The 230,686-nt window shown below is 59.9% G+C and carries 192 protein-coding genes, 2 tRNA genes and 5 pseudogenes (2 of these 199 running past the window's edge); 103 read left to right on the top strand and 96 right to left on the bottom strand.

What is annotated here, in order from left to right; translation table 11 throughout:
* From cysC to msbA, 3 genes are all read right to left on the bottom strand, one after another.
* Window positions 1-562, bottom strand: the 5' portion of a protein-coding gene (gene cysC, locus ACA057_RS02350) for an adenylyl-sulfate kinase (RefSeq protein ID WP_497345653.1). Its footprint begins 44 nt before the window's first position; only the first 562 of its 606 coding nucleotides appear in the window; its start codon is at window positions 560-562; the stop codon falls past the left edge of the window.
* Entirely contained in the window at window positions 555-1,259 is a 705-nt protein-coding gene (locus ACA057_RS02345; protein WP_497345651.1) for a sulfotransferase family 2 domain-containing protein, read from the bottom strand. The genes cysC and ACA057_RS02345 overlap by 8 nt, the downstream gene beginning before the upstream one ends.
* 189 nt (window positions 1,260-1,448) lie before the next feature.
* Window positions 1,449-3,251 (bottom strand): lipid A export permease/ATP-binding protein MsbA, encoded by a 1,803-nt coding sequence (msbA, locus tag ACA057_RS02340; RefSeq protein ID WP_497345649.1) that lies wholly within the window; start codon window positions 3,249-3,251, stop codon window positions 1,449-1,451.
* A 115-nt stretch (window positions 3,252-3,366) separates the two neighbouring features.
* On the opposite strand from msbA, the gene ACA057_RS02335 reads away from it, so the two are divergent.
* Complete coding sequence (locus tag ACA057_RS02335; protein WP_497345647.1) at window positions 3,367-4,008, top strand: BUD32 family EKC/KEOPS complex subunit; 642 nt, start codon at window positions 3,367-3,369, stop codon at window positions 4,006-4,008.
* Window positions 4,009-4,050: 42 nt separating this feature from the next.
* Here the strand turns inward: ACA057_RS02335 and ACA057_RS02330 are convergent, their stop codons facing one another.
* From ACA057_RS02330 to glnE, 16 genes are all read right to left on the bottom strand, one after another.
* Entirely contained in the window at window positions 4,051-5,202 is a 1,152-nt protein-coding gene (locus tag ACA057_RS02330) for an O-antigen ligase family protein (protein WP_497345645.1), read from the bottom strand.
* Between the two features lie 4 nt (window positions 5,203-5,206).
* On the bottom strand, window positions 5,207-5,974 hold the full coding sequence (locus ACA057_RS02325) for a glycosyltransferase family 2 protein (RefSeq protein ID WP_497345643.1): 768 nt from the start codon (window positions 5,972-5,974) through the stop codon (window positions 5,207-5,209).
* 39 nt (window positions 5,975-6,013) lie between these two features.
* The gene (locus tag ACA057_RS02320; protein WP_497345641.1) at window positions 6,014-6,970 is read right to left on the bottom strand and encodes a glycosyltransferase family protein; all 957 of its coding nucleotides are present in this window, start codon (window positions 6,968-6,970) and stop codon (window positions 6,014-6,016) included.
* A complete protein-coding gene (locus ACA057_RS02315; protein ID WP_497345639.1) occupies window positions 6,967-8,397 on the bottom strand; it encodes a PIG-L deacetylase family protein in 1,431 nt (476 codons plus the stop codon). Before ACA057_RS02315 ends, ACA057_RS02320 begins: the two co-directional genes overlap by 4 nt.
* An 8-nt stretch (window positions 8,398-8,405) precedes the next feature.
* The gene (locus tag ACA057_RS02310; RefSeq protein ID WP_497345637.1) at window positions 8,406-9,302 is read right to left on the bottom strand and encodes an antimicrobial resistance protein Mig-14; all 897 of its coding nucleotides are present in this window, start codon (window positions 9,300-9,302) and stop codon (window positions 8,406-8,408) included.
* Entirely contained in the window at window positions 9,302-10,432 is a 1,131-nt protein-coding gene (locus ACA057_RS02305) for a glycosyltransferase (RefSeq protein ID WP_497345635.1), read from the bottom strand. Before ACA057_RS02305 ends, ACA057_RS02310 begins: the two co-directional genes overlap by 1 nt.
* Window positions 10,416-12,173 carry a carbamoyltransferase family protein gene (locus tag ACA057_RS02300; RefSeq protein WP_401362411.1) on the bottom strand — a complete coding sequence of 586 codons (1,758 nt, stop codon included), beginning with the start codon at window positions 12,171-12,173 and terminating at the stop codon, window positions 10,416-10,418. Before ACA057_RS02300 ends, ACA057_RS02305 begins: the two co-directional genes overlap by 17 nt.
* A gap of 175 nt (window positions 12,174-12,348) precedes the next feature.
* Window positions 12,349-12,684 (bottom strand): YceK/YidQ family lipoprotein, encoded by a 336-nt coding sequence (locus tag ACA057_RS02295; RefSeq protein ID WP_497345633.1) that lies wholly within the window; start codon window positions 12,682-12,684, stop codon window positions 12,349-12,351.
* Window positions 12,685-12,914: 230 nt separating this feature from the next.
* Complete coding sequence (locus ACA057_RS02290; RefSeq protein ID WP_497345631.1) at window positions 12,915-14,366, bottom strand: lipopolysaccharide kinase InaA family protein; 1,452 nt, start codon at window positions 14,364-14,366, stop codon at window positions 12,915-12,917.
* On the bottom strand, window positions 14,366-15,118 hold the full coding sequence (locus tag ACA057_RS02285) for a lipopolysaccharide kinase InaA family protein (protein WP_497345629.1): 753 nt from the start codon (window positions 15,116-15,118) through the stop codon (window positions 14,366-14,368). The genes ACA057_RS02290 and ACA057_RS02285 overlap by 1 nt, the downstream gene beginning before the upstream one ends.
* A complete protein-coding gene (locus tag ACA057_RS02280) occupies window positions 15,115-15,849 on the bottom strand; it encodes a lipopolysaccharide kinase InaA family protein (RefSeq protein ID WP_497345627.1) in 735 nt (244 codons plus the stop codon). The genes ACA057_RS02285 and ACA057_RS02280 overlap by 4 nt, the downstream gene beginning before the upstream one ends.
* A complete protein-coding gene (gene rfaP / locus ACA057_RS02275; RefSeq protein ID WP_497345625.1) occupies window positions 15,849-16,655 on the bottom strand; it encodes a lipopolysaccharide core heptose(I) kinase RfaP in 807 nt (268 codons plus the stop codon). Before rfaP ends, ACA057_RS02280 begins: the two co-directional genes overlap by 1 nt.
* Window positions 16,655-17,776 carry a glycosyltransferase family 4 protein gene (locus tag ACA057_RS02270; protein ID WP_497345623.1) on the bottom strand — a complete coding sequence of 374 codons (1,122 nt, stop codon included), beginning with the start codon at window positions 17,774-17,776 and terminating at the stop codon, window positions 16,655-16,657. Before ACA057_RS02270 ends, rfaP begins: the two co-directional genes overlap by 1 nt.
* Window positions 17,776-18,837, bottom strand: coding sequence for a lipopolysaccharide heptosyltransferase I (gene waaC / locus ACA057_RS02265; protein ID WP_497345621.1), 1,062 nt, complete (start codon window positions 18,835-18,837; stop codon window positions 17,776-17,778). Before waaC ends, ACA057_RS02270 begins: the two co-directional genes overlap by 1 nt.
* 1 nt (window position 18,838) lies before the next feature.
* Window positions 18,839-19,873, bottom strand: coding sequence for a lipopolysaccharide heptosyltransferase II (gene waaF / locus ACA057_RS02260; RefSeq protein ID WP_497345619.1), 1,035 nt, complete (start codon window positions 19,871-19,873; stop codon window positions 18,839-18,841).
* 192 nt (window positions 19,874-20,065) lie between these two features.
* Window positions 20,066-23,005 (bottom strand): bifunctional [glutamate--ammonia ligase]-adenylyl-L-tyrosine phosphorylase/[glutamate--ammonia-ligase] adenylyltransferase, encoded by a 2,940-nt coding sequence (gene glnE / locus ACA057_RS02255; RefSeq protein WP_497345617.1) that lies wholly within the window; start codon window positions 23,003-23,005, stop codon window positions 20,066-20,068.
* A gap of 383 nt (window positions 23,006-23,388) precedes the next feature.
* On the opposite strand from glnE, the gene aceE reads away from it, so the two are divergent.
* From aceE to msrA, 5 genes are all read left to right on the top strand, one after another.
* Window positions 23,389-26,034 carry a pyruvate dehydrogenase (acetyl-transferring), homodimeric type gene (gene aceE / locus ACA057_RS02250; protein WP_497345615.1) on the top strand — a complete coding sequence of 882 codons (2,646 nt, stop codon included), beginning with the start codon at window positions 23,389-23,391 and terminating at the stop codon, window positions 26,032-26,034.
* 11 nt (window positions 26,035-26,045) lie between these two features.
* A complete protein-coding gene (gene aceF / locus ACA057_RS02245; protein WP_497345613.1) occupies window positions 26,046-27,989 on the top strand; it encodes a dihydrolipoyllysine-residue acetyltransferase in 1,944 nt (647 codons plus the stop codon).
* A gap of 266 nt (window positions 27,990-28,255) precedes the next feature.
* A complete protein-coding gene (locus ACA057_RS02240) occupies window positions 28,256-29,650 on the top strand; it encodes an alkaline phosphatase D family protein (RefSeq protein WP_497345611.1) in 1,395 nt (464 codons plus the stop codon).
* A 317-nt stretch (window positions 29,651-29,967) separates the two neighbouring features.
* On the top strand, window positions 29,968-32,661 hold the full coding sequence (locus tag ACA057_RS02235) for a sensor domain-containing phosphodiesterase (protein ID WP_059405876.1): 2,694 nt from the start codon (window positions 29,968-29,970) through the stop codon (window positions 32,659-32,661).
* Window positions 32,662-32,815: 154 nt separating this feature from the next.
* The gene (gene msrA, locus ACA057_RS02230) at window positions 32,816-33,463 is read left to right on the top strand and encodes a peptide-methionine (S)-S-oxide reductase MsrA (protein ID WP_497349788.1); all 648 of its coding nucleotides are present in this window, start codon (window positions 32,816-32,818) and stop codon (window positions 33,461-33,463) included.
* 121 nt (window positions 33,464-33,584) lie between these two features.
* Here the strand turns inward: msrA and ACA057_RS02225 are convergent, their stop codons facing one another.
* The 9 genes from ACA057_RS02225 to putP form a co-directional block, all read right to left on the bottom strand.
* The gene (locus ACA057_RS02225; RefSeq protein ID WP_497345608.1) at window positions 33,585-34,424 is read right to left on the bottom strand and encodes a 23S rRNA (adenine(2030)-N(6))-methyltransferase RlmJ; all 840 of its coding nucleotides are present in this window, start codon (window positions 34,422-34,424) and stop codon (window positions 33,585-33,587) included.
* 187 nt (window positions 34,425-34,611) lie between these two features.
* Window positions 34,612-34,935, bottom strand: a complete 324-nt coding sequence (locus ACA057_RS02220) for a hypothetical protein (RefSeq protein ID WP_497345606.1) — start codon at window positions 34,933-34,935, stop codon at window positions 34,612-34,614.
* Window positions 34,936-35,380: 445 nt separating this feature from the next.
* Window positions 35,381-36,217, bottom strand: a complete 837-nt coding sequence (locus tag ACA057_RS02215) for an IS3 family transposase (RefSeq protein WP_497342245.1) — start codon at window positions 36,215-36,217, stop codon at window positions 35,381-35,383.
* Window positions 36,214-36,516 carry a transposase gene (locus ACA057_RS02210; protein WP_497342247.1) on the bottom strand — a complete coding sequence of 101 codons (303 nt, stop codon included), beginning with the start codon at window positions 36,514-36,516 and terminating at the stop codon, window positions 36,214-36,216. The genes ACA057_RS02215 and ACA057_RS02210 overlap by 4 nt, the downstream gene beginning before the upstream one ends.
* A gap of 133 nt (window positions 36,517-36,649) precedes the next feature.
* Entirely contained in the window at window positions 36,650-37,069 is a 420-nt protein-coding gene (locus ACA057_RS02205; RefSeq protein ID WP_497345604.1) for a hypothetical protein, read from the bottom strand.
* On the bottom strand, window positions 37,066-41,871 hold the full coding sequence (locus ACA057_RS02200) for an RHS repeat-associated core domain-containing protein (RefSeq protein WP_497345602.1): 4,806 nt from the start codon (window positions 41,869-41,871) through the stop codon (window positions 37,066-37,068). Before ACA057_RS02200 ends, ACA057_RS02205 begins: the two co-directional genes overlap by 4 nt.
* Window positions 41,871-42,608: a DUF4123 domain-containing protein gene (locus ACA057_RS02195; protein WP_497349786.1), complete on the bottom strand. Its 738-nt coding sequence runs from the start codon at window positions 42,606-42,608 to the stop codon at window positions 41,871-41,873. Before ACA057_RS02195 ends, ACA057_RS02200 begins: the two co-directional genes overlap by 1 nt.
* Window positions 42,598-44,550, bottom strand: a complete 1,953-nt coding sequence (locus ACA057_RS02190; protein WP_497345600.1) for a type VI secretion system Vgr family protein — start codon at window positions 44,548-44,550, stop codon at window positions 42,598-42,600. Before ACA057_RS02190 ends, ACA057_RS02195 begins: the two co-directional genes overlap by 11 nt.
* Before the next feature lie 359 nt (window positions 44,551-44,909).
* Window positions 44,910-46,394, bottom strand: a complete 1,485-nt coding sequence (gene putP / locus ACA057_RS02185; protein ID WP_497345598.1) for a sodium/proline symporter PutP — start codon at window positions 46,392-46,394, stop codon at window positions 44,910-44,912.
* A gap of 462 nt (window positions 46,395-46,856) precedes the next feature.
* Between putP and putA the strand changes: the two genes are divergently transcribed.
* On the top strand, window positions 46,857-50,810 hold the full coding sequence (gene putA, locus ACA057_RS02180; protein ID WP_497345596.1) for a trifunctional transcriptional regulator/proline dehydrogenase/L-glutamate gamma-semialdehyde dehydrogenase: 3,954 nt from the start codon (window positions 46,857-46,859) through the stop codon (window positions 50,808-50,810).
* A 261-nt stretch (window positions 50,811-51,071) separates the two neighbouring features.
* Complete coding sequence (locus ACA057_RS02175; RefSeq protein ID WP_497345594.1) at window positions 51,072-52,874, top strand: acyl-CoA dehydrogenase; 1,803 nt, start codon at window positions 51,072-51,074, stop codon at window positions 52,872-52,874.
* Between the two features lie 146 nt (window positions 52,875-53,020).
* On the opposite strand, the gene ACA057_RS02170 is transcribed toward ACA057_RS02175, so the two are convergent.
* The 4 genes and pseudogenes from ACA057_RS02170 to ACA057_RS02155 form a co-directional block, all read right to left on the bottom strand.
* Entirely contained in the window at window positions 53,021-53,752 is a 732-nt protein-coding gene (locus ACA057_RS02170; protein ID WP_497349784.1) for a methyl-accepting chemotaxis protein, read from the bottom strand.
* A 132-nt stretch (window positions 53,753-53,884) separates the two neighbouring features.
* A pseudogene (locus ACA057_RS02165) lies at window positions 53,885-54,913 on the bottom strand (HAMP domain-containing protein); the annotation flags it as partial.
* Window positions 54,914-55,058: 145 nt separating this feature from the next.
* Window positions 55,059-55,361, bottom strand: coding sequence for a cell division protein ZapA (locus ACA057_RS02160; protein ID WP_497345592.1), 303 nt, complete (start codon window positions 55,359-55,361; stop codon window positions 55,059-55,061).
* Window positions 55,358-55,588: a hypothetical protein gene (locus ACA057_RS02155; RefSeq protein WP_056852308.1), complete on the bottom strand. Its 231-nt coding sequence runs from the start codon at window positions 55,586-55,588 to the stop codon at window positions 55,358-55,360. Before ACA057_RS02155 ends, ACA057_RS02160 begins: the two co-directional genes overlap by 4 nt.
* A 404-nt stretch (window positions 55,589-55,992) precedes the next feature.
* Between ACA057_RS02155 and ACA057_RS02150 the strand changes: the two are divergent.
* From ACA057_RS02150 to trxC, 6 genes and pseudogenes are all read left to right on the top strand, one after another.
* Window positions 55,993-56,715 (top strand): annotated as a pseudogene (locus ACA057_RS02150) (MCP four helix bundle domain-containing protein); the annotation flags it as partial.
* 30 nt (window positions 56,716-56,745) lie between these two features.
* Window positions 56,746-57,618, top strand: coding sequence for a methyl-accepting chemotaxis protein (locus tag ACA057_RS02145; protein WP_401359639.1), 873 nt, complete (start codon window positions 56,746-56,748; stop codon window positions 57,616-57,618).
* 277 nt (window positions 57,619-57,895) lie between these two features.
* Window positions 57,896-59,638 carry a potassium/proton antiporter gene (locus ACA057_RS02140; RefSeq protein ID WP_497345590.1) on the top strand — a complete coding sequence of 581 codons (1,743 nt, stop codon included), beginning with the start codon at window positions 57,896-57,898 and terminating at the stop codon, window positions 59,636-59,638.
* Between the two features lie 34 nt (window positions 59,639-59,672).
* Window positions 59,673-63,023: a mechanosensitive channel MscK gene (gene mscK, locus ACA057_RS02135; RefSeq protein WP_497345588.1), complete on the top strand. Its 3,351-nt coding sequence runs from the start codon at window positions 59,673-59,675 to the stop codon at window positions 63,021-63,023.
* A gap of 48 nt (window positions 63,024-63,071) precedes the next feature.
* On the top strand, window positions 63,072-64,535 hold the full coding sequence (gene selO, locus ACA057_RS02130) for a protein adenylyltransferase SelO (RefSeq protein ID WP_497345586.1): 1,464 nt from the start codon (window positions 63,072-63,074) through the stop codon (window positions 64,533-64,535).
* Between the two features lie 128 nt (window positions 64,536-64,663).
* Entirely contained in the window at window positions 64,664-65,098 is a 435-nt protein-coding gene (trxC, locus tag ACA057_RS02125; protein WP_429531271.1) for a thioredoxin TrxC, read from the top strand.
* Window positions 65,099-65,146: 48 nt separating this feature from the next.
* Here trxC and ACA057_RS02120 read toward each other — a convergent pair whose 3' ends face one another.
* Complete coding sequence (locus ACA057_RS02120) at window positions 65,147-65,917, bottom strand: ParA family protein (RefSeq protein WP_401359577.1); 771 nt, start codon at window positions 65,915-65,917, stop codon at window positions 65,147-65,149.
* Between the two features lie 356 nt (window positions 65,918-66,273).
* Between ACA057_RS02120 and ACA057_RS02115 the strand changes: the two genes are divergently transcribed.
* The 20 genes from ACA057_RS02115 (at window position 66,274) to ACA057_RS02020 (ending at window position 84,514) form a co-directional block, all read left to right on the top strand.
* Window positions 66,274-66,999, top strand: coding sequence for a beta-ketoacyl synthase chain length factor (locus ACA057_RS02115; RefSeq protein WP_497345583.1), 726 nt, complete (start codon window positions 66,274-66,276; stop codon window positions 66,997-66,999).
* Complete coding sequence (locus tag ACA057_RS02110) at window positions 66,975-67,784, top strand: lysophospholipid acyltransferase family protein (RefSeq protein ID WP_497345581.1); 810 nt, start codon at window positions 66,975-66,977, stop codon at window positions 67,782-67,784. Before ACA057_RS02115 ends, ACA057_RS02110 begins: the two co-directional genes overlap by 25 nt.
* Entirely contained in the window at window positions 67,765-68,040 is a 276-nt protein-coding gene (locus ACA057_RS02105) for a phosphopantetheine-binding protein (RefSeq protein WP_497345579.1), read from the top strand. The genes ACA057_RS02110 and ACA057_RS02105 overlap by 20 nt, the downstream gene beginning before the upstream one ends.
* A 9-nt stretch (window positions 68,041-68,049) precedes the next feature.
* Window positions 68,050-68,304 carry an acyl carrier protein gene (locus ACA057_RS02100; protein WP_497345577.1) on the top strand — a complete coding sequence of 85 codons (255 nt, stop codon included), beginning with the start codon at window positions 68,050-68,052 and terminating at the stop codon, window positions 68,302-68,304.
* Window positions 68,301-68,846 carry a COG4648 family protein gene (locus tag ACA057_RS02095; protein ID WP_497345575.1) on the top strand — a complete coding sequence of 182 codons (546 nt, stop codon included), beginning with the start codon at window positions 68,301-68,303 and terminating at the stop codon, window positions 68,844-68,846. The genes ACA057_RS02100 and ACA057_RS02095 overlap by 4 nt, the downstream gene beginning before the upstream one ends.
* Window positions 68,843-70,525, top strand: a complete 1,683-nt coding sequence (locus ACA057_RS02090) for an ApeI family dehydratase (RefSeq protein WP_497345573.1) — start codon at window positions 68,843-68,845, stop codon at window positions 70,523-70,525. The genes ACA057_RS02095 and ACA057_RS02090 overlap by 4 nt, the downstream gene beginning before the upstream one ends.
* 131 nt (window positions 70,526-70,656) lie before the next feature.
* Window positions 70,657-71,391, top strand: coding sequence for a glycosyltransferase family 2 protein (locus ACA057_RS02085; protein WP_497345571.1), 735 nt, complete (start codon window positions 70,657-70,659; stop codon window positions 71,389-71,391).
* The gene (locus tag ACA057_RS02080) at window positions 71,388-72,335 is read left to right on the top strand and encodes a lysophospholipid acyltransferase family protein (protein WP_497345569.1); all 948 of its coding nucleotides are present in this window, start codon (window positions 71,388-71,390) and stop codon (window positions 72,333-72,335) included. Before ACA057_RS02085 ends, ACA057_RS02080 begins: the two co-directional genes overlap by 4 nt.
* A complete protein-coding gene (locus ACA057_RS02075) occupies window positions 72,316-73,860 on the top strand; it encodes an HAL/PAL/TAL family ammonia-lyase (RefSeq protein WP_497345567.1) in 1,545 nt (514 codons plus the stop codon). Before ACA057_RS02080 ends, ACA057_RS02075 begins: the two co-directional genes overlap by 20 nt.
* Entirely contained in the window at window positions 73,853-74,278 is a 426-nt protein-coding gene (locus ACA057_RS02070; protein ID WP_497345565.1) for an acyl-CoA thioesterase, read from the top strand. Before ACA057_RS02075 ends, ACA057_RS02070 begins: the two co-directional genes overlap by 8 nt.
* Window positions 74,275-74,877 carry an outer membrane lipoprotein carrier protein LolA gene (locus ACA057_RS02065; protein WP_497345563.1) on the top strand — a complete coding sequence of 201 codons (603 nt, stop codon included), beginning with the start codon at window positions 74,275-74,277 and terminating at the stop codon, window positions 74,875-74,877. The genes ACA057_RS02070 and ACA057_RS02065 overlap by 4 nt, the downstream gene beginning before the upstream one ends.
* Window positions 74,861-77,200, top strand: coding sequence for an MMPL family transporter (locus ACA057_RS02060; protein WP_497345561.1), 2,340 nt, complete (start codon window positions 74,861-74,863; stop codon window positions 77,198-77,200). Before ACA057_RS02065 ends, ACA057_RS02060 begins: the two co-directional genes overlap by 17 nt.
* A complete protein-coding gene (locus ACA057_RS02055) occupies window positions 77,197-78,357 on the top strand; it encodes a cation:proton antiporter (RefSeq protein ID WP_497345559.1) in 1,161 nt (386 codons plus the stop codon). Before ACA057_RS02060 ends, ACA057_RS02055 begins: the two co-directional genes overlap by 4 nt.
* On the top strand, window positions 78,344-79,591 hold the full coding sequence (locus ACA057_RS02050) for an NAD(P)/FAD-dependent oxidoreductase (RefSeq protein WP_497345557.1): 1,248 nt from the start codon (window positions 78,344-78,346) through the stop codon (window positions 79,589-79,591). The genes ACA057_RS02055 and ACA057_RS02050 overlap by 14 nt, the downstream gene beginning before the upstream one ends.
* On the top strand, window positions 79,588-80,313 hold the full coding sequence (locus tag ACA057_RS02045) for a class I SAM-dependent methyltransferase (RefSeq protein WP_497345555.1): 726 nt from the start codon (window positions 79,588-79,590) through the stop codon (window positions 80,311-80,313). Before ACA057_RS02050 ends, ACA057_RS02045 begins: the two co-directional genes overlap by 4 nt.
* Window positions 80,314-80,426: 113 nt before the next feature.
* Window positions 80,427-80,912 (top strand): hypothetical protein, encoded by a 486-nt coding sequence (locus ACA057_RS02040; RefSeq protein ID WP_497345553.1) that lies wholly within the window; start codon window positions 80,427-80,429, stop codon window positions 80,910-80,912.
* Window positions 80,909-82,105 carry a beta-ketoacyl-[acyl-carrier-protein] synthase family protein gene (locus ACA057_RS02035; protein WP_497345551.1) on the top strand — a complete coding sequence of 399 codons (1,197 nt, stop codon included), beginning with the start codon at window positions 80,909-80,911 and terminating at the stop codon, window positions 82,103-82,105. Before ACA057_RS02040 ends, ACA057_RS02035 begins: the two co-directional genes overlap by 4 nt.
* The gene (locus ACA057_RS02030; RefSeq protein ID WP_497345549.1) at window positions 82,102-82,563 is read left to right on the top strand and encodes a hotdog family protein; all 462 of its coding nucleotides are present in this window, start codon (window positions 82,102-82,104) and stop codon (window positions 82,561-82,563) included. Before ACA057_RS02035 ends, ACA057_RS02030 begins: the two co-directional genes overlap by 4 nt.
* Complete coding sequence (gene fabG / locus ACA057_RS02025) at window positions 82,560-83,288, top strand: 3-oxoacyl-ACP reductase FabG (protein WP_497345547.1); 729 nt, start codon at window positions 82,560-82,562, stop codon at window positions 83,286-83,288. Before ACA057_RS02030 ends, fabG begins: the two co-directional genes overlap by 4 nt.
* Window positions 83,288-84,514, top strand: a complete 1,227-nt coding sequence (locus tag ACA057_RS02020) for a beta-ketoacyl-ACP synthase (protein WP_497345545.1) — start codon at window positions 83,288-83,290, stop codon at window positions 84,512-84,514. The genes fabG and ACA057_RS02020 overlap by 1 nt, the downstream gene beginning before the upstream one ends.
* Window positions 84,515-85,159: 645 nt before the next feature.
* On the opposite strand, the gene ACA057_RS02015 is transcribed toward ACA057_RS02020, so the two are convergent.
* Complete coding sequence (locus tag ACA057_RS02015) at window positions 85,160-86,062, bottom strand: LysR family transcriptional regulator (protein ID WP_497345543.1); 903 nt, start codon at window positions 86,060-86,062, stop codon at window positions 85,160-85,162.
* A gap of 118 nt (window positions 86,063-86,180) precedes the next feature.
* On the opposite strand from ACA057_RS02015, the gene ACA057_RS02010 reads away from it, so the two are divergent.
* Window positions 86,181-87,455, top strand: coding sequence for an MFS transporter (locus ACA057_RS02010; protein WP_497345541.1), 1,275 nt, complete (start codon window positions 86,181-86,183; stop codon window positions 87,453-87,455).
* Window positions 87,456-87,599: 144 nt separating this feature from the next.
* Here ACA057_RS02010 and hemE read toward each other — a convergent pair whose 3' ends face one another.
* The 11 genes from hemE to ACA057_RS01955 all read right to left on the bottom strand — a co-directional run bounded on the left by hemE (window position 87,600) and on the right by ACA057_RS01955 (window position 103,426).
* Window positions 87,600-88,667 (bottom strand): uroporphyrinogen decarboxylase, encoded by a 1,068-nt coding sequence (hemE, locus tag ACA057_RS02005; RefSeq protein ID WP_497345539.1) that lies wholly within the window; start codon window positions 88,665-88,667, stop codon window positions 87,600-87,602.
* A 252-nt stretch (window positions 88,668-88,919) separates the two neighbouring features.
* Complete coding sequence (locus ACA057_RS02000; RefSeq protein ID WP_401359524.1) at window positions 88,920-90,338, bottom strand: FAD-dependent oxidoreductase; 1,419 nt, start codon at window positions 90,336-90,338, stop codon at window positions 88,920-88,922.
* A 33-nt stretch (window positions 90,339-90,371) separates the two neighbouring features.
* On the bottom strand, window positions 90,372-94,820 hold the full coding sequence (gene gltB, locus ACA057_RS01995) for a glutamate synthase large subunit (protein WP_497345537.1): 4,449 nt from the start codon (window positions 94,818-94,820) through the stop codon (window positions 90,372-90,374).
* Between the two features lie 349 nt (window positions 94,821-95,169).
* Window positions 95,170-96,765 carry an SPOR domain-containing protein gene (locus tag ACA057_RS01990; RefSeq protein WP_497345535.1) on the bottom strand — a complete coding sequence of 532 codons (1,596 nt, stop codon included), beginning with the start codon at window positions 96,763-96,765 and terminating at the stop codon, window positions 95,170-95,172.
* 10 nt (window positions 96,766-96,775) lie between these two features.
* A complete protein-coding gene (gene aroB, locus ACA057_RS01985) occupies window positions 96,776-97,876 on the bottom strand; it encodes a 3-dehydroquinate synthase (protein WP_497345533.1) in 1,101 nt (366 codons plus the stop codon).
* A 151-nt stretch (window positions 97,877-98,027) separates the two neighbouring features.
* Window positions 98,028-98,546 (bottom strand): shikimate kinase AroK, encoded by a 519-nt coding sequence (aroK, locus tag ACA057_RS01980; RefSeq protein WP_063854487.1) that lies wholly within the window; start codon window positions 98,544-98,546, stop codon window positions 98,028-98,030.
* Window positions 98,547-98,550: 4 nt separating this feature from the next.
* Window positions 98,551-100,638 (bottom strand): type IV pilus secretin PilQ, encoded by a 2,088-nt coding sequence (locus tag ACA057_RS01975; RefSeq protein WP_497345530.1) that lies wholly within the window; start codon window positions 100,636-100,638, stop codon window positions 98,551-98,553.
* A gap of 13 nt (window positions 100,639-100,651) precedes the next feature.
* Complete coding sequence (locus ACA057_RS01970; RefSeq protein ID WP_497345528.1) at window positions 100,652-101,179, bottom strand: pilus assembly protein PilP; 528 nt, start codon at window positions 101,177-101,179, stop codon at window positions 100,652-100,654.
* The gene (pilO, locus tag ACA057_RS01965; RefSeq protein WP_497345526.1) at window positions 101,176-101,799 is read right to left on the bottom strand and encodes a type 4a pilus biogenesis protein PilO; all 624 of its coding nucleotides are present in this window, start codon (window positions 101,797-101,799) and stop codon (window positions 101,176-101,178) included. Before pilO ends, ACA057_RS01970 begins: the two co-directional genes overlap by 4 nt.
* Complete coding sequence (locus ACA057_RS01960; protein WP_497345524.1) at window positions 101,796-102,362, bottom strand: PilN domain-containing protein; 567 nt, start codon at window positions 102,360-102,362, stop codon at window positions 101,796-101,798. Before ACA057_RS01960 ends, pilO begins: the two co-directional genes overlap by 4 nt.
* Window positions 102,362-103,426, bottom strand: a complete 1,065-nt coding sequence (locus ACA057_RS01955) for a pilus assembly protein PilM (RefSeq protein ID WP_497345522.1) — start codon at window positions 103,424-103,426, stop codon at window positions 102,362-102,364. The genes ACA057_RS01960 and ACA057_RS01955 overlap by 1 nt, the downstream gene beginning before the upstream one ends.
* Before the next feature lie 218 nt (window positions 103,427-103,644).
* Between ACA057_RS01955 and ACA057_RS01950 the strand changes: the two genes are divergently transcribed.
* Entirely contained in the window at window positions 103,645-106,083 is a 2,439-nt protein-coding gene (locus ACA057_RS01950; RefSeq protein ID WP_497349781.1) for a penicillin-binding protein 1A, read from the top strand.
* Between the two features lie 268 nt (window positions 106,084-106,351).
* Here ACA057_RS01950 and ACA057_RS01945 read toward each other — a convergent pair whose 3' ends face one another.
* The 3 genes from ACA057_RS01945 to rpmE form a co-directional block, all read right to left on the bottom strand.
* Window positions 106,352-107,620 carry a malic enzyme-like NAD(P)-binding protein gene (locus tag ACA057_RS01945; RefSeq protein ID WP_010464435.1) on the bottom strand — a complete coding sequence of 423 codons (1,269 nt, stop codon included), beginning with the start codon at window positions 107,618-107,620 and terminating at the stop codon, window positions 106,352-106,354.
* Between the two features lie 182 nt (window positions 107,621-107,802).
* Window positions 107,803-108,603, bottom strand: coding sequence for a thermonuclease family protein (locus tag ACA057_RS01940; RefSeq protein ID WP_497345520.1), 801 nt, complete (start codon window positions 108,601-108,603; stop codon window positions 107,803-107,805).
* A gap of 14 nt (window positions 108,604-108,617) precedes the next feature.
* Entirely contained in the window at window positions 108,618-108,851 is a 234-nt protein-coding gene (rpmE, locus tag ACA057_RS01935) for a 50S ribosomal protein L31 (protein WP_059408183.1), read from the bottom strand.
* Between the two features lie 280 nt (window positions 108,852-109,131).
* Between rpmE and ACA057_RS01930 the strand changes: the two genes are divergently transcribed.
* The 10 genes from ACA057_RS01930 (at window position 109,132) to ACA057_RS01885 (ending at window position 122,110) form a co-directional block, all read left to right on the top strand.
* Entirely contained in the window at window positions 109,132-111,351 is a 2,220-nt protein-coding gene (locus ACA057_RS01930) for a primosomal protein N' (RefSeq protein WP_497345518.1), read from the top strand.
* Window positions 111,352-111,587: 236 nt separating this feature from the next.
* Window positions 111,588-113,324 (top strand): arginine--tRNA ligase, encoded by a 1,737-nt coding sequence (gene argS / locus ACA057_RS01925; protein WP_497345516.1) that lies wholly within the window; start codon window positions 111,588-111,590, stop codon window positions 113,322-113,324.
* 1 nt (window position 113,325) lies between these two features.
* A complete protein-coding gene (locus ACA057_RS01920; RefSeq protein WP_401359490.1) occupies window positions 113,326-114,030 on the top strand; it encodes an SPOR domain-containing protein in 705 nt (234 codons plus the stop codon).
* A 255-nt stretch (window positions 114,031-114,285) separates the two neighbouring features.
* Complete coding sequence (gene hslV, locus ACA057_RS01915; protein WP_007899242.1) at window positions 114,286-114,816, top strand: ATP-dependent protease subunit HslV; 531 nt, start codon at window positions 114,286-114,288, stop codon at window positions 114,814-114,816.
* 55 nt (window positions 114,817-114,871) lie between these two features.
* Entirely contained in the window at window positions 114,872-116,209 is a 1,338-nt protein-coding gene (hslU, locus tag ACA057_RS01910; protein ID WP_497345514.1) for an ATP-dependent protease ATPase subunit HslU, read from the top strand.
* Window positions 116,210-116,289: 80 nt separating this feature from the next.
* Complete coding sequence (locus ACA057_RS01905) at window positions 116,290-116,661, top strand: gamma-butyrobetaine hydroxylase family protein (RefSeq protein WP_008041869.1); 372 nt, start codon at window positions 116,290-116,292, stop codon at window positions 116,659-116,661.
* Window positions 116,662-116,918: 257 nt separating this feature from the next.
* Window positions 116,919-118,598, top strand: coding sequence for a class II poly(R)-hydroxyalkanoic acid synthase (gene phaC, locus ACA057_RS01900; RefSeq protein WP_497345511.1), 1,680 nt, complete (start codon window positions 116,919-116,921; stop codon window positions 118,596-118,598).
* A gap of 148 nt (window positions 118,599-118,746) precedes the next feature.
* A complete protein-coding gene (phaZ, locus tag ACA057_RS01895) occupies window positions 118,747-119,601 on the top strand; it encodes a poly(3-hydroxyalkanoate) depolymerase (protein WP_059406464.1) in 855 nt (284 codons plus the stop codon).
* Between the two features lie 124 nt (window positions 119,602-119,725).
* Window positions 119,726-121,408: a class II poly(R)-hydroxyalkanoic acid synthase gene (phaC, locus tag ACA057_RS01890; RefSeq protein WP_401359480.1), complete on the top strand. Its 1,683-nt coding sequence runs from the start codon at window positions 119,726-119,728 to the stop codon at window positions 121,406-121,408.
* Between the two features lie 81 nt (window positions 121,409-121,489).
* Window positions 121,490-122,110 (top strand): TetR/AcrR family transcriptional regulator, encoded by a 621-nt coding sequence (locus ACA057_RS01885; protein ID WP_497345508.1) that lies wholly within the window; start codon window positions 121,490-121,492, stop codon window positions 122,108-122,110.
* A gap of 115 nt (window positions 122,111-122,225) precedes the next feature.
* Here ACA057_RS01885 and ACA057_RS01880 read toward each other — a convergent pair whose 3' ends face one another.
* The 3 genes from ACA057_RS01880 to ACA057_RS01870 all read right to left on the bottom strand — a co-directional run bounded on the left by ACA057_RS01880 (window position 122,226) and on the right by ACA057_RS01870 (window position 124,029).
* Window positions 122,226-123,077: a phasin family protein gene (locus ACA057_RS01880; protein ID WP_497345506.1), complete on the bottom strand. Its 852-nt coding sequence runs from the start codon at window positions 123,075-123,077 to the stop codon at window positions 122,226-122,228.
* A 10-nt stretch (window positions 123,078-123,087) separates the two neighbouring features.
* Window positions 123,088-123,510, bottom strand: a complete 423-nt coding sequence (locus tag ACA057_RS01875; RefSeq protein ID WP_401359472.1) for a phasin family protein — start codon at window positions 123,508-123,510, stop codon at window positions 123,088-123,090.
* A 243-nt stretch (window positions 123,511-123,753) separates the two neighbouring features.
* On the bottom strand, window positions 123,754-124,029 hold the full coding sequence (locus ACA057_RS01870; protein ID WP_059406459.1) for a polyhydroxyalkanoic acid system family protein: 276 nt from the start codon (window positions 124,027-124,029) through the stop codon (window positions 123,754-123,756).
* A 155-nt stretch (window positions 124,030-124,184) separates the two neighbouring features.
* Between ACA057_RS01870 and ubiE the strand changes: the two genes are divergently transcribed.
* The 11 genes and pseudogenes from ubiE to ACA057_RS01815 all read left to right on the top strand — a co-directional run bounded on the left by ubiE (window position 124,185) and on the right by ACA057_RS01815 (window position 132,349).
* Entirely contained in the window at window positions 124,185-124,955 is a 771-nt protein-coding gene (gene ubiE, locus ACA057_RS01865) for a bifunctional demethylmenaquinone methyltransferase/2-methoxy-6-polyprenyl-1,4-benzoquinol methylase UbiE (RefSeq protein WP_007948968.1), read from the top strand.
* A complete protein-coding gene (locus ACA057_RS01860; protein ID WP_497345504.1) occupies window positions 124,955-125,578 on the top strand; it encodes a ubiquinone biosynthesis accessory factor UbiJ in 624 nt (207 codons plus the stop codon). The genes ubiE and ACA057_RS01860 overlap by 1 nt, the downstream gene beginning before the upstream one ends.
* Window positions 125,575-127,179, top strand: a complete 1,605-nt coding sequence (gene ubiB / locus ACA057_RS01855; protein ID WP_497345502.1) for a ubiquinone biosynthesis regulatory protein kinase UbiB — start codon at window positions 125,575-125,577, stop codon at window positions 127,177-127,179. The genes ACA057_RS01860 and ubiB overlap by 4 nt, the downstream gene beginning before the upstream one ends.
* Window positions 127,180-127,258: 79 nt before the next feature.
* Entirely contained in the window at window positions 127,259-127,660 is a 402-nt protein-coding gene (hisI, locus tag ACA057_RS01850) for a phosphoribosyl-AMP cyclohydrolase (protein WP_497345500.1), read from the top strand.
* Window positions 127,653-127,985, top strand: coding sequence for a phosphoribosyl-ATP diphosphatase (locus ACA057_RS01845; protein ID WP_007899279.1), 333 nt, complete (start codon window positions 127,653-127,655; stop codon window positions 127,983-127,985). The genes hisI and ACA057_RS01845 overlap by 8 nt, the downstream gene beginning before the upstream one ends.
* A 25-nt stretch (window positions 127,986-128,010) precedes the next feature.
* On the top strand, window positions 128,011-128,289 hold the full coding sequence (locus ACA057_RS01840; RefSeq protein ID WP_010464483.1) for a twin-arginine translocase TatA/TatE family subunit: 279 nt from the start codon (window positions 128,011-128,013) through the stop codon (window positions 128,287-128,289).
* Window positions 128,290-128,299: 10 nt separating this feature from the next.
* Window positions 128,300-128,761: a Sec-independent protein translocase protein TatB gene (gene tatB / locus ACA057_RS01835; RefSeq protein ID WP_497345498.1), complete on the top strand. Its 462-nt coding sequence runs from the start codon at window positions 128,300-128,302 to the stop codon at window positions 128,759-128,761.
* On the top strand, window positions 128,758-129,552 hold the full coding sequence (gene tatC / locus ACA057_RS01830) for a twin-arginine translocase subunit TatC (RefSeq protein WP_095127518.1): 795 nt from the start codon (window positions 128,758-128,760) through the stop codon (window positions 129,550-129,552). The genes tatB and tatC overlap by 4 nt, the downstream gene beginning before the upstream one ends.
* Window positions 129,549-130,256 carry a 16S rRNA (uracil(1498)-N(3))-methyltransferase gene (locus tag ACA057_RS01825; protein ID WP_497345495.1) on the top strand — a complete coding sequence of 236 codons (708 nt, stop codon included), beginning with the start codon at window positions 129,549-129,551 and terminating at the stop codon, window positions 130,254-130,256. Before tatC ends, ACA057_RS01825 begins: the two co-directional genes overlap by 4 nt.
* Before the next feature lie 176 nt (window positions 130,257-130,432).
* A pseudogene (locus ACA057_RS01820) lies at window positions 130,433-131,491 on the top strand (methyl-accepting chemotaxis protein); the annotation flags it as partial.
* Window positions 131,477-132,349, top strand: coding sequence for a methyl-accepting chemotaxis protein (locus tag ACA057_RS01815; RefSeq protein WP_401359632.1), 873 nt, complete (start codon window positions 131,477-131,479; stop codon window positions 132,347-132,349). The pseudogene ACA057_RS01820 and the gene ACA057_RS01815, both read left to right, overlap by 15 nt.
* Window positions 132,350-132,508: 159 nt before the next feature.
* Here ACA057_RS01815 and ACA057_RS01810 read toward each other — a convergent pair whose 3' ends face one another.
* The 20 genes from ACA057_RS01810 to hutC all read right to left on the bottom strand — a co-directional run bounded on the left by ACA057_RS01810 (window position 132,509) and on the right by hutC (window position 157,081).
* On the bottom strand, window positions 132,509-133,243 hold the full coding sequence (locus ACA057_RS01810) for an amino acid ABC transporter ATP-binding protein (protein ID WP_059406451.1): 735 nt from the start codon (window positions 133,241-133,243) through the stop codon (window positions 132,509-132,511).
* A complete protein-coding gene (locus tag ACA057_RS01805) occupies window positions 133,236-134,195 on the bottom strand; it encodes an amino acid ABC transporter permease (RefSeq protein WP_497345493.1) in 960 nt (319 codons plus the stop codon). Before ACA057_RS01805 ends, ACA057_RS01810 begins: the two co-directional genes overlap by 8 nt.
* A gap of 147 nt (window positions 134,196-134,342) precedes the next feature.
* Window positions 134,343-135,140 carry a transporter substrate-binding domain-containing protein gene (locus ACA057_RS01800; protein WP_497345492.1) on the bottom strand — a complete coding sequence of 266 codons (798 nt, stop codon included), beginning with the start codon at window positions 135,138-135,140 and terminating at the stop codon, window positions 134,343-134,345.
* 233 nt (window positions 135,141-135,373) lie between these two features.
* A complete protein-coding gene (gene mdoH, locus ACA057_RS01795; protein ID WP_497345490.1) occupies window positions 135,374-137,944 on the bottom strand; it encodes a glucans biosynthesis glucosyltransferase MdoH in 2,571 nt (856 codons plus the stop codon).
* Window positions 137,937-139,760, bottom strand: a complete 1,824-nt coding sequence (locus tag ACA057_RS01790; protein ID WP_497345488.1) for a glucan biosynthesis protein G — start codon at window positions 139,758-139,760, stop codon at window positions 137,937-137,939. The genes mdoH and ACA057_RS01790 overlap by 8 nt, the downstream gene beginning before the upstream one ends.
* Before the next feature lie 321 nt (window positions 139,761-140,081).
* On the bottom strand, window positions 140,082-140,519 hold the full coding sequence (dtd, locus tag ACA057_RS01785) for a D-aminoacyl-tRNA deacylase (protein WP_497345486.1): 438 nt from the start codon (window positions 140,517-140,519) through the stop codon (window positions 140,082-140,084).
* Complete coding sequence (gene pip / locus ACA057_RS01780) at window positions 140,516-141,487, bottom strand: prolyl aminopeptidase (RefSeq protein WP_401359437.1); 972 nt, start codon at window positions 141,485-141,487, stop codon at window positions 140,516-140,518. The genes dtd and pip overlap by 4 nt, the downstream gene beginning before the upstream one ends.
* Window positions 141,488-141,605: 118 nt before the next feature.
* A complete protein-coding gene (locus ACA057_RS01775; protein WP_497345484.1) occupies window positions 141,606-142,523 on the bottom strand; it encodes an alpha/beta hydrolase in 918 nt (305 codons plus the stop codon).
* A gap of 148 nt (window positions 142,524-142,671) precedes the next feature.
* The gene (locus tag ACA057_RS01770; protein ID WP_497345482.1) at window positions 142,672-143,619 is read right to left on the bottom strand and encodes a choline ABC transporter substrate-binding protein; all 948 of its coding nucleotides are present in this window, start codon (window positions 143,617-143,619) and stop codon (window positions 142,672-142,674) included.
* A gap of 237 nt (window positions 143,620-143,856) precedes the next feature.
* Entirely contained in the window at window positions 143,857-144,660 is an 804-nt protein-coding gene (hutG, locus tag ACA057_RS01765; protein WP_497345479.1) for an N-formylglutamate deformylase, read from the bottom strand.
* A 10-nt stretch (window positions 144,661-144,670) separates the two neighbouring features.
* The gene (hutI, locus tag ACA057_RS01760) at window positions 144,671-145,876 is read right to left on the bottom strand and encodes an imidazolonepropionase (RefSeq protein WP_497345477.1); all 1,206 of its coding nucleotides are present in this window, start codon (window positions 145,874-145,876) and stop codon (window positions 144,671-144,673) included.
* Window positions 145,877-145,977: 101 nt separating this feature from the next.
* Window positions 145,978-147,510, bottom strand: coding sequence for a histidine ammonia-lyase (gene hutH / locus ACA057_RS01755; RefSeq protein ID WP_497345475.1), 1,533 nt, complete (start codon window positions 147,508-147,510; stop codon window positions 145,978-145,980).
* Between the two features lie 119 nt (window positions 147,511-147,629).
* Window positions 147,630-149,153 carry a histidine ammonia-lyase gene (gene hutH, locus ACA057_RS01750; protein WP_497345473.1) on the bottom strand — a complete coding sequence of 508 codons (1,524 nt, stop codon included), beginning with the start codon at window positions 149,151-149,153 and terminating at the stop codon, window positions 147,630-147,632.
* Between the two features lie 136 nt (window positions 149,154-149,289).
* Window positions 149,290-150,120, bottom strand: a complete 831-nt coding sequence (locus ACA057_RS01745) for a quaternary amine ABC transporter ATP-binding protein (protein WP_059406439.1) — start codon at window positions 150,118-150,120, stop codon at window positions 149,290-149,292.
* A complete protein-coding gene (locus ACA057_RS01740) occupies window positions 150,117-150,968 on the bottom strand; it encodes an ABC transporter permease (protein WP_497345471.1) in 852 nt (283 codons plus the stop codon). Before ACA057_RS01740 ends, ACA057_RS01745 begins: the two co-directional genes overlap by 4 nt.
* Window positions 150,969-151,038: 70 nt before the next feature.
* On the bottom strand, window positions 151,039-152,007 hold the full coding sequence (locus ACA057_RS01735; protein ID WP_497345469.1) for an ABC transporter substrate-binding protein: 969 nt from the start codon (window positions 152,005-152,007) through the stop codon (window positions 151,039-151,041).
* A 69-nt stretch (window positions 152,008-152,076) separates the two neighbouring features.
* Window positions 152,077-153,549, bottom strand: coding sequence for a purine-cytosine permease family protein (locus tag ACA057_RS01730; protein WP_497345467.1), 1,473 nt, complete (start codon window positions 153,547-153,549; stop codon window positions 152,077-152,079).
* Between the two features lie 126 nt (window positions 153,550-153,675).
* The gene (gene hutU / locus ACA057_RS01725; RefSeq protein ID WP_497345465.1) at window positions 153,676-155,364 is read right to left on the bottom strand and encodes a urocanate hydratase; all 1,689 of its coding nucleotides are present in this window, start codon (window positions 155,362-155,364) and stop codon (window positions 153,676-153,678) included.
* A 468-nt stretch (window positions 155,365-155,832) separates the two neighbouring features.
* Window positions 155,833-156,402 (bottom strand): HutD/Ves family protein, encoded by a 570-nt coding sequence (locus tag ACA057_RS01720; protein WP_497345463.1) that lies wholly within the window; start codon window positions 156,400-156,402, stop codon window positions 155,833-155,835.
* A 10-nt stretch (window positions 156,403-156,412) separates the two neighbouring features.
* A complete protein-coding gene (hutC, locus tag ACA057_RS01715) occupies window positions 156,413-157,081 on the bottom strand; it encodes a histidine utilization transcriptional repressor HutC (protein ID WP_231987162.1) in 669 nt (222 codons plus the stop codon).
* A gap of 200 nt (window positions 157,082-157,281) precedes the next feature.
* Between hutC and ACA057_RS01710 the strand changes: the two genes are divergently transcribed.
* Window positions 157,282-158,646, top strand: a complete 1,365-nt coding sequence (locus ACA057_RS01710; protein WP_497345461.1) for a formimidoylglutamate deiminase — start codon at window positions 157,282-157,284, stop codon at window positions 158,644-158,646.
* A gap of 120 nt (window positions 158,647-158,766) precedes the next feature.
* Here the strand turns inward: ACA057_RS01710 and ACA057_RS01705 are convergent, their stop codons facing one another.
* On the bottom strand, window positions 158,767-159,336 hold the full coding sequence (locus ACA057_RS01705) for a lipocalin family protein (protein WP_401359404.1): 570 nt from the start codon (window positions 159,334-159,336) through the stop codon (window positions 158,767-158,769).
* 31 nt (window positions 159,337-159,367) lie between these two features.
* Window positions 159,368-159,622 (bottom strand): hypothetical protein, encoded by a 255-nt coding sequence (locus tag ACA057_RS01700; RefSeq protein ID WP_128872236.1) that lies wholly within the window; start codon window positions 159,620-159,622, stop codon window positions 159,368-159,370.
* Between the two features lie 261 nt (window positions 159,623-159,883).
* Here ACA057_RS01700 and ACA057_RS01695 point away from each other — a divergent pair.
* A pseudogene (locus ACA057_RS01695) lies at window positions 159,884-160,918 on the top strand (HAMP domain-containing protein); the annotation flags it as partial.
* Window positions 160,919-161,011: 93 nt separating this feature from the next.
* On the top strand, window positions 161,012-161,776 hold the full coding sequence (locus tag ACA057_RS01690) for a methyl-accepting chemotaxis protein (RefSeq protein WP_437180826.1): 765 nt from the start codon (window positions 161,012-161,014) through the stop codon (window positions 161,774-161,776).
* A gap of 117 nt (window positions 161,777-161,893) precedes the next feature.
* Here the strand turns inward: ACA057_RS01690 and ACA057_RS01685 are convergent, their stop codons facing one another.
* The 5 genes from ACA057_RS01685 to ACA057_RS01665 form a co-directional block, all read right to left on the bottom strand.
* A complete protein-coding gene (locus tag ACA057_RS01685; RefSeq protein ID WP_497345458.1) occupies window positions 161,894-162,496 on the bottom strand; it encodes a DUF924 family protein in 603 nt (200 codons plus the stop codon).
* A 2-nt stretch (window positions 162,497-162,498) separates the two neighbouring features.
* Window positions 162,499-163,509 carry a class 1 fructose-bisphosphatase gene (locus tag ACA057_RS01680; protein ID WP_401359398.1) on the bottom strand — a complete coding sequence of 337 codons (1,011 nt, stop codon included), beginning with the start codon at window positions 163,507-163,509 and terminating at the stop codon, window positions 162,499-162,501.
* 302 nt (window positions 163,510-163,811) lie between these two features.
* Window positions 163,812-165,188: a DUF3999 domain-containing protein gene (locus ACA057_RS01675; RefSeq protein ID WP_497345456.1), complete on the bottom strand. Its 1,377-nt coding sequence runs from the start codon at window positions 165,186-165,188 to the stop codon at window positions 163,812-163,814.
* Window positions 165,185-168,757 carry a DUF2339 domain-containing protein gene (locus ACA057_RS01670; RefSeq protein WP_497345454.1) on the bottom strand — a complete coding sequence of 1,191 codons (3,573 nt, stop codon included), beginning with the start codon at window positions 168,755-168,757 and terminating at the stop codon, window positions 165,185-165,187. The genes ACA057_RS01675 and ACA057_RS01670 overlap by 4 nt, the downstream gene beginning before the upstream one ends.
* Window positions 168,758-168,961: 204 nt before the next feature.
* Window positions 168,962-171,412 (bottom strand): glycogen/starch/alpha-glucan phosphorylase, encoded by a 2,451-nt coding sequence (locus ACA057_RS01665; protein ID WP_497345452.1) that lies wholly within the window; start codon window positions 171,410-171,412, stop codon window positions 168,962-168,964.
* Window positions 171,413-171,669: 257 nt separating this feature from the next.
* On the opposite strand from ACA057_RS01665, the gene ACA057_RS01660 reads away from it, so the two are divergent.
* The gene (locus ACA057_RS01660; protein ID WP_102136469.1) at window positions 171,670-172,110 is read left to right on the top strand and encodes a YkgJ family cysteine cluster protein; all 441 of its coding nucleotides are present in this window, start codon (window positions 171,670-171,672) and stop codon (window positions 172,108-172,110) included.
* A gap of 212 nt (window positions 172,111-172,322) precedes the next feature.
* On the opposite strand, the gene typA is transcribed toward ACA057_RS01660, so the two are convergent.
* Window positions 172,323-174,143: a translational GTPase TypA gene (gene typA / locus ACA057_RS01655; protein WP_497345450.1), complete on the bottom strand. Its 1,821-nt coding sequence runs from the start codon at window positions 174,141-174,143 to the stop codon at window positions 172,323-172,325.
* A gap of 139 nt (window positions 174,144-174,282) precedes the next feature.
* Window positions 174,283-175,737, bottom strand: a complete 1,455-nt coding sequence (thiI, locus tag ACA057_RS01650) for a tRNA uracil 4-sulfurtransferase ThiI (protein ID WP_497345448.1) — start codon at window positions 175,735-175,737, stop codon at window positions 174,283-174,285.
* A 330-nt stretch (window positions 175,738-176,067) separates the two neighbouring features.
* On the opposite strand from thiI, the gene glnA reads away from it, so the two are divergent.
* The 5 genes from glnA (at window position 176,068) to ntrC (ending at window position 181,649) form a co-directional block, all read left to right on the top strand.
* Window positions 176,068-177,474: a glutamate--ammonia ligase gene (gene glnA / locus ACA057_RS01645; protein ID WP_010464555.1), complete on the top strand. Its 1,407-nt coding sequence runs from the start codon at window positions 176,068-176,070 to the stop codon at window positions 177,472-177,474.
* A gap of 292 nt (window positions 177,475-177,766) precedes the next feature.
* On the top strand, window positions 177,767-178,276 hold the full coding sequence (locus tag ACA057_RS01640; protein ID WP_497345446.1) for a DUF4124 domain-containing protein: 510 nt from the start codon (window positions 177,767-177,769) through the stop codon (window positions 178,274-178,276).
* On the top strand, window positions 178,276-178,899 hold the full coding sequence (locus ACA057_RS01635) for a DUF4124 domain-containing protein (protein WP_497349778.1): 624 nt from the start codon (window positions 178,276-178,278) through the stop codon (window positions 178,897-178,899). The genes ACA057_RS01640 and ACA057_RS01635 overlap by 1 nt, the downstream gene beginning before the upstream one ends.
* 231 nt (window positions 178,900-179,130) lie before the next feature.
* On the top strand, window positions 179,131-180,216 hold the full coding sequence (glnL, locus tag ACA057_RS01630) for a nitrogen regulation protein NR(II) (protein WP_497345444.1): 1,086 nt from the start codon (window positions 179,131-179,133) through the stop codon (window positions 180,214-180,216).
* Window positions 180,213-181,649 carry a nitrogen regulation protein NR(I) gene (gene ntrC / locus ACA057_RS01625; protein WP_497345442.1) on the top strand — a complete coding sequence of 479 codons (1,437 nt, stop codon included), beginning with the start codon at window positions 180,213-180,215 and terminating at the stop codon, window positions 181,647-181,649. The genes glnL and ntrC overlap by 4 nt, the downstream gene beginning before the upstream one ends.
* A gap of 544 nt (window positions 181,650-182,193) precedes the next feature.
* On the opposite strand, the gene ACA057_RS01620 is transcribed toward ntrC, so the two are convergent.
* Complete coding sequence (locus ACA057_RS01620; RefSeq protein ID WP_401356619.1) at window positions 182,194-182,634, bottom strand: hypothetical protein; 441 nt, start codon at window positions 182,632-182,634, stop codon at window positions 182,194-182,196.
* On the opposite strand from ACA057_RS01620, the gene trmL reads away from it, so the two are divergent.
* On the top strand, window positions 182,633-183,088 hold the full coding sequence (gene trmL / locus ACA057_RS01615; protein ID WP_497345440.1) for a tRNA (uridine(34)/cytosine(34)/5-carboxymethylaminomethyluridine(34)-2'-O)-methyltransferase TrmL: 456 nt from the start codon (window positions 182,633-182,635) through the stop codon (window positions 183,086-183,088). The genes ACA057_RS01620 and trmL overlap by 2 nt on opposite strands.
* A 108-nt stretch (window positions 183,089-183,196) precedes the next feature.
* Here trmL and secB read toward each other — a convergent pair whose 3' ends face one another.
* From secB to ACA057_RS01600, 3 genes are read right to left on the bottom strand one after another with little or no spacing between them, the layout of a single operon-like run.
* Window positions 183,197-183,688: a protein-export chaperone SecB gene (gene secB, locus ACA057_RS01610; RefSeq protein ID WP_059406415.1), complete on the bottom strand. Its 492-nt coding sequence runs from the start codon at window positions 183,686-183,688 to the stop codon at window positions 183,197-183,199.
* A gap of 38 nt (window positions 183,689-183,726) precedes the next feature.
* On the bottom strand, window positions 183,727-183,981 hold the full coding sequence (gene grxC, locus ACA057_RS01605) for a glutaredoxin 3 (RefSeq protein WP_008149430.1): 255 nt from the start codon (window positions 183,979-183,981) through the stop codon (window positions 183,727-183,729).
* Between the two features lies 1 nt (window position 183,982).
* The gene (locus ACA057_RS01600; protein WP_497345438.1) at window positions 183,983-184,396 is read right to left on the bottom strand and encodes a rhodanese-like domain-containing protein; all 414 of its coding nucleotides are present in this window, start codon (window positions 184,394-184,396) and stop codon (window positions 183,983-183,985) included.
* 153 nt (window positions 184,397-184,549) lie between these two features.
* On the opposite strand from ACA057_RS01600, the gene gpmI reads away from it, so the two are divergent.
* The 4 genes from gpmI (at window position 184,550) to ACA057_RS01580 (ending at window position 189,759) form a co-directional block, all read left to right on the top strand.
* Complete coding sequence (gpmI, locus tag ACA057_RS01595) at window positions 184,550-186,079, top strand: 2,3-bisphosphoglycerate-independent phosphoglycerate mutase (RefSeq protein ID WP_401356632.1); 1,530 nt, start codon at window positions 184,550-184,552, stop codon at window positions 186,077-186,079.
* 252 nt (window positions 186,080-186,331) lie between these two features.
* Complete coding sequence (locus ACA057_RS01590) at window positions 186,332-187,630, top strand: murein hydrolase activator EnvC family protein (RefSeq protein WP_497345436.1); 1,299 nt, start codon at window positions 186,332-186,334, stop codon at window positions 187,628-187,630.
* A 34-nt stretch (window positions 187,631-187,664) separates the two neighbouring features.
* Window positions 187,665-188,981 (top strand): S41 family peptidase, encoded by a 1,317-nt coding sequence (locus ACA057_RS01585; protein ID WP_401356636.1) that lies wholly within the window; start codon window positions 187,665-187,667, stop codon window positions 188,979-188,981.
* A 1-nt stretch (window position 188,982) separates the two neighbouring features.
* On the top strand, window positions 188,983-189,759 hold the full coding sequence (locus ACA057_RS01580; RefSeq protein WP_497345433.1) for a divergent polysaccharide deacetylase family protein: 777 nt from the start codon (window positions 188,983-188,985) through the stop codon (window positions 189,757-189,759).
* Between the two features lie 130 nt (window positions 189,760-189,889).
* On the opposite strand, the gene ACA057_RS01575 is transcribed toward ACA057_RS01580, so the two are convergent.
* From ACA057_RS01575 to ACA057_RS01545, 7 genes are all read right to left on the bottom strand, one after another.
* Window positions 189,890-190,645 carry a substrate-binding periplasmic protein gene (locus tag ACA057_RS01575; protein ID WP_401356639.1) on the bottom strand — a complete coding sequence of 252 codons (756 nt, stop codon included), beginning with the start codon at window positions 190,643-190,645 and terminating at the stop codon, window positions 189,890-189,892.
* Between the two features lie 77 nt (window positions 190,646-190,722).
* Window positions 190,723-191,493, bottom strand: a complete 771-nt coding sequence (gene hisF / locus ACA057_RS01570; protein WP_497345431.1) for an imidazole glycerol phosphate synthase subunit HisF — start codon at window positions 191,491-191,493, stop codon at window positions 190,723-190,725.
* A 9-nt stretch (window positions 191,494-191,502) separates the two neighbouring features.
* Window positions 191,503-192,240, bottom strand: a complete 738-nt coding sequence (gene hisA, locus ACA057_RS01565) for a 1-(5-phosphoribosyl)-5-[(5-phosphoribosylamino)methylideneamino]imidazole-4-carboxamide isomerase (protein ID WP_010464588.1) — start codon at window positions 192,238-192,240, stop codon at window positions 191,503-191,505.
* 42 nt (window positions 192,241-192,282) lie between these two features.
* Window positions 192,283-192,540 carry a DUF2164 domain-containing protein gene (locus ACA057_RS01560; protein ID WP_046045558.1) on the bottom strand — a complete coding sequence of 86 codons (258 nt, stop codon included), beginning with the start codon at window positions 192,538-192,540 and terminating at the stop codon, window positions 192,283-192,285.
* Window positions 192,541-193,179, bottom strand: a complete 639-nt coding sequence (gene hisH, locus ACA057_RS01555; protein WP_059406407.1) for an imidazole glycerol phosphate synthase subunit HisH — start codon at window positions 193,177-193,179, stop codon at window positions 192,541-192,543.
* Entirely contained in the window at window positions 193,179-193,772 is a 594-nt protein-coding gene (hisB, locus tag ACA057_RS01550; RefSeq protein ID WP_003186751.1) for an imidazoleglycerol-phosphate dehydratase HisB, read from the bottom strand. The genes hisH and hisB overlap by 1 nt, the downstream gene beginning before the upstream one ends.
* Before the next feature lie 271 nt (window positions 193,773-194,043).
* Window positions 194,044-195,708 carry an OFA family MFS transporter gene (locus ACA057_RS01545; protein ID WP_497345428.1) on the bottom strand — a complete coding sequence of 555 codons (1,665 nt, stop codon included), beginning with the start codon at window positions 195,706-195,708 and terminating at the stop codon, window positions 194,044-194,046.
* A 440-nt stretch (window positions 195,709-196,148) separates the two neighbouring features.
* Between ACA057_RS01545 and ACA057_RS01540 the strand changes: the two genes are divergently transcribed.
* From ACA057_RS01540 to ACA057_RS01460, 17 genes are all read left to right on the top strand, one after another.
* Window positions 196,149-198,374, top strand: coding sequence for an AsmA family protein (locus tag ACA057_RS01540; protein ID WP_497345426.1), 2,226 nt, complete (start codon window positions 196,149-196,151; stop codon window positions 198,372-198,374).
* Window positions 198,371-199,438, top strand: coding sequence for an A/G-specific adenine glycosylase (mutY, locus tag ACA057_RS01535; RefSeq protein WP_497345424.1), 1,068 nt, complete (start codon window positions 198,371-198,373; stop codon window positions 199,436-199,438). Before ACA057_RS01540 ends, mutY begins: the two co-directional genes overlap by 4 nt.
* On the top strand, window positions 199,435-199,707 hold the full coding sequence (locus ACA057_RS01530) for an oxidative damage protection protein (protein ID WP_008149405.1): 273 nt from the start codon (window positions 199,435-199,437) through the stop codon (window positions 199,705-199,707). Before mutY ends, ACA057_RS01530 begins: the two co-directional genes overlap by 4 nt.
* 103 nt (window positions 199,708-199,810) lie before the next feature.
* Window positions 199,811-199,886 (top strand) — tRNA-Phe (locus ACA057_RS01525).
* Window positions 199,887-200,094: 208 nt separating this feature from the next.
* Entirely contained in the window at window positions 200,095-201,300 is a 1,206-nt protein-coding gene (locus tag ACA057_RS01520; protein ID WP_130207406.1) for a tyrosine-type recombinase/integrase, read from the top strand.
* A 79-nt stretch (window positions 201,301-201,379) separates the two neighbouring features.
* Window positions 201,380-201,967, top strand: coding sequence for a hypothetical protein (locus ACA057_RS01515; protein WP_497345422.1), 588 nt, complete (start codon window positions 201,380-201,382; stop codon window positions 201,965-201,967).
* Between the two features lie 98 nt (window positions 201,968-202,065).
* Entirely contained in the window at window positions 202,066-202,323 is a 258-nt protein-coding gene (locus ACA057_RS01510) for a helix-turn-helix transcriptional regulator (protein ID WP_497345420.1), read from the top strand.
* Window positions 202,323-202,796 (top strand): Rha family transcriptional regulator, encoded by a 474-nt coding sequence (locus ACA057_RS01505; RefSeq protein WP_130207412.1) that lies wholly within the window; start codon window positions 202,323-202,325, stop codon window positions 202,794-202,796. The genes ACA057_RS01510 and ACA057_RS01505 overlap by 1 nt, the downstream gene beginning before the upstream one ends.
* 79 nt (window positions 202,797-202,875) lie before the next feature.
* Entirely contained in the window at window positions 202,876-203,166 is a 291-nt protein-coding gene (locus ACA057_RS01500) for a hypothetical protein (RefSeq protein ID WP_497345418.1), read from the top strand.
* The gene (locus ACA057_RS01495; protein ID WP_497345416.1) at window positions 203,159-204,037 is read left to right on the top strand and encodes a toprim domain-containing protein; all 879 of its coding nucleotides are present in this window, start codon (window positions 203,159-203,161) and stop codon (window positions 204,035-204,037) included. The genes ACA057_RS01500 and ACA057_RS01495 overlap by 8 nt, the downstream gene beginning before the upstream one ends.
* 34 nt (window positions 204,038-204,071) lie before the next feature.
* A complete protein-coding gene (locus ACA057_RS01490) occupies window positions 204,072-205,823 on the top strand; it encodes a DUF927 domain-containing protein (protein WP_497349776.1) in 1,752 nt (583 codons plus the stop codon).
* 328 nt (window positions 205,824-206,151) lie between these two features.
* Complete coding sequence (locus ACA057_RS01485) at window positions 206,152-206,499, top strand: hypothetical protein (RefSeq protein ID WP_497345414.1); 348 nt, start codon at window positions 206,152-206,154, stop codon at window positions 206,497-206,499.
* A gap of 75 nt (window positions 206,500-206,574) precedes the next feature.
* The gene (locus ACA057_RS01480) at window positions 206,575-207,588 is read left to right on the top strand and encodes a P-loop NTPase family protein (RefSeq protein WP_497345412.1); all 1,014 of its coding nucleotides are present in this window, start codon (window positions 206,575-206,577) and stop codon (window positions 207,586-207,588) included.
* A 95-nt stretch (window positions 207,589-207,683) separates the two neighbouring features.
* On the top strand, window positions 207,684-207,905 hold the full coding sequence (gene relB / locus ACA057_RS01475) for a type II toxin-antitoxin system RelB family antitoxin (RefSeq protein WP_497345410.1): 222 nt from the start codon (window positions 207,684-207,686) through the stop codon (window positions 207,903-207,905).
* Between the two features lie 507 nt (window positions 207,906-208,412).
* Window positions 208,413-210,512, top strand: a complete 2,100-nt coding sequence (locus tag ACA057_RS01470) for an HsdM family class I SAM-dependent methyltransferase (RefSeq protein ID WP_497345408.1) — start codon at window positions 208,413-208,415, stop codon at window positions 210,510-210,512.
* Entirely contained in the window at window positions 210,509-211,621 is a 1,113-nt protein-coding gene (locus ACA057_RS01465; RefSeq protein ID WP_497345406.1) for a restriction endonuclease subunit S, read from the top strand. The genes ACA057_RS01470 and ACA057_RS01465 overlap by 4 nt, the downstream gene beginning before the upstream one ends.
* A gap of 1,403 nt (window positions 211,622-213,024) precedes the next feature.
* Window positions 213,025-213,252 (top strand): hypothetical protein, encoded by a 228-nt coding sequence (locus ACA057_RS01460; RefSeq protein ID WP_497345404.1) that lies wholly within the window; start codon window positions 213,025-213,027, stop codon window positions 213,250-213,252.
* A gap of 276 nt (window positions 213,253-213,528) precedes the next feature.
* On the opposite strand, the gene ACA057_RS01455 is transcribed toward ACA057_RS01460, so the two are convergent.
* On the bottom strand, window positions 213,529-214,008 hold the full coding sequence (locus ACA057_RS01455) for a DUF3761 domain-containing protein (RefSeq protein ID WP_497349774.1): 480 nt from the start codon (window positions 214,006-214,008) through the stop codon (window positions 213,529-213,531).
* 1,074 nt (window positions 214,009-215,082) lie between these two features.
* Here ACA057_RS01455 and ACA057_RS01450 point away from each other — a divergent pair.
* The 4 genes from ACA057_RS01450 (at window position 215,083) to ACA057_RS01435 (ending at window position 218,613) form a co-directional block, all read left to right on the top strand.
* A complete protein-coding gene (locus ACA057_RS01450) occupies window positions 215,083-216,150 on the top strand; it encodes a hypothetical protein (RefSeq protein WP_497345402.1) in 1,068 nt (355 codons plus the stop codon).
* Window positions 216,147-216,551 carry a hypothetical protein gene (locus ACA057_RS01445; RefSeq protein WP_497345400.1) on the top strand — a complete coding sequence of 135 codons (405 nt, stop codon included), beginning with the start codon at window positions 216,147-216,149 and terminating at the stop codon, window positions 216,549-216,551. The genes ACA057_RS01450 and ACA057_RS01445 overlap by 4 nt, the downstream gene beginning before the upstream one ends.
* Window positions 216,548-217,171, top strand: coding sequence for a hypothetical protein (locus ACA057_RS01440; protein ID WP_497345398.1), 624 nt, complete (start codon window positions 216,548-216,550; stop codon window positions 217,169-217,171). The genes ACA057_RS01445 and ACA057_RS01440 overlap by 4 nt, the downstream gene beginning before the upstream one ends.
* A 650-nt stretch (window positions 217,172-217,821) precedes the next feature.
* Complete coding sequence (locus tag ACA057_RS01435; protein WP_497345396.1) at window positions 217,822-218,613, top strand: TSUP family transporter; 792 nt, start codon at window positions 217,822-217,824, stop codon at window positions 218,611-218,613.
* A 5-nt stretch (window positions 218,614-218,618) separates the two neighbouring features.
* On the opposite strand, the gene ACA057_RS01430 is transcribed toward ACA057_RS01435, so the two are convergent.
* Window positions 218,619-219,068 (bottom strand): carboxypeptidase regulatory-like domain-containing protein, encoded by a 450-nt coding sequence (locus ACA057_RS01430; RefSeq protein WP_497345394.1) that lies wholly within the window; start codon window positions 219,066-219,068, stop codon window positions 218,619-218,621.
* 260 nt (window positions 219,069-219,328) lie between these two features.
* On the opposite strand from ACA057_RS01430, the gene ACA057_RS01425 reads away from it, so the two are divergent.
* The 4 genes from ACA057_RS01425 (at window position 219,329) to ACA057_RS01410 (ending at window position 222,345) form a co-directional block, all read left to right on the top strand.
* Entirely contained in the window at window positions 219,329-220,387 is a 1,059-nt protein-coding gene (locus ACA057_RS01425) for a PDDEXK nuclease domain-containing protein (protein WP_497349772.1), read from the top strand.
* Window positions 220,388-220,456: 69 nt separating this feature from the next.
* Window positions 220,457-221,431: an alpha/beta hydrolase family protein gene (locus tag ACA057_RS01420; RefSeq protein ID WP_497345392.1), complete on the top strand. Its 975-nt coding sequence runs from the start codon at window positions 220,457-220,459 to the stop codon at window positions 221,429-221,431.
* Window positions 221,432-221,469: 38 nt separating this feature from the next.
* Complete coding sequence (locus tag ACA057_RS01415; protein WP_497345390.1) at window positions 221,470-221,886, top strand: hypothetical protein; 417 nt, start codon at window positions 221,470-221,472, stop codon at window positions 221,884-221,886.
* Window positions 221,887-221,892: 6 nt separating this feature from the next.
* The gene (locus tag ACA057_RS01410; RefSeq protein WP_497345388.1) at window positions 221,893-222,345 is read left to right on the top strand and encodes a hypothetical protein; all 453 of its coding nucleotides are present in this window, start codon (window positions 221,893-221,895) and stop codon (window positions 222,343-222,345) included.
* Between the two features lie 107 nt (window positions 222,346-222,452).
* On the opposite strand, the gene gabP is transcribed toward ACA057_RS01410, so the two are convergent.
* On the bottom strand, window positions 222,453-223,844 hold the full coding sequence (gene gabP / locus ACA057_RS01405) for a GABA permease (RefSeq protein ID WP_497345386.1): 1,392 nt from the start codon (window positions 223,842-223,844) through the stop codon (window positions 222,453-222,455).
* A 562-nt stretch (window positions 223,845-224,406) separates the two neighbouring features.
* On the opposite strand from gabP, the gene ACA057_RS01400 reads away from it, so the two are divergent.
* The 7 genes from ACA057_RS01400 (at window position 224,407) to ACA057_RS01370 (ending at window position 229,649) form a co-directional block, all read left to right on the top strand.
* Window positions 224,407-225,180, top strand: a complete 774-nt coding sequence (locus tag ACA057_RS01400; protein ID WP_150735486.1) for an ABC transporter ATP-binding protein — start codon at window positions 224,407-224,409, stop codon at window positions 225,178-225,180.
* Between the two features lie 13 nt (window positions 225,181-225,193).
* Window positions 225,194-225,940: an ABC transporter substrate-binding protein gene (locus ACA057_RS01395; protein ID WP_497345384.1), complete on the top strand. Its 747-nt coding sequence runs from the start codon at window positions 225,194-225,196 to the stop codon at window positions 225,938-225,940.
* Between the two features lie 78 nt (window positions 225,941-226,018).
* Window positions 226,019-226,714, top strand: a complete 696-nt coding sequence (locus tag ACA057_RS01390; RefSeq protein ID WP_497345382.1) for an ABC transporter permease — start codon at window positions 226,019-226,021, stop codon at window positions 226,712-226,714.
* Window positions 226,711-227,400 (top strand): ABC transporter permease, encoded by a 690-nt coding sequence (locus ACA057_RS01385; RefSeq protein WP_401356725.1) that lies wholly within the window; start codon window positions 226,711-226,713, stop codon window positions 227,398-227,400. The genes ACA057_RS01390 and ACA057_RS01385 overlap by 4 nt, the downstream gene beginning before the upstream one ends.
* Window positions 227,381-228,610 (top strand): methyltransferase, encoded by a 1,230-nt coding sequence (locus tag ACA057_RS01380; RefSeq protein ID WP_497345379.1) that lies wholly within the window; start codon window positions 227,381-227,383, stop codon window positions 228,608-228,610. Before ACA057_RS01385 ends, ACA057_RS01380 begins: the two co-directional genes overlap by 20 nt.
* Window positions 228,611-228,943: 333 nt before the next feature.
* On the top strand, window positions 228,944-229,471 hold the full coding sequence (locus ACA057_RS01375) for a serine acetyltransferase (protein WP_497345377.1): 528 nt from the start codon (window positions 228,944-228,946) through the stop codon (window positions 229,469-229,471).
* A gap of 102 nt (window positions 229,472-229,573) precedes the next feature.
* Window positions 229,574-229,649, top strand: a tRNA-Thr gene (locus ACA057_RS01370).
* Window positions 229,650-229,826: 177 nt separating this feature from the next.
* Here ACA057_RS01370 and ACA057_RS01365 read toward each other — a convergent pair.
* A pseudogene (locus ACA057_RS01365) lies at window positions 229,827-230,003 on the bottom strand (integrase core domain-containing protein); the annotation flags it as partial.
* Between the two features lie 55 nt (window positions 230,004-230,058).
* On the bottom strand, window positions 230,059-230,686 hold the 3' portion of the coding sequence (locus ACA057_RS01360; protein ID WP_497345375.1) for a potassium channel family protein. The gene runs 68 nt beyond the window's last position; the window shows 628 of its 696 coding nt (coding positions 69-696); its start codon lies off the right edge, out of view; the stop codon is at window positions 230,059-230,061.

The raw sequence follows: 230,686 nt of genomic DNA, 5'->3' as shown, positions 1-230,686 counted from the left end.
GCATTTCCAACGCCTGCGTGTCAATTTCACACTCTGCACGCAACGGCGCCTCATACGGACTGTCGATACCGGTGAAATCCTTGATGCGTCCTTCCCGGGCCGCCTGGTACAAGCCCTTGGGGTCGCGTTGCGCACACACCGCGAACGGCGTGCTCACAAACACCTCGATGAAATCACCCTCGGCGAACAACCGACGCGCCGCTTCACGTTCTGCGCGGAACGGAGAGATCGCCGCAACAATCACAATCAGGCCCGCATCGACCATCAGGCGCGCCACCTCGGCCATGCGCCGGATGTTCTCCTTGCGACTCTCATCGCCCATTCCCAGATCCCGGCAAAGGCCCGCACGCAGGTTGTCGCCATCGAGCACGAACGTGTGCAGCCCCAGCTGATTGAGTTGCACCTCAAGGGCATTGGCCAGTGTCGACTTGCCCGCCCCGGATAACCCGGTCAGCCAGAGGCAACGCGGGCGCTGCGACTTGAGCGCGGCCCGCTCGCTGCTCGATAGCGATAACTGATAGGGCCTGATCCGAGAGATGGACATCGCCACTGCTTCATTCATAACCCAGCATCTCGTAATCGCGCTGATACACCCGCCGCACCAGCCGCCGGGTACGCGTCGAACAGAAATCACGCACAGGCATCGAACTCCTGTGCTGCGTGCTGTTGATACGCGGCAACAGCACGGCGTGCCCCAACTGCTCGCACACCAAGCGGAAATCCCGCTCCAGGTGTTCCTGATAACCAATGAAGTCGAGTGCCAGGTGACCGAAAGAGTCCGTGAGAAAATCCGTTTGCGCGGCGAAATGCAGTTGCCGGTGGATCGTTTCAGGGTGCAGCCAGCGACTCACGAAATCGTCGAAGTCGCGGTAGTGGCTGACCAGTTTTTGCGCAGCTTGATCACGCTGGCTCAAGTCATTGCCCCGCAGAAAGGCGTAGGCCGAGTACGCCCTTTCCAGAGGATCGCGGACAAAGGCGAACTTGAAACTGTCGGCAAACTGCTTGGGAAATTGCTGCTCGTACCAATACAACGGCACGTGCCCCGGGCTCCAGCCATCGAACAGCGCGGCACACACGCTGCTGCCGGCGCATTTGGGAACGTGGATGAACAGGCAGGAACGTTGCGCGAAGGGCGGCGGGAAATGCAGATTGGCCGACATCGACTTGTTCACCACCTGACGGTCCACGACCGACAGCCGCCCCAGCAAGAATTGCCGTTGCGACTTGGGCAATAGCTTCCAGAGATAACGTTGCAACATTGCAGTACCCGCGCGAAGGGGATGGCTCCCTCGATTGAAGTCAAAGATTCGTTCAGGAACCTTAACAAGCGCGGTGCGGAGTTTTATTCAGGTTTGGTCAAGACGGGTAACGATATGGATACAAATCACCCAGCGCATTGCACGCCGGGAGTGCGGAGGGCGAGCCAGGCTCGCCCTCTCTGATCAGAGTCAGGCGATACCGGCGGTGACCGGTTCGTCCAGGCCCATCGCGTGCAGTCGCGAGTAGTAGCCGTTTTGCGCCAACAGCTCAGCGTGGGTGCCGCGCTCGACGATTTCGCCATGGTCCATGACGAGAATCAGGTCAGCCTTCTCGATCGTCGACAGGCGGTGAGCAATCACCAGGGTGGTGCGCCCTTTCATGACTTGGTCCAGCGCCGCCTGGATATGCCGCTCGGATTCGGTATCGAGCGCCGAAGTGGCCTCGTCGAGAATCAGCAACGGTGCGTTCTTCAACAAGGCCCGGGCAATCGCCAGGCGCTGACGCTGGCCACCGGAAAGCAGCACGCCGTTTTCGCCGACCTGAGTATCCAGGCCTTCTGGCATTTCGGCGATGAAGTCCATCGCGTAGGCATCCTTGGCGGCTTTTTCGATGTCGGCACGGGGGGCGCCGGCAAGATCACCGTAGGCGATGTTGTTGGCAATGGTGTCGTTGAACAGCGTCACATGCTGTGTCACCTGCGCCACATGGCGGCGCAGATTGCGCAGGCGATAGTCTTCGATTTCCACGTCATCGAGCATGATTTCGCCGATGTCGTGGTGATAGAAACGTGGAATCAGGCTGGCCAGCGTCGACTTGCCGCTGCCGGAACGACCGACCAGGGCGATCATCTGCCCCGGCGCCGCCGTAAAGCTGATGTTCTTCAGCACTTCACGCTCGGTGCCCGGGTACGTGAAGCTCAGGTTACGCACCTCAAGGTGGCCGCTGACGCGATCGCGCTCGACGGTGCCGTTATCGACTTCGGGCTCGACGTCCAATTGCTCGAAAATGCTCTCGGCACCGGCGACGCCTTTCTGGATGGTCGAACTGACTTCCGACAGCTGTCGAATCGGCTTGGGCAAAAGACCTGCCGCGGTGATGTACGCCACCAGGTCACCAGCGGTGGCGTCGCCACGCAGGAACAGCACCAGGAACATCAGCACCGCCATGGCGGTGTAGATCACCAGTTGCAGCATCGGCGTGTAGACCGCGCCGGTCTTGGTCATGCGCAATTGCTTGTCGGTGTTGCCCTGGCTGGCGGCGGCAAAGCGCTGCTCTTCGTAGCGCTCGCCACCGAAGCTGCGGACCACGCGATAGCCCTGGATGGTTTCCGAGGCCACGTGAGTCACGTCGCCCATTGCCACCTGGATTTTCTTGCTCTGCTTGCGGAATTTCTTGCTGGTGCTGCTGACCATGATTGCAATAAGCGGCAGGATCGCCAGCATCACCAAGGTGAGTTTCCAGTTCATCCACAACAGGTAGGCAAACAGGAACACCACCGTCAGGCCTTCACGAATCACCACTTTGATGGCATCCGTGGCGGCACCGGTGACCATGGTCACGTTGAAGGTAATGCGCGAAATCAGGTGCCCGGAGTTGTGGGTGTCGAAATAACGGTTGGGCAATACCAGCAACTTGTTGAACAGCTCGACGCGCAGGTCATGCACCAGCCCCAACGACACCTTCGCCAGGTAGTAGTTACCCAGGAAAGAACCCAGGCCTTGCCATGCGGCGATCAGGATGATCAGCAACGGCACGGCCATCAGCAACTGCAAGTCTTTGAGATAAGGAACAGTGGGGAAGAGCACCGCTTCGGGATTGCTCAAACCGTCGACGAAATACTTGAGGATCCCGGCCAGCATGGGCTGCGTCGAGGCAAAAATCACAAAGCCGACAATACTGAGGGCAAACATGCCCCAGTACGGACGCACATACGTCAGCAGGCGCAGGTAAATCTTCAAGCTCGACGGCGCAGGCGATTCAGGGCTGGTCATGAGAACCCGTTGTATGAGAAAAGAGCCCGCGAGTGTAACACAGGCCATTTTAGTCGCTGAGCTGCGGTAACATGGCCGGCTATCCATGCCTCATGGCGTCCACCCCGGAGTATTGATGCAAGCGCTTGATCACACCCGATATCTCGCCCTGCGCGAGGGAGCACAAGTCCTTGAAGCGGATGGTTCGGGGGACAAGGTTCTGCGGTTGACGGACGGTTCGATACTCAAACTGTTTCGCCGCAAGCGCCTGCTGACGTCGGCCGCCTGGTACCCGTACGCCAAACGCTTTGCCGACAACTGCGATGCGTTGCGTGAACGGCACATTCCCTGCCCGTCGATTCGCCAGGTCTACCGCATCCCGAGCATCGCGCGCGATGCCGTGCATTACGACCCGCTTCCGGGCCAGACCCTGCGTCAGTTGCTGGATGTGCAGGGCGATGCCGATCCGCTGCGCGGCCAGCTGGGGGTCTTCATGGCCACGTTGCATGAGCGGGGGATCTATTTCCGTTCGGCGCACCTGGGCAACATCGTGCTCACGCCCGAGCATCAGTTGGGCCTGATCGACATTGCCGATATGCGGGTGTATCGCCGTCCGTTGCGCAAAACCCTGCGCCTGCGCAACTTCAAGCATATGGTGCGCTATCCGCAGGATCGGCAATGGTTGCTCGACCGTAGCGGCGAAGTCTTCATGCGCAATTATGGCCAGACCCAGAGCATCTGCTCCCCGGAAGAACTGAGCATCGCCCTGCAAAAATGACCGGACCGCCTTCGCCTCCGGGGAGGACGCGAAGGCCAGGCATTACGCCAGCGTCGTACGCTGCGCCTTCAGCACTCGCCCAAGAATCATCGCCGCCGGCAACAACACCAGCGGCCACAGCTCGTCAGGGTTGCCGATCAGCAAGCTGCCATCGAAGTTCAGCATCACCAGTGCACACGCCAGGTACATGCCCCAGATATCCTGCAAACGCCAGGCCTGCCAAAGCGTGGCCACCATCAGCCCGATAAACAGCGCCAACGCCACCGCGCCGCTGTACAGCCCCAACGCCACGTAAATATTGTGCGGATGCTGGATCGGCATCCAGCCGTCGAGCAGCTGCGCGGTATGGAAATTGATGCCGCAGCCCAGTAGCCAGCCGCAGTTACGCCATTCACCGACCATGATCTCGAAGATTTCGATGCGGTAAGAATCGCCTCGCGTCCAGAGCGACTGGTACCAGGCTTCGTTGTGCACGAGCAGGAACAGCACGCCCAGGACCACCAGACTGATCGCCACGGCACCGCCCACCAGCCGTGGCCTATGGTAGATCCCGTAAAGCAACCAGAGACCCAACAGGAACACGACGCCTACCAATGCCGTGCGGGTCTGTAGCACGAAGACCACCGCAAACACCGACAGGACGATGGCCAGGCCACCTTCGATCAACCGTCGCTCCCTGAACCAGATTGGCAACGCCATTGCCATCGCGCAGAGCAGCCAGATGCTCGCATAAATCACGTTCTGCAAGCGCCCCGGAAGGAGGTCCACCCGGCTGCCGACGGCGTATTGGCCGGTTATCCAGCTGTAGAGTGCGCAGCCGAAGATATACAGCGCCAACACCCAGAACTGCGCCCGGACAAACGCCGGGCTGCGGAAAAACCGCGGATCGGTGAAAGCCCCGATCACCATGACGAACATCAGTACGTAGAACACGTGTTTGAAGAACTGCAAATGACCGGCAATCGATGCCGGCACCAGAAACCACGCAATGAACGCCAGCCAGCCCCACGCCAAGGGTTGCTTGAGCAGCCCCGCGCCTCGTTCCTTGATCAGGAAAAACAAGCCCGGCAATACCATCAGGCCGTAGAACAGGTTGTTGGTCCACTTCGACGACCAACCCACCACAAAGCTCAACAGAAACAGACAGAGCACCGTTCCGAAATACGACGCGACGGTGACCTTCCCGGGCTTCATGACACTAGATTCCATGGAGTACCCAACCTAATGCCAAACCGAGAATAAGAGCCGCTACCAGTTTTATCCGATCGAGACGTTTACGCCGCAACTTGTTTTCGCGTTCCTTGGGCACCTCCACGTGCTCACCGAAACCGGTGTGCAGCACCGCATCGTTTTCCAGAATCAACGCGTAGCGGTTTTCATCGGCATACACGCGCGACAGCTCTTTCTCTCCGGAAAACGCGGAATACGGTGCATGCAACAGGTAGTCCGCACGGCGGCGCAGCCCAGGGTTAAAGGAAAACCCCTGCCACTCAGCCTTGTGCGAGCCCAGCATGTAGAACGGAATGCCATGGCTGACTTTGCGTTCGTTCAGGAACACATAAGGGCTGTGGACCATCAGGTCGTGATTGAAGCTGCGCAGCCACACCTGGAGTGCCTGCGGGTCTTCTTCCAGCAGGCACTGGGACTCTTCGATAAAGCCTTCGCGGTAAAAATCCCAGTCGTCTTCGCAGTGGAAAATCCACGACGTCTGCACCTCGGCATAGGCGGCATCGATGGAGCGCAACTGACCCAAACGCGGTTTATTGATGAAAAACCGGGTATGCGCCCGCCAGTGTTCAGGAATGCAGGCCTCGACGGCACTGTCGCCGGAGTCCTCGGTAATGAACACATGACGGATGGGAGCCGTATTGAACCGGTCAAACGTCTCCAGGGTTCGCGTCAACAGATCGAAGCGACCGCAACTGGTGATGACAACGGAAATGTCGCTAGTCTCGCTGAACAGCATTTATGTACACCGCACCCTAAGTGATTTGAAAGCCTGGCCTCACAGCCCAAGCGACAAGCGTAGTTTTTCTTTCCAGCCCAGCGGTACATGCTCGCGCAGCGGCGCACGCAACGCGTCGACAATCGCATGCCCTACGGCCCGGAAGGTGTAACGCTGCTCCACCAGAGCCTGCCCGGCCAATGAAATGGCCTCGGTCAGCTGCTGGGATCCGCGCAACACGGCCAGTTTTTCGCTGAGTTCCTCGCGCGTTCGATAGAGCACGATGTTGTGCATATCGACGAAGCCTAGCGCGCGATTTTCTTCTACCCCTTGATCGTAAGCAAACAACACACAACCACAGGCCATGGCCTCGAAATTCTTGATCATGTATTCGCCCATGCCGACGTCGGCACTCACGAAATAGCGGATCCGGCTCAACGTCTCGCAGTATTCTTCACCCGACTTGGTGCGGGTGATCAGCAGATTCTCGACTTCGGCCACGGATTCGAGCATCGCCTTGCGCCCGGCATACGCCACGCTGTTGAGACTGCCGACAAAACCCAATTCGATATCCCGCTCGCGCTGGCGGTTTTGCAACAGCGCCTGATCGTAGCCCTTGGGCACGAAATGCGCGTCAAAACCTTCATCACTCAAGCGCTGACTGACCGTGTAACCCGAGCTGATCACCCGCGCCCACGGCAGCTTGCGGTAATGGGCGCTGAACTTGCCCGTGTATTTGCACGGGATGTAATTCTGGTACGCATCGTGTTCGAGAATAACCAGATTGGGCAGGGTCTGTATGAACCTCACCTGTCTGATTTCCTTTTTGAAGCGCAGGAAGAAAACGATCCGGTCGTAGCGGGTCACATCGACATGCTTGCGAAAGTACCCACGCAAGTTGTCCTGCTCCTCACTGGTCAATTCGCGCTTGTCGCAGTCGCACTGCTCGGCGATACCGTCATAGAGTCGGTCGAGAATCGCTCGCTGCTCTTTCTGCACCAGAAACAGAACTTTCAATTGGTCTCTCTCTTTCCAGACAGCTCTTGAACCCAGAACAGCTCGTGGCGGCGCACCGTTTTACGGAAGAACTCGTTTTCGCCGTACGCCGGCCAGCGTCGGGACGCCAGGCAACGTTGAATCATCCGGCGCAGCAGGCGCTTGAGGGGAAGTCGGGGCTGAAGGTCGTGCATCATGCCCAACGACATAGCCTTGTGCCACTGCTTTTCCGGCGACAATCCAAGTGCCCAGGGTCGCAACGGCTCATGTGCACCGAGCTGTGGCGGCAGGGCAACGCCCGTGCCGGCATCGCCCATTGGCCAGCGATCGTTGTCGTGCAGATGGTTGGCGTAATGCAATAAGGTGTCGGGCTGCCAAGTGGTAAAACCCAGGGCCTGCATCACCACCTGCTGAGAGCATAGATGGTCTGGGTGCGGGTCGAAGCGCGGATGTGGCAAAACAATGATCTGGGGCTGAATGCGCTCGATCAGCTCGACCAGGTCGGCGAGCAGATTATTCCACGACGGCACGCCATCAACGTCACTGCCCAAGGCAAACGGGTTGAAGCGCCGGAAATATCGCGTATCGGCCAGCTCTGCCTCTCGGGATGCCACCGCCTCGGCGGGCGCGCTCTGCATGGCGGGCAGTTGCAGGCAGAAGTAGCCCAACTGAACACAGCGCTCCTGAGGCACGCCGCCCCACAAGGGCACGCTGACGCTGTCCCAGGCGCGGAGTGAACCTTTCAACCGTGACGCTTCGACACCCTTGAGCCCCATCTGCTGATAGTGCTCGGCCTCGATTTCACCGGCGGTCAGGGTCACGATCCAGCTTTGCTCGGTGCTGCTGTACAAGCCGAATGCGGCCAGTTCGGCATCGTCGGCATGCGGCGCGATCACCATCACCCGCTGACGGCTGTAATCCGGATGCTCGAACGCCCACAGCACCGGCTCGCCGAGCAATCGGCAGAAATGCCCACGCAGGCGCAATTCACCTTTGGACAGTACCTGCGCCTGTCCACTGAGGTTGAGATAACGCAGGCCGTCGGTACCCCGCTCAAAGGCTTGGCGGTCGGGGTTTTCGCCGCCCGACAACTCGACAACAGGGTCGAAAAAGCGTCCCAGCCACGTGCTTTTAATGCGCAACGCCAGGATCAGTGTGGCGTCATCAACCAGCATTACGCCGTCGTCCAGGCGCAAACGCTCGCCGTCCAGGTGCACCTTGGGCTGCTGGGTGTACGGCGGAAAGCTGTACTGATAATCGTCTTTCGGGGAATAAAACAAATGGTCGGCGAACCAGGCCTCGTGGGCGATCCAGCCCAGCACCGCCAACACCAGCGGCAACCACCAGGCCACCAAGACACCGGTGGCAATCAACAGCGCCAGCGCGATCAGCAGGCCAATGCGTTTGTTGCGCCGGTGGCGCTTGAGCAGTTGCTGTTTGCGGCTCATGGGCTGACTCATACGGTGAAGACCGGCACGGGGTTGCACCAGCGATCCTTGTATTCCCGGTCGGCGCGACCGAAGGAGAAGCGCAACGGTTTGTCCAACGCCCGGGCATGCTCCCAGGCGCTTTGGGTATTGAGAAAGCTCAGCACGCTGCCAGGGCTGAAATCGCGGGTTTCGGGATCGACGCCGCCATTGATGTACTCGACGCTGATCCATTCCGGCGTTTCGACGCGGTACACCAGTTGGGTCGCGATCGGCGCGTCGTTGAGGAAAATCACCGAGCCGATCAGCAACTCGCGCAGCAACTCGATGACCTCGGCCATACGCTCGGCACCCGTCGCCGGAAAACCCCAGCGGCGCTGGAACAGATCGCAATAGATGGCCGCCAGCTCACGGCTGGAAAACTCGGCAACTGGCCGCACGACGCCGCCCGCCTCTTCCAGCAAACGCAACTCGCGGCGCTGGTTGTAGCGAAATTTCTTCGACAGTTCTTCGGGTGTACGGGCCATGGCCAGTTGTTCGGCCTGCAACTTGATGCCGGTAAACCGACCTTCGTTCAGCGCCGACAGATAGCGTGCGTGATGACGCAACGGTGCTTGTGCATCCGCAGCGGCCGGCAGGATGAGCTCGGCATTACCCAGATCAAACAGGCCTTTTTTACCGCGGCGCTTGAGCACATCCTTGGACAACGCAAGGTCACGGCCCCAGGTCGGGATCGCGGCTTTGACGTCACCGTTTTGCTCCCAGGCCAGGTAGCGCACAGGGATGTCGGCCAATTGCGCCAGCCGCTCGACCACCATCGGATGAGTCGCGACACTGCCGCCATATCGCTGCCAGGCCTCGGCATAGGTCGAGGCGTCGGTTACCGCCCAGCCACGTTCGCGCCAGCCTTGAAATCGGTTGAGCATCAGCCCCTCGGCGCCAGTTCGGTAACGTGTGGCAAACGCCAGAAAGCTTCGCGCACCGCACGATCGGAGAAGCGCTCACGCAAGCGGTCGAGCATCAGCTCGGCGCACTGGTGACGTTGCTGCTCGTCCATCGCGGCCAGGTGTTGCAGCCCTTGAGCCAAATGTTCGACATCGCCCAGCGGGAACAGAATGCCCACGCCTTCGACCACTTCCCGGGCCCCGCCACACGCGGTGACGAGCAATGGCACACCGGCGGCCATGGCCTCCAGCAGCACCATGCCGAACGGTTCGTGGTCGGAGCTCAGGGCAAACACATCGAACGCCCGGAAGTAACGTCGAGCGTCGGGAACCTGGCCGAGAAACAGCACGCGATCACCGATACCCAGCTCACGCGCCTGGGCCTTGAGTTCCTGCTCCAGCCGCCCCGAACCCAGAATCACCAATTGGCTGTTGGCCGGCAACCCAGGTAACGCCGCGGCAAAACCGAGCAGCAAGGTGGACTGGTCCTTATCCGGATGCAGCCGGCCGACGTTGCCGACAACCCAGGCATCCATCGACAAGCCGAGGGTTTCCCGGGCTTCGCGTACCGACACCTGACTGTCTTGCAAGCCTTGCACGTCGATACGGTTATACAGCGTCTGGATTCGTGCGGCCGGCCACTTCGGCAGGCAACGACGCATGTCGTCGCGCACCGCGTCGGACACCCCGAGCAGGCTCAGGCGCTTGCGGAAGATATTAGCGAAGAGTTTGCGCGTGCCGCGCTGGTAATCGCCAAAGGCGTGATGCACACCAATCACCGGCAGGGACGTGCCGAGCAAGGCGATGTAGATCGGCTTGAAACGGTGAGCAATGCAGAAACTGAAATTGCGTGAAGCGGCGATCTTGCGCAGATCGCCGATGGCGCCCAGCTTCAGGCCACGAATGGCCTTGGAGCTGTATTCCATGAACAGCACTTCATCGGACGCGCAGTTGGCGGCAACACCGGCATCGGCGGCCCCGGTCAGAAACACCGTGGTCACGCGATAACCGGTCCCCGCAAACAGGCTGGCGTACTGCCGGGCGCAGTCCAGAAACGGCCCGTCATAGCCGTGGCAGAACTGCAACACATGGCGTTCAGCCGAGCGTGTCATATGCGTCCGCGCCCTCTTTGACCACCAGGATGTCTTCCATGATCAGGTACTGTAGATCGGAACCGAAGAACATGTTCAGGGCATCCGTCGGCGAGCAGATCATCGGTTCGCCACGACGGTTGAGCGAGGTGTTCAGCGACACGCCGTTGCCGGTCAGCACTTCCAGCGCCTTCATCATGTCGTAGTAGCGCGGGTTGTATTCGCGCTTGAGCACCTGGGCCCGGGACGTGCCATCTTCGTGGACGACTTCCGGCACGCGGGTTTTCCATTCTTCCGCCACTTCAAAAGTGAACGTCATGAACGGCGCCGGGTGATCGATCTTGATCATCTGCGGCGCGACGGTGTCGAGCATCGACGGGCAGAAAGGCCTCCAGCGCTCGCGGAACTTGATCTGGTGGTTGATCCGGTCAGCCACGCCCGTGGCGCTCGGGCAACCAATGATCGAACGACCGCCCAGTGCGCGTGGACCAAACTCCATGCGTCCCTGGAACCAGGCTACCGGGTTGCCATCGACCATGATCCTGGCGATGTTTTCCGGCATGTTTTCAAGCTTGCGCCATACCGGCTTGCTCGGGTGACGAGCACACGCTGCCAGCACATCTTCGTTGGTGTACGACGGGCCGAGGTAGACGTGTTCCATCTTCTCTACCGGCACGCCACGGGCGTGCGACACATAAGCCGCCGCGCCGACCGCAGTGCCGGCATCGCCGGACGCCGGCTGGACGAACAGTTCCTTGACGTCATCGCGCGCGATGATTTTCTGGTTGAGCTTGACGTTTAACGCACAGCCGCCGGCGTAAGCCAGCTTGCCGGTTTCCTTGAGCACGTCGCCCAGGTAGAAGTCGATCATCTGCAGCGCGATCTTTTCGAACAGCGCTTGCATGCTCGCGGCGTAATGGATGTACGGCTCGTCGGCGATGTCGCCTTCGCGCTTCGGACCCAGCCACTCGATCAGCTTCGGCGAGAAGTAGAAACCCTTGCCCTTCTCTTTATAACGACGCAGGCCGATGACGTTGGCGTAGTCGGTGTTGATCACCAGCTCGCCGTTCTCGAACGAGGCCAGGCGCGAGAAATCGTATTTGCTGGCATCGCCGTACGGCGCCATGCCCATGACCTTGAACTCACCGTCGAGCATCTCGAAACCGAGGAACTCGGTGATTGCGCCGTACAGGCCGCCGAGGGAGTCTGGATCGAAGAATTCCTTGATCTTGTGGATCTTGCCGTTTTCGCCGTAACCGAAGAAGGTCGTGGCGTACTCACCCTTGCCATCGATCCCGAGGATCGCGGTTTTCTCTTTGAAACCGGAGCAGTGGTAAGCACTGGAGGCGTGGGCCAGGTGGTGCTCGACGGGTTCGATCTTGATTTTTTTCGGATCGAAGCCCAGTTGCTCGAGGCACCAGACAATCTTGTTGCGATAGCGCTTGTAGCGACGGTTGCCCATCAGGATCGCGTCGAGGGCGCGGTCCGGGGCGTACCAGTAACGCTTGGCGTAGTGCCAGCGAGCCTTGCCGAACAGACTGATCGGGGCAAATGGAATGGCCACGACATCAACGTCGGACGGCTTGATGCCTGCCTGTTCAAGGCAGAATTTCGCCGACTCGTAAGGCATGCGGTTCTTTGCGTGTTTATCGCGCACAAAGCGCTCTTCTTCAGCCGCCGCGACCAGCTTGCCGTCGATGTACAGGGCTGCGGAAGGATCATGGCTAAGGGCGCCGGACAGGCCAAGAATCGTCAATGCCACAGGGGTCTAGCCTCTTTAGTCTGCATGCAGGCGCAGGGCGCCTCAAAAATTAATGTGCCCTCGCAAGTGGCGAGAGACAGCTAAAGGGCGGGATTATAGCGTAAACATGACGGGAATGACCCTACGGTTATCAGCGCCCTGAAGATGCGCTTCGAGCGCAGGCGTTCGCCTCGGTTCAACCGCGCGTCGACCTCCAGTAAATGCCGATATTGCCATCGACCCCCTGCCGATAAAGGGTGTACGGCAAAACAGCCGTGTCCAGGACGCCAGACAAGGCCAGGTCCAGTAGAACGAACGGCACGAGCATGCCGGTGGGGTCCGGCGGCGCATTCAACACGCAGAAGTCGTAGGCCAGGCCGCTGTAGACGCGGGGGATGGACTGGCAATAGGTTTTTTGTTTTCGCAGCCCCTGGGCCGCTGAGGCGTCATCCTGCAACACCGTAGAGACGGTTCCGCAGCCTGCCAGAACCAGTGATAAAGCGCCCAACGACATTGCCATTTTTATAGTCAAGACCAGCCCTCCGAGAACGTCTCGGCAAGCTAGCATCGTGGCTATTCAGGGCACAGTTCATGGCTTCTCAAGATCATGTAGGACGGTTCATAAGAACGTGTCCCTTAATCTTCATTGGCTGTTCTGGCCTCATCGCGAGCAGGCTCGCTCCCACATTTGATCTTCAGTGGACACAGTGTTTGTGTTCGACCGAGACTCATTGTGGGAGCGAGCCTGCTCGCGATTGGGATTCAGGCAGCGCTAGAGATGTCTTTGGGAAGTCGCTGATCGATGACTTGATAGAGAGCGCTGCCTTCAGGCCAGTTACGCATGAACCGCGCCCGATCCCGCGCATACGCCGGGGCGAAGCTGCTGAGTGAACCGTGCTGACACATCGAATCGAGGTCGATCAGCGCCCAGCGATCCTGCTGCCAGAACAGGTTGTGGCCCTTGAAATCGCCATGACTGATCCGTTCGCGAATCAGCTCGGCAAACAAATGATCCAGCGCCAGCAATTCAGCCTCGGGCGCGGCGCCGCTCTCAACGTACGGCGCAAAGTGTTCGATGATGTCCGGGCCCGACAGGTGCTCGGTGATCAGATAGGCCCGACTGCGCAACCACAGGAAACGCTTCTCCAGCAACGCCAGGGGTTTGGGCGTGGCGATACCGAGGAACGCCAGGCGATTGCCTTCGCGCCAGGAATGCCAGGCACGGCTCGGACGCCAGAAGCGTTTGAGCCAGTGAGCAAACCCTTTGATGTTGTAGCGCTTGATCACCAGCGTACGGCCGTCCACCTCGACCTTGCCGACGCTCGCCGCGCCGCCGGTCTTGTACAGATGGCCCTGATCGAGCAAGGCATCGGCCTGTTCCAGCACTGGCAGCATCGCCGCCTCTTCCTCGCGCCGAATCGCGCGCAAACCGAACGCGCCGCGCTGGACGCTGAACAACGTGCATTCGCGACCGATCTTGATCAGGTAGTCCTTGAGGCGCCAGCTGCGCACCTTGTCGATCTGCTTCTGCAACGCTTCCATCGGCAAGGCATGTTCGCCGTTGCTCAGCAGGTAATACACCAGCAATTCTTCGGTAAACGGTTCCAGCGACTTGGGCAACTGGGCAAAAAACACCCCGAGGTTTTCCAGGACTTTCTGCCGCGACAACGGCTGGCCTGGGGTTTCGGAGCAGACGCCGCCGCCATCGATCAAATACAACCGACCGCGCTGGCGCAAGAGGTTGTCCAGGTGCAAGTCTTCCTGCCAGAGCCCCTTGCGATGCATTTGGCCAATAGCGCCCAGCGCCTCGGCCAGCATAGCCCCTTGCATATCCGCCAGCACCGGCAAATGCTCGACCCGTTTCCAGGTTTCGCCAAGGCTTTCGGCGCCCTCGATGAATTCGAACAGCAGCCAGCCGCCCTCGCCGTCCTTCAGGCCGTCGGCCAACAGTTGCGGCGTGGTCAGGCCCTGGGCGGCGAGCAAATGCACACCGTTGCGTTCCCGCTGGAAATGCCGCGCCGCTTTACTGCCGACCAACAACTTGGCCAGCACCGGCCGGCCACGCCAGACGCCGGCACCGACGTAACGCTGGCCGGGCAATACTCGCAACAAACTGAGCAACTGCAATTCGGCAGGCCCGGCGGCATCGGCCAGGGGAATATTCAGTGGCAGGCCCGGGCTGCGGCCCGCGTTTTTAAGTTCCGACAAACGCATCAGCGCGTCTCCTTGTGACTGCGCCGCGCGGTCAGTCGCACCAGCCAGTGATCGATCAGCGAACTGTCCGGCGATTGATCCAGGTAGGTAGCCAACAACTCGCGCAGCTGCGCTTGGCTCCACTCGGGTGAGCGACGCAGTAGCGGCTCCAGATCCTTGACCCGGTCACGCTGACCGAACAGCAATGGCCGGGTCTTTTCCAGGTCGATCAGCTGGGCCAGGTAACCGTCGCCGGTGGCCTGGAGAAAAATGTGTTTGGGGTAAAAGCAGCCGTGAACCTGACGCGCGCCGTGCAGGCGTCGAGCCAGTTGGCCACAGGCTTTGAGAATCGCCGAATGCTGCGCCGCGCTCAGTTCAGTCCAGCGCTGCAACAACGAATCGAGGTCATCCCAGCCATCCAGGGCACGGGTCAGCAGAATCGCCCGGACTTCGCCGTCGACCTTGCGCTCACCGAAGAAGGCCGCCTTCAACGCTGGAATGCCGAGCTTTTCATAGCGGCTGATGTTGCGGAATTCGCGGGCAAAACTGGGTTCGCCAAACGGCGCATGCAGGGTGCGCATCTGGTAATTGCTCTGGCGCTTGAGGTAGTAGCCATGACCTTCCAGCACCAGCCGGAACACACTGCTCCAGCCACCGCGCGCCGTGTTGGGCTCATCCACAGCGTCGAGCTGTTTGGCCCAGAGTGCGTCGAAAGTGCCGAGGCCGTGACGCTCAAGGAGCGCACGGTCTTCGGCCGCCAGAAAATCAGTCATTCACGTCCCTCGAAGAATCTCACCACGTGCCGAATGCGTTTTTTGTCAGCCGCATTGAGCCGGGGCCGTTGGCAGTATTGCAGGTAGAAGCGCAACCGCTGGGTGGCCGACAGGTGATACTTGGCGACCTTGTCGAGGCACGCCAGGTCCTTGGTGATGCGGTACTTGAGCCAGAAGCCACGCCAGAAATCGCCGTTGGGGCAGTCGATCAGGAACAACCGGGCCTGATCGTCGATCAGCAGGTTGCGCCACTTCAAATCGTTGTGGGTAAAGCGGTGGTCATGCATGGTTCGGGTGTAGCCGGCCAGTTGCCGACTGATGTTGTCGACCCAGGCGCGGTCAGCCAGTTTCGGATCATGCCGTTCTGCCAGGACCGCCAAGTCTTCGGTATGCGGCAGTTCACGGGTGATCATCGCCCCACGATCGTAAGCCGCGCCACGCCGCTCCAGGCCCCAGGCCACCACTTCGGCAGTGGGAATGCCCCACTTGGCAAAACGCTTGAGGTTCTGCCATTCCATTTTCACCCGCGGCTTGCCGAGGTAGCGGCGCAGGCCTTTGCCGGCACCGACGTAGCGTTTGACGTAATAATTGACGCCATTGCGCTCGACACGAATGACCTCGGACAACGGGTCACGGGTCAGACGTTCGCCCTGAAGCGCAAACACCGCTTCAAGACTGCCGAAATCTTCTGCCAGCTCGCTGTAAGCAGGCTCAAGTCTCCAACCCGGCATTAGAGCGCGTCCCCGTATCGCTGTTTACGGTCATACAGCTTGTTGGCCTTGCCTTCGAGCCAGGCGAGCAACCCGGCTTCTTCGCCGAGGATCTGGCGCAGGGGCTTTTGAAAATAGCCCTTGAGGAAACGCAGCTTGTCGCGACGGGTCAGGCCAATGTCCAGCGCCGAAAAATACAGCGCCGCCAGGTCCTTGTTGCGCCAGCGCTGGGTGATCGCCGGGCGGGTCTGGGCGCGGTGCAGGTCGATCACCGAGAGCTTGAAGTCATCGGCCGTCACCGGCTTGTCGGTGTGCAGCAGGAAGTGGCAGATGTAGCAGTCGCGATGGTTGACCCCGGCGCGGTGCATCATGCCCGTCATGCGTGCGACTTCGGCGATCAGGGCGCGCTTGAGCTTTGGCTCGGGCGGTTGCTTGACCCAGTCGATGCTGAAGTCTTCGAGGCTGACGGTAGGTGCCAGTTCTTCGGTGACGATGAACGAGTGCTGATCCGCCGGGTTGCTGCCCTTTTCACCGTAAGCCACGGCGGTCATGGTGGGCACGCCGACTTCTTGCAGGCGCTGAATGGCCTTCCACTCCTGGCCGGCACCGAGTACCGGCAGCTTGGCGGTGAGCAGGTTCTTGAAGATCTCGCCCCAGCCTATGCCACGGTGGATCTTCACGAAGAATCCATTGCCGTTCACTTCAGTGCGCAACGTACGGCGCGCTTCCAGTTCACGGTACACCTCGCCCTGCAAGCCCTCGACTTCGGCGAACGGGTCGCGTCCGGCCCACAGGCTCTTGAACGGTTCAGCCAGCATCAACTTCATTAAGCGTGCTCCGCCAGAATCACATCGGCCGCGTGCTGCGGCATGCTATAGAGGTCGGCCGTCTCGGCATAAGCCAGACCGTTGCGGCTCCAGGCCGCCCGTGCTTGAGCGTCGTTCAACATGCCGGTCAGGTATTGCGTCAGTTGTGCCTGATCGAACGGTTCGTCCAGCACCAGGCCGGCATCGGCCTCGGCAATGTAATGGGCGTAACCACACACCGCGCTCACCAGCACCGGCAAGCCGGCCACCAGGGCTTCGAGCAACACGGTCCCGGTGTTTTCGTTGTACGCCGGGTGGATCAACAGATCGGCGCCGAGCAGGAAACGCGGGATATCGCTGCGGCCCTTGAGGAACGTCACGTTGTCGCCGAGCCCCAGTGTGGCGCTCTGCATCTGGAATAATTTGGGGTCGTCCTGGCCAATTACAAACAGCCGGGTGCGTTTCTTCAGATCGGCGGGCAATGCGGCCAGTGCCTTGAGGCTGCGATCCACGCCCTTGGTCTTGAACCCGGAGCCGATTTGCACCAGCAACAGTTCATCGTCCTTCAGGTTGAATTCGCGGCGGAATTCGGCGCGAATCTCGGCGGCATTCGGCGGCGCGCGACGGTCCTGGGAGATGCCCGGCGGCAGCAGATGAAAGCGTTCCAGCGGGGTGTCGTAATGCTTGATGAACAGCGGCTGCTGGACTTCGGAAATCATCAGCACTTCGGTCTTGGCGTCCTTGGCGAACACCGCGCGCTCGTACTCGGCGAAATGCCGGTAGCGGCCCCAGCGCCGGTACAGCGAATTGCGCAGGTTCTGCGCCTTGTCTTCGAAGCAGCCATCCGCGGCGTAGTAGACGTCCAGGCCCGGCATCTTGTTGAAACCGATCAAACGGTCCACCGGACGCTTGGCCAGATCCGCCTCCATCCACTCGCTGAGTTTCTCGTTGCGTCGATGGTTGAAAAACGCTTTGACCGGTGCCACCAACACTTCGAAACCCGGGGGAATATCGCCTTCCCAGATCAGCGTGTAGACGCGAATCTGGTGGCCGCGTGCCTGGCATTCCAGGGCGATGCGCATGAAGTCACGCTGCAAGCCCCCGAATGGAAAGTACTTGTACAAGACGAATGCCAATTGCATCAGCGCAGCTCCTCAGCCAGTAACAACGTGCTCAGTCGGGTCGCGACACGCTCGGGATTCAGACGCGTGAAGCACAGGGGCCACTCGCGTTTAAGGTCAAACCGACGGGCATCTTCGGCCGTCGGTTGATACGTACATTTCTTTTGCATACACGGCGCGCAGGGGAAATCGCTGGCGATGTGAATCTGCGATTTGCCATAGGCGCCGGTCAGGCCCGGGTTGGTCGGGCCAAACAGCGACAGCGTCGGCACGTCCAGCGCTGCGGCCAGATGACCGAGGCCAGTGTCCACCGCCACGCAGGCTTGCGCACCGGCCAGCACTTTGCCGACGCCGGCCAGGTTCAGCTTGGGCAGCACTTCGACGTGTTTCATGTCTTTGCCGATGCGCTCGGCCCGGGCTTTCTCGACCGCGTTGCCCCACGGCAGTTTGACCCCGACGCCCAGATAGCCGACGCGTTCGGCCAACTCGCGCCAATAGGCTTCAGGCCAGTGCTTGGTGTCCCACGTGGTGCCGTGCAGGAACAGCACGTAAGGATTCTTGCGCGGCAATTCCACCAGGCGATCGACGCTCAGGCCGTAATCGCCCAGGCCTTTGGGCAAGTCGTAGCCCAGCGCGATGGCGAACAATTGGCGCACGCGTTCGACGGCGTGCTGACCACGGGCAACCGCCAGACGTCGATCATAGAAGCGCGCGGCGATCGGCTCCCGCGCAGAGCTTTTATCGAGGCCGGCCACCGGGGCTTTGACATAACGGGTCAGCCAGGCGCTTTTCAGCAGGCCCTGGGCGTCGATCACCAAATCGTATTTCGTGGCGCGAACGCTTTGCTTGAAGCGCTTCCACTCGCCACTCTTGATGGTTTGCCAGATGTTCTTGCGCCAGCGACGGATCGCCACCGGAATCACCTTGCCCACGGCCGGGTGCCAGGTCGGGATTTCGGCGAAGCCTTCTTCCACCACCCAGTCGAACGTGATGCCGGGGATTGCCCGCGCCGCGTCGGTCAACGCCGGCAATGCGTGAATCACATCGCCCAGCGAAGAAGTCTTGATCAGCAGAACCCGCAAACTATTTGACCTCGACCACAGTGCCCTGCAACCGCTGCAAGGCTTCGTTCACCGCTTGCGGCATGAGTTGGCGCAGGCAGTTGTAATGACCGAAGCGGCACGTGCGGTCGAAGCACGGGCTGCATTCGATGCCCAGGCGCACGATCTCGACGTGCTCGGCCAACGGTGGCGTGAAGCCCGGCGACGTCGAGCCGTACACCGCCACCAATGGGCGATTCAGCGCAGCGGCGACGTGCATCAGGCCCGAGTCGTTGGACACCACCGAGTCGGCGCAGGACATCAGGTCGATGGCTTCGGCCAGGGACGTGCCGCCGCTGAGGTTCACCGATTCTTCGCGCAAACCGGGAATCAACCGCGAGCGGATGTCTTCGCCGACGGCGTGATCGTTTTTCGAACCGAACAGCCAGACTTGCCAGCCTTCGCGGATCTTCGCTTCGGCGACCTTGGCGTAATGCTCGGACGGCCAACGCTTGGATTCGCCGAACTCGGCACCGGGGCACAGCGCCAACACCGGGCGATCGAGGGTCAGGTCGAACTTGGCCAGTGCCGCCTCGCGGGTCACCGGATCGATCTGCAGGCTCGGCCGTGGATACGGTGTCGGCAACTCGACGCCTGGCTCGTAAGCCAGGGCCATGAAGCGTTCGATCATCAGCGGATAACGTTCTTTATCCAGCGTGCGCACGTCGTTGAGCAGGCCGTAGCGGAATTCGCCGCGCCAGCCGGTGCGCTTCGGGATGCCGGCGAAGAACGGCACCAGCGCCGACTTCAGGGAGTTGGGCAACAGGATCGCCTGGTCGTACTGACCGGCCAGGGATTTGCCGATGCGCCGACGGGTCGCCAGCTCGAGAACGCCGTGGCCGAGCGGAAAGCTCAAGGCCTGGCGCACTTCGGGCATGCGCTCAAGAATCGGCCGGCTCCACTCGGGGGCCAGCACGTCGATTTCGCATTGCGGGTGGCGTTGTTTCAGGCACTGAAACAGTGTCTGCGCCATCACCATGTCACCGACCCAACTGGGCCCAACGATCAGAATTTTCATGTGGTTTCCAAAAACGAACCGGGGAGGCATACGCCTCCCCGCCTCGAGAATTCTACAAAACACTGCAGATCTACTGTGGGAGCGAGCCTGCTCGCGATAGCTGCGTGACAGTCACCATAAAGGTTGAATGTGACGGCCTCATCGCAAGCAGGCTCGCTCCCACACTGGGTATTGGGTGTTTCAATTTCCAGTTCAGCTTAGCCCCAGTTCGCGCCAGATCCGCAATACCTGCCGTCGTTCGTCCGCGAACTGGTCGCCCGGTATCACCCCGGCGTCCTTCTGCAACGCTTGCCGATGCGCGGCGGAGCGGTAGGCTTTATAGGCCTCGCGCAACAGACTGGCGTCTTCGGCGGGCATCAGCCCTTCCTGTTCCAGCCCTTCCAGAATGCGGATATTGTCCGTCCAGCGCAGCAATGACGGGTGCGTTTGCGACCACGCCAGGGCCGCGTATTGCACCATAAATTCAATATCGACGATACCTCCGGCGTCCTGCTTGAGATCGAACGGCGCCGTGGCCTCGAAGGCATTTGCCGCGGTGCCGGCCGCGGTGCTCTTGCTACCAAGGTTATCGCGCATCTTGGCGCGCATCTCGCTGACCTCCTGGCGCAAGGTCGGCAGGTCGCGCGGCTTGCCCAAAATCGCCGCGCGCACTTTCTCGAACGCCTGGCCGACATCCTGACTGCCCACCAGCACCCGCGCCCGCACCAAAGCCTGATGTTCCCAGGTCCACGCTTCGTGTTCCTGATACCGGGCAAACGCGCCCACCGAACTCACCAGCAAGCCCGACGCACCGGACGGCCGCAGGCGCATGTCGACTTCATACAGCTGACCGGAGTTGGTCTGGGTAGTAATCAAATGAATGATCCGCTGCCCGAGCCGGGTGAAAAATTGCGCGCCATCGATCGGTTTCGCCCCGTCGGTTTCAGCCTGCGGGTCGCCGTCGTGGATGAACACCAGGTCCAGGTCCGAACCATGCCCGAGTTCCAGCCCGCCGACTTTCCCATAACCGACAATGATGAAACCCGGATCGCACAAAGTGCCGTCGGTGCGCAGCGGCGTGCCGTATTTGGCCACGGTCTGGCGCCAGGCCAGGGCCAGGACTTGCTCGAGGATCGCTTCAGCCAGCCAGGTCAGGTAATCGCTGACTTTCATCAATGGCAGGCTGCCGGCGATTTCCGAGGCGGCGACCCGCAAGCGGTGCGCCAGTTTGAAATGGCGCAGGGCTTCCATTTGCTGCTCAAGGTCGTCCTCGGGAATCCGCGTCAAACGCTCGCGCAATTCGGCGGCCAGTTCTGGCGCCAACGGCGGCTTGAACAACCGACCTTCGTTAAGCAATTCATCGAGCAGCAGCGGGAAACGAGTGATCTGCTCAGCGATCCACGGACTGGCGGCGCACAAAGTCAGCAAGCGTCGCAGCGCGCCGGGGTTCTCGGTCAGCAACACCAGATACGCAGAACGACGGGCCACCGCTTCAACCAGTGGCAGCACGCGCTCAAGCACCAGATCAGGATTGGCGTGTTCCACAGCTTGCGCCAGCAAGCGCGGAATAAAGGCATCGAGGCGTTCGCGGCCCAGTCGCTGCATCGCCCGCAGCTGTGGACTGCCGCGCAAACTCGCCAAGGCTTTCAGCGCTTTGCTGGCATCGGCGAAACCGCCCTCCTCCAACTGACGACATGCCGCCTCTTCATCCTGCGCCTCTTCCCACAGTGGCAGCCATTCGCCGCCAACCACCACTTCGCTTTCGGTGCCCTCTTCTTCATCGGGATCGGCAATCACCTGGCCAAAGTGCCACGCCACGCGAACGCGCCAATACATCAGCCGCTCATGGAACGCCGCCCAATCGTCGAAACCCAACATAAAGGCAATGCGCGCCTGATCCTGCGCGCCGTCCGGCAGCATCTGCGTCTGGCGGTCGGCGATCGCCTGGATGGCGTGTTCGGTGTAACGCAGGAATTCGTAACCTTCGCGCAGCTCGCTGACCACCGCCGGCGGCAGGTAACCCTGACCTTCGAGCGTGCTCAGTACTTTTAATAGAGGACGTTGCTGCAAACTCAGGTCGCGACCGCCGTGAATCAGCTGGAAGGCCTGGGCGATAAATTCCACCTCCCGAATGCCACCGGAGCCAAGTTTGATGTTATCGGCCATGCCCTTGCGCCGGACTTCCTGCTGGATCAGCTGCTTCATCGTGCGCAGCGCTTCGATGGCCGAGAAATCCAGGTAACGCCGGTAAACGAAGGGGCGCAGCATCTCTTGCAATTGCGCGCCGGCCACTTGGTCGCCGGCCACCACGCGCGACTTGATCATCGCGTAGCGTTCCCAGTCCCGGCCCTGATCCTGGTAGTACTGCTCCAGCGCATTGAAGCTCAGCACCAATGCGCCCGCCGAGCCGTACGGCCGCAGGCGCATGTCGACGCGGAACACAAAACCATCGACGGTCATCGGGTCCAGTGCCTTGATCAGGCGCTGGCCGAGGCGAATGAAAAATTCCTGGTTATCCAGCGAGCGTTTCACCCCAACGGTTTCGCCACCTTCGGGGTAAGCGAAAATCAGGTCGATGTCCGAGGAAAGATTCAGCTCGACCGCGCCGAGCTTGCCCATGCCAAGAATGACCATTTGCTGCGGCTCGCCGCTGCGCCGACCGGTGGGCACGCCGAACTGCTGGCAATGCCGCGCGTACAACCACTGATAGGCCTGATCGATGCTCGCATCGGCCATGTCCGAGAGGTCGCGGCAGGTCTGCACCAGGTCTGCCTGGCGGTTCAGGTCGCGCCAGATGATCCGCACCTGGTGGCGTGCGCGCTGGCGACGCAGGGCCCGACCGAGTTCGTCGTCGGTTTCAGCCGCGCTTACCACGGCGGCAATCTGTGCGCACAGTTCGCCGGGGGCAAAACTGCGGTCCAGTTCGCCGGACTGCACCAGCTCCAGCAACATGACGGGGTCACGCACACTCTGTTCAATCACGAAGTCGCTGGCGGCGGTGACGCGGGCGAATTGCGCCCAGCGTTCAGGCGTCCAGCTGGACAGGCCATGGTCATTCTCAAGCGCTGCGACCGCTGCGCGGAACGACTGCTCGGCACGGGTGACAAACGGCAGGAGAATGCCGGGCAGTTGGGCAAGCGAAGGGAGGCTCATGGTCTATCCTTGATCGGCGTGTAGAGGGCTGCATGTAGTGATTCTGCGAAAAGCACTACGTGATCGACTGTCGAACAAAGGTTAGAAATAGCTGAATTTTCTTTATTTTTGGCAGACAGCATCAAGCTTTCACCTTTTCTGGTTGGCAAAAGACCAACCTTAACGATTATTCTCACAACGCAGCTGGAGGCCACAAGCCGCTCATCTGTAGTTTTACTACTCGTATATACATCCGAAAGGCTGAAATGCCCGAAGATTTGTAGTAAAACTACACGCCGCCGGAACAACCTCTCGGCAATCCAAGAATTTATATCGTCTGCCCACAAGGCCAGTCGCAAACTCAGGCAACCGATTCTGGAAGCCTTTCCGCCCTGGAGCAAGCCATGCAAGACCTCGATCCCGTCGAAACCCAGGAATGGCTGGACGCCCTGGAATCGGTTCTCGACAAAGAAGGCGAAGACCGTGCTCACTATCTGATGACCCGTATGGGCGAACTCGCAACCCGCAGCGGTTCGCAATTGCCTTACGCCATCACCACGCCATACCGCAACACCATTCCCGTTACCCACGAAGCACGCATGCCTGGCGACCTGTTCATGGAACGCCGCATTCGCTCGTTGGTACGCTGGAACGCGATGGCCATGGTGATGCGTACGAACCTGAAAGATTCTGACCTGGGCGGTCACATCTCCAGCTTCGCCTCCAGTGCAACCCTGTACGACATCGGCTTCAACTACTTCTTCCAGGCCCCGACCGACGAACACGGCGGCGACCTGATCTACTTCCAGGGCCACACCTCGCCAGGCGTTTACGCCCGTGCGTTCATGGAAGGCCGCATCACCGAAGACCAGATGAACAACTTCCGCCAGGAAGTCGACGGCCAGGGCTTGTCGTCCTATCCGCACCCTTGGCTGATGCCTGATTTCTGGCAGTTCCCGACCGTCTCCATGGGTCTGGGCCCGATCCAGGCGATCTACCAGGCACGCTTCATGAAGTACCTGGAAGCCCGTGGCTTCATCCCGGAAGGCAAGCAAAAAGTCTGGTGCTTCCTGGGCGACGGCGAGTGCGACGAACCCGAATCCCTGGGCGCGATCTCGCTGGCTGGCCGCGAGAAGCTCGACAACCTGATCTTCGTCATCAACTGCAACCTGCAGCGCCTCGATGGCCCGGTTCGCGGCAACGGCAAAATCATCCAGGAACTCGAAGGCGTGTTCCGCGGTGCTCAGTGGAACGTGACCAAAGTCATCTGGGGCCGTTTCTGGGACCCGCTGCTGGCCAAGGACGTCGACGGTATCCTGCAACGTCGCATGGACGAAGTCATCGACGGCGAGTACCAGAACTACAAAGCCAAAGACGGCGCGTTCGTGCGTGAACACTTCTTCAACTCGCCAGAACTCAAGGCGATGGTTGCTGATCTGTCCGACGACGAGATCTGGAAACTCAACCGTGGAGGCCACGACCCGTACAAGGTCTACGCGGCGTACCACGAAGCGGTCAACCACAAAGAACAACCAACCGTCATCCTGGCCAAGACCATCAAGGGTTATGGCACCGGTGCCGGCGAAGCGAAGAACACCGCGCACAACACCAAGAAGGTTGATGTTGAAAGCCTGAAGCTGTTCCGCGACCGTTTCGACATTCCAGTACGTGACGAAGAGCTGGAAAACCTGCCGTTCTTCAAGCCAGAGCCAAACAGCGCAGAAGCCCGCTACCTGAGCGAGCGTCGCACTGCGCTGGGCGGTTTCGTGCCACAGCGTCGCGCGCAGAGCTTCAGCGTGCCGACCCCGTCGCTCGACACCCTCAAGGCCATCCTGGACGGCTCGGGCGACCGTGAAATTTCCACCACCATGGCGTTCGTGCGGATCCTCGCGCAACTGGTCAAGGACAAGGAAATCGGCCCGCGCATCGTTCCGATCATCCCGGACGAAGCCCGTACCTTCGGTATGGAAGGCATGTTCCGTCAGTTGGGCATCTACTCCTCCGTCGGCCAGCTCTACGAGCCAGTCGATAAAGACCAGGTGATGTTCTACAAGGAAGACAAGAAGGGCCAGATCCTCGAAGAAGGCATCAACGAAGCGGGCGCCATGAGCTCCTTCATCGCGGCCGGTACTTCGTACTCCAGCCACAACCAGCCAATGCTGCCGTTCTACATCTTCTACTCGATGTTCGGCTTCCAGCGTATCGGCGACCTCGCCTGGGCCGCTGGCGACAGCCGCACCCGTGGCTTCCTGATCGGCGGCACCGCCGGCCGGACCACGCTGAACGGCGAAGGCCTGCAACACGAAGACGGCCACAGCCACATCCTGGCTGCCACCATCCCGAACTGCCGCACCTTTGATCCAACCTACGGCTACGAGCTGGCGGTGATCATCCAGGACGGCATGAAGAAGATGACCGAACAGCAACAGGACGTTTTCTACTACATCACCGTGATGAACGAGTCCTACCAGCAGCCAGCCATGCCGGCCGGTGTCGAGGAAGGCATCATCAAGGGCATGTACCTGCTCGAGGAAGACACCCGCGAAGCTGCGCACCACGTTCAGCTGATGGGCTCCGGCACCATCCTGCGTGAAGTCCGTGAAGCGGCGAAGATCCTGCGTGAAGAGTTCAACGTCGGCGCTGACGTGTGGAGCGTTACCAGCTTCAACGAACTGCGTCGCGACGGCCTGGCCGTTGAGCGCAGCAACCGTCTGCACCCGGGCCAGAAGCCTAAACTGAGCTACGTCGAAGAGTGCCTGAACGGCCGTAAAGGTCCGGTCATTGCCTCTACCGACTACATGAAGCTGTTCGCTGAGCAAATTCGTCAGTGGGTCCCGTCCAAGGAATTCAAAGTCCTGGGCACCGACGGTTTCGGCCGCAGTGACAGCCGCAAGAAGCTGCGTCACTTCTTCGAAGTCGACCGTCATTTCGTGGTGTTGGCAGCCCTGGAAGCCTTGGCTGACCGTGGTGATATCGAACCTAAAGTGGTGTCTGAAGCCATCGCCAAGTTCGGGATCAACCCGGAAAAACGCAACCCACTGGACTGCTGAGGAGACACTCTGTGAGCGAACTCATTCGCGTACCTGACATCGGCAGCGGTGAAGGTGAAGTAATCGAACTATTTGTGAAGGTCGGCGACCGTGTCGAAGCCGACCAGAGCATCCTGACGCTTGAATCGGACAAGGCGAGCATGGAGATTCCTGCTCCCAAGGCCGGCATCGTCAAAAGCCTGAAAGTGAAGCTGGGCGATCGCCTGAAAGAAGGCGACGAACTGCTCGAGCTGGAAATCGAAGGTGCCGCTGCTGCGGCCCCTGCGGCTGCCGCTGCGCCGGCGGCCAAGGCTGAAGAGAAACCGGCTGCTGCCGCTGCTGCTCCAGCTCCAGCGGCTGCGCCTGCTGCCGCTTCGGTTCAGCAAGTGCACGTGCCGGATATCGGTTCGGCGGACAAGGCCCAGATCATCGAGATCCAGGTCAAGGTCGGCGACACCGTCGAGGCTGATCAGTCGCTGATCACCCTGGAATCCGACAAGGCCAGCATGGAAATCCCTTCGCCGGCCGCTGGCGTGGTCAAGAGCATCAGCGTCAAGCTCAACGACGAAGTCGGCACCGGCGACCTGATCCTGGACCTGGAAGTGGCAGGTGCTGCGGCACCGGCCGCGCCAGCTCAGGCAGCTGCACCGGCTGCCGCTGCTCCGGCACCTGCCGCTGCGGCTCCGGCTGCACCGGTTGCCGACAGCGTTCAGGACATTCATGTCCCGGACATCGGTTCGGCAGGCAAGGCCAAGATCATCGAAGTCCTGGTCAAGGCCGGCGACACCGTTGAAGCCGACCAGTCGCTGATCACCCTGGAATCCGACAAGGCGAGCATGGAAATTCCATCGCCTGCCGCTGGCGTGGTGGAAAGCGTTTCCATCAAGCTGGATGACGAAGTCGGTACCGGCGACCTGATCCTGAAGCTGAAAGTCAAAGGCGCTGCGCCGGCTCCGGCCGCTGCTGCACCAGCACCAGCGGCGGCCAAGGCTGAAGCTGCTCCGGCTGTTGCCGCTGCACCTGCCGCGCCTGCTGCCGCACCGGCCAAGCCTGGCGCCAAGGTTCACGCCGGCCCGGCTGTGCGCCAACTGGCCCGTGAATTCGGTGTCGAGCTGAATGCGGTCGGCGCCAGCGGTCCGCACGGTCGCATCCTGAAAGAAGACGTGCAGGTTTACGTCAAAGCCATGATGCAGAAGGCCAAGGAAGCACCAGCCGCTGCGGCTGGCGCAACCGGTGGCGCGGGCATCCCGCCGATTCCGGTCGTGGACTTCAGCCGCTTCGGTGAAACCGAAGAAGTGCCGATGACTCGCCTGATGCAAATCGGCGCGTCGAGCCTGCACCGCAGCTGGTTGAACATCCCGCACGTGACTCAGTTCGATTCGGCTGATATCACCGAGCTGGAAGCGTTCCGTATCGCGCAGAAAGCCGTTGCAGAGAAGGCTGGCGTCAAGCTGACCATCCTGCCGCTGCTGCTCAAGTCCTGCGCGCACCTGCTCAAGGAACTGCCGGACTTCAACAGTTCGCTGGCGCCAAGCGGCAAGGCGATCATCCGCAAGAAATACGTGAACATCGGCTTCGCCGTCGACACCCCTGAAGGCCTGCTGGTACCGGTCATCAAGAACGTCGACCAGAAAAGCCTTCTGCAGCTTGCGGCTGAGGCGGCTGCGCTGGCTGCCAAAGCCCGCGACAAGAAGCTCACCGCTGACGACATGCAAGGCGCCTGCTTCACCATTTCCAGCCTCGGCCACATTGGCGGCACCGGCTTCACGCCGATCGTCAACGCGCCGGAAGTGGCGATCCTCGGTGTTTCCAAGGCAACCATCCAGCCAGTCTGGGACGGCAAAGCCTTCCAGCCGAAGCTGATGCTGCCGCTGTCGCTGTCCTACGATCACCGTGTGATCAACGGCGCCGCTGCTGCACGTTTCACCCAGCGTCTGAGCAGCCTGCTGGCGGACATCCGCACCATCCTGCTGTAACACCGGCCGGCCCTCCCTTACCGGAGGGCCGTTCGCGTTCCACGTTTTCCGAGCGCCACGCTCGTACCTCAACCCCGCCAATTTGGCGGGGCTTTTTTTGTCCTGAAAAAACCAACGTCCTACGTGCGCGGCTGATATCGGCCACAACTCGAGTCCACTTCTGCGCGGTATTTTTGGCCGACTAATAACTAGGCTTAGTTAAAAGATTAATAAATCTTTTGAACACGCTATTTATTTAGTTGGCACTACTTCGAATGGATTCGAATATGTTCAAACCTACAGTCGGGCCGATTATTGGCCACACCACAACTAACCATGCGCGTATTTTCTTGCGTGGCGAGTTACAGAAAGATGCTTTGGTATTTGCGGGCATTCGTTACAGACGGATCGGTGACGAGCGTTGGTCCAAAGGCGTTTTTGCGCAGTTGGCGAATGTGCGCGACATGTCTGATGTGATTACCCTCAACGATCTTGCCGCCGATACCGAGTATGAATATCAAGCGGGCTGGTTCAGCCCCATGAGCCCGGTGCATACCGTAGAGTCGGTGCAGGAACTACCGTTGCAATGGCCGCGGGACCTTTACCGCTTTCGCACAGCATCCAGCAAAACCAAGACACCACGGGCCTACATCGTTGGCTCATGTCGTTACCTGCGGATGACTCGCGGCGAGCCAGCCTCTCCGCATCACGGCGACCGGATTTTCGCCGCCATCTCCCATTTGGCGCAGCATGCCGAACCCCCGATCAGCGCCATGCTGATGACCGGCGACCAAGTCTATGTCGATGACTTGAACTTCATTGCGCCCGACCGGGAGTACAGCGAAATACTCAGCAAGTACCGAATGGCTTTTTCCCAACCCCATATCGCAACGTTGATGTCCGGCGTGCCGACTTACATGATCCTCGACGACCATGAAATCGAAGATAACTGGCCCGCCAATAAAAGTAAGTCCGATGCTTATTTATATAAAAACGCCCTGGCGGCGTATGAGCTTTATCAAGCCAGCCACAGCCCGGCCCATGAACTTATGGCCAGCGGACACGTCAGCAGGGATTTGCACCGCTACTGGTATCAATTTGCCGAAGGCGATATCGAATGGTTTGTCACTGACAGCCGGACCCGACGCAACCTGTCAGCCGAGGACCGTCGCATTCTTGACGAAGAACAGGAACAGGCCCTGTGCCAATGGCTGATCCACAGCCCGGCCCGGGTCAAATTCGTGGTCACCAGCGTGATGTTCTACCCCGACCGCAAGCGCCTGGGCGATGACGCCTGGCAGGCCTTTCCCGAGCAGCGGCTACGCCTGCTGGAGACGATTCGTACGCACCGCATCCAGAACGTCGTCTTCGTTTCCGGCGATGTCCACGGCTCACTGACCAGTCGACTGACACACAGCGGAGACCCGGACTTCGAAGTTCACACCATCGTGTCGTCGCCGCTGTGCAACAGCAAACTGCTGCCGTATGCCAAGGCATCCACCTTCATTCTCGATCAACCGTTAGCCAAAACAGCAGCGGGCGACTATCGGCATGAACTGACCAGCGCGGTGATCAGCGAAGACAACTTTGCCCACCTGATCGTCGAGGCCGAGCATATTTCCGTCCATTATCACGACCGGAAGGGCAAGTTGCTGCAATCGACCCACATTAAATTACGTTAACGCCACACCACTTGTGGAGCGGGCTTGCTCGCGAAAGCGCAGGGTCAGTCGACATCGATATTGACTGGCCCACCGCTTTCGCGAGCAAGCCCGCTCCCACAGGATGTAATCCTTTAACTGAGCTATCTTTGTGCTTGAAAACATTACTTTTGGCTACTCGCTGGAGAAATCCTGTCTCCTGCCGACATATTCTTATAGCACTTGGCCTTCATGTCTCTTGTCAGTCGGTGTCGCAATGATGCAACCTTGCCGCAGGCAACAATAAAGAGGGCGAGAGCCCGGCGCGATCAGCAAATACGAAGCGAGTTTCCCTCCCTATGAAAAGCCAACCCGATGCCGCCAGCCGTATGGTGGCCGAGGTAGTGACGCAGTTGCCGGTGCCCTCGCGGCTCGGCATGCTGCGTTTCGAACGGCTGAATGAACCGAGCTGGGCGCTGCTGTTTCTCGATCCCAATTGCGAACGACAATTCGGCCTGCCGGCCGTGGAACTGTGCGCCCTGGTCGGCTCGCCCTACGCGAGCCTGATGGAGCCCGAAGCGCGCTATCAACTGCATGACGCGGTCCAGTTGCAACTCACCGAAAGCCCGCATTACCTGATCCGCTACACCCTGCACACGGCCGCCGGCACCTTGAGCCTGTTGGAGTTGGGCGAAGCCTACAAACAACACAATCGACACCTGTTGCGCGGCTACCTGCTGGTGGTCGACGGCCTGTTCGGGGGCGAACCGCTGATACCGGCGCTGGACCTGGAAACCCAGAACTCGCGCCTGCAAATCGCCCTGGAACTCAATCAACGCGCCCAGCAGGAACAACTCCTGCACCTGGACCGTGTGCGCGCCCAGCAAGACCTGATCCTGCTGCTGACCCGCCAGCGCTACAGCACTAATAATTCCCTGCAAGAAGCCGCCGAGCTGATCACTCGCAGTGCCTGTGACATCTACGAAATAGACTGTGCCAGCCTGTGGAACCTCGAAGGGTCGATGCTGGTGCCGATCTCGGCCTATCACCGCGCCTGCCAGGAATACCAACTGCCGGAGCCGATCGACGTCAGCGGGTTCCCCGATTATCTGGAAGCCTTGCACACCGGCCGTGCCATCGACGCCCACAACGTCGCGCGCGACCCGCGCACCCGGGAATTGGCCGAGCTCCTGCGCCCGCGTAACGTCAACGCCATGCTCGACGCCAGCATCCGCGTCGACGGCCAAGTGGTCGGCGTGCTGTGCCTGGAGCAGACCGGTGCGACCCGCGCCTGGCAATCGGACGAAATCGCCTTCGCCGGCGAGCTGGCGGATCAGTTCGCCCAGGTCATCAACAACCACAACCGCCGCACCGCCACCAGCGCCCTGCACCTGTTCCAGCGTGCAGTCGAGCAAAGTGCCAACGCCTTTCTGCTGGTCAATTGCGACGGCGTGGTGGAATACGTCAACCCGAGCTTCACCGCGATCACCCAGTACACCACCGAAGAAGTCCACGGCCAGCGGCTGTCGGAACTGCCGGCACTGGAAAACCTCAGCGAACTGTTGTTCGACGCGCCCTCGGCGCTGGCCAAGAGCAACAGTTGGCAAGGCGAGTTCAAGAGCCGCCGGAAAAACCTCGAACCCTACTGGGGCCAGTTGTCGATCTCCAAGGTCTATGGCGACAACCGCGAGTTGACGCATTACATCGGCATCTACGAAGACATCACCCAGACCAAACTCGCCCAGCAGCGCATCGAGCGCCTGGCCTACACCGACAACCTGACCAACCTCGGCAATCGCCCGGCGTTCATCCGCAACCTCGATGAACGTTTCGCCCGAGACAGCGATACCCCGATCAGCCTGTTGCTGGTGGACATCGACAACTTCAAGCGGATCAACGACAGCCTCGGTCACCAGACCGGCGACAAATTGCTGATCAGCCTGGCCCGGCGCCTGCGCAACAGCCTGAGCCCGAGCGGCAGCCTGGCGCGGTTTGCCAGTAACGAATTCGCCGTGTTGCTCGACAACACCGACCAGCAGGCCGGCCAACAGATCGCCAGCCAATTGCTGATGACCCTCGACAAGCCGATGTTCGTCGACAACCAATTGATCAGCGTCACCGGCTCCGTGGGCCTGGCCTGCGCGCCGCTGCACGGCCGCGACCCACAAACCCTGATGCGTAACGCCGGGCTCGCGCTGCACAAGGCCAAGGCCAACGGCAAACATCAGGTTCAGGTGTTCACCGAAGCGCTGAACGCCGAGGCCAGCTACAAACTGTTCGTCGAGAACAACCTGCGCCGCGCCCTGACGCAAAACGAGCTGGACGTGTTCTACCAGCCCAAGCTCTGCCTGCGCAGCGGCCGCTTGCTGGGGATGGAAGCCTTGCTGCGCTGGAACCATCCGGAAAAAGGCATGATCCGCCCGGACCAGTTCATCAGCGTCGCCGAAGAAACCGGGCTGATCATCCCGATTGGCAAATGGATCGCCCGCCAGGCGTGCCGCATGAGCAAAGAGCTGACCGCCGCCGGCCTGGGCAACCTGCAAGTGGCGATCAACCTGTCGCCCAAGCAGTTCTCCGATCCGGACCTGGTGGCGTCCATCGCCAATATCCTCAAGGAAGAAGCGCTGCCGGCGAACCTGCTGGAGCTTGAGTTAACCGAAGGGCTGCTGCTGGAAGCCACCGAAGACACCCACTTGCAGCTCGACCAGCTCAAGCGCCTGGGCCTGACCCTGGCCATGGACGACTTCGGCACCGGTTACTCGTCGCTCAGCTACTTGAAAAAATTCCCGATCGACATCATTAAGATCGATCGAAGCTTCATCCACGAAATCCCCGACAACCAGGACGACATGGAAATCACCTCCGCGGTGATCGCCATGGCCCACAACCTGAAAATCAAGGTCGTGGCTGAAGGCATCGAGACAGCCGAACAGCTGGCCTTTCTGCGTCGCCACCGCTGCGATGTTGGCCAGGGTTACCTGTTCGACCGACCGATCCCGGGCTCCGAATTGATCGAGAAGCTCAAACGCTACCCGCGCGGCCCAATCGCCTGACTGGGCCCCCTGTGGGAGCGAGCCTGCTCGCGATAGCGGTGTGCCAGGCAACCATGATGTCGACTGTCACAGCGCTTTCGCGAGCAGGCTCGCTCCCACAGGGATAATTGGGCAAACTGCGTGTCTGACTATTCCCAAACTGAGAGGACTGATGATGGTTCTGCGCTCGGAAATTCTGGTGAACAAAAACGTGCTCCCGACTAAAGAACAAGCCCTGCCTGGCCGTGAAACCCCAATGAACTTGCCGGAACAGCACTTCGTCCACGACGCCCCGCTGCTGGGCCCGTTTGCCATGGACGTGGATTTCGCGATCTTCGGCCTCGGCTGCTTCTGGGGCGCGGAACGCAAGTTCTGGCAGCGCGAAGGCGTGGTCAGTACGGTGGTGGGTTATGCGGGCGGCTTTACACCGAACCCGACGTATGAAGAAGTCTGCTCAGGCCTGACCGGCCACAGCGAAGTGGTTCTGGTGGTCTACGAACCGGCCAAAGTCAGCTACGAAGCACTGCTGAAGATGTTCTGGGAACTGCACAACCCCACCCAGGGCATGCGCCAGGGCAACGACATCGGCACGCAGTACCGCTCGGTGATCTACGCCACCAACCCGGATCAGTTGGCCGCCGCGAAACACAGCGCGCAAGTGTTCCAGGCTGAATTGACCAAGGCTGGCAAAGGCATCATCACCACCGAAATCGACGAAGCGCCGACGGTCTACTTCGCCGAGGCCTACCACCAGCAATACCTGGCGAAAAACCCTGAAGGGTATTGCGGGATTGGCGGTACCGGCGTGACCTGCCCGATCTGATTTTCGGACGCTGAAAAGCTTCGCGGGCAAGCCTCGCTCCTACAGACCACGCCAGACTGTAGGAGCGAGGCTTGCCCGCGAAGGCGTCAGGCCAGACGCCACAGATTTATTTGATCGGCAATCAGCTCTCAGCAATCAACCAATCCATCTGCCACCCACCCTGGGTCTGTCCCAACTTCTTGGACAACCACGGCAGCAGCTCACGCAATTCCTCTTCCAGGCCCCACGGCGGATTCGCAATCGCCAACCCCGAGCCGTTCAGGCTGTTCGGCGTATCCAACGGATGCACGAACAGCTCCACGCGCAACAACTTCGGCGCGCCCGTCCCCGCCAAATCCTGATAGAAACGTCGCAACATGCGCGGGTCCTTCACCGGGTACCAGATCGCCGCCACGGTTTGGCGCATCCGGCCAATCGCCTCTTTCAGCGACGCCGCACAACGCTGCATCTCATCGAGCTGCTCGAACGGCGGATCAATCAACATCACCGCACGCTTCTCCTGCACCGGCAACATCGCGCGCGGCACATGCCAGCCTTCGCCCAGATGCACCTTCACCCGACGGTCGCCAGCCATGTTGTCCTTGAGCAACACACCGTCTTCCGGGTGTTTCTCATTGAGCATCACCCGATCCTGCGGCCGCGTCAGACGCCGCGCCAACTCCGGCGACCCCGGGTAATAGCGCAACTGGCCATCCGGGTTCATGTCGTGCACCACCTTCATGTAATCGGCGGTCAACGCCGGCAGATCCGGCTGACCCCACAACCGCGCGATCCCTTCCAGGTACTCACCGGTACGGCTCGCCTGATCACCCTGCAGGTCATACAGACCAATGCCGGCGTGAGTGTCGAGATAGGCAAACGGCTGCTCCTTGCGCGACATCAGGGCGATGAGGCGGGTCAAAGTCAGGTGTTTGAACACATCGGCGTGATTGCCGGCATGGAAGGCGTGACGATAATTCATGATTGCTCCTGCGAAGGCCGGGAAGTTTACCTTGTACGGCGGCGAACGTCAGGGCCTCACAGCCGAGCGGGCAGAAGCCGCAACACAATCTGTAGGAGCTGGCTTGCCAGCGAAGGCGTTTTGCCTGATACACCGCGTCGTCTCCATTCGCTGGCAAGCCAGCTCCTACAAAAACGTGCGTCTTAACTTACTCCGAAGGCCGCGCCTTCAACCGCCGCCCAAGCACATCCAACACATCACACCCATCCCGCAACGGAATGGCGCAGAGCAACGCAAAATCACTAAGAATGAACGACTGACACTCAATCGAACCGCGCATGGACAGGTTCTCCATCACCTGGGTGACGGCCTGAATCCGGTAGCTGGCAGCGTCATACAAAACATCAAGCGGCGCGTGGGTGTCGACGAACAGGGTTGGCATGTCATCGCAGTTGCTGGTGAGCGCCATGAAGCGGTTTTCGGGATGGGGGGTTGGTTTTATGTAGGGTGGATCGGGGTGAAGTGTTTTCATCGATTTTTCGTCCTAACGTATGGATTGAAGCCGTCAAAAATCGCTTCCACGCAATAGGTGGCGGCTGTACGCAGGTGTGGAAGACCGAGACGTTAGGCACCCGGCGCACTCGAAAGCGCCCCGCGCACAGCCACCATAAAACACGCCGAACTGGTGGCGCTTGACGCGCCTAACGATAGAAGGGCTTCCACGCCCTGTCACTGAATTTGCAGTGACCACCAAAGACTATCGATGAGGTTCGTTGCGCACCAGTTCATGGAAACCGCTACAACTTGAAGGAAACTTCCGACGACCTTGCCCAGAAATTTCGCAGTCTGTAAGACCGCCTTCGCGGGCAAGCCTCGCTCCTACAGGGTCGAGGTAGCCCATCAAAAAATAGGAACGACTTCAATCCTGTAGGAGCAAGGCTGAACTGGTCAAGTAATCTTGGACACCGATTAAGGTTTCACGCCGCCAACTTCTCCCTGGCGACTGGTGACCGATAGTCGTTGTAGCTATGCGGCCTGGTGATGTTGTAGCGCGATACATAGCGCTGCACATCCGCTCGGGCCTCATGTTCCGATCCGTAGCCTGCTTCTGGCACCCACTCTGATTTCAAACTTCCAAAGAAACGCTCCATCGGAGCGTTGTCCCAGCATTCGCCTTTACGGCTCATGCTCTGCCGGAGTCCATGTTCCAGCAGTTCATTTCTGAATTTATGGCTGGTGTACTGGCAACCCTGGTCGGAGTGAAACAGTACGTCTTTTGGGCGACCGCGTAGTTCAATCGCCATCCGCAGGGCTTCGCAGGTCAGCGTGGCATCGGAGATCATCGAAAATGACCAGCCCACGATCCGGCGAGCGAACAAGTCCAGAACTGCCGCGAAATACAGCCAGCGCTTGCCGACTTTGATGTACGTCACGTCCCCACACCACACCTGATTGACCGCCGTAACATCAAACTTGCGTTTGAGCATATGCGGTGCCACCAAAGCTTCCACGCCGGGTGACTTGTACTTATGGCGCCGGCGTTGACGGCTGACAATGCCTGCTTCTCGCATCAGGCTGCGAGCCATGAATCGCCCGACATCATACCCGCCGGCTTGCAGCTGTTTAGCCAAGGTACGAGCACCCGCAGACTCTCTCGACGCCCTGTGGTGTTTGAGCAGCATGGCCTTGAGCCTCTCTCGCTTAGGACTCACTTTGCCTTGGCGCTGACGCCATGCGTAAAAGCTACTGCGGTTTATTCCGAAGACACGACAGCAATCGTTAACGCCGTACTGCTCGCCCAGCTCACAGATCAACGAGAGTGATCTTTGGCGTCCAAAAGCAGGAGAGCACTGGCCTTTTTTAGGATTTCGATATCCCGGTCTCTTTGCCTGAGCAAGGCTTTAAGTTCCTGGATCTCTCGCTGATCCGCGGTAATCGCCTTGGCTCCCACCGGAGTCGAACCCAAGCGTTCCTTACGAACCTGATCGACCCAGCGGCGCAAGGCCGTAGGGCCAATATCCAAACTGGTGCAGACCTCGGGAACGGACTGCCCCTCGTCCAGCACCATGCTGGCAGCCTTGAGTTTGAACTCATTGGAATAAGATTTACGCATATCCAAACACCTCAGATTTGGGCGCCATCATAGCGCCCGATTGAGGTGTCCAAAATCATTAGGCCAGTTCAGGCTTGCCCGCGAATGAGCGCGAAGCGGTCATAAGATCTTTCAGCCTCAGGGGTATAAAGCCTTACCAGGTTGATTGGTCTTCAAGACTGGCCTTACAAAGATCGTCTTTCCACTCTTCTCTTGCCAATCTATATACGTCCTCAAAAAAGCCACGCGGGTCTTCCAGTGCGTACCACTCAGCTCGAGGCCAACTTGAGTCATACACTTCATCGATATTGAACAAAGTTTCAAAGTCATAACTGCGATCTCTGATTTTTTCGGCCAGCAACTCAAACAACAAAAACTTATGCCTATAAGACAAACATCCCAGCTTCAAACTATACCTAAGGATCAGGAACTCTCTTTCACGCTGGTTATTAGGATTGAATACCTTCAGTTCCTCGCCACGAGTTTCCTCACGATCATAGACATTGAACACCCCAATAAACCACATCAGATTCGGTTCAAAATCTCTATCCATAAACGGATCTCGCAACATCATTTTCTCTCCGAGGGGAAAGCCGTATAAGGCCGACCGACCCTATCCTGATCAAATTTAACCTCAAACCAATCCATATTTTCATTTAACGTAGGGTTTTGATTGTCTTTTTTGTTCGGTCGATAACCGCGACCTGCACCAGGTAACTCCATCCTTACAATCGGGTCATTATTGTGGTCCCAACCAGTATGTGCTTGAAGCCCTAGCCTTTCTCGCGTCATAGCTTTGTTCAACGCATTAAAGTGAACTCTCCAATTTGTGAACTGGGAGCTTAAATTCCCTCTAGGTGGTACTGGCACTCGTCCCGTTTTAGGATTTGCTCCATTTATAGCCCTCTGTTTGAGCGCCTCATCAGGTATTTCTGAACTGTGCTTTTGCACAGTGTGCATGTTGTACTTTTTCTCCAACTTCATTACCCGTCCCTTGGCATTAGTTTCAGCCAACTCATCAATCCTCGCTCGCCGCTGGTCTGCCGTCAGTTTCGGAAGCGCAGGCTCACGCTCATCAACCTTCACGCCAGAAGTATCATCCGGCGTCTTACACCCAGGCTTATTCGGCGGCGGACAATTCCCGCTCAACCCCAACGGATCAACCCACCCCGTCGGATTCAGCGTGTACTGGTACTGGTTTAACCCACCCGCCAACTTGACCGGATCCGGCGTCAGGTACCGACCGACATCAGGATGATAGTACCGATGCCGGTTGTAATGCAGGCCGCTCTCGGCGTCGAAGTATTGCCCCTGAAACCGCAACGGTTGCTCGAGCTGCTCTCCCCCGCCGAACGCAAGGCGAGTGACCTTACCGTAGGCGTTGTACTTCGCCGACCAGACGATTTCGCCACTGTAATCGGTCAGTTCTTGCGGTGTGCCGAGGTGGTCGAGTTGGTAGTAGAACGGGCAGGCCTTGCGCGGGCCTTTGCCGTCGAGCATGGCCAGTGGGCGGAAGCTGCCCGGCTCATAGACGTAGCTGCGGTAGTGCTCGCGAGCACTTTCGGCGACGAGGTTGTCGCCCTGCCAGAAGAACTCGGTGGTGTTGCCGTCGACGGTTTTGGCGATGCGCCGGCCGAAGGCGTCGTAGCGGTAACTCGCACCGCTTCCATCCGGCAACGTGACGCCGACCAGTCGGTGCTGGCAGTCGTAGCGGTATTCAGTGACGAGTTTTTGCGCGGTGCCTCGGCGTTCGCGGATGAGGTTGCCGAAGGCGTCGTAGTCGTAATGCCGATCACCCTGCATCAACAAACGATTACCCGAAACCTTCGCAGCGCCGGGGCGGTCCTGCATCAGCAGATTGCCCGCCGGGTCGTGGGCAAAACTTTCCGGCGGGTCGTCGCGGCTGTGGCGGACGCGGGTCAGGCGGCCGAGTGGGTCGTACTGATAGCGGCGCTGGCCGTGGCGGGTGTCGGCGATGCTGTCGAGGTTGCCGTTAGCGCTGTAGGCATAGTCGCGGCGATACAGCGGTTGTTGGTTTTGTCTGACGGCGTGCGCTTTCAGGCGCCCCTGATCGTCGTAGGCAAATTCGCTCAGCAGCTGTCCTTGCTGCCGTTGTTGCTCACGACCGAAAGCAAATTGGTGCGTGGTGAGCCGCGTGCCGTTGAGGTCGATGGCGGTCAGCGCGCCGCCCTTGGCGTGGTGGTAATCGAGTTTGCTGCCGTCCGGCAGGCGCAGGCGATTGAGTTGGCCGCAGGCGTCGTAGCCATAACGCAGCGTGCCCCAGCCTTGGTGCTCGGTGATCAACCGATCCTGTTGGTCGTACTCAAACTCAAGCGGATGATCATGACCGTCGTCGACGCTAATCAGGCGGCCGAGGCTGTCGTAGCGGTAGTCGACCTTGATGCCATCGGGCAAGGTTTTGACCAGCAAGCGCCCTGCCGAATCCCGCTCATAACCTGTGACCAGTTGCGAGCCGTCATTGCCGAACTCGGTTTTCTCCAGCAGATGACCGTTGAGGTCGTAGGCGTAGGCCGTGCGTTGCCCATCGAAGCCGGTCTCTTGTCGGATCAGGCCGTTGGGCGTGTAGTCCAGTTGATATTTTTCGCCGGATTCGTTTTCGATTTCGGTAAGCAACAACTGCGCATTGTCGTAGCGATAACGAAGCTGGGTGCCGTCGGGATTGATCCGGCGGCTGACCAGGTGTAAGTCATCGGCGTATTCGTAGCGCGTCACGCGGCCCAGTTCATCGCGCTCGGCAGTGATCTTGCCGTAGGCGTTGTAGCCGAAGGCGCGAGTGGCACCGGTAGGCAGCGTCGTCTGGATCAGTCGTCCAACAGCGTCCCAGTCATACCGTGTAACCGCACCGTGTTCATCCTGAACGGTAATCCGCCGCCCCAATGCATCGTAGGAAAACCGCCGTTGCCCCCCGTCCGGCAAGGTTTCTTCAAGCAGTTGGCCCAAGGCATTCCAGACAAACACATGCCGGCTGGTATCCGGATAGCGGATCGACAGCAGCCGACCTTTTTCATCGTAGAAATAGTGGGTGACCTGCCCATCCGGATCAGTCGCTTCGGTGATGTCGCCCTGGGCATTACGCTGATATTTCCACACGGCGTTGCCGCGATACCGCGCATGCAGGAAACCGTTGCGGTACTCGTAGGCCGTTGGCTGGTCTTGCGGTGGAATCAGCGCGACCAGCCGTCCGACTTCGTCGTAGTGGTACTCGGTGACAGCACCCAGCGGATCCTGCTCGGCCACCAATCGACCCTGGTCGTCGTAGGCCTTGAGCTGCTCGCCGCCATCCAACGCGACCTTGCGCACCAGCCGCGCGCGATCGTCGTGCTCATAAACCTCTTCGCTGCCATCGATGTTCTGGACGGTGACGCGGCCTTCGTCATCCCAGACGTAACGCGCCTCCATCTGCGCAAACGACGCCCAGTGGCGGATACATCGGGCCGCTTTGCCGGACCTTTCCCACGCCCAGAAGAAACTCGCCCCACCGGTCAGTTGCCGCTGCAGGATCACGTGTTGATCGTCGTAGGCGTAATGCTCGCTTTCGCCGGCAGCGTTACTCGCTTCGATCAGTCGACCGCGCTCGTCATAGCGATACGTGACCAGCGTTTGTTCGGTGTGCCAGGCTTCGTCGAGGGTCGGGGCCGGGACAAACCGCTGATTGTCGACGGCGACCAAATGGCGGCGGTCATAGCGCAACAACAAGGCGCGACCGGCGCCGTTGTCGAGGCGCTGGATACGCTCCTGGCGGTCGCGGGTGATGCGCAGGCGATTGTCGTAAGCGTCGCTGATGGTCGCCAGCCGACCGTTGATAAAGTGAAAGAACCGCGCGTCGTCGCCGGCCTGGGCGAGGATCAGTTCTTCCGGTTCGTCACCGAGAAAAATTGCCGCCCGCGACAGGCTGTTGTGGATCGCCGGGCGTTCGCTGTTGGGCAGCGGAAAGAGGGTTCGACGGTTTTCGTGGTCGATCCAGGTGACGTTGTCGCCGTCGATGTCCAGGCGATGCGCGAGGCTGTGGCTCCAGCCGAAACCGAGGCCGCTATCGATTTCGGCGGCGCTGGTGCGATAGAGCCGGGTGAAGTCGAACGGCAGGACGCCGTCCAGCGAACCGTCGGTGAGGGTCAGCAGTTCTTCGCCGGTGACCATCGACACCGGGCATTGGTTGGTGGCGGTTTTATCGGCGGAATCGGCGGGGTCGCCGTTGGGGTTGGTGGCCTGCTTCGGGGCGTTGTCGTGGTGCTCGTTTTGCTTGAGCGTGGTGTTTTTGCGTCCGTTCCAGCGCAGCTCCATCCGGCCATTTTTCAGCCCTGCCGCAACACCGCGCGCGGCGACTTTTTTGTAGCGGTCGACGTAGGCCATGAAGGTGTCGATGACCGCGACCATCGACTTCACGAAGCGCATTGCCGCCTGAAAAATCTGCGTGCTGTACTTAGTCAGGCGCACCGCCAACCAGGCGATGCCAATCCCAACCACACACAAGACCAAGCCAATCAACAGGTCGATGACCAGGCCGACCACCAGCTTGGACAAGGCCTCGGCCGAAGACCCGGCCAGTTGCGCCGGCGGCAACATGTCCAGCCACAGCGTGGCCGTGCGCATCAGCAAACACAGCGCCGCCTCGTCGCTGGCCAGCAACATGGCTTTTTCAATTTTTTCAGGAGCGCTTTCTGCAAGCTTCGCCAGTTCGCCGGCACTTTCGCCGAGCTTTTCGATAAAGGCGTTGGGGTCTTTCAGGATGTCGGTGAGTTCACCGATACCATCCCAAACCTCCTGAATGGCGGCCCAGCCTCCCGCGAGCATTCCATTGCCCACCGCCGCCAACGACGCTGACGCCGACTGCTGCGACCATTGCGGTTTGAACCCCTCCCACTCCTTGCGCAGCCAGCTTTCCAGTTCATGGGTCAGGCCGTCGTAAGATTTGAAAAGTTCATCAACTTGGTCCGAAGTCACAGCACTGTGGACATGAACGCGATAGAACTTTCCGGCAGTACCCTTAAACGTCCCTTTGCCATTTTTACCGAGCGTGACCGAGGTTTTTTCGCCCCCCTCAACGGCAATGACATCGACCTGAATGTTCCCCAGCGGAATGTCGTAGACCGATTCAAACTTACTCTCGATCTCCAGAGTCCCGCCTTCCGGACACTGTGCAAGCGTCGAGAAAAAATCGTCATCACCACTGCTCACCGCTGTAGTGGTATTGCCGAGTTTGATCAGCCGCTCCATGCCTATCAGCGACGGCATGTCCGTGGCGCGGCTGACCTTGTCCGCGTTGCGGCTCAAGAAGCTGCCGAGTTGCTGGCGATACACGCTTAACGTGTCTTTGAAACCGTCGAGCTCCTGCTCGATGCGCACGATCTGATCCATCAGTTCAGCTCCGTCATCAGGTAATCCACCAAGGCTGATTTCGGTGCTTCAGGCAGATGAGGCGTCTCAAGAAAGATCGCGACTTTGTGCCGCAACACGCTCTCTGAAAACGCCTCGAAAAGATCCGGACGGTCTTCGCTCAACCACTGCAGCAAGTTGTTGATGCGGGTTGTTGTGGACTCGGCGGCGAGGTGTTTGAGCAGTGATTCAGAAACTTCCCACCACGGAAAAACCTTCGAGGTTTTCAGCGCACTGCCAGCGATATCGCGTGCTTGACCGTTGATCAAACAGCGGTCGATCACCGGTATTAGCTGCGCGGCATTCACCTCGGCAGACTGAAGAATCGGCAGCACATAACGCCCATCCCAGAAGCGAAAGAACACCGCGTTGCCGTTGGGCAGAAGGACTTGCGTGAGGCTGCGTAGATGCTCGACCAGCGCCTCTTGAGTGACAGAAGACACCGTCAGCCAACCCCAGTCGCGTGACTCGGTAGTGGCGACCCATTCGAGAAACTCACTGCCCTCAGCGACGATTCCGACATAGGGCATCACCGCTTCCCACTCGGCGTATACGGTGTCGGCCCAAATCGGGCGGGGTAATCGAGCAGTGTTCGAACGCTGCCAGGCTTTAAAAGGTTCGGCCGCGCTCGCATTGCTGAAGATCGCGAAAAGTTGTTCTGACGCTTGCAGCGGCTGGCGCTCCAACCATGCCTGGGGCGATAGAAGCTCAGGCTGCACAAACACCGTCCTTGCAGCGCTCGCATTCTTCGCAGAATGGCGCGTCGCTTTTCAGGCTCAGAATCTGCGCCACGCTCAGTGCAACACGTTTTCTTTGTGGGGTCGGTGCGCCCATTGTCGGCATCGGTGCGCCACCGACCTGAATCGGCACGCTGCTGAAGATCCCGCCGGGACCGATGTTGATCCAGTGCCCGCCCGCTTGAATGGTGGCACTGGCGCCGCCGTCGATGACCACTTGCTGGCCCGCACTGACATGGAATTGCCCACTCGCCTTGACGGTCTGGCTGTTGAGGCGGATGTGCCGATCGCCATAGACGTGAAGGTTATCGGTTGACGCAGGCTGCTCGATGCTGCCAATGACCACGTTGCGTTGATGCTCCACTTGCACATGCAAGTCGTGGCGCACGAGCTGGGTAAAGTCACGCTGGGCGCGCAGGTAGATCTGCTCGGCGCCCCGACGGTCCTCAATGCGTAACTCGTTGTAGCCTTTTTCCCCATTCGGATACGCAGGGCTGCTTTGGCTGCGTAGGACGCTGCTGGTTTTGTCTGCCGGCAGATTCAAGGCCACCGGGTTGACGCCGTTCGGCACGCAGCCCATCACCAGCGGCTTGTCGGCATCGCCGTCGACGAACCCCACCAGCACTTCCATGCCAACGCGCGGAGTCAGCACGCTGCCATAGCCGTCGTGAGCCCAGCTGCTCGCCACTCTCAGCCAGCAACTGGAGCGGTCCTTGAGTTCCTCCTCACGGTCCCAGGCGAACTGGACCTTGACCCGACCGAACGCGTCGCAATGGATCTCGCTGTCCTTGGGGCCCGTGACCACCGCCGACTGATACCCGGCCATCCGTGGCTTTTCTGGCCCTAAGGGTGGACGAAACACAACGTCCCACGGCGTTGCCAGAAAAGTATTGCGATAACCCTGGAAATTGCCCTCGCCATCACTGCCGGCCGACTCTTCCAACACTTGCGGCTGACGACCGTGATGTTCGATTTGGGTAATCAGCCACAGGTCATTCCATTCCTGGCGTGGGTGTTCGCCGAGCTGTAGGAAGTGGCCACTGACCAACACGGATTGATCGCCGTGACCTTCAGCCTGACGGTAATCCGCACTATGACGTTCAAGCGCTCGTTGAACCCGATGCTTGCCCTGTTCGCGATCAGTGAATTGACCGGGAAATTGGTAGTCCTCAAGCACCGGTCGCTGTTCGCTGTCGAGGTGACTTTCCAGTAGCAGGCGAGGTTTTTTGAAGTCGTAGTCGCGACGGGTGATCGCTGTGGTCCGGGTTTCCACGCGTACGTTGAAGCGCTTGATGGTCGGCGTCGGCGCAGCCATCCCGCTGCCTGGCAGGTACGCCGTCGGTTCGGGCAAAAGAGGGAAAAACGTCTGGTCATCGCCGAACACCAGCAAGTGCCCGTCGGGGCTGTGCTGGAAGTGGTAGTGAATGCCGATTTCGGCACACAGCCGCTGGATAAACACCAGATCGCTTTCGGCGTATTGCACGCAGTACTCGCGCTCGGGGTACTGGCTATTGAGCTCAAATTTGAAGGCGTCATGCTCGAGGACGCCGTGGTCTTCGAGGATGTGCGCAATGATCGTCGGCACACTCTTGTGCTGGAAGATCCGCTGGTTGATGCGCTGGCCGAGGTAGGCCAGGCGTGGGACCAGGCTGACTTGGTAGCGCGTCAGACGTTTACCGGAATCGCCTTGGCCGACACGAAAAATCTGACCGTGAACACCGGAACCTTCTGCGTCGAAACTCAGGAATGCCTGACGATGCAGGAGGCTTTCGAGCTCGATATCCGGCCGTTCGCTGACCAGTTCCATGTCAAAGCGGTAGGGTTGGCTGATGGCTTCCTTGCCCGTGAACTCAAGTACGTTGAGCTCATTCTGGACGCCGTCGATCGTCAACGTGAAACGCGGTTGATTAGCAGGAGCGAACATCCGATGTGTCTCTGCAGAATGAAGGCGAGCGATTCTGCATGAGCAATACGGGGTGTTGATGGGAGGTCAGGCAATTCAGAATTGCCCTACTTTTTTAAGAGAAGCTTCCTTCAAAAATCGGGATGTTGGGCTATAGACAAGTCATGTGTTGGGGCGGATGACCTCTTCGCGGGCAAGCCTTGCTCCTACAGGTTTTCGGTGATCCGAACATGGAGCAGAACCTGTAGGAGCGAGGCTTGCCCGCGAAGGGGCCATCAAACCCAACAACGTCCTCCCCGCAAACAAAAAACGGCCCGCCTCCAAATGGAAGCGGGCCGTTTTCATGTTCGGCGAAAGGTCAGAGCATCAGCTCTTCCCGATCACTTGTTCAGGCGGAAATCAGCCTCGGCAGCGGCGAAGCGCTGAAGCATGCCCTGTGTCGGCGCGCCCAGTTTGCTGACGATGTAGATCGCCAGGCTGGCGAAGATGAAGCCTGGGATGATTTCGTACAGGCCCAGCAGTTCGAAGTGTTTCCACACGATCACGGTGATCGCGCCGACCAGGATGCCGGCCAGTGCGCCGTTGCGGGTCATGTCTTTCCAGATCACGGAGATCAGGACAACCGGACCGAACGCAGCACCGAAACCTGCCCAGGCGTAGCTGACCAGACCCAGTACGCGGTTTTCCGGGTTAGCGGCCAACGCGATGGCGATCAGGGCAACCAGCAGCACCATGGCGCGGCCGACCCAGACCAGCTCAACCTGGGAAGCGGTTTTACGCAGGAAGGTTTTGTAGAAGTCTTCGGTCAGGGCGCTCGAGCACACCAGCAGCTGGCAGCTCAGGGTGCTCATCACCGCAGCCAGAATGGCCGACAGCAGTACACCGGCAACCCATGGGTTGAACAGGATCTTGGCCAGTTCGATGAACACACGCTCGTGGTTTTCGGTCACAGGACCGGCCAGTTCAGGGTGCGCCGAGAAGTACGCGATACCAAAGAAACCTACAGCGACGGTGCCGCCCAGGCACAGGATCATCCAGGCCATGGAGATACGACGAGCCTTGGCAATCGACTTGACCGAATCCGCCGCCATGAATCGCGCCAGGATGTGCGGCTGACCGAAGTAGCCCAGGCCCCAGCCCATCAGCGAGATGATGCCAATGAAGGTGGTGTTTTTCAGCATGTCGAAGTTGCTTGGATCTTGCGCTTCGATGGCCAGGAACGTGGTGTCGACGCCGCCGGTGGCCAGCAGCACGATGATCGGCGTGAGCAGCAGGGCGAAGATCATCAGCGTGGCTTGTACGGTGTCAGTCCAGCTCACTGCCAGGAAACCGCCGACGAAGGTGTAGGCAATCGTCGCCGCAGCACCGGCCCACAGCGCTGTCTCGTAGGACATGCCGAAGGTGCTTTCGAACAGACGGGCACCCGCGACGATGCCGGACGCGCAGTAGATGGTGAAGAACACCAGGATCACGACCGCAGAGATGATCCGCAGCAGACCGCTTTTGTCTTCAAAGCGGCTGGAGAAGTAATCCGGCAGGGTCAATGCATCGCCGTTGTGCTCGGTCTGCACGCGCAGACGGCCGGCGACGAACAGCCAGTTCAGGTAAGCACCGATGATCAGACCGATGGCGATCCAGCTTTCGGAGAGACCGGACATGTAGATAGCGCCCGGCAGGCCCATCAACAACCAGCCACTCATGTCGGAAGCACCGGCAGACAGTGCAGTCACGACGCTGCCCAGGCTGCGACCGCCCAGAATGTAGTCAGAAAGGTTGTTGGTGGAGCGATAGGCCATGAAGCCGATCAGCACCATTGCTGCGATGTAGATCACGAACGTGATCAGAGTTGGATTGCTAACGCTCATTAAGTTTCGCCCTGGCTTTGTTTTTATGTAGCGGCGGCTGGTGAACCGCGCGCAAACGACGACGTTTGACAGACGATTTCAGGTCCCGCGCATTTATGACTGATGTTTCCCCAGGAAAGCCATCAGCCGGTACACCTGTCTTTTATGACTGGTTGCACCTTGGCCGCGAATGCTATTCAACAAAGCAAATAAGGTGCAACCCATTTTTCGCGAATAAGTTGCACCTAGTCGGATTTACCCGAAAAAGCCCTGTTTTTGCTCCCTTTTAGGGCAGTCCTGACGGTTTACTAGAATGAAAAGCACCAAGCAGGCGCGGTACGTTCGTTCCGGAATTTATTTCCTGACGAGCTGCTTATTATTCCGACAAAAAAAGGGTTGCACCCGGTTGCACCTCAAAGGTTGCCCAGCTAATCTTGCGGCCAGCTGATGCCACGCGGTCGTGGCAAACATGAGGATAAAAATATGGCTACCACCACCCTTGGGGTCAAACTTGACGACCCGACCCGCGAGCGCCTCAAGGCGGCCGCGACCTCGATTGATCGCACGCCGCACTGGCTGATCAAGCAGGCAATTTTCAATTACCTGGAAAAACTCGAGGGTGGTGCAACCCTGACCGAGCTGAGCGGGTTGATCAGCAAAGACGCTGACGACGCCGGCGAAGTCCACACTGACCACGCGCACCAATGCTTCCTTGAGTTCGCCGAAAGCATCCTGCCGCAATCGGTACTGCGCGCCTCGATCACCGCCGCCTACCGTCGCCCGGAACCCGAAGTGGTGCCGATGCTGATCGAACAGGCTCGCCTGCCGATCGCCATGGCCGAAGCCACCAACAAGCTCGCCGCCTCGATTGCCGAAAAACTGCGCAATCAGAAAAGCGCCGGCGGCCGTGCCGGGATTGTTCAGGGTCTGTTGCAGGAATTTTCCCTGTCGTCCCAGGAAGGCGTAGCGCTGATGTGCCTGGCCGAAGCGCTGCTGCGCATCCCGGACAAAGGCACCCGTGACGCCCTGATCCGCGACAAGATCAGCACCGGCAACTGGCACCCGCACTTGGGCAACAGCCCGTCGCTGTTCGTTAACGCCGCTACGTGGGGCCTGTTGCTGACCGGCAAACTGGTCGCCACCCACAACGAAGCGGGTTTGACCTCGTCCCTGAGCCGCATCATCGGCAAGAGCGGCGAGCCGATGATCCGCAAGGGCGTCGACATGGCCATGCGCCTGATGGGCGAGCAGTTCGTGACCGGCGAAACCATCGCTGAAGCCTTGGCCAACGCGAGCAAGTTCGAAGCCAAGGGCTTCCGCTATTCCTACGACATGCTGGGTGAAGCCGCACTCACCGAGCACGACGCCCAGAAGTACCTGGCCTCGTACGAACAAGCCATTCACTCGATCGGCAAAGCGTCCCACGGTCGTGGGATTTATGAAGGCCCGGGCATTTCCATCAAGCTCTCGGCACTGCACCCGCGTTACAGCCGCGCGCAGTACGAGCGTGTAATGGACGAGTTGTACCCGCGCCTGTTGTCGCTGACCTTGCTGGCCAAGCAGTACGACATCGGCCTGAACATCGACGCCGAAGAAGCCGACCGCCTCGAGCTGTCGCTGGATCTGCTGGAGCGCCTGTGCTTCGAGCCGCAACTGACCGGCTGGAACGGCATCGGTTTCGTGATCCAGGCTTATCAGAAACGTTGCCCGTACGTGATCGACTACGTGATCGACCTGGCTCGCCGCAGCCGTCATCGTCTGATGATCCGCCTGGTGAAAGGCGCGTACTGGGACAGCGAAATCAAGCGCGCCCAGGTCGAAGGCCTGGAAGGCTATCCGGTCTACACCCGCAAGGTGTACACCGACGTTTCCTACATCGCCTGCGCCCGCAAACTGCTGTCGGTGCCGGAAGTTATTTATCCGCAGTTCGCCACGCACAACGCCCACACCCTGTCGGCCATTTACCACATTGCCGGTCAGAACTATTACCCGGGTCAGTACGAGTTCCAGTGCCTGCACGGCATGGGTGAACCGCTGTACGAACAGGTTGTAGGCAAAGTTTCCGAAGGCAAGCTGAACCGTCCGTGCCGCGTGTACGCACCGGTCGGCACTCACGAAACGCTGTTGGCGTACCTCGTACGTCGTCTGCTGGAAAACGGCGCGAACACCTCGTTCGTCAACCGTATCGCCGACCAATCTATTTCGATCCAGGAGCTGGTGGCCGATCCAGTGGCCAGCATCGAGCAGATGGCGACGCTGGAAGGCGGCTTCGGCCTGCCGCACCCGCGTATTCCGCTGCCGCGTGATCTTTATGGTGCCGAGCGCGCCAACTCCAGCGGCATCGACATGGCCAACGAACATCGTTTGGCTTCGCTGTCCTGTGCTTTGCTGGCCACCGCTCACAACCACTGGAAAGCCGCGCCGATGCTCGGTTGCGCCTCCAGCACAGAACCCCCTGCGCCAGTCTTGAACCCGTCGGATCTGCGTGATGTGGTTGGCCACGTACAGGAAGCGACCGTCGAAGACGTCGACAACGCGATCCAGTGCGCCCTGAACGCTGCGCCGATCTGGCAGGCCACCCCGCCCGCCGAACGCGCTGCGATTCTGGAACGTGCCGCCGATTTGATGGAAGGCGAGATCCAGCCGCTGATGGGCCTGCTGGCTCGTGAAGCCGGCAAGACCTTCGCCAACGCTATCGCCGAAGTGCGCGAAGCCGTGGACTTCCTGCGTTATTACGCGGTGCAGGCGCGCAACGATTTCACCAACGACGCCCACCGCCCACTGGGTCCGGTGGTGTGCATCAGCCCTTGGAACTTCCCGCTGGCGATTTTCAGTGGCCAGGTCGCTGCTGCTTTGGCTGCCGGCAACCCGGTACTGGCCAAGCCTGCGGAACAAACTCCGTTGGTGGCGGCTCAAGCCGTGCGCTTGCTGCTCGAAGCCGGGATTCCGGAAGGCGTGCTGCAACTGTTGCCGGGCCGTGGCGAAACCGTTGGCGCTCGCCTGGTCGGTGACGATCGGGTTAAAGGCGTGATGTTCACCGGCTCCACCGAAGTCGCTCGCTTGCTGCAACGCAACGTCGCCGGTCGCCTGGATGCCCAAGGTCGTCCGATTCCGCTGATCGCCGAAACGGGTGGCCAGAACGCGATGATCGTCGACTCCTCGGCACTGACCGAACAGGTTGTGATCGACGTCGTATCGTCGGCCTTCGACAGCGCCGGTCAACGTTGCTCGGCACTTCGTGTGCTGTGCTTGCAGGAAGATTCCGCTGACCGTGTCATCGAAATGCTCAAGGGCGCCATGGCTGAATGCCGTCTCGGCAACCCTGAGCGTCTGTCCGTGGACATCGGCCCGGTGATCGACGCCGAAGCCAAGGCCGGCATCGAGAAACACATCCAGGCCATGCGCGATAAAGGTCGCAGCGTGTACCAGGTGGCGATTGCCAACACCGAAGAAGTCAAACGCGGCACCTTCGTGATGCCGACGCTGATTGAGCTGGAAAGCTTCGACGAACTGCAACGGGAGATCTTCGGTCCGGTGCTGCACGTGGTTCGCTACAAGCGCAAAGACATCGACCAGTTGATCGGCCAGATCAACGCTTCCGGCTACGGCCTGACGCTGGGCGTGCACACGCGCATCGACGAGACCATCGCCAAGGTGATCGACAACGTCAACGCCGGTAACGTCTACGTCAACCGCAACATTGTCGGTGCCGTGGTCGGCGTGCAGCCGTTCGGTGGTGAAGGTTTGTCGGGTACCGGTCCGAAGGCCGGTGGTCCGTTGTACCTGTACCGCCTGCTGTCGACGCGTCCTACCGATGCAATCGAACAATCCTTCGCTCGCGGTGATGCCATCGCAGCACCGGACGTTCGTCTGCGCGATGCCATGAGCAAACCGTTGACCGCGCTGAAAGCCTGGGCCGACAGCAACAAGTTTGCCGACCTGAGCACCCTGTGTGTGCAGTTCGCGGCGCAATCGCAAAGCGGGATCACTCGTGTTCTGGCGGGCCCGACTGGCGAGCGCAACAGCTACGCCATCCTGCCGCGCGAACACGTGCTGTGCCTGGCAGACGTCGAAGGCGATCTGCTGACGCAACTGGCGGCGGTATTGGCCGTAGGCGGTTCGGCGGTATGGCCGGAAGCTGACTTGACCAAGGCCTTGTTCGCACGCTTGCCGAAGGAGATTCAGGCGAAGATCAAGCTGGTTTCTGACTGGAGCAAGGACGAAGTGCTGTTTGATGCGGTTCTGCATCACGGCCATTCCGATCAGCTGCGTGCGGTTTGCCAGCAAGTGGCCAAGCGTGCCGGGGCGATTGTCGGGGTTCATGGTTTGTCCCAGGGTGAAACCAACATTGCGCTGGAGCGCCTGGTGATTGAGCGGGCGTTGAGCGTTAACACCGCTGCGGCGGGTGGTAATGCGAGCCTTATGACGATCGGTTAAAACCGCAACAAGACCAGGCATCCGCAATGGCTGCCTGGTTTGCAATATCCCCTGTGGGAGCGAGCCTGCTCGCGATGGCGGTGTGTCATCCGACATGTGTATTGGATGACACACCGCCATCGCGAGCAGGCTCACTCCCACAGTTGTTTTGTGGTGCTTGCTAAGTCGCTGCGCTGCTCCACCATCACGCTCATCAATCATCCTTTTCAGCCTTTATTCGCACGCCTAGACTCGGTCCATTCCAAAAAAAGGTAGGCCGCCATGTCCGAGACGTTGCTCAGTTCCCGCAATCTGGCTTTCGAGCTGTATGAAGTCCTCGATGCCGAAGGCCTGACCCAGCGTGAGCGTTTCGCCGAGCACAACCGCGAAACCTTCGATGCCGCCATCGGCACCGCCCGCAGCATTGCCGAGAAGTTTTTCGCCCCGCACAACCGCAAGGGTGACGAGAACGAACCACGCTATGAGGACGGTCAGGCGATACTGATTCCAGAAGTGAAACCGGCAGTGGATGCGTTCCTCGAAGCCGGTTTCCTCAACGCTGCGCGCAGTTTCGATGCCGGTGGCATGCAACTTCCTACGCTGTTGTCCCAGGCTTGCTTCGCGCACTTTCAGTCGGCCAACGCGGCCTCGACCTCGTACCCGTTCCTGACCATGGGCGCGGCGAACCTGATCGAAAGCTTCGGCACCGAGGAGCAGAAGCAGCGTTTCCTGCAACCGATGATCGACGGTCGTTTCTTCGGCACCATGGCCCTGACCGAACCGCATGCCGGTTCGTCGCTGTCGGATATTCGTACCCGCGCCGAGCCAGCGTCCGACGGCACCTATCGCCTCAAGGGCAACAAGATCTTCATTTCCGGCGGCGATCACCCGTTGTCGGAAAACATCGTGCACATGGTGCTGGCCAAGCTGCCGGACGCGCCGGCCGGTGTTAAAGGCATTTCGCTGTTCATCGTGCCCAAGTTCCTGGTCAACGATGACGGCAGCCTCGGCAAGCGCAACGACGTGCTGCTGGCCGGGCTGTTCCACAAGATGGGCTGGCGCGGCACCACTTCCACCGCACTGAACTTCGGCGATAACGGCGAGTGTGTCGGCTATCTGGTGGGCAAGCCGCACCATGGCTTGAGCTACATGTTCCAGATGATGAACGAGGCGCGGATCGGCGTCGGCATGGGCGCAGTGATGCTTGGTTACGCCGGTTACCTGTATTCCCTGGAGTACGCTCGCGAACGTCCGCAGGGCCGCGTGCCGGACAGCAAGGACCCGAACACCGCGCCGGTGGCGATCATTCAGCACGCCGACGTCAAGCGCATGTTGCTGACCCAGAAAGCCTACGTTGAAGGTTCGTTCGACCTTGGGCTGTACGCGGCGCGACTGTTCGATGACACCACGACCCTTGAGACTGAAGCCGAACGCAAGCAGGCCCATGAGCTATTGGACTTGCTGACGCCGATCGTCAAATCCTGGCCGTCGGAGTTTTGCCTGAAGGCCAACGAACTGGCGATCCAGATTCTCGGCGGCCACGGTTACACCCGCGAATATCCGGTGGAGCAGTATTACCGCGACAACCGCCTGAACCCGATCCACGAAGGCACCCATGGCATTCAGTCGCTGGACCTGCTGGGGCGCAAACTGGCGCAGAACGGCGGCGCGGGGCTCAAGCAACTGATCCGCCTGATCGCCGACACGGCCGAGCGGGCGCAGGCGTTTGATTCGCTGACCGCGCTGCGTGAGCCATTGGAAAAACTGGTAGCGCGTCTGCAAACCGTGACCATCGGCCTGCTGACCGATCTGGCTCAAGGCAAGGTCAACAGCAGCCTGGCGAATTCGGCGCTGTACCTGAAGGTGTTCGGGCATACGGTGATTGGCTGGCGCTGGCTGGAGCAGGCGATTCGCGCCGAAGAAGGGTTGGCCAAGGGTCATGCGGCGGATGAGGGCTTCTATAAAGGCAAGCTGCAGGCGGCGCGGTACTTTTTGACCTGGGAAGTGCCAGGTTGCCACCATGAATTGGCGATTCTAGAGGCACGGGATGATGTGTGCCTTGGGATGCAGGATGAGTGGTTTTGATCAAAGCCTTGCTGCGGGGCTGAAATCCAATCGCGGGCAAGCCCGCTCCCACAGGGATCTCTGTTGTTCACACATCATGTGTTCAATACTCAAATCCTGTGGGAGCGGGCTTGCCCGCGAAGGCGTTAGCACTAGCAGCACATCTTTCAGGTCAACTTGAACCCACCCATCTGCCGCGCCAAATCATCCGCCAACCGCTGCAATGTCTGACAATCCTCACGGCAAGCCCTGACTTCTCCCGCCGTCGCCCGGGCCAGATCGGATATCCCCTGCACGTTGCGGTTGATCTCCTCCGTCACCGCCGACTGCTCTTCCGTCGCCGTCGCCACTTGGTGGTTCATGTCGCTGATCCGTTCAACCTGACCGGTAATCGCCGTCAGCGACGCCCCGGTGCGCTGGCTCGACTCAACCCCAGTGCCGGTCGCCGCTTGTCCGCTATGCATCGAGGACACCGCATTCTCCGCGCCTTGCTTGAGGCTGCCGATCATCTGCTGAATCTCATCGGTGGACGACTGCGTGCGCCGCGCCAATGTCCGCACTTCATCCGCCACCACCGCAAACCCGCGCCCCATGTCGCCGGCGCGTGCTGCTTCGATGGCTGCGTTCAGTGCCAGCAAATTGGTCTGCTCGGATATCCCGCGAATCACCGCCAGCACCTGATCGATGGACGCAACCTGATTGGCCAACTCACCCACCGCGCTGGCGGCGAGGCCGATTTCGTCGGACATGCTTTCTATATGCCGGATCGAGCCACCGACCACTTCCCGTGCCTGCATCGCTTCATCCCGGGCATTTTGCGAAGCGACCGCAGCGTTGCCGGCGTTTTGCGCGATTTCCTGGACGGTCAGGCCCATTTCGTGGACGGCGGTGGCGACCATGTCGGTCATTTCCTGCTGTCGACCGGAGCGCTCGGCGGTGTTGTCCACCACCTTCGCCACCTGACCGACCGCTGTGCGCAAGCGTTCGCTGGTGGTCAGCACTTCGCCGATCATCTCGCGCTGACTGTCGAGGAACCGATTGAAGCCACGGGCCAGGTCACCGAGTTCATCGGCGCGGCTGGAATCTAACCGGTGGGTCAAATCTCCCCCGCCGCTACCAATGGCTACCAGTGCCGCTGTTACCTGGCGGATGGGCCGCACCAAGCCACGGGCCAACAACACCACCAGTAACAGGCACACCAGCGCCACCGCCAGACCTATGCCGCTGCTCATCCACATCGCGCGACGGGCTTCGGCGTAGATCTGCGACTGCGGCACTTCGGCCACCAACGTCCAGCCCAAATCGCGCAAAGGCAGGCTCAGAGCGAGAAAGTCCTCGCCGTCGCGCTGGAAGCCGCTGCTGGTGGCAGTTTTTTGACCCATCACCGCTTGTGCCGCCGGACCGCCAATCTGTTCGGCCAAGGTGCGTTTGCCGCTGAATTGCGCCTCGGGGTGAACCTGGATCAAACCGTCGGAGCGCACGAGATAGACCTTGCCGCGCTCACCGAAGTTGAAGTTGTGGATCAGCTCCGACAGCTCTTTCATGCTCAGCCCGAGCCCGGCAACGCCCACGACTTTGCCGGCCTGCTCAACCTTGAGGTCGATGAACAGCGCCAATTCTCCGGTCGCAGTGTCATTGTCGATATTGAGGGTACGCGGCTGGTTGCTGTCGAGAAACGAATAGAACCAGGCGTCTTTGGGGTTGGAGCGGCTGAGGGTGCGGTCCAGGCCTTTTTCCGTGAAGTAATGGTTGGACGCGGTGCCGACGATCAGCGCGGTAAAGGCTTTGTGCTCGGCGCGGATGCCTTCCAGGTATTGCACGAAGGTCTCGGTCTGGGCAGGGTTTTCACCCCCGGCCAGCCAGTCGCGCACCATGCTGTTACTGGCGATGTCCTTGGCGGCGGTGAGGGGTTGCACGAGGATGCGCTCGATGTCGTTGCGCATCGCTTCAATGCTCGACGGCAATGCCTGTTCGACCAGATAGCGCTGGGCGAGACGGTTGACCACGAGGGTATAAATGCCAACCACGATCAGGATGCTGACCAGCAGGGCGGCGACCATGCTCAAGATCAACTGCCATTGAATACTGCGTCGCCAGAACTGCATGGAGCACCCCCAAAGAATAAGAGGCTGAAACACTGCAACAGCCGTGCCGATTGTATACAACGCAAACGACAATTTATTCTTTGGTTGTGCGCAAAGCCGATCAGGCTTGATTGATCGTCTTGGAGATCACTTCAACCGTGGCGCTGACTTGCTCTTGGTAACGGTCGAGTTCCTGCTGATGCTGCTTTTTCATTTCGATCTGCTGAGAGCACAGGTTCATCGCGGCCAACACCAGCAGTCGGTCACCGATCAGCGTCGGGTACTTCTTTTTGGTCTCGGCCAATGCGGCTTTCAACATTAACGCGGCGTCCAACAGGGTTTGTTCTTCCCCGGCCGGCGCCTTGATCGAATAGTCCTCCCCCAGGATCGAGACGACTTTTACCCCTGCGGCGCCGTAACTCATGCGCTGACTGGGCCAGCGCTGACGCGCTCAACCAGGGCCTGGATGCGTGCGGCGGTGGCGCCTTGCTTCTCTTCCTGTTCCATCAGGCTCAATTGCAGGCTTTCGTTTTCATCTTTGGCCTGGGCCAGTTCTGCGCTCAGGGCTTGGTTGGTGCCGAGCAGGGTCTGGTTCTGTTGCACCAGGTCGCTGACCAGCTGTTCCAATTGGCTTAGGGATGCTTCCAACATTTTGATATTCCAGGCATTTTCAAAGGGCGCGTACGATAAAGAAAAGTCACCACGGATGCCAGGGTTATACCGGCGCAAGGCCTTGATTTTCCTGACAGGTGACCTCCCTCGCGAACTTTAAAGACTGTGATCGGCCGATCTGGTTCCTGCACTTCGTCGCCACAGGTCAAAAGCAGCGCGTCCGCCACTGTAGGAGCGAGCTTGCTCGCGATGGACTTGAAAGCGCCACGTCGATTCAGAAAGCACGCGTTATCGTTCTACTCCATCGCGAGCAAGCTCGCTCCTACAGATGGCGGCGTTTATGCGACAAAAACGCGCAGGGGCTCAAGACTTTAGTCGCAGGACCGATAAGTCACGCATACGTCAGTCTCCGCGCCACCGGTGCGCTCTTTTCGGTAAACACCATGTCCCTTCGTAATATGAACATCGCGCCGCGGGCGTTCCTTGGCTTCGCCCTGATTGGCGGGCTGATGCTGGTCCTGGGTGTGTTTGCCTTGAACCAGATGAGCAAGATTCGCGGCGCCGCCGAGGACATCACCCTGACCAGCGTGCCGAGCATCAAGAGCCTCGACGAGTTCACCCAACTCACCCTGCGCCTGCGCGTGCTGTCCTACCGTTTGCTGGTGAACCGCGAGCCGGACGTTCAGCAAAAAACCATGGACCTGCTGGAAACCCGCAATCAGCAGATCCGGACGGCGCAGTCGACCTACGAAAAACTGATCAGCAGCCCGCAGGAACGCGCGGCCTACGATCAGTACGTGCAGCTGCTGGGGCAATACCGCCAGATCGAAGATCGGATGAAGACGCTGTCGCGCAATAATCAAGTCGATGAACTGCGCACCCTGCTCAATACCGATTTGCTGACCAACTCCGAAGCCGTCAACACCGTGCTGAACCGTTTGCTGGAGATCAACACGCAGCAAACCCTCGACACTAACCAGCAGGCGGCCGATCAGTACGCCTCGGCGTTTAACCTGGTGGTGACACTGCTGGTGATCGCCACCGGCCTGACCTTGCTGTTCGCCTGGTTGCTGACTAACAGCATCACCAAACCGATCGCTAACGCACTGAGCGCCGCCGAAGAAATCGCCGAAGGCAACCTGACGCGCCCGATCACCGTGGACGGGCAGGACGAAGCGGGTCGTCTGCTGGCGGCCATGTCGAAGATGCAGGACAAACTGCGCGACACCCTGCAACGGATTTCCGGCTCGGCCACGCAATTGGCCTCCGCCGCAGAAGAACTGAACAGCGTCACCGACGAAAGCGCCCGTGGCCTGACCCAGCAGAACAACGAAATCGAACAGGCCGCCACGGCGGTCAACGAAATGACCAGCGCCGTGGAAGAAGTCGCGCGCAATGCCGTCAGCACCTCCGAAGCCTCGAAGAACGCCACCACTTCCGCCGGTGACGGCCGCGACCTGGTGCAGGAAACCGTCAGCGCCATCGAGCGCATGAGCGCCGACGTGCAGAGCACCGCAACCCTGATCGGCGATCTGGCCAACGAGTCGCGGGATATCGGCAAAGTGCTGGACGTGATTCGCGGCCTGGCCGACCAGACCAACCTGCTGGCGTTGAACGCCGCCATTGAAGCCGCCCGTGCCGGTGAAGCCGGTCGTGGGTTTGCGGTGGTCGCGGACGAAGTGCGTGCCCTGGCCCACCGTACGCAGCAGTCGACCAGCGAAATCGAACGGATGATCGGCAGTATCCAGAGCGGCACCGAGCACGCGGTGGATTCGATGCGCAACAGCACCGAGCGCGCCGAATCGACCCTGAACATTGCTCGCGGTGCCGGGATGTCGCTGGACACTATTAACAGTGCCATCGTCGAAATCAATGAGCGCAACCTGGTGATCGCCAGCGCGGCCGAAGAACAGGCACAGGTCGCCCGTGAAGTGGACCGCAACCTGGTGAACATTCGCGATTTGTCGGTGCAATCGGCGACCGGGGCCAGCCAGACCAGTGCGGCGAGCAATGAACTGTCACGGTTGGCGCTGGACCTGAACAACATGGTCGGACGGTTCAGCCTCTAACGGGCGAATCTCCCCCGTGTAGCAGCTGGCGAAGCCTGCGTCCGGCTGCGCAGCAGTCGTAAAGTCAGGCGGTGCGGTTCGTCAGTCCTACCGCGCACTCAGGGTTTCACGTCTGCTTCGCAGCCGAACGCAGGCTTCGCCAGCTGCTACAGGGATGACTTGCGTTCGGCGTGGTAAAAAGCTTTTTGACAGCATCACATTTCAACAGGTTAGAATCGCTGGCACGCAGACTGCATGGTCAGTTTGTGCCCGCCTTTAGCTTTCTGGAGTACTGCCTTTGAATGCGACGACCATCAACAGCCTGTTCTTGATCGGCGCGTTGCTGGTAGGTGCGAGCATTCTGGTGAGCTCACTTTCGTCGCGCCTCGGCATCCCGATTCTGGTGATCATCCTGGCGGTCGGCATGGCCGCCGGCGTCGACGGCGGCGGCATTATCTTCGATAACTACCCAACGGCTTATCTGGTCGGCAACCTCGCGTTGGCGGTGATTCTGCTCGACGGTGGTTTGCGCACACGGGTGTCCAGTTTCCGCGTGGCGTTATGGCCGGCGCTGTCGCTGGCCACGGTCGGGGTGTTGATCACCACCGGGCTGACCGGCATGGCCGCCGCCTGGCTGTTCAACCTGAACATGATCCAGGGCTTGCTGATTGGCGCCATCGTCGGTTCCACCGATGCCGCGGCGGTGTTCTCGCTGCTGGGTGGCAAAGGCCTGAACGAACGGGTGACCGCCAGCCTCGAGATCGAATCCGGCAGCAACGATCCGATGGCGGTGTTCCTCACCGTGACCCTGATCGACATGCTCGCCAGCGGCCAGACCGGCCTCCATTGGAGCCTGCTCACCCACCTGGTGCGCGAGTTCGGCATCGGCGCCATCATCGGTCTCGGCGGCGGCTGGGTGATGCTGCAATTGGTCAACCGCATCAATCTGGCCACCGGCCTTTATCCAATCCTGGTGATTGCCGGCGGTCTGCTGGTATTCGCCCTGACCAACGCCCTGCACGGCAGCGGCTTCCTCGCGGTGTACCTGTGCGGCCTGGTCATCGGCAACCGCCCGGTGCGCAGTCGCCACGGTATTTTGCACATGCTCGACGGCATGGCCTGGCTGGCGCAGATCGGGATGTTCCTGGTGCTGGGGCTGCTGGTCACGCCGCACGACTTGCTGCCGATTGCGCTGCCGGCACTGGGCCTGGCCCTGTGGATGATTCTGTTTGCCCGGCCGCTGTCGGTGGTGGTCGGCCTGCTGCCGTTCAAGGCGTTCCATGGCCGGGAAAAGGTGTTTATTTCCTGGGTCGGACTGCGCGGCGCGGTCCCGATCATTCTGGCGGTGTTCCCACTGATGGCCGGCCTGCCCAACGCCCAGCTGTACTTCAACCTCGCCTTCTTTATCGTGCTGGTGTCGCTGCTGGTTCAGGGCACGAGCCTGCCGTGGGTCGCCAAATTGCTCAAGGTGACCGTTCCCCCGGAGCCGGCGCCGATCTCCCGTGCGGCGCTGGAGGTGCACGTCACCAGCGAGTGGGAACTGTTCGTTTATCGCCTCGGCGCTGAAAAATGGTGCATCGGCTCGCCCCTTCGCGAGCTGAAAATGCCCGAAGGCACGCGCATCGCGGCACTGTTTCGTGGCCAGCAACTGCTCCATCCGTCGGGTAGTACCGTGCTCGAAGTCGGCGATTTGCTCTGCGTAATCGGCCATGAACACAACCTTTCGGCCCTTGGAAAACTCTTCAGCCAGGCGCCGCAACGCGGCCTCGATCTGCGCTTCTTCGGTGACTTCGTACTCGAAGGAGACGCCCAGCTGGCCGCGGTTGCGGCGCTGTACGGGTTGAAAGTCGAAGGTATCGATCCAGACATGACCCTGGCCCACTTCATCGCCCACAAAGTCGGCGGTGCTCCCGTGGTCGGTGACCAGGTGGAGTGGAACAACACCATCTGGACTGTCGCGGTCATGGAAGGGAACAAGATCGGCAAAGTGGGCGTCAGATTCCCCGAAGGAAGTCGCCCCGGCCCGGGCTTGTTCCTCTAAACTCCATTCTTCGTCTCGTTTTCGATCGGTCTCTATGTCAACCCTGCGCACCTTTTTCGTCACGGCCCTGCTGGGCTTGAGCCTCTCCATCGGTACATTGCAAGCGGCCGAACCGCCGTCCAGCGAAGCCGTGCAGGCGAGCCTGGACAAGATCGCCGAACGCAAACTGCCGGAAGCCGATCAAAAAGCCCTGCAGAGCATCCTGCAAAGCACGCTGACACAGCTCAGTAACCAGCGTGATTACGAGCAGAAGCTGGTGGCGCTCAAACAGCAGCTGGCCACCGCGCCCAAGCAGAACATCGAGAATCAGCGCGAACTGACCCGCCTCAAGGCCACCAATGTGGTGCCGGTCGCGCAACGCTATTCCAAAGAGTCGATTCAGCAGCTGGAACAGATGCTGACCGAGCGCTCGACCCAGCAAAGCGATCTGCAAAAAGCCCTGGCCGAGGCCAACAGCCTGGTCATCACCGCCCAGACCCGCCCGGAGCGCGCCCAGGCGGAAATTTCCGCCAGCCAGACGCGCATCCAGCAGATCAATAACATCCTCAAGGCCGGCAAGGACGCCGGCAAGACCCTGACCCCGGAGCAACGCGACCAACTCAATGCCGAGCTCGCGGCCCTGAATGCGCTGATCCCGCTGCGTCGCCAGGAACTGGCCGGCAACAGCCAGTTGCAGGACCTGGGCAACAGCCAGCATGACTTGCTCTCGGAGAAATCCGATCGTCTGGACAAGGAAATCCAGGAGCTGCAGAACCTGATCAACCAGAAGCGCCTGGCCCAATCCCAGGAGACGGTGACGCAGCAGTCCATCGAAGCCCAGAAGTCCGGCGGCAGCGCGCTGCTGGCCACTGAGAGCGCGGCCAACCTGAAGCTCTCGGACTACCTGCTCAAAAGCACTGACCGCCTCAACGAAGTCACCCAGCAAAACCTGCAGACCAAGCAGCAACTGGACAACGTGACCCAGAGCGATTCGGCCCTGGACGAGCAAATCAACGTGCTCAAGGGCAGCCTGCTGCTCTCCAAGATCCTCTACAAACAGAAACAGGCGCTGCCGCGTCTCAAGCTCGACCGCGACCTCGCCGACCAGATCGCCGACATTCGCCTGTATCAGTTCGAAGTCAGCCAGCAGCGGGAACTGCTCAGCAACCCGGCGACTTACGTCGACAACCTGCTGTCGACCCAAGCGCCGGAACAGGTCACCCCACAGCTGCGCAAAAGCCTGCTGGAACTGGCCAACACGCGCGCCGACCTGCTGGAGCGCTTGAACCGCGAACTGAGTGCGGTGCTCAACGAATCGATCACCCTGCAACTCAATCAGAAACAACTGCTCAGCACCGCGCAAAGCCTGCGGGCGACCCTCGACGAGCAAATGTTCTGGATTCCCAGCAATAAGCCGCTGGACCTGGAATGGATGCACGCCGTGCCGGAGCGCCTGCAACGTCAGGTCACCACCCTGCCATGGGCTTCAAGCCTCAGCGAGCTGTATGACGGCCTGACCCAGCGACCGTTGCTGTTCCTGCCGCTGGCGCTGCTGATCGGCGCCCTGTTGTGGCGACGCAAGAGTCTGTATGCGCGCTTGAACAAGGTTCACCAGGACATCGGCCACTTCAAGCGTGACAGCCAGTGGCATACGCCTCAGGCGATCCTGATCAATATCCTGCTGGCCATGCCGGTGTCGCTGGGCCTGGCCCTGTGTGGCCTGGCGTTGCAGATCGACGCTCGCGGACAAAACGCCAACATGGGCGCGGCGCTGCTGCAAATGGCTCAGGCCTGGCTGGTGTTCTACACCGCCTACCGGATCCTCGCGCCGGGCGGCGTGGCCGAATTGCACTTCCGCTGGGAAAAACCCCAGGTCGAATTCCTTCAAGGCTGGGTCCGCCGGCTCGGCCTGGTGGTGATGGCGCTGGTGGCGGTCGTGGCAGTCGCTGAACTGCAACCCGCGGCGCTGGCCGATGACGTGCTTGGCATGCCGGTGGTGCTGACCTGCTATGCCTTGATGGCCTGGCTGCTCAGCCGCCTGCTGATCAGCAGCCCGACTCATCAGAACGCGTCGCTGTTTCGCAAGGCCGTAGGGATCTTGTTCACTGTGCTGCCGGTCGCGTTGTTCGTGGCGGTGTGCTTCGGCTACTACTACACCGCGCTGAAACTCAGCGACCGGTTGATCAACACCCTGTACCTGCTGATGTTCTGGCTGGTGATCGAAGCGACCTTCGTACGCGGCCTCAGCGTTGCCGCGCGACGCCTGGCCTACCAGCGCGCCCTGGCCAAACGCCAGGCTGCGAAAGAGGCCGGCGATGGCGAGGCGGTGATCGAAGAGCCGACCCTGGACATCGAAAAGGTCAACGAACAGTCCCTGCGCCTGATCCGCCTGGCCCTGCTCGGCGGGTTCATGGCCGCGTTGTACTGGGTCTGGTCGGACCTGATCTCGGTGTTCTCGTACCTGGACAACATCACCCTCTACGAATACACCAGCGGCACCGGCGCCAACATGAGCATGGTGCCGATCAGCATCGGCGACATGCTCGGCGCGCTGATCATCATCGGCATCACCTTCGCCCTCGCGCGCAACTTGCCGGGTCTGCTGGAAGTGTTGGTGTTGTCGAAACTGAACCTGGCGCAAGGCAGCGCCTATGCCACCACCACGTTGCTGTCCTACGTGATCGCCGGTGTCGGTTTCGTCTCGACCCTGTCGACGCTCGGTGTGAGCTGGGACAAGTTGCAATGGCTGGTCGCGGCGCTATCGGTAGGCCTCGGGTTCGGGATGCAGGAGATCTTTGCGAACTTCATCTCCGGGATCATGATTCTGTTCGAACGCCCGGTGCGCATCGGCGACACCATCACCATCGGCAACCTGTCGGGCACGGTGAGCAAGATCCGCATCCGCGCCACGACCATTACCGACTTCGACCGCAAGGACATCATTGTCCCGAACAAGACGTTCATCACCGGGCAACTGATCAACTGGTCCCTGACGGACACCATCACCCGAGTGACCCTCAAACTCGGCGTCGATTACGGTTCGGACCTGGATCTGGTGAAAGAGCTGCTGCTGAAGGCTGCCCGGGAGAATCCGCGCGTCCTGAAGGACCCGGAACCGCATGTGTACTTCCTGAATTTCGGCGAAAGCACCCTCGACCACGAGTTGCGCATGCATGTGCGTGACCTCGGTGACCGCAACCCGGTGCTCGACGAGGTCAACCGCTTCATCAATCGCGAGTTCAAGAAGCATCACATCAACATCTCGTTCCGGCAGATGGAGGTTTACCTCAAGAACATCCAGGGCCAGGAATACAAAATGGTGCCCATCGATCCGGAAGCTAAAACCATCGTGCCCAAGGTCGATGGCCAAGCGGCTCAAGAGCCGCCCGCCGCCAAGCTCGACTAACCGGCTTATCCCTAGCAGAATGCTCGGACATTCTGCTGGAGATGGCCGTTGAAAGCCCTCGACGAACTGACCTTCGATAATCGCTTCGCCCGCCTCGGCGATACGTTTTCCGCCCATGTGCTGCCCGAGCCCATCGACAACCCGCGCCTGGTGGTGGCCAGCCCCGCCGCCATGGCGCTGCTGGACCTCGACCCGGCCGTGGCCGACACCCCGGAGTTTGCCGAGCTGTTCAGCGGCCATAAGCTCTGGGCCGACGCCGTCCCGAGGGCGATGGTCTATTCCGGTCATCAGTTCGGTTCCTACAACCCACAGCTGGGCGATGGCCGCGGCCTGTTGCTGGGCGAGGTCTACAACGAGGCCGGCGAGCATTGGGACCTGCACCTCAAGGGCGCCGGCCAGACGCCCTTTTCGCGCATGGGCGATGGTCGGGCGGTGTTGCGCTCTTCGATCCGCGAGTTTCTTGCCTCCGAAGCGCTGTATGCCTTGAACATCCCGACCACTCGGGCCCTGTGCGTGATCGGCTCCGACACCCCGGTGTGGCGCGAGAAACAGGAGCGCGCGGCAATGGTCCTGCGCATGGCGCCGAGCCATGTACGCTTCGGCCATTTCGAATATTTCTACTACACCAAACGCCCCGAGAAGCAGAAAGAACTCGGTGAGCACGTGCTGGCCATGCACTTTCCTGAATGCCTGGAACAACCGGAACCGTACCTGGCGATGTTCCGTGAAATCGTCGAGCGCAATGCCGGGCTGATCGCCAAGTGGCAGGCCTATGGCTTCTGCCACGGCGTGATGAACACCGACAACATGTCGATCCTCGGCATCACCTTCGACTACGGCCCGTTCGCCTTCCTCGATGACTTCGACGCTAACTTCATCTGCAACCACTCCGACGACCAGGGTCGCTACTCCTTCAGCAACCAGGTGCCCATCGGCCAGTGGAACCTCAGCGCCCTGGCCCAGGCCCTGACTCCGTTCATCAGCGTCGAGGCCCTGCGTGAAACCCTCGGCCTGTACTTCCCGCTGTACCAGGCCCATTACCTCGACCTGATGCGCCGCCGCCTCGGCCTCACTACCGCCGAAGACGACGACCAGAAACTGCTGGAACACCTGCTGCAACTGATGCAAAACAGCGGCGTCGACTACAGCCTGTTCTTCCGCCGCCTGGGGGATGAATCACCTGAACTGGCGGTCGCCCGCCTGCGCGATGACTTCGTCGATATCAAGAGCTTCGATGCCTGGGGCGAGCTCTACGTCGCCCGGGTTGCGCGTGATGGCAAGGTTGACCAAGAGCAGCGCCGCAAACGGATGCACGCGGTCAATCCGCTGTACATCCTGCGCAATTACCTGGCGCAGAAAGCTATCGATGCGGCAGAGAGCGGCGACTATTCAGAAGTTCGCCGACTGCATGCGGTGTTGAGCAATCCGTTCGAGGAACAAGCGGGAATGGAAAGCTACGCCGAGCGGCCGCCGGAGTGGGGCAAGCATTTGGAGATCAGTTGTTCGTCGTGAGCCCGACCAGCGGACTTGCCGCGTGCAGTCGTTTCTCAACCTGGATATGTCGTGGCGTTCTGCACGATTGAAAAAGTGCGCAGATGTCTCCACATAGAAGTCATCTGCGTCTTTTAGGAACCGAGCGAATGACCGACCCACTCCTCATCCCCTGCCCCCACTGCAACGGCCTCAACCGCATCCCCGCCGAGCGCCTCAACGACCATCCAAAATGCGGCCGCTGCAAGGCCGAGGTTCTGCTGAGCAAGCCCTTCGAACTGAAGCAAGGCGATTACGCCAGTCAGATCAAGGGTGATCTGCCGCTGCTGGTGGACGTGTGGGCGGAGTGGTGCGGGCCGTGCAAGTCGTTTGCGCCGGTGTTCGAGCAGGCGGCGGGGCAACTGGCGGGTAAATGTCGGCTGGCCAAGCTGGACAGCGAGGCGAACCAGCAGTTGTCGGCGCAGCTGGGGATTCGTTCGATTCCGAGTTTGATTCTGTTCAAGAACGGCCGGGAAGTGGCGCGTCAGAGCGGAGCTTTCCCATTACCGCAGTTGATGAGCTGGCTGCGCAGCCAAGGGATTTAGCGACACCGCGATCAAATGTGGGAGCAAGCCCGCTCCCACATTTTATTTTCAGGCGTTCTCGAGCAGGTTGTGCAGGTCGACGAATTGCTGGGTCAGCTTGTGCCGCGGATCGAGGTGGATCAGCGGCATGTTGGCCTGGTGAGATTCACGCATCCGCACCGAGCTGCCCAGGTACACCGGCAGCACCGGCAGGCCTTCGGCGATCAGCTCGTCGAGGATTTGCTGGGGCAGGCTGGCACGGGCCTGGAACTGGTTGACGACGATGCCTTCAACTTCCAACCCTTCGTTATGGTCGTCCTTCAATTCTGCGATTTCCGCCAGCAGGCCGTACAGCGCCTGACGCGAGAAGCTGTCGCAATCGAAGGGGATCAGCACACGATCAGCGGCAATCAAGGCCGACACCGCGTAGAAGTTCAGCGCTGGCGGCGTATCGAGGTAGATCCGGTCGTAGTCGCCGTCCAGTTCCTCGAGCAATTTGCGCAGCTTGTTGATCTTGTGTTTCGCCTCAAGCTTGGGCTGCAAGTCGGCCAACTCCGCCGTGGCGGTGATCACATGGAGGTTATCAAACGGGGTTTCGTAGATATCAACCTGGTTTTTCTTCGCGAAAGGCCCGGAAGACAAGGTCTGCTTGAAAAAGTCGGCGATGCCCATGGGAATGTCATTCCCGGTGAGCCCCGTCAGGTACTGAGTGGAGTTGGCCTGGGCATCGAGATCCACCAACAAGGTGCGATAACCCTCACTGGCGCTAACCGCCGCCAGATTGCAGGCAATGCTGGATTTGCCTACGCCACCTTTCTGATTGAACACCACGCGCCGCATGTCAAAAACCTCCGTGTATCAAAGAATGACCGAGTGTAGTAGTCCACGGCGCTGCTTAGCTACCTCGCTGGCATTGGGACTACACAGTCAGTTGTCATCTCCTGGTGAAAAAGCCGCGAACTCGTCCATGGATCACCGAAAGTGCCGACAGACAGGCCGGTGCTGATGTGGATAATGGCCATTCGACAGTTTTTCGCGAACCAACCGGTACATTTGATTGAGCAAAATGTAACCTGCATTTGCTACACGTCCGCCGCACCGGGATAATGCGCGCCACTCGGCGTTAACCGCCACGTAAGGTCTGTCGCTGTTTTTGTGACTCACCGCGTCAAGAAAGCCCCGCAGGGGCGGGATGAATGTCTGTGATCAACTTCAACATCGCCCAATGGCGCGCGTGGGCCCCTGGGCTCGAAAGCGTGGACGACTGGCAAGCCTGGAGCCGACAACCGGTCGTGCTGGCGAGCAGCGATGCCGCTCCCGACGTATCGTTTCTGCCGGCCATGCAGCGCCGGCGCCTCAGTCGCCTGGCACGGATGGCATTCAGCGTTGGCTGGCCATTGGCCGATGGTCGCCAGGATCTACCGTTGGTCTTTATTTCCCGGCATGGCGAAACCCCGCGCACCTTCGACATTCTCAGTGATCTGGCGGCCGAAGAACCGTTGTCGCCGACTCAATTCAGCTTGTCGGTACACAACGCGATCATCGGGCTGTGGTCGATCATGCGTGGCGAAACCAGCGAAATGACCGCCCTCGCCGCGGCTGGCGACGGACTTGAAAACGGCATGCTAGAGGCGGCGGCTTTACTTTCCGAAGGCGCGCCCGCGGTATTGCTGGTGGTCACTGAAGAGCAACCGCCAGAGGCTTACTCGACGTGGATCGACGACGTGCCGTTTCCTTACGCGGTTGGCCTGCTGATCACTCCGGGAAACGACTGGCAGCTGTCCCTGAACAGCGCCTCGGATGAGTTGTCCAAAGCCCACTGGCCCCATGCCCTGAACCTATTGCGTACCCTGCTGGGCCAGCAGACAACCTGCCAACATGCCTGGAAAAATCGTGTATGGACCTGGCAACGCAACCCGTAACTGAAAAGAACCGCGACGCCTATTACTGGCGCCTGCTGGCCACCGCCGCAAGCTTCACCCTCTTCGGGTTGGGCGGGCTGTGCCTGCGCCTCGTGGTTTTTCCGCTGCTGAACTGCCTGCCCGGCGACGCCCTGACTCATCGGCAGCGAGCCCGGCAGACCGTCGCTCGGCTGTTCTGGTTTTTTGTGCGGTTCATGGCGCGCACCGGCGTGCTGACCTACGACATTCAAGGCGCGGAAAAGCTCGGGCGCCCGGGACAGATGATCATCGCCAATCACCCGTCGCTGATCGACGTGGTATTCCTGATCGGCCTGGTGCGCCACGCCAACTGCGTGGTGAAAAAAAGCCTCTGGGAAAACCCGTTCACTCGCGGTCCGCTACGCTGCACCGACTACATCAGCAATGACGGCAGCATGGACATGCTCGACGCCGCGGCCGATGCGCTGAAAAGTGGCCAGACCCTGATCATCTTTCCCGAGGGCACGCGCACCGATCCCGGCAAAGCGCCGGCCTTTCATCGGGGTGCTGCGGCGATTGCTCTGCGCGGTGCGAAAATCCTCACCCCGGTGATCATCAAGGTCAACCCGACCACGTTGACCAAGGCCGAACCCTGGTATCGCATCCCGAAACGCCGCGTTCACTTCATTTTCCGTGTCGGGGCCGATATAGACCCACAGGCTTTCGCCGCGTATGGCCCTGCGCCTCAAGCCTCGCGCAAGCTCAACGATTACTTGCACACCTACTTTATTAAGGAGCTCGCCGAAGATGAGCGATCTGCACACTAATAGCCTCGAGCAGGAAATCAAAGAACTGATCATCGAAGCCCTGGGACTCGAAGACATCAGCGCACAAGACATCGGCGACGACCAGACCCTGTTCGGCGAAGGCCTGGGCCTGGATTCGGTTGACGCCCTGGAGCTCGGTCTGGCGATTCAGAAAAAGTACGGTATCAAAATCGACGCCGACGCCAAGGACACCCGTAATCACTTCAGCAACGTGGCGAGCCTTGCGGCGTTCGTCACTGCAAAACAGGCAGCTTGAGACCGGACCATGCAAACTCGTGACGACATTTTCAACACCCTGCGCGATGCTCTGGTCGAACTCTTCGAGCTGGACCCCGAGCGCGTAAGCCTCGAATCCAACCTGTATCAGGACCTGGAAATCGACAGCATCGACGCGGTCGACCTGATCGACCACATCAAACGCCAGACCGGCAAGAAAATCGCCGCCGAAGAATTCAAATCGGTGCGTACCGTCAGCGACGTGGTCGAGGCGGTCTACCGTCTGGTTGAACCGACCGCATGAGTCGACTGATCGGCCTCGGCCTGCTGCTGGCGGGCCTGCTGTACCCCTTTGCGGTGTATTTCGGCATGGAGCATTTCGCCCCGTGGCAGTTCGGTCTGCTACTGGGCAGCCTGTGGCTGGCCCGGGCACTGCTCGGTGCCCGCAAGCCTGGCAGCCTGTGGATGGCGATCACCGCGATTGCTTTCTGCCTGATGCTGGCGCTGTTCGACAGCCCGTTATTGCTGCGCTGGTACCCGGTGCTGATCAGCGCCTTCATGCTCGGGCTGTTCGGCCTGAGCCTGAAATACGGGCCGCCGATGGTCGAACGCCTGGCGCGTTTGCGTGAACCGCAACTGCCGGCCAAGGCGATTGTTTATACCCGCCAGGTGACGATCGCCTGGAGTGTGTTTTTCCTCTGCAACGGTTTGCTCGCCGCCGCCCTGACCCTCTGGGCCCCGCTGAGTTGGTGGATGTTGTACACCGGCCTGATTTCCTACGGATTGATGGGCCTGCTGTTCGCCATTGAATGGCTGATACGACAACGGGTACGAGGTCACCCATGAATTGGAAAAAACTTGAGCACCTGTTGCTCAAGGCCCAGCCGGAACGCGCCGTGACGGTCGAACCGGCGCTGAATCACGCACAGCTGTGCGAACAGGTGTTACGCCTGGCTGCCGGCCTGCAAGCCCAGGGTGTGCAGCTCATTGCCGTGCACCTTGAGGACGCCGCCGACCTGGCGATTGCCTTGCTCGGTGCCTGGCGCGCAGGCGTCAGCGTGCTGCTGCCTGCCGACCTGCAACCGCAGACTCGCCAGCGCTGGTCGACCGAAGTCGATCTGTGGCTGACCGATCAGGCCGATGACGCGCACCTGAGCGATTATCAACACCCGCCACTGGCCGCTGCCGCACTGGACCTCGATCACTGTTCGCTGAGCCTGTGCACCTCCGGCTCCAGTGGCGAGCCCAAGCGCATCGAGAAAACCCTGCGCCAACTGGCCAATGAAGTCCAAGCGCTGGAGCAACTGTGGGGCGCCGATCTGGGCCCGGCTTGCATCATTGGCAGTGTCGCCACCCAACACATCTACGGCCTGCTGTTTCGCGTGCTGTGGCCGCTGTGCGCCGGGCGTTCGTTTGTACGCAAGCAACTGGCCTTCCCGGAAGACTTGCAGCGCGCCAGCCGCGAACACCCGGCCTTCGCCTGGGTCGCCAGCCCGGCGCTGCTCAAGCGCATGGGCGACAACCTCGACTGGCCGGCGCTGAGCGCCGTGCGGCGGGTGTTTTCTTCGGGCGGCGCACTGCCGGCCGAAGCAGCACAAAGCCTGCAGCAACGCCTGCAACAATGGCCGACGGAAATCCTCGGCAGCTCGGAAACCGGCGGCATCGCCTGGCGCCAGGGCCACGAACTCTGGCAGCCGTTTGCGGGTGTCGAGTTGAGCCAGGACAGCGACGGCGCACTGCTCATCGCATCACCGTACTTGCCCGCGGGCCACCTCGAACACACCGCCGATGCCGCACGCATCGCCGCCGACGGCCGCTTCGAATTGCTCGGACGGCTGGACCGAATCGTCAAACTGGAAGAAAAACGTATCTCGCTGCCGATGCTGGAAAAGGCCTTGATGGACCACGACTGGGTCGGCGAAGCGCGCCTTGGCGTGGTTCAGGAAAACCGTGCCTCGTTAGGCGCGCTGCTGGTGCTGAGTGAACAGGGTCTGCATGCCTTGCGCAATCAGGGTCGACGCACCCTCACCCAAGAGTTGCGTCAGCACCTGAGCCAGCATTGCGAAGCCCTGGCCCTGCCACGCCGCTGGCGTTTGCTGCGGCAACTGCCGCTGAACGCTCAGGGCAAACTGCCTCAGGCCGATGTGGAAGCTTTGTTGTTGGCGCCGCGCCCGAAGGCACCGGAAGTGCTGGAGCAGGTCGAAACCGATGGCGAGTGGAGCCTGCAATTGGCGGTGCCGCCGGACCTCGCGTACTTCAGCGGTCACTTCCCGCAAACGCCGGTGCTGCCGGGTGTGGTGCAGGTGGAATGGGCACTGAATCTGGGCCAGCAATTGATGGACTTGCCGGCGCATTTCGCCGGGATGGAAGTGCTGAAATTCCAGCAACTGGTGCGTCCGGGGGATGAAGTTCAGCTGCATTTGCGCTTCGATCCGGTGCGCAGCAAATTGTATTTCGCTTATCGCAATGAGACGGCTACCTGCTCAAGTGGGCGGATTTTGCTGAAGGATGCGGGCGATGCATAAGTTTGGTGAGTGCTGCGCACTCAATCGCGAGCAGGCTCGCTCCCACATTGGATGTGTGATCGACGCAGCCCCCCTGTGGGAGCGAGCCTGCTCGCGATGGGATCAATGCGGTCTCTCAGGTGTAAGCGAGCATGCATAACCCCTGCGCCGTGGTCCCGGTCTACAACCACGAAACCGCGATCACCACCGTGGTCGACGCGCTGATCGCCAGCCACTTGCCGTGCATCCTGGTCGACGATGCCAGCGATCAAGCCTGCGCAAAAGTGCTCGATCAACTGGCGCTGCGCGACCGGGTTTACCTGATCCGACTCGCCGCCAACCAAGGCAAGGGCGGCGCGGTGATGGCCGGCATGCGCGAAGCCGCGCGGCTGGGTTTCACTCACGTGTTGCAGGTGGACGCCGACGGTCAGCACGACCTGCAAGACATTCCGACCTTCATCGAGCAATCACGCGCCCATCCCGACGCACTAATCTGCGGCTATCCGCAATACGACGCCAGTGTGCCGAAAGGTCGCTTGTACGCCCGTTACCTGACGCACGTGATGGTCTGGATCAACACGCTGTCGTTGCAGATTCGCGACTCCATGTGCGGCTTCCGCCTCTACCCATTGCCGCCGACCCTGGCGCTGATCGACTCGGCGAAGATCGGCAAGCGCATGGACTTCGATTCCGACATTCTCGTGCGACTGGCCTGGCGCAATCAGCCGATGCTGTGGCTGCCCACCCACGTCCATTACCCGCTGGACGGCGTCTCGCACTTTCGTATGTTCCACGACAATGTGCTGATTTCGAGCATGCACACCCGGCTGTTCTTCGGCATGTTGCTGCGGGCCCCGGTGATCCTCTGGCGACGGTGGCGAGCATGAGCAGCAACGCCGATAAACAACACTGGGCCGACCGCCAGGAACGCGGAAGTTTCTGGCTGATGAAGCTCACCGCGTTCGGCGCCAAAGTACTGGGCCGACGAGTGTTGAGCCCGCTGCTGTACGGCATCGTTTTGTACTTTTTCCTGTTCGGTCGCAGCGCCCGCCGCAGCGCCTGGCAATACCAGCAACGGCTCGCCGACTGGAACGGTCGCAGCGATTTGCGCCCGAGCCATTGGCGAGTGTTCGGCCAGTTCATGGCGTTCGCCGACTCGATGCTCGACAAGCTCGACGTGTGGAACGGCAAGCTGAGTATCGAGCAGATTGAAATCATCGACCCGGCATTGCTGCGCAATCAACTGCGCGGCACTCGCGGGCAGATGCTGGTGGGCGCGCACCTGGGCAATCTTGAGGTCTGCCGCGCGCTGGCGGAGATTGGCGAGAAAGTCACGATGAACGTGCTGGTGCACACCAAGCACGCCGAACAGTTCAATCGCTTGCTCGGCGAAGCCGGGGCGACCAACTTGCGGCTGATTCAGGTCAGCGAGCTGGACCCGCTGATCATGCTGCAACTGCATGAACGCCTGGAGCGCGGCGAGTGGCTGGCGATTGCCGGCGACCGCGTACCGCTGCACGGCGGACGCAGCGTGACCGTGGATTTCCTCGGCCACCCCGCCGCGTTCCCGCAAGGGCCTTGGCTGCTGGCCGGTTTGCTCAAATGCCCGATCAACCTGATGCTGTGCCTGAAAAAACCAACGGGCGACTATCGACTGACCCTCGAACCGTTCGCCGAGGCTGTCGTATGGAAACGCAGCGACCGCGAGCAGGTCATTCATCAGTGGGCGACCCGCTACGCCGAACGCTTGGGCCACTATTGCCTTGAAGCGCCTCAACAATGGTTCAACTTTTACCCTTTCTGGAAGACCGATGACGACGCCAACGCTTGAGCCGGTAACCTTCGGCGAACTCCCTTTGCGCATCGAAGACGTGCTGGCCCTGGCCAACCGTCAGGTGCCGACGCAGTTGCAAGGCGACCCCGAGTTTCGCCGGCGCATCGCCAAGGGTCCGCAGTTCCTGGACTCGCTGCTGGACAAGGAAGGCGTGATCTATGGCGTGACCACCGGTTACGGCGACTCGTGCGTGGTCGCGGTGCCGTTGCACCACGTCGAGGCCCTGCCCCGTCATCTGTACACGTTCCACGGCTGCGGCCTGGGCAAGTTGCTCGACGCCCAAGCCACGCGTGCGGTGCTGGCGGCGCGTTTACAGTCGCTGTGCCAGGGCGTGTCCGGGGTTCGCGTGGAACTGCTCGAACGCCTGCAAGCGTTCCTTGAGCACGACATCCTGCCGCTGATCCCGGAAGAAGGTTCGGTGGGCGCCAGCGGTGATCTGACGCCGTTGTCCTATGTCGCCGCGACCCTGTCCGGCGAGCGCGAAGTGCTGTTCCGTGGTGAACGCCGACAAGCCGCCGACGTGCACCGCGAACTCGGTTGGGCGCCACTGGTCCTGCGTCCGAAAGAAGCCCTGGCGCTGATGAACGGCACCGCCGTGATGACCGGCATCGCCTGCCTGGCCTACGCCCGCGCCGATTACCTGCTGCAACTGGCCACGCGCATCACGGCGCTGAACGTGGTCGCGTTGCAAGGCAACCCGGAACACTTCGACGAACGCCTGTTCGCCACCAAACCTCATCCAGGGCAGATGCAAGTCGCCGCGTGGCTGCGCAAGGACCTGGCGATCGACGCGCCAACCGCGCCACTGCATCGCCTGCAAGATCGCTATTCCCTGCGTTGTGCGCCCCACGTCCTCGGCGTATTGGCCGACAGCCTGAACTGGCTGCGCTCGTTCATCGAGATCGAACTCAACAGCGCCAACGACAACCCGATCATCGACGCCGAAGCCGAACGCGTGCTGCACGGCGGGCACTTCTACGGCGGCCACATCGCGTTCGCCATGGACAGCCTGAAAACCCTGGTGGCCAACGTCGCGGACTTGCTCGACCGGCAACTCGCGTTGCTGGTGGATGAGCGCTACAACCATGGCCTGCCGAGCAATTTGTCCGGCGCCACGGCTGATCGCGCGATGCTCAACCACGGCTTCAAAGCCGTGCAGATCGGCACCAGCGCCTGGACCGCCGAAGCGCTGAAAAACACCATGCCGGCCAGCGTCTTCTCGCGTTCCACCGAGTGCCATAACCAGGACAAGGTCAGCATGGGCACCATCGCCGCCCGCGATGCGATCCGCGTGCTGGAGCTGACCGAGCAGGTCGCCGCCGCCACGCTGCTGGCCGCCAATCAAGGCGTGTGGCTGCGCAGCCAGGTTGAGGACGCGAGGCCGTTGCCGCCATCGCTGGCTGCCATGCACGAAGAACTGGCCAAGGACTTCCCGCCGGTGATCGAAGACCGTGCGCTGGAAGGCGAATTGCGCCTGTGCCTGCAACGCATCACCGAGCAACACTGGAGGCTGCATGCGTAGCAAGGGAGTGCTTCACACCGATACGGAAATCCTCGTGCCGTTCTTTGACGTCGACACCATGAACGTGGTCTGGCACGGCCATTACGTCAAATACCTGGAAGTCGCTCGCTGCGCGCTGCTGGACAAGATCGGCCACAATTACAGCGCCATGGTCGAGTCGGGCTATGCGTGGCCGGTGATCGACCTGCAATTGCGTTACGTGCGCGGCGCGGTGTTCGGCCAGAAGTTGAACGTGCGCGCCAATCTGGTGGAGTGGGAGAACCGTCTGAAGATCAACTACCTGATCAGCGACCTGGATACCGGCGAGCGCTTGACCCGCGCCAGCTCCGTGCAAGTCGCCGTCGACATGAGCAACCGCGAAATGCAATTGGCCTCGCCCAAGGTCTTCACCGACGCCGTTGAAAGGATGCTCGCATGAACCCTTTCTTCAAATGCCTTGGTGCCTTAGCGTTGCTTGGATTGTCCTCGTTTGCATACGCGTTCGATCTGCAACAACTCAGCAACCAACTGGCCAAACCCGATGTGATCCACGGCAACTTCATCCAGGAAAAACACCTGCGTGCCTTGCCCCAGCCGCTGACCAGCAAGGGCACTTTTGTCCTGGCGAAAAACCATGGCTTGCTCTGGCTGTTGAAAACCCCGCTGCAACAGGATTACCGCATCAGCGCCAAGGGCATTGCCCGGCGTGACGCCAGCGGTTGGCAAATGCTCCCGAACAAGAGCGCCGGCGCCGAGCAGAACCGTTTGTTCCTCGCGGTGCTGCAAGGTGACAGCAGCGGGCTGCAACGGGATTTCGAGCTGTCCCTGAGCGGCGACGCACAGCACTGGAAACTAACGCTGATCCCGCGCTCAATGTTGCTCAAGCAGGTGTTCAATCAGATCAACATCACCGGCGGTGAACTGGTGCACAGCATCGAACTGCTGGAAACCCAGGGCGACAGCACGCTCTTGCGCATGCAAGACACTACCAGCGCCCAACCGTTGAGCGACGCGGAGCAACATGACTTTGCCGAGTGAACGCAGGCTCCCGCAGCTCTTCCTGATCCTGCTGCTGGCGGTGCTCGCGCTCGCCGGTTGGCAATGGCGTGACGGCGCGCCGCTGTCGGCCAACCTGATGGAACTGGTACCGGGCACCGCGCCGGACGCGCTGGAACTGCGCGCCGAACAACGCATGCAAGAACCGCTGAACCGCGAAATGCTGGTGCTGGTCGGCCACAAGGATCGTACGCAAGCCATCGCCATGGCGCAGAAACTGGGCGAGCAGTGGCAGGCCAGCGGCCTGTTCGAAAAGGTCCAGTGGAACCTGCAAGCCGACCTCCCCGCACTGCGCATGCAATTGCTCCAAGGCCGACTGGCGATGCTCTCGGCAGAGGACCGGCAGCAACTGATCGAGCATCCCGACGCGTTTATCCAGCAACGGGTGCAGGCGCTGTTCGACCCGTTCACCGGTTTCAGTCTGGTGCCGAGCCAGGACGACTGGCTAGGCCTGACCGGGCGCATCCAGAACAGCCAGCCGCAACACGGCTCGGTGCAACTGGACATCGGCAGCGGCGCGCTGGTCGCCGATGCCGAGGGCAAGAGTTGGGTGCTGTTGCGGGCGCGAACCACCGGCAATGCCTTCGACATGAACCTGCCACTGCAAGTGGCCGATCTGCTCAAACACAGCCGCGAAGAGGCCGCCCAGGGCGACGTACAACTGCTGGCCGCCAGCGGCTTGCTCTACGCGGCAGCCGGTCAACAGCAGGCCACCCGGGAAATGACCTGGGTCGGCGGCGGCGCAACGTTGGGGATTTTGTTACTGCTGTTGCTCGCCTTCCGCCGCTGGCGAGTGTTGCTGGCCTTCGTTCCCGTACTGGTCGGCATGCTCTTCGGCGCGGTGGCTTGCGTGGCGCTGTTCGGTCATATGCACGTGATGACTCTGGTGCTCGGCTCCAGCCTGATCGGCGTCGCCGTCGATTACCCGCTGCATTACCTGTCGAAGAGCTGGAGCCTGAAACCCTGGCACAGTTGGCCAGCCCTGCGCCTGACTCTGCCCGGCCTGACGCTGAGCCTGATCACCAGTTGCATCGGCTACCTGGCACTGGCGTGGACGCCATTTCCGGCGTTGACCCAGATTGCCGTGTTCTCCGCCGCCGGGCTGCTCGGCGCCTACCTGTCCGCCGTGTGCCTGTTGCCGGCGCTGCTCAAGGGCGTGGACCTGCGCCCCGCGCAATGGCCGCTGCGAGTGTCCGAGTACTTGTTGGGGTTGCGTGAGTCGCTACTGAAATACGCCCGCACGCCGGTGTTGCTGGCGCTACTGATCGCCTTTTGTGTCGGTGGTTTGTTGCAGCTCGAGAGCAAAAACGATATTCGCCAATGGGTCGGCGCACCGCAGCAATTGACCGACGAAGCCCAGACCATTGCGCGCATCACCGGTTATCAACCCACCAGCCAGTTCTTCCTGGTGCGCGCGGCCAATCAGCAAGCATTGCTCGAGCGCCAGACCGCGCTGAGCGAGCGGCTCGATCAGTTGGTCAATCTGGAAAAACTCCAGGGTTATCTGTCGCTCAATCAACTGGTCAGCCAACCGAGCGAACAGCGGCAAGTGCGCGAGGCGCTGACCCGGCTGCCGCAGTTCTGGCAGCCACTGCTCGACGTCGGCGTGCCGGTCGAGGCGCTGAATACCGAGTTGGCGAAGTTGCAGGCACTGCCCACCGAAGACATCGACGCCGCGCTGGCCGGGCCGTTGGCCGAACCCTATCGCGCGCTGTGGCTGGGCCCGACCGATGACGGCGTGGCGGCGATGGTCAGCCTGCAGGGCTTGAACAATCCTTCCTTGCTGCGGGTCCAGGCGCTGGACTTACCGGGTGTGGAATTGGTCGATCGACTGGGCGAGTTGAACTCGGTTTTTGCCGCGACCCAGATCAGCGCCGCCGAATTGAAACTCGCGTCCTGTGTGTTGATCGTGCTGGTGTTGATCTTGCCGTTCGGCTTCGGCGGCGCGCTGCGAATCGTCTCCCTGCCGCTGTTGGCGGCGCTGTGCAGCCTGGCCAGTCTCGGCTGGCTCGGGCAGCCGCTGACGCTGTTCAGCCTGTTCGGCCTGCTGCTGGTGACGGCCATCAGCGTCGATTACGCGATCCTCATGCGCGAGCAGGTCGGCGGCGCCGCCGTGAGCCTGCTGGGCACCTTGCTGGCGGCGGTGACCACCTGGCTGTCGTTCGGTTTGCTGGCGGTGTCGAGCACGCCGGCGGTGAGCAACTTCGGTCTGTCGGTGAGCCTGGGCCTGGCGTTCAGCTTCCTGCTGGCGCCGTGGGCCGGACGACAAGCCCATGTGGTCCCGGTCGCGGAGTCGGCAGCATGATGGTCGTGCTGTTTTGGGCGATGGCCCTGGCACTGTTCGCGGTGGCGACCCGCGTCGGTCGTCATTTCGGCGTGATTCCGATCGTCAGCCAGTTACTGCTGGCAACCTTCGGCCTGCCGCTGTTGATGTACTTCTGGATAGAGCCAGGCTGGCAACTCAGCGGTGCCGAACTGATCTCGCCGGGGTGGCTGAAAAACCTCTACAGCCTGAGCTTTGCCTTGTTGCTGGGGCATATTCTGAGTGACGTGATCGACCTGCGACTCGACCGTCAGAGTTTGAAAATCGCCCTGCCAAGTTTTTGCGTTCCGTTTGCCTGCGGGTTGGCGACGGCGGTGTGGTTACTGCCTGCGCAAGCGTGGATCAGCTCGCTGGCCGTCGGTTTAGTGTTCGCCATCACCGCGATTCCGGTGTTGTATTTGTATTTGCGCCACATCAACTACCCGCCCACCGCGACCCGGCGACTGGTGCAGACCGCCATCCTCATCGACCTGACGTGCTGGACGCTGTTCGGCTTTGCCCAAGGCAGCCTGCACGCCAGCAGCCTCCTGCTGCCGCTGGCCGGCGCCTGCCTGCCGTTGCTGCTGCGCCTGTGCGGCTTGCGCCAACCGTTGTTGCACAGCTGTTGCTTCTTCGCGCTGCTGGTGGTGGCGGAACACTTCAAGCTCAATGCACTGATTTTCGGCATCGGTTATCTGTTGTGCATGGCTGCGCTCAAGGTGCCGCTGGTGCTGCCGTTGCCGGTGATCTGGATGAGTCATTTACAAACCTACATCGCGATCCCGCTGATCATCACCTTCGGCATCGTGCAGATCGACGTCCACAGCGCCATGGCCAGCCTCGGCTGGGTGCAATTGAGCGCACTGCTGCTGTTCCCGATTGCCAGCAAACTGCTGGGCAACTGGATCGGCCTCGGCTGGGCCGGCGCCTCGTTTGAAGGTGCCAGTCGTTGGCGGGAAAGTATCCTGCTGAACATTCGTGGCTTGAGTGAGATCGTCTTTCTCAACCTGCTGCTGCAACAACAGCTCATCAGCCCGGCGCTGTACTTTGCGCTGATGGTGATGGGCCTGATCGCGACACTGCTGCCGGCACTCGCCGGCATGCACCGAACCCCCATGAACATCGCCGTCCCGGCAAGGAGCTCACGTGCCAACAGTTGAAATGGAACGTCGCCAGGTAGTGGTGATCGGCGCGGGGCCTTCGGGCGCCATCGCCGCCGCGCTGCTCAAGCGCAAGGGTCACGACGTGCTGATGATCGAACGCCAGCATTTCCCACGGTTTTCCATCGGTGAAAGCCTGCTGTCGCACTGCCTGGATTTCGTCGAGGAAGCGGGCATGCTCGACGCCGTCAACGCCGCCGGATTCCAGCGGAAAAACGGTGCCGCGTTCGCCTGGGGCGAGCAGTACAGCGCCTTTGATTTCGGCGACACCTTCACCCACGGCAAGCCGACCACGTTCCAGGTCCAGCGCGCCGATTTCGACAAGCTGCTGGCCGACCAGGCCGCGCTGCAAGGCGTCGAGATCCGCTACGGCGAAGCCATCGTCAGCGTCGATTTCACCCTGCCGAAACCTCAGCTGGATGTGCTTCGCGAAGACGGCAGCCAGTACCGCGTCGAAGCCGGGTTCGTGCTCGATGCCAGCGGCTATGGGCGTGTGCTGCCGCGTTTGCTCGACCTCGAAGCGCCGTCGAATTTCCCGGTGCGCCAAGCCGTGTTCACCCACGTCGAGGACCACATCGACAGCCCGACCTTCGAGCGCGAAAAAATCCTCATCACCACCCACCCGATCCACCGCGATATCTGGTTCTGGACCATCCCGTTCAGCAACGGTCGTTGCTCGGTGGGCGTGGTCGCGGCCGCCGAACATTTCGAAGGCCGCATGGAGAATCTGGACGAGTGCCTGCGCGGGTTTATTGGCGAAACACCCAGCCTGGCCGGCGTCCTGGAAAATGCCGTGTGGGATACACCGGCGCGGACCATCGGCGGGTATTCGGCCAACGTCAAAAGCCTCCACGGCCCGGGTTTTGCGCTGCTGGGCAACGCCGCGGAATTCCTTGATCCGGTGTTTTCCTCCGGCGTGACCATCGCCATGCGCTCGGCCAGCATGGCCGCCGGGGTGCTGCACCGTCAGCTGCAAGGCGAAAGCGTTGACTGGCAAACCGAGTTCGCCGAACCGCTCAAACGCGGCGTCGACACCTTCCGTTGCTACGTCGAAGGCTGGTACGCCGGGACCTTCCAGGATGTGATCTACCATCCGGACAGCTCGCCGGACATCCGCCGCATGATTTGCTCGATCCTCGCCGGTTATGCCTGGGATGAGCGCAACCCGTTCGTCGCCGAACCCAAGCGCCGACTGCGGATGCTCTCGGAACTGTGTGCCAGGGACGCCACATGAGTTACCTGAGCGACAACTACGTTGAAGAAACCCGTTTCGGTTTCTGGTTCCTGCGTAGCCACACCTGGCAGCATCACGTATTGCGGGTAGCGATCAACGATTTGCGCAGCCTGTTCAGCGAAATGCCGCCGAACAACCCGGTGCTGCTGGACGCTGGTTGTGGCCAGGGCAAGTCGTTCCAGTATTTGCGCCAGACCTTTGCGCCCCAGCGCCTGATCGGTCTGGACGCCGACCCGCACAGCCTCGACCTGAGCGGCGAAGAAGCCTTCCGCCAGGGTTTCGAGGTGGAACTGATCGGCAGCGACTGTGCGAGCATCAACGTGCCGGACGCCAGCGTCGATCTGCTGTTCTGTCACCAGACCTTTCATCATCTGGTGGAGCAGGAACGGGCCCTGGCCGAGTTCTATCGCGTACTCAAGCCGGGCGGCTATTTGCTGTTCGCCGAATCCACCGAGGCTTACATTGATACCTGGGTGATTCGCTGGTTGTTCCGCCATCCGATGCACGTGCAAAAGAGCGCCGCCGGCTACCTGGAGATGATTCGTCGCCAGGGTTTTGAATTCGGCCCGCAAAATGTGTCTTATCCGTACTTGTGGTGGAGTCGTGCCAAGGATTTCGGCCTGTTGGAACGCGTTGGTCTGCGTCGGCCAAAACCTTTTGGGCAACGGGAAGAAACGTTGGTCAATGTGGTCGCGCGCAAGCCCCTGGAAGGTGTTGAGTGAGTGGCTCGGATTGCTTTACCTGTGGGAGCGGGCTTGCTCGCGAAAGCGGTGTGCCGAACCATTTTGTTGGATGGTCCTCCTTCGCGAGCAAGCTCGCTCCCTCAGGGTGTGCGGTGGCGCTGCGATTTTTGTTGGCGGCCTGTGCCTTGTTGCTGAGCGCCTGCGCCAGCCAGGCACCGCTGCCCGAGCAAACCCCGAACCTGGCGCTGCCGCTGCAATTGCACATCCAGCGACTGCTGGCTGATCAACGTCAGGACTGGGTGCTGGTAATCCAGCGTGAAGGCCCTGGCATTCGCTGGTCGATGATGGATTTGTTGGGCATTCCCCAGGCGCGCCAGAAGCTGGTCGATGGCCAGTGGCATGCCGACGGCCTGCTGCCGCCCAACCCGGAAGCCCGGGAGTTGTTCGCAGCGTTGCTGTTTGCGCTGACACCCAAGGACGAACTGCAAGGCAACTATCCAGACGCCTGGCAGCACGGCGCACAACGCGCCCTGCCAGAACGCTGGAACGTCCGTTACTCACAACCGATGAGCTTTGAATTGAACCTGCCCAAAGGCCCGAAATACCAAGTCACGCCCCTGACTGGGGACGCACCATGACGGCCTACCTGAACGCCCTCGGGGTGATCTGTGCCCTGGGCCGCGACAAGCAAGAAGTCGCCCGCAACCTGTTTGCCGGCGATTGTTCCAGCATGCGCAGCGAAGACGGCTGGGTGACAGAGCGGTCATTGCCAGTCGCGGCGGTGCGCGGTGAACTCACGTCGATCCCCATCGAGCTGACCGAGCAAAGCACCCGCAATAATCAATTGCTGCTGGAAGCCGCGCTGCAAATTCGCCAGGACATCGACCAAGCGATCCAGACCTACGGCCGCGATCGTATCGGCATCGTTCTGGGCACCAGCACCTCGGGCATCGACGAAGCCAGTCGCGGGCTGGCCCATTACATTCGTGAGCATGAGTTCCCGGCCGATTACGACTACCAGCAACAGGAACTCGGGGCGCCGGCAAATTTCCTGGCTGATTGGCTGCAACTGAGCGGCCCGGCCTACGTGATCTCCACGGCGTGCACTTCCAGTGCCCGGGCGCTGATGAGTGCCCAGCGCCTGCTGGATCTGGGCGTGTGCGACGCGGTCCTGTGCGGTGGCGTCGACAGCTTGTGCAAGCTGACCCTCAACGGGTTTTCTGCGCTGGAGGCGGTGTCCGGGCAACGCTGCAATCCGTTCTCGGTGAACCGCAACGGCATTAACATCGGTGAAGCCGCCGTGCTGTTCCTGATGAGCAAAACTGCCGGCGATAGCCAATCGATCGCCCTGCTGGGCAGCGGCGCCAGCTCGGATGCGCACCACATTTCCGCGCCGGAACCGACCGGCCGTGGCGCCCTACAAGCGATGCGCAAGGCCTTGAGCCGTGCGCAACTGCAACCCCGGCAGATCGGCTACCTGAACCTCCACGGCACCGCCACCCAACACAACGACGCCATGGAAAGCCTGGCGGTGGCGGCGCTGTTCCCGGACGGCGTGCCGTGTTCGTCGACCAAACCGATGACCGGCCACACCCTCGGCGCTGCCGGCGCACTGGAAGCGGCGTTCTGCTGGTTGAGCCTGAGCGCAGGCAACCGCGAACATGCCCTGCCGCCCCACGTCTGGGACGGCCAGCCCGACCCGCAACTGCCGGCCCTGAAATGGGTGACCCCGGCCGATCGACTGGCGTCCATTGCACCTCGCTACCTGATGAGCAATTCCTTCGCTTTCGGTGGCAATAACGTCAGCCTGATTATCGGAGACGCACCATGATTGACTGGCCGCTCGCCGAATTGCTGCCCCATGCTGGCGACATGATCTTCATCGAGCAGATCCTGTCGTTCGATGACGAGCAGATTCACACCCGCCTCACTGTCCGGCCCGATGGCCTGTTCAGCCGTGCCGATGGCAGCATGCCGGCCTGGGTCGGCATCGAACTGATGGCCCAGAGCGTCGCGGCCTACGCCGGTTGCCACGCACGCCAGCGGGGCGATGCGGTGGCGCTGGGCTTTCTGCTCGGCACCCGCAAATTCGAATGCAACGTCGAACACTTCCCTGCCGGTACCGAGTTGACCATCCACGGGATCCGCTCCCTGGAAGACGACAACGGCATGGGCGTGTTCGAATGCCACATCAACGCCCCCGGCATCCACGCCACCGCCCGTCTGAACGTGTTTCGCCCGCCTCAGGCCGCGCAATATCTTCATGAACCCGAAGGAGTCCAGTCATGACTGAATCCGTACTGGTCACCGGTTCCAGCCGTGGCATCGGCCGCGCTATCGCGTTGCGCCTGGCCCAGGCCGGGCATGACATCGTGCTGCATTGCCGCAGCGGCCTGGCTGACGCCGAATCGGTCAAGGCCGAAGTCGAGGCTTTGGGCCGCGCGGCGCGCATCCTGCAATTCGACGTGTCCGACCGCGCCAGCTGCAAAGCCACTCTCGAAGCCGACGTGGAAACCCACGGCGCCTATTACGGCGTGGTGCTGAACGCCGGCCTGACACGCGACGGTGCTTTTCCGGCGCTGAGCGAGGATGATTGGGACGTGGTGATGCGCACTAATCTGGACGGTTTCTACAACGTGCTGCACCCGGTGATGATGCCGATGATTCGTCGTCGTGCTGCCGGGCGAATTGTCTGCATCACCTCGGTGTCCGGGTTGATCGGCAACCGTGGCCAGGTCAACTACAGCGCTTCCAAGGCCGGGTTGATCGGTGCGGCAAAGGCGCTGGCGATCGAACTGGGCAAACGCAAAATCACCGTCAACTGTGTCGCGCCCGGCTTGATCGACACCGCAATGCTCGATGAACACGTGCCGGTGGAAGAACTGATGAAAATGATTCCCGCACAGCGCATGGGCACCCCGCAAGAGGTGGCTGGCGCCGTGAATTTCCTGATGTCGGCGGAAGCGTCGTACATCACCCGGCAGGTTCTGGCCGTCAACGGAGGCCTGTGCTGATGAAGCGCGTCGTCGTCACCGGCATGGCCGGCATCACCTCACTGGGCAGCGATTGGGAGACCATCGCCGGCAACTTCGCGGCCAACCGCAGCGGCATCCGCCGGATGGACGAGTGGGATCGATTCACCGAACTCAACACGCGCCTGGCCGGGCCCATCGACGACTTCAAGGTGCCGAGCCACTGGACCCGCAAACAGCTGCGCAGCATGGGCCGGGTCTCGCGACTGGCGGTCTACGCGGCGGAAAAGGCCTTGGCCGATGCCGGGCTGTTGGGCAACGAATTGATCAAGGACGGGCGCATGGGCGTCTCCTGTGGTTCGTCCACCGGCAGCACCGATGAGATCAAGGCATTCGGCAACATGCTGCTCAATTCGGTGGCCGAGGGCCTGAACGCCAACTCCTACGTACGCATGATGCCGCACACCACGGCAGCGAATATCAGCATCTTCTTCGGCCTCACCGGCCGGTTGATCCCGACCTCCAGCGCCTGCACCAGCGGCAGCCAGGGCATCGGCTACGCCTACGAATCGATCAAGTTCGGTCGCCTGCCGCTGATGCTCGCCGGCGGCGCCGAAGAGCTGTGCCCGACCGAAGCGATGGTCTTCGATGCGCTCTACGCCACCAGCCTGAAAAACGATGCTCCGCAGACGTCTCCACGCCCTTACGACAGTGACCGTGATGGCTTGGTGATCGGTGAAGGCGGCGGCATTCTGGTGCTCGAAGAACTCGAACATGCACTGGCTCGCGGCGCGCACATTCATGCCGAACTGGTCGGGTTCGGCAGCAATGCCGACGGCCAGCATGCCACCCGCCCAGAGCAGGCCACCATGCGCCGGGCCATGGAACTGGCGCTGGAAGACGCCGGCCTACAGCCTTCGGACATTGGCTACGTGAACGGCCACGGCACAGCGACGGAACAGGGCGACATCGCCGAAACACTGGCGACCAGCAGCCTGTTCGGCGAACACATGCCGATCAGCTCGCAGAAAAGTTTCCTTGGCCATACCCTTGGCGCCTGCGGTGCACTGGAGTCCTGGTTCAGCATCGAAATGCTCAATCGCGACCTGTACGTGCACACCTTGAACCTCGACGATATCGACCCGAACTGCGGCCAGCTCGATTACCTGCGCGGCGAGTTCCGGCAGATGAGCAACCAGTACGTGATGAACAATAATTTTGCGTTTGGCGGGGTTAATACGTCGTTGATTTTCAAGCGCTGGGCGTAGGGCTGAAACGACAAAGGGCGCCTTTCGGCGCCCCTTCACAAACAGGTCGGCTTGTCATCGCCCTGTACCTGTCTGGCTCTGCGATGGTTGGTTGCCCAGGATCCTCAGAGTCTCACAAGCCCCTTTCGGGAAAGCATAATTCAGTCCAAAAGTGGAGCCGTCACCGAGTCGCTACTACACAAAAGAGTGGCAGCTGTGCGCAGGTTAGTAGGCCGGGGACACGAGAAACCGGCGCGCCCGAAGGCGCCCTGCGCACTGCTGCCATCAAGTGCAGGTATGAAATACCTGACTGTCAGGAGCGCAGATGCGCCTCGTTAATCCACGGGCTACTAAACCCGATCACTGGGAATCAGTGATGCGAACGAAGTTACCGATGGCCCCCAAGGCGCACAAGCCGGCGGATTCTGGATTAGTTGTAGGCAATGCCGCAAGGCGCTGAAGCCTTCCTAAGGTATTTCGGAAATGTCCCACGACTGGTGGTGAAGCTTCTGGCATCGTCACCTGCAACTGCCAAATTTTTAGTGTTCTTGCGGGCGCTTTCGCGGGCAAGCCTCGCTCCTACAGGGTTTCGCATCGTGGCGTAAATTATGTTTACACCGCTGAAACCTGTGGGAGCGGGCTTGCCCGCGAATGACTGCGCAGCAGTCACGCCTTCAGCGGTTCAACCTTGCGCGTCAGCAACTCTACAAACGCCTTGGCCATCGGCGACTTCTGATCCTTGCGCTGCACCAGCCACACGGCTGACACCGCTGCTGGATCGAGCAACGGCCGATAGACCACGCCGTCGATGCGCATCCGCTGGTACGACGCCGGCAGCACCGATACACCGAGCCCTGCCGCCACCAGCCCGATGATGGTCATCGCCTCGCCAGCCTCTTGGGCGAAGTGCGGGCTAAACCCTGCATCTCGCGCCAGGCTGAGCAACTGGGCGTACAGACCACTGCCATAACTGCGTGGGAAAAATACGAAAGGTTCGAGGGCCAGGGCTGACAGGAACAAACCCTCTTCACTGTCGGTGACCAACGGATGCTTGGAACTGAGCACGGCCACCAGTGGCTCACGCATCAATTCCACGACGCTAAGGGAATCCGGCAAACCCAACGGTCGCATGATCCCGACTTCGATCGACTCATCCACCAGCGCGTCGGCCACTTGGGTACTGCTCATCTCCCGCAGGTTCAGGTGCACCGCCGGAAAGCGTTGGCGAAAGGAAAAAATCGCCTGAGGAATGGTCGAATTGAACGGTGCCGATGAAGTGAAGCCAATCTTCAGTTCGCCCAATTCGCCCAGTTGCGCCCGCCGTGCCACGTCAGCCGCTTTATCGACCTGCGCCAGCACCAACCGCGCCTCTTCCAGGAACAACCGACCGGCCTCACTCAGCTCGACCCGACGATTGGTCCGCTCGAACAACCGCGCGCCAACCTCTTGCTCCAGCGCCTGAATCTGCTGGCTCAGCGGTGGCTGCGAGATGCCCAGCACTTGGGCGGCGCGGCCGAAATGCAGTTCTTCGGCGACGGCGATGAAGTAGCGCAGGTGACGCAATTCCATGAAAACTCCATTAGGTCGTAAAACCTATCAAACAGGTCGAACAATATATTGGATTGAATCATTAGGCAGCTATATGCTTTTTTCATTGCCTGACCGGCTGCGCCCTCCGAGGTCTGAAGTGAAAACTGCTGTCGCCCCACTCGCCCATGAAGTTCCACCCGCTGCAGTGGACGATGTCGTGTCCGAACTGAAAGAGATCTTCATCGAAAAAGGCACGCCGGCGTTTATGCGCACGGTGCTGGCGCTGTTCTCCGGCGGCTTCGCGACGTTCGCCTTGCTTTACTGCGTGCAGCCGATGATGCCGCTGCTGTCCCACGAATACTCGATCAACGCAGCCCAGAGCAGCCTGATTCTCTCGGTGGCGACCGGCATGCTCGCCATCGGCCTGCTGATCACCGGCCCGATCTCTGATCGCGTCGGGCGTAAACCGGTGATGGTGACCGCATTATTCGCCGCTGCACTCTGCACCATCGCCAGTTCAATGATGCCGAGCTGGCACGGTGTGTTGCTCATGCGCGCGCTGATCGGGTTGTCGTTGAGTGGCCTGGCGGCGGTGGCCATGACGTACCTGAGCGAAGAGATCCACCCGCAGCACATTGGCCTCGCGATGGGCCTGTACATCGGCGGCAACGCCATCGGTGGGATGTGCGGACGCTTGATTACCGGCGTGTTGATCGACTTCGTCAGCTGGCACACGGCGATGCTGGTGATCGGCGGGCTGGCGCTGATTGCAGCGGCGGTGTTCTGGAAAATCCTCCCCGAGTCGCGCAATTTCCGCGCTCGCTCGCTGCACCCGCGCAGCCTGCTGGACGGTTTCACCATGCACTTTCGCGATGCCGGCCTGCCGCTGTTGTTCCTCGAAGCGTTCGTGTTGATGGGCGCCTTCGTCACCCTGTTCAACTACATCGGCTATCGCTTGCTGGCCGAGCCGTACCACATGGACCAAGCCTTCGTCGGGCTGCTGTCGGTGGTGTACCTGTCGGGTATCTATAGCTCGGCAAAAATCGGCGCCCTGGCCGACAAACTAGGGCGGCGCAAAATGCTCTGGAGCACCATCGTGCTGATGATCGCCGGCCTCGCGCTGACGATGTTCACGCCGGTGTCGGTGGTGATCATCGGTATGCTGATTTTCACCTTCGGTTTCTTCGGCGCGCATTCGGTGGCGAGCAGCTGGATCGGCCGCCGTGCGCTGAAAGCCAAGGGGCAGGCGTCGTCGCTTTACCTGTTCAGCTATTACGCCGGGTCGAGCATTGCCGGCACGGCTGGGGGCGTGTTCTGGCACCTGGGTGGATGGAACGGGATCGGGTTGTTTATTGGTGGGTTGCTGGTGATTGCGTTGCTGGTGGCGTTGAAACTGGCGAAGTTGCCGCCGCTCGGCGGTGTAAAAGCTTAAATACAAATCTCCAGCCAACCATAAACAACTGTGGGAGCGAGCCTGCTCGCGATGGCGGCATAACAGCCCAACTTAGATGTTGAATGTTATGGCCTCATCGCGAGCAGGCTCGCTCCCACCAGGGTGTTTATTAACCCGTCACGGTCACTCGTGATACGGCGCCGACAACTCGTGCACCGCGCGCAGGAACGCGCCCGCGTGTTCCGGATCGACTTCCGGGGTGATGCCGTGGCCGAGGTTGAACACGTGGCCGCTGCCTTTACCGTAGCTGGCGAGGATGCGCCCGACTTCGGTGCGAATGGCTTCTGGCTTGGCGTACAGCACGGTCGGGTCCATGTTGCCTTGCAGCGCAACTTTGCTGCCGACGCGATCACGGGCGCTGCCAATGTCGCAGGTCCAATCCAGGCCAAGCGCATCTGCGCCAGCATCGGCAATGCTTTCCAGCCACAGCCCGCCGCCCTTGGTGAACAGGATGACCGGCACCTTGCGGCCTTCGTGCTCGCGGATCAGGCCGCTAACGATCTTGCGCATGTAGGCCAGGGAGAACTCTTGGTAAGCCGCCGCCGAGAGGTGGCCGCCCCAGCTATCGAAGATCTGCACCGCTTGGGCGCCGGCCATGATCTGGCCGTTCAGGTAGCTGGTTACTGACTGAGCCAGCTTGTCCAGCAATAAGTGCAAGGCTTGCGGGTTGTCGTAGAGCATGGTTTTGGTCTTGCGGTAGTCTTTCGACGAGCCGCCTTCAACCATGTAGGTGGCCAGGGTCCATGGGCTGCCGGAGAAGCCGATCAGCGGCACGCGACCGTTGAGTTCGCGGCGGATGGTGCTGACGGCGTCCATGACGTAGCCGAGGTCTTTGTGCGGGTCAGGAATCGGCAGGGCTTCGATGTCGGCCAGGGTGCTGACGACTTTCTTGAAGCGCGGGCCTTCGCCGGTTTCGAAGTACAGGCCCTGGCCCATGGCATCGGGGATGGTCAGGATGTCGGAGAAGAGGATCGCCGCGTCCAGTTGTGGATAGCGGTCGAGCGGCTGCATCGTGACTTCGCACGCGAACTCCGGGTTCATGCACAGGCTCATGAAGTCGCCGGCCTTGGCACGGCTGGCGCGGTATTCCGGCAGGTAGCGACCGGCCTGACGCATCATCCAGACAGGCGTGACGTCTACGGGTTGCTTGAGCAGGGCGCGAAGGAAACGGTCGTTCTTCAGGGCAGTCATGTCGGCATCCGGAAAAAAAGTGCGGGCATTTTCTCAGAGCGCGACGCAAAAGGCACGGTTGCAGGTCAGCCTTTTGTCTATCGGGTCAATTTGTCGCAATGAAACTCAGTATTTAGCAACACCGGGAAACAACTGTGGGAGCTGGCCTGCCAGCGATGCGGCCACCTCGGTGTGTCATTCAGACCGAGGTGATGCTATCGCTGGCAGGTCAGCTCCCACAGGGGTGACTGCATTTCAGCTCAGGATTCGGGCTTAGACGCCCAGGTAATCCAGGATCCCTTCGGCGGCATTACGGCCTTCGAAGATCGCCGTGACCACCAGGTCAGAACCGCGAACCATGTCGCCACCGGCGAAGATTTTCGGGTTGCTGGTCTGGTGCTTGTACTGACCTTGTTCCGGGGCCACGACGCGGCCCTGGCTGTCGGTCTGGATGCTGTGCTGTTCGAACCACGACGCCGGGCTTGGACGGAAACCGAAAGCGATGACCACGGCGTCGGCCGGGATGATCTCTTCGGAGCCCGGGATCGGCTCGGGGCTGCGGCGGCCACGGGCGTCCGGTTCGCCGAGACGGGTCTCGACCACTTTCACGCCTTCGACGCGGTCTTCACCGACGATGGCGATCGGCTGGCGGTTGTAGAGGAATTTCACGCCTTCTTCCTTGGCGTTCTTCACCTCTTTGCGCGAGCCCGGCATGTTCGCTTCGTCGCGACGATAGGCACAGGTCACCGACTTGGCGCCCTGGCGAATCGACGTACGGTTGCAGTCCATCGCCGTGTCGCCGCCGCCCAGTACCACGACCTTCTTGCCTTTCATGTCGACGAAATCTTCCGGCGACTTTTCAAAGCCCAGGTTGCGGTTGACGTTGGCAATCAGGAAGTCGAGCGCGTCATGCACACCCGGCAGGTCCTCACCGGCAAAGCCGCCCTTCATGTAGGTGTAGGTGCCCATGCCCATGAACACGGCATCGTATTCTTCGAGCAGTTGCTCGACGGTCACGTCCTTGCCCACTTCGGTGTTCAGGCGGAACTCGATGCCCATGCCGGTGAAGACTTCGCGACGATTGCTCAGCACGGTCTTTTCCAGCTTGAACTCGGGGATGCCGAAGGTCAGCAGACCGCCGATTTCCGGGTTCTTGTCGAACACCACCGGGGTTACGCCACCGCGTACCAGCACGTCGGCACAGCCCAGGCCCGCAGGGCCCGCGCCGATAATCGCAACACGCTTGCCGGTCGGGATGACCTTGGACATGTCCGGGCGCCAGCCCATGGCGAACGCGGTGTCGGTGATGTACTTCTCGACCGAACCGATGGTCACCGCGCCGAAGCCGTCGTTGAGGGTGCAGGCACCCTCGCACAGACGATCCTGCGGGCACACCCGGCCGCAGACTTCCGGCAGGGTGTTGGTCTGGTGCGATAGCTCGGCGGCCTGGAGGATGTTGCCCTCGGCCACCAGTTTCAGCCAGTTCGGAATGAAGTTGTGCACCGGGCACTTCCATTCGCAATACGGGTTACCGCAACCCAGGCAGCGGTGGGCCTGATCGGCCGAGTGCTGGGGTTTGAAGGGTTCGTAGATCTCCACGAACTCTTTCTTGCGTTGACGCAACAGTTTCTTCTTCGGATCCTTGCGCCCGACCTCGATGAACTGGAAGTCATTATTCAGACGTTCAGCCATTGTTAAAACCTCATCAAACTCTTCAGGCGCATATCACTGCGGGTTGGCACGGGTGCTGGAAAGCAACGATTTCAGGGTGGCAGCCTTAGGCTTGACCAACCAGAAACGACGCAGATAGTCATCGAGGTTTTCAGCGAGGTTACGACCCCATTCGCTGTCGGTTTCCTCGACGTATTCGTTCAGCACGCGTTGCAAGTGGCTGCGATAGGCTTCCATCGCTTCACCGCTGATCCGCTGGATTTCCACCAATTCGTGGTTGACCCGGTCAACGAAAGTGTTGTCCTGGTCGAGCACGTAGGCGAAACCACCGGTCATGCCTGAGCCGAAGTTGTAGCCGGTCTTGCCCAGCACGCAGACGAAACCACCGGTCATGTACTCGCAGCAGTGATCGCCAGTGCCTTCCACCACGGTGTGAGCACCGGAGTTACGCACCGCGAAACGCTCGCCCGCGGTACCGGCGGCGAACAGCTTGCCGCCCGTGGCGCCATACAGACAGGTGTTGCCGATGATGGCACTGTCTTGAGTCTTGTAGATGCTGCCCTTCGGCGGAACGATCACCAGCTTGCCGCCGGTCATGCCCTTGCCGACGTAGTCGTTGGCATCGCCTTCCAGGTACATGTTCAAGCCACCGGCGTTCCACACGCCGAAGCTCTGACCGGCCGTCCCTTTGAAGCGGAAGGTGATCGGTGCGTTCGCCATGCCTTGGTTGCCGTGCTTGCGCGCGATTTCACCGGAGATCCGCGCGCCGATCGAACGGTCGCAGTTGCAGATATCCAGGGCGAAATCGGCGCCGCTCTTGTCGTTGATGGCCGAGGTGGCCATATCGACCATTTTCTCGGCCAGCAAACCTTTGTCGAACGGCGGGTTGCGCTCGACCTGGCAGAACTGTGGTTTGTCCGCCGGGATGTGATCGCTGCCCAGCAACGGGGTCAGGTCCAGGTGTTGCTGCTTGGCGGTCTGGCCTTCGAGGATGTCCAGCAGATCGGTACGGCCGATCAGCTCTTCGAGGGAACGCACGCCCAGCTTGGCCAGCCACTCACGGGTTTCTTCGGCGACGTAGGTGAAGAAGTTCACCACCATGTCGACGGTACCGATGTAGTGATCCTTGCGCAGCTTCTCGTTCTGAGTCGCGACGCCAGTGGCGCAGTTGTTCAGGTGGCAGATGCGCAGGTATTTGCAGCCCAGCGCGATCATTGGCGCGGTGCCGAAGCCGAAGCTTTCAGCGCCGAGAATGGCTGCCTTGATCACGTCGAGGCCGGTTTTCAGGCCGCCGTCGGTCTGTACCCGGACTTTGCCGCGCAGGTCGTTGCCGCGCAGGGTCTGGTGGGTTTCGGCCAGGCCGAGTTCCCACGGCGCGCCTGCGTATTTGATCGAGGTCAGCGGCGATGCACCGGTGCCGCCGTCGTAGCCGGAGATAGTGATCAAGTCCGCATAGGCCTTGGCCACACCGGCGGCGATGGTGCCGACGCCTGCTTCTGCGACCAGCTTCACCGAGACCAGCGCCTTCGGGTTGACTTGTTTCAAGTCGAAAATCAGCTGCGACAAGTCTTCGATCGAATAAATGTCGTGGTGCGGCGGTGGCGAAATCAGGGTCACGCCCGGCACTGCGTAACGCAGTTTGGCGATCAGACCGTTGACCTTGCCACCTGGCAGTTGACCGCCTTCGCCGGGCTTGGCGCCCTGGGCGACTTTGATCTGCAGCACTTCAGCGTTGACCAGGTATTCCGGGGTCACGCCGAAACGGCCAGTCGCAACCTGCTTGATTTTCGAGCTCTTGATGGTGCCGTAGCGCGCCGGGTCTTCGCCGCCTTCGCCGGAGTTGGAACGCGCACCGAGGCGGTTCATGGCTTCGGCCAGGGCTTCGTGAGCCTCCGGCGACAAGGCGCCCAACGAGATGCCGGCGGAGTCGAAGCGCTTGAGCACCGATTCCAGCGGTTCGATCTCGCTGATGTCCAGCGGCGTGTCCAGGGTTTTGACCTTGAACATGTCGCGAATCATCGACACCGGACGGTTGTCCACCAGTGCCGTGTATTCCTTGAACTTGCTGTAGTCGCCCTGCTGCACAGCGGCCTGCAGGGTGTTGACCACGTCCGGGTTGTAGGCGTGATATTCGCCACCGTGGACGAACTTCAGCAAACCGCCCTGCTGGATTGGCTTGCGCGGGCTCCAGGCTTCGGCGGCCAGGGCTTTCTGCTCGGCTTCGATGTCGACGAAACGCGCGCCCTTGATACGGCTTGGCACGCCCCGGAAGCTCAGCCCGCACACTTCTTCGGACAAGCCGATGGCTTCGAACAGTTGCGCACCGCGGTACGAGGTAATGGTCGAGATGCCCATCTTCGACAGGATCTTCAGCAGACCTTTGGTGATGCCTTTACGGTAGTTCTTGAACACCTCATAGAGGTCGCCCAGGACTTCGCCGGTACGGATCAGGTCGCCCAGTACTTCGTAGGCCAGGAACGGGTAGACCGCCGAGGCGCCGAAACCGATCAGCACCGCAAAGTGGTGCGGGTCGCGAGCGGTGGCGGTTTCCACGAGGATGTTGGAATCGCAGCGCAGGCCTTTTTCGGTCAGGCGGTGGTGCACCGCGCCGGTGGCCAGCGAAGCGTGGATCGGCAATTTGCCCGGAGCAATCCGACGGTCGCTCAGCACGACCTGGGTGCGACCGGCGCGCACGGCTTCTTCAGCCTGATCGGCAACGTTGCGGATCGCCGCTTCAAGGCCGACGCTTTCGTCGTAGTTGAGGTCGATGATCTGGCGTTCGAAGCCCGGACGATCGAGGTTCATCAGCGAGCGCCACTTGGCCGGGGAAATGACCGGCGAGCTGAGGATCACGCGCGAGGCGTGTTCCGGCGACTCCTGGAAGATGTTGCGCTCGGCACCGAGGCAGATCTCCAGCGACATGACGATGGCTTCACGCAGCGGGTCGATCGGCGGGTTGGTGACCTGCGCGAACTGCTGGCGGAAATAGTCGTACGGCGTGCGCACGCGCTGGGACAGCACGGCCATCGGCGTGTCGTCGCCCATCGAGCCAACGGCTTCGTAGCCTTGCTCGCCGAGCGGACGCAGCACCTGGTCGCGCTCTTCGAACGTGACCTGGTACATCTTCATGTACTGCTTGAGTTGGTCAACGTCGTAGAACGCCGAACCGTGGTCGTTATCTTCCATGGTCGCCTGGATGCGCAGGGCATTCTTGCGCAGCCATTGCTTGTACGGATGACGCGACTTCAAGCGGTTGTCGATGGCGTCGGTATCGAGGATCTGACCGGTTTCGGTGTCCACGGCAAAGATCTGGCCCGGGCCAACACGGCCCTTGGCGATCACGTCTTCAGGCTGGTAGTTCCAGACACCGATTTCCGAGGCCAGGGTGATGAAACCATTCTTGGTGGTAACCCAACGCGCCGGACGCAGACCGTTACGGTCGAGCAGGCACACCGCGTAGCGACCATCGGTCATTACCACGCCGGCCGGGCCGTCCCACGGTTCCATGTGCATCGAGTTGTATTCGTAGAACGCACGCAGGTCCGGGTCCATGGTTTCGACGTTCTGCCACGCAGGCGGAATGATCATCCGCACGCCACGGAACAGGTCGATGCCACCGGTGACCATCAGCTCCAGCATGTTGTCCATGCTCGAGGAGTCGGAGCCGACACGGTTGACCAGCGGGCCGAGCTCTTCGAGATCGGGCATCAGGTCGTTGGCGAACTTGGTGCGACGGGCCACGGCCCAGTTGCGGTTGCCGGTGATGGTGTTGATCTCGCCGTTGTGCGCCAGGAAGCGGAACGGTTGAGCCAGCGGCCATTTCGGCAGGGTGTTGGTGGAGAAGCGCTGGTGGAACACGCAGATCGCGGTTTGCAGGCGCTGGTCGCTGAGGTCTGGATAGAAGGCGGTCAAATCCGCCGGCATCATCAGGCCTTTGTAAATGATGGTCTTGTGGGAAAAGCTGCAGATGTAGTGATCGACGTCGGCGGCGTTGGCCACGGACGAGCGACGACGGGAGCTGAACAGCTTGATCGCCATGTCCTGATCGCTCAGGCCGGCGCCACCGATGAACACTTGTTCGATCTGCGGCAGGCGCTCGAGGGCCAGGCGGCCGAGGACGTTGGTGTCGATCGGCACTTTGCGCCAGCCGACCAGTTGCAGGCCGGCGGCCAGGATCTCGCGGTTCATGTTCTCGCGAGCGGCTTCGGCTTTGACCGGGTCCTGGTTGAAGAAGACCATGCCCACCGCATATTGCTTGGGCAGTTCGACGCCGAAGGTTTCCTGGGCGATGGCACGCAGGAACACATCCGGCTTCTGAATCAGCAGACCGCAACCGTCACCGGTCTTGCCGTCGGCGTTGATCCCACCGCGGTGGGTCATGCAGGTCAGGGCCTCGATGGCCGTTTGCAAAAGGGTATGACTGGGCTCGCCCTGCATATGGGCTATCAGGCCGAAACCGCAGTTATCCTTGAATTCATCTGGTTGGTACAGACCTGCTTTCATAGACACTTTCTCACCAGGCTGCCTCTTGTCGAGGCAAATTTCTTTTCAATTCAACCACTTACCATCCGCGCCGAACGTACGCCAGCTTTGCGGGGGCAAAAGGGAGGTCATTGTACACACCGACACAGGGGCTCACAAATTTGACGACGAACTGTCGCAAATCTATGTCGCATTTGTGAAAGGTTTAAAGCGATATGCTGTGCTAGTCAAAACTTTTTTAATTTTGACCGCAACGACTCAAAGACTACTGTGACGCAGACACCACAAGGCACGCGGCCTTGAGGCCAGCGCGCTCTTGCAGAAATTTTGAGGTGCCGGGAGAGGCGGCCTGGGTAAGGCCGCCGAATCTTCAGCGAGTTGTTGCCAGTTCCTGTTGGACGCTGGCGACAGTGCGAGGCCAAGGTTTACCAGCCTGGACCTTCGCTGGCAAGGCCTTGATGGCGGTAAGGGCTGCATCGCGGTTGGCGAAGCTGCCGTAGGTGATGACATAAAGCGGCTTGCCGTTGAGGACTTTCTTGAAATAACGGTACTCGCCGCCCTGCTCTTTCACGAAGCTCTGTGCGGACGCTTCGGAGCTGGTGCCGAGAATCTGCACCACGTAGTTTCCCGGTGCTTGCCCCGCGTACCAGGTGCCACCGGCAGCCTTGGCCACGGTGGTCGGCTTCTCGGCAGGCTTGGCGGCGGCAGCGACGGCTGGCTTGGCGGGTGCTGGGGCCGGCTTCACGGCGGGTGCTACCGGGGCTGGCTTGGCGGTCGCGACCTGAGTCGGCGCAGGCGTTGGTTTGGCAGCCGGTGTCGGCGCAGGGCCGGCCGAGAGGCCTGCTGGCGGCGCAGTCGTGGTGACGGTCGGTGGCGTGGCGCTGGAGCCTTCGATCGGCACGCCGTCGTCGCCTTCGGTGATGCCACCCGCCGCTTCGGCCAACGGACCGCGCATGACCGGCTGCGAGTTGCCGACCAGCGGCAGTGGCATCGGTTGCGAGTTACCGGCGAATTCGACGGAAGGTGCGCCACCGCTATTCGGTTGCGGCGTGCCCTGGCCGAGCGGCAGTTGCGCCTGTTCGTTGGCAGGTGCGCCAGTGGTCGGTGCTTTGCTGCGACCCGGCATCAACCAGGCGGCGGCTACCGCGACCACGACAACGGCGGAAATCGCCAATACGTGTTTCTTCGGCATGTTGAACCCCATACTTGGACGCTTCACCGCAGAGCGGCTGGCAATCATGGCTTCGATCATTGCATCGCGGGCAACCTGGTTGATGGTGCCAGGCCAACCGTCGGAGCTTTCGTGAATATCAGAGATCTGATCTGCGGTGAAAAGTTCGATACCCCGACCGGCGCCTTCGAGTCGCTGGTCCAGATATTCGCGCGTTTCTTCTTCGGTGTAGGGCTGCAATTCGATAACGTGGAAACGCTCTTCCTCAAGGCTCAGCGCCTCCAGTTGAGCGATCAGTGACGATTCGCCGAACAGGAAAACGTGCGGGCGACCTTCCGGTGCACCGGCCGCCAACGCCATCAAGGCTTCCAGCGCGGATTCGTCGAGCTGCTCGGCGTCATCCACCAGCAAATAGACTTCCTGCCCGGTCAGGGCAAGCTGCACCACTTGGGCCAGGATCGCACCGATCTCGGCCTGGGCGACGTTCAGCGCCTGGGCCACCTGACGCAGAACGCCAGCCGAATCGCCGGCGCCACGGGCGGAAACCACCACGCTTTGCACCGATTGCTTGTTGGTGCTGGCCACCAGGGCCTGACGCAACAGGGTCTTGCCACTGCCTTGCGGGCCGGTCACCACCAGCAGCAATTGGCTGTAGCGCGCCAGGTGATGCAGTTGTCCCAGCACCGGTTTGCGCTGGGCCGGGAAGAATTTGAAGCCAGGCACCCGTGGAGCGAAAGGGTCGTGACTCAACTGGTAATGGCCGAGGAAAGCCTCGTCGGCATGCAAACTAGTCATCGGGATCTTATTAACCTTTAAGCTGAGCCAGGGCGCGGTAATCCGCTCCCAGCGTGGCCTGTAAAACCTCTTTCGGATAATCGTCGGTCACCACTGCTTCGCCCATGTGGCGCAGCAGCACCAGGCGCAAACGACCGTCGATCACTTTCTTGTCAATTGCCATGTGTTCGAGAAAATCGGCTTCCGTCATCTCTTCTGGCGGGATGACCGGCAGGCCGGCCCGCTGGAACAGGCGAATGCCGCGATCGCGCTCTTGTTCGCTGATCCAGCCCAGGCGCGTGGACATTTCCAGGGCCATTACGGTGCCAGCAGCGACCGCCTCACCATGTAGCCAGACACCATAGCCCATATGGGTTTCGATGGCGTGGCCGAAGGTATGACCCAGGTTGAGCGTGGCGCGCACGCCGGTTTCCCGTTCGTCGGCACCAACCACCGCAGCCTTGGCTGCGCAGGAGCGCTCAATGGCGTAGGTCAGGGCAACCTGGTCCAGGGCGCGCAGGCGATCGACGTTTTCTTCGAGCCAGGTCAGGAACGGCTCGTCGCAGATCAGCCCGTACTTGATGACTTCAGCAAGCCCGGCGGACAGCTCGCGAGCCGGCAGGGTGTTGAGGGTGGCGGTATCGATCAGCACGACGTTCGGCTGATAAAAGGCGCCGACCATGTTCTTGCCCAGCGGATGGTTGATCCCGGTCTTGCCACCGACCGAGGAATCGACTTGCGACAACAAGGTGGTCGGGATCTGGATGAAATCGACACCGCGCTGGTAGCAGGCGGCAGCAAAACCGGCCATGTCACCAATCACGCCGCCACCGAGGGCGATCACCGTGGTGCGGCGGTCGTGCCGTGCGGTCAACAGACCGTCGAAAATCAGTTGCAGGGTTTCCCAGGTCTTGAAGGCTTCGCCGTCGGGCAGCACCACGGACACCACCGAGAACGGTGCGAGGCTGCGGGTCAGACGTTCGAGATAGAGCGGCGCAACGGTCTCGTTGGAGATAATCGCTACTTGCCGTCCGCGAATATGCGGGACCAGCAGCTCAGGCTGGTCCAACAAACCTTCGCCAATATGAATCGGGTAGCTGCGCTCGCCTAGATCGACCTTGAGTGTCTGCATGTGTCCCCACAGTGAAGATGGAATCAGGCGTCCTGCCCTGAGTTATCGAAAGTCCACGGCCTCTGCTGGTGTGACGCCGTTCGGTAGCCATCCGCCACAACCTTGAGCGGCCGTGACAGGACGCCGAGGATAGCGCATTTCGCGCTGCGCTTTAACGGGGAGGTAGCTGCTGCAAGCGTTCGAGAATATCGAGCACCACCATTCGTGGCGGCCGCTCATCGGTTTCCACCACCAGGTCGGCGATTTCCCGATAAAGCGGATCACGGATCGCCAGCAGATCCCGAAGGGTCTTGGCCGGGTCGGCGGTACGCAGCAACGGCCGATTGCGGTCACGGGAAGTGCGGCCGACCTGCTGCTCGACAGAGGCATGCAGATAGACCACGCGACCACCGGCGCGCAGCGCCCGACGATTGGCCTCGCGCATGACGGCCCCGCCACCGGTGGCCAATACCACGCCATCGCAGTCGCACAGCTCGGCAATCATCGCCTGCTCGCGGTCACGAAAGCCCGGCTCGCCTTCCTTATCGAAGATCCACGGGATATTGGCGCCCGTGCGCAATTCAATTTCCTTATCGGAATCTTTGAACGGCAGGCGCAGCTCTTTGGCCAGCAACCGGCCGATGGTGCTTTTTCCAGCCCCCATCGGTCCAACAAGAATCAAATTTCGCACAGAATCAACGACTCACAGCAATCGCCTGGTTATTCATGATACGCGGTGTGAGAAACACCAACAGCTCGGATTTTTTCTCCGAAACCACGTCACGCCGGAAAAGGCGGCCAAGATACGGCACATCGCCGAGAAATGGCACCTTATCTACAACCTTGCTTTGAGTATTTGAGAAAACCCCGCCAATCACGATGGTCTCGCCGTCGTTGACCAGGACCTTGGCGTTGACCTCGTTTTTCTTGATCGGCGGCACATCCTGCACTTTGTTCAGGTAGTCCGGTTCGTCCTTGGTGACCTTGACCTCCATGATGATGCGGTTGTCCGGAGTGATCTGCGGCGTCACTTCCAGGGACAGCGACGCCTCCTTGAACGACACCGACGTAGCGCCGCTGGAGCTGGCTTCCTGGTAGGGAATTTCCGTGCCCTTGAGGATTTTCGCGGTTTCCTTGTCGGACGTGACCACCTTGGGCTGGGAAACGATTTCGCCGTTGCCGGTCTTCTCCATCGCCGTCAGTTCCAGATCGAGCAGCACGTTGTCCGTGATGAAGGCGATGCCGATCCCCGAGGTGTTGGCGGCCGTCCCCAGGTCGACGAACGGCGCATTGGTGCTGGTGCTGCCGGGCGTGCCGATGGTCGACGAGGCATTCGCGCCATTACTGACCCCGGAAGTGTTCCAGTTGCCTTTGTTCTGTACCGAGCCGCCCCAGCGCACACCGAGGCTTTTGTCGTAGTCGACGTTGGCTTCGACGATCCGCGCCTCGATCATCACCTGACGCACGGGAATATCCAGTTGAGCGACGATACGACGGAGTTCGTCGAGGCGTTCCTGAGTCTGGTAGGCAATGATGTTGTTGGTCCGCTCATCCACCGTGATCGAACCCCGCTCATCGGCTTTTGCCTCGGCACTGGTCACCGACTGGAACAGTTTGGCGATGTCGGCAGCTTTGGCGTAGTTGACCTGAAGCAGCTCACGACGAAGGGGCGCCAGGTCGGCGATTTGTTTTTGCGACTCCAGTTCCTGTTGCTCGCGGGCGGCAATTTCTGCGGCCGGCGCCACCAGCAAGACGTTGCCGATCTTGCGCTTATCGAGGCCTTTGGTTTTCAGCACCAGATCCAGTGCCTGATCCCATGGCACGTTCTGCAAGCGCAGGGTTATGCCGCCCTGCACCGTGTCGCTGGCCACCAGGTTGAGATTGGTGAAATCGGCAATCAGTTGCAGCACCGAGCGCACGTCGATGTCCTGGAAATTCAGGGAGAGCTTTTCACCGGTGTACGCAAAACGTTCGGTGTTGCGCTTCTGCAAGTCGTCGACGGTCATTGGCCGGATGCTGACGGTCAGTTTGTTGTCGGTCTGATAGGTCGAATAATCAAAGGCGCCGCTGGGCTCGATGCTGATCGTGGCGCGATCGCCGGTGGCACTCGCGTTGACGAACTGCACCGGCGTGGCGAAGTCCTTGACGTCGAGGCGCACCCGCAACGGTTCGGGCAATTGAGTCTTGGCGAAACCGAGGATGATTTTGCCATCGCGCTCCTGAATGTCCGGCGCGATGGATGGATCCGACAGATCGATCACCACATTGCCTTCACCCTGGGTGCCGCGCTGGAAATCCACGCCGCGGATGGCCTTGCCCACCGGCGCATAGGCCCTCGCCGGGGCTGGCGTCGCAACCGCCGCACGCGACGCTTTGGGAGCCGGGCTGGAGGCCGTTTTGTTGGCGCCCTGACCGACCACCACGAACAGCGTGTTGCCTTCAACCCGCGCGCTGTACGGCGTCAACTGGGTCAGGTTGATGATCAGCCGCGCGCGATCCTTGGCCTCGACAACCGTGGCGCTGCGGGCATTGCCCCCGCCCAGGTCACGACTCTTGTTCGCCAGCTTGCTGACAACACCGGGCAGGTCCAGCGCAATCCGTGCCGGTTGCTCTGTGGTGTAGCCGTGAGGCGTCGGGGGCGGCCCATCGAATGACAACTTCAACTCGACGCGGTCCCCCGGCAGCGCTGCGACATCCAGCGTTTTGAGGTTGGCCGCTTGTACCATCGGCGACAGCAGCGCTATCCATAGCGAAATACCGAAGGTGGAGAAAATCCTGTTCATTATTCGAGTTCCACTATGAGTGCTCTTTCAAAGGGATGGTCCGCGGACGCTCCAGCCAGGCGCCTTCGCCGTCGGGAACGATTTCGACCACATCGACCTGGGAACCGCTGATGGCGACGATCCGCCCGTCGTTGCGCCCCAGGTAATCGCCGACTTTCAACCGATGCACACCGCCCGCGCCGCGCAACAACGCAAAGGAGCCATTCGCATTGGAGATCGTGCCGACCATTTCAAACTGCTCGATGTTGAAACCTTCGAGGTACTGCTTGACCCGACTGGTGTCGGGCTTGACGTTGCGCGAGCCATGTTTCTGGCCAGCCAGGTCCACTCTGACCTGCCGCGAAAACGGGCTTCGCAGGTTAGCGGCGTTGTAGGTGAATGTTGGGTAAGACCGAAATGTCGGCGTTGGTTCAATCTTGCCCGGCGCACGCAAACGCATTTCGTTCATGTACGCATCCAGGTCAGTGAAGTCAGTGTCGCTGTAACAACCGGCCAGTCCGACCACCAGCATCACTATCGAAAAACCACGAATCGGGCTCATTTTTGCAGCCCCTTGTCGTTGTAGCGGTAGGTCTTGGCGAGGATGCTCATGCGCAACTTCGGTCCACCCTCGGGATCGGCCGGTGCGACATCGAAGTCATGCAGGGTGACGATCCGCGGCAGCCCCGCCACACCGCTGACGAAAGTGGCCAGGTCGTGATAGGCGCCGGTAACGGTGATCTGGATCGGCAGTTCGATGTAGAACTGCTGGGTGACCTCCGGCAGCAGTTTGATTTCTTCGAACTCCAGGCCACTGCCCAGGCCGGTGCGGGTGATGTCCTCCAGCAGGCCGGGCACTTCGGTGTCGCTGGGCAATTGCCGCAGCAGCACACCAAAGGAATTCTCCATTTGCTTCATCTGCTGGGTATACAGCTCCAGATTCGCCGCCATGTGCGCTTTGTTGGCAAATTGCTCCTTGAGCGTCGACTCTTCCTCACGCTTGAGTTCGAGCTGGTTGTTGAGTTCGCTGGTGGAAAAGCTGTAGCCCAATGCCAGCACCAGAATCATCAGCAAGGCACTGGCCAACGCCTTGATCGCTGGCGGCCAGGAGCCGATGTTGTTGGTGTCCAGATCGTTGAGGTCAATCTTGCGTAGTGCTTCGAACCAAGTGGACAGACTCATTGGCCGCCCTCCACAGCGGCAGGCTGAGTCTGACGAACGGTCAACTGAAAGACGTTGGCCTGATCCAGCTGACCTGCCGTGGTCGCTTTGACTTCCGTGAGGTTGGGCGCATCGAACCAGTCGGATGCATCCAGATTGCGCATGAGGTCTGAAACCCGATTGTTGGACTCTGCCGCGCCCGCGATGGACAAGGTCTTGCCCGCCATTTTCAATTCGGTGAAGTACACGCCATCGGGCAAGGTCCGCGCCAACTGGTCGAATATCCGCCCGCTGATCGGCCGATTGCCCTGCAGGTCCTGGATGATGCGCATGCGCTCGACCAGTTGCTGGCGACGGGCTTTCAGGTCGCTGATCTGTTTGATCCGCTCGTCGACCACGGCAATCTGTTTGCCAATGTAGTCGTTACGGGCAATTTGCCGGTCGATGGCGCCGCTGATCGCCTGATCCGCGATCAGCACCGCCCCCACCGACCCCACCAGTACACCGACCAGCGCCAACAAAAAACGTTTGCGGCGTTCTTCTCGCAGCTCTTCGCGCCAGGGTAAAAGATTGATCCGCGCCATCAGTCGAAACTCCTGAGGGCCAGCCCGCAGGCGATCATCAGTGCCGGCGCATCACTGGCCAATGCACCGGCGTTGACCTTGCTGCCAAGGGCCATGTTGGAGAAAGGGTTGGCCACCTGGGTCGGCGTGCCCAATCGCTGCTCGATCAAACGATCCAGCCCCGGGACCGAAGCTGTGCCGCCGGCCAGCAGGATGTGATCGACCGAGGTGTACTGGCCCGAGGCAAAGAAAAACTGCAACGAACGCGACACCTGCTGCACCAGCGCATCACGAAACGGCTGCAGTACTTCGCTGACGTAATCGTCGGGCAAACCGCCTTGCTTCTTCGCCAGCCCCGCTTGCTCGACGGTCAGGCCGTAACGCCGCTGGATCTCTTCCGTCAGCTGACGCCCGCCGAACAATTGTTCACGGGTGTAGATGATCTTGCCGTTGTGCAGGACGCTCAGGGTGGTCATGGTGGCGCCGATGTCGACCACCGCCACCATCAGACGCTCCTGAGAGACAGCCAGCTGCCCCGCCAGCAATCCGAAACAGCGTTCCAGCGCGTAGGCCTCGACATCGACCACACGCGCCGTCAGCCCCGCCAGGGCCAGGGCCGCTTCACGGACCTCGACGTTTTCCTTGCGACACGCCGCCAGCAGCACATTGACCCGCTCCGGGTTGCGCTCGGACGCGCCCTGGACTTCGAAATCGATGGCGACTTCGTCCAATGGATAAGGAATGTATTGATCGGCCTCGATCTTCAGCTGGTTTTCCATCTCGTCGTCGGAAAGACCGGCATCCATCTCGATGGTCTTGGTGATCACCGCCGAACCGGCCACGGCCACAGCGACGTTCCTGAGATTGGTCCGGGCCTTGAGCAGCACCCGCGCAAGGGCCTGCCCCACACCCTCGAGCTCGGCGATGTTTTTTTCGACCACTGCACTGGCGGGCAGCGGTTCTACCGCATAGGCCTCGACCCGATAACGGTCGCCCTGGCGGCTCAGCTCCAGCAGTTTCACCGACGTGGAGCTGATATCGATGCCCAGCAGCGTGTTGGCCTTTTTGTTGAAGAGTCCTAGCACTACCAATTCCCTATGACTATCCGTGAGTTACGGACTCTGTAATATCCATTGCGTTCAAACCACCCGTCTTGACAGCAGCGCAAATGACGCTCTCGACGTAAAAATGCTTATAATGCCCAGCGTTTTTTTCCGGTTTTTACTTCAAGCGCGGGTCGTTCCCTGTTTATCTGAACCCTGATGCCCAATTCATTTTTTACCCTGGATGTCCAAAAGCCTTGATTCGTCTGCTGAAATTTTTCGGTTGGTCCATCGTCGCCGTTTTCTGCGGACTGCTCCTCGGTCTCAGCGGCGCATTTCTCTACCTTAGTCCGGGATTGCCCTCCGTGGAGGCGTTGAGAAGCATTCAGTTGCAGATTCCTCTGCGGGTCTACAGCAGCGACAACAAGTTGATCGCAGAATTTGGCGAAATGCGCCGTACTCCGATCCGTTTCGCCGACATTCCCCCCAATTTCATCAATGCGTTACTAAGTGCTGAAGACGACAACTTCGCCAATCACTACGGCGTCGATCCGAGCAGTCTGATGCGTGCGGCCACGCAATTGGTAAAAAGCGGACACATTCAGTCGGGCGGTAGCACCATCACCATGCAGGTGGCGAAGAACTTCTTCCTGACCAGCGAACGCAGCTTCTCGCGCAAGACCACCGAAATTCTCCTGGCCCTGCAGATCGAACGGCAGCTGACCAAGGACGAGATCCTTGAGCTGTACGTCAACAAGATCTACCTGGGTAACCGCGCCTACGGCATTGAAGCGGCGGCGCAGGTCTATTACGGCAAATCGATTCGTGACGTCACCCTGGCGCAAATGGCAATGATCGCCGGCCTGCCGAAAGCCCCGTCGCGCTTCAATCCGCTGGCCAACCCGGCCCGCAGCAAAGAGCGTCGCGACTGGATCCTCGGGCGCATGTACAAGCTCGGCAAAATCACCGAAGCCGACTACACCACCGCGATCAACGAGCCGCTCAACGCCAGTTATCACGTACCGACTCCGGAAGTGAATGCACCCTATATCGCTGAAATGGCCCGCGCCGAAATGGTCGGGCGTTATGGCAGTGATGCATACACCGAAGGTTTCCGTGTGACCACCACCGTGCCGAGCAATTTGCAGGAAATGGCCAACACCGCGCTCCACGAAGGCTTGATGGCTTACGACCAGCGCCATGGCTATCGCGGTCCTGAGTCGCGCCTGCCGGGCAAGACGCGTGAGGCGTGGGCGGTCGAGCTGACCAAGCAACGCACCATCAGCACCCTTGAGCCGGCCATCGTTACCCAGGTCGACAAGAACGGCCTGCAAGTGATGACCCGTACCGGTGACGAACACGTCGCCTGGGACAGCATGAAATGGGCGCGCCCGTTCCTCAACACCAACAGCATGGGCGCCAATCCGAAGCAACCGTCGGACGTCGCCCAGGTCGGCGACCTGATTCGTGTGCAGCGCCAGCCAGATAACTCGCTGAAGTTCAGCCAGATTCCACAGGCCCAGGGCGCACTGGTTTCCCTCGACCCGCTGAACGGCGCGATCCGCTCGCTGGTCGGCGGCTTCGCCTTCGAGCAGAGCAACTACAACCGCGCGATGCAGGCCAAGCGTCAGCCGGGGTCGAGCTTCAAGCCGTTCGTCTACAGCGCCGCACTGGATAACGGCTACACCGCCGCCAGCCTGGTGAACGATGCACCGATCGTGTTCGTCGACGAGTACCTGGACAAGGTCTGGCGTCCGAAGAACGACACCAACACTTTCCTCGGCCCGATCCGCATGCGCGAAGCGCTGTACAAGTCGCGCAACCTGGTGTCGATCCGCCTTCTGCAAGCATTGGGTGTCGACCGCACCATCGACTACATCAGCAAGTTCGGCTTCAACAAGCAGGACCTGCCGCGCAACCTGTCACTGGCCCTGGGCACCGCGACCCTGACGCCGATGGAAATCGCCACCGGCTGGGCCACCTTCGCCAATGGCGGCTACAAGATCACCCCGTACATCATCGACAAGATCGAAAGCCGCAATGGCGACACGCTGTTCGTCGCCAACCCGCCGAGCGTGCCGAAGGGTGAAGTCGTCAGCGATGGCATCGCCGCGCCGGTCGCCAATGCCATAACAGTCAACGCAACCCCGAGCGACACGCTGACGGCACAACCCGCGCCGCCAACGCCGGCCGTGGCCGAACGTATCGTCGACGGTCGCACCACGTTCATCCTCAACAGCATGCTTGAGGACGTGATCAAGCTCGGCACCGGCCGCCGCGCCTTGGCCATGGGCCGTCCCGACATCGCCGGCAAGACCGGTACCACCAACGAATCCAAGGACGCCTGGTTCTCCGGCTACAACGCCGATTACGTGACCACCGTCTGGACTGGCTTCGACCAACCGGAAAGCCTCGGTAAACGTGAGTTCGGCGGCACCGTCGCGCTGCCGATCTGGATGAATTACATGAGCGCCGCGCTCAAGGACAAGCCGCCGCATACGCAAACGGAGCCGGAAGGCATCCTCAGCCTGCGGGTCGACCCGATCAGCGGCCGCGCCGCCACGCCAGGCACGCCAGGCGCCTACTTCGAGCTGTTCAAGGCCGAAGACACGCCACCGTCGGCCAATGAGCTGGGCAACGGCACTGCGCCGGGCAGCCCACTGCCAGCGGATGAAGCGGCGCCGATCGATTTGTTCTGATCGATTGCGCATTGCAAAAGCCCCGCCTTCGAGAGAAGCGCGGGGCTTTTTGTTGCCTGTTGATTTATGTACTGACTGAACCGGCCTCTTCGCGGGCAAGCCCGCTCCCACAGTGGACGATGGTGTTCATACAATTCATGTACACCACAAATCCCTGTGGGAGCGGGCTTGCCCGCGAAGAGGCCATTAAATTCAACGCAAATCCACAAGGCACAAAAAAGCCCCGACTCTCACAAGCCGGGGCTTTCGGTTGAAGCGCTACAACGACTTAGCCGTTGAACACGTCATCCACGCTTTTCAGCGGGTAGTTCTTCGGATACGGCAGGGTGGCGACGCCGGTCTCGATGGCGGCCTTGGCCACGGCATCGGAGATCACGGTGATCAGGCGTGCATCCATTGGTTTCGGAATGATGTACTCACGACCGAATTCCAGCTTGATGCCGCCGTAGGCGTCGCACACTTCCTGAGGCACCGGCAGTTTGGCCAGTTCACGCAGGGCGTTGGCCGCCGCCACTTTCATTTCTTCGTTGATGCGCTTGGCGCGAACGTCCAGGGCACCACGGAAGATGAACGGGAAGCCCAGTACGTTGTTGACCTGGTTCGGATAGTCCGAACGACCGGTCGCCATGATCACGTCGTCACGGGTGGCGTGCGCCAGTTCCGGGGCGATTTCCGGATCAGGGTTGGAGCACGCGAACACGATCGGGTTGGCCGCCATGGATTTCAGGCCTTCGGCGCTCAGCAGGTTCGGGCCGGACAGGCCGACGAACACGTCAGCACCGGTCAGGGCGTCAGCCAGGGTGCGCTTGTCGGTCGCGTGAGCGAAGACAGCCTTGTACTGGTTCAGGTCGTCACGGCCGGAGTGGATCACGCCGGTACGGTCAACCATGAAGATGTTTTCGATGTTGGCGCCCATGCTCACCAGCAATTTCATGCAGGAGATGGCAGCCGCACCGGCGCCCAGGCAGACGATCTTGGCGTCGGCGAGGGTTTTGCCAGCGATTTCCAGGGCGTTGATCATGCCGGCCGCGGTAACGATCGCGGTGCCGTGCTGGTCATCGTGGAACACCGGAATGTCGCACTGCTCGATCAGCGCGCGTTCGATCTCAAAGCACTCAGGTGCCTTGATGTCTTCCAGGTTGATGCCGCCGAAGGTGATGGAGATGCGCTTGACGGTGTCGATGAAGGCTTGCGGGCTTTCGGAGTCGACTTCGATGTCGAACACGTCGATGCCGGCGAAGCGCTTGAACAGCACGCCTTTACCTTCCATGACCGGCTTGGAAGCCAATGGGCCGAGGTTACCCAGGCCGAGAATCGCGGTGCCATCGGAAATGACTGCAACCAGGTTGCCTTTGCCGGTGTATTTGTAGGCCAGTTCAGGATCGCGGGCGATTTCGCGTACTGGTTCGGCTACGCCGGGGCTGTAGGCCAGCGACAGGTCGCGGGCGGTAGCAGTGGCTTTGGTGAGCTCGACACTCAGCTTCCCTGGACGAGGATGGGCGTGATATTCGAGAGCGGCAGTTTTCAAATCAGACATGTGGGCATTCCGCTTTTACTGTTGGACAGACGGACCGCCGAGGATACGCGCCTCGCAAAGTCCCCACAAGACTGACCAGTCACCCCTGTCAAGCGCCCGGCCCTACGACTTTGGGCCAAGAGCCACGGAACACAAGGGATAGACTGTTCACAATCGACAGAAAAAATGTCTACAACTTTTTATCAGGGCGCGACTTGAAGCATCGCCGGGTCGGTCAATGGCAGCAGCCAACGTGCTTGCCCTTCCTTGAGTCCGCCACGGCGCGAACGGTCCAGCACCCAGCCGCGCGCCTCGATCTGCTTGCCCTTCAGCCGCTCCAGCGACGCGACATCGAATGTCCCGAATAAATTGGGTGCAACACGCAATACAAGCGAATCCTGCAACTCGATCCAAACCCCGCCGCGATTGCGCTGAACCTTGCTCACACGACCGCTGAGCACGGCGAAACCGGAAGCGCTGATCTGCTCCGCTTTCAGTACAGGCGACTGCCGCCAAATCCCGAGCCCGGCCTGACGGGCTCTGCGCTCGGCCGCTTGCTGGCAGTCGACCAGATCGACATTCGGCGCCACCGCGACCTGAAAACCAAGACCTTCGGCAAGCATTTGCGCTTCAAGGTTAGCGCCATCGGCGCTATAGACATGGGCCAAGGTGCGACCGTAATGGTCTTTGCTCTCTTTGCCCGGCAGCAAGCCGACCCGCCCGTCACTGGCTGCTACCAGCGCTTCCAGGCGTTTGCGCGCCGCCACGGCGAATGGCTCGTCGGAACGGCCTTTCTTGCCCAGCTCCGGCGTATTCAAACCGATCATGCGCACACTGCGGCCGTCGGCCAGGCGCAGGGTGTCGCCATCCACCACCCGCTGCACCGCGACTGACGTCAGCCCACCGGGTGCCGGGCAGAAGGCCTGGGCGCCGGAAAGCCAAATCGCGGACACAAAAAAGGCGCCCGCGAGGGACGCCTTTTTCATCAGCAAGGAAAAGCCCATCGGGCTTTTCAACCTTACTCTGCAGCAGCAGGAGCTTTGGTTTTGCCGAAAGCACCGAAACGGTCTGCGAAGCGCTGTACACGGCCGCCAGTATCCAGAGTCTTCTGCTTACCGGTGTAGAACGGGTGGCACTCGTTGCATACGTCAGTACCCAGTGGCTTGCACAGGTTCGAACGAGTTTCGAACTTGTTGCCGCAGCTGCAAGTTACTTCGATGGTTTCGTATGCTGGATGGATATCGGCTTTCATGGTGTATTCCTCAGGCTAGCGTGCCGCCACTCAACACTATTGTTGAATACCGCACGTAATTAGGCCGCGGATTCTACCAGACAATGCCAATCGCGCAAGCTGTCGCTTCTACCGACCGTCTGCTAGGCTCCCGACCAATTCGCCCGTCCCTATGGGAGCGAGCCTGCTCGCGAAAGCGGTGTGTCAGACGACATGAGTGCTGACTGATACGCCCTCATCGCGAGCAGGCTCGCTCCCACAGGTGATAGCCTCGCCGTCCTGTTTATCGAGATCCCCCCGCGTGCCCGACGCCATTTTGCGCCTCGCCCTGCCTTCGCCCCTGCGCCGCCTGTTCGATTACCGTGCCCCGGCCGGGATCCTGCGCGCCCAGTTGCAGCCGGGCATGCGCCTGCGGGTGCCGTTCGGGCGACGGGAGATGATCGGGATTCTGGTGGAGGTCACCGACACCAGCGAAGTCCCGGTGGAAAAGCTCAAGCCGGCCATCGCCCTGCTCGACGCCACGCCACCGCTGCCGCCGGCGCTGTTCAAACTGTGTTTGTGGACGTCCCAGTATTATCAACACAGCCTCGGCGACACGTTGAGTTGGGCATTGCCGGTGTTGCTGCGCCAGGGCGAACTGGCCGAAGCGCGCCAGGAACGCTTCTGGTCCGCCGCCCCCGGCGCCAGCCTTGATGACCCGCGTATCGCCCGCGCCCCGCGCCAGCGTGAAGCCCTGGCAACCCTGGCCCAGCACCCGCACGGCGTCGCGCACCAATTGCTGAGCAAGCTGATGCTGAGCAAGGACAGCCTCGATCTGCTGTTGGCCAAGGATCTGGTGCAGGTTGAAATCCGCAAGCACGGTCCCAGTGCCCGCCACGAACATTGGCTGGCCCAGCCAGAATTGCCGCTCAACCCGGAACAACGTGCCGCCTATGAGGCGATTCGTGCGGGCTTCGACAGTTACCACGCGTTCCTGCTCGCGGGTGTCACCGGCAGCGGCAAGACCGAAGTGTATTTACAGCTGATCCGCGAAACCCTCGAGGCCGGCAAACAAGCGCTGGTGCTGATCCCGGAGATCAACCTCGGCCCGCAGACCCTGGCGCGCTTCGAGCAGCGCTTCAACGCACGGATCGCACTGATTCACTCGGCGGTCAATGATCGCGAGCGCCTTGAAGCCTGGCTCGCCGCCCGGGACGGTGACGCCGACATTATCATCGGCACCCGTTCGGCACTGTTCACGCCGATGAAGAACCCCGGCCTGATCATCATCGATGAAGAGCACGACGGCTCCTATAAACAGCAGGAAGGCCTGCGCTACCACGCCCGCGACCTGGCGCTGGTCCGCGCCCGCCAGGAAAACATCCCGATTGTGCTCGGCTCCGCCACGCCATCCCTGGAAAGCCTGCACAACGCCTACACCGGCCGCTACGGCCTCCTGCGCCTGAACGAACGCGCCGGTGGCGCCAAGCAACCGCGTTTCCTGCGCCTGGACGTCAAAAGTCGTCCGCTGGACAGCGGCATTTCCGGGCCGATGCAGCAAGCCATCGGCCAGACCCTGGCCGCCGGCCAGCAGGTGTTGGTGTTTCTCAATCGCCGAGGTTTCGCCCCGACGCTGTTGTGCCACGACTGCGGCTGGATGTCCGAATGCCAGCGCTGCGATGCGCGCATGACCGTGCACCAGCGCTCCGGCGAGCTGCGTTGCCACCATTGCGGCTACGTTGAACGCGTGCCCCGGCGTTGCCCGAAATGCGCCAAGGTCGATTTGCGCCCTGTCGGTGCCGGTACCGAGCGTGCCGAGGAACGGCTGGGGATTCTGTTTCCGGACGTTCCGGTGCTGCGGGTCGACCGCGACAGCACTTCGCGCAAGGACGCGATGAATCAGTTGTTCGCGACCATTCAAAAGGGCCAGCCGTGCATTCTGGTGGGCACGCAGATGCTTGCCAAAGGACACCACTTTCCACGGGTGACGCTGGTGTCGATCCTGGATGCCGACGGCGGGCTGTTCTCCGGCGACTTCCGCGCCAGCGAGCGCATGGCGCAGCTGATCGTCCAGGTCGCCGGGCGTGCGGGGCGGGCTGAAGAGCCTGGCCGGGTGATTATCCAGACTCACCTGGCGGATCACCCGCTGCTGGTGCAATTGACCGAACAGGGTTACTTCGCCTTTGCCGAACAGGCCTTGAGCGAACGTCGCTCGGCGGGATTGCCGCCGTTTGCGCATCTGGCGCTGCTGCGGGCCGAAGCGCACAAACCGGGGCAGGCCGAAGGTTTCCTCGACGAAGCATGCAGTGAGGCTGAACGCTTGCTGGCCGAGCAGAATCTGGCCGGTATCGAGTTGTTGGGGCCGGTGCCAGCGCCAATGGAACGTCGGGCCGGACGTTATCGCGCGCAGCTGTTGTTGCAGGCCACGGCCCGGGCCCCGCTGCATCGGTTGTTGAGCAGTTGGTTGCTGGCTCTGGAGCAGATGCCGAGCGGGCGGGCGGTGCGCTGGTCCCTTGATGTCGATCCCGTGGATTTGTATTGATTCTGAGATCGCCTTCGCGGGCAAGCCTCGCTCCTACAGGGAATGTACCGTTCGCCGTATGTGTGAACGACACTAACCCGTAGGAGCGAGGCTTGCCCGCGAAGAGGTCCGAATAGTCACCATATATCCACAACCTGCCCGCTATAGTTGGCAAGCCCGCCTTCGCAACGGATAATGCCCAGTTTTTCCACCAGCGCATTGAAGCGCCGCCGCGCTTGCGGTCGAAAGAGAAGACCATGAAAGACACCATTCGCCAGCTGATCCAACAAGCCATCACCCAACTCGTCAACGAAGGTGTGTTGCCTGAAGGCCTGTCGCCGGCGATCCAGGTGGAAAACTCCCGCGACAAGAAGAACGGCGACTTCGCCAGCAACATCGCGATGATGCTGGCCAAGCCTGCGGGCATGAAGCCACGCGACCTGGCCGAGAAAATCATTGCCGCGCTGCCGGCTGACGAAAACATCACCAAGACCGAAATCGCCGGCCCTGGCTTCCTGAACTTCTTCCAGAACACCCAGGCCCTGGCTTCACGCCTGGACGCCGCCCTGGCCGATGACCATATCGGCGTGCGCAAGGCCGGCCCGCTGCAGCGCACCGTGGTCGACCTGTCCGCGCCGAACCTGGCCAAAGAGATGCACGTCGGCCACTTGCGCTCGACCATCATCGGCGACGGCGTGGCGCGGGTCCTGGAATTCCTCGGCGACACCGTGATCCGCCAGAACCACGTCGGCGACTGGGGCACCCAGTTCGGTATGCTGATGGCGTACCTCCAGGAAAACCCGATCACCAGCGACGAGCTGTCGGACCTGGAAAACTTCTACCGCGCCGCCAAGCAACGCTTCGACGAGTCCGAAGAGTTCGCTGACCGCGCCCGTGGCCTGGTGGTCAAGCTGCAAGCCGGCGACCCGGATTGCCTGGCGCTGTGGACCAAGTTCAAGGACATCTCGCTGTCCCACTGCCAGAAAATCTACGAACTGCTGAACGTCAAACTGACCATGGCCGACGTGATGGGCGAAAGCGCCTACAACGACGACCTGATCAACGTGGTCAACGACCTCAAGGCCGCTGGCCTGCTGGTCGAGAGCAACGGCGCCCAGTGCGTGTTCCTCGACGAATTCAAGAACGCCGACGGCGACCCGCTGCCGGTAATCATCGTCAAGGCTGATGGCGGCTACCTCTACGCCACCACCGACCTGGCGGCCGTGCGCTACCGCAGCGGCGTGTTGAAGGCTGATCGCGCGTTGTACTTCGTCGACCAGCGCCAGGCCCTGCACTTCCAGCAAGTGTTCGCCGTGGCGCGCAAGGCCGGCTTCGTAACCCATCCGATGGAAATGGAGCACATGGGCTTCGGCACCATGAACGGCGCCGATGGCCGTCCGTTCAAGACCCGCGATGGCGGCACCGTGAAGCTGATCGATCTGCTGACCGAAGCTCAGGAACGCGCCTACACCCTGGTGAAGGACAAGAACCCGGAGCTGGCCGAAGCCGAGTTGCGCAACATCGCCAAGGTCGTGGGCATCGGCGCGGTGAAATACGCCGACCTGTCGAAGCACCGCACCAGCGACTACAGCTTCAACTTTGACCTGATGCTGAACTTCGAAGGCAACACCGCGCCGTACCTGCTGTACGCCTACACCCGCGTGGCCGGCGTGTTCCGCAAACTGGGCAAGGACTTCAGCGAAGTCGACGGTCAGATCGTCCTCGAAGCCGCGCACGAACATGAACTGGCCGCCAAGCTCGCGCAGTTCGGCGAAGTGCTGAACAACGTTTGTGACAAAGGCACGCCGCACACGCTGTGCACCTACCTGTACGATGTGGCCGGGCTGTTCTCGAGTTTCTACGAGAACTGCCCGATCCTCAGCGCCGACACCCCGGCGCAAATGCAGAGCCGCCTGCGCCTCGCCGCGCTGACCGGCCGCACTCTCAAGCAAGGCCTGGAACTCTTGGGTCTGGAAACTCTGGAGCGTATGTAAGTTGGCTGCCAAGAAGAAACCTGCACCCAAGCGTGGCGCCAGTCGTTACACCGCTCCGGCAAAACAACCGATCCCGGGTTGGCTATGGATGGCCATCGGCCTGACGGTCGGTGCGTTCATCGTGTTCCTGATGAAGCTGGAGCCGGGCAAGGGTAGCGAGAGCGTCAAGCGCGAGAAGATCGAGCAGCAGAAAGCCAAGATCGCCGAGGCCAACAAGACCCCGCCGAGCCCGACACAACCGGTGAAGCCGAAGTACGACTTCTACACCTTGCTGCCGGAATCGGAAGTCATCGTGCCGCCGGATGCCGTGCCGGAGAAAACCCTGCCAACGCCGCAAGTGCCGGCGATTCCGACCACGCCGGTAACGCCAGAGCAAGCGGCGAAGATCGACACGGCGCGGGCGCAGGCAGCGCTGGCCGGGATTACTCCGCCACCAGCGCCACCGGTGTCCAAAGCGGCGCCAGTGACCAAGTTCTTCCTGCAGGCCGGATCGTTCCGCAAAGAGGCTGACGCGGACAAGGTGCGTGCGCAGATCATTCTTCTGGGGCAAGCCGTGGCGGTTGAATCCGGCACGGTTAAAGATGAAACCTGGTATCGGGTATTGGTCGGTCCGTTCAGCAATCGTGAACAGCTGACCACCGCCCAGAAACAACTGGCCGGCAGTGGGTTCAGCAACCTGTTGTTACAACAACGCCAGAGCCGCTGATTTCGTCAGAAGGACCGCGCTATCGTTCTTCGCGGGCAAGCCTCGCTCCTACAGGTTAGTGTCGTCCACGCATGCGGCGAACGGTGCATTTCCTGTAGGAGCGAGGCTTGCCCGCGAAGGCGCCAGAACACACAACACAACCCCTCCCGCCCAACACCGCTCGTCCCCCGCCAACTCCCGCAGTTGAAATACGCTCCACCACCCCCATATGAGTGGGCATAAGGCATTTTCGCCCCGCTGCGTGGAGACTCTCCCTTGACCACCATCGTTTCAGTTCGCCGCCACGGCAAAGTCGTCATGGGCGGCGACGGCCAGGTTTCTCTCGGCAATACCGTGATGAAAGGCAACGCGAAGAAAGTTCGCCGCCTGTACCACGGCCAGGTGATCGCCGGTTTTGCCGGGGCCACCGCTGACGCCTTCACCCTCTTCGAGCGTTTCGAAGGCCAGCTTGAGAAACATCAGGGCCACCTGGTGCGCGCCGCCGTCGAACTCGCCAAAGAATGGCGCACCGACCGCTCCCTCAGCCGCCTCGAAGCCATGCTCGCGGTCGCCAACAAAGACGCTTCCCTGATCATCACCGGCAACGGCGACGTGGTCGAACCCGAAGAAGGGCTGATCGCCATGGGTTCCGGTGGCGGTTATGCCCAGGCCGCCGCCAGCGCCCTGCTGAAGAAAACCGATCTGTCGGCCCGCGAAATCGTCGAAACCGCCCTCGGCATCGCCGGCGACATCTGCGTATTCACCAACCACACCTTCACCATTGAGGAGCAGGACCTCGCCGAGTAAGCCTGATTTGGCCACCACGCCACGGCTCACTTTTACCTGAGGACCGCCAATTACTATGTCCATGACTCCCCGTGAAATCGTCCACGAACTCAATCGCCATATCATCGGCCAGGACGATGCCAAGCGCGCCGTCGCCATCGCGCTGCGTAACCGCTGGCGCCGGATGCAACTGCCCGAAGAACTGCGCGTTGAAGTCACGCCCAAGAACATCCTGATGATCGGCCCGACCGGTGTCGGTAAAACCGAAATCGCCCGTCGCCTGGCCAAACTGGCCAATGCACCGTTCATCAAAGTCGAAGCGACCAAGTTCACCGAAGTCGGCTACGTTGGCCGCGACGTCGAATCGATCATTCGTGACCTCGCCGACGCCGCCATCAAGTTGCTGCGCGAACAGGAAATAACCAAGGTTCGCCACCGCGCCGAAGACGCCGCCGAAGAGCGCATCCTCGACGCCTTGCTGCCACCGGCACGCATGGGCTTCACCAACGAAGACGCCCCGTCGGCCGATTCCAACACCCGCCAGTTGTTCCGCAAGCGCCTGCGCGAAGGTCAGCTGGATGACAAGGAGATCGAAATCGAAGTCGCCGACGTGGCCGGCGTCGATATCTCCGCGCCACCGGGCATGGAAGAAATGACCAACCAGTTGCAGAGCCTGTTCGCCAACATGGGCAAGGGCAAGCGCAAGAGCCGCAAGCTCAAGGTCAAGGAAGCGCTGAAGCTGGTCCGCGATGAGGAAGCGAGCCGCCTGGTCAACGATGAAGAGTTGAAAGCCAAGGCCCTGGAAGCCGTCGAGCAGCACGGTATCGTGTTCATCGACGAAATCGACAAGGTCGCCAAGCGCGGCAATTCCGGCGGCGTCGACGTGTCCCGCGAAGGCGTGCAGCGCGACTTGCTGCCGCTGATCGAAGGCTGCACCGTCAACACCAAGCTGGGCATGGTCAAGACCGACCACATCCTGTTCATCGCCTCCGGCGCGTTCCACCTGAGCAAGCCGAGCGACCTGGTGCCTGAGCTGCAAGGTCGCCTGCCGATTCGTGTCGAGCTGAAGGCCCTGACGCCGGAAGACTTCGAGCGCATTCTCAGCGAGCCGCACGCGTCGCTCACCGAACAGTATTGCGCCCTGCTGAAAACCGAAGGCTTGACCATCGAGTTCCAGCCGGATGGGATCAAGCGCATTGCCGAGATCGCCTGGCAGGTCAACGAGAAGACCGAGAACATCGGTGCCCGTCGCCTGCACACCTTGCTTGAGCGCCTGCTCGAAGAGGTGTCGTTCAGTGCCGGTGACCTGGCCAGCGCGCACGACGAAAAGGCAATCCTGATCGACGCCGACTACGTCAACAGCCACCTCGGCGAATTGGCGCAGAACGAAGACCTGTCGCGCTACATTCTGTAGAGCCTCAAGTTGCAAGCTACAAGCGTCAAGCTGATCGCGTTAAGCTTGTAGCTTGTAGCTTGCCGCCCAAGGCCCTTTCTATGATTCCCACCGACATCAAACTGCACAAAGCCTCGAAAACCCTGTCGCTGAAATACGCGTCCGGCGAAGAACATCATCTGCCCGCCGAGTTCCTGCGGGTGCACTCTCCTTCCGCCGAGGTCCAGGGCCACGGCAAACCTATCCTGCAATTTGGCAAGATCGGCGTAGGCCTGACCAAGGTCGAACCGGCCGGTCAGTACGCTCTGAAGTTGACCTTCGACGACGGCCACGACAGCGGCCTGTTCACCTGGGAATATCTGTACCAGTTGGGCGTGCGCCAAGAGGACCTCTGGAACGATTATCTTGCCGAGCTCAAAGCCGCCGGAAAAACCCGCGATCCGAACGAATCAGTCGTCAAGCTGATGCTCTAATTCAGCCCTCTTGCTCATTAGAGGGCATTTTCTAATTCCATCTGTTTGAATGCTCCGCTTCAGGGCCGTTGATTGGCCTGCTTGCGAAAAAAATTAAACTCGGGTAACCAATGGAACTGGCAAGTTCCCTGCAGTGCTCTCTGCGATGAAAAGCAGCGATGCAGAATTAACGGTCACCCGAGTAGTAGTACCTGGCCTTGGCTGTGTGACTGCACAGTTGGACCCGGTACTCGTCTCAGGACAATGGAGCGTCGTAGATGAGTAACAAGAATAACGATGACTTGAAGTATCAAGCCTCGGAAAACACTTTGGGGCTGAATCCTGTCGTTGGGCTGCGTGGAAAAGATCTACTGGCTTCCGCTCGTATGGTGCTGAGGCAGGCCATCAGGCAACCGATTCACAGCGCCAAGCATGTCGCTCATTTCGGGCTTGAACTGAAGAATGTGTTGTTCGGGAAATCCGAGCTGCAACCGACAAGCGATGACCGTCGTTTTGCCGATCCGGCCTGGAGCCAGAACCCGCTCTACAAACGTTATTTGCAAACTTACCTGGCGTGGCGCAAGGAGCTCCACGACTGGATCGACGACAGTAATCTGCCGCCCAAGGATGTCAGTCGCGGGCATTTTGTGATCAACCTCATGACCGAAGCCATGGCGCCGACCAACAGTGCGGCCAACCCGGCGGCGGTCAAACGCTTCTTTGAAACCGGCGGCAAAAGCCTGCTCGATGGCCTCTCGCATCTGGCCAAGGATCTGGTGCACAACGGCGGCATGCCGAGCCAGGTCAACATGGGCGCGTTCGAGGTGGGCAAGAGCCTGGGCGTGACCGAAGGCGCCGTGGTGTTCCGCAACGATGTGCTGGAGCTGATCCAGTACCGGCCGAGCACCGAGCAGGTGCACGAGCGCCCACTGCTGGTGGTGCCGCCGCAGATCAACAAGTTCTACGTATTCGACCTGAGCCCGGACAAGAGCCTGGCGCGTTTCTGCCTGCGCAATAACGTGCAGACCTTCATTGTCAGCTGGCGCAACCCGACCAAGGAACAGCGCGAGTGGGGCCTTTCGACCTACATCGAAGCGCTCAAGGAAGCGGTCGATGTGGTCATGGCGATCACCGGCAGCAAAGACGTGAACATGCTCGGCGCCTGCTCCGGCGGCATCACCTGCACCGCTTTGCTGGGCCACTACGCGGCGATCGGCGAGAACAAGGTCAACGCCCTCACCTTGCTGGTCAGCGTGCTGGACACCACCCTGGACAGCGACGTGGCCCTGTTCGTCGACGAGCAGACGCTTGAATCGGCCAAGCGCCATTCCTACCAGGCCGGTGTGCTGGAAGGTCGCGACATGGCGAAAGTCTTTGCCTGGATGCGCCCCAACGACCTGATCTGGAACTACTGGGTCAACAACTACTTGCTCGGCAACGAGCCGCCGGTTTTCGACATCCTGTTCTGGAACAACGACACCACACGCTTGCCCGCCGCCTTCCACGGCGACCTGATCGAAATGTTCAAAAGCAACCCACTGATCCGCCCCGATGCACTGGAAGTGTGCGGCACGCCCATCGACCTGAAACAGGTCACGGCCGACATCTTTTCCCTGGCCGGCACCAACGACCACATCACCCCGTGGAAGTCCTGCTACAAGTCGGCGCAACTGTTCGGTGGCAAGGTTGAGTTCGTGCTGTCCAGCAGCGGGCATATCCAGAGCATTCTGAACCCGCCGGGCAATCCGAAATCGCGCTACATGACCAGCACCGAAATGCCGGTCAAGGCCGAGGACTGGCAAGAAAACTCCACCAAGCACACCGACTCCTGGTGGCTGCATTGGCAGGCATGGCAGGCCGAGCGTTCGGGCAAGCTGAAGAAGTCCCCGACCACGTTGGGCAGCAAGGCCTATCCAGCCGGCGAAGCGGCACCGGGCACCTACGTACACGAGCGGTAACTGACACACCCCGCCTCCTGTAGGAGCTGAGCGTGCTCGCGAAGGCGGCGGGTCAGTCGACATCAACGTTGACTGACCCACCGCCTTCGCGAGCAAGCTCAGCTCCTACAGAGGGATCGGGGACGAATTCACCCACAGGGCTTGAAGCATGCCGCAACCGTTCATTTTTCGTACCGTCGACCTGGATGGCCAGACCCTCCGCACGGCGGTACGCCCCGGCAAGCCTCACTTGACGCCCTTGCTGATTTTCAACGGCATCGGCGCCAACCTGGAGCTGGTGTTTCCGTTCGTCGCGGCGCTGGACCCGGACCTGGAAGTCATCGCTTTCGATGTACCCGGTGTCGGCGGCTCATCGACGCCGAATCGGCCGTATCGTTTTCCGGGCCTGGCGAAACTCACGGCGCGGATGCTTGATTATCTCGACTACGGGCAAGTCAACGTGATCGGTGTGTCCTGGGGCGGCGCCCTCGCCCAGCAGTTCGCGTATGACTATCCCGAGCGCTGCAAGAAACTGGTGCTGGCAGCCACGGCGGCGGGCGCGGTGATGGTGCCGGGCAAGCCCAAAGTGCTGTGGATGATGGCCAGCCCGCGACGCTATATCCAGCCCTCGCATGTGATCCGCATTGCGCCGATGATCTACGGCGGCGCGTTCCGCCGCGATCCCACCCTGGCCGCCAGCCATGCGGCGAAAGTCCGCTCGGCGGGCAAGCTCGGTTACTACTGGCAGCTGTTCGCCGGCCTCGGCTGGACCAGCATTCACTGGCTGCACAAGATCCACCAGCCGACCCTGGTGCTGGCCGGTGACGACGATCCACTGATCCCGCTGGTCAACATGCGCTTGCTCGCCTGGCGGATTCCCAATGCCCAATTGCACATCATCGATGACGGGCATCTGTTCCTGATTACCCGCGCCGAAGCGGTGGCACCGATCATCATGAAATTCCTCGAGGAAGAGCGGCAGCGCGCGGTGATGCACCCGCATCCAGCGCCATTGGGCGGTTAACCGGCCTTTTGTTGATGAAAAGTGCTCGGCAGGACGCCGCGCCGCGCAACAACCCGTAACAGCGTCTATGGTGTTCTGGTTCGGTGTATCTGTATTTGGCCTGAAGACGAAGGAGTGTTGATTCATGCGCGAAAAACCAGCGAGGGAATTTTTGCCCACTCCCGCCGCGTTCATCAACGCGCAGAGTGCGATTACCGGCCTGCGTGGCCGGGATCTGTTTTCGACCCTGCGCAGCGTGGCAGCCCATGGTTTGCGCAACCCGGTGCACACCGCCCGACACGCCTTGAAGCTGGGCGGTCAACTGGGGCGCGTGCTGCTGGGTGAAACCCTGCACCCGACCAACCCGCAGGACAGTCGTTTTGCCGACCCGGCGTGGAGCCTCAACCCGTTCTATCGCCGCAGCTTGCAGGCCTACCTGAGCTGGCAGAAGCAGGTCAAACACTGGATCGACGAAAGCAACATGAGCCCGGACGATCGCGCCCGCGCGCACTTCGCGTTCGCCTTGCTCAACGACGCCATGGCGCCGTCCAACAGCCTGCTCAATCCACTGGCGATCAAGGAAATCTTCAACTCCGGCGGCAACAGCCTGGTGCGTGGCATCAGCCACCTGGTCGACGATTTCCTGCACAACGATGGCTTGCCCAGACAGGTCACCAAGCAAGCGTTCGAGGTGGGCAAAACCGTCGCTACCACCACCGGCTCCGTGGTGTTTCGCAATGAGCTGCTGGAGCTGATCCAGTACAAGCCAATGAGCGAAAAGCAGTATTCCAAACCGTTGCTGGTGGTGCCGCCACAGATCAACAAGTACTACATTTTCGACCTGAGCCCGCACAACAGCTTCGTCCAGTTCGCTCTGAAGAACGGCCTGCAAACCTTCATGATCAGCTGGCGCAACCCGGACGTGCGGCATCGCGAATGGGGGCTCTCGACCTATGTTGAGGCCGTGGAAGAAGCGATGAATGTCTGCCGGGCGATCACCGGTGCCCGCGAGGTCAACCTGATGGGCGCCTGCGCTGGCGGGCTGACCATTGCCGCGCTGCAGGGCCACTTGCAGGCGAAGCGGCAACTGCGTCGCGTCTCCAGCGCCACCTACCTGGTGAGCCTGCTCGACAGTCAGATGGACACGCCGGCGACGCTCTTCGCCGATGAGCAAACCCTCGAAGCGGCCAAGCGTCGCTCCTATCAGAAGGGTGTGCTGGACGGTCGCGACATGGCCAAGGTGTTCGCCTGGATGCGCCCCAACGATTTGATCTGGAGCTACTTCGTCAACAACTACCTGTTGGGCAAGGAGCCGCCGGCGTTCGACATTCTCTACTGGAACAACGACAACACGCGCCTGCCGGCCGCCTTGCACGGCGACCTGCTGGACTTCTTCAAGCACAACCCGTTGAGTCATCCGGGCGGCCTTGAAGTGTGCGGCACGCCGATCGATTTGCAGAAAGTCACGGTCGACAGCTTCAGCGTGGCCGGCATCAACGACCACATCACCCCGTGGGACGCGGTGTATCGCTCGACGCTGCTGCTGGGCGGCGAGCGACGCTTCGTACTGTCCAACAGCGGGCATGTGCAGAGCATTCTCAACCCACCCTCGAACCCGAAAGCCAACTACGTCGAAAGCACCAAGCTGAGCAGCGACCCGCGAGCCTGGTATTACGACGCCAAGCAAACCGACGGCAGTTGGTGGACCGAATGGATGAGCTGGATCAAGGAACGCTCGGGCGCGCTGAAAGAAACCCACATGGCCCTTGGCAACCAGAACTATCCACCGATGGAAGCTGCACCCGGTACCTACGTGCGTGTGCGCTGAACCTTGAACGCCGCATCCAACCCTGTAGGAGCGAGCCTGCGCTCCCACAGGTTGGCCTGGCATGATCATTAAGAAGACTGGATGAAAACCCGCGACCGGATACTCGAATGTGCCCTGCAGTTGTTCAATCACAAGGGCGAACCGAACGTCTCCACCATGGAAGTTGCCAACGAAATGGGCATCAGCCCGGGCAACCTCTACTACCACTTCCACGGCAAGGAGCCGCTGATTCTCGGGCTGTTCGAACGCTTCCAGGCCGAACTGACCCCACTGCTCGACCCGCCCGCCGATGTGGAACTGGCACCGGAAGATTACTGGCTGTTCCTGCATTTGATCGTCGAGCGCCTGGCCCATTACCGGTTTCTGTTCCAGGATTTGTCGAACCTTGCCGGACGCCTGCCGAAACTGGCCAAGGGCATTCGCAACCTGCTGAACGCGTTGAAGCGCACGCTGGCGTCGTTGCTGGCGCGATTGAAGGCTCAGGGGCAATTGGTCAGCGACACCCAGGCGTTGGGGCAACTGGTGGAGCAGATCACCATGACGCTGCTGTTCTCGCTGGACTATCAGCGGATTCTCGATCGTGAAGGCGAGGTGAGGTTGGTGGTTTACCAGATCATGATGCTGGTGGCGCCGCACCTGTTACCGCCGATCAAGGCGGCGACCGAGCAGATGGCGATGCAGTACCTGGAAGAACACGAATAACCCTCTGTAGGAGCTGGCAAGCCAGCTCCTACAGGGGATTGCGGTGTTCATTGAACCGCGTACAAACAAAAACGCCCGACCTTTGCAGGCCGGGCGTTTTCTTGAACCCTGAAAATCAGGACTGACTGGTTGGCGTCGATGGAGTCGGCGCGGCAGTCGGGGTTGCAGCAGGGGTCGGTGCGGCAGCAGAGTTCGATGTGCCGACTGGCGTTACCGGGGTTGCCGGTTTGGCGGCAGCCACTGCTGGTTTTGGTGCGGCGGCTTTCGGCGCTGCCGGTTTTTTCACAGCCGGTTTTTTCGCTGCAGCAGGTTTAGCGGCCGGTTTGGCTGCTGCGGTTTTAGCGGCTGGCTTGGCAGCAGGTTTAGCCGCTGCTTTTGCCGCAACCGGTTTGGCCGCTGGCTTGGCTGCTGCAGGTTTGGCGGCGGCGGTTTTGGCCGCTGGTTTGGCAGCCGGTTTAGCGGCAGCCTTGGCCAGTGGTTTGGCAGCGCTTTTGGTGGCTGGTTTAGCCGCTGCCGGTTTGGCCGCTGCGGTTTTCGCTGCAACAGGCGCCACCTTGGCACCGGTGAGTTTTTCGATTTGCTTGGTCAGGGTATCGACCTTGCTGTGCAGCGCTTTCACTTCGTTGCGGCTCGGAACGCCCAGGCGCGAAATGGCGCTGTTCAGGCGCTTGTCGAAAGCACCTTCCAGCTCATCCCACTTGCCCAGCGCACGATCTTTCACGCCAGTGATACGCGACTTGGCCGACGAGGCAGAGTCCTTGGCAGCATCAACTTTCTTGCCCACGGCGCTCTTGGTGAGCTTCTCGGCTTTCTCGCCATCTTTAACCAATGTATCGAAGAGTTTGCTGCCGTCAGTGTCGATCTTCGAGTACACGCCTAAACCAGCCAGCCAGATTTTGCGGGAGTAGTCTTCGACCTTCCCGATCCACGAGCTGCCTTCTTTGTCAGTTGTCTTTTTACCAGCCATCCCGTTCTCCTTAAGATTTACGCGCGACGCGTTCGAGCAATGCCGTCAGCTCATCGAGCTTGGCAGAGAGTGTCTCAACGTCATGTTTAGACGGAATGCCGATACGATTCAAGGTACTTGCGACACGCGAGTCAAAAGCCTTCTCGACCTTGTCGAGTTGAAGTTCGACCTTGCCTTTGAAAGTGCTCACTTCAGTCTTGGCTTCATCGATCTCGGCATTCGCTGCTTCAAGCTTCGCGGCAACTGCTTTTTTGCCTTTGCTTTCAACAGTTTGACCGGCCTTTACGAGCTCTTGAAAGTACTCGCTACCCTCTTGGCCGACCTTGGCGTAGGCACCCAGGCCTGCCAGCCAGATCTTGCGGGCATAGGATTTGACGTCGCTCAGAGCGGTTGTCGAAGCGTCGATCTTTTTCTTCAAAATAACTTTGGCCATGGTGCACCTCACGCGCAGAAGGTTTGAGGAACTGCCCGCGAAAGTGTCGGGCTCAGGCACAAAGTAGTGAGAATAATTAGAAACGGCACCCTAACAACTGACACAAAGCTCTGGCCACACCACAAAACAAATGTGGGAGCCAGCCTGCTGGCGATTGCGGTGTGTCAGTAACAGAAAGGCTGACTGACAGGACGCTATCGCCAGCAGGCTGGCTCCCACAGGGGATTTGAATTGAATCGGGAATTACACCAACGCTTTATCCAGCGCCTTCTCGATTTCCGCTTTGATCATGCCGCTCATGGCCGACATCATCAGGCCCAACTCCACATCGACGCGGATCGAATCTTCACTGACCTGCACTGCGCCTTTCACACCGGAGCGTTTGAGGTTCAGGGTATCGCCGGACCACTGCGGCTCCAGGCCATATTGCTCGGACAGTTTCTGCGCCAACTGGTCGGCCTTCTCGCGGGCCGCTTCCTTGCCCAGGCCGTGGGCACGCTCAACACTAATACGGGCCATCGAATGACTCCTGCTTTATGAATACGTTCCTGAAGCATCTTGACCGCTGCTGCGGCAAAACGTCCCGGCGGTTACCTATCTTACCTGCAGCCTTGCCAAGACAAAGCAGGCCACCGGGATTAGAATGTCCCGCATTCTCTTCTGGTGACAGCGATATGACTGATCAGCGCAAAGGCAGCGATGCCGAACCCACCACTCACTTCGGTTTCAAAAACGTTCCGGAAAGCCAAAAAGCGGAAAAAGTCGCTGAAGTTTTCCACTCGGTAGCCGCCAAGTACGACTTGATGAACGACCTCCTGTCGGGCGGCATGCACCGTCTGTGGAAGCGTTTCGCGATCGAGCTGTCGGGCGTGCGCACCGGTAACCGCGTGCTGGATATCGCTGGCGGCACCGGCGACCTGACCAAAAAATTCTCGCACCTGGTTGGCCCGACTGGTCAGGTGGTGTTGGCTGACATCAACGAATCCATGCTCAAGGTCGGTCGCGATCGCCTGCTGGACCTGGGTGTGGCCGGCAATGTCGAGTTCGTCCAGGCCGATGCGGAAAAGCTGCCGTTCCCGGACAACCATTTCGACTGCGTGACCATCGCCTTCGGCCTGCGCAACGTCACCCATAAAGAAGACGCCCTGCGCTCGATGCTGCGCGTGCTGAAACCGGGTGGTCGCCTGCTGGTGCTGGAATTCTCCAAGCCGACCAACGCGCTGATGTCCAAAGCCTACGACGCCTACTCGTTCGCCTTCATGCCGCTGATGGGCAAGCTGATCACCAACGACTCGGAAAGCTATCGCTACCTGGCCGAATCGATCCGCATGCACCCGAATCAGGAAACCCTGAAGTCGATGATGGTCGAGGCCGGTTTCGACCGCGTGACCTACCACAACATGACCGCAGGCATCGTCGCCCTGCACCGTGGCATCAAACCCTGATGTTGCTGGCCGGCCTGCTCGCCAGCGTCGAACTCGGTCTGAACCGGGTGCTGCGTCTCGACAGCACAGCGCTGCCGCGCCTGGCGCATTTGAGCGGCAAGGTGATTGCCGTCGATTGCCGCAGCCCGGCGCTGCAAGTGTTCATCCTGCCCAGCGACGAAGGCCTGATGCTCGCCTCCCACTGGGAAACCGGCGCCGACTGCACCTTGCGCGCACCGGCCTCCAGCCTGTTGAAACTGGCGATGAGCAAGGACAAGACGTCGGTCCTGCATGCCCCGGAAGTCGAACTCGACGGTGACAGCGGCGTGCTGCTGGAACTGGCGGCGATCCTTCAGGACCTTGAGCTGGACTGGGAGTACGAACTCTCGCGCTGGCTGGGGCCGGTCGCCACACACCTGCTCGGCGGCCACCTGCGCAGCCGCGCTCGCTGGTATCAGCAAGGGTTCGCCAGCCTGAATCAGAACCTCGGCGAATACCTGGCCGAAGAATCGCGCACCCTCGTCGGTCAGCGCGAAGCCGAAGCCCGTTTCAGTGAACTGGACCAGATCAAACTCGATCTGGAACGTCTTGAGGCGCGTTTCGAGCGCCTTTCCCGATCCCTCGACCCAAGCGATAACGCATGAAGCTGCTTGCCGTCCGCCGTTTGTTGCGCATCCAGCGCGTTGTGATTCGCTACCGCCTCGATGACCTGCTGTTCGCCCTGCCACTGCCCTGGTTTCTGCTGGCGCTGCGCTACGCCTTGCCGTGGCGCTGGTTCCCGCGCAAAACGCTGGACCTGAGCCGTGGCGCGCGATTGCGCCTGGCGTTGCAGGACCTGGGGCCGATTTTCATCAAGTTCGGGCAGATTCTGTCGACCCGGCGCGACCTGCTGCCGGAAGACATTGCCGACGAGCTGATGAAGCTGCAGGACCGCGTGCCGCCGTTCGACTCGCAAGTGTCGATCAAGCTGATCGAAGAGCAACTGGGCAAAAAGATCAGCGAAGTCTTCAGCCGCTTCGACGTTGAACCACTGGCCTCGGCCTCGGTCGCACAGGTGCATGCCGCGCAATTGAAAACCGGCGAAGAAGTCGTCGTTAAAGTGATTCGTCCAGGTCTGAAACCCATCATCGCCCAGGACCTGGCGTGGCTGTTCATCCTTGCCCGCGCCGCCGAAAAGCTCTCGGCCGATGCGCGTCTGCTGCACCCGGTGGACGTGGTCCAGGACTACGAAAAAACCATCTACGACGAACTCGATCTGCTGCGTGAAGCCGCCAACGCCAGCCAGTTGAAGCGCAACTTCGAGGGCTCGGAGCTGCTCTACGTACCGCAAGTCTATTGGGACTGGTGCCGGCCGAAAGTGCTGGTGATGGAGCGTATCTACGGGATTCAGGTCACTGACCTCGCGACCCTGGCCGACCAGCGCACCGACATGAAAATGCTCGCCGAACGTGGTGTTGAGATTTTCTTCACCCAAGTGTTCCGCGACAGTTTCTTCCACGCCGACATGCACCCGGGCAACATCTTCGTCAGCACCGTCAACCCGTGGAGCCCGCAGTACATTGCGATCGATTGCGGCATCGTCGGCAGCCTGACCCCGGAAGACCAGGATTACCTGGCGCGCAACCTGTTCGCCTTCTTCAAGCGTGACTATCGCCGCGTAGCGCAGTTGCACATCGATTCGGGCTGGGTGCCGGCAGAAACCAAACTCAACGAATTCGAAGCGGCGATTCGGACTGTTTGCGAGCCGATTTTCGAAAAACCGTTAAAAGATATTTCCTTCGGCCAGGTGCTGATGCGCCTGTTCCAGACCGCTCGACGCTTCAACATGGAAGTGCAACCGCAGTTGGTTCTGCTGCAAAAAACCCTGTTAAACATCGAAGGCCTGGGCCGTCAGCTGTACCCGGACCTCGATCTGTGGAACACCGCCCAGCCGTTCCTCGAACGCTGGATGCGCGAGCGCGTCAGCCCCAAAGCCTTGCTCGGCAACGTGCAGAGCCAGATCGAACAACTGCCGCACCTGGCCAACATGGCCCGCGACCTGCTCGAACGCAGGTCCCAGCCGCATGCCAATGATCCGCCACCACCGTGGCATCGGCGCAAGGACGACTGGCTGCTGCGGCTGCTCGGTTGTGCGCACCTGGCCGGCGGCACGATACTCGCGGCGGGCGGGCCGCTGAACGAACTGGGTCATTGGCCGGCCGGGATCATGGTGGCCGTCGGTTTGTATCTGGTCGTTCGCCGATAGCCAGAGCTCCCGCACGCTGGCACACTGTTTCAACGCCTGCCCGACTAATGAAGTGTCGGGCCCGCTGTCGGAGTCGAAGATGAAAAACTGGCTGGACGAAATCAAGTGGGACGCCGATGGCCTGGTGCCCGCGATTGCCCAGGACTACAAGACCGGGCGCGTCCTGATGATGGCCTGGATGAACCGCGAAGCACTGCAGCTGACCGCTGCCGAGAACCGCGCCATTTACTGGTCACGCTCCCGTGGCAAGCTGTGGCGCAAGGGCGAAGAGTCCGGCCACGTGCAAACCCTGCATGAGATGCGCCTGGACTGCGACGCCGACGTGATCATCCTGATGGTCGAGCAGATCGGCGACATCGCCTGCCATACCGGCCGCCAGAGCTGTTTCTACCGCGTCTTCGAGAACGGCGACTGGACAACCGTCGACCCGGTCCTGAAAGATCCGCACGCCATCTATTCCGCAGGACACAAACATGAGTGACACTCTGACCCGTCTGGCCCAGGTGCTGGAAGAGCGCAAAGGCGCCGCCGCCGACAGCTCGTATGTCGCCAGCCTGTACCATAAGGGCTTGAACAAGATTCTGGAAAAAGTCGGCGAAGAGTCGGTCGAAACCATCATTGCCGCCAAGGACGCCGCCATCAGCGGTGACTGCAGCGATGTGATCTACGAAACCGCCGATTTGTGGTTCCACAGCATGGTCATGCTCGCCCAACTGGGGCAGCATCCGCAGGCTGTACTCGATGAACTGGACCGTCGCTTCGGTCTGTCCGGACACGCCGAGAAAGCCTCGCGCCCGTCCGCCTGAACAACTATTAGAGAGGAGCAGCAACATGGGCATTTTTGACTGGAAACACTGGATCGTCATCCTGGTTGTTGTCGTACTGGTGTTCGGCACCAAGAAACTGAAAAACCTCGGCACCGACGTCGGCGAGTCGATCAAGGGCTTCAAAAAAGCCATGAACGATGACGAAAAACCGGCTGATCCAACGGTGACCCCGGCACAACCGGTTCCACCGGTTCAGCCACAGACCACGCAGTCCGTGAACCAGCCGCACACCATCGACGTGCAGGCGCAAAAAGTCGAAGAGCCGATCCGCAAAGACGTGTGAGCACTGACTAATGTTTGGTATCAGCTTCTCTGAACTGCTGCTCGTCGGCCTCGTTGCCCTGCTGGTGCTGGGCCCCGAGCGTCTGCCGGGTGCTGCGCGCACCGCTGGCCTGTGGGTCGGGCGGTTGAAGCGCAGCTTCAACGCGATCAAACAGGAAGTTGAACGTGAAATCGGTGCCGACGAAATTCGTCGGCAACTGCACAACGAGCACATTCTGTCGCTTGAGCAGGAGGCGCGGAAGATCTTCACGCCGACTCAGCAGGAGGCCACGCCGGTTCAGTCGGTTGAACCGGTGGCGGAGCAGACGATTCATGCTCCGATTGCAGAAGCTACCTCTGCCGCGGCAGCGCCGGAAACGGTGAAAGCTGTTGAACCGCCACCGCTTGTCGCGACCGTAGAACCTGTTGCTCCTGCCGCCGCGCCGACAACGCCGGCTCCTCACGACACCACTTTGCCGCCGCGAGTCTCATGAGCGATCTCCCCGAAAACGACCAGCACATGCCGCTGGTTTCGCACCTCACCGAGTTGCGTACCCGCCTGCTGCGTTGTGTAGCGGCGATCTTCATCATCTTCGCCGGGTTGTTTGCCTTCACCCAGCAGATTTACACCTTCGTCTCCACGCCGCTGCGGCAATACCTGCCCGTGGGCGCGACGATGATCGCCACCGACGTGTCGTCACCGTTCCTGACGCCGCTGAAGCTGACGATGATGGTCTCGCTGTTCCTGGCGATCCCGGTGATCCTGCATCAGATCTGGGGCTTTATCGCGCCAGGCCTGTACAAGCATGAGAAACGCATTGCAGTGCCGCTGCTAGTGTCCAGCATCATGCTGTTCTACACCGGCATGGCGTTCGCCTATTACCTGGTGTTCCCGCTGATCTTCAAATTCTTCGCCGCCGCCACCCCGGCCGGTGTGGAAATGATGACAGACATCAGCAGCTACCTCGACTTCGTCATGACGCTGTTCTTCGCCTTTGGCGTGGCGTTCGAGATTCCGGTGGCCGTGGTGCTGCTGGTGTGGATCGGCGTGGTCAACGTCGCTTACCTGAGGAAAATCCGCCCGTACGTGATCATCGGCTGCTTCGTGGTCGGGATGATCCTGACGCCACCGGACATCTTCTCGCAGACGTTGCTGGCTGTGCCGATGTGGCTGCTGTTCGAGATCGGCATCCTGTTCGGCGGCCTGATCAGCAAGCGCGGCGAGCATCCTGACGACCAACCGGCCGACGATCACAACGACCAGCCGCCAGCGACTCAACCGTGAACCTGCTGCTTCTCGAAGAGGCCGACTTTATTGCGGCCGACCGGGCGATCCTGCGTGATCGCCGGTTGACGCACATGCAGGAAGTCCACCGTTCGGTTGTCGGCGACAGTCTGCGGGTCGGGCGTATCGGCGGGCTGATGGGCTCGGCCGAACTGCTGCGCCTGGACGCCGATGAAGCCGAACTGCGCGTCACCCTTGATCAGCCACCACCGGCCAAGCTGCCGTTGACCCTGGTGTTGGCCCTGCCACGGCCGAAAATGCTCCGTAGGGTGTTCCAGACCGTGGCGGCCATGGGTGTGCCACGAATCATTCTGGTGAACAGCTATCGCGTCGAGAAGAGCTTCTGGCAAACGCCGTTCCTGGAGCCCGAGGCGATTCGTGAGCAACTGATCCTCGGCCTCGAACAGGCCCGGGACAGCGTGCTGCCGGAAATCGTCATCGAGAAGCGCTTCAAGCCGTTCGTTGAAGACCGTCTGCCCGCAATCAGCGAGGGCACCCTCGGCCTCGTCGGCCACCCCGGCAACTACCCGCCCTGCCCTCGTGGCCTGGACGAACCGGTGACCCTGGCCATCGGCCCCGAAGGTGGCTGGATTCCTTACGAAATCGACCTGCTCGGCAAGTCCGGCCTGCACCCAGTGCAACTCGGCGAGCGCATCCTGCGCGTCGAAACCGCCGTCACCGCACTGCTCGCCCGCCTCTTCTAACCCCACTCTCCCTGTAGGAGCGAGCTTGCTCGCGAAGAACGTAAGGCCGCCGCGCGCATTCAGGCAGCCCCCGCCATCGTTAACGCCCATCGCGAGCAAGCTCGCTCCTACAGATTCCTGGCGTCCTGCCGATACAGTCCCCATAAAACCTACAAGTGGTCCTGGGGAGTTGCAGCATGTACCAATGGCTAGCCGAGAAACTGGGGAACGTCAGCGTTAACCGCAAATTGAGCGTCGGCTTCGGTCTGGTGTTGCTGTTGACGTTGTTGATCACCTTCACCGGCTGGACCGGCCTGAGTGGCGTGGTGAGCCGGGGCGACAAGCTAGGGTTCATTGCCAGCCTCAATGAGCTGACCAAAGACCTGCGCATGGCCCGAATGGACTACGACATGCGCCGTGGCGAACAAGGCCCGGGGGCCGTCAACGACCTGATCGGCCAACTCGACACCGGACTCAAAACCGCACGCACGCTGATTGACCAACCGGCCGATGTGGCGATGATCGACCAGCAACTCGCCGCCGTCAGCCAGTACAAACAAGCCTTCAGCGCCATGACCCAGGCCGGCGCCAACCGCGAAGACGCCCGCAGTAAACTCGGCGCCACCGCCGATAACGCCGTGGCGCGCGTGGCTGAAGTCGAAAAGTCCTTGCTGCAGGGTGACAGCGTCGCCGACTTCAACAGCGTGATTGAGCTGAGCAAGCTGATCCAGCAAGCGCGCTTCCAGGTGCGCGGCTACACCTACAGCGGCAAGCCCGAAGCCGAGCAACCCGCGCTGGACGCCATCGACAATGCCCTGAAAAACCTCGAGAGCCTGCCGTCCAAATTACCGGAACAGCACATCGCCAACCTGCAACAAGCCACCGATTCGCTGAAAGCCTACCGCGCCGCCGTCAGCCAGTACCGCGACTCCCAGGTGGCCAGCGCCGCCGCGCTCAAACGCATGGCCGAGCAAGGCGAGATCCTGCTCAACGTCAGCAAGAAGCTGACCGCCTCGCAAACCATCGTCCGCGACACAGACGCTGCGCAAGCCAAGAATATGCTGCTGCTGGCCACCGCTCTGGCACTGGCCTTTGGCATCCTCGCCGCCTGGGCCATCACCCGCCAGATCGTGATCCCGCTGAGCCAGACCCTCAAAGTGGCGGAGCGCGTCGCGGCCGGCGACCTGAGCCACAACCTCGTCTCCAAACGCCAGGACGAACTCGGCCAGCTTCAGCGCGCCATGCAGAGCATGACCCTGGGCCTGCGCGAGTTGATCGGCGGCATCAGCGACGGCGTCACGCAAATCGCCAGCGCCGCCGAAGAACTCTCGGCGGTCACCGAGCAGACCAGCGCCGGGGTCAACAGCCAGAAGGTCGAAACCGACCAGGTGGCCACCGCCATGAATGAAATGACCGCCACCGTGCAGGAAGTTGCGCGCAACGCCGAAGAAGCCTCAGAAGCCGCCCTCGCCGCCGACCAGCAGGCCCGCGAAGGTGACAAAGTGGTCGGCGAAGCCATCGCCCAGATCGAACGCCTGGCCCTGGAAGTTGGCAACTCCACCGAAGCCATGAGCCACCTCAAGCGCGAAAGCGACAAGATCGGCAGCGTGCTCGACGTGATCAAGTCGGTGGCCCAGCAAACCAACCTGCTGGCGCTCAACGCCGCGATCGAAGCTGCTCGTGCCGGTGAAGCCGGACGCGGTTTTGCGGTGGTCGCCGACGAAGTCCGCAGCCTCGCTCAGCGTACCCAGAAGTCCACCGAAGAAATCGAAGAGCTGATCGTCGGCCTGCAAACCGGGACCCAGCAAGTCGCAACCATCATGGACAACAGCCGCAGCCTGACCGACAGCAGCGTGGAGTTGACCCGTCGCGCGGGCGGCTCGCTGGAAAGCATTACTCGCACCGTGTCGGCGATCCAGTCGATGAACCAGCAGATTGCAGCGGCGGCCGAGCAGCAGAGCGCGGTGGCCGAAGAGATCAATCGTAGCGTGCTGAATGTACGGGATGTGTCCGAGCAGACGTCGGCAGCGAGTGAAGAGACGGCGGCGTCCAGCGTTGAGCTGGCGCGGTTGGGGACGCATCTGCAGATGCTGGTGGGCAGATTCAAGGTTTGAGGTGATGCGGATGCCTCGGTTGGCTTGAGACCGAGGCGATGCTATCGCTAGCAGGCTAGCTCCCACAGTGGATTTGTGGGGTTCACAGCATTGTGCAACCACAGCAAACCCTGTGGGAGCTAGCCTGCTAGCGATTAGCGGCCCCCAAGGCCGCTGCTCTTAGAGGACCTGACGCAAAAAAGCTTGCGCCCGCGGATCCTTCGGTGCATCGAAGAATTCCGCTGGCGAGGCGTCTTCCAGCAATTTGCCGTGATCGAAAAACAACACCCGATCCGCCACTTCACGCGCAAAACCCATTTCATGAGTGACGCACACCATGGTCATGCCTTCCACGGCCAGGGTTTTCATCACGTCCAGCACTTCGCCGACCATTTCCGGGTCGAGCGCCGAAGTCGGCTCATCAAACAGCATGACCTTCGGCTCCATCGCCAGCGCCCGGGCAATCGCCACGCGCTGTTGCTGACCGCCGGACAGACGCGACGGAAACTCGTTGGCCTTCTGCGCAATGCCGACCTTCTCCAGCAACGCCAAGGCCTTGGCCTCGCGCTCCTTCTTGCCGCGCTTGCGCACGACTTTCTGCGCCAGGCAGAGGTTTTCCAGCACGGTCATGTGCGGGAACAGGTTGAAATGCTGGAAGACCATGCCGACTTCACGACGGTAGGCATTGACGTCGGTTTTCGGGTCGGCCAATTGCAGGCCGTCGATGCTGACCGAGCCCGAGTCAAATTCTTCCAGGCCGTTGAGGCAGCGCAGGAAGGTCGACTTGCCGGAACCGGACGGACCGATCACCACCAGCACTTCGCCCTTGGCCACTTGCGTGGTGACGTTATCAACCGCGCGCACCACGTGGCCGCGGGTGTCGAAGACTTTTACCAGATCGCGGACTTCAATCACTTTGCGCGAGCCTCCGCTCAAGCCGGCTGGCGATTTTCGACAGCGGCAGGTTGATCAACAAATACAGCCCGGCGACGCAGAACAGGATTTCGAACGGCGAGAACGAGGTGGTGATGACTTCGCGACCGCTTTTCAGCAGTTCGGTAATCGCGATCACCGACACCAGCGAGGTGTCCTTGACCAGACTGATAAATTGCCCGGCCAACGGCGGCAGCACGCGCTTCAAGGCTTGCGGCAGCACCACGTGGCGCATCGACTGGCCAGCGCTCAAGCCCAGGGAGCGCGCGGCTTCGTTCTGCCCACGGGCGATCGACTGCACGCCCGAGCGGATGATCTCGGCGACGTAAGCGCCGGTGAACAGTGACAGCGCGGCGATCCCGGCGAATTCCCGGGACAGGTTCATCACGGTGCCGATGAAGAAGTAGAAGATGAAAATCTGCACCAGCAACGGCGTGCCGCGCACCAGTTCTACGTAGATGGTCGAGAGGTCGCGCAAGGTCGGGTTGTTCGACAGACGGCACAGGCCCGTGGCGAGGCCGATCAGCAAGCCGAGCACGCCGGACACCACGGACAACCACAAGGTGGTCCAAAGGCCCCACATCAGCGGTCCGGCCGCCCAATGGCGGGTCACGCCAATCACGTCGCCTTCGGCCACGTCATCGCCCTGGGCGACTTGCAGGCTGTTGTCGTCGACGACCAGATGTTGCTCATCGCCAGCATCGTTGCGCAGGGTGACTTCGGCTTTATCACCCTTGCGCACCAGTTCGCTGACGGTTGCGATGTCGGCGGCGCGCTGGGACTCTTCGGCGTGGTAGGCGAAGTATTGCGGCACGCGGTTCCAGCGCCATTCGTAGGACATCAGCGAGGTGGCGTAGTACAACGCGCCGGCCAGGCCGATCAGCACCAGCACCGTTAACAGGTGCCAAGGCCATTGGGCTTTTTTCTGTTTCATGGGTTTAGCAAAATCCGAAAGTTGTGTCGCCAGGATGGCCGTCATCGCCAGCAGGCTGGCTCCCACAGGGGATCTGTGGCGTACACAAATCCCTGTGGGAGCCAGCCTGCTGGCGATGGGGCGCGGCGCGGTCTAACTGACCGGGCCTTATTCCATGTCCTTGAGCCAAGCGGTGTCTTTGAACCACTTGTCATGGATGCGATCGTAGGTGCCGTCTTCGTGGATCTGGTGCAGGAAGTTGTTGATGAAGTTGATGCTGTCGTAGTCACCCTTCTTCAGACCGAAGGCCAAAGGCTCGTAGGTGAACGGCTTGTCGAGGAACACCAGTTTGCCGGCACCGACCTTGTTCACTGCCACAACGTTGTACGGCGCGTCGTAGATGAAAGCGTCGGCCTTGCCGTTGACCACGTCGAGCACGGCTTCCTGCTCGTTGTCGTAGCCGTGGTACTTGGCTTTGGATATGAGCTTTTTGGCGACCATCTCGCCGGTGGTGCCGAGCTTGGAGGTGATGCGGTAGTCGGCGGTGTTCAGGTCTTTGTAGGACTTGATGGTGCCTTCCAGCTCCTTGCGGATCAGCAGTGTCTGGCCGACCACGATGAACGGTTCGCTGAAGTTCAGGCGCAGGTTGCGTTCCTGGGTCAGGGTCATGCCGCTGCCGATCATGTCGAACTTGTCGGTGAGCAGGGCCGGGATGATGCCGTCGTAACCGGTGGACACCAGCTCCAGTTTGACGCCCATGGCCTTGGCCATGGCTTTGAGGATGTCGACTTCGAAGCCGATGATCTCGCCGCGCTTGTTGGTCATTTCGAACGGCATGTAGGTCGGGTCCATGCCGACTTTCAGCGTGCCGCGCTTGACCGCGTCATCGATGGCACCGGCCTGCGCCGTACTGGCGGCAACCCATGCCGTGACGCCGACCAGCAGCATCGAGAGATACTTCTTCATCATCATGTCCCCAAAACCATTGCGTTGTGAGGCACGCAAACAGCGGGTTTTCCTTGGAAAACCGACAGTTACGAACAGAAAATTGTCCGGGCGCACCGATTCGGGGACGGATGCTAACGCACTCGCCCGTTTGCACAAGGGTTTAGGCAGGATTTTGATCGTTGAGTCATTCCACGCAGAGCGTGGGAACAATCATCAGCACAAAAAAAACCCCGCTTTCGCGGGGTTTTTCGTTACGCCAACTGAGGCTGCACGCTCAATGGCTTGAGCGGCAACAGCGGCGCATGGGGATCGGCTTTCACCGATTTACGCCACGCTTCCAGCCACTCGGAGTGGCTTTCATTCCAGATCTGCTCATGCAGGCGACCCAATGCCACCGGGTCACTCAACAGGGCCAAACGCTCATTGTTAGTCAGCCCTTCCGGCCCGACTTTCAGCGCATGACGAACCCGTTCGATGCGCAGCCACTCGATCGGCTCGGCCTGACCGTGACGGGACGTCGCCAGCGAGCACGCCAACGCGTTCTGCTGTGGGTCGACTACCGCACGAATGAAGCCGTCTTTCAGCGCATGCCAACGGTTTTCGTGGGTGTACTGATCAGTGGCCACCAACGCCTGTGGCGGATTGTATTCCTCAGGAATCAGGAACAGGCTCTCGTCACGGGACTTGAGGCCCAGACCGACACGGCTGGAAATCACCGACACCGGAATCGACAGCATCAGCGAACCGACGATCGGCACTAGCCACCACAGGAAGCTCGGGTTCAGCCAGATCACCAGCAAGGCCCAGAAGAAGCCCAGCAAGGTTTGCGGACCGTGCCGCTTGACCGCTTCGCTCCATGGCGTGGAGTCGTCGTCACGTTGCGGCGAGTTCCAGGTCGCGGCCCAGCCGAGGAACGCGGCGAGCACGAAACGGGTGTGGAAAATCATCCGCACCGGCGCCAGCAGCATGGAGAACAGCATCTCCAGCAGCATCGACAGGGTCACCTTGAACTTGCCACCGAACTCTTTCGCGCCCTTGGCCCAGATCAGGATGATGCTCAGCAGTTTAGGCAGGAACAGCAGCACGACGGTGGTCGAGAACAGCGCAATCGCCTTGTCCGGGTGCCATTGTGGCCACAACGGATAGAGCTGGCGCGGTTCGAGGAAGTACTGCGGTTCCATCAAGGTGTTGACCGCCAGCAGCGCTGTCGACAGCACCAGGAAGAAGAACCACAACGGCGCCGACAGGTAAGACATCACGCCGGTCAGGAACACCGCACGGTGCACCGGGTGCATGCCCTTGACCAGGAACAGCCGGAAGTTCATCAGGTTGCCGTGGCACCAGCGACGGTCACGCTTGAGTTCGTCCAGCAGGTTCGGCGGCAGTTCTTCATAGCTGCCCGGCAAGTCATAGGCAATCCACACGCCCCAGCCGGCACGGCGCATCAGCGCTGCTTCAACAAAGTCGTGGGACAGAATCGCACCGGCGAAGGCGCCTTTACCGGGCAACGGCGCCAGGGCGCAGTGCTCGATGAACGGCTTCATGCGGATGATCGCGTTGTGGCCCCAGTAGTGGGATTCGCCCAACTGCCAGAAGTGCAGACCGGCGGTAAACAGCGGACCGTAAACGCGGGTCGCAAACTGCTGCATGCGCGCGTACAGCGTGTCCATGCCCGACGCACGTGGCGCGGTCTGGATGATCCCGGCGTCCGGCGTGGCTTCCATCAAGCGCACCAGACTGGTCAGGCAATCGCCGCTCATCACGGAGTCCGCGTCGAGCACGACCATGTACTTGTAGTCACCGCCCCAACGACGGCAGAAGTCGTCGAGGTTGCCGCTTTTGCGTTTTACCCGACGGCGACGGCGGCGATAGAAGATCTTGCCGAAGCCTTTGGCTTCACGGCAGACGTCGAGCCAGGCCTGCTGCTCGGCGACGCAGATATCGGCATCGTTACTGTCGCTGAGGACGAAGAAGTCGAAGCGATCCAGGTCACCGGTGGCCGCCACCGACTCGAAAGTCGCCCGCAGACCCGCGAACACCCGCGGCACGTCTTCGTTGCAGATCGGCATCACCAGTGCGGTGCGTGCGTCCTTGGCAATCGGCTCGTTGCCGGCGCTTTTGCCGGAGATGCGGTATTTATCGTGGCCAGTGAGCAACTCGAGGAAGCCCATCAGCGCGGTCCAGAAACCGGCCGACACCCAGCAGAACAGAATCCCGAACAGAATCAGGATGCTGGTTTGCAGTGCGTACGGCAGCACTTGCGTGGCCGTTTGGGTCAGCGGTTGATGCAGCACTTCGTTGAGGTCGACGAACGACCAGCCCTGGTACGGCATGATGCCTTTCATGTACCAGCCCGCCACGATGGTCTGGCCGAGCATCAGCACCAACAGAATGTAGCGACGGATCGAACCGACGGTGCGCCAGCGAGCGGCCGGCAACACGCGTTCATCCTTCGGCGGGGCCGGTGGATTGGTACGACCCGTCAGACGACGCCAGCCACGCACCAGAATGTTGGTGCGCCACGGCTCTGGCACGACCTTGGTCCGACGAATCGGCGGGGTCGCTCGCAGGCAGACGCGACCGCTGGCGTCGAGCGCCAGCATTTCGGCGTCTTGCAGTTCTTCGGCAGTGCTCAGGGTCAGGCGCTTGCCAACCGACGCCTGGGCGACCTCGGTCGGCGCGTCAAACGTCGAAGACGACAGACGCTCATGCAGTTCACTGAAAGACTTGCAGCCCGCGAGTTCCGCGCGCTGCTGGTCGGTCATCGGTAAATGCGCCAGATACTCGGCAAGAGTCTCTGGTTGTACGTGTGAATTACTCATCGGCAGGCAACTGGTAGCTCCAGGTCTCGGTCAGGACTTCTTCAGTCGCTGCCGATTCCGGTGTGGCTGGGACCGCGTCCGCAGCAACTGGCTGCTTGGCGTCATTGTTGTCCTTGTTGTCCTTGTTCTTGGTATCCGCGACTGGCTTGGCGTCGGCCTGCTTGGCTTCAGCTTGCTTGACGTCTTTGTCCATCTTCTCTTGTTGCTTGGCTGCCACCTTGTCGGCCTTGGCTACAGAAGAATTAGACGCCGGAATCGTCGACTTGGCCAGATCGGCAGGCACGATGTTCTCGACCAGTGCGGCACGCATCTCGGTCGGTTTGCCCGGATCCTTGATTTTCATCCGCAGGGTCAGGCGCCAGCCCTTGGTTTCAGGGTTGTAACGCACGCTGTTCTCGACCAGTTCGGCATTCTCGCCCACGCTGACCTGACTGCGAACATCGGCCGTTTCCGGCAATGCAGCGAGCGACGGGCCTTCGAAGTCGACCAGGTAGGCAACGCTGCCGTCTGGCTGGCGGATCAGGTTGGACTGTTTCACGTCACCCGTGGAGCGCAGGGTCTGTTGCACCCAGGCGCTGTCCGGTGCGTGAAGGGCGGCTTCATCGATGGTCCAGTGCATGCGGTAGGCAACGTCCAGCGGCTGGCCAGGCTCAGGCAGTTTTTCCGGGCTCCAGAAAGCAACGATGTTGTCGTTGGTTTCGTCGGCGGTCGGAATTTCCACCAGGTCTACAGAACCCTTGCCCCAATCGCCTTTTGGCTCGATCCAGGCACTTGGGCGCTTGTCGTAGCGGTCGTCGAGGTCTTCGTAGTGGCTGAAGTCACGGCCACGTTGCAGCAAGCCGAAGCCGCGCGGGTTCTCGATGGAGAAGTTGCTCACCGACAGATGTTTCGGGTTGTTCAGTGGGCGCCAGATCCACTCGCCGTTGCCGGCATGGATCGACAGACCGCTGGAATCGTGCAGCTCGCGACGGTAGTTGAGCACTTTCGACGGCTGGTTGGCGCCGAACAGGAACATGCTGGTCAGCGGCGCAACACCAAGCTTGGTGACCTTGTCACGCAGGAACATCCGGGCCTTGACGTCGACAATGGTGTCGCTGCCTGGACGCAGGGTCAGGCGGTAGGCGCCGGTCGCGCGTGGCGAATCCAGCAAGGCGAAGATCACCAGGTGCTTGTCGCCCGGTTTTGGCTGTTGAATCCAGAACTCGGTGAAACGCGGGAATTCTTCGCCGGACGGTAACGCGGTGTCGATGGCCATGCCGCGAGCGGACAAGCCATAGGTGTGCCCTTTGCCGACAACGCGGAAGTAACTCGCGCCGAGCATGGTCATGATTTCGTCTTGCTTGTCGGCCTTGTTGATCGGGTACAGCACACGGAAACCGGCATAACCCAGTTGCTCGGTGGCCTTAGGATCGAACTTCACGTCGCCGAAGTCGAAACGACTTGGGTCGTATTTGATCTCTTCGACGGTGTTAGCTGTGATTTCGTTGATTTTCACCGGCGTATCGAAGTGCATGCCCTGGTGATAGAACGAAAGCTTGAACGGAGTTTTCTGATCGGCCCATTCGGCTTTTTCAGTGCGGAAACGAATTTTCTGATAGTCGGCGAATTTCATTTCGCGGAATTCGTTCGGCAGGTTACTGCGCGGGGCTTCGAATTTCTGCCCGGCCAGCTCTTTTGCCTTGACCGACACATCATCCAGACTGAATGCCCAAAGCTGGCCGGCGCTGAGCAGGCAGAGCAGAGCAGAGCCCGCTACCAGAGCGCTTCGGAACCGTGTGGCAGTCAATTTTGGTGCATTACAGGGACTAACAATCACGAGCAACCCTCGCCGAAAACAGATCAAAAAACCAACGGCCAGTTAAAGGGCCTGTGAGGTGTGCGGCATGGAAAAACCGACCTTACGGACCACTCTTGCCAAGTTGGCGAGCATTGTTCCGACTCCGGTGGGGCTAAATGATTCCCCAAACGGTCCAGGACAAGTCTCTACCTAAGTCAAAACGGACCAACGAACGCTGATCCCCGTAGCGCGCGATTATCTAGTAGGCCGCGTTACAACGCATCAGGGCTAACAAAGTATTTCTCGCGAAAAACCCCTGTTTTCAGTCGAAAAGGGCTTAAAAAGATGTTTCAAGCGCTTTCAGGTCTGTAACAGGAAGGTTACCGGGCCATCGTTGACCAGGTGCACCTGCATATCCGCGCCGAATCTACCTGATGCCACAGTGCCATGCACCTGTTTCGCTTTGGCTAATAGATAGTCGAAGAGTTCTTCGCCCAGGGCCGGAGGGGCAGCAGTCGAAAAACTCGGGCGCAATCCGCTTTTGGTGTCGGCGGCCAGGGTGAACTGAGAGACCAGCAGCAACCCACCACCCACATCCGCCAGGGACAGATTCATCTTGCCCTCGGCGTCGCTGAACACTCGATAGTTAAGCAGTTTATTCAGAAGTTTGTCGGCGCTGGCCCGAGTATCCTCGGGCTCGACGGCCACCAGCACCAACAACCCCTGATCGATGGCGCCAACCACCTCCCCCGCCACCTCGACCCGCGCGCTACGCACGCGTTGAAGCAGGCCTTTCATGCTTCTTCGGGCGGCAGGTCGAGCAAGCGCCGGGCCATCAGATCGGCGGCGCGTACCAGCGCATCGGTGATGCCCGGTTCGGACGCGGCGTGGCCGGCGTCGCGGATCACCTGCAACTCACTGTTTGGCCAGTTCTGATGCAATTCCCAGGCGTTATCCAGCGGACAGATCACGTCGTAGCGACCGTGGACGATCACACCCGGCAGATGGGCGATCTTGCCCATGTCGCGGATCAGCTGGTTCGGTTCCAGGAACGCGTTGTTGGTGAAGTAGTGGCATTCGATGCGGGCGATGGACAAGGCGCGCTGTGGCTCGGAGAAACGATCGACCACCAGCGGGTTCGGACGCAAGGTCGCGGTCCGGCCTTCCCAGGTGGACCAGGCCTTGGCCGCGTGCATCTGGGCGATCTGATCGTTGCCGATCAGGCGCTTGTGGAAAGCGGTGAGCAAGTCGTCGCGCTCGTCCATCGGGATCGGCGCGATGTAGTCCTGCCAGTAGTCGGGGAACAGACGGCTGGCGCCCGCCTGATAGAACCACTCGATTTCCTGCGGGCGGCAGAGAAAAATCCCGCGCAGGATCAGACCGTGCACACGCTCCGGGTGGGTTTGCGCGTAGGCCAGGGCCAGGGTCGAACCCCAGGAGCCGCCGAACAACACCCATTTATCGATGCCCAGGTGTTTGCGAATCCGCTCAAGGTCGGCGACCAGATCCCAGGTGGTGTTGTTTTCCAGATTGGCGTGGGGCGTGGAGCGACCGCAACCGCGCTGGTCGAAGGTGACAATGCGATACAGGTTCGGATCGAAGTACCGGCGGCTCTGGGCATCACACCCGGCACCGGGGCCACCGTGGATAAACACAACCGGCAAACCTTCCGGTGAACCGCTTTCGTCGACATACAGCGTGTGAGTTTCATCGACGGCCAGATCGTGCCGGGCGTGGGGTTTGATCTGCGGGTACAAAGTCTGCATTGCGCGCTCCGTAAGGGGTCGAGGTCATCCCTGGGGGGACTTCTATTATTCTGCCGTCCGGCATCATAAACCCGAATTACGTCAATGAGCATGCCCTTGCAGAGTCAGAGTTTTGCCGTCAGTTTTTTTCAGCTAAATAGCTGAACAGGGTTTCATAGAGTGCGTCGACCTCGGCGACCTGCCCCCGAGCGCGTAAACAGCCGTGAACCAACCCTTCCCCGTAATAAAGTGTCGCCGCCACGCCAGCGGCGTTCAGCCGTTCTGCGTACAGCACACCGTCATCGCGCAGCGGGTCGAACTGCGCCACGGCGATCAACGCGGGCGGCAGGCCGTTGTAATCGTTGGCGAGCAATGGCATCGCATAAGCGCCCGGCTGTCGGGTACCGCGCAGATACAAGGCGTGATAACAGTCCACATCACTGCTGCTGAGCAATGGAGCGTCGATGCATTCGCTGCGCGACGGCAGTTGGTGATCGCCCCCCAAGCCTGGGTAAATCAGCACCTGCGCGCAGGGCACCGGTTCGCCAGCATCGCGCAGCGCCAAACACACTGCGGCGGCGAGATTGCCGCCGGCACTGTCGCCCGCCACCAGTGTGCGTGCCGGATCGAGCCGAAACGGCCCCGTGCGCAGCGCTCGCCAGACCTTGAGACAGTCATTGAACGCCGCTGGAAACGGATGCTCTGGCGCCAGGCGGTAGTCGACAGCGATCACCAACACACCGAGTGTCGATGCCAGTTCGGCGCAGATGAAGTCGTGAGAATCCAGATCCCCCACCACCCAACCGCCGCCGTGGAGATAGACGATGCACGGGTCACCGTGGGTCGATGGCGGAACCGGCGGCTGATAGGACCGCACGGGCACGCCAGCCAATTCAAAATCGACCACGTAAAGCCCGGCCGGACGTGGCGGCGTGAACGCCCGGCACATCTCGCTGTAGGCCTGACGCAATCCGGCGAGACTGCTGTCGGTGCTGTTGAAACTGACGGTTTTCTCGACAAAAGCCGTCATCTGTTCTGAAAGCGGATAAGGAGCCATAAGCCAAGTGCCCGTTCAGTAGGAGTGTGGCGGCAACCACCTGTGGGAGCGGGCTTGCTCGCGAAAGCGGTGAATCAGTCGACACCTGTATTACTGATCCACCGCTTTCGCGAGCAAGCCCGCTCCCACAGGGGAATTGCGGTGACGATCAGTTTTTCAGACTGGCCTGAACCGTGGTGACGCCATCCTTGCCATCGAAACTGCTCACGCCGGCGAGCCAGCGCTGAAGATCTTGCGGGTTGTCGCGCAGCCATTGTTTGGCAACCTCCTGGGGCGTCTTGCGCTCCATGATTGGCACCATCAACTGGCTTTCCAGGGCGGCGGTGAAGGTCAGGTTTTCCAGCAGGCGATTCACGTTCGGGCAGCGCTGGGCGTAGTCCGGGGCGGTGACAGTGGAAACGGTGGCCGCGCCTTCATTCGGACCGTAGACGTCTTCGCTGCCGGTCAGGTAGGCGATCTTCATGTTGATGTTCATCGGGTGCGGGGTCCAACCGACAAACACCACGAATTCCTTGCGATTCACCGCACGTTGCACGGCGGCGAGCATGCCGGCTTCACCGGACTCGATCAGCTTGAAGTCCTTGAGGCCAAAGTGATTGGCCTCGATCATGGTTTTGATCGTGGTGTTGGCACCGCTGCCCGGCTCGATGCCGTAAATCTTGCCGCCGAGCTTGTCTTTGAATCTGGCGATGTCAGCGAAGGTTTTCAGCCCCGCTTCGGCGACGTAGTCCGGTACGGCGAGGGTGGCCTGGGCGTCGGCCAGGCTCGGTTTGTCCATGACCTTCACTTGATTGGCGGCGATGAACGGTGCGATGTTTTTGTCCATCGCCGGTTTCCAGTAACCGAGGAAGATGTCCAGGCGCTTGTCGCGGATGCCGGCGAAGATGATTTGCTGCACGGCGCTGGTTTGCTTGCTTTCGTAGCCGAGGCCGTTGAGCAACACATCGGCCATGCCACTGGTGGCGATCACATCGGTCCAGTTGACCACGCCCATGCGCACGGCCTTGCAGGAAGCGTCGTCACTGGCCAGAACACTGGTGCTCAGAAGAGCCGTGCCGCAGAGGATTGAGAGACAGCGGGTGAACAGTCTTTTCATTGGGAGAGTCTCGTGCGGCAGCGGATTATTGTCGGGCCGGTGTCTTTGTGCACCGTGGACCAAACATTACCCAGCAGACGAGCGGTAAAAGCGAACTGTGGCGACCGTGTTTTGCACGGTGGCGACTCTCATGCAAACGCCAACCTGTGGGAGCGAGCCTGCTCGCGATAGCGGTGTGTCAGCCAACATTGATGTCAACTGACAAACTATCGCGAGCAGGCTCGCTCCCACAGGGGTTTAGCGTTTGTAGTGTTGCTCGCCCCAGGCGAGCAGACCTTGCAGCAATTCCTTGAGCACCACTTGCGTCGGCTCGGCCAGATCCGGCCGATAGCGGAACGGCTCGAACTCTTCCATGTACGTGCACTGGCCCAACTCCAGTTGCACCGCATGGATGTTCTCGGCCGGGTTGCCGTAATGCCGGGTGATGTGGCCGCCCTTGAAGCGACCGTTCAGCACATGGCTGTAATCGCTGTGCTGGGCGCAGATCGCTTCCAGTTGAGTCGCCAACTGCGGATCGCAACTGGCGCCGTTGAAGGTGCCAAGGTTGAAGTCCGGCAGCTTGCCGTCGAACAGGTGCGGGATGATCGAACGGATCGAGTGCGCGTCGAACAGCAACGCGTAGCCGAACTCGGCTTTCAGTCGCGCCAGTTCGTTCTGCAACGTGCTGTGGTACGGCGTCCAGATCTGCTCCAGATAGGTCGCGCGCTCTTCTTTCGAAGGCTCCAGCCCCTCGCGAAATAGCGGGATGCCGTCGAACAGCGTCGCCGGGTACAAACCCGTGGTCGCGCCGACGTACAAAGGCTTGTCGTCGGACGGTCGGTTCAGGTCGATGACAAATCGCGAATACTCGGCCGCCAACGTGCTGGCACCCAACTCGGCGGCAAACTCGTAAAGTTTTGGAATGTGCCAGTCAGTGTCCGGCAAGCTTTTCGCGTCGGGAATCAACCCGGCTTCTACTTCCGGGGTCAGGCGCAGGCCCGCGTGGGGCATGCTGATCAGCAGCGGCACGCGGCCTTGTTTGAAGTTCAGAACCTTATCCACAACTGTTCTCCTAAACGCTTGTTTCGACGCCGTGACGCACGACGCGTTTTTCCACGTCGCCGCCCAGCCAGTACGACAGGTCGGCGGGACGATCAATTTGCCAGGCGACGAAATCCGCGACCTTGCCGACTTCCAGCGAGCCGTGAGTCTCGGCCATGCCCAGTGCGGTGGCGGCGTGAATAGTCGCGCCGGCCAAGGCTTCTTCCGGGGTCATGCGGAAACAGGTGCACGCCATGTTCAGCATCAGGCGCAACGACAACGCGGGCGAGGTGCCGGGGTTGAGGTCGCTGGCGATGGCGATTTTCACGCCGTGTTTGCGCAGCGCGTCCATCGGCGGCAACTGGGTTTCCCGCAGGAAGTAGAACGCGCCGGGCAGCAACACCGCGACGGTGCCGGACTGGGCCATGGCGATGGCGTCGTCTTCGTCCATGAATTCCAGGTGATCGGCCGACAGTGCGTGGTAACGCGCCGCCAGGCTCGACCCGTGCAGGGACGACAATTGCTCGGCATGCAGCTTCACCGGCAAGCCCAGTTCTTGCGCGGTGATGAACACCCGCTCGACCTGCGCCGGGGAAAACGCCAGGTATTCGCAGAACGCGTCCACCGCATCCACCAGCCCTTCGGCGGCCAGCGCCGGAAGCATCTCGGCGCAGATGTGCTCGATGTAGTCGTCGGCGCGATCGGCGTATTCCGGCGGCAAGGCGTGAGCGGCCAGGCAGGTGCTGCGCACGCTGACCGGCAGTTCGGCACCGAGGCGACGGATGACCCGCAAAATCTTGCGTTCGCTGGCCAGGTCGAGGCCGTAGCCGGATTTCATCTCGACCGTGGTCACGCCGTCGCGCAGCAAGCTTTTCAGACGCTTGGCGGCACTGGCGAACAACTCGTCTTCGGTCGCTGCGCGGGTGGCGCGAACGGTGCTGGCGATGCCGCCACCGGCCGCGGCGATTTCCGAATAGCTGACGCCTTGCAAGCGTTGTTCGAACTCACCGCTGCGGTTGCCGCCGAACACCGTGTGGGTGTGACAGTCGATCAGGCCCGGGGTAACCCAGGCCCCTTTCAAATCGTTGACCGCCGGGTATTCGCCGGACGGCAGTTCAGCGCGTGGGCCGATCCACTCAATGTGCGCACCGCACGTCACGATGGCCGCATCCTCGATGATCGAGTAGACGCCTTGCGCCATGGTTGCGACGTTGCAGTGTTGCCAGAGAGTTTTCATCCCTTAATCTCCACAAAATTCAAAATCGTATCGCCAGCAGGCTGGCTCCCACAGTTGGAATGCGTACCTCTGTGGGAGCCAGCCTGCTGGCGATGAGTCCATCACAGGCTAGGCAAAAGCTTGGTCGTGATCAGCTCATTCAGGCAACGCGTGGCCAACAACTCGCTCGCCGCGTTGATGTCCGGAGCAAAGAAGCGGTCCTTCTCATAGAACGGCACTTCTTTGCGCAGGATCGCCCGCGCCTGTTCCAGTTTCGGCGAGGTCTTCAGGCCATTGCGCAGGTCCAGGCCCTGAACCGCCGCAAGCCATTCCACCGCGAGAACGCCGCGAGTGTTTTCAGCCATTTCCCACAGGCGCTTGCCGGCAGCCGGAGCCATGGACACGTGGTCTTCCTGGTTCGCCGACGTCGGCAGGCTGTCCACCGAATGCGGATGCGACAGCGCCTTGTTCTCGCTGGCCAGTGCCGCCGCCGTCACCTGGGCAATCATGAAGCCGGAGTTCACGCCACCATTGGCCACCAGGAACGGCGGCAGTTGCGACATGTGCTTGTCCATCATCAGCGAGATACGACGCTCGCTCAGGGAGCCGATTTCAGCGATGGCCAGCGCCATGTTGTCAGCGGCCATGGCCACGGGTTCAGCGTGGAAGTTACCGCCGGAGATCACGTCGCCTTCAGCAGCGAAGACCAACGGGTTATCGGAGACGGCGTTGGCTTCAATGACCAGCACCTCGGCAGCCTGACGGAACTGGGTCAGGCACGCGCCCATGACTTGCGGCTGGCAGCGCAGGGAGTACGGGTCCTGGACCTTTTCGCAGTTCTGGTGCGAGTCGGACACTTCGCTGCGCTCACCCAGCAGATCGCGGTAAGCGGCAGCGGCGTCGATCTGGCCTTTCTGGCCGCGAGCCGCGTGGATGCGTGCGTCGAACGGCGAGCGCGAGCCCAATACCGCTTCAACGGTCAAAGCGCCCAGCGCCACCGCACCGGCGAACAGGTCTTCACCTTCGAACAGACCGCGCAACGCGTAAGCGGTGGACACCTGAGTACCGTTGAGCAGCGCCAGGCCTTCTTTCGCAGCCAACGTCAGCGGCGTCAGGCCGGCGACTTTCAGCGCCTCGGTGGCTTCCATCCACTCGCCTTTGTAGCGAGCCTTGCCTTCGCCCAGCAGCACCAGCGACATGTGGGCCAATGGCGCCAAATCGCCCGATGCACCGACCGAACCTTTCAATGGAATGTGCGGGTAAACCTCGGCGTTGATCAACGCGATCAGGGCGTCGATGACTTTGCGACGAATGCCCGAGAAACCACGGCTCAGGCTGTTGACCTTGAGCACCATGACCAGGCGCACCAGCGCGTCGCTGATCGGCTCGCCGACACCGGCGGCGTGGGACAGGACCAGCGAGCGCTGCAGGTTTTCCAGGTCTTCGCTGGCAATGCGGGTCGAAGCCAGCAGGCCGAAACCGGTGTTGATGCCGTAGGCAGTGCGGTTCTCGGCGAGGATCTGTTCCACGCAAGCAACACTGGCTTCAATCTGGGCCGAGGCGCTGTTGTCGAGGGTGATTTTCACCGGTTGCTGATAGATATCACGCAGTTGGGCGAGGCTCAGTTGGCCGGGAATCAAATTAAGCGCAGTCACTTTTATTCTCCTTTTGAGAGTCTTTTTGTTAACTAACCAGACGCTCCGGAAATGTCCGTTGTCCGTCGCTTCCCGCCTTGTGGGGGGCTGGCGCCTTGGCACGCTGGTTTGATGTGGAATCAGTTGAGGTTCGGTAACGCCTTGTGCAGCAAATTCGAGTCTTTCAACACGCCAGCAGCGGCGCCAATGTCCGGCGCCAACCAACGGTCCTGATCGTAAGCCGGGACGCGTTCACGCAGCAGTCGCCACGCGGCGTCGGTGCCTGCACCAAAACGTTGTTCCTTGAGAAATTCAAACGCCTGGGCCGCCAGCAGGTACTCGATGGCGAGGATCTGCGTGCAGTTTTCCAGGGCGCGGTGCAGCTTCAGCGCCGCGTTGGTGCCCATGCTCAGGTGATCTTCCTGCAGGCCCGAGGTGACGTAGTTGTCGAGCACTGCCGGTTGTGCCAATTGACGGTTTTCCGCACACAGCGAAGCGGCGACGTACTGGACGATCATCATCCCGGAGTTCACCCCTGGATTGGCCACCAGGAAGGCCGGCAAGCCGCTGACGTGCGGGTTGATCAAGCGGTCGAGGCGACGCTCGGCGATGGAGCCGATTTCGGCCATGGCGATGGCCAGCAAATCGGCCGCCAATGCCACTGACTGGCCGTGCGGGTTAGCCTGGGACATCACGCGGAAGTTGTCCGGCGTGCCCAGCAACATCGGGTTATCGGTGACGGAGTTGAGTTCGGTTTCGATCTGCTTTCTGGCGTGCTCAAGCTGATCGCGAGCGGCGCCGTGCACTTGCGGAATCGAGCGTATGCTCAACGCATCCTGAGTACGAATGCCTTTGCTCGAAGCAATCACTTCGCTGCCATCGAGCAACGCCCGCAGGTTGATGCCGACTTGCTGCATGCCCGGATGCGGCTTGAGCGCGATGATCTCGGCATCGAACGCGGCGATCTGCCCGCGCTGGGCTTCAAAGCTCATGGCGCCGATCACGTCGGCCCATTGCAGCAGACGAGTGGCATCCGCCAGCGCCAGGCAGCTGAGGCCGGTCATGCACGGCGTGCCGTTGACCAGGCACAAGCCATCTTTGGCGCCCAGTTGCACCGGTTGCAGGCCTTCTTCGGCCAAGGCTTGCTGCGCGGAAACGATCTGCCCGCGATAGCTGACATTGCCGACGCCCAGCAGCGCGATGCTGATGTGCGCCATATGGGTCAGGTAACCGACCGAGCCCTGGGACGGCACTTGCGGGGTGATGCCGCGATTGAGCAGCGCCAGCAGCGCTTCGACCACCTGGCGATGAATGCCGGATTTGCCCTGGCTGTAATTCAGGATCGCCGCGCACATGATCGCGCGGGTTTGCTCGTCGGCCAGCGGCGCGCCGACGCCACAGGCGTGGCTGAGCAGCGTGTTGCGGGACAGTTGGCTGAGTTGTTCGTCTTTCAGCGAGACGTTGCACAAGGCGCCGAGGCCGGTATTGACACCATAGGCGCGTTCGCCGCTGACGACGATGCGCTGGACGATCGCCTGGGCATTTTCGATCCGCGCCCAGGTCTGGGCCGACAGCTCGAGCCGGGCGCCATGGCGGGCTACGGCCACCACATCCTGCCAACGCAACGGGGCGTCGGCGATAACGATTTTTTCAGCCTGGGACATCTTTGACCTCGTGCGTACAACTTGAATATTGATGCCGCTTTGCTGACGCCTTCGCTGGCAAGCCAGCTCCTACATGGGTTGCGTTCTGTAGGAGCTGGCTTGCCAGCGAAGGGGCCAGCACAAGCACCGCAAACCGTTAAACCACCGCCGCCCGCCGCTGGACGAACCGGTCGACATACTCATCCGCCGGCGAATGCAGAATCTCTCGCGGCGTGCCGACCTGAATCAGGCGGCCATCCTTGAGGATCGCAATGCGGTTGCCGATGCGCACGGCCTCGTCGAGGTCGTGGGTGATGAACACGATGGTCTTGTGCAGGGTCTTTTGCAGTTCCAGCAACTGGTCCTGCATTTCGGCGCGGATCAGCGGATCGAGCGCACTGAAGGCTTCGTCCATCAGGATGATGTCGGTGTCCGCCGCCAAGGCGCGGGCCAGGCCCACACGCTGACGCATGCCGCCCGAGAGCTGATGCGGGTACTTGTTTTCGTAGCCCTTGAGGCCCACGGTGTTGATCCAGTGCAGCGCGCGTTCGGAGCACATCTGCTTGGTCTCGCCACGCACTTTCAAGCCGTAGGCGACGTTGTCCACCACGGTCTTGTGCGGCAGCAGGCCGAAGCTCTGGAACACCATGCTGATCTTGTGCCGACGAAATTCGCGCAGGGCTTCCATGTCGTATTGCAGGATGTCCACGCCATCCACCAGGATCGCGCCGCTGGTCGGATCGATCAGGCGGTTGAAGTGGCGCACCAACGTCGATTTTCCGGAACCCGACAGGCCCATGATCACGAAGATTTCGCCGGTGCCGATGCTCAACGACAAGTCGTTCACGCCGACCACGCAGCCGGTTTCGGCCAGCACCTGATCCTTGGTTTTGCCCTGGCTGATCATGCCCAGCGCTTCCTTGGAGCGGTTGCCGAAAATCTTGAAGACGTTTTTGACTTCGATTTTGCTGATGGCTTCGTTGTTCATTTGCTCACCTCATGCCGTGGCCGACCGTACGCTTGAGTAATGCGATCGATCACCACTGCCAGAATCACGATCGCCAGACCGGCTTCAAGGCCACGTCCGACGTTGAGGGTCTGAATCCCCACCAACACGTCTTCACCCAGGCCACGAGCACCGATCATCGAGGCAATCACGACCATCGACAGGGCCATCATGGTGGTCTGGTTGATCCCGGCCATTATGCTCGGCAGGGCCAGCGGAAGTTGCACGCCAAACAGTTGCTGCCAGCGGTTGGCACCGAAGGCGTTGATGGCTTCCATCACTTCACCGTCGACCTGGCGAATGCCCAGATCGGTCAGGCGGATCAGCGGTGGTGCGGCGTAGATCACGGTGGCGAAAATCGCCGGGACCTTGCCCAGGCCGAACAGCATCAGTACCGGGATCAGGTACACGAAACTCGGCATGGTCTGCATGATGTCCAGCAGTGGCATCAGCACCGAACGCAGGCGATTGCTGCGTGCCGAGAGAATGCCCAGCGGGATGCCGATCAGCACCGAAATGACCGTCGCCACCATCATCAGCGCGAGGGTCTGCATCAGCTTGTCCCAGAGGCCGACCGCGCCGACCAGAAACAGCAAACCGACGATGACGGCGGTGGTCACGACTTTGCGGGTCGCGTGCCAGGCAACGCCCGCCACGATGGCCAGCATCAGCCACCAGGGCGCCGCACGCAGCAGCCCTTCAAAATTGACGATGGCCCACAACAGCGTGTCGGAGATGTGTCGGAACACGTCGCCGTAGTTGGTGACCAGCGAATCGACCCAACCGTTGACCCAGTCGGCGATGGAAAAGGTAAAGCTTTCGGGAAACATAAGAGACTCTCAATCAAGGGGTTGCAATCAAGCGTCCGACTGCCGTTGCCGACAGCCGGAGAGGCTCAACCTACAAGGCCGCGTCGATTTTCTTGGCTGCGTCGTCGCTCACCCATGCGTGCCAGACTTCAGGATGTTCCTTCAAGAAGATCTTGGCCAGTTTTGGCGACTCGATCCGCTCTTTGGCCATACGCCCGAGGTTCTGGTTCAGCAGGTCGATTGGCAGGTTGACCTTTTCCAGCACCGCCACCAGTTCCGGGGCTTGCTCGTGGAAAGTCTTGGACAGGCCGACCTTGATGGTCACGCTCTTGTCCACGCCTGGTTTCTCTTCGAGTTTGACCAGATCAACCTGGCCCATCAGCGGGGTTGGCGACCAGTAGTAGAACAGGATCGGCTCGCCACGCTTGTAGCTCGACAGCACCGCGGCATCCAGTGCCGGACCGGTGCCCGGACGGAAGTTGGTGTAGGTGCTTTCCAGGCCGTAGCTTTTGAGCATTTCGCTGTTGTCCAGCTCACAGGTCCAGCCGGCCGGGCAGTTATAGAAACGGCCCTTGGATGGCTCTTCCTGGTCCTTGAACACGGCAGCGTATTTGCCCAGATCGGCAATCGCTTTCAGGTCCGGGGCTTTAGGCTCCAGCTTGCGCTTGGCATCGCCTTCGATCACGTAACGCGGCACGTACCAGCCTTCGATGGCGCCCACCACCGGAGCGCCGACACCGACGACCTTGCCGGCCTTCTCGGCCTTGTTCCAGACCTCGCTACGACCGACCCACTCTTCGGCAAACACTTGAATGTCGTTGCTGCTCAGGGCGTTTTCCATGGTGATGGAGTTGCCCGGCAGGCTGTCAGTTTTGCAGTCGTAGCCCTTCTCCAACACGATTTGCATCACGTCGGTCAGCAGCATGCCGCTTTCCCAGTTCAGGCCGGCAAACTTCACTGGTTTGCCCGACTCGCACCAACCGGCAGCCTGAGTGGCGCCGGCGCTGGCGAGCAGGCCCATGGAAAGCAATGTGGTCAGCAGGGTCTTGTTCGATTTCATTGTGTGACGCTCCTAATCATGAATTGGCTTACGGCAGTCAAGAGGCATCCAGGCCCTGTCCACGTCCAATCAGGCCTGCGCCGCAACGCGACCGGCCCCGCTTGTTATAGGTGCTGCATTGCTGTCCTGCTCGACTGGCAGAATCAGATGATCGGGTACCGGGCTGTGCCATTTTTTCGCGCACACGTAATACAGGGCGGCGGGAATCACCAGGCCGATGATCCAGGAAATATCCACATCGCCCAGGGCCGCTACCAGCGGACCGGTGTAGAACTTGGTGGAGATGAACGGCAGTTGCACCAGCACACCGAAGACATAAACGCTGATACCCAGGGCGTTCCAACGGCCGTAGCGACCGTTCGGATCGGCCAGCGCCGGCACGTCATAGCGCTCGCGGGTGATGCAGTAGTAGTCCACCAGGTTGATTGCGCTCCAGGGCGTAAAGAAGGCGAGCAAGAACAGGATGAAGGACTTGAACGCACCGAGGAACGAGTGCTGACCGAGCAACGCCATCAAGGTCGCGGCACCGACGATGACCAGCACGAACACCAGACGCTGCAAGCGCGTGACTTTCAGATCACCACGGAAACCGCTGATGACGGTCGCAATGCACATGAAGCTGCCGTACGAGTTCAGCGTGGAGATGGTGACCTTGCCGAACGCGATGCTGAAGTACAGCAGCGCAGCGGTGGCACCGGTACCGCCCAAACCAACGATGTAGGCGACTTCGTGACCGGCAAATTGGCCGTTGGCCGATGCGGCCGCGAACACGCCGAGGATCATCGCCACCTGCGCGCCAATGACCGAACCTGCGCCAGCGGCGAAAAAGGTTTTCACCGAGGACGTCTTGCTCGGCAAGTAGCGTGAATAGTCAGCCACGTACGGGCCGAAGGCGATCTGCCAGGACGCCGCGAGCGAAACCGCGAGCAGGAAGCTGCTCCAGCTGAAGTGGCGGATTTGCAGGAGTGCGCCAACGTCCGTCTGGCTCATCAAACGACTGAACAGGTAAACGAAGGCAATCACACCAATGACACTGGCAATACGGCCAATCCAATGGATCACCCGATAACCGAGCACTGTGACCAGCACGATGACACTGGCGAAGATAAGGATCCCGACGCTGTCACTGACGCCAAACAACTGGCCCAGCGCCTGGCCGGAAAGCACGGTCCCCGTTGCGGTGAAACCGAGGTACATCAAACACACCAGCACGATCGGGATCGCCGCGCCATACACGCCGAACTGCACGCGACTGGAGATCATCTGCGGCAGGCCAAGCTTGGGCCCTTGCGCGGCATGCAACGCCATCACGCCACCGCCGAGCAGTTGGCCGATCAACAGACCGATCAACGACCAGAACACATCACCGCCCAGCACCACGGCCAAGGCCCCGGTGACAATCGCGGTGATTTGCAGGTTGGCACCCATCCACAGGGTGAACTGGCTTAACAGACGACCGTGTCTTTCCGCTTCCGGGATGTAGTCGATCGAACGTTTCTCGATCAACGGTTTACTGCCTGCACGTTCACTGTTAACCGCCATGATTCAACCTCTGTGGATTGTTAGTGGGTGATCCCTGTAGGAGCGAGGCTTGCCCGCGAAGGCGTCTTTCCTGACACACCGAGGTGCATCGGTTCGCGGGCAAGCCTCGCTCCTACAGGGCAAGCATTACTTGCCGGTGATCATCGGCAGGTTCAGGCCTTGTTCCTTGGCGCAGTCGATCGCGATCTGGTAACCCGCATCGGCGTGACGCATAACGCCGGTCGCCGGGTCGTTGTGCAGAACGCGAGCGATACGCTCGGCTGCTTCGTCAGTACCGTCGCAGACAATCACCATGCCCGAGTGCTGGGAGAAGCCCATGCCGACGCCGCCGCCGTGGTGCAGGGAAACCCAGGTCGCGCCGCTCGCGGTGTTGAGCAGAGCGTTGAGCAGCGGCCAGTCGGACACGGCATCGGAACCGTCCTGCATCGATTCGGTTTCGCGGTTCGGGCTGGCGACCGAGCCGGAGTCCAGGTGGTCGCGACCGATCACGATCGGTGCGGACAATTCGCCGCTGCGGACCATTTCGTTGAACGCCAGGCCGAGCTTGGCGCGCAGGCCCAGGCCAACCCAGCAGATACGTGCCGGCAGACCCTGGAAGCTGATGCGCTCGCGCGCCATGTCCAGCCAGTTGTGCAGGTGAGCGTCGTCCGGGATCAGTTCTTTTACTTTAGCGTCGGTCTTGTAGATGTCTTCAGCGTTACCCGACAGCGCAGCCCAACGGAACGGGCCGATGCCACGGCAGAACAGTGGACGGATGTAAGCCGGTACGAAACCTGGGAAGTCGAATGCGTTTTCCACGCCTTCTTCCTGAGCCATCTGACGGATGTTGTTGCCGTAGTCGAAGGTCGGAATGCCCATTTTCTGGAATTCGAGCATGGCTTTAACGTGCACGGCCATGGATTGCTTGGCGGCTTTGACCACGGCAGCAGGCTCGGTCTTGGCGCGAGCGCGGTACTCTTCCCAGGTCCAGCCGGCCGGCAGGTAACCGTTGAGTGGGTCGTGGGCGCTGGTCTGGTCGGTGACCATGTCCGGGCGAACGCCACGCTTGACCAGTTCCGGGAGAATTTCCGCCGCGTTGCCCAGCAGTGCGATGGAGATCGCCTTGCCTTCCTTGGTGTATTTCTCGATGCGGGCCAGCGCGTCGTCGAGGTCTTTGGCTTGCTCGTCGACATAACGGCTGTTCAGGCGGAAATCGATGCTCACCTGCTGGCATTCGATGTTCAGCGAGCAAGCGCCGGCCAGTGTCGCGGCCAGAGGTTGAGCACCGCCCATGCCGCCGAGGCCTGCGGTCAGGACCCAACGACCTTTGAGGTCATCGTTGTAGTGCTGGCGACCGGCTTCGACGAAGGTTTCGTAGGTGCCTTGAACGATGCCCTGGCTGCCGATGTAGATCCAGCTACCGGCGGTCATCTGGCCGTACATGGCCAGGCCTTTGGCGTCGAGTTCGTTGAAGTGCTCCCAGCTCGCCCAGTGCGGCACCAGGTTGGAGTTGGCGATCAGAACGCGCGGTGCGTTGCTGTGGGTCTTGAACACGCCGACCGGCTTGCCGGATTGCACCAGCAGGGTCTCGTCGTCGTTCAGGTTGGTCAGGCTTTCGACGATCTTGTCGTAGCATTCCCAGTTACGTGCCGCACGACCGATACCACCGTAAACCACCAGTTCTTTAGGGTTCTCGGCGACTTCAGGGTCGAGGTTGTTCATCAGCATGCGCAGCGGCGCTTCAGTCAGCCAGCTCTTCGCAGTCAGTTTGTTACCGCGTGCGGCACGAATTTCAACGTTACGGTACTTGGTAGGTTTCTGGGTATTGTCAGTCACGAAAAAGACTCCTCAGCGATCAATTCAAACCAACCCTGGCGGTGGGCAAGCCAGCCTGTGCGCCCAAAGCGTCACAAGCGAATCAGTGGACGCTGCGAGGAGTCTCGGTCGACTCATACGCATACGTCTTTACTTGTACATACAAGCATATGCAATCAAGCGGCCAACTTGTTGGATGGCTGTTCAAGAAAACTTTTGGAATGGCTGGAAAGCGCCTGAATCAAGGGTTCTGGCGTAGATGAAATTTTTCAGGGGGATTTTTCGGCGGGTGTGAGCGTTGTTACTTGAGCGTGGTTTTGCGCCACGCTGGGGCGTTCGGTAACAAGTTGGTGCGCGATGGGGAACGGGTTTGGGTAGCGAAAAGCTTCGCGGGCAAGCCTCGCACCTACAGGTTATTAGTCGTTCCCCCGATGGGAGATGGACATAAAACCTGTAGGAGCGAGGCTTGCCCGCGAAAGGGATGCTGGATCAGCGTGCGATCAGTTCAATCACGCAGCACGGGCCATTGCTGGAGATTTCCAGCAGCCTAGCGTTACCGTCGAGTTGCAGGCAATCATGGTGACCCAGTTGCGAAGCGCTGTTACCGACCTTCACTTCTAGCGACTCACTGACACTGAACACCAGTACAGTCTCGGCGTCGCTGAAAAACCGCTGCTCGTCGTCCAGCCACTGCAACCGCGCGCTATAACGCTGCGGCGCGTAAATCAGGTTGAAGTCGCGGATCGGTCCGCCCAGCAAGGTGCACGACACCTGACTCTCACCGCTGAAGGCGAACGGATCGATCGGTAACAAGGGCCGCGTGGCCTGGCCATCCACCGACAAGGTCATGCCATCGCCTTGCAGCACGGTAATCACCCGCTCGTAACCGGCGAAGGTGGAAAACCCGCCCGACTCGCCAATGTCGGCAATCGACAGGCGCCAGCCGAAACCTTCAAGGCCGGTGCCGGCATCGCGGGTGATTTCTTCAGTGCTGCCGCCGCCGTTTTTCCACGGCATGCGCGGGTAGTCTTTTGCGCGTAAAACCTTCAACTCACTCATTTATGGCTCTCTATTTATGAAACCGTCCTTCCAGACGATGACGGGAACCGGGGTGGATCAAACGGGCGGCGGTCACCGGCTGACGGCCGGACCAGGTGCGGCGACGAATCAGCAGACACGGCTCGCCCTTTTCGATCTGCAGTAATTTGCACTCGCTGGCCTCAGCCAGAATCGCCTCGACCACGTGCTCGCCTTCGGTCAGAGGTGCGACCTGGTTCAGGTAGGCGTATGGCGTTTGCAGGGTGAAATCCTGCTTGAGGTAGTCCGGAGCGACCAGCGCGTTGACGAAACGGTCTTCGATTTGCACCGGGATATCGTTTTCGAAATGCACGATCAGCGAGTGGAACACCTTCTGGCCTTCGCGCATGTCCAGGGCCAGTGCGCGCTCGGAACCGGCGGCCTCTTCTTCCAGGGTGATCACCTTGCAGGTGTGGCGATGGCCACGGGAGGCGATTTCGTCGGCGATATTGTGCACTTCAAACAAAGCGGACTGGCTTTTCGGTTCCGCGACGAAGGTGCCGACGCCTTGCATACGCACCAGCAAACCGTCGGCGGTCATCTCGCGCAGAGCGCGGTTGATGGTCATGCGGCTGAAGCCCAACTGGCTGACCAGCTCACTTTCCGACGGAACGCGGTAGTGCGGCGGCCAGTTTCCACTGTCGATTTGCTGGGTGATCATTTGTTTGACGCGGGCGTACAAGGGCGCCGGACTGTCGCCCAGATTGGCGCTCAGATTGGCATTCGGCGGCAATGTGGCAGGCGGAGTTGGCACGGTGGATCCTTGTTCGTTGAGAAGAGATTGCTAGCTTGCCGGAGTTTACCGAGCAGGCAAACGTCTGTATATGTATATACAAATAACACACGATGGGGTGCTGAACCATGTCCGCCTTCTTTGCCGAACGCGCGCTGCTGCCTAGTGGATGGGCCAACAATGTACGTCTTGAGGTCAGCGCCGACGGCGTTTTGACCCATATCCAGGCCGATTCCACTGCAGATGGCGCCGAACGGCTAAGCGGCCCGCTGCTGCCGGGTATGCCGAATCTGCACTCCCACGCCTTCCAGCGGGCCATGGCCGGGCTGGCGGAAGTGGCGGGTAATCCGAACGACAGTTTCTGGACCTGGCGCGATTTGATGTATCGCCTCGTCGGAAAAATCAGCCCGGACCAGCTCGGCGTCATTGCCCGTCAGCTGTACATCGAAATGCTCAAGGCCGGTTACACCTCGGTCGCGGAATTTCATTACGTGCACCACGACACCAGCGGCCAACCGTACGCCGACCCGGCCGAACTGGCGCTGCGCATCAGCCAGGCTGCCAGTTCCGCTGGTATCGGCCTGACTCTGCTGCCGGTGCTGTACAGCCATTCCGGTTTCGGCGGCCAGACCCCGAACGACGGCCAGCGCCGCTTTATCAACAGCACCGAAAACTACCTCAAGCTGCAGTCGCGCTTGCAGCCGATCCTGGCGCAGCAACCGGCGCAGTCGCTGGGCCTGTGTTTTCACTCGTTGCGCGCGGTCACACCGCAGCAGATCAGCGAAGTGCTGGCGGCCAGCGACCAGCAGTGCCCGGTGCACATTCACATCGCCGAACAGCAGAAAGAAGTCGATGACTGCCTGAACTGGAGCGGTCGCCGCCCGCTGCAATGGCTGTACGAAAATACCGACGTCGACCAACGCTGGTGCCTGGTCCACGCGACCCACGCCAACCCGGAAGAAGTCACGCTGATGGCCCAGAGTCGCGCCATCGCCGGTTTGTGCCTGACCACCGAAGCCAACCTCGGCGACGGGATTTTCCCGGCGGTGGATTTCCTCGCGCAGGGCGGGCGCATGGGTATCGGTTCCGACAGCCATGTGTCGTTGAGCGTGGTCGAAGAATTGCGCTGGCTGGAATACGGCCAGCGTCTGCGCGATCAGCGGCGTAATCGTTTGTATGGCGCCGATCAGCCGATGGTCGGCCGCACGTTGTACGACGCCGCGCTGGATGGCGGGGCTCAGGCGTTGGGGCAGCCGATTGGCGCACTGGAAGTCGGCAAGCGCGCCGATTGGCTGGTGCTGGACGGCAACGATCCGTACCTGGCAACGGCCAGCGGTGACGGGATTCTCAATCGCTGGTTGTTTGCCGGTGGCGATCGCCAGGTGCGGGATGTGCTGGTCAATGGCCAGTGGGTCGTGCGCGACGGGCGCCATGCCGGCGAAGAAGAGAGCAACCGCGCGTTCACCCAAGTCCTGCGCGACCTTCTGGGCTAACGCAAAACAAAATGTGGGAGCGAGCCTGCTCGCGATAGGGCCATCAGATTCAACAGAAGTGTTGACTGATACTCCGCTATCGCGAGCAGGCTCGCTCCCACATTTGTTTTCTACTAGCCGTCAGTTCGAGGTCTTGGCCATCTGCGTATCCGACGCACGCCAGATCAGTCGCGTGGTGTCGTAGCCTTGCTGACGCGCCTTGCTCAGCAGCTCTTCACGCACTACACCATTGACCGTCGGGGTCCGTGACAGCAGCCACAGATATCGACGGCTAGGGTCGCCAACGATCGCGGTCTTGTAGTCATCGCTGACGTACAACACCCAGTATTCCCCTTTCGCCACACCCGGCAGCAATCGCGAGAACCAGGTATCGAACTCGACCCACAACTTGTCGGTCTTGCCCGGTACTTGTGGATAAGCCGTGCCCTTGGCTTCTTCCCACTGCCACTGCGGCGTCAGGCAGCGGTTCAATACCGCGATATTACCGTCAGGCAAGAGCGTGTAATGGGCTTCAGATTGCGCGCAGTTGCGCTGGAAATACATCGGCAGACGGGCCAATTCGTACCAGGTCCCTTGGTACTTCTTGAGGTTGACGCTGTTGACGGTCTTGGGCGCCAACGGATCATTGCCAGACGTGGCACAGCCGGCCAGTACCAGGCCGGCAAAAAGTAACATCAATAACCGCTTCATTGTTTTTCTCCCGTGGGCGTATAGCCCCGGTTTACTTCAGGCCTTGGCCGGAAAACATCAGCACTTTGTCACCGGCGTACTGCACGCTGATAAAGCTGTTCTTGTCGCCCCAGGTGCAACTGGACATGCCGAGCGCGCCCGAACAGTCGGCGGGTTTACCCAGCAAGGTTTCTACCTCGGCCTTGGGCATGCCGGCCGACAGTTTGGAATAGTTTTCCTGATTGACCTTGCTGCACGCAGCCAACAACACGCAGAACGAAAGCAGGGCAATAGATCGCAGCGACATGGTGTAGCTCCTGGGGCGAAGGGGAATGGCATGTCTGCCAAGCAGAAGCTTAGAAGAGAAAACCCCTGTCTGGTTCCCTGACAGCCCGGCTATTTATTAGGCCGCTCGTCTGCCTTTTGCCGAAAAATCAGCCACTTTCTTTCGCTGTTGAGTATTTCGTCGTTTTTCGCAACAGACGCCTAATCTTTGGCGCGGGCCTGTCGACATAAATGCAACGCAAGACGCTCTTGTTGACCAGCCCCCTCCGCGGTAGCGCATTTAATGACCAGAAACATGAAGTTCAGCCACAAGATCTTGTCGGCTGCTGCCCTCGTAGTGGCGGTTGCATTCGCTTGTTTCATCCTGTTTAACGACTACCGGCAGCGCCAGACCCTGCGCAGCAGTACCGAATCGTCGATGCAGGAACTCGGCAGCCTGACCACCAGCAACATCCAGACCTGGCTGGAAAGCCGCATCCAGTTGCTGCAATCGTTGTCCCAGCAGATTGCCGTGGACGGCAGCGCCCAGGCCAATCTCAAACGCGCGATCGACCTGCCGGCCTACACCAGCAACTTTCAGTTGAGCTACTTCGGTGGCACCGACGGCGTGATGTTCTCGATCCCGGCCGGCAATCGCGCCGCCGACTACGACCCACGCGCCCGTGGCTGGTACAAGGCGGCCAACAGTGCGCAACAGACCATCGTCACCGAACCGTACATCGCCGCTTCGTCCGGCAAACTGGTGATCACCGTGGCCACGCCGGTGAAGCACGAGAGCCAGATGATCGGCGTTGCCGGCGCAGACATCGACCTGTCCAGCGTCAGCGCGATCATCAACTCGCTGAACTTCGGCGGTCACGGTCATGCGTTTATCGTCGGCGCAGACGGCAAAATCCTGATCCACCCGGACAGCAAACTGGTGCTCAAGAGCCTGGCCGACGCCTACCCCAACGGTGCGCCGAAAGTCAGCCCGGGCATGAAAGAGGTCGAGATCGACGGCAAGAGCCAGTTCATCTCCTTCACTCACGTCAACGGCGTGCCGTCGGCGGACTGGTACGTGGCGCTGGTGCTCGATCAAGACACCGCGTTCTCGATGCTCAGCGAGTTCCGCACCTCAGCCATCATCGCCATGGTCATCGCCGTGGTGATCATCATTGCGCTGCTGGGCATGTTGATCAGTTTCCTGATGCAGCCGCTGCTGACCATGGGCCGCGCCATGCATGACATCGCCGAAGGCGAAGGTGACCTGACCAAACGCCTGACCATTCATGGCCACGACGAATTCGGTGCCTTGGGCACCTCGTTCAACCGCTTTGTGGAACGTATCCATACGTCGATTACCGAAGTGGCCTCGGCCACCGGCCAGGTCAACGAAGTCGCCTTGCGTGTGGTGGCGGCGTCGAACTCATCGATGTTCAACTCCGACCAGCAAGCCTCGCGCACCAGCAGCGTGGCCGCAGCGATCAACGAACTGGGCGCCGCCGCCCAGGAAATCGCCCAGAACGCCGCCCTCGCCTCCCAGCATTCCAGCGATGCCCGGGCCTTGGCCGAAGACGGTCAGCACGTGGTGGATAAAACCATCGCGGCGATGCAGCAGCTGTCGGCGAAAATCAGCGACTCGTGCGGCAACATCGAGACGCTCAACAGCAACACCGTCAACATCGGGCAGATTCTGGAAGTGATCACCAGCATCTCGCAGCAGACCAACCTGTTGGCGCTCAACGCCGCGATTGAAGCCGCGCGGGCCGGTGAAGCCGGGCGCGGTTTCGCCGTGGTCGCGGACGAGGTACGCAACCTCGCCCACCGCACCCAGGATTCGGCGCAGCAAGTGCAGAAGATGATCGAGGAACTGCAAGTCGGCGCCCGCGAAGCGGTCAGCACCATGACCGACAGCCAGCGCCAGAGCGAAAGCAGCGTCGGCATCGCCAACCAGGCCGGCGAACGCCTGGGCAGCGTGACCCAGCGTATCGGCGAAATCGACGGCATGAACCAATCCGTGGCGACGGCGACCGAAGAACAGACGGCTGTGGTGGAGTCGATCAACGTCGACATCACCGAGATCAACACGCTGAACCAGGAAGGTGTGGAGAACTTGCAGTCGACCTTGCGCGCGTGCGCTGACCTTGAACAGCAGGCGGCGCGGTTGAAGCAGTTGGTGGGTAGTTTCAGGATCTAAAGTGCTGCCACTGGCACAATCGCTAGCAGGCTAGCTCCCACAGGGGATTTGTGAATGCCACCGATCAAATGTGGGAGCCAGCCTGCTGGCGATGGCGGCATCGGCCGCCCCAAAAAACTAAAACCGTGAACCCGGCGTCGAAAGAAACACCAATTCCTCAGCCGTAGATTCCCTTCCCAACACCGCATTCCTATGCGGGAACCGCCCAAACCGCGCAATCACCTGCTGATGCTTCTCGGCGTAATTCAGGTAATCGGTAAACAGCGCTCGATCCGTTTCCGGCTGTTGTGCCACCAGGTCGATGTAGCGGGAAACCGCCTCGTTTTGCACCGCAAGATTCTCGCAATGCTCAAACACCAGGTAGATAAACACGCGTTGAATCGGCTGTAACTGCCGATCGAAATCTGCAGCGATGCCTTGCGCCACCAGCGCCTGGGCCCGGAGATCACCGGCAAAGGATTTGGGAGTGTCGCGAAAGATCATTCGCGGGATTTGGTCGAGTAGCAGCACCAGGGCCAGCCAACCTTCGGGGCGTTGCGCCCACTCGGTCAATCCGCCGGCCAGTGCCTGCTCGACCCAGTCCCCGAAACGCGTGCGCGCTTCGAGGTCCTGGCTGTCGCGCTTGCCGAACCACAACTTGCCCTTGTCAGCCGCCACTTCTTTTGAGGATTCGGAAGTTCCAAACCACCATTCGAGCAACGGCTGCCAGGGCGCTGTCATGTTTATTCCTTGTGGTAAGCCGTGACGCGTTCGACTTCTTCTTTCGAGCCGAGGAACACCGCGACACGCTGGTGCAAGCCGTCAGGCTTGATGTCGAGGATGCGCTGATGGCCATCGGTGGAAGCGCCGCCGGCCTGTTCAACCAGGAACGACATCGGGTTGGCTTCGTACATCAGGCGCAGCTTGCCCGGTTTGGACGGCTCGCGGCTGTCGCGTGGGTACATGAACAGACCGCCACGGGTCAGGATGCGGTGCACGTCCGCGACCATCGCGGCGACCCAGCGCATGTTGTAGTTCTTTTTCAGCGGGCCTTCTTCGCCCGCCAGCAATTCGCCGACGTAGCGTTGGACCGGCGCTTCCCAGTGACGTTGGTTGGACGCGTTGATCGCGAATTCCTGGGTGGTTTCCGGGATCTTGATGTCTTCGTGGGTCAGCACGAAGCTGCCCATTTCACGGTCCAGGGTGAAGCCTTTCACGCCATCGCCCAGGGTCAGGATCAACATGGTCTGTGGACCGTAGATCGCGTAACCGGCCGCCACTTGCTCGGTGCCAGGCTGCAGGAAGGCCTTTTCGTTCAAGGGCTCGTTCTGGCTCAGGTATTCGCTCGGGCAACGCAGCACCGAGAAGATCGTACCGACCGGCGCGTTGATATCGATGTTCGACGAACCGTCCAGTGGGTCAAACACCAGCAGGTACGCGCCTTTCGGGTATTTGCCCGGGATCTGGTAGGCGTTGTCCATTTCTTCGGACGCCATGCCGGCCAGGTGACCGCCCCATTCGTTGGCTTCGAGCAGGATCTCGTTGGAGATCACGTCGAGTTTCTTCTGCACTTCACCTTGAACGTTTTCAGTGCCCATGCTGCCCAGAACACCACCGAGGGCGCCTTTGGACACGGCGTGGTTGATCTCTTTGCAAGCACGCGCCACCACTTCGATCAGGAAACGCAGATCGGCAGGGGTGTTATTGCTACGGGTCTGCTCAATCAAATAGCGACTCAGGGTAACGCGGGACATGGAAGGCTCCGGTGGATTGGGGGCTAAAAACCCGCGCAGTTTAGCGCGAGTCGGGGCGCATTTCCTCCTATCAGACGTGATCCGCCCAATAGAGTTCATGCGCCGGGAAGAGCGTAGTTCGAAATGGACGGGATGTGGGTCAAGGATGGGTGGCAGTTTCGAGATTTTTTTTGCCTGATAGACCGCCTTCGCGAGCAAGCCCGCTCCCTCATTGGATCTGCAGTGAACGCAAAATTTGTGAACACCAGAGATCAAATGTGGGAGCGGGCTTGCTCGCGAATGGTGCGCAGCGCCAGCCATTCTCAGGATTTAGTGGCCGGTTTGCGCAACAGGCTGAACGCCATCGCCCCCAGGAACAAAACACTCAGCAACAACACCGCCCACAACCCGAATTTCTTCCAGTTCGTGTCATTGGTCGCAGCCGTTGTCACCGGCGACACCGGCGTGATGGCAACCGCCCCGCTATCAACCTCAGCCTTGCCCAGTGCCGCCCATTTCGCCGCGCTGTAATCCGGGATCAACATCGACAGCGGCAGGTTCGCCGCCTTCACCGTCGCACTCCCCAGCGCCAGCGTGTAAGGACCTGCGCCGCGCGCCAGGAACACCAATTGCGTCGAACGCACGGCAAACCGAACCGTCGGTGCCTCTTCGCCGAGGCCTCCGCCGCGCTCGTCCACGGTCAGTTTCAACTGCTGCACGGTCTGCCCCGGCAGCTGCAATTCGTTCTGCACCACATCCTGGCCATTCTGGGTCAGGCGATAGAGCAAACCACTGCTCAGCGCCTGCCACGGCAGGCTGCTTTCCCGACGACCGGCCAACGTCACCGGCGCCAGGCTGTTGGGTTGACTCAACTCGACCTGCAAGCGTTCGACGTGCAAGCCCATCGGCAATTGCCAGGTGTATTCACCGGCCTTCACACGGCTGCCGGCCAACGGTTGCGACCAGACCAACGGCAGCGGCAGGCTGCGGCTGCTGGCGCTTTCCAGTTGCGCCGAGGTCAGCACCGGCGCCGATTGTGGCGTGCTCCACAGCAGGCGCAAATAACGCGCCGATTGCCCCGGCAAGCCGACTTCATGCTGCTCGACCCGCTCGTCGGCGAACGTCAGCCGCGCCACTTGCCCTTCGCCCCAGGACTGCCAATTCTGCAAGTCGTCGCTGGCTTCAATGCTGAAACGCTGGAAGCCGTCGCGCTCACTGGTCCAGTCGAGGATCAACTGCTGCAACGGTGCCTTGATCCCACTGGCGTCGAGCAACCAGCCGCGCAGCACTTCTTCGCCCGCCTCCAACTGGCTGGACGGCTGCACTTCGACCAGCGTGCCATTGGCACTCGATTGCACGCGCACGCTGGGCGCGCGTTCGGTGTCGTCCGCCGAGTTGTACAGCGGAAACCATTTCACGTCGGTCAGCGTGCGGTTTTCGCTGGTCTGCGCGGATTCCCGCGCCAGGGCGTAGGCCTGAGCCTCTCCCACAGCGTTGAAGACGCGCACGTCGCTCAGGTCGGTTTGCCGCGCATTCAGTTGCACGGCCAAGGGCAATTCGAGGCGATACCACGGGCCTTCGCCGGTCACGGTCAACGGCACCTGAGTGCTGAAGTCCGCCGGTTTTTCCTGGGCACCGGCCGACAACGCCACACCCATTGCAACTGCGCCCAACCAGTTCAGGTTCAGCTTCTGACTCAAGATGACACTCCTTCGGTTTCCGGGGCCGGTTTATCAGCCTGCGGCACAGCGTCGGCGCGCTTGGGCGGCAACGGGGCGAAATAGCCCACCACCAGCAGCAACACGCCAACGCCGATAAACGACACGATCCGGGCGAGGCCGCCGCGGTTACTCAATTCAACGAAGAACAGTTTGGCCACCACGACGCCGATCAGCGCCGCGCCGATCAGCCAGACTTCGCGGCGATGACGCAAATGGCCGCCGATCATCAGACTCAGCGCCATCAAGGTCCAGACGATGGACAGACCGGCCTGCACCAGCATCGATTCAAGCAACGCATCCAATTCGAACGGCACGCTGCCCCAATGGTGAGCGGTGCGCATCACCAGTGCGGTGAAGAACACGAACAGCGAGACGCCGGCGATCAGTTGCGTGGCATTTTCGGCGTAGTCCTTGCGGATCGCCAGTTGCGTTACGGCACTGCGGGACCACGCGTAAACACCGAACAACGCGAACAGCAGGCCCAACTCCAGCGGGTTGATCAATGGCACGTAGGGCAGCGGCTCGGCCGTGCCGTCGCTGACGATGTTCGACAGCCAGAACCAGCCGAGCATCAACACCGCCAGCGGCGCCGCTGCATACAGGCGATATTCGCGAGGATAAGCCGACACCGGCCATGGCCAGTTGCGCGGCGCAGCCATCAACACCAGATACAGGCTTGGCAGAATCGCCCAGCCCAACCAGCGCCACGCGTTGTACTGCTCGGACAACAAAAGCAAGCCGTAACGCAACTCCAGCGCCAGCACGCCGATCAACAGCCAGCAGCCGAGCACGTGGGCAGTACTGAGCGCGCGCGCCGGCAGACTCGGCGCCAGACGCCGCAGGGAGATGAAATGCACGACGAACACCGCCGCCCACGCCAGCCAGCCAACGTTGGCCGCCGGGTGGTAACGCGAATGCCACGCGGCGACCAATACCAGGCCCGCCGCCGGCATCAATAAAGTGCAGAGCAAGCCCAGCGCCGACCATTTCAATCGCAGTGCCAACACCGTCCACAACGCGACGCTCAGCGCCGCGACAGCCAGCAACAAGGTCGCTTGCAGATTCAACGGCGCAAATCGCAGCACTTCACTGATCCACGCCAACGCCCACCAACCCGCGCCCCAGACCAGCAGCACCTCGGACAACCTCTGCAAACTCAACGCATCGAAGGCCGTGGCGTGAGTGCCGAGCTGCAAGCGCCAGGCGCCGACGAACGCGGCCAGGCCCAGCACCCACGGTGTCCAGAAACCGCTGTGCGCCAATGGGCGCAAACCTTCGCTGGCCAACGGCCCGAGCAGGTCCGGCCCGGCCAGCAGGAACGCCGCACCGCCAATCACCTGCAACAGCAGACCGAAGACAAAACTCACGCGCTGCTTGAGGTACAAACTGAGCCAGATGATGAACAAACCACTGGCTGCCCACACTGCGCTCGCGGTTTGCCAGGGCAGGACGAACAGCACCGCCAGGTTGATCAGCACCAGTCCGGCGAGCAGCACTACCGACAAGCCGCGCAACAGCCGAATGTCGCTGCGGACCATTTCATCGCGAGCCGCCAGCAACATGCCCGCGATCAGCGCCAGGCCGATCAAGGACGCGCTGAGCAAGCCGCTCCAACCGGCGCTGAACACGGCGCCGGAGTCAGCGCTCGAACCTTGCAAGCGAAGCAGGAACAACGCGCCACCCAGCAGCTGCACGGCAAACGCAGTGAACAGGAACGTGCGCGATTGCAGGCGCAGGCCGACGAACAGCGTCACCAACCCCGCCAGCGCCCAACTGATCGCCGTGCCGTGGGTGAAGAAGAACAACGGTGCCAGCAGATAAAGGAAGGTCAGACCAAGACAGGCCAACACCGGCAGGCCTTTGCGTTCCCACGGCGAGGTCTGTTCGGGCAACGCTTTGCGCAATTGGTAGAAACTGAACAACAACGCCACGCCGAGCATCAATGCGCCGAGCGGCGCCCCTTCCAGCAGGCTGCTATCGCCACTACGCAATTCACTGAGGAACGCCAGCGCCGAACCCAGTTGCAGCAGCAAAGCGAAGGCGCGCGCCAGCGGTCGTTGCTGGCGCAGGCCGAGCCAGAAGATCCCCGCGCCCTCCACTGCCCAGGCCGCCGACGTCCAGCGCGCATCCAGCCCTAATGGAATCGCCAGGCTGGCGAAAATCACGCCCAGTGCCAGACAGGTTTCCGCCAGCAGCAACGCGCGACCGCCCATCAGCAGGCGCGCCAGGCCCATGTAGATCATGCCCAACGCCAGCGCGCTGAAAGCGGCGGCGAATTCCAGATGTTGCACCAGCGCGAACTGCAAACCGAAGCCGACGATGGGCGGACCAAACAGCATCGTGCCGTCGACGTAATCACCCTTGCGCGCCGACCAGCGCAGCAATGCTTCGCGGCTGCCATCCTCTGGCGCGTCGCTCATTTCCAGCAGCTTGCGCCGGGTAAACAGCAGGCCGATGGCCAGATACATCAGGAAAAACAGGATCAGGAACGGCTCGGTGCTCCACAGCAGTTCCGGCGTATAGGAGCGCAAACCCCAGGCGAAACCGATGCCGAAGGTGCCGACAAAACCGATCAGGTTGAGCAGACGCCAGGCCTTGAACCACGCAATCGCGAGGATGCCGGCATTGAGCAAGGCGAAGTAGCTGAACAGCGCGACATGGTTGCCGGCGCCGGTGGAAGTCAAAATCGGAGCGGCGAAACCGCCCAGTGCCGCAGCGGCGGCGAGGCCCAATGCATCCTGGGTGATGGCGAGAATCGCCGAGAACACCGTCACCGCGACCAGCAAGCCCAATGCCGCCGAAGGGTCGAGCAGCGGATGCAGTCGCATCGCGGCAAACACCGTCAGGTACAACACCGCGATCCCGGTGCCTTGCAGCATCAAGGCGTAATGGTTGTTGCGGGTTCTGAGCCACCAACCCAATCCCAGCAGGCCTAACGCGGCCGCTGCAACACCGGCGTAACGCAATTCGATCGGCACCACCATGCCTTCGGTGGCGTAACGCAGCAGGAACGCCAAACCGAGGAACAACAACACCACACCCACCCGCAGCACGGTGTTGCCGCCAAACAGCCAGGCGCGGGCGCCGCTGATGGCGCGATCGATGAAATTGGGGCCGCGAGGGGCGGCGGGCGCTTGCGGTTCGCGAGCGACCGGTTCGGGTTTCCAGGCATCCACCGGCAGTGGCCGACTGGTTTCGGTGGCGGCGACGGTTATCGGTTCGAGTTCAGGAGGAAGGTCCCAGATCAATTCCGGGGCTTCGACGGGTATTTCATCAAGAATGAATTCAGGCGTCGGGACAGGCTCGCTGGCTTCAGGCGCCTTGACGCCGGACACCTCCAGCAACGCCAGACGCTGCTCGACCGCACCCAGCGCAACCTGGGCCGATTGAAGCTGACGTTGTTGCTCGGCGGCCTGAGCAACCAAGCGGCCGATGCGAAGGGTCTGGCCGATGCCCAACCCGAGCAGCGCGCCTAACAGCGCATCGCTGAACGACTCATCGAGTATCCAGCCCAGCACCAGCCCTATCAGCATGAACATCCATTGCATGGTCGATATCCCTAAGCGGCCCATTGCCTTGTAGCGTCTGCGCTGACGTCATTCGCGGGCAAGCCTCGCTCCTACAGAAATACGCGATCCCTGTAGGAGCGAGGCTTGCCCGCGAATGAGCGCGCAGCGCTCACTGAAACTGGTGCTTAGTATATCGATCAGGCCCAACGGCCGTCGGGCCTTGCGCACATTTGTCGCTAAAAGTTACTCCAGCGCCCTCCAGATATCCGTGGCGTACTCGCGAATCGTCCGGTCAGAGGAGAACCAGCCCATCCGCGACGTGTTCAACACCGCCGAACGCCACCACTCTTTCGAATCGTGCCAATGGGCTTCAACGCGCATCTGAGCATTCCAGTAGGAATCAAAGTCGGCACAGACCAGGAAGCGGTCATAGTCGATCAGCGAATCGATCAGCCCGGCGTAACGGGACGGATCATCCGGCGAGAACACTCCGCCGCGAATCGCTTGCAGCACATCATTGAGGCGATGGGATGCGGCGATGTCCGGCGTCGCGTTGAACTCATGGTTCTGCTTGCGCGCTTCAACCTGCTGGGCGCTGAGGCCGAAAATGAACATGTGCTCGGCGCCGATGCGTTCGCACATTTCCACGTTGGCGCCGTCCAGGGTGCCGATGGTCAGCGCGCCGTTGAGGCCGAACTTCATGTTACTGGTGCCCGAGGCTTCGAAACCGGCCGTGGAAATCTGCTCCGACAAATCCGCCGCCGGAATAATGCTTTCCGCCAGGCTGACGTTGTAGTTGGGCAGGAACACCACTTTCAGCAAACCGCGCACCGTCGGGTCGTTGTTCACCACCCGGGCGATGTCGTTGGTCAGTTTGATGATCAACTTGGCCTGGTGATAACTCGCCGCCGCCTTGCCGGCGAAAATCTTCACGCGCGGCACCCAGTCGATTTCCGGCTCGGCACGAATCGCCTGATACAACGCCACGGTGTGCAACAAATTGAGCAACTGACGTTTGTATTCGTGGATCCGTTTGACCTGGACGTCGAACATCGCCGCCGGGTTGACCGCCACCCCGAGTCGCTCGTGGATGATGTACGCCAGGGCTTTCTTGCTGTGCAGCCGTTGCTCGGCGAACGCCTTGCGGAACGCGGCTTTCTCGGCGAAGGGTTCCAGGTCGAGCAAGCGTTCTTCAGCGTTATCCAGCAGATCAGGCCCGAGGGCATCGACCATCATCGACGTCAGTTCAGGGTTGGCCTGATAGAGCCAGCGGCGGAAGGTGATGCCGTTGGTCTTGTTGTTGATCCGCTCCGGATAGAGGTTGTGCAACTCGGAGAACACGGTTTTGCGCATCAGTTGCGTGTGCAACGCGGATACACCGTTAACGCTATGAGAACCCAGGAACGCCAGGTTACCCATGCGCACGCGACGGCCGTTGTCTTCCTCGATCAGCGACACCGAGCGCAGCACGTCGAAATCGTGAATGCCCTTGGCGCGCAGTGAGTCGATGTGCTGAGCGTTGATCTGGTAAATGATCTGCATGTGCCGCGGCAACATGCGCTCCATCAAACCGACCGGCCAGGTTTCCAGCGCTTCCGGCAACAGCGTGTGGTTGGTGTACGAGAGCGTGTCGACGGTGACCTGCCACGCCGCATCCCACGCCACGTCATAGATGTCGACCAGTTGCCGCATCAGCTCGGCCACGGCAATCGAGGGGTGGGTGTCGTTGAGCTGGATTGCCGCGTGATCGCCCAGGGTCAGCACCGAGGTGTGCATGTTGCGATGGCGACGGAGCAAATCCTGCAGGGAGGCGGCGACAAAAAAGTATTCCTGGCGCAGACGCAGTTCCTGGCCGGCCTCGGTGCTGTCCGCCGGGTAGAGCACACGGGAAATACTCTCGGCCCGGGCCACTTCGGCTACCGCGCCCAAGTGGTCGCCAGCGTTGAAGCGCTCCAGGTGCAAATCTTCCATGGCCCGTGCGCGCCACAGCCGCAGGGTGTTGACGCTCGCACCGCGCCAACCGACCACCGGCGTGTCGTAGGCAATCGCCCGAACGGTTTCCCCCGGGCTCCAGACTTGCTTGGATTTGCCGGCATCGTCGGTGACGGTTTCGACGCTGCCGCCAAAGCCGATCGTGTAAACGACTTCTGGCCGTTCAAATTCCCACGGGTTGCCGAAATCCAGCCAGTGTTCGGTTTGTTCCTGCTGCCAGCCGTCGACGATCGCCTGGCGGAACAGCCCGTGCTCGTAACGAATGCCGTAACCGTGACCAGCGATACCCAGGGTGGACATGCTTTCCATAAAGCACGCGGCCAGTCGACCGAGGCCGCCGTTACCCAGCGCTGCGTCGGGCTCCAGCAGGCGGATGCGTTCCAGGTCGACGCCGAGTTCGGTCAGGGCTTCGCGGGCCACGTCGAGCAGGCCGAGGTTGCTCAGGCTGTCGTAGAGCAGCCGGCCGATGAGAAATTCCAGCGAGAGGTAGTAAACGCGCTTCTGGCCTTTACGGTAAATCTGCCGCGTATGGTCCATCCAGTGCTCGACCATGTGATCGCGCGCGGCCAATGCGATGGCTTCGAACCAGTCGTGGTCGAAGGCATGATCCGGGTCTTTGCCCACCGCGTAGGTGAGTTTGGTCAAGACGGCGTCGCGGAATGCGGCCACCTCTGCTTCGCGAACAAGTGGTTCTTGAGTCATCGATAGGACCTCGAGCGAGCGTGGAGTAGTTGAGCCTAGACGGTCTGACAGGTCGTTGGAACTCTGGTTCGGCAGTTTTTCCAGTAAGTGCGAGATAGGTCGACATTAGATTGTCGTGTGCCGGAAAGAATGCAGGGCTCGTGCCGGAATACAGGTGTCATTGAGCGGCACATGAAAAAATCTGGCGAAAGGTTGTTCAAAAATCCACCAGTCCCGGTATGATCGCGCGCCCTGATGCATGCTGGTAACAACCGATGATGAAGTCCAACCTGATCGCCGCCGCGGAGATCGATCGCCTCGATACCTGGGCCAAATACTCGGCCCCGATGTGCGGCTCGTGCGTGTCCAGCTGCTGCACCTTGCCGGTCGAGGTCAAGATCAAGGATCTGATCCGTATCGGCATTGTCGACGAATTCGAGCGTGGCGAGCCAGCGAAGAACATCGCCAAGCGCCTGCAGAAGGAAGGGATCGTCGAGCGTTACAACCAGAAGTCCGAGATCTTCACCCTCCAGCGCATGAGCAACAACGATTGCCTGTACCTGGATCGTAAGAGCCGTCTGTGCACTATTTATGAAAAGCGCCCGGATACTTGTCGCAATCACCCAAAAATTGGTCCGCGGCCTGGGTATTGCGCTTATAAGCCAAAGGAAGTGGCGCGCGAGACCAGCGAGAGCCGTCGGACCCTCGAAAAGTTCTGATCCAGAATCTCCACGCCTGACAGGACCTCATCGCGGGCAAGCCCGCTCCCACAGGATTCGGCGCTGTACCCATACTATGCGAACACCACAAATCACTGTGGGAGCGGGCTTGCCCGCGATGGCGTCAGCCCAGTCAACACCAAACCCCAGACAAACAAAAACGCCCCCGACCTTGCGGTCGGGGGCGTTTTTTTGTCAGCTAACTAAATGACTCAGTTACCGGACTTCTTGGCAGCGCGGGTACGCTCGCTTTCGCCCAGGATCTTCTTGCGAAGACGGATGGACTTAGGAGTCACTTCGCACAATTCGTCTTCTTGAACGAATTCCAGCGCTTGTTCCAGGGTGAAACGGATAGGCGGAACCAGAGCGATGGTTTCGTCTTTACCCGAGGCACGCATGTTGTCGAGCTTCTTGCCTTTGGTTGGGTTGACGCCCAGGTCGTTGTCGCGGCTGTTGATGCCGACGATTTGACCTTCGTACACGTCTTCGCCGTGACCCAGGAACAGTTTGCCGCGAGCTTGCAGGGTTTCCAGCGAGTAAGTCAGTGCCTTACCGGTAGCTACCGACACCAGCACGCCGTTCTGACGGCCGGACATGTCGCCGGACTTCATCACGTCGTAACGGTCGAAGATCGAGGTCAGGATGCCTGCACCAGAGGTCAGGGTCAGGAACTCGTTACGGAAACCGATCAGGCCACGAGCCGGGATGTTGTACTCAAGGCGCACACGGCCCTTGCCATCCGGAACCATGTTGGTCAGGTCGCCTTTACGGTTACCGATTTGCTCCATGATCGCGCCCTGGGATTCTTCCGGCAGGTCGATGGTCACGTTTTCGTACGGTTCGTGCTTCACGCCGTCAACCAGACGGATGATCACTTCTGGACGACCAACACCCATTTCGAAGCCTTCGCGACGCATGGTTTCGATCAGTACCGAGAGGTGCAGCTCACCACGGCCGGAGACTTTGAACTTGTCGGCGGTGTCGCCTTCTTCAACGCGCAGGGCAACGTTGTAGAGCAGTTCTTTGTCCAGACGCTCTTTGATGTTACGGCTGGTGACGAACTTGCCTTCACGACCGCAGAACGGCGAGTCGTTAACCTGGAAGGTCATGGAAACGGTCGGTTCGTCAACGGTCAGCGGCTTCATCGCTTCAACGGTCTGTGGGTCGCACAGGGTGTCGGAGATGAACAGCTGGTCGAAGCCGCTGATGCAGACGATGTCGCCGGCAGCTGCTTCTTCAACGTCGATGCGGTGCAGACCGTGGTGACCCATCAGCTTCAGGATACGACCGTTGCGGCGCTTGCCGTCAACGTCGATAGCCACGACCTGGGTGTTCGGCTTGACGCGACCACGAGCGATACGGCCAACGCCGATAACACCCAGGAAGCTGTTGTAGTCCAGTGCCGAGATTTGCATCTGGAACGGGCCGTCACGGTCAACTTTTGGAGCGGGAACGTGGTCGACGATCGCCTGGTACAGCGGGGTCATGTCTTCCGCCATGGCGGTGTGTTCCAGACCGGCAATACCGTTCAGGGCCGAAGCGTAAACAACCTGGAAGTCCAGTTGTTCTTCGGTAGCACCGAGGTTGTCGAACAGGTCGAAGATCTGATCCAGAACCCAGTCCGGACGCGCGCCTGGACGGTCAACCTTGTTGATCACCACGATTGGACGCAGGCCGGCTTCGAAAGCCTTCTTGGTCACGAAACGGGTTTGCGGCATAGGGCCGTCTTGAGCGTCAACCAGCAGCAGAACGGAGTCAACCATCGACATTACGCGTTCAACTTCGCCGCCGAAGTCGGCGTGGCCCGGGGTGTCCACGATGTTGATGTGGTAGCCGTTCCAGTTGATGGCGGTGTTTTTCGCCAGAATGGTAATACCGCGCTCTTTCTCCTGGTCGTTGGAGTCCATCACGCGCTCGTCGTTGAGCTCGTTGCGCTCCAGGGTGCCGGATTGACGCAAGAGTTTGTCTACCAGGGTGGTTTTACCATGGTCAACGTGAGCAATGATGGCGATGTTACGTAGATTTTCGATCACTTGTGTATCTCGATCAGAGGATTCGGTGTGCTGACAAGTCTTGGCAGCGATTTACAGTAGAGTCAGGCCTTGCCGTTACAGCTTGACGGCAGAGTCGGGGGGCCGGTGACGCAGGCCACAGGCATACAGCCCCGGGCTCTTAGCTCGGTCGATAAACGCGCACATTGGCATGCCCCTCACTGAGCAAATGGTGGGCATGCAGGCGACTCATCACGCCTTTGTCGCAATACAGCAGGTACTGGCGAGTAGGGTCCAGTTCCTTGAAACGAGCGTTCAATGCATAAAACGGCATCGTCTGTACCTCAATGCCAGCAAGCTCCAGCGGCTCGTCTTCAGCGGCATCCGGGTGACGGATGTCGATGATGATCTGACCGGCCAGTGCTTCGCTGACTTCTTCGATCTGCACATCCTGGCCCAATTCGTCGATCACGCGATCGATCGGCACCAGTTTGGCGTTCTCGAGCGCACGCTCAAGGACCGCCATGTCGAATTCTTTCTCTTCATGCTCCACGCGCGGACGCTTGGCGTGGGTCTTGGGGTTCACCGAAATGACCCCGCAATACTCCGGCATGTGCTTGGCGAAGTCGGCAGTGCCGATTTCGTTGGCCAGGTCGATGATGTCCTGCTTGTGACTGGCGATCAGCGGACGCAAGACCAGCTTGTCGGTCACGCAGTCGATCACGGACAGGTTCGGCAGCGTCTGGCTCGACACTTGGGAAATCGCCTCGCCGGTCACCAGCGCATCGATCTCCAGCCGATCGGCAATACGAGAAGCAGCGCGCAACATCATACGCTTCAAAACTACGCCCATATGACTGTTATCGACTTTCCCGAGAATTTCTCCCAGTACTTCTTCGAAAGGCACACTGACAAATAACACGCGTTGGGAGCTGCCGTACTTCTTCCAGATGAAATGCGCGACTTCCATAACGCCCAGTTCATGGGCCCGTCCGCCCAGATTGAAGAAGCAGAAATGGCTCATAAGCCCGCGCCGCATGATCTGGTACGCGGCGACGGTGGAATCGAAGCCGCCGGACATCAGCACAAGCGTCTGCTCCAGGGCACCCAGCGGATAACCGCCGATGCTGTTGTGCTGGTTGTGGATCACGAACAACCGTTTGTCGCGAATTTCGATGCGAACTTCGATTTCCGGCTCTTTCAGCGAGATTCCAGCGGCGCCGCACTGACGACGCAGTTGGCTGCCGACGTATTTCTCGACGTCCATCGAGCTGAATTCATGCTTGCCGGCACGCTTGCAGCGCACCGAAAAAATCTTCCCGGCCAACGCATCACCGAAGTGCTGCTTGCACTTGACGACGATGTCATCGAAGTCGCCCAACGGGTACTCGTCGACCTGCAGGAAATGCGCGATGCCCGGCATGCAGCTCAGGCGCTCGGTCATCTCCTTCAGGGCTTTGGGCTCGCTGACGCGGGTTTCCAGCTCGAGATTGTCCCACACACCGTTCACCACCACAGCCGGGTCCAGGTCGCGGAGCACGGTACGGATGTTCTTGGCCAACTGACGGATGAAACGCATCCGTACCGGGCGGCTCTTGATGGTGATCTCGGGGAAGACTTTTACGATTAGTTTCATGAAAACAGCGCGCGCTGGGCCAGCCGAAAAAGGGGGGCGCGGATTATAGCGGAAATTGCTCAAGGTTTAACCAGTTAATGTGCAGAAGGTTTTGCGCGCACCAAAACAGGTCATTTGTCGATTTTAGCGCCACATTGTAGGGCGAGATTTTCTGCTTTAAGACACTTTGCTCCTATATAAGCGTGAATTTGGGGCAAAAAACCCATGGTGGGGCACTGGCATGCAATTTGCTCCCTTGTGAGGCAGGTTGCCTTGGCAGAGTATTCGCGCCGGCATCACCCACATTCTAAGGGCATCCACTACTAAGCCCGAAGCCACCCGGAGGACACTATGTCGAAGTCGGTTCAACTCATCAAAGATCATGACGTCAAGTGGATTGATCTGCGCTTCACGGACACCAAAGGCACTCAGCACCACGTGACCATGCCGGCTCGCGACGCGCTGGATGAAGCTTTCTTTGAAGAAGGCAAAATGTTCGACGGTTCCTCCATTGCTGGCTGGAAAGGCATCGAAGCCTCCGACATGATCCTGATGCCGGACGACAGCACCGCTGTTCTCGACCCGTTCACCGAAGAGCCGACCCTGATCCTGGTCTGCGACGTGATAGAGCCTTCGACCATGCAAGGCTACGACCGTGACCCACGTGCGATCGCCAAGCGCGCCGAGGAATACCTGAAGTCGACCGGTATCGGCGACACCGTATTTGTTGGTCCAGAGCCTGAGTTCTTCATCTTCGACGAAGTGAAGTTCAAGTCCGACATCTCCGGTTCGATGTTCAAGATCTACTCCGAACAAGGTTCGTGGATGTCCGACCAGGACGTGGAAGGCGGCAACAAAGGCCACCGTCCAGGCGTCAAAGGCGGCTACTTCCCGGTTCCGCCGTTCGACCACGACCACGAAATCCGTACCTCCATGTGCAACGCCATGGAAGAAATGGGCCTGGTCATCGAAGTTCACCACCACGAAGTGGCAACCGCTGGCCAGAACGAAATCGGCGTGAAGTTCAACACCCTGGTAGCCAAGGCTGACGAAGTTCAAACCCTGAAGTACTGCGTACACAACGTTGCCGATGCCTACGGCCGCACCGCGACCTTCATGCCTAAGCCGCTGTACGGCGACAACGGTTCGGGTATGCACGTTCACCTGTCCATCGCCAAAGATGGCAAGAACACCTTCGCTGGCGAAGGTTATGCCGGCCTGTCCGACACCGCCCTGTACTTCATCGGCGGCATCATCAAGCACGGTAAGGCCCTGAACGGCTTCACCAACCCGTCGACCAACTCCTACAAGCGTCTGGTCCCAGGTTTCGAAGCTCCGGTCATGCTGGCCTACTCGGCGCGTAACCGTTCCGCTTCGATCCGTATTCCTTACGTGTCCAGCCCTCGCGCTCGCCGTATCGAAGCCCGCTTCCCGGATCCAGCAGCCAACCCGTACCTGGGCTTCGCTGCCCTGTTGATGGCTGGCCTGGACGGCATCCAGAACAAGATCCACCCTGGCGATGCCGCTGACAAAAACCTGTACGACCTGCCGCCTGAAGAGGCGAAAGAGATCCCACAAGTTTGCGGCAGCCTGAAAGAAGCCCTGGAAGAGCTGGACAAAGGTCGCGCGTTCCTGACCAAGGGCGGCGTGTTCTCCGATGACTTCATCGACGCTTACATCGCTCTGAAAAGCGAAGAAGAAATCAAGGTCCGCACCTTCGTACACCCACTGGAATACGAGCTGTACTACAGCTGCTGATCCGGTAGCGTCTGCGCAAGCAGGCGTGACAAAAAAGAGGCTTCCTTCGGGAAGCCTTTTTTGTGCCCGGGATATAACGGATGGCAATGCCCCCATGTGGGAGCGAGCCTGCTCGCGATGGGCGTTAACGATAACGCGTGTTTACTGGCTAACCGCGGCGCCATTGAGCCCATCGCGAGCAAGCTCACTCCTACAGGGAGTTCGGTAAATCATGCCCAAATGTTAATGCCTTGGGTCAACGGTCGTCCCTGACCTATGCTGCAAGCCAATGCTTTCGTTTCCGGTCGAATTTATGGGTCGTGCTTTTCTATTGATGTTGCTGCTGATCGCCCTGCCCGTCGCAGCGCAGATCTACAAGTACACCGATGCCGACGGCAACACTGCCTACAGCAATCAACCCCCCGATGGCGTCAAGGCGCAGCCGGTCGACCTGCCGCCGCTCAACAGTGTCGAACCCCAGCCACCTTCCGCCCCACCGGCTGAAGCCAATAACAGTGAACAACCCGGCAGCGCCTACGAGGTGCTGGAACTGACCGGTTTGCCCACCACCGAAGCCCTGCGCGCCAACAACGGCACCTTCACCGTCAACGTGCTGATCAAGCCGCGCCTGCAAGGCCCGCATCTGTTCCGTTTGTTGCTGGACGATCAACCGTACGGTCAGCCCAGCAACGTGCCGATCCTGCAACTGGTCAACATCGATCGAGGCTTGCACAGCCTCGCCGTGCAGGTTATCGACGGGGAGAACATCGTGCAGCAGAGTCCTTCGGTGACCTTCACCGTACAACGGGTGCATAAGCCGTGATGCGCTGGCTGCTTGGCGCCCTCCTGTCGCTGACGGCCCTTGCCGCATCGGCGGAGGTTTACACCTACGTCGATGCCCAGGGCAATCGGGTCTACACCGACCAGCCCGGCTCCGGCAACGCTAAACGGGTGCCGGTGGCGCCAAGCAATCGCATGTCCGCCCATCCCACGGGCGCGGCGCCAATGACGAACGCGAAGAAAACTGAAGCCAAACCGCTCTTCCACTACGACATGCTCCGCGTACTGGTGCCGGAGCCAGACGCGACGGTCCGCAGCAGCGCCGGCGAGCTGATTGTCAGCATCACCAACGAACCGGGCCTGCAACGCGGTCATCGTTACCGCTTGCTACTCGACGGCGAGCCCACGACCGAGCCCGGCCCCAGCCCGGTATTCGCCCTAAGCAACGTCGATCGCGGCAGCCATCACCTGTCCGTGGAGATCCTCGACGAGCACGGCCGCACCGTCGAACGCACCGCCAATCAACCCTTCCACATGTTGCGCATCTCCCTCGCGCAGAAACGCCAGGTCAAACCCTGCACGCTCGACGACTACGGCCAACGGCCGGAATGTCCGATCAAAGACAAACCACCCGAAGAAAAAAACCCCCTTCTGCGTTTCTTCTAACCTCGTTCAGGTTTGCGCACTATATTGGTGCAATAGATTGCACCGTACCCAAATCCCAACCCATTTTGGTTCGAAAATACCCGCGAACGCTGGCAGAGCGCCACGCAAATGAGCGTCAAACGCCCGTTTCAGGCCTTTAACGCTTCTTTTCGGAGCCTTGGTTTGGTTTTTGCATTTTCCTCGTATCGGCGCGTTATTCAAGCGCATGCCCTGCTCCAAAAGAGGTCCTTAATGACCATCAGTGACGCACTGCATCGTCTGTTACTCGACAACCTGACCACCGCCACCATTCTGCTCAACGCCGACCTACGCCTTGAGTACATGAACCCGGCGGCGGAGATGCTCCTGGCCATCAGCGGCCAGCGCAGCCACGGGCAGTTCATCAGCGAGTTGTTCACCGAATCCACCGAGGCGCTGAACTCCCTGCGCCAGGCGGTCGAGCAGGCACACCCGTTCACCAAGCGCGAAGCGATGCTCACCGCCCTCACCGGCCAGACCCTGACCGTCGACTATGCGGTGACGCCAATCCTCGCCAATGGCGCCACCATGCTGTTGCTGGAAGTCCACCCGCGTGACCGCTTGCTGCGGATCACCAAGGAAGAAGCGCAGCTGTCGAAGCAGGAAACCAGCAAGATGCTGGTGCGTGGCCTTGCTCACGAAATCAAGAATCCACTCGGCGGCATTCGTGGCGCGGCGCAATTGCTCGCCCGCGAGCTGCCGGAAGAAAGCCTGCGCGATTACACCAACGTGATCATTGAAGAAGCCGACCGCCTGCGCAATCTGGTCGACCGCATGCTCGGCTCCAATAAATTACCGTCGCTGGCCATGTGCAACGTCCATGAAGTGCTGGAACGCGTCTGTCATCTGGTCGAGGCCGAAAGCCAGGGTTGCATCACATTGGTGCGTGACTACGACCCAAGCATTCCCGACGTACTGATCGACCGTGAACAAATGATTCAGGCGGTGCTGAACATCGTGCGCAATGCGATGCAGGCCATCAGCAGCCAGAACGAGCTGCGCCTGGGCCGCATCAGCCTGCGCACCCGAGCCATGCGCCAGTTCACCATCGGCCACGTACGCCATCGCCTGGTGACCAAGATCGAGATCATCGACAACGGTCCCGGCATTCCTGCGGATTTGCAGGAAACCATCTTCTTTCCGATGGTCAGCGGCCGCCCGGACGGTACCGGGCTGGGTCTGGCCATTACTCAGAACATCATCAGCCAGCACCAGGGCTTGATCGAGTGTGACAGCCACCCAGGCCACACCACGTTCTCGATCTTTCTGCCACTGGAACAAGGAGCCACATCGACATGAGCCGTAGTGAAACCGTGTGGATCGTCGATGACGACCGTTCTATCCGTTGGGTCCTGGAAAAAGCCTTGCAGCAAGAAGGCATGACCACGCAAAGCTTCGACAGCGCCGATGGCGTGATGAGCCGCCTGGCGCGCCAGCAGCCGGACGTGATCATCTCCGACATCCGCATGCCCGGCGCCAGCGGCCTGGACCTTCTGGCGCGGATTCGCGAGCAACACCCACGGCTGCCAGTGATCATCATGACGGCGCACTCCGATCTGGACAGCGCTGTCGCGTCCTATCAGGGCGGCGCCTTCGAATACCTGCCGAAGCCGTTCGACGTCGACGAAGCGGTGTCGCTGGTCAAGCGCGCCAACCAGCACGCCCAGGAACAGCAAGGCCTGGAAGTGCCGGTTGCCCTGACCCGTACTCCGGAAATCATCGGCGAAGCGCCGGCGATGCAGGAAGTGTTTCGCGCCATCGGGCGCTTGAGCCACTCCAACATCACCGTGCTGATCAACGGCGAATCCGGGACCGGTAAAGAACTGGTGGCCCACGCCCTGCACCGCCACAGCCCACGGGCGGCCTCGCCGTTCATCGCGCTGAACATGGCGGCGATCCCCAAAGACCTGATGGAGTCCGAGCTGTTCGGCCATGAGAAAGGCGCGTTCACCGGCGCGGCCAACCTGCGTCGCGGGCGTTTCGAGCAGGCTGACGGCGGTACGCTGTTCCTCGATGAAATCGGCGACATGCCGGCAGACACCCAGACCCGTTTGTTGCGGGTGCTGGCCGATGGCGAGTTCTACCGCGTGGGCGGTCATACGCCGGTGAAGGTCGACGTACGCATCATCGCCGCGACGCACCAGAATCTGGAAACCCTGGTACACGCCGGGAAATTCCGTGAGGACTTGTTCCACCGCCTCAACGTGATCCGCATTCACATCCCACGCCTGTCGGACCGTCGCGAAGACATCCCGACTCTGGCCAAGCACTTCCTCAGCCGCGCCGCGCAAGAACTGGCGGTGGAGCCGAAGCTGCTGAAAAGCGAGACCGAGGAATACCTGAAGAACCTGCCGTGGGGCGGCAACGTGCGTCAGCTGGAGAACACCTGCCGCTGGATCACGGTGATGGCTTCCGGTCGCGAAGTGCACATCAGCGACCTGCCGCCAGAGCTGCTGAACCTGCCACAGGATTCAGCACCGGTGACCAACTGGGAGCAAGCACTGCGCCAGTGGGCCGATCAGGCGCTGGCGCGCGGCCAGTCGAGCCTGCTCGACAGCGCTGTACCGGCGTTCGAACGGATCATGATCGAAACCGCCCTCAAACACACCGCTGGCCGCCGCCGCGATGCTGCCGTGCTGCTGGGCTGGGGACGTAACACCCTGACGCGCAAGATCAAGGAGTTGGGGATGAAGGTAGATGGTGGGGATGATGATGAAGCGGATGAGGGCTAGTTAGGCCATTTGATCTTCGTCGTTATTTAGATCCATTCGCGGGCAAGCCTCGCTCCTACAGGTCTTGCGCCAATTTTGAAATGGCGCAAATCCTGTAGGAGCGAGGCTTGCCCGCGAAGCTTTTAGAGGCTGAATGCACCGCCGCAATGCACCGTGAACCGCAATCGCGCACGACAACTGTTCTGAAACCCCGCCTGCTTTCGCAATCGAACCCTGATCGAAAAAACACGAAAGCCCCGAATGACGGGGCTTTCAGCGCTGCTCAGCGACTTTCTGTGACGACTTGTTAAAACCTGGCACGCCCCCTGCAATAGTCCATTCAGTGATTCAGTTCACGACCCAGTTTCGGGGACCTTGGTACAGGCAGGCCGGGGATTCCCCTCTTTACACCGGGCTCACACCGCACTTGCGACGAGCCCATCCCGTTTTGGGGTCCTTGGTACAGGCAGGCCGGGGATTCCTTCTTTACACCGGGCTCTCGACGCCATGCGCGAGCCCTCCCGTTTTGGGAACCTTGGTACAGGCAGGCCGGGGATTCCCTCTTTTATTGCTCTCGGAGATGGATCTCCAGCCGCCAGCGGTCATCGACCTCGCTGCCGGCCCACTCGCCTTGCAGTGGCCGGGCCGCCACGACCGTCAGCAACAATCCTCCATCACTCAAACGCACGCGCCAGTTCACGTTCTTGTCGTTGAGCTTGAGCTGGCCGTTCTGTGCCTTCCCTTCTGCCTCGAACAGCAGCGCCAGGCTACCGTCGACGAACTCGCCGTGGGTCTTGGGTTCGTTGTTGAACCACACCACCAGACCATCATTCGTCACCTCGACCTGCTGCAATTCGCTGGGGTCGGGAGTGGTCAGGCGACCGATCATCAGCCCCACCATCACCCCGACAATCGCCAGAGACGCCATCACTCGCGGGAATAGTTTCGAACGGTTGTCCACGGGCGGCGTAGAATGCCGCTCATCTTTACCTTCGGAGCCGTGCATGTTTCACGTCATCCTTTTCCAACCAGAAATTCCGCCGAATACCGGCAACGTTATCAGGCTGTGCGCCAACAGTGGCTGCCACCTGCATTTGATCGAACCGCTGGGCTTCGAGATGGACGACAAGCGCCTGCGCCGGGCCGGCCTCGACTACCACGAGTATGCCACCCTGCAACGTCACCCGGACCTCGCCAGCTGCCTGGAAAGCCTCGGTCATCCACGGCTGTTCGCCTTCACCACCAAGGGCTCGCGGCCGTTTCACGACGCCAGTTTCGCCGAGGGCGATGCGTTCCTGTTCGGCCCGGAAAGCCGTGGCTTGCCAGCAGAAGTACTCGATGCCCTGCCCGCCGAACAACGCCTGCGCCTGCCGATGCGCGAAGGCTGCCGCAGCCTTAACCTGTCGAACACCGTGGCCGTTGCCGTCTACGAAGCATGGCGCCAGAACGGCTTCAAGTAACTCGAAGCTCATTTTCGCCTGACAGAAACAATCGCGGGCAAGCCCGCTCCCACAGGTTTTGCACAATCCTGTGGGAGCGGGCTTGCCCGCGATTTCCAGCAGCGCAGATTATTGAACGGTCGGAGTCTCGCCAGCCGCCTGCATGCGTTGCAGTTCTTGTGCATACAGCGCGTCGAAGTTCACCGGAGCCAGCATCAGGGCCGGGAACGAACCGCGGGTCACCAGGCTGTCCAGGGTTTCGCGAGCGTACGGGAACAGGATGTTCGGGCAGAACGCGCCGAGGGTGTGGCTCATCGAAGCGTCGTCGAGGTTCTTGATCAGGAAGATCCCGGCCTGCTGCACTTCAGCGATGAAGGCCACTTCGCCGTTTTCACCGTTTTTCACGGTCACGGACAACGTCAGTACGACTTCATGGAAGTCATTTTCCAGTGCCTTTTGACGGGTATTCAGATCCAGACCGACGCTCGGCTCCCACTGCTGGCGGAAGATCGCCGGGCTTTTCGGGGCTTCGAAGGACAAGTCGCGTACGTAGATGCGCTGCAAGGAGAATTGCGGTGCGGTTTCTTCTTCGCTAGCTGCAGTGTTCTGTTGGTCAGTCATCTCAGATCCTTTCTGATCTTGGGGTCTTATAGGGAAATTCAGGCCTTGAGCATCGCGTCGAGCTTACCGGCGCGCTCAAGGGCAAACAAATCATCACAACCGCCCACGTGGGTGCTGCCGATCCAGATCTGCGGCACGGACGTGCGACCGGCCTTCTGAGCCATGGCGGCACGCACCTGCGGCTTGCCATCGACCTTGATCTCTTCGAAGGCCACGCCTTTGTTCTCGAGCAGGTACTTGGCTCGCGAGCAGTAAGGGCAGTAATCGCTGGAATAGACGACGACGTTGCTCATATCACTTCACCAGCGGCAGATTGTCGCCCTTCCAGCTGGAGATCCCGCCGGAAAGCTTGGCGGCGGTGAAGCCGGACTTCATCAGTTCGCGGGCGTGAGTGCCGGCGGTCTGACCCATGGCGTCGACCAGGATGATGGTCTTGGCCTTGTGCTTTTCCAGTTCGCCAACGCGAGCGACGAGCTTGTCGTGAGGAATGTTCAACGCGCCAACGATGTGGCCGGCGGCGAAATCCTTGGTCGAACGAATGTCGATCACCACGCCTGCGTCCTTGTTGACCAGGCCGGTCAGTTCACCGGTGCTCAGGCTGCGACCGCCGCCTTGCATCTGATAAGCGATCAGCAACGCCAGCAGTACGACGAAGATACCGACGAGCAGATAGTGGTTAGTGGCAAATTCAATCAGGTGAGCAACCATCGAAGGAGGTTCCAGGGCGTTAAAATGTCGGCCAGTATACACAGCCACTATGGTGGGCCAAACCCCGTCCGGCGGTGACGCGGTCGGAACTTCGCTTTAAACTGCCACTCCCTTTTCCATCGCCCTCTTTTAATTCAGCCACGAGTGGAATCCATGACTACCACGCCTAAACCTTTGGTCCTGATTATTCTCGACGGCTTCGGTCACAGTGAGAGCCCTGAGTCCAACGCCGTGTTTGCGGCCAAGAAGCCCGTACTGGACCGCTTGTGGGCCACCGTGCCGAACGGCCTGATCTCGGGCAGCGGCATGGACGTCGGCCTGCCGGATGGCCAGATGGGCAACTCCGAAGTCGGCCACATGAACCTCGGCGCCGGCCGCGTGGTGTATCAAGACTTCACCCGCGTGACCAAATCGATCCGCGACGGTGAGTTTTTCGAAAACCCGACCATCTGCGCTGCGGTGGATAAAGCCGTGGCCGCCGGTAAAGCCGTGCACTTCATGGGCCTGCTGTCCGATGGCGGCGTTCACAGCCACCAGGACCACCTGGTCGCCATGGCCGAGCTGGCCTACAAGCGCGGCGCCGAGAAAATCTACCTGCACGCTTTCCTCGATGGCCGCGACACGCCGCCGAAAAGCGCCCAGTCGTCCATCGAACTGCTCGACGCGGCTTTCCAGGCCCTGGGCAAAGGCCGGATCGCCAGCATTATCGGCCGCTACTTCGCCATGGACCGTGACAACCGCTGGGATCGCGTGGCCCAGGCCTACAACCTGATTGTCGATGGCAACGGCGAATTCAACGCCGCCACCGCCCAGGAAGGTCTGCAAGCGGCGTACGAACGTGGCGAGAGCGACGAATTCGTCAAAGCCACCTCCATCGGTGAGCCAGTGAAAGTCGAAGACGGCGACGCCGTGGTGTTCATGAACTTCCGTGCCGACCGCGCCCGTGAACTGACCCGCGTGTTCGTCGAAGACGGTTTCAAGGAATTCGAGCGTGCGCGCCAGCCAAAACTGGCCGGCTTCGTCATGCTGACCCAATACGCCGCCAGCATTCCCGCGCCATCGGCCTTCGCCGCCGGCAGCCTGGACAACGTGCTGGGCGATTACCTGGCGAAAAACGGCAAGACCCAACTGCGCATTGCCGAAACCGAAAAATACGCGCACGTGACTTTCTTCTTCTCCGGCGGTCGTGAAGAACCGTTCCCGGGCGAAGAACGCATCCTGATCCCGTCGCCAAAAGTCGCCACCTATGACTTGCAGCCGGAAATGAGCGCACCGGAAGTCACCGACCGCATCGTCGACGCTATCGATAACCAGCGTTACGACGTGATCGTGGTCAACTACGCCAACGGCGACATGGTTGGTCACAGCGGCGTGTTCGACGCGGCCGTCAAAGCCGTTGAATGCCTGGACCTGTGCGTCGGCCGCATCGTCGACGCCCTGGAAAAGGTCGGCGGCGAAGCCCTGATCACGGCCGACCACGGCAATGTCGAGCAGATGTCCGACGAATCCACCGGCCAGGCCCACACCGCCCACACCACCGAGCCGGTGCCGTTCATCTACGTCGGCAAGCGTGATTTCAAGGTTCGCGACGGCGGCGTGCTGGCGGACGTGGCGCCGACGATGCTGATGTTGATGGGGCTGGAGAAACCGGCCGAGATGACCGGGACGTCGATACTGGTGTAATCAGCCTCGACAACACCGCAAATACCCTGTGGGAGCGAGCCTGCTCGCGATAGCTATCTGATACTCAACATTAATGTTGAATGTTAAGACGCTTTCGCGAGCAGGCTCGCTCCCACAGTGGTTTGTGGCGGTTTCAAAGACTAATGACTGCCTCATCCCGCTCCAGTCATCACACAGCCCCAATTGGGCGTTTTTTTTGCAGCGCATGGCGGGCATACTAGGGCGTCCCTTTCCCTGGTGTCGCCCGCCTCTATGCTTCGCGTCCTGATAGCCCTTGCTCTGACTTGCCTGCTCCAACCGGCCTTCGCCGACGAGCGTGCGCAAACCCAACAACAGTTGGACGCCACGCGTCAGGACATTGCCGAGCTGAAAAAACTGCTGGGCAAGCTCCAGGAAGAAAAATCCGGCGTGCAGAAGGACCTCAAAGGCACCGAAACCGAGATGGGCAAGCTCGAGAAGCAGGTCGAAGCCCTGCAAAAAGAGCTGAAGAAAAGCGAATCCGAGCTGCAGCGACTCGATGGTGAGAAAAAAAAACTCCAGAGCGCGCGCATTGAACAGCAACGACTGATCGCCATCCAGGCCCGCGCGGCCTATCAGAACGGCCGTCAGGAGTACTTGAAGCTGCTGCTCAACCAGCAGAACCCGGAAAAATTCGCCCGCACCCTCACCTATTACGACTACCTGAGCCAGGCGCGCCTGGAGCAGCTGAAGAATTTCAACGAAACCCTGCGCCAATTGGCCAATGTCGAAAAAGACATCGCCATGCAGCAAGCGCAGTTGCTGGTGCAGAAAAGCAGCCTCGACAGCCAGCGCGACGAACTCGACAAAGTCCGCCAGGAACGCCAGCAAGTCCTGGCCAAGCTCAACGACGACGTAAAGGCTCGTGACCAGAAGCTGGCCGCCCGCGAGCAGGATCAGGCAGACCTGTCTAAAGTCCTTAAAACCATTGAAGAAACCTTGGCCCGTCAGGCCCGAGAGGCAGAAGAAGCGCGGCAAAAAGCGCTGATCGCCCAGCAGGAAGCCGAAAAAAAGCGTTTACGTGAGGCCCAGGCTGCAGCAGATGCTGAGACCACTGACGCCCCACGCAAACCCGTTAAATCGACACCCGGCGCCCTGGTATCCAGTTCAGGTGAGACCTTCGGCGGCCCCTTTGCTTCAAGCCGGGGAAAACTTCCATGGCCAGTTGATGGTCGACTGCTGGCACGCTTTGGCGAATCCCGTGGCGACGACGCCCGCACCAAGTGGGACGGCGTGATGATCAGCGCCTCCGCCGGCAGCCAGGTGCATGCCGTGCATGGCGGTCGCGTGGTGTTCGCCGACTGGTTGCGCGGCGCCGGGCTGCTGGTGATTCTCGACCACGGCAACGGTTTTTTGAGTCTTTATGGTCACAACCAGACGCTGCTCAAGTCTGCGGGTGACGTGGTAAAAGCCGGTGAGTCCATCTCCACTGTCGGTAGCAGTGGCGGGCAGGACACACCAGCGCTGTATTTCGCTATTCGTCAGCAGGGTCACCCGAGTGATCCGGCGCAATGGTGCCGCGCGCAAGGATAGGCGTTGAGTCACCTACATTAGGAGTTCGTTCGACATGCTGCACTTGTCCCGCCTTACCTCGCTGGCCTTGACGATCGCCTTGGTGATCGGCGCGCCTCTGGCGTTCGCCGCTCAACCTGCGCCGGCGATCGCGCCTGCGGGTACTGCTGCAACCACCAAGGCGCCATTGCCGCTGGAAGAGTTGCGCACCTTTGCCGAGGTCATGGATCGGATCAAAGCCGCTTATGTCGACCCGATAGACGACAAGACCCTGCTGGAAAACGCGATCAAGGGCATGCTCAGCAACCTTGACCCGCACTCCGCTTACCTGGGCCCGGAAGATTTCGCTGAGTTGCAGGAAAGCACCAGCGGCGAATTCGGCGGCCTGGGCATCGAAGTCGGCGCCGAAGACGGTTTCATCAAGGTGGTTTCGCCGATCGATGACACCCCGGCCTCCAAGGCTGGCATTCAGGCGGGCGACTTCATCGTCAAGATCAACGGCCAGCCCACCCGTGGCCAGAGCATGACCGAAGCCGTGGACAAGATGCGCGGCAAGATCGGCCAGAAAATCACCCTGACCCTGGTGCGCGATGGCGGTACGCCGTTCGACGTGACCCTGGCCCGCGCCATCATTCAAGTGAAGAGCGTGAAGAGCCAGCTGCTGGAGTCCGGCTACGGCTACATCCGCATCACTCAGTTCCAGGTCAAGACCGGCGAAGAGGTTTCCAAAGCCCTCGCCAAGCTGCGCAAGGACAACGGCAAGAAGCTCAACGGCATCATCCTCGACCTGCGCAACAACCCGGGCGGCGTGCTGCAAGCCGCGGTGGAAGTGGTCGACCACTTCATCACCAAAGGCCTGATCGTCTACACCAAGGGCCGCATCGCCAACTCCGAACTGCGCTTCTCTGCCACCGGCAAAGACGAAAGCGAAGCCGTGCCGATGGTTGCGTTGATCAACGGTGGCAGCGCCTCGGCCTCGGAAATTGTCGCCGGCGCTTTGCAGGATCAGAAACGCGCGGTGGTCATGGGCACCACCAGCTTCGGCAAAGGCTCGGTACAAACCGTGCTGCCGCTGAACAACGACCGCGCGCTGAAGATCACCACGGCGCTGTATTACACGCCGAACGGCCGCTCGATCCAGGCACAGGGCATCGTCCCGGATATCGAAGTGCGCAAGGCCAAGATCACCAGCGAGCAGGACGGCGAGTACTTCAAGGAAGCCGATCTGCAAGGTCACCTGGGCAATGGCAACGGCGGCGCCGACAAACCGACCTCCAGCAGCAAAGCCAAGGCAATGCCGCAGGATGATGATTACCAGTTGGCCCAGGCCCTGAGCCTGCTCAAAGGGCTGAGCATCACCTCCGGCCGCTGAGGTGCGCCTGCGGCTCATCTTCGGCCTGTTGTGCTGTCTGGCGGGTGTTGCTCACGCAGCGCCCGTCGCGCCGGCACCGCAAAAGGTCTATCTAAGCCTGATCATCGACGACCTGGGGCAAAACCTGCCCCGGGATCGCCGCGTGCTGGCCCTGCCCGGCCCGGTGACCACGGCGATCATGCCCGACACACCCCACGCCACTGAATTCGCCCGCGAAGCCCATCGCGCTGGCAAGGTCGTCATCCTGCACATGCCCATGGACCCGGCCACCGGCCCATTTGCCTGGCACCCCGATTTGCCCATCGCCGAACTTGAGCAACGCCTCATCGCAGCGTTCAAGGTTGTGCCGTATACCGCAGGCATCAACAACCACATGGGCAGCCGCATGACCGCTCAACCGGCCGCCATGGCCTGGTTGATGGCGGACTTGCAGCGCCGGCACAAATTCTTCGTCGACAGCCGCACCAGCGCGCAAACCGTTGGCGCTGCCGAGGCGCAGAAGATCGGGTTGGCGAGTGTTTCGCGAGATGTGTTTCTGGATGATGAGCGCACTGAAGCGGCGATTTTTACGCAGCTACAGACGGCGATCAGCCTGGCGCGCAAGCAGGGTTCAGCGGTGATGATCGGGCATCCGTATCCGCAGACATTGGCGGTGCTGGAGCGTGAGTTGCCGAAGCTGAAAGCTCAGGGCGTCGACTGGATTGATATCAAGCAGATGATCAGCGTGCGCGGCAACCGGGCGACTGCGGCACATGGAAAGGATGGGGTGTACCGCTAAAGCCGCAACCACCACAAAACCAACTGTGGGAGCGAGCCTGCTCGCGATAGCGGTATGTCAGACAACAATGATGTCGACTGACACGCCCTCATCGCGAGCAGGCTCACTCCCACATTTTGATCACTGGGTGTCAGAGATACCGGGCCATGATCTCGTCGACCATGCCTTCCTTGCGCAACTGATCCAGCGCTGCCTGGAGCTTGGCGACCACCTCGTCCGGCACATCCTTGTTCAACGCCAGATACAGCTCGGCGCTGTTGAAGCGCAGTACCGTTTTCAGGCCGTTGACGCCCTCTTGCCGCGCCAGGTAGCGACCGGCCGGATCGCCCGTGGCCCACAAATCAATCTGCCCGCTGACCAGCTTTTTCGCGTTGTCCTGATCGCGCAACACCACAATCGGCTTCAACCCTTGCTTGGCCAGTGTCTCGGCAATCGCGTCGCCCTTGTAGGCGCCGATTTTGTATTTGCGCGCCTGTTCCAGCGACTCGAGGCTGATCTTGCTGTCAGCCTTGGCCAGCATGATCCAGTCGTCCGGGCCGATAGGGCCGACCCACTTGAAGAGCTTTTCGCGATCCGGCAGCCGCGCCATCACGAACACGCCGTAGCCGGGTTTTTCCAGGGCGATCTTGTAGATTCGTTCCCAGGGAAAACGCAGGGTCAGGCTGTAGGTGACGTTGGCGCGCTTGAACATCTCGCGGACGATGTCCACGGCGATGCCATTGATGTTCTCGTCCTGAGCGAAGTTCTTGCCGTTCTTCGCCATGTTGTACGGGGGGAAATTTTCAGTCAGCAACACCAGGTCGGTGTCGGGACTTTCTTCGGCGCGGGCCCCACTGATGAGCAATAGAGAAGCGCTGGCGAGGACAAGAAGAAGGCGTTTAAGCATGTCTGGCTACCGAAATCCATGGCGTACCCAAGAGTGCCTTGAGCCCGCCATGATGTCCACTGGCCTGTACCGTTTGTTTAGCGCATCACGATGCCGCGATGGGCCATGTAGGCCTTGGCTTCCTGCACGGTGTATTCGCCGAAGTGGAAAATACTCGCCGCCAGTACCGCACTGGCGTGACCTTCGAGAATGCCGTCGGCCAAGTGCTGCAAGTTGCCGACACCGCCGGAGGCGATTACCGGAATGCCCAAGGCATCGCTGATGGCGCGGGTGACGCCCAGGTCGAAGCCGTTTTTCATGCCGTCCTGGTCCATGCTGGTCAGGAGGATTTCACCGGCGCCCAGGCCTTCCATCTTCTTCGCCCATTCAATGGCGTCGAGACCAGTCGGCTTGCGCCCGCCGTGGGTGAATATTTCCCAGCGCGGGGTTTCGCCCGGAGCGGAGACCTTCTTCGCGTCGATGGCAACGACGATGCATTGCGAGCCGAAATGCTGCGCCGCTTCGCCAACGAACTCCGGATTGAACACCGCGGCGGTGTTGATCGAGACCTTGTCTGCGCCGGCATTCAGCAAATTGCGAATGTCCTGCACGGTGCGCACGCCACCGCCCACGGTCAGCGGGATGAACACCTGGCTGGCCATGCGCTCGACGGTGTGCAGCGTGGTGTCGCGACCGTCGACGCTGGCGGTGATGTCGAGAAAGGTAATCTCGTCGGCGCCCTGCTCGTCGTAGCGGCGAGCGATTTCCACCGGGTCACCGGCGTCGCGGATGTTCTCAAACTTGACGCCCTTGACCACCCGGCCGTTGTCCACGTCCAGGCAAGGGATGATGCGTTTGGCCAGCGCCATGGTCAGTCCTCAGCCTTTGTACGAATCGCAGAAAGCTTGCGCTTCAGCGACGTCGAGGGTGCCTTCGTAGATCGCCCGGCCGGTGATCGCGCCGATGATGCCCGGCGCCTTGGCGTCGAGCAGCGACTTGATGTCACCGAGGTTGTGAATGCCACCGGAAGCGATCACCGGAATGCGCGTGGCAGCGGCCAGCGCAGCCGTGAACGGCACGTTGCAGCCCTGCATCATGCCGTCTTTGGCGATGTCGGTATAAACGATCGCGGACACGCCGTCGGCTTCGAATTGCTTGGCCAGGTCGATCACCTGAATGGTGCTGATTTCAGCCCAGCCATCGGTGGCGACAAAACCGTCCTTGGCGTCGAGGCCGACGATCACCTTGCCCGGAAACGCGCGGCAGGCTTCGGCGACGAACGCCGGATCTTTCACGGCTTTGGTGCCGATGATCACGTAGCTCACGCCCGCTTTGACGTAGTGCTCGATGGTTTCCAGGGAGCGGATGCCGCCACCGATCTGGATCGGCAGGTTCGGGTAGCGCTTGGCAATCGCGGTGACCACTTCGCCGTTGACCGGCTGGCCTTCGAAGGCGCCGTTCAGGTCGACCAGATGCAGGCGACGGCAACCGCCCTCCACCCACTTGGCAGCCATGCTCACCGGGTCATCGGAGAACACCGTGGAATCTTCCATGCGGCCCTGGCGCAGACGAACACAGGCACCGTCTTTGAGATCGATAGCGGGAATAATCAGCATCTGGCAAACCTTCAAATTCGATTGTTCAGCTTCGCTCGAAAATCAGTTTTTCTCGAGCGCCCACAGGTCGCTTTCGATGCTTTCGAACCTTTCTTTAAGGTGCGTCTGCACATCGAAAATCGCCCTGTTGTAATAGTGCGGCGCAATTTCGCGGGTAAACAGCTCAAGGATTTCAGCCGCTTCGAACGAACCCAGGTCCAGTTCGAAGCGATCTTCCATGAAGCGTTTGATCTTGTGATTGGCCTCATTCTCCTGTTCGGGAGTGAGGGTCAGGATCGGCGGCTTCTTCTTGGCGGCCATTTACCAGCGACCATCCCACGCGGCGAAGTTCTGCAGCAATTGCAGGCCATGGGTATGGCTCTTCTCCGGGTGGAACTGCACGGCGAAACGCGAGCCATCGGCCAGCGCTGCGGCGAAATCGACACCGTAATGACCGCCACCCACCACCTGCCGCGCATTGCCGGCAGCGATGTAGTAGCTGTGCACGAAGTAGAAACGCGCCAGGTCCGGAATGTTGTGCCACAGCGGGTGCGTGACCGTCTGCTTCACTTCGTTCCAGCCCATGTGCGGGACTTTCAGGTGTTCGCCGTCTTCATGCAAATCCTTGCCGAAGAACTTCACTTGGCCCGGGAACAGACCGATGCAGTCGACGCCGTCGTTCTCTTCGCTGCTGTCGAGCAAGGCTTGCATGCCGACGCAGATGCCGAGGAACGGACGGTCCTGGCTGACTTCACGTACCAGCGAATCGAAACCGAGGCGACGGATCTCCGCCATGCAATCGCGAATCGCCCCGACGCCGGGGAACACCACCCGGTCGGCTTCGCGTATCACGTCGGCATCGCTGGTGATCAGGACCTTGCCGGCACCGACATGCTCGAGGGCCTTGGCCACCGAGTGCAGGTTGCCCATGCCGTAATCGATAACCGCGACCGTCTGCATTACAGAACGCCTTTGGTCGACGGCATCTGACCGGCCATGCGGTCATCCAGCTCTACCGCCATGCGCAATGCGCGGCCGAATGCCTTGAACACGGTCTCGATCTGGTGGTGGGTGTTGTGCCCACGCAGATTGTCGATGTGCAGGGTGACGTTGGCGTGGTTGACGAAGCCCTGGAAGAATTCCTGGAACAGGTCAACGTCGAAACCGCCGACGGTGGCGCGGGTGTAGGGAACGTGCATCTGCAGGCCAGGACGGCCGGAGAAGTCGATCACTACGCGCGACAGTGCTTCATCGAGCGGCACGTAGGCGTGGCCGTAGCGACGGATGCCTTTCTTGTCGCCGATGGCTTTGGTGAATGCCTGACCCAGGGTGATACCGACATCTTCCACCGTGTGGTGGTCGTCGATATGCAGGTCGCCTTTACTGACGATATCCAGGTCGATCAGCCCGTGACGGGCGATCTGGTCGAGCATGTGCTCAAGAAAAGGAACACCGATATCAAATCGGGCCTTTCCGGTGCCATCCAGGTTGATCGAGGCTTTGATCTGGGTTTCCAGAGTGTCGCGCTCGACAGACGCCTTACGTTCGGCCATCACCAGCTCCGCAAAATCATTGGGCGAAAAAGGCAACCATTATAGGGGCGCGGGCCGGAAACAGAAACACGAGAGGTGATATGACTGACGGAGTGAATTCAGTGTCGTCGGGAATGTACATGTCAGTACAAGCCCGTTTCGTGGTCATACCGGAAACAAATGTGGGAGCGAGCCTGCTCGCGATGACGGAGAGTCAGCCACATAGATGTTGACTGACACTCCGTCATCGCGAGCAGGCTCGCTCCCACAGGGGGTGATGCGTTAACTCAACTTAGTGGAAGAGAACCGCGGTTTTCTGCAGGGTCACCCAAACACCCCACGCCAACGGAATCCCCACCACCAGCCACGCAGCCACTGCCAAAGGCTTGGTGCCTGCATCCGCTTTCCACTCCAGTACGGTGCTGCTGTCAGCCCCTTTGTCGTGGCCCAGCGCCTGTTCGGCGGCCAGTTCGGCGTCGGTCATGAAGTACTTGTCCGCCACCGGACGCACCAGCAGGTTGCAGATGAAACCCAGCACCAGCAGACCCGCGAGGATGTACAGGGTGATGTCATAAGCCGCGGCGCGTTCAACGCCGATGCTCAGCTGATACTCACGCAGGTAGTTCACCAACACCGGACCCAACACGCCCGCCGCCGCCCACGCCGTCAGCAGACGACCGTGGATCGCGCCGACCATTTGCGTCCCGAACAGGTCCGCCAGGTAAGCCGGAACCGTCGCAAAACCACCGCCGTACATCGACAGAATGATGCAGAACGCCGCCACGAACAGCGAAACGTTGCCCAGGTGACCGAGGTTCGGGATCAGCGCGTACAGGGCAAAACCTAGGGCGAAGAACACGAAATAAGTGTTTTTGCGGCCCAGATAGTCCGAGAACGAGGCCCAGAAGAAGCGGCCACCGATGTTGAACAGGCTCAGCAAACCGGTAAAACCGGCAGCAATCGCAGCGATCGAGGCCAGTTGCGAAGCGTCCAGCTGACCGAATGTCAGGCCGTTACCCAACAACGTGCCAGCAAACACTTCCTGCAACAGCGGCGAAGCCATGCCGAGAATGCCGATACCGGCCGAAACGTTCAGGCACAGCACCAACCACACCAGACGGAATTGCGGGGTTTTCCACGCCACGTTCACGTGCACGTGGCGGTGAGTGATCATGGCGTTCGAGGCTTTTTTCGCCGGAGCGGTCCAGCCTTCAGGCTTCCAGCCGGTTGGCGGAACGCGGTAGGACAGTGCGCCACCGATCATGAACACGAAGTAGATCGCGGCCATCACCAGGAAGCTCTGCCATACGCCGACGCTGGTTGGCGAAGCGAAGTGGCCCATCAAGGCTGCGGCCAGTGGAGCACCCACCATCGCGCCACCACCGAAACCCATGATCGCCATGCCGGTGGCCATGCCGCGCTTGTCCGGGAACCACTTGATCAGGGTCGATACGGGTGAGATGTAACCCAGGCCCAGGCCGATACCGCCAATGACACCGGAGCCGATCCACATCAGCCAGATCTGGTGGGTATAGACCCCCAGCGCCGAAATCAGCAGGCCGCCGCACCAGCACAAGGCCGAAACAACGCCAGCCTTGCGTGGCCCGGCGTGTTCCAGCCAGCCGCCCCAGATGGCGGCCGAGCAGCCGAGGAAGATGAAGAACAGGGTGTAGATCCAGCCGAGCATCGAGATCGGCCAGTCGCATTGCGACGAGAAGACTTGCGAGATGAAGCTCATGTCCGGCGCGCAGGCCACTGCCTTAGTCACGCCCAGGGCTTTGGACAGTGGCAACCAGAACACCGAAAAGCCGTAGGCCATGCCGATGCACAGGTGAATGGCCAGGGCGGCCGGTGGTACCAGCCAACGGTTGAAACCGGGCTTGGCGATAATGCGCTCCTTGGACAGGAACGCGGGCTGGTCGGCTTTCAGGCCGTCCGCCGTGATGCTTGTGGTCATTGTGAATCCCCCAATTATTAGTATGGTTCGCCAGCCACTCCTCACCCTCAGCCTTATATGCGCACGCATGACCGTTTTTTTCAGGCTGAAGCTCCGCTTGGTGCGACACCACGTCGCAGAAGGACGGACGAACTGGCAGAGGTTACCATCTGTACGTGACAGAAAAACCAAAGTGACATCACCTTTTGTACGTTATCCGATCTCTCCACCTGTTGGCGCTACTAAAAGCTGCGCCCTTTTGATTTGTTGTAACCAGAAACAAAGAGCAAAAGATCGCAGCCTTCGAACAGCTCCTACATGGGAGCCAACCGCGCTAACCTCACAAGACGTTGAATGTGCCGCTGGATTGGCTGACGACGTGATCGCTGACCGGTCGTCCGCTTCGGAGCGCTATACTCCCCGGCTAAATTTCGAATTCGACTAACTACAAGGACTCGCCCATGAAAGCGTTCGGCAAAATCCTGGGTCTGGTACTTCTCGGGCTGTTGCTGATCATTGTGGCGCTGGGCTTTGCCCTGACGCACCTCTTCGATCCCAACGACTACAAAGACGAGATTCGCCAGATTGCCCGCGACAAGGCCCACATCGAGCTGACGCTCAATGGCGATATCGGCTGGAGCCTGTTCCCATGGCTCGGCCTGGAATTGCACGAAGCCAGTGTCGCGACCCTGGCCAAGCCCACCGAACCGTTTGCCGATTTGCAGATGCTCGGTCTGTCGGTACGCGTGATTCCGCTGCTGCGCCGTGAAGTGCAGATGAGCGACGTGCGCGTCGAAGGCCTGAACCTGCGCCTGACCCGCGACAAAGACGGCCATGGCAACTGGCAAGACATCGGCAAGGTCCCGGCGCCAGCCAATCCGGCCACGCCGCCCGCCACCCCCGGCGAGCCGGCACCGGAAACGACCGCCCAAGTGGAAAAACCGGCCCAGCCGATCCGCCTGGACATCGACAGCCTGACCGTCAACAACGCTCGCGTTGAATACAGCGACGAGAAGACCGGCAAACAGTTCAGCGCCGAGAGCATCCAGCTCAGCACGGGCCCGGTGCATGACTCCACCAATATTCCGGTGAAACTCACTGCATTCCTTGGTACCAACCAGCCGGTTTTACGGGTGCGTTCCGAACTCAGCGGCGAGCTGCGTTTCGAGCGCGCGTTGCAACGCTACAAACTCGAAGACATGAAACTGTCGGGCGAAGTCGCCGGCGATCCGCTGCAAGGCAAGACCATGACCTTCGCCGCTCAAGGCCAGTTACTGCTGGATAAAGCCGCGAACGTCGCCGAATGGACCGGCATCAAGATCTCCGCCAACCAGCTGCGGGCATTGGGTGAACTGAAGGTCAACGACCTCGACAAGACGCCACAAGTCAGCGGCGGTGTGTCGATTGCCCAGTTCGATCTGGCGAAATTCGTCGACAGCATCGGCCAGAAATTTCCGGCCATGGCCGAAGGCAGCCTGAGCAAAGTGGAACTGGTCAGCCGCCTCGCGGGTACGCCAACCAGCCTGGCGCTCGACAACATCAACCTGAAAGTCGACGAGAGCACCTTCAGCGGTCGCATCGCCGTCGAAGATTTCGCCAAGCAATCGCTGCGGGCAAACCTCAAGGCCGACACCTTCAACGTCGACCGTTACCTGCCGCCGAAATCCGCCGAAGCCAGCAGCGCGACACAAGTGCGCCAGGCCGAAGTCGCCAGCACCGAGGCCGATGCCATGGCCGGCGCGGGCAGCACACCGTTGCCGAACGCGCCGACCAAAACCGCGTGGAGCAATGAACGCCAGTTGCCGGTAGAAAGATTGAGCAAACTCGATGTGGATGCGGACCTGACCTTCGGCCTGCTGACCCTCGACAAGTTGCCGATCCAGAACGCGGCGCTCAAGGCCAACGGCCAAGGCGGCTTGCTGACGCTGGAAAACCTGCGCGGTGATTTGTACGACGGCAACTTCGAAGCCAAGGGCACCCTTGACGTGCGCCAGCCAGTGCCGGCGCTGAACATGCAGACGAACATCAGCAAAGTGCCGGTGGAAAAAATCCTCGAAAGCCAGGGTAAAAACCCACCGGTCAAAGGCCTCGTCACGCTCAACAGCGCCCTCACCGGCAGTGGCAATAGTCAGCAAGCGCTGATCGACAGCCTCAACGGCACTGCCAGTTTCGTTATCAACAACGGCGTGCTGCTCAACGCCAACCTTGAACAACAGCTGTGCAAAGGCATCGCCACCCTGAACCGCAAAACCCTCAGCGGCGAGCCACGGGGCAAGGACACACCGTTCCAGGAGCTCAAGGGCAACCTGACCTTCCGCAACGGCGTGGCCAGCAACCCCGACTTGAAGGTGCGCATCCCCGGCATGACCGTCAATGGCGACGGCGATGTCGACCTGCGCGTGCTGGGCATGGATTACCGCGTGGGCGTTATCGTCGAAGGCGACAAGAGCGACATGCCGGACCCGGCTTGCCAGGTCGGCGAGAAATTCGTCGGTATCGAGTGGCCGCTGCGCTGCCGTGGCCCGCTGGAACTGGGCGCCAAGGCTTGCCGTCTCGATAACGAGCGCATGGGCCAGGTCGCGAGCAAACTGGCTGGCGAGCGCATCAGTGAAAAAATCGACGAGAAGCTTGGCGACAAAGTCAGCCCTGAACTGAAAAACGCGCTCAAGGGGCTGTTCAAGCGATGAGAGCCGAGCAATTTTCAACGGCGGTGCTGGATTGGTACGACCGCCACGGCCGCCACGATTTGCCCTGGCAACAAGGCATCACCCCGTATCGGGTGTGGGTCTCGGAAATCATGTTGCAGCAGACCCAGGTCAGCACCGTGCTGAATTACTTCGACCGCTTCATGGCCTCGTTGCCGACGGTCGAAGCCCTGGCCGCTGCGCCGGAAGACGAAGTGCTGCACCTGTGGACCGGCCTCGGCTACTACACCCGCGCACGCAATCTGCAGAAGACCGCGAAGATCGTCGTCGCCGAGTACGGCGGTGAGTTTCCGCGCGATGTGGAAAAGCTCGTTGAGTTGCCGGGCATTGGCCTGTCTACGGCCGGCGCTATCGCCAGCCTGAGCATGGGCCTGCGCGCGCCGATCCTCGATGGCAACGTTAAACGGGTGCTGGCGCGCTTTACCGCGCAAGAGGGTTACCCGGGGGAGCCAAAAGTCGCCAAACAGCTGTGGGCGAACGCTGAGCGCTTTACGCCACATGATCGAGTCAACGCCTACACCCAGGCGATGATGGATCTGGGCGCCACACTCTGCACCCGCAGCAAGCCGAGTTGCCTGCTCTGTCCGCTGGAAAAAGGCTGCGAAGCGCACCTGCTCGGCCTGGAATCCCGCTACCCGATCCCCAAACCGCGCAAAGCCGTGCCACAGAAGCGCACGCTGATGCCGATGCTCGCCAATGGCGAAGGCGCGATTCTGCTTTACCGCCGGCCTTCCACGGGCTTGTGGGGCGGTCTCTGGAGCCTGCCGGAACTCGACGACCTCGACGACCTGCAGCATCTGGCGTCGCAGCACTCGCTGGAACTCGGCACGCAACAAGCGCTGCCGAGCCTGGTGCACACCTTCAGCCACTTTCAATTGTCCATCGAACCCTGGCTGGTTCAGGTCCAGGAGGCCGGCCATCACGTGGCCGAGGCCGACTGGCTCTGGTATAACCTCGCCACCCCGCCGCGCCTGGGCCTTGCCGCCCCGGTCAAAACCTTGCTCGAACGCGCGGCCGCCGTATTGAACGCAGGAGAGTCGTCATGACCCGCACCATCATGTGCCGCAAGTACAAAGAAGAACTGCCCGCCCTCGAACGCGCTCCATTCCCGGGCGCAAAAGGCCAGGACATTTTTGACCACGTCTCGGCCAAGGCCTGGGCCGACTGGCAGAAACACCAGACCCTGCTGATCAACGAAAAACGCCTGAACATGATGAACGCCGAAGACCGCAAATATCTTCAGGGCGAGATGGACAAGTTCTTTTCCGGCGAGGAATACGCCAAGGCTGACGGCTACGTTCCGCCTGCCGAATAATCCCGGTTTTTCCAGGGTCGGAACGTAAGCGACGGTAATAATTAAAATTTTTTTGAAAACTTTCTTGACGACCCCCTGAAAAACCAGTTTAATGCGCCCCGTTGCCCAGATAGCTCAGTCGGTAGAGCAGGGGATTGAAAATCCCCGTGTCGGCGGTTCGATTCCGTCTCTGGGCACCACCTTTCGTTTTCAGGTGGCGCCAAGCACACCTGAAAACACACAAGAAGCCCGCCTAGTGCGGGCTTTTTGCTTTCTACGGTTCCCAGCTGTTCCCTTGTAAGCCCAAACATATGTGAGTAGATTCGTGAGTAGATCCAGTTTGGTCTAGAAATCTACTCACACCACTGCGGCAAAACGCCCAGCTGGTGCGGCCTGCAAGGAGGCAGCGTGCCACTCTCAGATACCACCATCCGTACCGCCAAGCCGAAGGACAAGCTTTACCGCCTGACCGACGCCAACGGCTTATGCCTTGAAGTAACTCCGACAGGCTCCAAGCTATGGCGCTATCGGTACCGCTTCAACAGCAGCGCGAAGATGTTGGCACTCGGCGCATATCCTGCGGTCACTCTTCTGAAAGCCCGTCAGCTTCGCGATGGAGCGCGCCAGCTACTGATTGAGGGCACCGACCCCGGAGAGCAAAAAAAAGCCGTCAAGCAAGCACAGAAGGTCGAGGGGTTAACTTTCGAGACGCTGGCTCGGGAGTGGTTTGCCTACAACGCTCCTCGCTGGGCAGAAAGCACAACCTACAAAGCAAAGCTGTATCTGGAGAATGATTTGATTCCGGGTATCGGTGCCCGCCCGGTGAAAGCGATCACCCGGCCAGATCTGGTGGAGCTCGTACGCAAGGTGGAAGCCAGGGGCACGCTCAATGCCGCCGGCAAAATCCGTCAATGGCTACACCAGATATTTCGTTACGGGCTGGCCAAGGGCGTCGTAGAGGTCAATCCGGCCACCGATCTGAACGTGGTAGCTGCGCCACCAAAAGCCGCACGCCATCACCCCCACATCACCTTTGCCGAATTGCCTGAGCTCTTGGCCAGGAATGAAGCCGCGAACGTCCATACACTGACTCGGCACGCCATACGCTTACTGGCACTGACAGCCGTTCGCCCTGGTGAACTTCGCCAAGCCCCTTGGGCAGAGTTCGACCTGGATGCCGCTTTATGGACAATTCCTGCCGAACGCATGAAAGCCCGCCGTCCTCATATCGTCCCACTGCCCCGCCAGGTCGTTGCCATCCTGCGCCAGCTCCAAGAGGTCACTGGACGCTACACGTTGGTCTTTGCTGGCGCCAATCCCGATCGCCCTATGAGCGAGAACACCGTCAACAAAGCACTGAAAGTGATGGGGTACGAAGGTCGGCAGACCGGCCATGGTTTCCGCCACTTGCTGAGCACCGAACTCAATGGTCGCGGCTACAACAAGGATTGGATCGAGCGCCAACTTGCCCATGGCGACAGCGATGAAATACGAGGCACCTACAACCATGCAGCCTACGTCGAACAGCGCAGGGAAATGATGCAAGCCTGGGCTGATTCAATCGACGCCCTATGCGCAGGCGCAAACGTGGCGAACATTAAAAAACACGCCTAATCATGGGCATGGTCGAAAGCGTTACGACAATGCTGCACCCCAATTAAGAAGGGTACGCCTCAAAGGACCTACGGTACCGATGGACAGCACAAAGAAAATCGCAAGCGCTCAACAAAACCTCAGAAACCAAATGCAGGCCGCAGATCTACTCATAGCAGACTTTCTCACTTTTACATGGTCAGAAAAGGGGCAGGATTACTCCGCCCTCAAAGCACGCTATGAACGGCACTGCTCAGTTCTAGACGCCGCCGGCCATCTATTACCCCATGTCGTTATGTATCTATTTGCAAAGCTAGAAGAGCGTGCAAATTATGAGATCAACACTTGGTCAGCGTTAGCCCAGACGATTGATCCAGATGGCGTCGCACGCCAACGCGATAATGTACCGCCCGAAGTCCTCGGCAACATCCATGCATTACACCAACACCTCCCAAAGGCCGCACATTCAAAACAAGCCAAAGATGCCGCCTCAGCACCGCGCCCTGGCGGCCGCCATCCTGACCGGCAACGTATAGAAACCGAATTTAAAAAACTCATCGCGAACGACCCGCTCTATTTCAAAGTGCGCGGTAATAAAACGCGATTTATCAATGAAATGCTTACCGCTTACCCCAACGTGAGCAAAGCCTCTGCTTCCAATTGGATGAGAGGGTTACTATCCGAATGACTTAGTACAGCTAACGCCTTAGCTGGGCTGACCCATCTGCATTACCACCCTAAAGTTGCCGCCAATCGTTACCCAAAATGTCCAAGGAGACGCAAACGATGGCAAGCACACCCCAAAGCCCTCATACAAAAGAGCAGGCGGCACCCGCACTCACAGGCAAACCAGCAATCCGCTTTATCAAACGCCAAGAAGTGGAAGGCATCACAGGTCTTTCCTGCACCGAGATTTACCGCCGCATATCTGAGGGCCGCTTCCCTGCGCAGGTGACCCTAGGGCCAAAGGCCGTAGTGTGGGTTGAGGCCGAGATTTATTGCTGGATGAATGACCGGATCGCTCAAAGCCGAGCGGTGGTCTGATGAGCGCGGTCATTTTGATCCTGACCGAGGACGAACCCCGACTTGATAGCCGACAGCTCGCCGAGCAACTGGGCAATAAACACAAGAACACAATGGAGCTGATCGAGCGCTACACAAACAAAGTCAAACAATTTGGGTTGCTGCCGTTTCAAACGGAGGCAAGACCAGCCAGGCAGCATGGCGGAGGCGACACTCGTTTCGCCCTGCTGAATGAGGATCAGGCATTTTTTCTACTCGCCCTGTCTCGCAACACTGACCGTATCGTGGAGTTGAAGTCGAGTCTGATAATGGCATTCCGCGAAGCCCGATACGGGCATGCCTGCCAGACGCTGGAGGCGCGCAAGAAGGAGGCTAGCTGGAATGGTCGCCGCCTGGCTCATTGGCGCTATGACAAGCCACGCCTGCATCAGCATGTCGCCCATTTGAGAATACAACTGAAACTACCCCTCGAACTGGAGGGTGCGCACCCATGAACACCACCCAGACCGTCCCAACCATCGGCAAAGTAGCGTTGAAGACGCGTTCAACGCTCAAGATCTGAGGGCGTAAACCATGAAAATTCAAAACGGCGCTGATGCGCTGGCGGGATCGGCTTGCCCGAAGAAAGCCACCGAACGGTTTTACGTCACCCACCCGAAAGCGTCCAAGGTGCTGCCAGGGTCGCTCTTGACCGAGGCTGACGCCGAGTGCGGGCGCGTAGTTATCCATAGTACTGATGCTGTAATAACGGCCTATCTGGTTGATTTGATCGATGAGCTCACCTACTGGCACGGCGTGAACAACGACCGAGTTTGCCGGGCATTTGCTGGCGCTGATCGCCAAGCAGGCACCCACCATGACTGACGCGGCCGTCCTTTTCCGTGACGTGCTCCAGGCCGCCTATGGCCCGCTCGACTGGCTTCCCTTGCCGGACGGCACCATCCACCGGTTCCGCGTCCCGGACGACAAGCCCGGCAGCCTCAACGGCTGGTACGTGTTGTATCTGGACGGTATCGCCTCCGGCGCGTTCGGCAGCTGGAAAACCTGTGGTGCCAGCACCTGGTGTAGTCGTGAGCCAGTGGACTACCGCGAAGCCGCGCAGATCCGCGAGCGAATTGACCAAGCCAAGCGCCAGCGCGAGGCCGATCAGCATCAGCGCCAGCAGCAGACCGCCGGGTGGGCCCGCCGTTGGTGGGGTGATGCTCGCCGCGCCGACCCTGATCACGCCTATTTGATCGCCAAGGGCGCTCGCTCCCATGGCCTGCGCCAACGTGGTGACGAATTGCTGGTTCCGCTGTATGCCGGTGGTGTGCTGGTCAACCTGCAACGCATCGGCCCAGACGGGAGCAAGCGTTTCTTGGCCGGTGGCCGGGTCAATGCCACCTATTCGCCGCTTGGGCGTATCACACCGGGTAAGCCGCTGTGTATCTGCGAGGGCTGGGCCACGGGGGCAACGCTTCACGAAAACGGTTACACGGTTGCCTGCGCGATGAATGCCGGGAACCTCAAGCCGGTCGCACTAGCGCTTCGGGCTGAGTACCACACCACTGAAATCATCATCGCAGGCGACGACGACCGCCAGACCCAGGGTAATCCCGGACGCACCGCAGCCAATGCCGCCGCCGTCGCCGCTGGTGGCTTTGTGACGTTTCCCGAGTGGCCCGACGATGCCCCGTTAACCCTCTCCGACTTCAACGACTTAGCAACCTGGAGCCGCGACCGTGCGCACGCCTGAAAACAACGTAATCAACCTGCGCCCCGAAGCGCCCATGGTCGAACCTGAGCGCCCGTGTTGGGGCGTGTACGAACATTGGGTGACGAATGAAAAAGGTCGCAGGCTGAAACCCGGTGTGTACTGGCATGGCTTTAAGCGCACCGCCACCGACGATGGTGCCGACGAAGACCAGACAGACCGCCCGATCACTGACGAATGGATCGCCACCCCCGTGACTGTGGTCGCTCGCACCACCAACAGCGACGACAGCAGCGAGGGACGCCTACTGCGTTTTGCGACCGAGAGCGGCATAAAGGATTGGATTATTCCCATGGAGGTGTTCGGCGGTAGCGGCGAGGACGCCCGGCGCCAACTGTTCGGTATGGGCGTAATCATTGCGCTCAAGAAACGTGGCGCGTTCATGGAGTACTTGTTGGAGCAGACCCCCGCCGAGGTATTCGCCACTACATGCCGACCGGGCTGGCATGAATCGGGCGCCTTTGTATTGCCAGGCCGCACCATCGGCAGCGACAAGGTGCGTTATCAGGCAAGCGGAAAAGGTCAGAACCTATTCAGCGTGCGCGGTGACCAGGATGGATGGAAAACAGAAGTCGCGGCCAAATGCGAGGGCAACCCCGTACTAACGTTGGCGATCGGCTGCGCCTTGGCTGGCCCGCTGCTGAGCCTGGTCGGCGTAGTGGGTGGTGGTGTTCACCTGGTAGGCGATAGCTCCAGCGGCAAGTCGCTGGCGCAACTAATTGGCTCGTCGGTATGGGGCGATCCCGGCATCTTTGCCGCGTCATGGGATATGACCAAGGGCGGCCTGGAGATCGAAGCATCGAGCCGCAATGACACCATGCTACCGCTGGACGAAATCAAGCGGGCCGACCCCAAGCGCGTACAGGAAATGGCCTACTCCCTAGCGAACGGCCAGGGTAAGGGCACCATGACCCGAGAGCGTGAAGGTCGGCCCAAACTGTCGTGGCGCCTGTTGGCGCTTTCGAGTGGCGAACGCTCCCTATCAGAACACGCCGCTATCGGCGGTAATGCGGCCCACGCTGGCGCTGAATTGCGCATGGTGGACGTGAACGCCGGTACTCGCACCCACCGCGCCTTCGATGAATTGCACGGCCTTGGGGGAGCGGACTTCCATCGACTGCTGACCGTTGCTGTCGGCGCCCACCATGGGCATATCGGGCCAGCGTTCGTCGAGAAGCTGCTCGCCAGTAATGATCGCCCCGCCCTACTGAAAGACTTCGACTGTATCCGGTCCAAGTTCATCGAGGACAACGCCCAGGCCGGACGGGTAGCCGACCGCTTCGCCGTCATCGCTCTGGCCGGTGAAATGGCCATCGCCTATGGCCTGTTGCCGTGGACGCAGGGTAGCGCCCTGGTCGATTGCCAGTTGCTGTATGGCGAGTGGCTGAGTCGGGTGGGCAGTGGCAATGCTGAAGACCGCCAGATCCTATCCGGCATCCGCGACTTCCTCGACAAGCACAGCAGCAGCCGCTTTTCCGACGTGAACGCATCAGAAGATGACACCAAGGTGTTCAGCAGGGCCGGGTACTGGGAGTTATCAATGGGTAAGCGCCTGTACCTATTCAACAAGTCGGCACTGGTCGAGGCCGCGCATGGGTACGGCCTGAGCCGTGTGATTAAGGCGCTCGACGGTGCTGGCGCCCTAGCTAAACGCGACACCGACCGGGATAGCCGCAAGACCAAGAAATACCGCATTCCGGGTGGCGGTTCGCTCCGGCTGTACGTGATTGATCCCGAGGTCATGGACTGCGAAGGGGGCAGTGTATGACCACCAAACACCAATGCTCAAATTCACAGGAACCTAGTTTTGTGGGGAACAGGGGGAACGGGGGAACAGCCGGTAAATCCTTGGCCCGTAGCCGTTCCCCCTTATTTAGTTGTATGGGGAACGGGGGGAACACAAGCATGTTTTTGAATATAAGAGACTCTGTATTCATGAGCATCTGGTTATCTCTGTTCCCCACAAAAAAACATGGGGAACAGAAAACCCCTCTCAACGCCCCGGAAACAATGGTTGTTCCCCCTGCTCCCCCGTTCCCCCGATTTATTTATAGAGACACATTTGGGATGTATGGCAATCCGGGCGAGCTGGCGCAATGAGCCTCCTTTCCGGCCTGCTCGATCACATGCCGCCGACCATTGCAGTGACTGCCCCTCAGAAATTGGTGAGTCGCCCTCAGCCTCGCCCGCACTTGGTGTTGGCCAAGCCTGTCGAGCATCCACCCCAGTTCGTTGCTGGCCCACACGCCAACGCTGCCACTGCCACGCCTGAGTGGCGCGACGCCCGCGACCAGTACCTCAACCACATCATGGCTTGCCGTTCCTGCTACGCGCCCACCGGCCGCCATTGCACGGCTGGCTCCCACCTGCGCACTAGCTACGACAGCAAACCTATGGAGGCCAATAGCGTAGGAGGCTACCTACCAGTAACCTTCCTGCTATAAAAAATCAGCTGGCGCTCTACGGAGCTTGATCTATGGTCAATCTATCAGCCTCATCAATTGACCGAGAATCATGCCATGACAAATGCGGCTCTTCTAAAACAAGCGATGCAATACCTTGATCTGACAGGCGTGGCGCTAGCAGAACAAGTCACTGCCTTGCGAGAAGACGACAAGCGGACTGCACCTGAAACGATCAGCCGTTGGTTAAGCGGGACAAACCCTGTTGATCCTTTCCTGATGGCATGGATCACTGAACTAGTACGCTCGAAGGTCAACAAGGACATTAAGCCGATGGTGGAACTGCCCAAGGATGGGCTCATCATCGCAGTGGTCAACCCGAAGGGTGGCACTGGCGTGACCAGTCTTTGCATGAATTTGGCCGCAACCGCAAAGTCACTACACATGAAGACGACGTACGTTTACGCCGAATACGAAGACGCTCGGCGCAATGCCGACCTAGTCCCAATGCTTCTTGAGCCACTGTGGATTGACTGCCCCGATTTGAGCCCAGAAAAGATCCTTGGCTATCAGCCTTCGCCAGGAGAAATTGTGTTTGTGGACGTAGCCAACAAACTCGCGGCGGACTCATTCATAAGGCCCTCACCACCCGACAGCACCCCCCCCCTGAAGTCAGATCCGAAGGGTTTCCTGGATCGTTTCCGCCCAGATCTCTATCTTATTCCTGCCGATCTAGAGAGCTATCTCGACTGCTCCGCAGTCAAACGCTTCATCGACGGGAATGCCCTACACGCCCCGAAATGGATCGTGCACCGGCCTCGCTCGATGTCCATGAGCTTTGCTTCCGTGGCTGCTGAAGCAGGCCTGGATATCGATAGCGAGATTTTCTATCCATATTTCATCCCACAAGCAGTCTCTACCTCTGCTCCTATTCCCCGAGACATGCTCAGCGAATGGCAGAACGAGGATCAGCACAACCATCATTATCAGCTGCTTGAACATGCACTCGACAAGCTGGGCGGCAGAATCGTGGAGAGTTACATTTTGCAGCTGGAGATTGACAGGATGGGCTTGTCAGGGCTGCTGGCGCTAGTGGAGAAGACATCGATTCCGCGCCGACACTCTGCATGAGGCGACTCACCGCGAGCACCGACACAGCCGTGAATAAACCTAGAGGAATTAACCTTTCGCTATACTCGCGAAGTGGTTAGCTCAGGAGCTCATCAATGCTTACTCTTCAATTGCCACCCGATCTTGAAGAACGCCTTCAAAAGCTCGCTAAAGCTACTGGCAGGTCCGCAGCCTTTTACGTCACCCAAGCCATTGCGCTACATCTCGACGATGTTGAAGATTTGCATATCGCAGAGCGGCGTCTGCTTGATATTCGGGCCGGTAACTCAGAGACAATACCTTTAGAGCAGGTGCTAACGCATTGGCGCAGGCGATGACCCAATCCTACTTCCAGTTTCGCTGCCAGGGTGGTAATCGATAAATCAGCAGTTGTTCGACAAGTGTTCTAATCAGGCGTAAATTGAAGTCGTTGCGGTGAGTAGGTTTGACTGCTTAACGCCAGCTGAGTGGGGCTGGTATCGGCGTCAGAAGGCACCTCTAGCAACCCCCCACAAATCCCGGCCCTGCTGGGGTTTTGCGTTTCTGGCGTTACGCTTTGTCTCGCAATTCGAAGTGGTGCCTGTAATGGCGCCCGTCTTTTCCCCGAAGACCACAACGCCCACCGCGACGACTTCGCCACCAATGCACATCCCGTCTATGACTCAGTCGCTTGATTCGCTAACACGCATTATGGCAACCCCATCCGCCTATGCCGAGCAACTGGCCTCAAAAAACCGTTATATTGACCCAGGACTCTAAAGCCAGGCTGCTACTGAAGACGGGGAGACGTCGCTTGGCTTTGATAGAACTGAATCAACACATACTCAAAAGAATCAGAGGACGGAATGGCCAAATTCGAAAAAGAACTCGAAGAATGCCGCGACACAAAGGGCAGCGGAAATAAATCGAAGGCGGCGTCGATCAAGAAAAACGAGAATAAGAACGAGAAGGGAACTGATCAGTTTGTGCGCGACCTCCTGCGCGACATCGGAGAAACAAGACCTTGGGAGCAAGAAGGCGGACCTGATTGGAAGCGCAAGGCGCTCGCGGGTGGCTCCAAGACGAAGACAGCAAAGGGCGAGGGAAAGCCGGAATTTGTGTTTGTCGTCGATGGTTTCATTGTGATTGTCGAAGACAAGAAGGAAACGCGCTTCGCGCGGTTTCTTAATGACGGTCAAGTGGTCACAGAGTTCCCGCACAGGGAGAGCTGCGCTCTCAACGGCGCGGTTCATTATGCGCAAGTGATGCTACGCAATGGAGTACCACATAAAAAGGGCATCTTCGCCGTCGGCATCGGAGGCGACGAGCGCCACCATGAGATTGCCGTGGCATACGTGGCGCCCGGCCAGATCAAGTTGCTCGACGATCTCGACAACCTCGATGTCTTCGCGGCTGATGCGGTTTCCGAATACCACTCGGTCGCAGTGCTCGGGAACAAGCCGCAGGCGGAGGTCCGGTTAGACACCGTGAAAGCGGCCGCTTCTAAGTTGCATGAGGGGATGCGCAACTATGGTTCAGTTGAGAACCATCGCAAAGCCCCCCTCGTGTCTGCAATTTTGCTGGCTCTGGAAAAGCCTGGCTTCGACGTCGACGATCTGAAAGGTTCAACTGACGAGACGCTGCCGGACGACTGGGATGGAGCCAAGATTTACAAGGCAGCCCATGATTACATGATCTCGAAGGGATTTGGGCCACAGCAAAAGATCGGCACATTGCTCGACCAATTTTCTTTCATCAAGCAGTCTGTTCCGCTGAACCGCATGCGTGATGATGTGGGGATGACCCCGCTCAAGTGGTTCGCGCAGATACTCAAGACGGATGTCCAAAAAGTGGTCACCGATCCATCAATGGTTTCTTTTGATGTGCTCGGCAATTTCTACCATGAGTTCATCTCATACGGCGGTGGCGACGGCAACACACTGGGCATCGTGCTTACTCCTGAGCACGTTACGTCGCTGATGGCCGACCTTATCGACGTTCGCTCTGGCGACTGGGTGCTTGACCCTGCGGCAGGTACGGCGTCGTTCCTCATCGCTGCGATGCACCGAATGTTCAAAGACGCCGGCGACAACGAGGCGACGAAGGATGACATCCGAAAGAACCGGCTTCATGGCATCGAGCTACAGGACAAACTGTTTGCCATCGGCACAACGAACATGATTTTGCGCGGCGACGGCAAGGCGAACTTCCGCCGAGATTCGATTTTTGAAGCCCCGATGGAAGAGATGCGCGGCGATAAACTCGACGACAAAGGCAACTTGGTGCTGGGGCATGGATTCACGAAGGTGCTCTTGAATCCTCCGTATTCGCAGGCGAAAGACGAGACTACGCGCCATCTGTCTGAGTTGGCTTTTATTGAAAAGGCGCTGTCGTTCCTAAATCCGGGCGGGCGGCTTGCGGCGATCGTTCCTCAATCGACGATGGTCGGCAAAACCATAGAGGACAAGAGGCGCAAGGCGTCGATTCTGTCAAAGCATTCGCTTGATGCGGTAATAACGATGAACGGCGCAACGTTCGCGGATTCAGGAGTTTCGGTGCATCCTGTGATCGCGCTATTCACAGCAGGCACGGCGCATTCAAAGGATGCAAAGGTCAAGTTTATAAATTTCCAAAACGACGGATACAAGGTCCAGAAAAACCGCGGGCTCACTGATGATGGAACTGCGGTATCTCGACGCAAGCATTTGCTCGAGGTTCTGCGAGGCGACACGGTTGATGACACGAGCTTTATCGTCCGCTCGGAGATAACGGCTACGGATGAGTGGCAGCATTCCTATTTCTACTTCAATGATCTGCCGCCGACGATCGAGGATTTTATGGCGACTGTCGCGGACTACCTTGTATGGCAAGTCGATATGCATGCTCACGGCTATGGCGACCTCATCGATCCGGCCAAAGTAAATGCTGTTGGCAAGTCGTCTGATGACAAGGCAGAAGGCGCATGAGCGAGTACGACAATCTGACCTTCGCTCCGGTATATGTTGTAGGCGTAGAGGGGCAGCAAGAAGGGCTGTTCCGTGCGTATAAGGGTAAACGGCTAATCGCGGCTGACAGGCTTCCGGGCCGGACGCCGTTTGTCGGCGGTTCGCGGGTGAATAACAGCATCACTGATTTCGCAGATACGCCTCTGCTGTTCCCCGGGGGGTGGCTGACACTGATTTACGACGGCGACGGCGGGACCGGCCACGCGAAATACCAACCCGCTCCGTTTAGCGCATCGGACGTTGTTATCGCGCTAAAGCCGCTGTCCGACTCGGCCACAGAACCTGCCTTGCTGTTGATCGCGAGCATGCTCACACATCAATGTGTTCCCAAGTTCGGCTACGGCTACAAGCTGACGCTGACTCGGCTTGGCCGCCAGAAAATCATGATCCCAGTGACGACCAATGGCGATGGCGCGCAGGTTGTTGATTGGGACGGCCTGACGCGTCTCGGTGAAAAACTGATGGCTGATGCGAAGAAGCGCGTGCGGACCGTTCGAAAGTCGGCTCCAGCAGACAGCACGACGCTGCCGGAGTTGACGTATGCGCCCAAGCTGATCACTGATGTGTTTGAATCAATGCGCGCGGCCGGCCAATGGTTCGATCTCAGCAAGGCGAACACATCCGGCAATCCATCGGTGCCGTATGTTGCGCGTTCGGGCGGCGGAAACGGAATTGGAGCGTTTCTGCCGCATCAAGGGTTCGATCCATCCAACGCAGGGAATGCCATCACAATTGGAGTTTCAACGTCGACTGTGTTTTATCAGCCGGAGCCCTTCTACACGAGCAAGGAAATTCAAGTTCTCCGGCACCAGAAACTATCGGCCGACAATGGACTTATTCTTGTCACGTTGCTACGCGAGCAGATGGGCAAGTTTCAATGGGGCAACGGAGCATCCTTGGAACGCCTAAAAGCAACTCGAATCATGGCGCCGGTGACGACCGACACCAAAGGTAATCAGGTCGTCGACTGGGAGGGGATGAGTCGCTATGGTCGTGCTCTTCGTGCGCAGGCAGAACGCAAGATGAACGTCGTGCTGGAAGACGCTGCGGGGCTTGTTGATAAGCCATAAGGCGACTGAGGCAAACTGTCTGCCATGAACACGCGAACCGTCCAAGAACGGATTTTGAACGCTGTCTTGCCCGCTCGAAGGACAGCGCCTTCTCGCGGACACTCCCAGTTTGATGACCAGGTGCGTGGTGGTGCAATGCTTGTCACTTTGCTGGGTCAGCTCGCGACAGTCGCGAGTGAGTTTGGCGCCCGTGAGAGGCGTGAACGTCTTGAGTTGGGGGATATCGAAACGGCTGTTCTTAGGCCGACGCGATTCGGGTTTTGTGATTGACCAAAGCTAATGCTCAAGCGGAGTGCTCAGTGCTTTGGACACAAAACCTAATGTTTTCCAGATTACCCAGTGAGGCTTCTGGGTCGTTTTCCAGCGTCAAGTTACTTGCACGAACCAAGAGGTTTCGAGGCACGCCCCCCGCTATGGTTTACACCCCAAAGCAGGTGTTTTGGCTGAAAATCCCGTCACGTATAAAGTTCCTGGCCATAACCCATCACCGCCCTCTAGCGTGACAGGGGTTAATGCATCCAAAACAGCAGCCATTCAACAGGTGAGCTAATCGGGCGTAAATTTAAGTCGTTGCGAAGAGTAGGTTTGAATTCCTAACGCCAGCTGAGCGGGGCTGGTATTGGCGTCAGAAGGCACCTCTAGCAACCTCCACAGACCCCGGCCTTGCCGGGGTTTTGCGCTTCTGGACTACGTCCTGTCTCTCAGCTGGAAGTGGTCGCAGTAGTGGCGTCCGCCTTTCTTTTCGTGGAGCACAACGCTCACTACGACGGCCTTGCCACAAATGCACATCCCCGTTGATGAGCGCCCGCGTCTGGTTAAGTTCGCCCGCTTGGGTATTGCATCCAAAACGGCGCTCATCGACGAACTCTCTTTTTTAACTAATACTCAGTCGTCTGTTGCCCCCACGGGCCGCCTCTCTCGTAGAGTCCCGTGCGTAGCACTTCCAGCGATGGGAGATGTCACCAACGGACCACGGAAGGGGCTCCCAAATCAGGACGGCGGGATGTAGGCCTGATTTGCGTAGGCTGGAGTGGCGTCATCACACCGCCCCCAGCGCATCCCCTCCCAACCTCTATCCAAGCTGGATTTGAAATCTGACTTGGCGGGCTCCCCGGTTTTGGGGACACCCTGGGGGCTGGAGCAGGCGCCGTTTAATTGTGATCCCCGCTCACCCTTACCGGTCTGACCGATAGTTCGCACCCACTACGCGCGAACCGGCACCTGGGACTGGGTCTGGTTTCCAGTACGGTATCCAAGGATTGGCACGATTTCGCCCCGACTGAACTCCGTGCCAACACGACTACTTTAGAAAAGGGCATATCCCATCGAAAGGTTTTGAGCGCCGGTGGATGGGATTGACAGCAGCAGCTATGGTTGCTGCTCAAATTCACGGAGAGTCCAGAATGGCTGAACAGTACGCGGGACAAATCGTTGCGGTAGGGCCGGACAATCTGGATTACCAGATTCAGGTCTTTCAAGACGTGATCACAGAGCGATTACTTAGCGGCGAGGTGAGGCATACACCCGGATTGAAGCGTTACCAAATGCAAGGGGGCGGGGCTGTAAATCAACTATCTGAGACCGAATATCAGGTGGTCGCGACTGGCTTAAAGTTGACTGTTTACGCTTAAACAAAGCCGATTTGCGCAAGACTTCCATGGATGAGTTCTGCACACACGATCAGTGCGCAGTTCGCATCCGTGACTTGCGCTTCAAGTTAGCACCGCTCCAAGCAGCACGCAGGCAGCTCCCTGATTATCAAAAGCCATGTTTACAGGCGCTGGTTTCCACTGTGGTTTCCACGGTATTGCAGTGGTTTCAACTGGCAACCTCAGTTTTCGCAAACGATTAACGCGGAGACCTTCAGCACCGAAAACATCCAACCTTCCGCAGTGAGCAGGATGACGTCACTGGCAGAAATCAGGGTAATGAGCTTTGGTCCCCTTGCATCGAGGGAAACGTTTACACCCCCAAAATTTCCCACCGGCATTTTTTCCGACTCTTGCAGTCCGTAACGACATGCTTCCACCACAAATAGGGCATTTGACTTTGGAGGACTGCTTTGGCTGCCGCTCCCGCGGCAGGGGTGGCTGGATCGACTGTGGTGTCGCTGGCGGCTGGGCAATCTTGAGGATGGCGTCGGAATTGTTGGTGGCAGCGACGGTAGAAACTTCGTTAGTTTCTCGAGCCCTTGCTAACCATTTATCCCTCTTTGAGCTGTACGCAATCACTGCCCAGCAAGTTGCGCCTAGGCTAAGAAGTAGCTTTATCACGCCGAGTGTTCGATCAACCCCTCCATGGGACGAACATGCCCCTCGCCGACCTATTGATGGTGACGCCCACCCATCGCTACAAACCGCAGCTCCGAAGAGTATCGACAAGAGCATCATCGAAACTAGAAAAACGATTATTCCCACAAGCCAGGTCCGGTCCTTGGAATACAAAATCAGGTCCCTCATCAAGCATTATTGGTGTTGGGGCATACTCACCCGAACAAACTTTGCACGTTGATATCACATCGAATTTGAATGGTCATCAATAGCTGTTCCGACCGTGCCGGTCCTGAGTGGTGAAACCAACACACTGTGTAGATCCCAACATGCTGGCGCCGCCTCTTACTTTGACGGAATGTGAGACAGGCATGAGACGAAACGCGCGTCTGGTCGGCGTCTTAGGCTTTGTCCATGCGGCGGCCGTCAAACAAGCAGGCTTGGTCGTCTAAAACCCCTGACAGACCCCAGATGGATTCTGGACAGGCACTGGACGGTTGACTCGGTGGCAAGTTGGACGACTTCGCCTGGAAGCCACAGCCAGCGCGGACGGCGGCAGCTCGGATAGCAGGCAAGATAGCTACCACGTCCAGAAAACGGGCGAGCCTCACGACAGTGATCGTGGTGGGGTGGTACTCGGCCGGACATGGGAAACCCTTGACCAAGCCTTGACGATTTTTTTGACCGATTTATACGGACTTCTACTACGCCACCGCCGGCTGGCGCACTGAAAGCCAAGCAGGGCAACGCTTTGCGGGAATCCGAGCGGTTTGGCCAGCGCCGGCATCGTCAAAAATTCAGGAGTAGCCGTCAGGGTAACTGCTCGAGGACCGCAAGAACACAGGTCACCATCGTGGCTCCCAAGGGTTGAATAGCTGAACACGCAGCGTTTCAGCCAACATTACGATGTATGCTCCACTTGCTATTTTCCATTGCCGGCTTCTATGCAAGACTCGCGGCTCCTCCGGCGGCGCGGTTGTCCATGATATTTGACTGATGAGTCGCTGCGGGACGGTGATCGGATGCCATTGCCGGACGAGCCGATACCAGATAGTGGCAGAGCTCAAGGTGCCATGGTAAATAAAGCTGGCGGGGTGATTCCAAAAAGGATGCAGCTCTTACGCCCAAGACTAGCGAAGCAATTTTCGACTTGAATAAAAAAATGCACGTACAGGGAATCGGGGAGTATCAATGGACAGTCGCGGCCTAGCTTCATCACTGAAAACGCGAGCAAACATTTACCACACTCGCAAGGTCATGCAAGAGCATACCGAAAAAGTGGCGAGAGATTGGGATGGACTAGAAATCCAGATTGCTGATGAAGCAAAGAAAAACGCAAATCTAGCAGCAAGCCTTTCGGAATATCTACAATCCGAGCTGGAGAACAATTACAAAATTGTTGCACTCTACCAGTTGACGGACAAGTCTAAAAAATCATTTTTAGACTTGTACTCATCGGTGAAGACAACAGCGCGCAAGGACTATCCGATTGTACTGGAAGGTACTAAGCTTGCTGCGCTAAGCCAATATCTAACAGTTGCAAATTGCAGCCAAACTGCCGACTTCACCCGCATTGTATTAACAAGGCGCAGAACGTTTACATTGCGCCAAAAAATCGACAAAAAGAAACTTGGGAATATCGCAGAAAAAGCACTTACCGTTTACGATGATGTCTTTGGTGTTGCCGATTACCACTGGCAGACGTTCGACGTAATTTCCTTAAACCACAACACAGGTGTTCTAGAGTTTAGAGCTGATTACACCCGCGCGGCCAATAGTTATCAAAACTCCAAGCAGATTGATCTTTCACTTGCCGAGGCGCTTGGGTGGGTGGTATTTAATTGCGCACAGCTGAAGAAACCGTTTGATTCAGGTGGAGCGATAAACTTGTTTCCGGCAATCGCCCACTTTGCATTCACTGACGACGGTCACATAAGCAAGCTCCATTTCATGACACCTCAAGGATCAATTAAACAAGACACCATGAAAAAGGGAGAGGATTTACGAAACGAAGTTTTCCATAAAAAAGGACTTGAAGCAGTGGGAGGGCTAATCACTCCGTTCGATATATCCGTGATATGGCACGTTACGAATCAGTTCGGCCCAGGGCAAGAAATCGAGCTCACGATTCCCAGCAGCTTATCGGCTGCGAGCATGGGTAAATCTGCGAGCCAGACCTATGCTATACTTCGGTATTGCAGCACTTCAGATGATACAGAGTTGCTGATAGACAAACTTCTTGAGGCCGCCAAGCCATGAGTGTGAAGCCTGAAATTATTGCAAGCATACAAAAAGATCTTGCCTTATTCGGGCTTCAGAACTGCGCCCTTGCGCTAGTAAATTTTATTGCAAGCCAACCCGAAGGACAAAATTTTTACGTATCGCTGTCTGACTTATTAGAGAAGGCATCGAATTGTTCGGCCAAAGAAACCGAACAAGTAGTTAATTATTTTTCTTCTAGCTCCCCACCAATACTTAGCAGGACGTATTGCTTCGTTGATGCCGAACGGATATTTCACGAGCTCAATAACGAAGCACTAATAACATTTCAAGAAACGAAAAAGCTTTATCACCCCTCATCAGGAAAACTAGTTGACAGTGACGAAGTAAATATATTCCTACTCTATAAGACATGCGCTGACTTGGTGGTTTCTTCATGACTATCTTGGCACCGATCGATAACGTTACCGACTTGATAATTGCAGATGACTTCCTTGAGGGGAATATAACATCTTTCTTTATGATTAAGTCGTATGAATCATTTGTAGAGCTGACTGAAAAAGCCTTGCAGCGCGCAATAGATATGCTTTCAGCCAACCCACGATTTCTCCAGGTCTCTGAAGATGAGATCACAAACATGATATGCGTCGCGATGAAAATGGCGGGTATAACTATTGATCACGACACTATGGTTGGGGGCCATGCTGATTTGGTGGTGCAAAATATAAGATTCAAATGGGTAGCCGAAGCAAAAATCAAAGACGATAACTATCAGTATGGATGGCTGTGGGATGGGTTCATGCAGCTGACTGAACGGTATGCTACTAATACCGCAGGTTCAAACAAAGCAGGCTTTGTTGTTTACATCAAGCAACCGAATAGCAAGCGTGTGATGGAGCGTTGGCAAGCTCATATGAAGGAAGCCCAAGGGTACAATTTCACTTTTTCGGAATCTCACTATCCACAGTCTTTCCAGAGCTCCCATTTGCACACGCGGAATGGAGAACCGTGCGAGGTAACTCATTTCTCTCTGAGCGCTTATTTTGCCCCCGTGGTATAGGCCCCGAGGCGAGGTTGGGTGAAGTGTCGGCCGCACATTGCATACGGCTTATCTTTGCGGTGCCGGAGCTAAGTTCGCCGATCCAGATCTGACGAAACTCCTGATCGAAATCGGCCGCTGGATGAGGATGGGGTGATCCGCTCGTCGGTTACCAATCGATGACGGCTGAAAGTCGATTTGAGCAATGGAATGCTGTTTGAGATATAGGCAGATTTATAAAAGCGAGTAGATTTGTGAGTAGATTAAGTTAACCAAACTACTTAAACCCTTACAAAACAACCCCCAAAACAGAAAGTTCGATTCCGTCTCTGGCACCAAATACCGAAAACCCTGAATCGCAAGATTCAGGGTTTTTTTATGCCTGGGATTTGGTGAGGCGCGATTGCAGTCACTATCGAAGGGTTGGAGGAGGCTTCAATTCCTACTTCCTTTCGCCACGCCTGCAAGCGTCTGTAACGCTTTTTGGAGCTAAGTCCCGAGAGAGCGCCAGGCGATTGTGATCGGCCCTTCTTGGCAGTCTCTCAGGCCTGAGGGAACGCTCCGTATGCTTTAACGGAAATGGACGACATACGCTGATTATCGGATTGAGCAGACTCGGCGAAGGAACTGCCGCATACCGCAAGCAGAGATATACAGGGATGGGAAATGCGATGTCTTGGGATCTAATTGGCATGTTGGCGCTCGTCGCGTTTTGCGCCGGTTTTTTTGATGCGATTGCTGGCGGCGGTGGCTTGATTACCTTGCCTGCATTGTTTCTGGCGGGTGTAGATCCGATCAGTGCAATTGCAACGAACAAATTCCAGGCCGCTTCGGCAACTATTTCGGCCACTGTAACCTTTGCTCGCAAGGGAATGATCGAGTGGCGAGAAGGCCGCTTCCTGGTTACCTGCGGATTTATTGGCGGTGCCAGTGGCGCCTTGTTAGTTAGCTCTATTGATAAACGCTATCTGGAAGTTTGCGTGCCGATCATGCTGATTCTGGTGGCCATCTATTTTGCGCTCTCTCCAAAACTGGCCAATGAGGATCGACGCAAGCGAATCGGCATCCTGCTTTTTTCGTTTACCGTGGCGCCGATCCTGGGTTTTTACGACGGCATATTCGGCCCTGGTGTGGGTTCTTTTTTTATCGTCGCATTTGTACTGCTCTGCGGCCTGGGCATGATGCGGGCGATGAGCTTTACCAAACTTGCCAATGCCTCATGCAACCTGGGCTCTCTGGCGGTCTTCATTACCAAGGGTGTAATCATCTGGCCGATTGCCATAGCCATGGCTTTGGCGGCCTTCATCGGCGCTCAATTGGGTGCACGAGCCGCTGTTCGGGTCGGGCCCCGGTTGATTAAACCCATGTTGATCTTGGTCTGCTGCGCCTTGGCCATCAAGCTGCTGAGCGTAGAAACCAATCCCTTGCGCGTTGCGATCATCAATGGGTTGGCTTCGTTATGACGTAGCTATTCGTCACCCTTCCAGTTGAAAACCAGATTGCGAGGCGTACCGCTTCCGACATCCGTCGTGTCACGCCGCTCCTCTCCGTTACGTGTCGCGACAACGGTGTACTTGCCAGGTGGCAGCTGAACGTAAACCAGCGGGCCTGCCTGACTCAGTGTGAGTACGGTTTGCCCTTGGGCTTTTTGAACAACCACATCGACGTCGGGAATGAATTTGCCCTCCGCCCCGACTGAGAAAGTCATGTGCAGGTTGTAACCAGTGGTCTGCTGGATGGCCTTCGCCTCATCCTCGCCAATACCCCCAGACAAGTAAGTAATCCCGTTTTGCTCTTGTCGCTGGACTTGCACGCCTGAGTTATCGACCGGATCAAGGCTGGCCGCCTGCAACATGACGGGGAACATCAGCAGACCGACAGCAGCCAGAGGCAGCAAGAAGGCGTGGACGTGTTTCATGATGGGCACTCCCGGGTTCCGCAGAACCCAATCGTTACCCCGTTTAGATTTCTCGCTGAGCGCCCGCGTTTTAGATTGATTAGTACTTGAGCCCACTGCGAATTGGACTACGCACTGTATTCCTCAAATCTGCGCAGCCGTCGGCTTGCTCCTGCAAGCCTGTCCGGTATTTCCTGCCGATTGACCAGAGGCGCCCTGCATCCTCATCCAGCGCTCTTTTGCCATCCTCTTTCGCTGCCCCTCCAACTGCGGAAGACTTCATGAGCATCGTCAAACCCGACAACACCCCAGATCCACAACTGGCCTCACTGCTTGGCAATCTGGGCGAGCCGATCCGTCAGGCACGCCTGAAAGTGCTGCGAGCGGTCGATACCGCTCAGGTGCAAACTTGCTGGCAGATCGGGCGGCATATTGTCGAGTTTGAGCAGGAAGGTGCCCGGCGGGCGGTTTACGGGAAGCAGTTGCTGGCGACGTTGGCGAAGGTGCTGACAACAGAATTCGGCAAGGGGTTTGACGAGACCAACCTGCGGAAAATGCGCCTGTTTTATCAGGCGTTTCCAATTCGAGACGCACTGCGTCTCGAATTGAGCTGGACCCACTATCGCAGGCTGCTGCGGGTCGACAGTGACAAGGCACGCAACTGGTACATGGACGAAGCGGCCAACCAAAACTGGTCAAGCCGCGCCCTGGAGCGCCAGATCAACACCCTCTACTACGAGCGGCTGCTGTTGAGTCGGGACAAGTCTGCCGTCATGCAGGAAGCGACTACGAACATCCAAGCAATCAACGACAGTCCCAGGGAGTTCATCCGAGACCCCGTGATGCTGGAATTTCTCGGCCTTCCCAGCACAGGAATCGTTCTGGAAACCGAGCTGGAACAAGCCCTCATCGAGCAGCTTCAGGGCTTCCTGCTTGAGCTGGGCAAAGGTTTCGCGTTCATCGCCCGCCAGCAACGCATCAGCACCGAAGGCAGGGATTTCTACATTGATCTGGTGTTCTACAACTACCTGCTCAAATGCTTCGTCATCTTCGATCTCAAGCGCGGCGAACTGACCCATCAGGATGTCGGGCAGATGGACATGTATGTACGCATGTACGACGACCTCAAGCGCAGCGATGAAGACGGGCCGACCGTCGGCATCATTCTTTGCGCGCAAAAAAACGAGTCGGTAGTGCGCTACTCAGTGTTACAGGGCAACGAACAACTGTTCGCCAGCAAGTACAAGCTGGTGCTACCGAGCGAAGAGGAACTGCGCGCAGAACTGGATCGCGAACGAGCGGTACTTGAAGAGCGGCTCCTCGATCAGATCCCCCTGTAAACACGGATGGATTGTCCGCAAGCAGCGCGAAGACTATTGTTGGCAGCTACCCGCAAAGGTCAAAAACCGATGAATTTGCAGGACATGCCTTCTCTGGCGCCCACTCAAATCGAGTTACCGCTGCCAACCTCCACTGCCGGCGAACCGTTCAAGGAACCCGCCGCAGACGGCTACCTCCTGGGTGGCTTCAGCTGGCGGCATGAGCATCAGAACACCCACCGCCCGGTAGTGATCATCAACGCTGCCACCTCCGTCCGCTGCCGTCACTACTCGCGCTTCGCTGATTACCTGTTCGCCAACGGTTTTGACGTCATCACCTATGACTACCGCGGCATCGGCGAATCGCGACACGGTTCACTGAAAGGGCTTCACGCTTCATGGTCCGATTGGGGCGCGCTGGACTTTGAAGCGATGCTCAAGCGCGCTCAACGTGAATTCCCCGGTCAACCCATCGATGTCGTCGGCCACAGCTTTGGAGGCTGTGCAGCGGGCCTGGGAGCGTCCGGGCATTTAATTCGGCACATGGTGACGGTCGGCGCGCAATTCGCTTACTGGCGCGACTATGCGCCCGCCCACCGCTGGCGGATGTTTGGCAAGTGGCACGTGGTGATGCCCTTGGTGACGATGCTGTGTGGATACTTCCCGGGAAAACGCCTCGGCTGGCTGGAAGACACACCCGCCGGCGTCGTACGCGACTGGAGTACACCGACGTCTCGTTACGAGAAACGTCCCAGCGGGCACGCTATTCACACCAAAACCGGCAGCTTGCCCTTCGCCAACGTCACCGCGAAAACCCTGGCCATCAGCATCAACGACGATCCTTACGGCACGATTCCCGCCATCGAACGCCTGCTCGGCTACTTCACCGGCAGTCAAAATAGCCACCTGAGAATCGCCCCCGAAGACATTGGTGAAGAAGAAGTCGGACATTTCGCCTTTTTTCGTAGCCCATACCAAGCCACACTATGGCCCATTGCATTGTCCTGGCTGCAAAACGGCGAACTGGCCCCTGATACCCCTGGGCGGCTAGTGCCACGCAGTTGATCGACCTGCCCCTCTCAACGAAATACGGAACGACGCCCATGCCATCCGCGCACAAGCAGCAAAAACGCGCCACCCGCGCCAAAGCGAAGGCCAAGCAAAACCGCACCCAACGCGCCGCCGCGCCGGTCGAACTGGACCCGAACGACGATCGAATCGACTTTGAATCGGTGGACCTGACTGAACTGTTCAAAGAAATGATCGACGCGCAAAAGATCAGCCAACAAGCCATGTGCATGGCCTTTCTCGAACACCCGCTGCTCGCTCTGGTCCTGGAGCAGGAGGGCGAAGAAACCGCGACAGACTTCATCCTCGCGGCGCTGATCGAATACCGTCAATGGTCCGCCGAGGTCGACGAAGCCGCCGCCCTGGCGTGGATCGAATCGCCAGCCTTCCAGGCTGATTATGTGGCGGCGTCCGACGCCATCGCAGCCCAAACCCAACAGAAACCGAACTGAGTTCCCATGGCCTCCCTGAACAAGCAACAGAAACGCGCCAAACGCGCCAAGATCAAAGCCAAGCAAATCAATATCCACGGCAGAAAACCCGCCGCGCTGGACGATGACTTGGGCGACATCGGCGAGCCGATCCCGGAATACACCCTGGCGATGTTCAGCAAAATGCGCGATGCCGAAGCCATCGGCCGCAACGACATGCTGCTGACGCTGCTGTCGAACCTTGCCGAGATCATCAGCGACCATCCAGAACTGCTGGACATGGAAAACGCCGACAACGAAGCCATGGCCGCCACTCACCTGGCCGCCGACATGCTGATCGATTACCGCATGTGGGCCGACGGCATGGACCGCGACACCGCTCAAGCGTGGCTGACCGATCCGCAATTCATCACCGACTTCGGCAGTGCGCTGGACAGCTACAGCCAGTCGCTGGATGCGCCGGAAGAAAAGGCCGAGTAAACCCTGTTAGCCGTAACGCGATCTCTGTAGGTTTGCGTTACCAGTACGAAACAAAAACGGCCGCTTGTCATCACTGACAGCGGCCGTTTTGCGTCACGCAGTACGAATCAGTTCAGCACGACCGCGCCAACCTTCTGCAGCTTGCGACGGCGGGCCACGAACAATCCGGTAGCCACCACGCACAAGCTCAGCAGACCGGTCGCGAGGATTTCCACGCGGTGGGCGTCCTGGAACAGCATGATGGTCAGGGCCGAGACGATAAAGATGATGACCGCGTAGGTCAGGCCCGGGAACAGCCACATGCTGAAGACGATTTTCTCGCCGCGCGCCATGCGTTGCTTACGCATGCGCAATTGCGAAATCGCGATCACCAGGTACACCAGCAATGCAATAGCGCCGGAGCTCGCCAGCAGGAACTCGAACACGGCGGCCGGGGCCACGTAGTTGGCGAAGGTTGCCAGGAAGGCTGCGCCAGTGGACAACATCACCGCCCAGTAAGGCGTGCCACTTTTGTTGGTGCGCGTGGACACGGCCGGCGCATCGCCGCGCTTGCCCAGGGAAAACATCATACGCGACGAGGTGTAGAGCGCCGAGTTCAGGCAGCTGGTCACAGCGACCAATACCACAATGTCGACGATCATCTTGGCGTTCGGGATACCCATGCGCTCAAGCACGGTCTGGTAGGAGCCAAGGCTGGCCAGAACCGGGTCGTTCCATGGCACCAAGGCCACAACGATGAAGATCGAGACGAGGTAGAACAAACCAATCCGCCAGATCACCGAGTTGGTGGCTTTGGAGATTTGTTTGCCGGGGTTTTTCGATTCCGCGGCCGCGATGGTCACGATCTCGGTCCCCATGAAGGAGAACATGGTCGTCAGGATCGCGCCCAGTACGGCGCCCATGCCGTTTGGCAGGAAGCCCTGGGTATCGAACAGGTGCGAAACGCCGCTGACCTGGCTGTTCGGCAAGAAACCAAAGATCGCCGCCACACCGAGAATGATGAAACCGATGATCGCCAGAACCTTGATCAGGGCGAACCAGAATTCGAACTCACCGTAGTTCTTCACGCTGAACAGGTTGGTCACTGTCAGCAGCATCGTGATGACCAGAGCGAAGGCCCAGATATCTACGCCAGGGAACCAGGCATGCAGGATCGTTGCGGCAGCGTTAGCTTCCAGCGGGATGACCAGCACCCAGAACCACCAGTACAACCAGCCGATAGTGAAGCCGGCCCAGTGACCGATCGCGCGGTCGGCGTACGTCGAGAAGGAGCCTGTGTCCGGCGACGCGATGGCCATTTCGCCGAGCATGCGCATCACCAACACCACCAGCATACCGGCGGCGGCATAGGCCAACAGTACAGCCGGGCCCGCTGCAGCGATGGCGTGACCCGAGCCGACGAACAGGCCGGCACCGATAACCCCGGCAATCGACAGCATGGTCACGTGACGCGGTTTGAGCCCCTGTTCGAGGCCATTGGAGCTTTGGGTACTGCTCATTGAAACTACCTTTGTAAGGAAAAGCGATGACGTCCACCCGGCCTGGCGTTCCTTCTCGTAAAAAGAAACCAACGGGGCGTTCCGGATTCTGCACGCAATAATTGCGCCAAAATGTTACAAAACCTTCCGCCTCGGGGCTTTCCTCCTGACCGGACAGTCATCGCAAGTCATTGAGATTAATGGCAATTCGCCAGAGCGTTACCCAGCGACCCACTTTTAGAACGACACAGCGCACCAGAAACACACCCAAAAAACCCTGGACGCACAATAAAAGTGCGGTTCAGGAACGTTTGGCCGGATAGCGCTTCCAACACCCCGCCAAAGCTGGCAACATCGCGCCCTTTTTTGGAACAGCCCCGCGCTTTTTATCGACTGCCCGGGTTCAAACGGCTGTTCGGTTGATAGCAGCGCGACAGTCTGCTGTACCGATGCGACAACCGGCCATACGCCACCCGTTTACCGCCCGTAGCGCTGTTGGCTGCCATTCAGACGCTATGCTAGCTTGGCCGCCTCGCCAGGAAGGCCAACCAACAGCAGGAGCGAAACACTATGAGGAACGCACATGGCTGAGGCCACGCCCGCGCTTGAAATCCGCAACTTGCACAAACGCTACGGTTCGCTTGAGGTGCTCAAAGGCATCTCGCTGACCGCCCGCGACGGCGATGTGATCTCGATCCTGGGTTCCTCCGGTTCCGGCAAGTCCACGTTCCTGCGTTGCATCAACCTGTTGGAAAACCCGCACCAGGGGCAAATCCTGGTGGCCGGCGAAGAACTCAAACTCAAAGCCGCGAAGAACGGCGAACTGGTCGCTGCCGATAGCAAGCAGATCAATCGCCTGCGCAGCGAGATCGGTTTTGTGTTTCAAAACTTTAATCTGTGGCCGCACATGAGCGTGCTCGACAACATCATCGAAGCCCCGCGCCGTGTGCTCGGCCAAAGCAAAGCCGAAGCCATCGAAGTCGCCGAAGCCTTGCTGGCCAAGGTCGGCATCGCCGACAAGCGCCACGCCTACCCCGCGCAACTCTCCGGCGGTCAGCAACAACGCGCGGCCATCGCCCGCACGCTGGCGATGCAGCCCAAGGTGATCCTGTTCGACGAACCCACCTCCGCCCTTGACCCGGAAATGGTCCAGGAAGTACTTAATGTCATCCGCGCACTGGCCGAAGAAGGCCGCACCATGCTGCTGGTCACCCATGAAATGGGTTTCGCCCGTCAGGTTTCCAGCGAAGTGGTGTTCCTCCACCAGGGCCTGGTAGAAGAGCAAGGATCGCCACAGCAGGTGTTCGAAAACCCGCTTTCGGCGCGCTGCAAACAATTCATGTCCAGCAACCGCTAACGGAGCTACCCGCATGCAGAACTACAAAAAAATCTTCCTGGCTGCCGCCGTCACCCTGGCGTTCAGCGCCGGTGCCGCCGCCGAGACCTTGAAGATGGGCATCGAAGCGGCCTACCCGCCGTTCAACAACAAAGATGCCAGTGGCAATGTCGTCGGCTTCGACAAGGAAGTCGGCGACGCCCTGTGCGCCAAGATGAAAGTCGAATGCACCGTGGTCACGTCCGACTGGGACGGCATCATCCCGGCCCTGAACGCCAAGAAGTTCGATTTCCTGATCTCCTCGATGTCGATCACCGACGAGCGCAAGCAAGCGGTGGACTTCACCGACCCGTACTACTCCAACAAACTGCAATTCATCGCCAAGAAAGACGTCGACTTCAAAACCGACAAGGCTTCCCTGCAAGGCAAAGTGATCGGCGCACAACGTGCGACCCTCGCCGGCACTTGGCTGGAAGACAATATGGAAGGCGTTGAAGTCAAACTCTACGACACCCAGGAAAACGCTTACCTTGACCTGACCTCCGGTCGTCTGGACGGCATCCTGGCGGACAAATACGTCAACTACGAGTGGCTGAAAAGCGACGCTGGCCGTTCTTATGAATTCAAAGGCGACCCGGTGGAAGAAAGCGACAAGATCGGTATCGCTGTGCGTAAAGGCGATGAGATTCGTACGAAGCTGAACGCCGCACTGAAAGAAATCGTCGCTGACGGCACCTACAAGAAGATCAACGACAAGTACTTCCCGTTCAGCATCTATTGATCCTGACCTGCCGGACCGGCGCCACGCTCTGATGGCGCCAGTCCCTGGCATTGCCTGCCGCGATTTGAAAAGAAAGCCATGACTATCGATCTCTACGGATTCGGCCCGGCGCTCGCCGCTGGCGCGCTGATGACTGTAAAACTGGCACTCTCGGCCTTGTGCGTGGGGCTGGTGCTCGGTCTGCTCGGCGCCTTGGCCAAGACGTCCCCGTACAAGCCGCTGCAATGGCTTGGCGGCACTTACTCGACACTGGTCCGTGGCATCCCGGAATTGCTCTGGGTGCTGTTGATCTACTTCGGCACGGTCAACCTGATGCGTGCCTTGGGCGAATTCTTCGGCAACCCCGACCTTGAATTGAACGCCTTTGCCGCTGGTGTGATTGCGCTGGGATTGTGCTTCGGCGCCTACGCCACGGAAGTTTTTCGTGGCGCGATCCTGGCGATTCCCAAAGGTCACCGTGAAGCTGGCGTGGCGCTGGGCCTGTCGAAATTTCGCATCTTCACCCGACTGATCATGCCGCAGATGTGGCGCATCGCCCTGCCGGGCCTGGGCAACCTGTTCATGATCCTGATGAAAGACACCGCGCTGGTGTCAGTCATTGGCCTGGAAGAAATCATGCGTCACGCGCAAATCGGCGTGACCGTGTCCAAGCAGCCGTTCACCTTCTATATGGTGGCCGCCTTCATGTATCTGGGCCTGACGATTCTCGCCATGACCGGCATGCACTTTATGGAAAAACGCGCCGCTCGCGGCTTCGCGAGGAGCACCCAATGAACTGGGAAGTCATCATCAAGTGGCTGCCGAAACTGGCCCAAGGCGCGACGCTGACCCTGGAACTGGTGGCCATTGCCGTGATCGCCGGGTTGTTGCTGGCGATCCCACTGGGCATCGCGCGTTCGTCACGGCTCTGGTACGTGCGGGCCATTCCCTACGGCTACATCTTCTTTTTCCGTGGCACGCCGTTGCTGGTTCAGTTGTTCCTGGTCTACTACGGCCTGGCGCAGTTCGATGCGATCCGTAACAGCTCGATGTGGCCGTACCTGCGCAATCCGTTCTGGTGTGCCACCGCAACCATGACCTTGCACACGGCGGCGTACATCGCCGAGATCCTGCGCGGCGCGATCCAGGCGATTCCACCGGGCGAGATTGAAGCCGCACGGGCGCTGGGTATGTCCCGGGCCAAGGCGCTGTTCTACATCATCCTGCCCCGTGCGGCGCGCATCGGCCTGCCGGCCTACAGCAACGAAGTGATTCTGATGCTCAAGGCCAGTGCCCTGGCCAGCACCGTGACCCTGCTGGAATTGACCGGCATGGCTCGGACCATCATTGCCCGGACGTACTTGCCCGTGGAGATCTTCTTCGCGGCGGGCATGTTCTATCTGTTGATGGCCTACGTGCTGGTTCGAGGCTTCAAGCTGCTGGAGCGCTGGCTGCGCGTCGATGCCTGCCAAGGGCGTTGATTCCCACGTGTTGACGGGCGAGGCCCTACTCGCCCGCTTCACGGCGCTGGATGCTTTTCTGACAACGCACCAGGCGCTGTGGAAACCTCGACCGTTTACTCATCTGCAGCTGCCTTGGGAAACGTCCTACCCGGAGTTAGCGTTATGGCTACGCGGGCGGTCATTGGAAGAGGCGGAGCATGCGCACAACCACCCTGCTCTTTTGGAAGCGCCGGAGCCGTTTGCTTCATGGGCGGCGTTATCGCTTGAGCTGAGTGCCGTGGGCGAATTGCCGGCTCATACGCTTGAAGCAGCCGGGCATCGATTGAACGTCGATGTGCCGGGGCGCAAGTGGCAGCAGATCGAAGCCTTCGCCAGTCGGCTGACATTTTCTGATGCGCCGACGCATTGGCTGGATTGGTGTTCGGGCAAAGGTCATTTGGGTAGACGCCTGCTGCAACCGGAGCAGCAACTGACCTGTCTGGAACACGACCCGGCGCTGGTCGCCAGTGGCCAGGCGCTCAGCCAACGCCACCAACTGCGTGCACTGCACGTCGAGCAAGATGTACTCGCGCTCGGTGCCGCCTCCTTATTGAACGCCAACCACACGCCGGTCGCACTGCACGCCTGCGGTGATCTGCATGTGCGCCTGATCCAGCTCGCCAGTGCAGCAGGCTGTAAACAGTTGGCCATCGCGCCGTGCTGCTACAACCGGATCAGTCTGACCGAGTATCAGCCGATGTCCTCTTCGGCCAAGCGCTCCAGCCTACAGCTGTCCCTCGACGATCTCGCGCTACCGATGAGCGAAACCGTCACCGCCGGCGCCCGCGTCCGACGTCAACGCGACACCTCCATGGCCCGCCGCCTGGCGTTCGACCTGCTGCAACGGCAACTGCGCGGCGTTGACGAATACCTGCCCACCCCGTCCCTGCCCAGCGCCTGGCTCGACACATCCTTCGCCGATTACTGCCACCATTTGGCCGCACTGAAAGAGTTATCCACAATTGGCGCGCAAGACTGGCCAGCGGTCGAAGCCGCCGGTTGGCGGCGATTGGCTCAAGTGCGCAATCTGGAGCTGCTACGGGGACTTTTCCGACGCCCGCTGGAGCTTTGGCTGACCCTTGATCGGGCACTTTTTCTTTACGAGCAAGGCTACGCCATTCGCCTCGGAACCTTCTGCGAAACCCCGCTGACCCCGCGTAATTTCCTGCTGCTGGCAGAACGCGCTTAAACAGCCTCAGCCTGTGGATAACTCTGTTGATGAAATTTTCATGGATCCAATATACATGCCTGTTTCGGGCCTGAAACACTACTGTTCAATTTTCGTACACATGCAGAAAAAACCCGAAAAACAGGCATTTGCGAGCAAACGAGAACGGATCCACATTTTCGGTTTTAAAGACGTGCGTCGCACAGGCCGTTGTGCATAAGCATTCAGCCAAAAGGACATAACGGCCTAAACCGGGACGGTATGGGCGAAAATACGCGTCGTATTCAACGCGAAGGCCAGCCGCTACAATCCGCGCTTCCAAGCGTCGTTTGATTCACCCGGGGGGGCCACGTTTTGAATCTCGACACCTTGATCGTGCATTGGCAGTCAGAAGTCTCGAACAAGAAAAAACGTGGCAGCCGCATAGGACTCATCAGCAACATCCTCAAGCGAACCCGGAAAAACAACACACTCCGGTACTTGTTCATGTACCGACTGGCTCAGTACCTGTATTCCGGAAACGCTTTTGCGCGTAGCTATGCCAAGCGCATGGAACGAAAGCTCAACCTCAAATACGGCGTCGACATCAGCATCGACGCCCAGATCGGGCCTGGCTTGCGAATCGGCCACCTACCCGGCGTGGTCATCACGGGAAGCGTTAAAATCGGTCGGAATTTTTTCATCCGTCAAAACACGACGATCGGCATCAAGACCCTGGGGCTGGACAACTACGACCTGGTCATCGGGGACAACGTCAGCGTGGGCGCCAACAGCTGCATCATCGCCGACACCCTGTCCATCGGGGACAACGTCACGATCGGGGCCATGTCATTCGTCAACAAAGACATCCCCGAAGGCGCGACGTTTTACAACGCACGCTAACCGCAACACCCGCAAAAAAACCGCAGCAGACGCCTGCGCAAAAATAGTCTGAATTCAGGGGTTTACAGAACCAATCCAATCGCTATAATCGTCGCCCAACACGCCGGTATAGCTCAGTTGGTAGAGCAACTGACTTGTAATCAGTAGGTCCCGGGTTCGACTCCTGGTGCCGGCACCATACAAGGTTCCAGAGAAGGCTTTCAAAATCTCTGGAACCCCCGAAAAACCCGCCTTCTGGCGGGTTTTTTCGTTTTGGGGTTCTGTCGGATTCCGGTGAGTTCTGCTGGGCTCTAACCGGTTGAAGGTAGGTTTAGGGTAAAGGTCTATCTAATCCTGAAATAGGTTTACACCTGTTTCACCCTGACGCCCGATGCACCGCATCGGGCGTTTTGTATTTCAAAGACAGGTGCGGTCGCTCGCCGTTATAGATCGATATCGACTCACTCACCATCTTCTTCGCTTACAGCAGACCCTGCGGCCGCAGGAGCATAAGCTCTGTTTTTAATATCCCATTGACCCGCTCTGCGCTCGCACAGATTTATCGCGGTTAGCGCGACTCATGCGGGGCGAGCAGGAGGCCCTTCTGATCATTTTGAGCGGCCCGCAAATTTCTGAATCAGATGAGTTGAACCAGAGACGATGAGTAAATCGCCCGGCAGGATCAGGGTGCCAGGCGTGGCATGCTGGAAGTCTTCGTTGGCGCGCTTGAGCCCCACAACCGTTACGCCATGTTTTTCACGAATATTGGCGTCGGCAAGTGTGTTGTTTTGAGTCAGCAGCGGGGCGTGAATTTTGGCGATTGCAAAGCCGTCATCAAACTCGATGAAATCAATCATCCGCCCGGTAATGAGGTGCGCGACACGTTCCCCCATATCCGCCTCCGGGTAGACAACGTGATGGGCGCCAATACGCTCAGCAAGATGTCCATGTTCGGGAGTCCGTGCTTTGACCCAGATATCCTGGATGCCCAGTTCGGTCAACGCCATGATGGTCATCAGGCTGGCCGCCAGGTCGGTGCCGATCCCCACGATGGCATGGGTGAAGTCGGCAACGCCCAGTTGGCGCAAGACCATGAGGTTGGTGGAGTCGGCCTGGACTGTGTGAGTCAAGAGATCAGCCCAGTCATGGACAGGTTCCGCCGCCCTGTCGATGCCCATGACGTCATGGCCCAACCGCATCAACGATTGGGCCACAGAACTGCCGAAGCGGCCGAGA

It is taken from the genome of Pseudomonas sp. LBUM1661 (genome assembly GCF_059695925.1).
The sequence above is the reverse complement of the archived record's forward strand: the minus strand, read 5'-3'. Positions and strand labels throughout refer to the sequence as shown.

What these genes read in the sequence shown, in the direction of transcription:
- ACA057_RS02345 (WP_497345651.1), bottom strand. Translation starts at nt 1,259, where the DNA reads ATGTTGCAACGTTATCTCTGGAAGCTATTGCCCAAGTCGCAACGGCAA.
- msbA (WP_497345649.1), bottom strand. Translation starts at nt 3,251, where the DNA reads ATGACCAGCCCTGAATCGCCTGCGCCGTCGAGCTTGAAGATTTACCTG.
- ACA057_RS02335 (WP_497345647.1), top strand. Translation starts at nt 3,367, where the DNA reads ATGCAAGCGCTTGATCACACCCGATATCTCGCCCTGCGCGAGGGAGCA.
- ACA057_RS02330 (WP_497345645.1), bottom strand. Translation starts at nt 5,202, where the DNA reads ATGAAGCCCGGGAAGGTCACCGTCGCGTCGTATTTCGGAACGGTGCTC.
- ACA057_RS02325 (WP_497345643.1), bottom strand. Translation starts at nt 5,974, where the DNA reads ATGCTGTTCAGCGAGACTAGCGACATTTCCGTTGTCATCACCAGTTGC.
- ACA057_RS02315 (WP_497345639.1), bottom strand. Translation starts at nt 8,397, where the DNA reads ATGAGCCGCAAACAGCAACTGCTCAAGCGCCACCGGCGCAACAAACGC.
- ACA057_RS02310 (WP_497345637.1), bottom strand. Translation starts at nt 9,302, where the DNA reads ATGCTCAACCGATTTCAAGGCTGGCGCGAACGTGGCTGGGCGGTAACC.
- ACA057_RS02305 (WP_497345635.1), bottom strand. Translation starts at nt 10,432, where the DNA reads ATGACACGCTCGGCTGAACGCCATGTGTTGCAGTTCTGCCACGGCTAT.
- ACA057_RS02290 (WP_497345631.1), bottom strand. Translation starts at nt 14,366, where the DNA reads ATGCGTTTGTCGGAACTTAAAAACGCGGGCCGCAGCCCGGGCCTGCCA.
- ACA057_RS02285 (WP_497345629.1), bottom strand. Translation starts at nt 15,118, where the DNA reads ATGACTGATTTTCTGGCGGCCGAAGACCGTGCGCTCCTTGAGCGTCAC.
- ACA057_RS02280 (WP_497345627.1), bottom strand. Translation starts at nt 15,849, where the DNA reads ATGCCGGGTTGGAGACTTGAGCCTGCTTACAGCGAGCTGGCAGAAGAT.
- rfaP (WP_497345625.1), bottom strand. Translation starts at nt 16,655, where the DNA reads ATGAAGTTGATGCTGGCTGAACCGTTCAAGAGCCTGTGGGCCGGACGC.
- ACA057_RS02270 (WP_497345623.1), bottom strand. Translation starts at nt 17,776, where the DNA reads ATGCAATTGGCATTCGTCTTGTACAAGTACTTTCCATTCGGGGGCTTG.
- waaF (WP_497345619.1), bottom strand. Translation starts at nt 19,873, where the DNA reads ATGAAAATTCTGATCGTTGGGCCCAGTTGGGTCGGTGACATGGTGATG.
- glnE (WP_497345617.1), bottom strand. Translation starts at nt 23,005, where the DNA reads ATGAGCCTCCCTTCGCTTGCCCAACTGCCCGGCATTCTCCTGCCGTTT.
- aceE (WP_497345615.1), top strand. Translation starts at nt 23,389, where the DNA reads ATGCAAGACCTCGATCCCGTCGAAACCCAGGAATGGCTGGACGCCCTG.
- ACA057_RS02240 (WP_497345611.1), top strand. Translation starts at nt 28,256, where the DNA reads ATGTTCAAACCTACAGTCGGGCCGATTATTGGCCACACCACAACTAAC.
- ACA057_RS02235 (WP_059405876.1), top strand. Translation starts at nt 29,968, where the DNA reads ATGAAAAGCCAACCCGATGCCGCCAGCCGTATGGTGGCCGAGGTAGTG.
- msrA (WP_497349788.1), top strand. Translation starts at nt 32,816, where the DNA reads ATGGTTCTGCGCTCGGAAATTCTGGTGAACAAAAACGTGCTCCCGACT.
- ACA057_RS02225 (WP_497345608.1), bottom strand. Translation starts at nt 34,424, where the DNA reads ATGAATTATCGTCACGCCTTCCATGCCGGCAATCACGCCGATGTGTTC.
- ACA057_RS02220 (WP_497345606.1), bottom strand. Translation starts at nt 34,935, where the DNA reads ATGAAAACACTTCACCCCGATCCACCCTACATAAAACCAACCCCCCAT.
- ACA057_RS02210 (WP_497342247.1), bottom strand. Translation starts at nt 36,516, where the DNA reads ATGCGTAAATCTTATTCCAATGAGTTCAAACTCAAGGCTGCCAGCATG.
- ACA057_RS02205 (WP_497345604.1), bottom strand. Translation starts at nt 37,069, where the DNA reads ATGATGTTGCGAGATCCGTTTATGGATAGAGATTTTGAACCGAATCTG.
- ACA057_RS02200 (WP_497345602.1), bottom strand. Translation starts at nt 41,871, where the DNA reads ATGGATCAGATCGTGCGCATCGAGCAGGAGCTCGACGGTTTCAAAGAC.
- ACA057_RS02190 (WP_497345600.1), bottom strand. Translation starts at nt 44,550, where the DNA reads ATGTTCGCTCCTGCTAATCAACCGCGTTTCACGTTGACGATCGACGGC.
- putP (WP_497345598.1), bottom strand. Translation starts at nt 46,394, where the DNA reads ATGAGCGTTAGCAATCCAACTCTGATCACGTTCGTGATCTACATCGCA.
- putA (WP_497345596.1), top strand. Translation starts at nt 46,857, where the DNA reads ATGGCTACCACCACCCTTGGGGTCAAACTTGACGACCCGACCCGCGAG.
- ACA057_RS02175 (WP_497345594.1), top strand. Translation starts at nt 51,072, where the DNA reads ATGTCCGAGACGTTGCTCAGTTCCCGCAATCTGGCTTTCGAGCTGTAT.
- ACA057_RS02170 (WP_497349784.1), bottom strand. Translation starts at nt 53,752, where the DNA reads ATGGTCGCCACCGCCGTCCACGAAATGGGCCTGACCGTCCAGGAAATC.
- ACA057_RS02160 (WP_497345592.1), bottom strand. Translation starts at nt 55,361, where the DNA reads ATGAGTTACGGCGCCGCAGGGGTAAAAGTCGTCTCGATCCTGGGGGAG.
- ACA057_RS02155 (WP_056852308.1), bottom strand. Translation starts at nt 55,588, where the DNA reads ATGTTGGAAGCATCCCTAAGCCAATTGGAACAGCTGGTCAGCGACCTG.
- ACA057_RS02145 (WP_401359639.1), top strand. Translation starts at nt 56,746, where the DNA reads ATGTCGAAGATGCAGGACAAACTGCGCGACACCCTGCAACGGATTTCC.
- mscK (WP_497345588.1), top strand. Translation starts at nt 59,673, where the DNA reads ATGTCAACCCTGCGCACCTTTTTCGTCACGGCCCTGCTGGGCTTGAGC.
- trxC (WP_429531271.1), top strand. Translation starts at nt 64,664, where the DNA reads ATGACCGACCCACTCCTCATCCCCTGCCCCCACTGCAACGGCCTCAAC.
- ACA057_RS02120 (WP_401359577.1), bottom strand. Translation starts at nt 65,917, where the DNA reads ATGCGGCGCGTGGTGTTCAATCAGAAAGGTGGCGTAGGCAAATCCAGC.
- ACA057_RS02115 (WP_497345583.1), top strand. Translation starts at nt 66,274, where the DNA reads ATGTCTGTGATCAACTTCAACATCGCCCAATGGCGCGCGTGGGCCCCT.
- ACA057_RS02110 (WP_497345581.1), top strand. Translation starts at nt 66,975, where the DNA reads ATGGACCTGGCAACGCAACCCGTAACTGAAAAGAACCGCGACGCCTAT.
- ACA057_RS02105 (WP_497345579.1), top strand. Translation starts at nt 67,765, where the DNA reads ATGAGCGATCTGCACACTAATAGCCTCGAGCAGGAAATCAAAGAACTG.
- ACA057_RS02100 (WP_497345577.1), top strand. Translation starts at nt 68,050, where the DNA reads ATGCAAACTCGTGACGACATTTTCAACACCCTGCGCGATGCTCTGGTC.
- ACA057_RS02095 (WP_497345575.1), top strand. Translation starts at nt 68,301, where the DNA reads ATGAGTCGACTGATCGGCCTCGGCCTGCTGCTGGCGGGCCTGCTGTAC.
- ACA057_RS02090 (WP_497345573.1), top strand. Translation starts at nt 68,843, where the DNA reads ATGAATTGGAAAAAACTTGAGCACCTGTTGCTCAAGGCCCAGCCGGAA.
- ACA057_RS02085 (WP_497345571.1), top strand. Translation starts at nt 70,657, where the DNA reads ATGCATAACCCCTGCGCCGTGGTCCCGGTCTACAACCACGAAACCGCG.
- ACA057_RS02080 (WP_497345569.1), top strand. Translation starts at nt 71,388, where the DNA reads ATGAGCAGCAACGCCGATAAACAACACTGGGCCGACCGCCAGGAACGC.
- ACA057_RS02075 (WP_497345567.1), top strand. Translation starts at nt 72,316, where the DNA reads ATGACGACGCCAACGCTTGAGCCGGTAACCTTCGGCGAACTCCCTTTG.
- ACA057_RS02070 (WP_497345565.1), top strand. Translation starts at nt 73,853, where the DNA reads ATGCGTAGCAAGGGAGTGCTTCACACCGATACGGAAATCCTCGTGCCG.
- ACA057_RS02065 (WP_497345563.1), top strand. Translation starts at nt 74,275, where the DNA reads ATGAACCCTTTCTTCAAATGCCTTGGTGCCTTAGCGTTGCTTGGATTG.
- ACA057_RS02060 (WP_497345561.1), top strand. Translation starts at nt 74,861, where the DNA reads ATGACTTTGCCGAGTGAACGCAGGCTCCCGCAGCTCTTCCTGATCCTG.
- ACA057_RS02055 (WP_497345559.1), top strand. Translation starts at nt 77,197, where the DNA reads ATGATGGTCGTGCTGTTTTGGGCGATGGCCCTGGCACTGTTCGCGGTG.
- ACA057_RS02045 (WP_497345555.1), top strand. Translation starts at nt 79,588, where the DNA reads ATGAGTTACCTGAGCGACAACTACGTTGAAGAAACCCGTTTCGGTTTC.
- ACA057_RS02035 (WP_497345551.1), top strand. Translation starts at nt 80,909, where the DNA reads ATGACGGCCTACCTGAACGCCCTCGGGGTGATCTGTGCCCTGGGCCGC.
- ACA057_RS02030 (WP_497345549.1), top strand. Translation starts at nt 82,102, where the DNA reads ATGATTGACTGGCCGCTCGCCGAATTGCTGCCCCATGCTGGCGACATG.
- fabG (WP_497345547.1), top strand. Translation starts at nt 82,560, where the DNA reads ATGACTGAATCCGTACTGGTCACCGGTTCCAGCCGTGGCATCGGCCGC.
- ACA057_RS02020 (WP_497345545.1), top strand. Translation starts at nt 83,288, where the DNA reads ATGAAGCGCGTCGTCGTCACCGGCATGGCCGGCATCACCTCACTGGGC.
- ACA057_RS02015 (WP_497345543.1), bottom strand. Translation starts at nt 86,062, where the DNA reads ATGGAATTGCGTCACCTGCGCTACTTCATCGCCGTCGCCGAAGAACTG.
- hemE (WP_497345539.1), bottom strand. Translation starts at nt 88,667, where the DNA reads ATGACTGCCCTGAAGAACGACCGTTTCCTTCGCGCCCTGCTCAAGCAA.
- ACA057_RS02000 (WP_401359524.1), bottom strand. Translation starts at nt 90,338, where the DNA reads ATGGCTGAACGTCTGAATAATGACTTCCAGTTCATCGAGGTCGGGCGC.
- gltB (WP_497345537.1), bottom strand. Translation starts at nt 94,820, where the DNA reads ATGAAAGCAGGTCTGTACCAACCAGATGAATTCAAGGATAACTGCGGT.
- ACA057_RS01990 (WP_497345535.1), bottom strand. Translation starts at nt 96,765, where the DNA reads ATGACTAGTTTGCATGCCGACGAGGCTTTCCTCGGCCATTACCAGTTG.
- aroB (WP_497345533.1), bottom strand. Translation starts at nt 97,876, where the DNA reads ATGCAGACACTCAAGGTCGATCTAGGCGAGCGCAGCTACCCGATTCAT.
- ACA057_RS01975 (WP_497345530.1), bottom strand. Translation starts at nt 100,638, where the DNA reads ATGAACAGGATTTTCTCCACCTTCGGTATTTCGCTATGGATAGCGCTG.
- ACA057_RS01970 (WP_497345528.1), bottom strand. Translation starts at nt 101,179, where the DNA reads ATGAGCCCGATTCGTGGTTTTTCGATAGTGATGCTGGTGGTCGGACTG.
- pilO (WP_497345526.1), bottom strand. Translation starts at nt 101,799, where the DNA reads ATGAGTCTGTCCACTTGGTTCGAAGCACTACGCAAGATTGACCTCAAC.
- ACA057_RS01960 (WP_497345524.1), bottom strand. Translation starts at nt 102,362, where the DNA reads ATGGCGCGGATCAATCTTTTACCCTGGCGCGAAGAGCTGCGAGAAGAA.
- ACA057_RS01945 (WP_010464435.1), bottom strand. Translation starts at nt 107,620, where the DNA reads ATGTCTGATTTGAAAACTGCCGCTCTCGAATATCACGCCCATCCTCGT.
- ACA057_RS01940 (WP_497345520.1), bottom strand. Translation starts at nt 108,603, where the DNA reads ATGGGCTTTTCCTTGCTGATGAAAAAGGCGTCCCTCGCGGGCGCCTTT.
- rpmE (WP_059408183.1), bottom strand. Translation starts at nt 108,851, where the DNA reads ATGAAAGCCGATATCCATCCAGCATACGAAACCATCGAAGTAACTTGC.
- argS (WP_497345516.1), top strand. Translation starts at nt 111,588, where the DNA reads ATGAAAGACACCATTCGCCAGCTGATCCAACAAGCCATCACCCAACTC.
- hslU (WP_497345514.1), top strand. Translation starts at nt 114,872, where the DNA reads ATGTCCATGACTCCCCGTGAAATCGTCCACGAACTCAATCGCCATATC.
- ACA057_RS01905 (WP_008041869.1), top strand. Translation starts at nt 116,290, where the DNA reads ATGATTCCCACCGACATCAAACTGCACAAAGCCTCGAAAACCCTGTCG.
- phaC (WP_497345511.1), top strand. Translation starts at nt 116,919, where the DNA reads ATGAGTAACAAGAATAACGATGACTTGAAGTATCAAGCCTCGGAAAAC.
- phaZ (WP_059406464.1), top strand. Translation starts at nt 118,747, where the DNA reads ATGCCGCAACCGTTCATTTTTCGTACCGTCGACCTGGATGGCCAGACC.
- phaC (WP_401359480.1), top strand. Translation starts at nt 119,726, where the DNA reads ATGCGCGAAAAACCAGCGAGGGAATTTTTGCCCACTCCCGCCGCGTTC.
- ACA057_RS01885 (WP_497345508.1), top strand. Translation starts at nt 121,490, where the DNA reads ATGAAAACCCGCGACCGGATACTCGAATGTGCCCTGCAGTTGTTCAAT.
- ACA057_RS01880 (WP_497345506.1), bottom strand. Translation starts at nt 123,077, where the DNA reads ATGGCTGGTAAAAAGACAACTGACAAAGAAGGCAGCTCGTGGATCGGG.
- ACA057_RS01875 (WP_401359472.1), bottom strand. Translation starts at nt 123,510, where the DNA reads ATGGCCAAAGTTATTTTGAAGAAAAAGATCGACGCTTCGACAACCGCT.
- ACA057_RS01870 (WP_059406459.1), bottom strand. Translation starts at nt 124,029, where the DNA reads ATGGCCCGTATTAGTGTTGAGCGTGCCCACGGCCTGGGCAAGGAAGCG.
- ubiE (WP_007948968.1), top strand. Translation starts at nt 124,185, where the DNA reads ATGACTGATCAGCGCAAAGGCAGCGATGCCGAACCCACCACTCACTTC.
- ACA057_RS01860 (WP_497345504.1), top strand. Translation starts at nt 124,955, where the DNA reads ATGTTGCTGGCCGGCCTGCTCGCCAGCGTCGAACTCGGTCTGAACCGG.
- ubiB (WP_497345502.1), top strand. Translation starts at nt 125,575, where the DNA reads ATGAAGCTGCTTGCCGTCCGCCGTTTGTTGCGCATCCAGCGCGTTGTG.
- hisI (WP_497345500.1), top strand. Translation starts at nt 127,259, where the DNA reads ATGAAAAACTGGCTGGACGAAATCAAGTGGGACGCCGATGGCCTGGTG.
- ACA057_RS01845 (WP_007899279.1), top strand. Translation starts at nt 127,653, where the DNA reads ATGAGTGACACTCTGACCCGTCTGGCCCAGGTGCTGGAAGAGCGCAAA.
- ACA057_RS01840 (WP_010464483.1), top strand. Translation starts at nt 128,011, where the DNA reads ATGGGCATTTTTGACTGGAAACACTGGATCGTCATCCTGGTTGTTGTC.
- tatB (WP_497345498.1), top strand. Translation starts at nt 128,300, where the DNA reads ATGTTTGGTATCAGCTTCTCTGAACTGCTGCTCGTCGGCCTCGTTGCC.
- tatC (WP_095127518.1), top strand. Translation starts at nt 128,758, where the DNA reads ATGAGCGATCTCCCCGAAAACGACCAGCACATGCCGCTGGTTTCGCAC.
- ACA057_RS01815 (WP_401359632.1), top strand. Translation starts at nt 131,477, where the DNA reads ATGCAGAGCATGACCCTGGGCCTGCGCGAGTTGATCGGCGGCATCAGC.
- ACA057_RS01805 (WP_497345493.1), bottom strand. Translation starts at nt 134,195, where the DNA reads ATGAAACAGAAAAAAGCCCAATGGCCTTGGCACCTGTTAACGGTGCTG.
- ACA057_RS01800 (WP_497345492.1), bottom strand. Translation starts at nt 135,140, where the DNA reads ATGAAGAAGTATCTCTCGATGCTGCTGGTCGGCGTCACGGCATGGGTT.
- mdoH (WP_497345490.1), bottom strand. Translation starts at nt 137,944, where the DNA reads ATGAGTAATTCACACGTACAACCAGAGACTCTTGCCGAGTATCTGGCG.
- dtd (WP_497345486.1), bottom strand. Translation starts at nt 140,519, where the DNA reads ATGAAAGGCCTGCTTCAACGCGTGCGTAGCGCGCGGGTCGAGGTGGCG.
- pip (WP_401359437.1), bottom strand. Translation starts at nt 141,487, where the DNA reads ATGCAGACTTTGTACCCGCAGATCAAACCCCACGCCCGGCACGATCTG.
- ACA057_RS01775 (WP_497345484.1), bottom strand. Translation starts at nt 142,523, where the DNA reads ATGGCTCCTTATCCGCTTTCAGAACAGATGACGGCTTTTGTCGAGAAA.
- ACA057_RS01770 (WP_497345482.1), bottom strand. Translation starts at nt 143,619, where the DNA reads ATGAAAAGACTGTTCACCCGCTGTCTCTCAATCCTCTGCGGCACGGCT.
- hutI (WP_497345477.1), bottom strand. Translation starts at nt 145,876, where the DNA reads ATGAAAACTCTCTGGCAACACTGCAACGTCGCAACCATGGCGCAAGGC.
- hutH (WP_497345473.1), bottom strand. Translation starts at nt 149,153, where the DNA reads ATGTCCCAGGCTGAAAAAATCGTTATCGCCGACGCCCCGTTGCGTTGG.
- ACA057_RS01745 (WP_059406439.1), bottom strand. Translation starts at nt 150,120, where the DNA reads ATGAACAACGAAGCCATCAGCAAAATCGAAGTCAAAAACGTCTTCAAG.
- ACA057_RS01740 (WP_497345471.1), bottom strand. Translation starts at nt 150,968, where the DNA reads ATGTTTCCCGAAAGCTTTACCTTTTCCATCGCCGACTGGGTCAACGGT.
- ACA057_RS01735 (WP_497345469.1), bottom strand. Translation starts at nt 152,007, where the DNA reads ATGAAATCGAACAAGACCCTGCTGACCACATTGCTTTCCATGGGCCTG.
- ACA057_RS01730 (WP_497345467.1), bottom strand. Translation starts at nt 153,549, where the DNA reads ATGGCGGTTAACAGTGAACGTGCAGGCAGTAAACCGTTGATCGAGAAA.
- ACA057_RS01720 (WP_497345463.1), bottom strand. Translation starts at nt 156,402, where the DNA reads ATGAGTGAGTTGAAGGTTTTACGCGCAAAAGACTACCCGCGCATGCCG.
- hutC (WP_231987162.1), bottom strand. Translation starts at nt 157,081, where the DNA reads ATGATCACCCAGCAAATCGACAGTGGAAACTGGCCGCCGCACTACCGC.
- ACA057_RS01710 (WP_497345461.1), top strand. Translation starts at nt 157,282, where the DNA reads ATGTCCGCCTTCTTTGCCGAACGCGCGCTGCTGCCTAGTGGATGGGCC.
- ACA057_RS01705 (WP_401359404.1), bottom strand. Translation starts at nt 159,336, where the DNA reads ATGAAGCGGTTATTGATGTTACTTTTTGCCGGCCTGGTACTGGCCGGC.
- ACA057_RS01700 (WP_128872236.1), bottom strand. Translation starts at nt 159,622, where the DNA reads ATGTCGCTGCGATCTATTGCCCTGCTTTCGTTCTGCGTGTTGTTGGCT.
- ACA057_RS01690 (WP_437180826.1), top strand. Translation starts at nt 161,012, where the DNA reads ATGTTCAACTCCGACCAGCAAGCCTCGCGCACCAGCAGCGTGGCCGCA.
- ACA057_RS01685 (WP_497345458.1), bottom strand. Translation starts at nt 162,496, where the DNA reads ATGACAGCGCCCTGGCAGCCGTTGCTCGAATGGTGGTTTGGAACTTCC.
- ACA057_RS01680 (WP_401359398.1), bottom strand. Translation starts at nt 163,509, where the DNA reads ATGTCCCGCGTTACCCTGAGTCGCTATTTGATTGAGCAGACCCGTAGC.
- ACA057_RS01670 (WP_497345454.1), bottom strand. Translation starts at nt 168,757, where the DNA reads ATGCAATGGATGTTCATGCTGATAGGGCTGGTGCTGGGCTGGATACTC.
- ACA057_RS01665 (WP_497345452.1), bottom strand. Translation starts at nt 171,412, where the DNA reads ATGACTCAAGAACCACTTGTTCGCGAAGCAGAGGTGGCCGCATTCCGC.
- ACA057_RS01660 (WP_102136469.1), top strand. Translation starts at nt 171,670, where the DNA reads ATGAAGTCCAACCTGATCGCCGCCGCGGAGATCGATCGCCTCGATACC.
- thiI (WP_497345448.1), bottom strand. Translation starts at nt 175,737, where the DNA reads ATGAAACTAATCGTAAAAGTCTTCCCCGAGATCACCATCAAGAGCCGC.
- glnA (WP_010464555.1), top strand. Translation starts at nt 176,068, where the DNA reads ATGTCGAAGTCGGTTCAACTCATCAAAGATCATGACGTCAAGTGGATT.
- ACA057_RS01640 (WP_497345446.1), top strand. Translation starts at nt 177,767, where the DNA reads ATGGGTCGTGCTTTTCTATTGATGTTGCTGCTGATCGCCCTGCCCGTC.
- ACA057_RS01635 (WP_497349778.1), top strand. Translation starts at nt 178,276, where the DNA reads ATGCGCTGGCTGCTTGGCGCCCTCCTGTCGCTGACGGCCCTTGCCGCA.
- glnL (WP_497345444.1), top strand. Translation starts at nt 179,131, where the DNA reads ATGACCATCAGTGACGCACTGCATCGTCTGTTACTCGACAACCTGACC.
- ntrC (WP_497345442.1), top strand. Translation starts at nt 180,213, where the DNA reads ATGAGCCGTAGTGAAACCGTGTGGATCGTCGATGACGACCGTTCTATC.
- trmL (WP_497345440.1), top strand. Translation starts at nt 182,633, where the DNA reads ATGTTTCACGTCATCCTTTTCCAACCAGAAATTCCGCCGAATACCGGC.
- ACA057_RS01620 (WP_401356619.1), bottom strand. Translation starts at nt 182,634, where the DNA reads ATGCACGGCTCCGAAGGTAAAGATGAGCGGCATTCTACGCCGCCCGTG.
- secB (WP_059406415.1), bottom strand. Translation starts at nt 183,688, where the DNA reads ATGACTGACCAACAGAACACTGCAGCTAGCGAAGAAGAAACCGCACCG.
- grxC (WP_008149430.1), bottom strand. Translation starts at nt 183,981, where the DNA reads ATGAGCAACGTCGTCGTCTATTCCAGCGATTACTGCCCTTACTGCTCG.
- ACA057_RS01600 (WP_497345438.1), bottom strand. Translation starts at nt 184,396, where the DNA reads ATGGTTGCTCACCTGATTGAATTTGCCACTAACCACTATCTGCTCGTC.
- gpmI (WP_401356632.1), top strand. Translation starts at nt 184,550, where the DNA reads ATGACTACCACGCCTAAACCTTTGGTCCTGATTATTCTCGACGGCTTC.
- ACA057_RS01590 (WP_497345436.1), top strand. Translation starts at nt 186,332, where the DNA reads ATGCTTCGCGTCCTGATAGCCCTTGCTCTGACTTGCCTGCTCCAACCG.
- ACA057_RS01585 (WP_401356636.1), top strand. Translation starts at nt 187,665, where the DNA reads ATGCTGCACTTGTCCCGCCTTACCTCGCTGGCCTTGACGATCGCCTTG.
- ACA057_RS01575 (WP_401356639.1), bottom strand. Translation starts at nt 190,645, where the DNA reads ATGCTTAAACGCCTTCTTCTTGTCCTCGCCAGCGCTTCTCTATTGCTC.
- hisF (WP_497345431.1), bottom strand. Translation starts at nt 191,493, where the DNA reads ATGGCGCTGGCCAAACGCATCATCCCTTGCCTGGACGTGGACAACGGC.
- hisA (WP_010464588.1), bottom strand. Translation starts at nt 192,240, where the DNA reads ATGCTGATTATTCCCGCTATCGATCTCAAAGACGGTGCCTGTGTTCGT.
- ACA057_RS01560 (WP_046045558.1), bottom strand. Translation starts at nt 192,540, where the DNA reads ATGGCCGCCAAGAAGAAGCCGCCGATCCTGACCCTCACTCCCGAACAG.
- hisH (WP_059406407.1), bottom strand. Translation starts at nt 193,179, where the DNA reads ATGCAGACGGTCGCGGTTATCGATTACGGCATGGGCAACCTGCACTCG.
- hisB (WP_003186751.1), bottom strand. Translation starts at nt 193,772, where the DNA reads ATGGCCGAACGTAAGGCGTCTGTCGAGCGCGACACTCTGGAAACCCAG.
- ACA057_RS01545 (WP_497345428.1), bottom strand. Translation starts at nt 195,708, where the DNA reads ATGACCACAAGCATCACGGCGGACGGCCTGAAAGCCGACCAGCCCGCG.
- ACA057_RS01540 (WP_497345426.1), top strand. Translation starts at nt 196,149, where the DNA reads ATGAAAGCGTTCGGCAAAATCCTGGGTCTGGTACTTCTCGGGCTGTTG.
- mutY (WP_497345424.1), top strand. Translation starts at nt 198,371, where the DNA reads ATGAGAGCCGAGCAATTTTCAACGGCGGTGCTGGATTGGTACGACCGC.
- ACA057_RS01530 (WP_008149405.1), top strand. Translation starts at nt 199,435, where the DNA reads ATGACCCGCACCATCATGTGCCGCAAGTACAAAGAAGAACTGCCCGCC.
- ACA057_RS01515 (WP_497345422.1), top strand. Translation starts at nt 201,380, where the DNA reads ATGGACAGCACAAAGAAAATCGCAAGCGCTCAACAAAACCTCAGAAAC.
- ACA057_RS01510 (WP_497345420.1), top strand. Translation starts at nt 202,066, where the DNA reads ATGGCAAGCACACCCCAAAGCCCTCATACAAAAGAGCAGGCGGCACCC.
- ACA057_RS01505 (WP_130207412.1), top strand. Translation starts at nt 202,323, where the DNA reads ATGAGCGCGGTCATTTTGATCCTGACCGAGGACGAACCCCGACTTGAT.
- ACA057_RS01500 (WP_497345418.1), top strand. Translation starts at nt 202,876, where the DNA reads ATGAAAATTCAAAACGGCGCTGATGCGCTGGCGGGATCGGCTTGCCCG.
- ACA057_RS01495 (WP_497345416.1), top strand. Translation starts at nt 203,159, where the DNA reads ATGACTGACGCGGCCGTCCTTTTCCGTGACGTGCTCCAGGCCGCCTAT.
- ACA057_RS01490 (WP_497349776.1), top strand. Translation starts at nt 204,072, where the DNA reads ATGGTCGAACCTGAGCGCCCGTGTTGGGGCGTGTACGAACATTGGGTG.
- ACA057_RS01485 (WP_497345414.1), top strand. Translation starts at nt 206,152, where the DNA reads ATGAGCCTCCTTTCCGGCCTGCTCGATCACATGCCGCCGACCATTGCA.
- ACA057_RS01480 (WP_497345412.1), top strand. Translation starts at nt 206,575, where the DNA reads ATGACAAATGCGGCTCTTCTAAAACAAGCGATGCAATACCTTGATCTG.
- relB (WP_497345410.1), top strand. Translation starts at nt 207,684, where the DNA reads ATGCTTACTCTTCAATTGCCACCCGATCTTGAAGAACGCCTTCAAAAG.
- ACA057_RS01470 (WP_497345408.1), top strand. Translation starts at nt 208,413, where the DNA reads ATGGCCAAATTCGAAAAAGAACTCGAAGAATGCCGCGACACAAAGGGC.
- ACA057_RS01465 (WP_497345406.1), top strand. Translation starts at nt 210,509, where the DNA reads ATGAGCGAGTACGACAATCTGACCTTCGCTCCGGTATATGTTGTAGGC.
- ACA057_RS01460 (WP_497345404.1), top strand. Translation starts at nt 213,025, where the DNA reads ATGGCTGAACAGTACGCGGGACAAATCGTTGCGGTAGGGCCGGACAAT.
- ACA057_RS01455 (WP_497349774.1), bottom strand. Translation starts at nt 214,008, where the DNA reads ATGCTCTTGTCGATACTCTTCGGAGCTGCGGTTTGTAGCGATGGGTGG.
- ACA057_RS01450 (WP_497345402.1), top strand. Translation starts at nt 215,083, where the DNA reads ATGGACAGTCGCGGCCTAGCTTCATCACTGAAAACGCGAGCAAACATT.
- ACA057_RS01445 (WP_497345400.1), top strand. Translation starts at nt 216,147, where the DNA reads ATGAGTGTGAAGCCTGAAATTATTGCAAGCATACAAAAAGATCTTGCC.
- ACA057_RS01440 (WP_497345398.1), top strand. Translation starts at nt 216,548, where the DNA reads ATGACTATCTTGGCACCGATCGATAACGTTACCGACTTGATAATTGCA.
- ACA057_RS01435 (WP_497345396.1), top strand. Translation starts at nt 217,822, where the DNA reads ATGTCTTGGGATCTAATTGGCATGTTGGCGCTCGTCGCGTTTTGCGCC.
- ACA057_RS01430 (WP_497345394.1), bottom strand. Translation starts at nt 219,068, where the DNA reads ATGAAACACGTCCACGCCTTCTTGCTGCCTCTGGCTGCTGTCGGTCTG.
- ACA057_RS01425 (WP_497349772.1), top strand. Translation starts at nt 219,329, where the DNA reads ATGAGCATCGTCAAACCCGACAACACCCCAGATCCACAACTGGCCTCA.
- ACA057_RS01420 (WP_497345392.1), top strand. Translation starts at nt 220,457, where the DNA reads ATGAATTTGCAGGACATGCCTTCTCTGGCGCCCACTCAAATCGAGTTA.
- ACA057_RS01415 (WP_497345390.1), top strand. Translation starts at nt 221,470, where the DNA reads ATGCCATCCGCGCACAAGCAGCAAAAACGCGCCACCCGCGCCAAAGCG.
- ACA057_RS01410 (WP_497345388.1), top strand. Translation starts at nt 221,893, where the DNA reads ATGGCCTCCCTGAACAAGCAACAGAAACGCGCCAAACGCGCCAAGATC.
- gabP (WP_497345386.1), bottom strand. Translation starts at nt 223,844, where the DNA reads ATGAGCAGTACCCAAAGCTCCAATGGCCTCGAACAGGGGCTCAAACCG.
- ACA057_RS01400 (WP_150735486.1), top strand. Translation starts at nt 224,407, where the DNA reads ATGGCTGAGGCCACGCCCGCGCTTGAAATCCGCAACTTGCACAAACGC.
- ACA057_RS01395 (WP_497345384.1), top strand. Translation starts at nt 225,194, where the DNA reads ATGCAGAACTACAAAAAAATCTTCCTGGCTGCCGCCGTCACCCTGGCG.
- ACA057_RS01390 (WP_497345382.1), top strand. Translation starts at nt 226,019, where the DNA reads ATGACTATCGATCTCTACGGATTCGGCCCGGCGCTCGCCGCTGGCGCG.
- ACA057_RS01385 (WP_401356725.1), top strand. Translation starts at nt 226,711, where the DNA reads ATGAACTGGGAAGTCATCATCAAGTGGCTGCCGAAACTGGCCCAAGGC.
- ACA057_RS01380 (WP_497345379.1), top strand. Translation starts at nt 227,381, where the DNA reads ATGCCTGCCAAGGGCGTTGATTCCCACGTGTTGACGGGCGAGGCCCTA.